229 protein-coding genes, 4 pseudogenes and 1 riboswitch are annotated in these 227,197 nt (G+C 69.7%); of the genes and pseudogenes, 156 read left to right on the top strand and 77 right to left on the bottom strand.

Features of this window, described 5'->3' with window-relative positions:
• Window positions 1–34: 34 nt before the first annotated feature.
• The 9 genes from VF106_RS30215 to VF106_RS30175 all read left to right on the top strand — a co-directional run bounded on the left by VF106_RS30215 (window position 35) and on the right by VF106_RS30175 (window position 7,461).
• Window positions 35–1,213, top strand: coding sequence for an Rv0497 family membrane protein (locus VF106_RS30215; RefSeq protein ID WP_330843271.1), 1,179 nt, complete (start codon window positions 35–37; stop codon window positions 1,211–1,213).
• On the top strand, window positions 1,210–1,983 hold the full coding sequence (locus VF106_RS30210; protein WP_414639095.1) for a sugar phosphate isomerase/epimerase family protein: 774 nt from the start codon (window positions 1,210–1,212) through the stop codon (window positions 1,981–1,983). The genes VF106_RS30215 and VF106_RS30210 overlap by 4 nt, the downstream gene beginning before the upstream one ends.
• Window positions 1,984–2,060: 77 nt before the next feature.
• On the top strand, window positions 2,061–2,987 hold the full coding sequence (locus tag VF106_RS30205) for a proline dehydrogenase family protein (protein ID WP_330843420.1): 927 nt from the start codon (window positions 2,061–2,063) through the stop codon (window positions 2,985–2,987).
• A gap of 58 nt (window positions 2,988–3,045) precedes the next feature.
• The gene (locus VF106_RS30200; protein ID WP_330843269.1) at window positions 3,046–3,888 is read left to right on the top strand and encodes a thioesterase family protein; all 843 of its coding nucleotides are present in this window, start codon (window positions 3,046–3,048) and stop codon (window positions 3,886–3,888) included.
• 106 nt (window positions 3,889–3,994) lie between these two features.
• Window positions 3,995–4,810, top strand: coding sequence for a pyrroline-5-carboxylate reductase (gene proC, locus VF106_RS30195; protein ID WP_330843268.1), 816 nt, complete (start codon window positions 3,995–3,997; stop codon window positions 4,808–4,810).
• Window positions 4,811–4,944: 134 nt separating this feature from the next.
• Window positions 4,945–5,163, top strand: coding sequence for a helix-turn-helix domain-containing protein (locus tag VF106_RS30190; protein ID WP_330843419.1), 219 nt, complete (start codon window positions 4,945–4,947; stop codon window positions 5,161–5,163).
• 149 nt (window positions 5,164–5,312) lie between these two features.
• Window positions 5,313–5,414: a 30S ribosomal protein bS22 gene (locus VF106_RS30185; RefSeq protein WP_018684825.1), complete on the top strand. Its 102-nt coding sequence runs from the start codon at window positions 5,313–5,315 to the stop codon at window positions 5,412–5,414.
• 172 nt (window positions 5,415–5,586) lie between these two features.
• Window positions 5,587–6,507 carry an NAD-dependent epimerase/dehydratase family protein gene (locus tag VF106_RS30180; protein ID WP_330843267.1) on the top strand — a complete coding sequence of 307 codons (921 nt, stop codon included), beginning with the start codon at window positions 5,587–5,589 and terminating at the stop codon, window positions 6,505–6,507.
• A gap of 12 nt (window positions 6,508–6,519) precedes the next feature.
• Window positions 6,520–7,461: a lysophospholipid acyltransferase family protein gene (locus VF106_RS30175; protein WP_330843266.1), complete on the top strand. Its 942-nt coding sequence runs from the start codon at window positions 6,520–6,522 to the stop codon at window positions 7,459–7,461.
• Here the strand turns inward: VF106_RS30175 and VF106_RS30170 are convergent.
• From VF106_RS30170 to VF106_RS30150, 5 genes are all read right to left on the bottom strand, one after another.
• The gene (locus tag VF106_RS30170) at window positions 7,458–8,024 is read right to left on the bottom strand and encodes a hypothetical protein (RefSeq protein WP_330843265.1); all 567 of its coding nucleotides are present in this window, start codon (window positions 8,022–8,024) and stop codon (window positions 7,458–7,460) included. The genes VF106_RS30175 and VF106_RS30170 overlap by 4 nt on opposite strands.
• Before the next feature lie 3 nt (window positions 8,025–8,027).
• Entirely contained in the window at window positions 8,028–8,153 is a 126-nt protein-coding gene (locus VF106_RS30165) for a hypothetical protein (protein WP_330843264.1), read from the bottom strand.
• Complete coding sequence (locus tag VF106_RS30160) at window positions 8,150–9,037, bottom strand: HAD family hydrolase (protein ID WP_330843263.1); 888 nt, start codon at window positions 9,035–9,037, stop codon at window positions 8,150–8,152. The genes VF106_RS30165 and VF106_RS30160 overlap by 4 nt, the downstream gene beginning before the upstream one ends.
• Window positions 9,038–9,175: 138 nt before the next feature.
• Entirely contained in the window at window positions 9,176–10,039 is an 864-nt protein-coding gene (locus VF106_RS30155) for a DUF5667 domain-containing protein (protein ID WP_330843262.1), read from the bottom strand.
• 993 nt (window positions 10,040–11,032) lie between these two features.
• Window positions 11,033–11,689, bottom strand: coding sequence for a sigma-70 family RNA polymerase sigma factor (locus VF106_RS30150; protein ID WP_524535861.1), 657 nt, complete (start codon window positions 11,687–11,689; stop codon window positions 11,033–11,035).
• Window positions 11,690–11,849: 160 nt separating this feature from the next.
• Here VF106_RS30150 and VF106_RS30145 point away from each other — a divergent pair, with 160 nt between their 5' ends.
• Both VF106_RS30145 and VF106_RS30140 read left to right on the top strand, forming a co-directional pair.
• On the top strand, window positions 11,850–13,328 hold the full coding sequence (locus VF106_RS30145; RefSeq protein ID WP_330843260.1) for an AMP-binding protein: 1,479 nt from the start codon (window positions 11,850–11,852) through the stop codon (window positions 13,326–13,328).
• A gap of 4 nt (window positions 13,329–13,332) precedes the next feature.
• Window positions 13,333–13,560 (top strand): glutaredoxin family protein, encoded by a 228-nt coding sequence (locus VF106_RS30140; RefSeq protein WP_330843418.1) that lies wholly within the window; start codon window positions 13,333–13,335, stop codon window positions 13,558–13,560.
• Window positions 13,561–13,690: 130 nt separating this feature from the next.
• Here VF106_RS30140 and VF106_RS30135 read toward each other — a convergent pair whose 3' ends face one another.
• Window positions 13,691–14,116 carry a hypothetical protein gene (locus VF106_RS30135; RefSeq protein ID WP_330843259.1) on the bottom strand — a complete coding sequence of 142 codons (426 nt, stop codon included), beginning with the start codon at window positions 14,114–14,116 and terminating at the stop codon, window positions 13,691–13,693.
• A 245-nt stretch (window positions 14,117–14,361) separates the two neighbouring features.
• On the opposite strand from VF106_RS30135, the gene VF106_RS30130 reads away from it, so the two are divergent.
• The 17 genes and pseudogenes from VF106_RS30130 to VF106_RS30050 all read left to right on the top strand — a co-directional run bounded on the left by VF106_RS30130 (window position 14,362) and on the right by VF106_RS30050 (window position 29,063).
• The gene (locus tag VF106_RS30130) at window positions 14,362–15,891 is read left to right on the top strand and encodes a molybdopterin-dependent oxidoreductase (RefSeq protein WP_330843258.1); all 1,530 of its coding nucleotides are present in this window, start codon (window positions 14,362–14,364) and stop codon (window positions 15,889–15,891) included.
• Between the two features lie 29 nt (window positions 15,892–15,920).
• Window positions 15,921–16,457 (top strand): TetR/AcrR family transcriptional regulator, encoded by a 537-nt coding sequence (locus VF106_RS30125; RefSeq protein WP_330843257.1) that lies wholly within the window; start codon window positions 15,921–15,923, stop codon window positions 16,455–16,457.
• Window positions 16,454–16,834, top strand: coding sequence for a DUF5360 family protein (locus tag VF106_RS30120; protein WP_330843256.1), 381 nt, complete (start codon window positions 16,454–16,456; stop codon window positions 16,832–16,834). Before VF106_RS30125 ends, VF106_RS30120 begins: the two co-directional genes overlap by 4 nt.
• Window positions 16,835–16,863: 29 nt before the next feature.
• Entirely contained in the window at window positions 16,864–17,943 is a 1,080-nt protein-coding gene (locus tag VF106_RS30115; protein WP_330843255.1) for a WD40/YVTN/BNR-like repeat-containing protein, read from the top strand.
• Window positions 17,943–18,227, top strand: coding sequence for a ubiquitin-like small modifier protein 1 (locus VF106_RS30110; RefSeq protein ID WP_330843254.1), 285 nt, complete (start codon window positions 17,943–17,945; stop codon window positions 18,225–18,227). Before VF106_RS30115 ends, VF106_RS30110 begins: the two co-directional genes overlap by 1 nt.
• Before the next feature lie 192 nt (window positions 18,228–18,419).
• A complete protein-coding gene (locus VF106_RS30105; protein WP_330843417.1) occupies window positions 18,420–19,181 on the top strand; it encodes a redox-sensing transcriptional repressor Rex in 762 nt (253 codons plus the stop codon).
• A pseudogene (locus tag VF106_RS30100) lies at window positions 19,178–20,518 on the top strand (glutamyl-tRNA reductase); the annotation flags it as partial. The gene VF106_RS30105 and the pseudogene VF106_RS30100, both read left to right, overlap by 4 nt.
• 305 nt (window positions 20,519–20,823) lie before the next feature.
• Entirely contained in the window at window positions 20,824–21,801 is a 978-nt protein-coding gene (gene hemC / locus VF106_RS30095) for a hydroxymethylbilane synthase (protein ID WP_330843253.1), read from the top strand.
• A gap of 26 nt (window positions 21,802–21,827) precedes the next feature.
• Window positions 21,828–23,360, top strand: coding sequence for a bifunctional uroporphyrinogen-III C-methyltransferase/uroporphyrinogen-III synthase (locus VF106_RS30090; RefSeq protein WP_330843252.1), 1,533 nt, complete (start codon window positions 21,828–21,830; stop codon window positions 23,358–23,360).
• 53 nt (window positions 23,361–23,413) lie between these two features.
• Window positions 23,414–24,385, top strand: a complete 972-nt coding sequence (gene hemB, locus VF106_RS30085; protein WP_330843251.1) for a porphobilinogen synthase — start codon at window positions 23,414–23,416, stop codon at window positions 24,383–24,385.
• A gap of 29 nt (window positions 24,386–24,414) precedes the next feature.
• Entirely contained in the window at window positions 24,415–25,200 is a 786-nt protein-coding gene (locus tag VF106_RS30080; RefSeq protein ID WP_330843250.1) for a hypothetical protein, read from the top strand.
• Complete coding sequence (mce1N, locus tag VF106_RS30075) at window positions 25,197–25,634, top strand: transport-regulating membrane protein Mce1N (protein ID WP_330843249.1); 438 nt, start codon at window positions 25,197–25,199, stop codon at window positions 25,632–25,634. Before VF106_RS30080 ends, mce1N begins: the two co-directional genes overlap by 4 nt.
• Window positions 25,631–26,128 (top strand): hypothetical protein, encoded by a 498-nt coding sequence (locus VF106_RS30070; RefSeq protein WP_330843248.1) that lies wholly within the window; start codon window positions 25,631–25,633, stop codon window positions 26,126–26,128. The genes mce1N and VF106_RS30070 overlap by 4 nt, the downstream gene beginning before the upstream one ends.
• A gap of 18 nt (window positions 26,129–26,146) precedes the next feature.
• Window positions 26,147–26,461 carry a hypothetical protein gene (locus tag VF106_RS30065; protein WP_330843247.1) on the top strand — a complete coding sequence of 105 codons (315 nt, stop codon included), beginning with the start codon at window positions 26,147–26,149 and terminating at the stop codon, window positions 26,459–26,461.
• Between the two features lie 111 nt (window positions 26,462–26,572).
• Entirely contained in the window at window positions 26,573–27,862 is a 1,290-nt protein-coding gene (gene hemL / locus VF106_RS30060; protein ID WP_330843246.1) for a glutamate-1-semialdehyde 2,1-aminomutase, read from the top strand.
• A gap of 2 nt (window positions 27,863–27,864) precedes the next feature.
• On the top strand, window positions 27,865–28,491 hold the full coding sequence (locus VF106_RS30055) for a histidine phosphatase family protein (protein ID WP_330843416.1): 627 nt from the start codon (window positions 27,865–27,867) through the stop codon (window positions 28,489–28,491).
• Window positions 28,488–29,063, top strand: coding sequence for a TlpA family protein disulfide reductase (locus tag VF106_RS30050; RefSeq protein ID WP_330843245.1), 576 nt, complete (start codon window positions 28,488–28,490; stop codon window positions 29,061–29,063). Before VF106_RS30055 ends, VF106_RS30050 begins: the two co-directional genes overlap by 4 nt.
• A 39-nt stretch (window positions 29,064–29,102) precedes the next feature.
• Here the strand turns inward: VF106_RS30050 and VF106_RS30045 are convergent, their stop codons facing one another.
• Window positions 29,103–29,834 (bottom strand): hypothetical protein, encoded by a 732-nt coding sequence (locus tag VF106_RS30045; protein WP_330843244.1) that lies wholly within the window; start codon window positions 29,832–29,834, stop codon window positions 29,103–29,105.
• Window positions 29,831–30,322: a SigE family RNA polymerase sigma factor gene (locus tag VF106_RS30040; protein ID WP_330843243.1), complete on the bottom strand. Its 492-nt coding sequence runs from the start codon at window positions 30,320–30,322 to the stop codon at window positions 29,831–29,833. The genes VF106_RS30045 and VF106_RS30040 overlap by 4 nt, the downstream gene beginning before the upstream one ends.
• Window positions 30,323–30,457: 135 nt before the next feature.
• Here VF106_RS30040 and VF106_RS30035 point away from each other — a divergent pair, with 135 nt between their 5' ends.
• The 5 genes from VF106_RS30035 (at window position 30,458) to VF106_RS30015 (ending at window position 36,200) form a co-directional block, all read left to right on the top strand.
• Window positions 30,458–31,231: a cytochrome c biogenesis CcdA family protein gene (locus tag VF106_RS30035; RefSeq protein ID WP_330843242.1), complete on the top strand. Its 774-nt coding sequence runs from the start codon at window positions 30,458–30,460 to the stop codon at window positions 31,229–31,231.
• Between the two features lie 38 nt (window positions 31,232–31,269).
• A complete protein-coding gene (resB, locus tag VF106_RS30030) occupies window positions 31,270–32,802 on the top strand; it encodes a cytochrome c biogenesis protein ResB (RefSeq protein WP_330843415.1) in 1,533 nt (510 codons plus the stop codon).
• Complete coding sequence (gene ccsB, locus VF106_RS30025; RefSeq protein ID WP_330843241.1) at window positions 32,802–33,740, top strand: c-type cytochrome biogenesis protein CcsB; 939 nt, start codon at window positions 32,802–32,804, stop codon at window positions 33,738–33,740. Before resB ends, ccsB begins: the two co-directional genes overlap by 1 nt.
• Before the next feature lie 178 nt (window positions 33,741–33,918).
• A complete protein-coding gene (locus VF106_RS30020) occupies window positions 33,919–34,575 on the top strand; it encodes a hypothetical protein (RefSeq protein ID WP_330843240.1) in 657 nt (218 codons plus the stop codon).
• A gap of 146 nt (window positions 34,576–34,721) precedes the next feature.
• Window positions 34,722–36,200: a MinD/ParA family ATP-binding protein gene (locus VF106_RS30015; RefSeq protein WP_414639093.1), complete on the top strand. Its 1,479-nt coding sequence runs from the start codon at window positions 34,722–34,724 to the stop codon at window positions 36,198–36,200.
• 68 nt (window positions 36,201–36,268) lie between these two features.
• On the opposite strand, the gene VF106_RS30010 is transcribed toward VF106_RS30015, so the two are convergent.
• Window positions 36,269–36,484, bottom strand: a complete 216-nt coding sequence (locus VF106_RS30010; RefSeq protein ID WP_330843239.1) for a hypothetical protein — start codon at window positions 36,482–36,484, stop codon at window positions 36,269–36,271.
• A gap of 78 nt (window positions 36,485–36,562) precedes the next feature.
• On the bottom strand, window positions 36,563–36,778 hold the full coding sequence (locus VF106_RS30005) for a BldC family transcriptional regulator (protein ID WP_330843238.1): 216 nt from the start codon (window positions 36,776–36,778) through the stop codon (window positions 36,563–36,565).
• 180 nt (window positions 36,779–36,958) lie between these two features.
• Between VF106_RS30005 and VF106_RS30000 the strand changes: the two genes are divergently transcribed.
• Genes VF106_RS30000 through cds1 form a run of 3 tightly spaced genes read left to right on the top strand, consistent with a single transcriptional unit; the run spans window position 36,959 to window position 38,794 of the window.
• A complete protein-coding gene (locus VF106_RS30000; RefSeq protein WP_330843237.1) occupies window positions 36,959–37,423 on the top strand; it encodes an Lrp/AsnC family transcriptional regulator in 465 nt (154 codons plus the stop codon).
• 10 nt (window positions 37,424–37,433) lie between these two features.
• The gene (locus tag VF106_RS29995; RefSeq protein ID WP_330843236.1) at window positions 37,434–37,706 is read left to right on the top strand and encodes a DUF4229 domain-containing protein; all 273 of its coding nucleotides are present in this window, start codon (window positions 37,434–37,436) and stop codon (window positions 37,704–37,706) included.
• The gene (cds1, locus tag VF106_RS29990; RefSeq protein ID WP_330843235.1) at window positions 37,703–38,794 is read left to right on the top strand and encodes an L-cysteine desulfhydrase Cds1; all 1,092 of its coding nucleotides are present in this window, start codon (window positions 37,703–37,705) and stop codon (window positions 38,792–38,794) included. The genes VF106_RS29995 and cds1 overlap by 4 nt, the downstream gene beginning before the upstream one ends.
• Before the next feature lies 1 nt (window position 38,795).
• Here cds1 and VF106_RS29985 read toward each other — a convergent pair whose 3' ends face one another.
• From VF106_RS29985 to menE, 4 genes are all read right to left on the bottom strand, one after another.
• Entirely contained in the window at window positions 38,796–39,788 is a 993-nt protein-coding gene (locus VF106_RS29985; protein WP_330843234.1) for a hypothetical protein, read from the bottom strand.
• Between the two features lie 90 nt (window positions 39,789–39,878).
• Window positions 39,879–40,751 carry a 1,4-dihydroxy-2-naphthoate polyprenyltransferase gene (locus VF106_RS29980; RefSeq protein WP_330843233.1) on the bottom strand — a complete coding sequence of 291 codons (873 nt, stop codon included), beginning with the start codon at window positions 40,749–40,751 and terminating at the stop codon, window positions 39,879–39,881.
• A 30-nt stretch (window positions 40,752–40,781) separates the two neighbouring features.
• On the bottom strand, window positions 40,782–41,099 hold the full coding sequence (locus tag VF106_RS29975; protein WP_330843232.1) for a DUF6191 domain-containing protein: 318 nt from the start codon (window positions 41,097–41,099) through the stop codon (window positions 40,782–40,784).
• Between the two features lie 19 nt (window positions 41,100–41,118).
• Window positions 41,119–42,237, bottom strand: a complete 1,119-nt coding sequence (gene menE, locus VF106_RS29970) for an o-succinylbenzoate--CoA ligase (protein ID WP_330843231.1) — start codon at window positions 42,235–42,237, stop codon at window positions 41,119–41,121.
• A gap of 38 nt (window positions 42,238–42,275) precedes the next feature.
• On the opposite strand from menE, the gene VF106_RS29965 reads away from it, so the two are divergent.
• A complete protein-coding gene (locus tag VF106_RS29965) occupies window positions 42,276–43,154 on the top strand; it encodes an arylamine N-acetyltransferase family protein (RefSeq protein ID WP_330843230.1) in 879 nt (292 codons plus the stop codon).
• 241 nt (window positions 43,155–43,395) lie between these two features.
• Here VF106_RS29965 and VF106_RS29960 read toward each other — a convergent pair whose 3' ends face one another.
• Entirely contained in the window at window positions 43,396–44,301 is a 906-nt protein-coding gene (locus tag VF106_RS29960) for a 1,4-dihydroxy-2-naphthoyl-CoA synthase (RefSeq protein WP_330843229.1), read from the bottom strand.
• Between the two features lie 64 nt (window positions 44,302–44,365).
• Between VF106_RS29960 and VF106_RS29955 the strand changes: the two genes are divergently transcribed.
• The 3 genes from VF106_RS29955 to VF106_RS29945 all read left to right on the top strand — a co-directional run bounded on the left by VF106_RS29955 (window position 44,366) and on the right by VF106_RS29945 (window position 48,514).
• Window positions 44,366–45,538, top strand: coding sequence for a hypothetical protein (locus VF106_RS29955; protein ID WP_330843228.1), 1,173 nt, complete (start codon window positions 44,366–44,368; stop codon window positions 45,536–45,538).
• Window positions 45,539–45,542: 4 nt separating this feature from the next.
• Complete coding sequence (menD, locus tag VF106_RS29950; protein WP_330843227.1) at window positions 45,543–47,228, top strand: 2-succinyl-5-enolpyruvyl-6-hydroxy-3-cyclohexene-1-carboxylic-acid synthase; 1,686 nt, start codon at window positions 45,543–45,545, stop codon at window positions 47,226–47,228.
• Between the two features lie 125 nt (window positions 47,229–47,353).
• Window positions 47,354–48,514, top strand: coding sequence for a serine hydrolase domain-containing protein (locus VF106_RS29945; protein ID WP_330843226.1), 1,161 nt, complete (start codon window positions 47,354–47,356; stop codon window positions 48,512–48,514).
• Here VF106_RS29945 and VF106_RS29940 read toward each other — a convergent pair.
• A complete protein-coding gene (locus VF106_RS29940) occupies window positions 48,511–48,735 on the bottom strand; it encodes a hypothetical protein (protein ID WP_330843225.1) in 225 nt (74 codons plus the stop codon). The genes VF106_RS29945 and VF106_RS29940 overlap by 4 nt on opposite strands.
• A 94-nt stretch (window positions 48,736–48,829) precedes the next feature.
• Here VF106_RS29940 and VF106_RS29935 point away from each other — a divergent pair, with 94 nt between their 5' ends.
• From VF106_RS29935 to VF106_RS29920, 4 genes are all read left to right on the top strand, one after another.
• Window positions 48,830–49,678 (top strand): helix-turn-helix domain-containing protein, encoded by an 849-nt coding sequence (locus tag VF106_RS29935; protein WP_330843224.1) that lies wholly within the window; start codon window positions 48,830–48,832, stop codon window positions 49,676–49,678.
• Between the two features lie 10 nt (window positions 49,679–49,688).
• Window positions 49,689–49,856, top strand: coding sequence for a DUF397 domain-containing protein (locus VF106_RS29930; RefSeq protein ID WP_330843223.1), 168 nt, complete (start codon window positions 49,689–49,691; stop codon window positions 49,854–49,856).
• A 181-nt stretch (window positions 49,857–50,037) separates the two neighbouring features.
• Entirely contained in the window at window positions 50,038–50,751 is a 714-nt protein-coding gene (locus VF106_RS29925) for a hypothetical protein (RefSeq protein ID WP_330843222.1), read from the top strand.
• Between the two features lie 15 nt (window positions 50,752–50,766).
• Entirely contained in the window at window positions 50,767–51,483 is a 717-nt protein-coding gene (locus VF106_RS29920) for a hypothetical protein (protein WP_330843221.1), read from the top strand.
• Between the two features lie 51 nt (window positions 51,484–51,534).
• Here VF106_RS29920 and VF106_RS29915 read toward each other — a convergent pair whose 3' ends face one another.
• Entirely contained in the window at window positions 51,535–53,913 is a 2,379-nt protein-coding gene (locus VF106_RS29915) for an immune inhibitor A domain-containing protein (RefSeq protein ID WP_330843220.1), read from the bottom strand.
• A gap of 334 nt (window positions 53,914–54,247) precedes the next feature.
• On the opposite strand from VF106_RS29915, the gene VF106_RS29910 reads away from it, so the two are divergent.
• From VF106_RS29910 to VF106_RS29875, 8 genes are all read left to right on the top strand, one after another.
• A complete protein-coding gene (locus VF106_RS29910) occupies window positions 54,248–54,679 on the top strand; it encodes a DUF3592 domain-containing protein (protein WP_330843219.1) in 432 nt (143 codons plus the stop codon).
• Between the two features lie 41 nt (window positions 54,680–54,720).
• Window positions 54,721–55,647, top strand: a complete 927-nt coding sequence (gene paaA, locus VF106_RS29905; RefSeq protein ID WP_330843218.1) for a 1,2-phenylacetyl-CoA epoxidase subunit PaaA — start codon at window positions 54,721–54,723, stop codon at window positions 55,645–55,647.
• Window positions 55,644–55,931 carry a 1,2-phenylacetyl-CoA epoxidase subunit PaaB gene (gene paaB, locus VF106_RS29900; protein WP_330843217.1) on the top strand — a complete coding sequence of 96 codons (288 nt, stop codon included), beginning with the start codon at window positions 55,644–55,646 and terminating at the stop codon, window positions 55,929–55,931. The genes paaA and paaB overlap by 4 nt, the downstream gene beginning before the upstream one ends.
• Window positions 55,928–56,821: a 1,2-phenylacetyl-CoA epoxidase subunit PaaC gene (gene paaC, locus VF106_RS29895; protein WP_330843216.1), complete on the top strand. Its 894-nt coding sequence runs from the start codon at window positions 55,928–55,930 to the stop codon at window positions 56,819–56,821. Before paaB ends, paaC begins: the two co-directional genes overlap by 4 nt.
• A gap of 274 nt (window positions 56,822–57,095) precedes the next feature.
• The gene (gene paaD / locus VF106_RS29890; protein ID WP_330843215.1) at window positions 57,096–57,599 is read left to right on the top strand and encodes a 1,2-phenylacetyl-CoA epoxidase subunit PaaD; all 504 of its coding nucleotides are present in this window, start codon (window positions 57,096–57,098) and stop codon (window positions 57,597–57,599) included.
• Window positions 57,599–58,651, top strand: a complete 1,053-nt coding sequence (gene paaE / locus VF106_RS29885; protein WP_330843214.1) for a 1,2-phenylacetyl-CoA epoxidase subunit PaaE — start codon at window positions 57,599–57,601, stop codon at window positions 58,649–58,651. Before paaD ends, paaE begins: the two co-directional genes overlap by 1 nt.
• 74 nt (window positions 58,652–58,725) lie before the next feature.
• Window positions 58,726–59,844 carry a glycosyltransferase family 4 protein gene (locus tag VF106_RS29880; protein WP_330843213.1) on the top strand — a complete coding sequence of 373 codons (1,119 nt, stop codon included), beginning with the start codon at window positions 58,726–58,728 and terminating at the stop codon, window positions 59,842–59,844.
• 21 nt (window positions 59,845–59,865) lie between these two features.
• Entirely contained in the window at window positions 59,866–60,555 is a 690-nt protein-coding gene (locus tag VF106_RS29875; RefSeq protein ID WP_330843212.1) for a demethylmenaquinone methyltransferase, read from the top strand.
• 296 nt (window positions 60,556–60,851) lie between these two features.
• On the opposite strand, the gene VF106_RS29870 is transcribed toward VF106_RS29875, so the two are convergent.
• Window positions 60,852–61,508, bottom strand: coding sequence for a DUF4328 domain-containing protein (locus tag VF106_RS29870; RefSeq protein ID WP_330843211.1), 657 nt, complete (start codon window positions 61,506–61,508; stop codon window positions 60,852–60,854).
• 143 nt (window positions 61,509–61,651) lie between these two features.
• Between VF106_RS29870 and VF106_RS29865 the strand changes: the two genes are divergently transcribed.
• Together VF106_RS29865 and VF106_RS29860 are read left to right on the top strand one after the other, a co-directional pair.
• Complete coding sequence (locus VF106_RS29865; RefSeq protein ID WP_330843210.1) at window positions 61,652–62,947, top strand: geranylgeranyl reductase family protein; 1,296 nt, start codon at window positions 61,652–61,654, stop codon at window positions 62,945–62,947.
• A gap of 64 nt (window positions 62,948–63,011) precedes the next feature.
• Window positions 63,012–63,605, top strand: a complete 594-nt coding sequence (locus tag VF106_RS29860) for a histidine phosphatase family protein (protein WP_330843209.1) — start codon at window positions 63,012–63,014, stop codon at window positions 63,603–63,605.
• Between the two features lie 101 nt (window positions 63,606–63,706).
• Here the strand turns inward: VF106_RS29860 and VF106_RS29855 are convergent, their stop codons facing one another.
• Complete coding sequence (locus tag VF106_RS29855; protein WP_330843208.1) at window positions 63,707–64,927, bottom strand: acetyl-CoA C-acetyltransferase; 1,221 nt, start codon at window positions 64,925–64,927, stop codon at window positions 63,707–63,709.
• A 13-nt stretch (window positions 64,928–64,940) separates the two neighbouring features.
• Window positions 64,941–65,765, bottom strand: coding sequence for an SGNH/GDSL hydrolase family protein (locus VF106_RS29850; protein WP_330843207.1), 825 nt, complete (start codon window positions 65,763–65,765; stop codon window positions 64,941–64,943).
• A gap of 167 nt (window positions 65,766–65,932) precedes the next feature.
• On the opposite strand from VF106_RS29850, the gene VF106_RS29845 reads away from it, so the two are divergent.
• The 4 genes from VF106_RS29845 to VF106_RS29830 all read left to right on the top strand — a co-directional run bounded on the left by VF106_RS29845 (window position 65,933) and on the right by VF106_RS29830 (window position 70,329).
• Window positions 65,933–67,309 (top strand): cystathionine beta-synthase, encoded by a 1,377-nt coding sequence (locus tag VF106_RS29845; RefSeq protein ID WP_330843206.1) that lies wholly within the window; start codon window positions 65,933–65,935, stop codon window positions 67,307–67,309.
• 106 nt (window positions 67,310–67,415) lie between these two features.
• Window positions 67,416–68,666, top strand: a complete 1,251-nt coding sequence (locus tag VF106_RS29840) for a hypothetical protein (RefSeq protein ID WP_330843205.1) — start codon at window positions 67,416–67,418, stop codon at window positions 68,664–68,666.
• A 156-nt stretch (window positions 68,667–68,822) separates the two neighbouring features.
• Window positions 68,823–69,980, top strand: coding sequence for a cystathionine gamma-synthase (locus VF106_RS29835; protein WP_330843204.1), 1,158 nt, complete (start codon window positions 68,823–68,825; stop codon window positions 69,978–69,980).
• A 73-nt stretch (window positions 69,981–70,053) separates the two neighbouring features.
• The gene (locus VF106_RS29830; RefSeq protein ID WP_330843203.1) at window positions 70,054–70,329 is read left to right on the top strand and encodes a hypothetical protein; all 276 of its coding nucleotides are present in this window, start codon (window positions 70,054–70,056) and stop codon (window positions 70,327–70,329) included.
• A 10-nt stretch (window positions 70,330–70,339) separates the two neighbouring features.
• Here the strand turns inward: VF106_RS29830 and hppD are convergent, their stop codons facing one another.
• A complete protein-coding gene (gene hppD, locus VF106_RS29825) occupies window positions 70,340–71,527 on the bottom strand; it encodes a 4-hydroxyphenylpyruvate dioxygenase (RefSeq protein ID WP_330843202.1) in 1,188 nt (395 codons plus the stop codon).
• A 149-nt stretch (window positions 71,528–71,676) separates the two neighbouring features.
• Between hppD and VF106_RS29820 the strand changes: the two genes are divergently transcribed.
• On the top strand, window positions 71,677–72,171 hold the full coding sequence (locus VF106_RS29820) for an Lrp/AsnC family transcriptional regulator (RefSeq protein WP_330843201.1): 495 nt from the start codon (window positions 71,677–71,679) through the stop codon (window positions 72,169–72,171).
• Between the two features lie 53 nt (window positions 72,172–72,224).
• Here VF106_RS29820 and greA read toward each other — a convergent pair whose 3' ends face one another.
• Window positions 72,225–72,722 (bottom strand): transcription elongation factor GreA, encoded by a 498-nt coding sequence (gene greA, locus VF106_RS29815; protein ID WP_330843200.1) that lies wholly within the window; start codon window positions 72,720–72,722, stop codon window positions 72,225–72,227.
• Between the two features lie 177 nt (window positions 72,723–72,899).
• A complete protein-coding gene (locus VF106_RS29810) occupies window positions 72,900–73,340 on the bottom strand; it encodes a DUF4307 domain-containing protein (protein ID WP_330843199.1) in 441 nt (146 codons plus the stop codon).
• Between the two features lie 141 nt (window positions 73,341–73,481).
• Here VF106_RS29810 and mca point away from each other — a divergent pair, with 141 nt between their 5' ends.
• Complete coding sequence (gene mca / locus VF106_RS29805) at window positions 73,482–74,366, top strand: mycothiol conjugate amidase Mca (RefSeq protein ID WP_330843198.1); 885 nt, start codon at window positions 73,482–73,484, stop codon at window positions 74,364–74,366.
• Window positions 74,363–74,650: a hypothetical protein gene (locus tag VF106_RS29800; RefSeq protein ID WP_330843197.1), complete on the top strand. Its 288-nt coding sequence runs from the start codon at window positions 74,363–74,365 to the stop codon at window positions 74,648–74,650. Before mca ends, VF106_RS29800 begins: the two co-directional genes overlap by 4 nt.
• Here VF106_RS29800 and VF106_RS29795 read toward each other — a convergent pair whose 3' ends face one another.
• Genes VF106_RS29795 through VF106_RS29785 form a run of 3 tightly spaced genes read right to left on the bottom strand, consistent with a single transcriptional unit; the run spans window position 74,651 to window position 77,690 of the window.
• Window positions 74,651–75,292, bottom strand: a complete 642-nt coding sequence (locus VF106_RS29795; protein ID WP_330843196.1) for a response regulator — start codon at window positions 75,290–75,292, stop codon at window positions 74,651–74,653.
• A complete protein-coding gene (locus VF106_RS29790) occupies window positions 75,289–76,203 on the bottom strand; it encodes a sensor histidine kinase (RefSeq protein ID WP_330843195.1) in 915 nt (304 codons plus the stop codon). Before VF106_RS29790 ends, VF106_RS29795 begins: the two co-directional genes overlap by 4 nt.
• On the bottom strand, window positions 76,200–77,690 hold the full coding sequence (locus VF106_RS29785; protein ID WP_330843194.1) for a serine hydrolase domain-containing protein: 1,491 nt from the start codon (window positions 77,688–77,690) through the stop codon (window positions 76,200–76,202). The genes VF106_RS29790 and VF106_RS29785 overlap by 4 nt, the downstream gene beginning before the upstream one ends.
• A 117-nt stretch (window positions 77,691–77,807) precedes the next feature.
• Between VF106_RS29785 and VF106_RS29780 the strand changes: the two genes are divergently transcribed.
• Window positions 77,808–79,811: a thioredoxin domain-containing protein gene (locus VF106_RS29780; protein ID WP_330843193.1), complete on the top strand. Its 2,004-nt coding sequence runs from the start codon at window positions 77,808–77,810 to the stop codon at window positions 79,809–79,811.
• Here the strand turns inward: VF106_RS29780 and VF106_RS29775 are convergent, their stop codons facing one another.
• Both VF106_RS29775 and VF106_RS29770 read right to left on the bottom strand, forming a co-directional pair.
• Window positions 79,812–80,894, bottom strand: a complete 1,083-nt coding sequence (locus tag VF106_RS29775) for a winged helix DNA-binding domain-containing protein (protein WP_330843192.1) — start codon at window positions 80,892–80,894, stop codon at window positions 79,812–79,814.
• Between the two features lie 38 nt (window positions 80,895–80,932).
• The gene (locus VF106_RS29770; protein WP_330843191.1) at window positions 80,933–81,793 is read right to left on the bottom strand and encodes a LysR family transcriptional regulator; all 861 of its coding nucleotides are present in this window, start codon (window positions 81,791–81,793) and stop codon (window positions 80,933–80,935) included.
• A 73-nt stretch (window positions 81,794–81,866) separates the two neighbouring features.
• Here VF106_RS29770 and VF106_RS29765 point away from each other — a divergent pair, with 73 nt between their 5' ends.
• A complete protein-coding gene (locus VF106_RS29765) occupies window positions 81,867–83,021 on the top strand; it encodes an MFS transporter (protein WP_330843190.1) in 1,155 nt (384 codons plus the stop codon).
• Here VF106_RS29765 and abmR read toward each other — a convergent pair.
• The 4 genes from abmR to VF106_RS29745 all read right to left on the bottom strand — a co-directional run bounded on the left by abmR (window position 82,995) and on the right by VF106_RS29745 (window position 86,380).
• Window positions 82,995–83,594: an ATP-binding transcription factor AbmR gene (gene abmR, locus VF106_RS29760; RefSeq protein WP_330843189.1), complete on the bottom strand. Its 600-nt coding sequence runs from the start codon at window positions 83,592–83,594 to the stop codon at window positions 82,995–82,997. The two genes, VF106_RS29765 and abmR, sit on opposite strands and share 27 nt — an antisense overlap.
• A gap of 454 nt (window positions 83,595–84,048) precedes the next feature.
• The gene (locus VF106_RS29755; RefSeq protein WP_330843188.1) at window positions 84,049–84,684 is read right to left on the bottom strand and encodes a nucleoside/nucleotide kinase family protein; all 636 of its coding nucleotides are present in this window, start codon (window positions 84,682–84,684) and stop codon (window positions 84,049–84,051) included.
• Complete coding sequence (locus VF106_RS29750) at window positions 84,657–85,490, bottom strand: PfkB family carbohydrate kinase (protein ID WP_330843413.1); 834 nt, start codon at window positions 85,488–85,490, stop codon at window positions 84,657–84,659. Before VF106_RS29750 ends, VF106_RS29755 begins: the two co-directional genes overlap by 28 nt.
• 2 nt (window positions 85,491–85,492) lie before the next feature.
• Window positions 85,493–86,380, bottom strand: a complete 888-nt coding sequence (locus VF106_RS29745; protein ID WP_330843187.1) for an ABC transporter permease — start codon at window positions 86,378–86,380, stop codon at window positions 85,493–85,495.
• A 117-nt stretch (window positions 86,381–86,497) separates the two neighbouring features.
• Here VF106_RS29745 and VF106_RS29740 point away from each other — a divergent pair, with 117 nt between their 5' ends.
• On the top strand, window positions 86,498–87,487 hold the full coding sequence (locus VF106_RS29740) for a LacI family DNA-binding transcriptional regulator (protein WP_330843412.1): 990 nt from the start codon (window positions 86,498–86,500) through the stop codon (window positions 87,485–87,487).
• Window positions 87,488–87,995: 508 nt separating this feature from the next.
• Here VF106_RS29740 and VF106_RS29735 read toward each other — a convergent pair.
• Window positions 87,996–89,450 carry an AlkA N-terminal domain-containing protein gene (locus VF106_RS29735; RefSeq protein ID WP_330843186.1) on the bottom strand — a complete coding sequence of 485 codons (1,455 nt, stop codon included), beginning with the start codon at window positions 89,448–89,450 and terminating at the stop codon, window positions 87,996–87,998.
• Window positions 89,451–89,547: 97 nt separating this feature from the next.
• Window positions 89,548–92,757 carry a S8 family serine peptidase gene (locus tag VF106_RS29730; protein ID WP_330843185.1) on the bottom strand — a complete coding sequence of 1,070 codons (3,210 nt, stop codon included), beginning with the start codon at window positions 92,755–92,757 and terminating at the stop codon, window positions 89,548–89,550.
• Window positions 92,758–92,914: 157 nt separating this feature from the next.
• Between VF106_RS29730 and ychF the strand changes: the two genes are divergently transcribed.
• Window positions 92,915–93,997: a redox-regulated ATPase YchF gene (gene ychF, locus VF106_RS29725; RefSeq protein WP_330843184.1), complete on the top strand. Its 1,083-nt coding sequence runs from the start codon at window positions 92,915–92,917 to the stop codon at window positions 93,995–93,997.
• Here the strand turns inward: ychF and VF106_RS29720 are convergent.
• From VF106_RS29720 to VF106_RS29710, 3 genes are all read right to left on the bottom strand, one after another.
• Window positions 93,987–94,565, bottom strand: coding sequence for a Uma2 family endonuclease (locus VF106_RS29720; protein ID WP_330843183.1), 579 nt, complete (start codon window positions 94,563–94,565; stop codon window positions 93,987–93,989). The genes ychF and VF106_RS29720 overlap by 11 nt on opposite strands.
• A 281-nt stretch (window positions 94,566–94,846) precedes the next feature.
• Complete coding sequence (locus tag VF106_RS29715; protein WP_330843182.1) at window positions 94,847–95,062, bottom strand: hypothetical protein; 216 nt, start codon at window positions 95,060–95,062, stop codon at window positions 94,847–94,849.
• Between the two features lie 66 nt (window positions 95,063–95,128).
• Window positions 95,129–95,824, bottom strand: coding sequence for an NIPSNAP family protein (locus tag VF106_RS29710; RefSeq protein WP_330843181.1), 696 nt, complete (start codon window positions 95,822–95,824; stop codon window positions 95,129–95,131).
• A 70-nt stretch (window positions 95,825–95,894) separates the two neighbouring features.
• On the opposite strand from VF106_RS29710, the gene VF106_RS29705 reads away from it, so the two are divergent.
• Together VF106_RS29705 and VF106_RS29700 are read left to right on the top strand one after the other, a co-directional pair.
• Entirely contained in the window at window positions 95,895–97,472 is a 1,578-nt protein-coding gene (locus tag VF106_RS29705; protein ID WP_414639092.1) for an alkaline phosphatase D family protein, read from the top strand.
• Between the two features lie 15 nt (window positions 97,473–97,487).
• Window positions 97,488–97,919, top strand: coding sequence for a hypothetical protein (locus tag VF106_RS29700; protein WP_330843179.1), 432 nt, complete (start codon window positions 97,488–97,490; stop codon window positions 97,917–97,919).
• On the opposite strand, the gene VF106_RS29695 is transcribed toward VF106_RS29700, so the two are convergent.
• A complete protein-coding gene (locus VF106_RS29695; protein WP_330843178.1) occupies window positions 97,909–98,205 on the bottom strand; it encodes a 4a-hydroxytetrahydrobiopterin dehydratase in 297 nt (98 codons plus the stop codon). The two genes, VF106_RS29700 and VF106_RS29695, sit on opposite strands and share 11 nt — an antisense overlap.
• A 36-nt stretch (window positions 98,206–98,241) precedes the next feature.
• A riboswitch (TPP riboswitch) is annotated at window positions 98,242–98,358 on the top strand.
• Between VF106_RS29695 and VF106_RS29690 the strand changes: the two genes are divergently transcribed.
• The 3 genes from VF106_RS29690 to VF106_RS29680 all read left to right on the top strand — a co-directional run bounded on the left by VF106_RS29690 (window position 98,351) and on the right by VF106_RS29680 (window position 102,089).
• Entirely contained in the window at window positions 98,351–99,379 is a 1,029-nt protein-coding gene (locus tag VF106_RS29690; RefSeq protein ID WP_330843177.1) for a thiamine ABC transporter substrate-binding protein, read from the top strand. (Overlaps the previous riboswitch by 8 nt.)
• A gap of 158 nt (window positions 99,380–99,537) precedes the next feature.
• Complete coding sequence (locus VF106_RS29685) at window positions 99,538–101,070, top strand: ABC transporter permease (protein WP_414639091.1); 1,533 nt, start codon at window positions 99,538–99,540, stop codon at window positions 101,068–101,070.
• Window positions 101,067–102,089, top strand: a complete 1,023-nt coding sequence (locus VF106_RS29680) for an ABC transporter ATP-binding protein (RefSeq protein WP_330843410.1) — start codon at window positions 101,067–101,069, stop codon at window positions 102,087–102,089. The genes VF106_RS29685 and VF106_RS29680 overlap by 4 nt, the downstream gene beginning before the upstream one ends.
• Here the strand turns inward: VF106_RS29680 and VF106_RS29675 are convergent.
• Genes VF106_RS29675 through VF106_RS29665 form a run of 3 tightly spaced genes read right to left on the bottom strand, consistent with a single transcriptional unit; the run spans window position 102,051 to window position 105,030 of the window.
• Window positions 102,051–102,926 carry an ABC transporter permease subunit gene (locus VF106_RS29675; protein ID WP_330843176.1) on the bottom strand — a complete coding sequence of 292 codons (876 nt, stop codon included), beginning with the start codon at window positions 102,924–102,926 and terminating at the stop codon, window positions 102,051–102,053. The two genes, VF106_RS29680 and VF106_RS29675, sit on opposite strands and share 39 nt — an antisense overlap.
• On the bottom strand, window positions 102,923–103,933 hold the full coding sequence (locus VF106_RS29670) for an ABC transporter ATP-binding protein (protein ID WP_330843175.1): 1,011 nt from the start codon (window positions 103,931–103,933) through the stop codon (window positions 102,923–102,925). The genes VF106_RS29675 and VF106_RS29670 overlap by 4 nt, the downstream gene beginning before the upstream one ends.
• 14 nt (window positions 103,934–103,947) lie before the next feature.
• On the bottom strand, window positions 103,948–105,030 hold the full coding sequence (locus VF106_RS29665; protein WP_330843174.1) for a LolA family protein: 1,083 nt from the start codon (window positions 105,028–105,030) through the stop codon (window positions 103,948–103,950).
• A 141-nt stretch (window positions 105,031–105,171) separates the two neighbouring features.
• On the opposite strand from VF106_RS29665, the gene VF106_RS29660 reads away from it, so the two are divergent.
• From VF106_RS29660 to VF106_RS29650, 3 genes are all read left to right on the top strand, one after another.
• Window positions 105,172–105,885, top strand: a complete 714-nt coding sequence (locus VF106_RS29660) for a response regulator transcription factor (RefSeq protein ID WP_330843173.1) — start codon at window positions 105,172–105,174, stop codon at window positions 105,883–105,885.
• Window positions 105,886–105,999: 114 nt separating this feature from the next.
• The gene (locus VF106_RS29655) at window positions 106,000–107,346 is read left to right on the top strand and encodes a sensor histidine kinase (protein ID WP_330843172.1); all 1,347 of its coding nucleotides are present in this window, start codon (window positions 106,000–106,002) and stop codon (window positions 107,344–107,346) included.
• A 31-nt stretch (window positions 107,347–107,377) separates the two neighbouring features.
• On the top strand, window positions 107,378–108,049 hold the full coding sequence (locus VF106_RS29650) for a (deoxy)nucleoside triphosphate pyrophosphohydrolase (RefSeq protein WP_330843171.1): 672 nt from the start codon (window positions 107,378–107,380) through the stop codon (window positions 108,047–108,049).
• Window positions 108,050–108,073: 24 nt separating this feature from the next.
• Here the strand turns inward: VF106_RS29650 and trpS are convergent, their stop codons facing one another.
• On the bottom strand, window positions 108,074–109,051 hold the full coding sequence (gene trpS / locus VF106_RS29645) for a tryptophan--tRNA ligase (protein ID WP_330843170.1): 978 nt from the start codon (window positions 109,049–109,051) through the stop codon (window positions 108,074–108,076).
• Between the two features lie 196 nt (window positions 109,052–109,247).
• Window positions 109,248–109,400 (bottom strand): hypothetical protein, encoded by a 153-nt coding sequence (locus tag VF106_RS29640; protein ID WP_330843169.1) that lies wholly within the window; start codon window positions 109,398–109,400, stop codon window positions 109,248–109,250.
• A 144-nt stretch (window positions 109,401–109,544) separates the two neighbouring features.
• On the opposite strand from VF106_RS29640, the gene typA reads away from it, so the two are divergent.
• The 12 genes from typA to dapC all read left to right on the top strand — a co-directional run bounded on the left by typA (window position 109,545) and on the right by dapC (window position 123,328).
• The gene (gene typA, locus VF106_RS29635) at window positions 109,545–111,446 is read left to right on the top strand and encodes a translational GTPase TypA (protein WP_330843168.1); all 1,902 of its coding nucleotides are present in this window, start codon (window positions 109,545–109,547) and stop codon (window positions 111,444–111,446) included.
• 67 nt (window positions 111,447–111,513) lie between these two features.
• Window positions 111,514–113,169, top strand: a complete 1,656-nt coding sequence (locus tag VF106_RS29630; protein ID WP_330843167.1) for an ABC transporter family substrate-binding protein — start codon at window positions 111,514–111,516, stop codon at window positions 113,167–113,169.
• Window positions 113,170–113,664: 495 nt separating this feature from the next.
• Window positions 113,665–115,368, top strand: a complete 1,704-nt coding sequence (locus tag VF106_RS29625) for a peptide ABC transporter substrate-binding protein (RefSeq protein ID WP_330843166.1) — start codon at window positions 113,665–113,667, stop codon at window positions 115,366–115,368.
• Between the two features lie 92 nt (window positions 115,369–115,460).
• Window positions 115,461–116,393, top strand: coding sequence for an ABC transporter permease (locus tag VF106_RS29620; RefSeq protein ID WP_330843165.1), 933 nt, complete (start codon window positions 115,461–115,463; stop codon window positions 116,391–116,393).
• A gap of 13 nt (window positions 116,394–116,406) precedes the next feature.
• On the top strand, window positions 116,407–117,369 hold the full coding sequence (locus tag VF106_RS29615) for an ABC transporter permease (RefSeq protein ID WP_330843164.1): 963 nt from the start codon (window positions 116,407–116,409) through the stop codon (window positions 117,367–117,369).
• A gap of 24 nt (window positions 117,370–117,393) precedes the next feature.
• Entirely contained in the window at window positions 117,394–118,440 is a 1,047-nt protein-coding gene (locus VF106_RS29610; RefSeq protein ID WP_330843163.1) for an ABC transporter ATP-binding protein, read from the top strand.
• Window positions 118,437–119,498, top strand: coding sequence for an ABC transporter ATP-binding protein (locus tag VF106_RS29605; RefSeq protein WP_330843162.1), 1,062 nt, complete (start codon window positions 118,437–118,439; stop codon window positions 119,496–119,498). Before VF106_RS29610 ends, VF106_RS29605 begins: the two co-directional genes overlap by 4 nt.
• A gap of 33 nt (window positions 119,499–119,531) precedes the next feature.
• Window positions 119,532–120,479: an ABC transporter permease gene (locus tag VF106_RS29600; protein ID WP_330843161.1), complete on the top strand. Its 948-nt coding sequence runs from the start codon at window positions 119,532–119,534 to the stop codon at window positions 120,477–120,479.
• A 70-nt stretch (window positions 120,480–120,549) separates the two neighbouring features.
• Entirely contained in the window at window positions 120,550–121,398 is an 849-nt protein-coding gene (gene mshB, locus VF106_RS29595; protein ID WP_330843160.1) for an N-acetyl-1-D-myo-inositol-2-amino-2-deoxy-alpha-D-glucopyranoside deacetylase, read from the top strand.
• 55 nt (window positions 121,399–121,453) lie between these two features.
• Window positions 121,454–121,852 carry a hypothetical protein gene (locus VF106_RS29590; protein WP_330843159.1) on the top strand — a complete coding sequence of 133 codons (399 nt, stop codon included), beginning with the start codon at window positions 121,454–121,456 and terminating at the stop codon, window positions 121,850–121,852.
• A gap of 67 nt (window positions 121,853–121,919) precedes the next feature.
• Window positions 121,920–122,246, top strand: coding sequence for a ferredoxin (fdxA, locus tag VF106_RS29585; protein ID WP_330843158.1), 327 nt, complete (start codon window positions 121,920–121,922; stop codon window positions 122,244–122,246).
• Window positions 122,243–123,328, top strand: a complete 1,086-nt coding sequence (dapC, locus tag VF106_RS29580; protein ID WP_330843157.1) for a succinyldiaminopimelate transaminase — start codon at window positions 122,243–122,245, stop codon at window positions 123,326–123,328. Before fdxA ends, dapC begins: the two co-directional genes overlap by 4 nt.
• Window positions 123,329–123,547: 219 nt before the next feature.
• On the opposite strand, the gene VF106_RS29575 is transcribed toward dapC, so the two are convergent.
• Together VF106_RS29575 and dapD are read right to left on the bottom strand one after the other, a co-directional pair.
• The gene (locus tag VF106_RS29575; protein WP_330843156.1) at window positions 123,548–124,378 is read right to left on the bottom strand and encodes a CHAD domain-containing protein; all 831 of its coding nucleotides are present in this window, start codon (window positions 124,376–124,378) and stop codon (window positions 123,548–123,550) included.
• A gap of 33 nt (window positions 124,379–124,411) precedes the next feature.
• The gene (gene dapD, locus VF106_RS29570) at window positions 124,412–125,386 is read right to left on the bottom strand and encodes a 2,3,4,5-tetrahydropyridine-2,6-dicarboxylate N-succinyltransferase (protein WP_330843155.1); all 975 of its coding nucleotides are present in this window, start codon (window positions 125,384–125,386) and stop codon (window positions 124,412–124,414) included.
• 24 nt (window positions 125,387–125,410) lie between these two features.
• On the opposite strand from dapD, the gene dapE reads away from it, so the two are divergent.
• From dapE to VF106_RS29535, 7 genes are all read left to right on the top strand, one after another.
• Window positions 125,411–126,475 carry a succinyl-diaminopimelate desuccinylase gene (dapE, locus tag VF106_RS29565; protein ID WP_330843154.1) on the top strand — a complete coding sequence of 355 codons (1,065 nt, stop codon included), beginning with the start codon at window positions 125,411–125,413 and terminating at the stop codon, window positions 126,473–126,475.
• Between the two features lie 43 nt (window positions 126,476–126,518).
• Entirely contained in the window at window positions 126,519–127,070 is a 552-nt protein-coding gene (gene ybiA, locus VF106_RS29560) for a riboflavin biosynthesis intermediates N-glycosidase (protein WP_330843153.1), read from the top strand.
• Window positions 127,071–127,080: 10 nt separating this feature from the next.
• Complete coding sequence (locus VF106_RS29555) at window positions 127,081–127,851, top strand: LOG family protein (RefSeq protein ID WP_330843152.1); 771 nt, start codon at window positions 127,081–127,083, stop codon at window positions 127,849–127,851.
• Window positions 127,852–127,933: 82 nt separating this feature from the next.
• Window positions 127,934–128,803: a dihydropteroate synthase gene (gene folP / locus VF106_RS29550; RefSeq protein ID WP_330843151.1), complete on the top strand. Its 870-nt coding sequence runs from the start codon at window positions 127,934–127,936 to the stop codon at window positions 128,801–128,803.
• The gene (locus VF106_RS29545) at window positions 128,803–129,723 is read left to right on the top strand and encodes a glucosyl-3-phosphoglycerate synthase (RefSeq protein ID WP_330843150.1); all 921 of its coding nucleotides are present in this window, start codon (window positions 128,803–128,805) and stop codon (window positions 129,721–129,723) included. Before folP ends, VF106_RS29545 begins: the two co-directional genes overlap by 1 nt.
• A gap of 29 nt (window positions 129,724–129,752) precedes the next feature.
• Window positions 129,753–130,067 (top strand): DivIVA domain-containing protein, encoded by a 315-nt coding sequence (locus VF106_RS29540; protein ID WP_330843149.1) that lies wholly within the window; start codon window positions 129,753–129,755, stop codon window positions 130,065–130,067.
• Window positions 130,064–130,633 (top strand): DNA-3-methyladenine glycosylase I, encoded by a 570-nt coding sequence (locus tag VF106_RS29535; protein ID WP_330843148.1) that lies wholly within the window; start codon window positions 130,064–130,066, stop codon window positions 130,631–130,633. Before VF106_RS29540 ends, VF106_RS29535 begins: the two co-directional genes overlap by 4 nt.
• A gap of 423 nt (window positions 130,634–131,056) precedes the next feature.
• On the opposite strand, the gene VF106_RS29530 is transcribed toward VF106_RS29535, so the two are convergent.
• On the bottom strand, window positions 131,057–131,656 hold the full coding sequence (locus tag VF106_RS29530; RefSeq protein ID WP_330843147.1) for a DUF4245 domain-containing protein: 600 nt from the start codon (window positions 131,654–131,656) through the stop codon (window positions 131,057–131,059).
• 97 nt (window positions 131,657–131,753) lie between these two features.
• Between VF106_RS29530 and glpX the strand changes: the two genes are divergently transcribed.
• The 4 genes from glpX (at window position 131,754) to VF106_RS29510 (ending at window position 134,705) form a co-directional block, all read left to right on the top strand.
• Window positions 131,754–132,806 (top strand): class II fructose-bisphosphatase, encoded by a 1,053-nt coding sequence (glpX, locus tag VF106_RS29525; protein WP_330843146.1) that lies wholly within the window; start codon window positions 131,754–131,756, stop codon window positions 132,804–132,806.
• 70 nt (window positions 132,807–132,876) lie between these two features.
• Entirely contained in the window at window positions 132,877–133,482 is a 606-nt protein-coding gene (locus VF106_RS29520) for a L,D-transpeptidase (protein WP_330843145.1), read from the top strand.
• A 38-nt stretch (window positions 133,483–133,520) separates the two neighbouring features.
• Window positions 133,521–134,036 (top strand): L,D-transpeptidase, encoded by a 516-nt coding sequence (locus VF106_RS29515; RefSeq protein WP_330843144.1) that lies wholly within the window; start codon window positions 133,521–133,523, stop codon window positions 134,034–134,036.
• 93 nt (window positions 134,037–134,129) lie between these two features.
• Window positions 134,130–134,705, top strand: a complete 576-nt coding sequence (locus VF106_RS29510; protein WP_330843143.1) for a dihydrofolate reductase family protein — start codon at window positions 134,130–134,132, stop codon at window positions 134,703–134,705.
• 7 nt (window positions 134,706–134,712) lie between these two features.
• Here VF106_RS29510 and trhA read toward each other — a convergent pair whose 3' ends face one another.
• Complete coding sequence (trhA, locus tag VF106_RS29505) at window positions 134,713–135,339, bottom strand: PAQR family membrane homeostasis protein TrhA (protein WP_330843409.1); 627 nt, start codon at window positions 135,337–135,339, stop codon at window positions 134,713–134,715.
• A 100-nt stretch (window positions 135,340–135,439) separates the two neighbouring features.
• Window positions 135,440–135,877, bottom strand: coding sequence for a CoA-binding protein (locus tag VF106_RS29500; protein WP_330843142.1), 438 nt, complete (start codon window positions 135,875–135,877; stop codon window positions 135,440–135,442).
• A gap of 48 nt (window positions 135,878–135,925) precedes the next feature.
• On the opposite strand from VF106_RS29500, the gene VF106_RS29495 reads away from it, so the two are divergent.
• Window positions 135,926–136,717: an isoprenyl transferase gene (locus VF106_RS29495; RefSeq protein WP_330843141.1), complete on the top strand. Its 792-nt coding sequence runs from the start codon at window positions 135,926–135,928 to the stop codon at window positions 136,715–136,717.
• Between the two features lie 61 nt (window positions 136,718–136,778).
• Here the strand turns inward: VF106_RS29495 and VF106_RS29490 are convergent, their stop codons facing one another.
• Window positions 136,779–136,952 carry a hypothetical protein gene (locus VF106_RS29490; protein ID WP_330843140.1) on the bottom strand — a complete coding sequence of 58 codons (174 nt, stop codon included), beginning with the start codon at window positions 136,950–136,952 and terminating at the stop codon, window positions 136,779–136,781.
• Window positions 136,953–137,532: 580 nt separating this feature from the next.
• Between VF106_RS29490 and phoH2 the strand changes: the two genes are divergently transcribed.
• Complete coding sequence (gene phoH2 / locus VF106_RS29485) at window positions 137,533–138,876, top strand: RNA 5'-3' helicase PhoH2 (protein WP_330843139.1); 1,344 nt, start codon at window positions 137,533–137,535, stop codon at window positions 138,874–138,876.
• A gap of 94 nt (window positions 138,877–138,970) precedes the next feature.
• Window positions 138,971–139,651 (top strand): DUF998 domain-containing protein, encoded by a 681-nt coding sequence (locus tag VF106_RS29480; protein ID WP_330843138.1) that lies wholly within the window; start codon window positions 138,971–138,973, stop codon window positions 139,649–139,651.
• On the opposite strand, the gene VF106_RS29475 is transcribed toward VF106_RS29480, so the two are convergent.
• The gene (locus VF106_RS29475; protein WP_330843137.1) at window positions 139,648–141,102 is read right to left on the bottom strand and encodes a GuaB1 family IMP dehydrogenase-related protein; all 1,455 of its coding nucleotides are present in this window, start codon (window positions 141,100–141,102) and stop codon (window positions 139,648–139,650) included. The genes VF106_RS29480 and VF106_RS29475 overlap by 4 nt on opposite strands.
• Window positions 141,103–141,117: 15 nt before the next feature.
• The gene (locus tag VF106_RS29470) at window positions 141,118–142,638 is read right to left on the bottom strand and encodes an ATP-dependent DNA ligase (protein WP_330843136.1); all 1,521 of its coding nucleotides are present in this window, start codon (window positions 142,636–142,638) and stop codon (window positions 141,118–141,120) included.
• A 114-nt stretch (window positions 142,639–142,752) separates the two neighbouring features.
• On the opposite strand from VF106_RS29470, the gene VF106_RS29465 reads away from it, so the two are divergent.
• Entirely contained in the window at window positions 142,753–143,772 is a 1,020-nt protein-coding gene (locus tag VF106_RS29465; protein WP_330843135.1) for a MerR family transcriptional regulator, read from the top strand.
• Here the strand turns inward: VF106_RS29465 and pdxR are convergent.
• Complete coding sequence (pdxR, locus tag VF106_RS29460; RefSeq protein WP_330843134.1) at window positions 143,759–145,138, bottom strand: MocR-like pyridoxine biosynthesis transcription factor PdxR; 1,380 nt, start codon at window positions 145,136–145,138, stop codon at window positions 143,759–143,761. The two genes, VF106_RS29465 and pdxR, sit on opposite strands and share 14 nt — an antisense overlap.
• A gap of 39 nt (window positions 145,139–145,177) precedes the next feature.
• On the opposite strand from pdxR, the gene VF106_RS29455 reads away from it, so the two are divergent.
• Window positions 145,178–146,104, top strand: a complete 927-nt coding sequence (locus VF106_RS29455; protein ID WP_330843133.1) for a DMT family transporter — start codon at window positions 145,178–145,180, stop codon at window positions 146,102–146,104.
• On the opposite strand, the gene VF106_RS29450 is transcribed toward VF106_RS29455, so the two are convergent.
• Window positions 146,056–147,450 (bottom strand): class II fumarate hydratase, encoded by a 1,395-nt coding sequence (locus tag VF106_RS29450; protein ID WP_330843132.1) that lies wholly within the window; start codon window positions 147,448–147,450, stop codon window positions 146,056–146,058. The two genes, VF106_RS29455 and VF106_RS29450, sit on opposite strands and share 49 nt — an antisense overlap.
• Window positions 147,451–147,538: 88 nt before the next feature.
• Between VF106_RS29450 and VF106_RS29445 the strand changes: the two genes are divergently transcribed.
• The gene (locus VF106_RS29445) at window positions 147,539–148,534 is read left to right on the top strand and encodes an NAD(P)/FAD-dependent oxidoreductase (RefSeq protein WP_330843131.1); all 996 of its coding nucleotides are present in this window, start codon (window positions 147,539–147,541) and stop codon (window positions 148,532–148,534) included.
• Between the two features lie 162 nt (window positions 148,535–148,696).
• On the opposite strand, the gene VF106_RS29440 is transcribed toward VF106_RS29445, so the two are convergent.
• Both VF106_RS29440 and VF106_RS29435 read right to left on the bottom strand, forming a co-directional pair.
• A complete protein-coding gene (locus tag VF106_RS29440; protein ID WP_330843130.1) occupies window positions 148,697–152,167 on the bottom strand; it encodes an AAA family ATPase in 3,471 nt (1,156 codons plus the stop codon).
• Window positions 152,168–152,312: 145 nt separating this feature from the next.
• Window positions 152,313–153,497 (bottom strand): exonuclease SbcCD subunit D, encoded by a 1,185-nt coding sequence (locus VF106_RS29435; protein WP_330843129.1) that lies wholly within the window; start codon window positions 153,495–153,497, stop codon window positions 152,313–152,315.
• Between the two features lie 199 nt (window positions 153,498–153,696).
• Here VF106_RS29435 and rmuC point away from each other — a divergent pair, with 199 nt between their 5' ends.
• The 3 genes and pseudogenes from rmuC (at window position 153,697) to VF106_RS29420 (ending at window position 155,854) form a co-directional block, all read left to right on the top strand.
• Entirely contained in the window at window positions 153,697–154,689 is a 993-nt protein-coding gene (gene rmuC, locus VF106_RS29430) for a DNA recombination protein RmuC (protein ID WP_330843128.1), read from the top strand.
• Window positions 154,690–154,830: 141 nt separating this feature from the next.
• Window positions 154,831–155,223: pseudogene (locus tag VF106_RS51025) on the top strand (DUF6542 domain-containing protein); the annotation flags it as partial.
• Between the two features lie 328 nt (window positions 155,224–155,551).
• Window positions 155,552–155,854 carry a hypothetical protein gene (locus VF106_RS29420; RefSeq protein WP_330843126.1) on the top strand — a complete coding sequence of 101 codons (303 nt, stop codon included), beginning with the start codon at window positions 155,552–155,554 and terminating at the stop codon, window positions 155,852–155,854.
• A 584-nt stretch (window positions 155,855–156,438) separates the two neighbouring features.
• Here the strand turns inward: VF106_RS29420 and VF106_RS29415 are convergent.
• Window positions 156,439–157,407 carry a 4-hydroxy-3-methylbut-2-enyl diphosphate reductase gene (locus tag VF106_RS29415; RefSeq protein WP_330843125.1) on the bottom strand — a complete coding sequence of 323 codons (969 nt, stop codon included), beginning with the start codon at window positions 157,405–157,407 and terminating at the stop codon, window positions 156,439–156,441.
• 66 nt (window positions 157,408–157,473) lie between these two features.
• Between VF106_RS29415 and VF106_RS29410 the strand changes: the two genes are divergently transcribed.
• The 4 genes from VF106_RS29410 to VF106_RS29395 all read left to right on the top strand — a co-directional run bounded on the left by VF106_RS29410 (window position 157,474) and on the right by VF106_RS29395 (window position 160,357).
• Window positions 157,474–158,352 carry a lipid droplet-associated protein gene (locus VF106_RS29410; RefSeq protein WP_330843124.1) on the top strand — a complete coding sequence of 293 codons (879 nt, stop codon included), beginning with the start codon at window positions 157,474–157,476 and terminating at the stop codon, window positions 158,350–158,352.
• Entirely contained in the window at window positions 158,349–159,614 is a 1,266-nt protein-coding gene (gene xseA, locus VF106_RS29405) for an exodeoxyribonuclease VII large subunit (protein ID WP_330843123.1), read from the top strand. The genes VF106_RS29410 and xseA overlap by 4 nt, the downstream gene beginning before the upstream one ends.
• Window positions 159,595–160,032 (top strand): sugar ABC transporter substrate-binding protein, encoded by a 438-nt coding sequence (locus tag VF106_RS29400; RefSeq protein ID WP_330843122.1) that lies wholly within the window; start codon window positions 159,595–159,597, stop codon window positions 160,030–160,032. The genes xseA and VF106_RS29400 overlap by 20 nt, the downstream gene beginning before the upstream one ends.
• Window positions 160,033–160,147: 115 nt before the next feature.
• Complete coding sequence (locus tag VF106_RS29395) at window positions 160,148–160,357, top strand: exodeoxyribonuclease VII small subunit (RefSeq protein ID WP_330843121.1); 210 nt, start codon at window positions 160,148–160,150, stop codon at window positions 160,355–160,357.
• A gap of 689 nt (window positions 160,358–161,046) precedes the next feature.
• Here VF106_RS29395 and VF106_RS29390 read toward each other — a convergent pair.
• Complete coding sequence (locus VF106_RS29390) at window positions 161,047–161,832, bottom strand: enoyl-CoA hydratase-related protein (RefSeq protein ID WP_330843120.1); 786 nt, start codon at window positions 161,830–161,832, stop codon at window positions 161,047–161,049.
• A 10-nt stretch (window positions 161,833–161,842) separates the two neighbouring features.
• A complete protein-coding gene (locus tag VF106_RS29385; RefSeq protein ID WP_330843119.1) occupies window positions 161,843–162,643 on the bottom strand; it encodes a PaaX family transcriptional regulator in 801 nt (266 codons plus the stop codon).
• Between the two features lie 174 nt (window positions 162,644–162,817).
• Between VF106_RS29385 and VF106_RS29380 the strand changes: the two genes are divergently transcribed.
• Together VF106_RS29380 and VF106_RS29375 are read left to right on the top strand one after the other, a co-directional pair.
• The gene (locus VF106_RS29380; RefSeq protein WP_075127418.1) at window positions 162,818–162,985 is read left to right on the top strand and encodes a DUF3117 domain-containing protein; all 168 of its coding nucleotides are present in this window, start codon (window positions 162,818–162,820) and stop codon (window positions 162,983–162,985) included.
• A gap of 52 nt (window positions 162,986–163,037) precedes the next feature.
• Window positions 163,038–164,540 (top strand): leucyl aminopeptidase family protein, encoded by a 1,503-nt coding sequence (locus VF106_RS29375; protein ID WP_330843118.1) that lies wholly within the window; start codon window positions 163,038–163,040, stop codon window positions 164,538–164,540.
• Window position 164,541: 1 nt separating this feature from the next.
• On the opposite strand, the gene VF106_RS29370 is transcribed toward VF106_RS29375, so the two are convergent.
• From VF106_RS29370 to glgA, 3 genes are all read right to left on the bottom strand, one after another.
• The gene (locus VF106_RS29370; protein WP_330843117.1) at window positions 164,542–165,006 is read right to left on the bottom strand and encodes a GtrA family protein; all 465 of its coding nucleotides are present in this window, start codon (window positions 165,004–165,006) and stop codon (window positions 164,542–164,544) included.
• Window positions 165,007–165,068: 62 nt separating this feature from the next.
• Complete coding sequence (locus VF106_RS29365) at window positions 165,069–165,605, bottom strand: GNAT family N-acetyltransferase (protein WP_330843116.1); 537 nt, start codon at window positions 165,603–165,605, stop codon at window positions 165,069–165,071.
• 5 nt (window positions 165,606–165,610) lie between these two features.
• Window positions 165,611–166,771: a glycogen synthase gene (glgA, locus tag VF106_RS29360; protein ID WP_330843115.1), complete on the bottom strand. Its 1,161-nt coding sequence runs from the start codon at window positions 166,769–166,771 to the stop codon at window positions 165,611–165,613.
• Window positions 166,772–166,818: 47 nt separating this feature from the next.
• Between glgA and glgC the strand changes: the two genes are divergently transcribed.
• Both glgC and VF106_RS29350 read left to right on the top strand, forming a co-directional pair.
• Window positions 166,819–168,039: a glucose-1-phosphate adenylyltransferase gene (glgC, locus tag VF106_RS29355; protein ID WP_330843114.1), complete on the top strand. Its 1,221-nt coding sequence runs from the start codon at window positions 166,819–166,821 to the stop codon at window positions 168,037–168,039.
• Window positions 168,040–168,173: 134 nt separating this feature from the next.
• A complete protein-coding gene (locus VF106_RS29350) occupies window positions 168,174–168,602 on the top strand; it encodes a hypothetical protein (protein WP_330843113.1) in 429 nt (142 codons plus the stop codon).
• A gap of 24 nt (window positions 168,603–168,626) precedes the next feature.
• On the opposite strand, the gene VF106_RS29345 is transcribed toward VF106_RS29350, so the two are convergent.
• Window positions 168,627–169,277, bottom strand: a complete 651-nt coding sequence (locus VF106_RS29345) for an O-methyltransferase (RefSeq protein ID WP_330843112.1) — start codon at window positions 169,275–169,277, stop codon at window positions 168,627–168,629.
• A 152-nt stretch (window positions 169,278–169,429) separates the two neighbouring features.
• Between VF106_RS29345 and sigE the strand changes: the two genes are divergently transcribed.
• From sigE to VF106_RS29320, 5 genes are read left to right on the top strand one after another with little or no spacing between them, the layout of a single operon-like run.
• Window positions 169,430–170,074: an RNA polymerase sigma factor SigE gene (gene sigE / locus VF106_RS29340; RefSeq protein ID WP_414639090.1), complete on the top strand. Its 645-nt coding sequence runs from the start codon at window positions 169,430–169,432 to the stop codon at window positions 170,072–170,074.
• Window positions 170,071–170,667 carry an anti-sigma factor family protein gene (locus tag VF106_RS29335; RefSeq protein ID WP_330843110.1) on the top strand — a complete coding sequence of 199 codons (597 nt, stop codon included), beginning with the start codon at window positions 170,071–170,073 and terminating at the stop codon, window positions 170,665–170,667. The genes sigE and VF106_RS29335 overlap by 4 nt, the downstream gene beginning before the upstream one ends.
• A 42-nt stretch (window positions 170,668–170,709) precedes the next feature.
• Window positions 170,710–172,260, top strand: a complete 1,551-nt coding sequence (locus VF106_RS29330) for a trypsin-like peptidase domain-containing protein (protein WP_330843109.1) — start codon at window positions 170,710–170,712, stop codon at window positions 172,258–172,260.
• A gap of 48 nt (window positions 172,261–172,308) precedes the next feature.
• A complete protein-coding gene (tatB, locus tag VF106_RS29325) occupies window positions 172,309–172,713 on the top strand; it encodes a Sec-independent protein translocase protein TatB (RefSeq protein WP_330843108.1) in 405 nt (134 codons plus the stop codon).
• A complete protein-coding gene (locus VF106_RS29320; protein WP_330843107.1) occupies window positions 172,710–173,312 on the top strand; it encodes an HD domain-containing protein in 603 nt (200 codons plus the stop codon). Before tatB ends, VF106_RS29320 begins: the two co-directional genes overlap by 4 nt.
• Window positions 173,313–173,640: 328 nt before the next feature.
• On the opposite strand, the gene VF106_RS29315 is transcribed toward VF106_RS29320, so the two are convergent.
• A complete protein-coding gene (locus tag VF106_RS29315; protein WP_330843106.1) occupies window positions 173,641–174,768 on the bottom strand; it encodes an Mrp/NBP35 family ATP-binding protein in 1,128 nt (375 codons plus the stop codon).
• Between the two features lie 38 nt (window positions 174,769–174,806).
• Between VF106_RS29315 and VF106_RS29310 the strand changes: the two genes are divergently transcribed.
• On the top strand, window positions 174,807–175,259 hold the full coding sequence (locus VF106_RS29310) for a MarR family winged helix-turn-helix transcriptional regulator (protein WP_330843105.1): 453 nt from the start codon (window positions 174,807–174,809) through the stop codon (window positions 175,257–175,259).
• 3 nt (window positions 175,260–175,262) lie between these two features.
• Here the strand turns inward: VF106_RS29310 and VF106_RS29305 are convergent, their stop codons facing one another.
• From VF106_RS29305 to VF106_RS29290, 4 genes are read right to left on the bottom strand one after another with little or no spacing between them, the layout of a single operon-like run.
• Window positions 175,263–175,790, bottom strand: a complete 528-nt coding sequence (locus VF106_RS29305; protein WP_330843104.1) for a DUF1003 domain-containing protein — start codon at window positions 175,788–175,790, stop codon at window positions 175,263–175,265.
• Window positions 175,783–177,039: a magnesium transporter MgtE N-terminal domain-containing protein gene (locus tag VF106_RS29300; protein ID WP_330843103.1), complete on the bottom strand. Its 1,257-nt coding sequence runs from the start codon at window positions 177,037–177,039 to the stop codon at window positions 175,783–175,785. Before VF106_RS29300 ends, VF106_RS29305 begins: the two co-directional genes overlap by 8 nt.
• Before the next feature lie 30 nt (window positions 177,040–177,069).
• Window positions 177,070–178,806 carry a serine/threonine-protein kinase gene (locus VF106_RS29295; RefSeq protein WP_330843102.1) on the bottom strand — a complete coding sequence of 579 codons (1,737 nt, stop codon included), beginning with the start codon at window positions 178,804–178,806 and terminating at the stop codon, window positions 177,070–177,072.
• Between the two features lie 19 nt (window positions 178,807–178,825).
• Complete coding sequence (locus tag VF106_RS29290; RefSeq protein WP_330843101.1) at window positions 178,826–179,671, bottom strand: aminoglycoside phosphotransferase family protein; 846 nt, start codon at window positions 179,669–179,671, stop codon at window positions 178,826–178,828.
• A gap of 84 nt (window positions 179,672–179,755) precedes the next feature.
• Here VF106_RS29290 and VF106_RS29285 point away from each other — a divergent pair, with 84 nt between their 5' ends.
• The 11 genes from VF106_RS29285 (at window position 179,756) to VF106_RS29235 (ending at window position 191,188) form a co-directional block, all read left to right on the top strand.
• On the top strand, window positions 179,756–180,811 hold the full coding sequence (locus VF106_RS29285) for an HpcH/HpaI aldolase/citrate lyase family protein (RefSeq protein WP_330843100.1): 1,056 nt from the start codon (window positions 179,756–179,758) through the stop codon (window positions 180,809–180,811).
• Window positions 180,808–181,653, top strand: a complete 846-nt coding sequence (locus VF106_RS29280; protein WP_330843099.1) for an HpcH/HpaI aldolase/citrate lyase family protein — start codon at window positions 180,808–180,810, stop codon at window positions 181,651–181,653. The genes VF106_RS29285 and VF106_RS29280 overlap by 4 nt, the downstream gene beginning before the upstream one ends.
• Before the next feature lie 230 nt (window positions 181,654–181,883).
• Window positions 181,884–182,165, top strand: coding sequence for a hypothetical protein (locus tag VF106_RS29275; protein WP_330843098.1), 282 nt, complete (start codon window positions 181,884–181,886; stop codon window positions 182,163–182,165).
• 467 nt (window positions 182,166–182,632) lie between these two features.
• Window positions 182,633–183,427, top strand: coding sequence for a slipin family protein (locus VF106_RS29270; protein ID WP_330843097.1), 795 nt, complete (start codon window positions 182,633–182,635; stop codon window positions 183,425–183,427).
• Between the two features lie 9 nt (window positions 183,428–183,436).
• Window positions 183,437–184,354, top strand: a complete 918-nt coding sequence (locus VF106_RS29265; RefSeq protein ID WP_330843096.1) for a hypothetical protein — start codon at window positions 183,437–183,439, stop codon at window positions 184,352–184,354.
• 412 nt (window positions 184,355–184,766) lie between these two features.
• Window positions 184,767–185,960, top strand: coding sequence for an acyl-CoA dehydrogenase family protein (locus VF106_RS29260; protein WP_330843095.1), 1,194 nt, complete (start codon window positions 184,767–184,769; stop codon window positions 185,958–185,960).
• A gap of 176 nt (window positions 185,961–186,136) precedes the next feature.
• A complete protein-coding gene (locus VF106_RS29255; protein WP_330843094.1) occupies window positions 186,137–186,658 on the top strand; it encodes a YflT domain-containing protein in 522 nt (173 codons plus the stop codon).
• A gap of 214 nt (window positions 186,659–186,872) precedes the next feature.
• Window positions 186,873–188,201, top strand: a complete 1,329-nt coding sequence (locus VF106_RS29250; RefSeq protein WP_414639089.1) for an extracellular solute-binding protein — start codon at window positions 186,873–186,875, stop codon at window positions 188,199–188,201.
• Entirely contained in the window at window positions 188,198–189,130 is a 933-nt protein-coding gene (locus VF106_RS29245) for a carbohydrate ABC transporter permease (RefSeq protein WP_330843092.1), read from the top strand. The genes VF106_RS29250 and VF106_RS29245 overlap by 4 nt, the downstream gene beginning before the upstream one ends.
• Window position 189,131: 1 nt before the next feature.
• Window positions 189,132–190,001, top strand: coding sequence for a carbohydrate ABC transporter permease (locus tag VF106_RS29240; protein ID WP_330843091.1), 870 nt, complete (start codon window positions 189,132–189,134; stop codon window positions 189,999–190,001).
• A 5-nt stretch (window positions 190,002–190,006) separates the two neighbouring features.
• Window positions 190,007–191,188 (top strand): ABC transporter ATP-binding protein, encoded by a 1,182-nt coding sequence (locus VF106_RS29235; protein WP_330843090.1) that lies wholly within the window; start codon window positions 190,007–190,009, stop codon window positions 191,186–191,188.
• Between the two features lie 92 nt (window positions 191,189–191,280).
• Here VF106_RS29235 and VF106_RS29230 read toward each other — a convergent pair whose 3' ends face one another.
• Window positions 191,281–191,511, bottom strand: coding sequence for a hypothetical protein (locus VF106_RS29230; protein ID WP_330843089.1), 231 nt, complete (start codon window positions 191,509–191,511; stop codon window positions 191,281–191,283).
• A 64-nt stretch (window positions 191,512–191,575) separates the two neighbouring features.
• Here VF106_RS29230 and VF106_RS29225 point away from each other — a divergent pair, with 64 nt between their 5' ends.
• Complete coding sequence (locus VF106_RS29225) at window positions 191,576–192,355, top strand: hypothetical protein (protein ID WP_330843088.1); 780 nt, start codon at window positions 191,576–191,578, stop codon at window positions 192,353–192,355.
• Between the two features lie 16 nt (window positions 192,356–192,371).
• Here VF106_RS29225 and VF106_RS29220 read toward each other — a convergent pair whose 3' ends face one another.
• The 5 genes and pseudogenes from VF106_RS29220 to VF106_RS29200 all read right to left on the bottom strand — a co-directional run.
• Window positions 192,372–193,277, bottom strand: a complete 906-nt coding sequence (locus VF106_RS29220; RefSeq protein WP_330843087.1) for a DMT family protein — start codon at window positions 193,275–193,277, stop codon at window positions 192,372–192,374.
• Window positions 193,274–193,981 (bottom strand): DUF998 domain-containing protein, encoded by a 708-nt coding sequence (locus VF106_RS29215; RefSeq protein WP_330843086.1) that lies wholly within the window; start codon window positions 193,979–193,981, stop codon window positions 193,274–193,276. The genes VF106_RS29220 and VF106_RS29215 overlap by 4 nt, the downstream gene beginning before the upstream one ends.
• Window positions 193,982–194,127: 146 nt before the next feature.
• A complete protein-coding gene (locus tag VF106_RS29210) occupies window positions 194,128–194,481 on the bottom strand; it encodes a peptidase inhibitor family I36 protein (RefSeq protein WP_330843085.1) in 354 nt (117 codons plus the stop codon).
• Between the two features lie 141 nt (window positions 194,482–194,622).
• The gene (locus VF106_RS29205) at window positions 194,623–195,468 is read right to left on the bottom strand and encodes a chromosome partitioning protein ParB (RefSeq protein WP_330843084.1); all 846 of its coding nucleotides are present in this window, start codon (window positions 195,466–195,468) and stop codon (window positions 194,623–194,625) included.
• Window positions 195,465–196,118: pseudogene (locus VF106_RS29200) on the bottom strand (metallophosphoesterase family protein); the annotation flags it as partial. The pseudogene VF106_RS29200 and the gene VF106_RS29205, both read right to left, overlap by 4 nt.
• A gap of 87 nt (window positions 196,119–196,205) precedes the next feature.
• On the opposite strand from VF106_RS29200, the gene VF106_RS29195 reads away from it, so the two are divergent.
• The 6 genes from VF106_RS29195 (at window position 196,206) to VF106_RS29170 (ending at window position 201,812) form a co-directional block, all read left to right on the top strand.
• Window positions 196,206–197,294: a hypothetical protein gene (locus VF106_RS29195; protein ID WP_330843083.1), complete on the top strand. Its 1,089-nt coding sequence runs from the start codon at window positions 196,206–196,208 to the stop codon at window positions 197,292–197,294.
• Between the two features lie 12 nt (window positions 197,295–197,306).
• The gene (locus VF106_RS29190; protein ID WP_330843082.1) at window positions 197,307–198,410 is read left to right on the top strand and encodes a hypothetical protein; all 1,104 of its coding nucleotides are present in this window, start codon (window positions 197,307–197,309) and stop codon (window positions 198,408–198,410) included.
• Window positions 198,410–199,213 carry an ESX secretion-associated protein EspG gene (locus VF106_RS29185; protein WP_330843081.1) on the top strand — a complete coding sequence of 268 codons (804 nt, stop codon included), beginning with the start codon at window positions 198,410–198,412 and terminating at the stop codon, window positions 199,211–199,213. The genes VF106_RS29190 and VF106_RS29185 overlap by 1 nt, the downstream gene beginning before the upstream one ends.
• Before the next feature lie 96 nt (window positions 199,214–199,309).
• Window positions 199,310–200,647: a WXG100 family type VII secretion target gene (locus VF106_RS29180; protein WP_330843080.1), complete on the top strand. Its 1,338-nt coding sequence runs from the start codon at window positions 199,310–199,312 to the stop codon at window positions 200,645–200,647.
• Window positions 200,648–200,656: 9 nt separating this feature from the next.
• Window positions 200,657–201,013, top strand: coding sequence for a hypothetical protein (locus tag VF106_RS29175; RefSeq protein WP_330843079.1), 357 nt, complete (start codon window positions 200,657–200,659; stop codon window positions 201,011–201,013).
• A gap of 4 nt (window positions 201,014–201,017) precedes the next feature.
• Window positions 201,018–201,812: an ESX secretion-associated protein EspG gene (locus VF106_RS29170; protein WP_330843078.1), complete on the top strand. Its 795-nt coding sequence runs from the start codon at window positions 201,018–201,020 to the stop codon at window positions 201,810–201,812.
• Here VF106_RS29170 and VF106_RS29165 read toward each other — a convergent pair.
• On the bottom strand, window positions 201,799–202,650 hold the full coding sequence (locus VF106_RS29165; RefSeq protein ID WP_330843077.1) for an alpha/beta fold hydrolase: 852 nt from the start codon (window positions 202,648–202,650) through the stop codon (window positions 201,799–201,801). The two genes, VF106_RS29170 and VF106_RS29165, sit on opposite strands and share 14 nt — an antisense overlap.
• Before the next feature lie 67 nt (window positions 202,651–202,717).
• Here VF106_RS29165 and VF106_RS29160 point away from each other — a divergent pair, with 67 nt between their 5' ends.
• Window positions 202,718–203,287, top strand: a complete 570-nt coding sequence (locus VF106_RS29160; RefSeq protein ID WP_330843076.1) for a CGNR zinc finger domain-containing protein — start codon at window positions 202,718–202,720, stop codon at window positions 203,285–203,287.
• A 5-nt stretch (window positions 203,288–203,292) separates the two neighbouring features.
• On the opposite strand, the gene mycP is transcribed toward VF106_RS29160, so the two are convergent.
• A complete protein-coding gene (gene mycP, locus VF106_RS29155; protein ID WP_330843075.1) occupies window positions 203,293–204,738 on the bottom strand; it encodes a type VII secretion-associated serine protease mycosin in 1,446 nt (481 codons plus the stop codon).
• 12 nt (window positions 204,739–204,750) lie between these two features.
• Window positions 204,751–206,154: a type VII secretion integral membrane protein EccD gene (eccD, locus tag VF106_RS29150; protein ID WP_330843074.1), complete on the bottom strand. Its 1,404-nt coding sequence runs from the start codon at window positions 206,152–206,154 to the stop codon at window positions 204,751–204,753.
• 137 nt (window positions 206,155–206,291) lie between these two features.
• On the opposite strand from eccD, the gene eccCa reads away from it, so the two are divergent.
• The 5 genes from eccCa to VF106_RS29125 all read left to right on the top strand — a co-directional run bounded on the left by eccCa (window position 206,292) and on the right by VF106_RS29125 (window position 214,119).
• Window positions 206,292–210,293: a type VII secretion protein EccCa gene (gene eccCa, locus VF106_RS29145; protein ID WP_330843073.1), complete on the top strand. Its 4,002-nt coding sequence runs from the start codon at window positions 206,292–206,294 to the stop codon at window positions 210,291–210,293.
• Between the two features lie 589 nt (window positions 210,294–210,882).
• On the top strand, window positions 210,883–212,628 hold the full coding sequence (locus VF106_RS29140; protein WP_330843072.1) for a type VII secretion-associated protein: 1,746 nt from the start codon (window positions 210,883–210,885) through the stop codon (window positions 212,626–212,628).
• A 71-nt stretch (window positions 212,629–212,699) separates the two neighbouring features.
• The gene (locus VF106_RS29135) at window positions 212,700–213,212 is read left to right on the top strand and encodes a hypothetical protein (RefSeq protein ID WP_330843071.1); all 513 of its coding nucleotides are present in this window, start codon (window positions 212,700–212,702) and stop codon (window positions 213,210–213,212) included.
• An 86-nt stretch (window positions 213,213–213,298) separates the two neighbouring features.
• Window positions 213,299–213,766: a WXG100 family type VII secretion target gene (locus VF106_RS29130; protein WP_330843070.1), complete on the top strand. Its 468-nt coding sequence runs from the start codon at window positions 213,299–213,301 to the stop codon at window positions 213,764–213,766.
• 62 nt (window positions 213,767–213,828) lie between these two features.
• Window positions 213,829–214,119 (top strand): WXG100 family type VII secretion target, encoded by a 291-nt coding sequence (locus tag VF106_RS29125; RefSeq protein WP_330843069.1) that lies wholly within the window; start codon window positions 213,829–213,831, stop codon window positions 214,117–214,119.
• 71 nt (window positions 214,120–214,190) lie between these two features.
• Here VF106_RS29125 and VF106_RS29120 read toward each other — a convergent pair whose 3' ends face one another.
• Window positions 214,191–215,081, bottom strand: coding sequence for a hypothetical protein (locus tag VF106_RS29120; RefSeq protein WP_330843068.1), 891 nt, complete (start codon window positions 215,079–215,081; stop codon window positions 214,191–214,193).
• A gap of 196 nt (window positions 215,082–215,277) precedes the next feature.
• Here VF106_RS29120 and rplM point away from each other — a divergent pair, with 196 nt between their 5' ends.
• From rplM to VF106_RS29055, 13 genes and pseudogenes are all read left to right on the top strand, one after another.
• Window positions 215,278–215,721, top strand: a complete 444-nt coding sequence (gene rplM / locus VF106_RS29115; RefSeq protein WP_330843067.1) for a 50S ribosomal protein L13 — start codon at window positions 215,278–215,280, stop codon at window positions 215,719–215,721.
• Between the two features lie 41 nt (window positions 215,722–215,762).
• Entirely contained in the window at window positions 215,763–216,221 is a 459-nt protein-coding gene (rpsI, locus tag VF106_RS29110; protein WP_414639088.1) for a 30S ribosomal protein S9, read from the top strand.
• 116 nt (window positions 216,222–216,337) lie between these two features.
• On the top strand, window positions 216,338–217,672 hold the full coding sequence (gene glmM, locus VF106_RS29105; protein ID WP_330843066.1) for a phosphoglucosamine mutase: 1,335 nt from the start codon (window positions 216,338–216,340) through the stop codon (window positions 217,670–217,672).
• Window positions 217,673–217,816: 144 nt separating this feature from the next.
• Entirely contained in the window at window positions 217,817–218,167 is a 351-nt protein-coding gene (locus VF106_RS29100; RefSeq protein WP_330843065.1) for a hypothetical protein, read from the top strand.
• Window positions 218,167–220,104, top strand: coding sequence for a hypothetical protein (locus VF106_RS29095; RefSeq protein ID WP_330843064.1), 1,938 nt, complete (start codon window positions 218,167–218,169; stop codon window positions 220,102–220,104). The genes VF106_RS29100 and VF106_RS29095 overlap by 1 nt, the downstream gene beginning before the upstream one ends.
• A gap of 2 nt (window positions 220,105–220,106) precedes the next feature.
• Complete coding sequence (locus VF106_RS29090) at window positions 220,107–220,568, top strand: hypothetical protein (RefSeq protein WP_330843063.1); 462 nt, start codon at window positions 220,107–220,109, stop codon at window positions 220,566–220,568.
• Between the two features lie 141 nt (window positions 220,569–220,709).
• A complete protein-coding gene (locus tag VF106_RS29085) occupies window positions 220,710–221,090 on the top strand; it encodes a hypothetical protein (RefSeq protein WP_330843062.1) in 381 nt (126 codons plus the stop codon).
• Complete coding sequence (locus tag VF106_RS29080; protein ID WP_330843061.1) at window positions 221,087–223,684, top strand: hypothetical protein; 2,598 nt, start codon at window positions 221,087–221,089, stop codon at window positions 223,682–223,684. The genes VF106_RS29085 and VF106_RS29080 overlap by 4 nt, the downstream gene beginning before the upstream one ends.
• 17 nt (window positions 223,685–223,701) lie before the next feature.
• On the top strand, window positions 223,702–224,235 hold the full coding sequence (locus VF106_RS29075; protein WP_330843060.1) for a hypothetical protein: 534 nt from the start codon (window positions 223,702–223,704) through the stop codon (window positions 224,233–224,235).
• Window positions 224,232–224,489 (top strand): acyl carrier protein, encoded by a 258-nt coding sequence (locus tag VF106_RS29070; RefSeq protein WP_330843059.1) that lies wholly within the window; start codon window positions 224,232–224,234, stop codon window positions 224,487–224,489. The genes VF106_RS29075 and VF106_RS29070 overlap by 4 nt, the downstream gene beginning before the upstream one ends.
• A 5-nt stretch (window positions 224,490–224,494) precedes the next feature.
• Window positions 224,495–225,700: a beta-ketoacyl-[acyl-carrier-protein] synthase family protein gene (locus VF106_RS29065; protein WP_330843058.1), complete on the top strand. Its 1,206-nt coding sequence runs from the start codon at window positions 224,495–224,497 to the stop codon at window positions 225,698–225,700.
• Entirely contained in the window at window positions 225,697–226,728 is a 1,032-nt protein-coding gene (locus VF106_RS29060; protein ID WP_330843057.1) for a beta-ketoacyl synthase N-terminal-like domain-containing protein, read from the top strand. Before VF106_RS29065 ends, VF106_RS29060 begins: the two co-directional genes overlap by 4 nt.
• Window positions 226,725–227,197, top strand: a pseudogene (locus tag VF106_RS29055) (WXG100 family type VII secretion target); the annotation flags it as partial. The gene VF106_RS29060 and the pseudogene VF106_RS29055, both read left to right, overlap by 4 nt.

Here is a 227,197-nt window from a genome sequence, read left to right as displayed (position 1 = left end):
GACGAATCGGCCGGCGACGGGCACGGTGGAGTCGATGAGTCACGAAGGCGGACCAGAGCAGTCTCAGCGCACGGTAGCTGAGCTGCTCGCCAAGTACGGTGCCGAAGGGGGCGAGCGTCCCCGGCGCCGTCGTCGGCGTGCGGACGACCCGAGCGACACCGGGGCACAGCAGATCATCGAGCGGGTGCTGTCGGAGTCGGGCGAGATGCAGGCCATCCGCGACGACACCCCGCCGCCGGAGCGAACCTCGCACCGCAGGAGCGGCGAGCGCACCGGCTTCCAGCAGCCGGTGCCGCCGAGTCGGCGCCAGCCCGGCCAGCAGTCCTCGCAGCAGCTGCCGAGACCGCTGCCTCCGCAGCCGTCGCAGCAGCTCCCGAGACCGCAGCCGTCGCCAGGGCAGCAGTCGTCGAGCCGGTTGCCGATGCCGGGCATCGGGCAGCACGGGCCGACGACGCCCGTACGCGGCACGCCGAGACCGCAGCCCCCGCAGCCGTCACAGCAGCTGCCAAGACCGCAACCGTCACAGCGCATGCCGCTCCCGCCCGTGCCGCCGGGCGGCACACGGGAACGCACGGGCATCCGTTCGCGGCTCGACGGTGACGCTCCGCCACCCCCGGCGCCACCCGTGGCCGGTCCGTCCGCGGAGACGACCGAGGAACTGCCGAGGGTCTCGGGCCGGGTCCCGGTGGACGGTTCGTCGACCGGTCGCCGCCCCGGCATGGACAGCCGTACCCAGATCTCCCCGGTCTACCCGGGGGACCCCTACGCGGACCCGTCCGTTGAGGAGGACGACTACCGGAGCCCGTACCCGGCAGCCGACCCCGACGATCGCTACGACTCGGCCGAGTACGACAACCTGCTCGACGAGGACGAGCGCGGCCTTCCGCGTGACGCCCCTGACGAGCTGGAGGACCTCGAGGACGACGACCTCGACGAGGACCGCAGGCGCTCCCCGGTCATGGAGTGGCTGGTCATGTTCGGCCAGCTGGCCCTCGGCGTCATCGGCGGCGCCGCGGTGTGGCTCGGGTTCAACTGGTTGTGGGGCTTCCTGCCGGCGGCCGCCCTCGCGGCGGCGGTGGTCGTGATCGCCACGCTCGTGCTGATCATCAGGAAGATCCGCCGTGCGGAGGACCTGCAGACGACGGTCCTCGCGGTGCTGGTCGGCCTGGTGGTGACGGTGTCCCCGGCAGCACTCCTGCTGCTCAACCGGTGATCCGGGTCGGGGTATCGACCGCGTCGGTGTGGCCGCGTACCGCCACGTCCGCGTTCGAGCTGGCGGCGACGCTCGGCTACGACGGGGTCGAGGTGATGGTCTGGGCCGACCCGATCAGCCAGGACCCGGCGGCACTGAGGCGCAGGTCACGCCAGTACGGGGTGCCCGTGCTGGCGGTACACGCACCCTGTCTGTTGATCACGCAGCGGGTCTGGTCCCCGCTGCCGGAGCAACGGCTGCGCCGCTCGGTGGAGGCGGCCGCCGACCTTGGCGCGCCGACCGTGGTGATCCACCCGCCGTTCCGCTGGCAGCGCCGCTACGCCGACGGCTTCGCCGACCTCGTGGCCGAGCTGGAGGAGTCGTCGGGCATCGCGATCGCCGTGGAGAACATGTTCCCGGTGCGCCGTTTCGGCCGCGAGGTCTCGGCGTTCGTCCCGTCCATCGACCCGACGGACGTCGGCTACCGCAACTACACGCTGGACCTGTCCCACACGGCGACCGCCGGCATGGACGCCCGTTCCTTACGCGACCGGATGGGCACCGCGCTGCGCCACCTGCACCTGGCCGACGGCACCGGCCTGCCCCGCGACGAGCACCTGGTTCCCGGCCGAGGAACCCAGCCGTGCGCGGAGATCTGCGAGTCGCTGGCCACGGACTTCGACGGCCAGGTGGTGGTCGAGATCACCACCCGCCGGGCCCGCACGGCGCCGGAACGGGTCAAGGACCTGGCAGAAGCCCTGCTGTTCGCCCGCCTGCACCTGGGCCAGTAACCGCCCGCCCGCCCGATGGTGCCGTCCCTACTGACATGCCACCCGTGCGCATGCGCCTGCACGTAGAGTCCGGTTTCGTGCACCCCCTACGCAGCCTGATCCTGGCCGCGGCCGGTAACGACGTGATCCGTCGGCTGGTGGCGACCGCACCTGTCAGCCGGGATGTCGTCAAGCGTTTCGTGGCCGGCGAGACCACCGCCGACGCGATCGCCGTCACCAGGGAACTCGTCAGCCATGGCCTGACCGTCACCCTCGACTACCTCGGCGAGGACACCACCGACTCCGCGCTCGCCGAGCAGACCGTGCAGGCCTACCTGAAGCTCCTCGACGGACTGAACGAGCACGACCTGGCCAAGCACGCCGAGGTCAGCGTCAAGCTCTCCGCGGTGGGCCAGGCACTCGACGAGTCGCTCGCACGCGAGAACGCGGCCCGTATCTGTGCCGCCGCCGAGCAGGCCGGCACCACGGTCACGCTCGACATGGAGGACCACACCACCACGGACTCCACACTGCGTGTGCTCGCCCAGCTCCGCGGCACGTGGCCGTGGGCGGGCGCCGTGCTGCAGGCCTACCTGCACCGCACCGAGCTGGACTGCGCGCGCCTCGCGACGGCCGGCTCCCGCGTGCGCCTGTGCAAGGGCGCCTACGCAGAGCCGCCGCAGGTCGCCTTTCCCGACCCGCACGACGTCGACCGTAGCTATGTCCGGTGCGCGAACATCCTGCTGCGTGGCGAGGGCGTCCCCATGTTCGCCACCCATGATCCCCGCCTTGTGCAGATCGTCGAGGCGCGCGCGGAGGCACTCGGTCGCAAGCCAGGCGGGTTCGAATTCCAGATGCTGTACGGGATCCGCCCCGAGGAGCAGCTACGCCTCGTGGATCGCGGGCACACCGTACGTGTCTACGTTCCTTACGGCGTGCAATGGTACGGCTACCTGATGCGCAGGCTCGCCGAACGACCGGCGAACACCGCGTTCTTCTTGCGCGCCTTGGTATCCCGTAAGTGATCAACAAACAGGGACCGGGGCGCGATCAGTTCCAACCGGACGTGGCAGGGTAATAATCATGAGCAGTCTTGCTGGCGACGCGCGCGCCGGGCACGGTTCGACCGGGCCGTTCACCACCGCGTCCCGTGTTCGCTCGCTCGGCGACGGCACGTTCGCCGCCACACTGTCCAGTTCCTGGACGATCGGCGGCAAGCCACACGGTGGTTTCCTGATGGCACTGCTGGCTCGCGCCGCGGTGGCGGCGGCGGGCGGAGGTGCGCCGGTCGCCGATCCGCTCAGCGTCAGCACGCAGTTCCTGCGCGCACCGGAGGTCGGCCCTGTGCTGTTGCGCACGGAGGTGCGCAAGAACGGCCGCCAGACCACGGTCGTCGGCGTGAGCCTCGAACAGCGCGGACAGTCCTGTGTGGAAGGTGTGGTGACGACCGGCCGTCTCCCTCGCGAGCGCGCGGCATGGTCGGACCTGCCGAACCAGCCGGCCGAGCCACCGGGCAACGCACTGGACATGGCCGCGCTCCCGATGGCGTCGGTCTTCCGCCTGACGGAAGGCTGCGACGTCCGCATCGACCCGAACGGCGCCGGCTTCTTACACGGGCAGACGAACGACCCACCACGCCTGCGGTTATGGGCGAAGCCACGGAACGAACAGGTAGACCCGATGTTCGCCCTGCTGGTTGGCGACATCGCCCCACCGGTCACGTTCAACCTCGGCCGCTTCGGCTGGTCCCCGACCGTTCAGCTCACCGCGCTGCTCCGCTCCCGCCCCGCCCCCGGCTGGCTCCGTGTACAGGTCGACTGCAAGGCCGTCCACGGCCCCTGGTTCGACGCGGACGCCACGGTCGTCGACTCCACCGGCCGCCTGATCTGCCAGGCCCGCCAGCTGTCGTTGTCGGCAAAGCCCTGATCGAGGTCCCCACTTCTCGCGGAACTCGTCGATCTGTGAGGTCGACAGGCGCGATCTGAGGACCGGTGGACATGACCGAGGACGCCAGCGTGGCACGCTGTCCGGCATGACAGATTCCATCGCGGTGCTCGGGGCCGGGAAGATCGGGGAGGCACTGCTCTCCGGGCTGCTGAACGGCGGTCGCCGGGCCGACGAGCTCATGTTCACCGAGCGGCACCCGGAGCGGGCCGCTGAGCTGACCACTCGCTACGGCGTCCGGGCCGTCGACGTCACGACCGCGGCCAAGGAGGCCACGGTGCTCGTCGTGGCCGTCAAGCCGCAGGACATAGAACCGCTGCTGGACGAGCTGGCGCCGCACGCGCACCGTGACACGCTGATCGTCTCGCTGTGTGCCGGGCTGCCGACCAGTCTCTACGAGCGGCGACTCGACGACGGCGTGCCGGTCGTGCGGGTCATGCCCAACACGCCCATGATCGTCGGCGAGGCCATGTCGGCCATCTCGCCCGGCCGGTACGCCACGAACGACCACCTCGTCACGGTCGAGGATCTGCTGTCGGCCGTCGGGCTCGTGGTTCGGGTGCCGGAGTCGCAGCAGGACGCGGTGACCGCGCTGTCCGGTTCCGGCCCGGCGTACTTCTTCTACCTCGTCGAGGCCATGATCGACGCCGGGATCCTGCTGGGGCTGCCCCGGGCGGTCGCCGAGAAGCTGATCATCCAGTCGGCTGTCGGCGCCGCCACCATGCTCGCCAAGACCGGGGAGCACCCGGTCATCCTCCGTGAGGCGGTGACCTCGCCGGCCGGCACGACCATCATGGCCATTCGCGAACTGGAGAAGCACGGCGTCCGTGCCGCGCTGCTCGCCGCCATCGAGGCCGCGCGGGACCGGTCTCAGGAGCTGGGCAAGGCCCACGAGCCGAACTGATCTTGTGCGAAAAAACCGGCCCTTGGCATCGCATCAGTCACACCAGTCCCGCTAGTCTCGGGAGAAGCACGTGCGTGTCGATACCGTCAGTGGGGAAGCTGACGGCGCGACACGTGTCGAAGGACGCGGTGAGCATGCCGGCGAACAAGAAAGAACCGGAGCCACCTGGTCTCGCACAGGTGCAGTTCCTGACGGTGGCCGAGGTGGCCACCATGATGCGGGTTTCGAAGATGACCGTGTACCGGCTGGTACACAACGGCGAGCTGCCCGCGGTGCGGGTCGGCAAGTCGTTCCGGGTACCGGAACAAGCGGTGCATGACTACCTACGTAGCGCCTATTTCGACGCTGGCTAGGTAGCCGGTGCGGAGCGCCCCATGACGCCCAGGTAATCTTGAGGACCGTTGCCTGGTTGTCATTTGGGGCGCGTCCGTGACCGGACCTGGTCGTGTGGTCGCTGCCGTTTCCAGGTAGACCCGACCACCGACTGAAGCAGAGGTACCGCATGGGCTCGGTCATCAAGAAGCGCCGCAAGCGCATGTCCAAGAAGAAGCACCGCAAGTTGCTGCGCAAGACGCGCGTGCAGCGTCGCAAGCTGAAGAAGTAGCCGTTGTGGCGGTGGGTGTCCGCCGAACGAGTGACATCCACCAAAACAGCGTGTGACCTGCGTTAACTACGCGTTGCCAACGACGAATCAGTCACGATTCGGATGTAGAGTCGCGGACGGCCGCCTCGCGTGTTAGGCGGATTTCCCAACCGTGACGGTTCATCGGAGTCGTATGGCGCCCAAGGTTGTCCTCGTTACCGGAGTCGCCGACCAGCTCGGTGGCCAGCTCGCTGACACCCTGGCCGCCGACCCGGGCATCGATCGTGTGCTCGGCGTCGACACGGCGCCTCCGGCGACGACGAACACGCGGGTCGAGTTCGTGCGCACGGACATCCGTGGCCCGAAGATCACCAAGCTGATCGACTCGGCCAAGGTCGACACGGTGGTGCACGCCGCGCCCCGGCCCAGTGTCGGGCCGCGTCGGGTTGCCATCAAGGAGCTCAACGTCATCGGCACGATGCGGCTCCTGGCGGCCTGCCAGCGGGCACGGACCGTGCGCAAGCTGGTCGTGAAGTCCACCGCCGAGGTGTACGGCGCGAGCGCGAGCTCACCCGCCGTGTTCACCGAGCAGGACGCGCCCGAGAACGGCCGCGCCGAGGCCGTCGAGATCGAGGCCTACGTCCGTGGTTTCGCACGCCGCCGCCCGGACGTGGCGCTGACCGTCATCCGGTTCGCCGACGTCATCGGTCCCGACGTGGACAACGCGCTGACCAGGTACTTTTCGCTGCCCGTCGTGCCGACCGTGCTCGGCTTCGACGCCCGCGTGCAGCTCCTCCACGACACCGACGCGCTCGCCGTGCTGAGCCGCGCCGCCACCCACGACCTGCCCGGCGTCTACAACGCGGGCGGTGACGGGGTGCTGATGCTGTCGCAGGCCATCCGCCGTGCCGGCCGCGTCCCGCTGCCGATGCCCCGTGCCGCCATCGGCACCGCGACCCGCCTCGCGGGCGGCCGGGTCGACCTGTCACCTGGCCAGGCCGGGCTGCTGAACTACGGCCGCGTCATCGACACCACCCGTCTGAAGACCACGTTCGGGTTCACCCCGAAGTGGACTACCGCCGCCGCGTTCGACGACTACGTCCGCGGCCGCTAGGGGGAAGCACACATGCCCGTCCAGGAAGCAGAAGTCATCCCACTGCGCCGCCGCGCGTCAGAAGACCCCGCACGGCCACGGCTGGCGTCCGTCACCGAGCTGCGGCCGCGACGCGAGCCGGAGTCGCTGGCCGGCCGCGTCGCCGGTTTCGTCCGCAAGCGACTGACCGGCGACTACCCGGTCGACGACTTCGGCTTCGACCCGCAGCTGACGGACTCGGTGATCATGCCGCCGCTGCGCCTGATCTACGAGAAGTGGTTCCGTGTCGAGGTGACGGGCGTGGCGAACCTGCCGGTCGACGGCGGTGCGCTGATCGTCGCCAACCACTCAGGCACGCTGCCGTGGGACGCCGTGATGACCGCCATCGCCGTCCACGACAACCACCCGAGGGGCAAGCATCTGCGTATGCTGGGCGCGGACCTGGTGTTCAAGGTGCCGGTGCTGAGCTCGATCGCCCGCCGGACGGGCCAGACCCTCGCGTGCGGCGCGGACGCGCAGCGGCTGCTGGCGTCCGGTGAGCTGGTCGGTGTGTGGCCGGAGGGCTTCAAGGGCATCGGCAAGCCGTTCAGCGAGCGCTACCAGCTGCAGCGGTTCGGCCGCGGCGGCTTCGCGGGCACGGCCATGAAGGCCGGCGTGCCGATCATCCCGTGCTCGATCGTGGGTGCCGAGGAGATTTACCCGAAGCTCGCCGACCTCCAGCCACTGGCGAAGCTGCTCGGCCTGCCGTACTTCCCGATCACCCCGTTCTTCCCGCTGCTCGGGCCGCTGGGCGCGATCCCGCTGCCGACGAAGTGGCACATCGACTTCGGCGAGCCCATCCGCACCGACCTGGCCACCCCGGACGAGGTCGACGACCCCGGCGTGGCGCTCCAGGTGGCCGAGGAGGTCCGGGAGACCATCCAGGAGACGCTGGACAGCATGGTCGCCGAACGGAAGTCCGTCTTCCAGGGCTAGGCGAGCGGCAGCAGCGTCTTTCGCAGCACCGGTCTGGCGGCCTCGGTGTCCGTGAACCCGACCGAGGCGAGCACGTGCGTCGGCGTCAGCGGAGCCCACATCGGCTCGTTCACGGACACCTCGGTGATCACGAGGTGGAAGGGCTTGGCCTCCCGGCCCAACTCCTGCTCCAGCTCCTTGACCACCCTGGTCACGTTCGACGTCGGCCGCGCCCTGGCGCGGTTGGCCGCCGTCCGGTGGCGCGCGGCCGGCTCCTTGAACACCTCCAGCGCGACGCGTAGCGCGGGTCGGCCATCCAACGCCGGCGCGATGTCGTCGACCGGCTCAGACGGATCGTGTTCGCCCTGGTCGCGGCACCACTGCAGGAGGTCCGCCCACCAGCCGGGCCATTCCTCCACGACCGTGTTCCGGTCCACCCCGGCCGGGACGGTCACGGCGACCGAGGGCGTCAGGTTCGGCACGACCGGCTGGACGTCGTCGGACAGCGCGAGCGCGTCGCGCACGTAGAGCGCGAGGTCGATCGACCCCTCGTCGCGGCGGTCCACCCGCCAGGAGTCCTTCATGGTCTAGTACGGCCGTTCGCGGTCGCGGAGCTGGCGGCGTATCTCGGAATCGATGCCGTAGCGCCGACCAAACGAGAACCCGACGCCGAGACAGATCACGGCGACCATCACGATCACAAAACCGGTCATGTTCCCCGCTTCCGGTAGGCGAGGCCGGCGACGACCGCGCCGGCGACGGCGCCCGCGCCGAGCACGGACGGCACCCCGATCTTCGCTGCCTTGCGGCCGGTACGAAAGTCACGGATCTCCCAGCCACGCTTGCGGGCGGTCTCCCGCAGCGTGCCGTCCGGGTTGACCGCGACCGCGGTACCCACCACGGACAGCATGGGCACGTCGTTGGCCGAGTCCGAGTACGCGGTGCACCGCCGCAGGTCGAGGCCCTCCCGGGCGGCGAGCGCGCGAACCGCGTGCGCCTTGGCTGGCCCGTGCAGCATCTCGCCGACGAGCCGGCCGGTGTAGACGCCGTTCTCGCTTTCCAGGACCGTGCCGAGCGCTCCGGCGAGCCCGAGCCGGCGCGCGATGATCGTGGCCAGGTCGACGGGAGTGGCCGTGACGAGCCAGACCCGCTGCCCGGCGTCCATGTGCATCTGGGCGAGTGAGCGGGTGCCCGGCCAGATCTTGTCGGCCATCAGCTCGTCGTAGATCTCCTCGCCGAGCGACATCAGCTCGGCGACCGAGTGCCCGGCGACGAACGAGAGCCCGGACTCCTTCGCGTTGCGGATGCCGTCCTGCGTCTCCCGCCCACCGATGCGGAACATGACCTGCTGGAGCGCGAACTTGGTCAGGTCGGAGGTGGTGAAGAACTTGCGGGCCGCCATCCCACGGGCGAAGTGGAAGATCGACGCGCCCATCATCATCGTGTTGTCGACGTCGAAGAAGGCGGCCGCCGTGAGATCGACGGGCGGCACAGCGCGTTCGGCCTGCTCGAACGCGAACGCGGCTTCGGCCGAAGCCTCACCAGCGATCGTGGCGAGCAGCTCAGGCTCCTTCCCACGGCCACGCCACAGGGACACGGCATTCGCCTCCGCGGTCGAGTCGGTACAGCGGCAACTACATCCAACAGCGTAGCGAGCAGGCTCACCGAGGTTTCGCGTCGCTCGCGCGCACCGGGCCTTCGCACAGCCTCCGCCCGGTTTCGGCCCGGCCTCAGTTCAGCCGATGGTGACCGTGGGCAGCCCCGGCAGAAGCGGCGGCAACTCGATCAGTGGTGGTGTCTCGGGGTCCTGCGTGCCGGTGGTCACCGGTGGCACTGTGGGCAGCGGCACCGTGATCGTCGCACCGGGAACGGGAACTGGCGGCACCTCCGGCGACGGCACGGCGGGAGGCACTGGCGTGCTCGGTTGTTCCGGTCCTGTCGGTGTCCCGGAACTGTCGGTGGCCGGTGGCACACTCGGCGGAGTCGGGCTCGACGCGACCGCGGGGTTCTCCTCGCACGGGGCGGTCGCGGGGAGCGCGCCGATGTCGTCGGAGGAACCGGAGGTTATTTGGTAGCAGTCCATCCGGCCCAGGAGGGCGTCCGCCCGCGCGGTGATCCGGTCCAGCATCGCGTGGGAGGTGATCAGGCGGTTGCGCGCGGCCTCGGGCAGCTGGTCGGCGACCCGCCGCAGCCGGCCGGCCTGTTGTGTCGACCAGTCACGCAGCGACTCGAGGAGACGGCCGTCGCTGCGGGTGGCGAGGTTGATCAGCTGACGTGAGCCGGCGGTGGCGTCGTTGTCGAAGTCGTTGAGCGCGGAGAGATAGCCGCCGACCGGCGCGTCCTCGGGGTTGCCGTAACGCCGGGCAAGGGTCTCGATCTCACCGAGCCGCGCGGTGGCGAACTCGAGGTGCTTGAGCGCCTTGGGCTCGTCCCCGAAGGTGAGCCCGAGAGCGGCGGCCTCGGCGGTGCGCTTGACGCCGTAGAGGGCGTCGCCGGGCAACGCGTCACGGGCGAGCAACACGCTCATCCCGGCCAGCGACCCGACGAGCGCGAGCACGGCCAGCGCCGCGACCGCGAACCGCCCACGCAGCCCAGACAACACACCCCGCCGACCGGCGTCCTCCCGCCCACGCGGCCGAACCGACCCACGGGCACCACCGCCCGGCCGACTGGCCACCGCTTCGCGGGCCCGGCTGGCTCCCGGCTCATGGGGTTGGCTGGTTGCTGTCTCGCGGGTCCGGCTTGCTCCTGCGTCGTGGGGCTGGCTGGTTGCTGTCTCGTGGGGTTGGCTGGTTGCTGTCTCGTGGGTCGGGCTTGCTCCTGTCTCGTGGGACTGGCTGGCTGCCGCCTCGCGGGTCCGGTTTGCTCCTGTCTCGTGGGACTGGCTGGCCACCGCTTCGCGGGTCCGGCTTGCTCCTGTCTCATGGGACTGGCTGGCTGCTGCTTCGCGCGTCGGGCCGGTAGCCGCGTCGGCGGGTCGGTGCGCAACGGTGTCACGGTGCGAAAGGGCGGCCGTGTCGTCGGGCTGGCTGGCCACTGTCTCGCCGGGCTGGCTGATTGCCGGGTCGCTCTGCGGAGAGGCCACCGTGTCTTCGGTCCGGTTGGTGACCGGGTCGTCGTGCGCAGCGGTAGGCGCGTGGCCGGGCTGGCTGGCAACGACGTCCTCTGGCTCGCTGGCTGCCTCGTCGCCGCGTCCTTGCCGCCGAACGCCTCTCCCGGTGTCAGTGCGGCTCCGCCGCCCAGTCGGCGGCTTCAGCGAAAGCGCCCGTTCGCCGATGCGTCTCCGCCGCGGCGTTCTTGTGGTGTGTGGGTCGTCGGTGTCGCTCGCCGACTCGGTCCGGTCCGGTTGTGCCGCCGCGTCAGGGGAGAGCGGGCTTTCCTGCTGGGGTGAGCCCGTCTGTCTGTCCTCGGCGGCGTCGTCATCCGCCAGCCGCAGCATGATCCGGTCACGGATGCGCTGGCGTTCCGCCGCCGTCGGGCCTGTCAGTGTCTCCAGCGACCGCAGGGCCCGCACGACCGTGCGGTCGCGCTCGCCTCTGGGCTCGCCGTCCACACCTGGAAAACGAATCCCTGCCGGTCTGAGTTACGCATTTTACCGAACGTCCGGCGGAAGGAGTTGCGCCAGCCGGCGGACCGCTCTGTGCTGCAAAGCCTTCACGGCCCCCTCGTTGCGGGACATCACGACGGCCGTCTCCGCGACCGAAAGTCCCTGCAGGAAGCGCAGCACAATGCATTCTCGCTGGTCGTCGCCCAGTTGGCGGATGCAGTCGAGCAGTACCGACCGGGTCGCGCCGTCCAGCACCTGCTGTTCCGGACCGGCCTCCACGCGGCCGGACTCGTCGACCTCGGCCGTGGTCACCTCGAGTCGGTAACGGCTGGACTTCACGTGGTCGAGCACCAGGTTGCGGGCGATCGTGACGAACCAGGCGCCGACGTCGCGGCCCTGGTAGCTCACCGTGGTGATCCGGCGCAGCGCACGCAGGAACGTCTCGCTGGTGACGTCCTCCGCGAGTTCCCGGTCCCCGACCCGAAAGAGGACATACCGGAACACCACGTCCACGTACTTGTCGTAGAGCAGCGCGAACGCCGACCGGTCACCCTCCTGGGCGGCGCGCACCAGCTCCCACGTCCCACCGGCCTCCGGCGGTGGTGGCTTCACGGCAGACTCCTGTCGGGGGATCCGGGCAACCTGGACCGCAGCCCGCTGAGCTGGGCGTACGGTCCACATGCACGACTCCCTCGGCTCCATCCCCGGCAGCAGGGTGGCCTGACCAGAGACCTAGGCAGCATACGTGTAGTTACTGGATAGTAGGTAGGTCCACTACTGAGGAGACGCAGGAGTCGGTCAACCATGACGTAAGTGAGTCGTGCCACACTGCCCAAAAGTTGCGTCAAGAGAAGGGTTTCCCATGGTCGACGCCCTGACCGGCAACGTTGCTGACCTTGTCGCCGACGCGGCCGAGAAAACTCCGCGCCGAGCCGCTCTCGTCGACGCCGCCACCAGCCGGACGCTCACCTGGGAGCAGACCGACAACGCGGTCAACGCCTACGCGGTGATCCTTGCGGATGCCGGATTGGCGCCGGGCGACCGGGTGGTCGTCCCGCTGCCGAACGGGCCGGAGTTCTGCGTCGCGTTGTTCGCGGTGCTGCGGGCCGGCGGCATCGCGGTACCGGCCGCCGCTGGCTCGCCGGAACTGCCGCGGCTCGTCGCCGACAGTGGCGCGACGTTCGTGGTGGGCGACAGCGTGCCCGTCCCTGACCTGGACGCGGCCAGCGAGCCGCGTGAGCCGGTGCGCGGCGGCGAGGACATCGCGGTCCTCTGTTACACCTCCGGTACCGCGGGCACGCCGCGTGGCGTGATGCTGTCCCACCGCGCGTTGCTGTCGAACGTCGAGCAGTGCGCACAGCTCGACCCTGCCCCGGTCACCGCGACCGACCGCCTCCTGCTCGTCGTGCCGCTGTTCCACCTCTACGGCCTCGGCCCCGGTCTGCTCCAGGTCACGGCCGCCTGCGCCACCGCCGTGCTGATGGACGGGTTCGGCATCGAGGATGCCCTGTCCGTGTGCGCGGAACACCGGGTGACCGTGCTGGTGGGCGTGCCGGCCATGTACCAGGCACTCGCCACGGCCGGCGACGAGCGGCTCGCGGAGGGGCTGTCCACGGTCCGACTGCTGACCTCGGGGGCGGCGCCGTTGTCCCCGGCCGTGCTGGCGGCGATCACACGAGCGACCGGGCTTGCCGTGTTCGAGGGCTACGGCCTCACGGAAACCGGCCCGGTCCTGACGTCCACGCTGGTCAGCGGCGTCGCGAAGGCCGGCTCGGTCGGCCGTCCGCTGCCGGGGGTCGAGCTGCGGCTGGTCGACAGCGACGGTCGCCCGGTCGGCGTGCCGGCGGACCCGGACGAGACGGAGTGGTTCGACGAGGGCGAGCCGGAGACCGGCCGTGTCGCCGCCCGGGGCCCGAACCTGTTCAGCGGCTACTGGCCCGACGGCACGCACGGCCCCGACGAGGACGGCTGGTTCCGCACCGGTGACGTCGGCTACCTCGACGCGGACGGCGACCTTCGGCTCGTCGACCGCGCGAACGACCTGATCATCGTGAACGGCTTCAACGTCTACCCGAACGAGGTGGAGCGGGTCCTGGACGAGCTGCCCGAGGTGGTCGAGTCGGCCGCGGTCGGGGTGCCGGACGAGCGCAGTGGCGAGCAGGTCGCCGTGTTCATCGTGCGGCGGGCTGGCGCGGAGCTGACCGAGGAGACGGTCCGCGAGCACTGCGCGACCCGGCTGGCCCGCTTCAAGGTGCCGAAGACGGTCCGCTTCGTCGAGGAACTGCCCCACTCGCCGACGGGCAAGGTCCGGCGTGCCTCACTGCGGAGTAGCGTCGCCTGACGTGGTGACTGTGGTGTCGAGGCAGGGCTGCCACCTGTGCGAGGTGGCCGAGGTCGAGGTGGCGCGGATCTGCGCGGAGCTGGACGTGCCGTGGGAGGTCACGGACGTCGACGCGGACCCCGAACTGCGCGCCGAGTACGGCGAACAGGTCCCGGTGATCCTCATCGACGGCGAGGAACACGGCTACTGGCGCGTCGAGGAGGCCCGCCTACGCGCCGCCCTCACCCGCTGACACCCGCTGACACCCGCGAGTCCAACACCAGAGACCCGCGAGTCCAACAGTCAGGACACGTGAGTTCAACAAATCGGGATAGCACGATTTGTTGAACTCACCTGTTCACTGTGTTGGACACGCGGTCGGGTTATACGCACGAGTTCGCCATTCGGCGGATCGCGTCCGTCGCGGCTTCCGTGGCGGCGGGGTCGTCGGCGTCGCCGCCCAGTGCGACAAGGAGATCGCGAGACGCCTGCTGGCAGGTCTGCAGGCCCTGGGCGGTGGCCTTCGCCTTGTCCCGTTCGTCCTCGGCGGTCGCGGTCGCGGTCCGGTCCTCGGCTTCGTCACGGGCGTCCTCGGCCTTCTGGCGTCCGGCGGTCGCGGACGCGGTGTCGGCCTTGGCTTCGGTGAGCGCGCTCGCCGCGGCGGAGGACTCGCTGGCGGCGCCGACGTACAGCACGCCGAACGTGCCGGCTGCGGTCATGGTGGCGAGCAGCACGATGAGGATCGCGCGGACGCGCCGCTCCGGCGGCCTCCGGCCCCCGGTGTCCAGCGTAGGGGGTGGCACCGACATCGGGCCGCTCTGAACAGGTGGAACCGGTCTAGCTGTCCACGGCCCACCGGGTTGTCCCCAACCGTCGTTCGCGGGCACCGAGTTCGTCGGTGGCTGCCAGTAGGCTGGCTGCTGGGGGCCGGAGGCCAACGGCATGAAGGCACGAGGGCCACCTCTCCGTCATCGGTTCGTCACAGTCGGTTCGGATCCCATGTCAGAAAAGGATTGGGTTGAACCAAACGGCCCTCGGCGCCGAACGTAGAGGTGTGCAACTCCCCAAAGGCAGGGCGATCGCCGTCGCGGTCGTGTCCCTCCTGGCCGCGCTCGGTGTCGGGCACCTCGTGGCCGGGCTCGTCGAACCGTCGTCCTCGCCGTTCGTCGCGGTCGGCAACTGGGTGCGGGACATCTCGCCGCACGCCGTCGTCGAATGGGCCAAGGACACGTTCGGCACCGCCGACAAGCTCGTCCTCTTCATCGGCGTCACCGTGGTCGTCCTCGGGTTGACGGTGCTCGCCGGGCTGCTGTCCCGCACCCGGCCCACCCCCGGCCTGATCGTCGCCGCAGCCCAGGGCGTCATCGCGTGCGTCGCGGTCCTCACCCGCCCCGACCTCGGCCAGCTGGGCATCACCGCCCCCGTCGCCAGCACGGTCGTCGGGCTCGTCGTCTTCCGCTGGCTGCACGGCAAGGCGTGGCCCGCCGAAGAGGACAGGGAAGGCCGTCGCGCGTTCCTTCGGGCGGGGGCAGGCGTGGTCATCGGCGCCGGCGCCACCGCGGTCGTCGGGCAGCTCGTCGGCAACCGCGTCGACGTCGAGCAGTCCCGTGCCGAGGTCGGCCGCCTCGTCCCGGCCAGCCCGGCGCCGAAACTCCCCACCGGCGCCGACTTCGCCAGCAGCGGCAGCCCGCGGTTCATCACCAGCAACCGCGACTTCTACCGCATCGACACCGCGCTCACGCTCCCACGCGTCTCCGCGCAGGACTGGCGGCTGCGCATCCACGGCCTGGTCGACGAGACCGTCGAGTTCACGTTCGCCGACATCCGCGACCGCGCCCTCATCGAGCGACCCGTCACGCTCGCCTGCGTGTCCAACGAGGTCGGCGGCGGGCTCATCTCCAACGCCGACTGGATCGGCGTCCCGCTGCGCGACCTGCTCGTCGAGGCCGGCGTCAAACCGGGCGCCGACCAGCTGTTCTCCACCAGCATCGACGGCTTCACCGCCGGCACCCCGGTCGACGCGCTACTCGACCCGAACCGCGGCGCCATGCTCGCCATCGGCATGAACGGCGAGCCGCTGCCGCAGGAGCACGGCTTCCCGGCCCGCATGGTCGTCCCCGGCCTGTACGGCTACGTCTCCGCCACCAAGTGGGTGGTGGACATGGAGCTGACGACCTTCGCCGACAAGCAGGGCTACTGGATCCCGCGCGGCTGGTCCGCGAAGGCACCCATCAAGACCCAGTCCCGCATCGACAACCCGAGGGACGGCGCGACCCTGCCCAGGGACGGCGCGACCCTGCCCAGGGGCCGCGCCACGATCGCCGGCGTCGCGTGGGCACAGACCATCGGCATCGAGAAGGTGGAGGTCGGCGTGGACGACACGTGGTACGAGGCCGACCTGAGCACCGAGGTCGACGTCAACACCTGGCGCATGTGGCGGGTGAGCGTGGACCTGAAGTCCGGCAGCCGCCGCATCCAGGTCCGCGCGACGGACAAGTCGGGCTACACCCAGACGGACGCACTGGCCGAACCCGCACCGGACGGCGCGACCGGCTGGCACACGATCACGGTGAACGTCGCCTGACTGTACCGTCCGGACGGTACAGTGCGGGCATGGCCACCACCCGCGAACGGTTGCTCGACGCGGCCGCGGACGTGTTGCTCACCGCCGGCGCCGAGAACGTCACCCTCGCCGCCATCGCCGAACGCGCCGGTGTCAGCAAGGGCGGCCTGCTGTACCACTTCCCGAGCAAGCAGGCCGTGGTGGCCGCGCTCGTGGACCGGCTGGTCGACCAGTTCGACACCGCCATGCGGACCGCAGGGCCCGAGCCGGGCGCGGCCACCCGCGCCTACCTCGACGGCACCATCGAACCCTCCCCAAGAACCGCGGGCGCCGCGACGGATCGCCTGGCCGCCGCCCTGTTCGCCGCCACCCTCATCGAGCCCGCGGCGCTGGAGCCGCTGCGCAGGACGTACCGGTCGTGGCAGCAGCGGCTTTCGGACGACGGCATCGACCCGGCCGCCGCGACCGCGGTCCGGTTGGCCGTGGACGGCTGGTGGCTGGCCCGGCTGCTGGACCTCGCGCCGCCGGAGGGCCAGCTCCACGAACGGACGTATGCCCTGCTCACCAGACTCATCGAGGGCAGATGAAGCGCCTGATGCTGGCCACCGACCTCGGTCTGCTGGCCTACTGGGTCGTCACCGCGACGGGTCTGATCCCGCCGTACCCGGAGCAGGTCCTCGTCGACTGGAACTGGTCGTTCCTCACCCTGGACCTCCTGGCAGCCGGCACGGGCCTGGTCGCGCTCCACCTGGCTCGCCGAGGGCACCCCGAGGCGCGGTCCGCCGTCCTGATCTCGCTGGCCCTCACCCACGCCGCCGGGCTGGTCGCGTTGAGCTTCTGGGTGTTACGCGGCGAGTACGACCTGGCGTGGTGGCTGCCGAACCTGTGGCTCGCGGGCTTCCCGATCGTCGCTGTGGGTGTCCTCTTCGGCTGTCCGGTCGAAACTGTCGGTGGCCGGCGGTAGCGTCGGGCGAGCCCGAAGGAGGTTCGCCAATGACCGCCGTACTCGCCATCGGAACAAGGAAGGGACTGTGGCTCGCGACCAGCGACGATGGCCGCGCCACGTGGGAGGTCACAGGCCCGCACCACTCCATGACCGACGTCTACGCCGTCGGTTTCGACACGCGCACCACTCCGACACCGCGCCTGCTGGCCGGCGTCACCAGTGAGCACTACGGCCCGAGCGTCGGGTACAGCGACGACCTCGGGCAGACCTGGCAGGAACCCGACCACGCCCCGATCGCGTTCCCCGACGACACCGGGGCGGCCCTGGCCCGCGTCTGGCAGTTCGCGCCAGGCAGCGAGCCGAACGTCGTGTACGCGGGAGTCGAGCCGACCGCGGTGTTCCGCTCTACCGACGGCGGCGTCACCTACGAACTCGTGCGCGGCCTGTGGGACCACCCGCACCGGGAGAACTGGGCGCCCGGCTTCGGCGGCGCGGCCGTCCACACGATCCTGCCGCACCCCACCGACCCCGCCCGCCTGACCGTCGCCATGTCCACCGGCGGCGTGTACGTCACCGAGGACGGCGGCGACACCTGGCGGCCGAGCAACCACGGCATCAAGGCCTACTTCCTGCCCGACCCGGACCCCGAGTACGGCCAGTGCGTGCACAAGATCGCGCAGAACCCCGACCAGCCCGAGCGGTTCTACGCGCAGAACCACCACGGCGTCTACCGCAGCGACGACGGCGCGGCGACCTGGCAGTCCATCGCCGAGGGCCTGCCGTCTGACTTCGGCTTCGCGATGGTGGCCCATCCGCGCAGGCCCGACGTGATCTACAACTTCCCGCTCGTCGCCGACCGGGAACGGTTCCCGCCCGGCGGCCGGTGCGCGGTGTACCGCAGCGAGGACGCGGGCAAGTCGTGGGAAGCGCTGACCGAGGGCCTGCCCGACCAGTTCTGGAACGGGGTGCTGCGCGACGCGATGTGCGTCGACACGGCCGACCCGGCCGGCGTGTACTTCGGCACCAGGTCCGGTTCGGTGTTCGCGAGCCGCGACGAGGGTGAGCACTGGCAGCCGGTGGTGGAGAACCTGCCGGACGTGCTGTGTGTCCGGGCGGTGGTGACGTAGTGGACATCTCCGTGCGGCTGCCCGCCACGTTGCGTCCGCGCGCGGGTGACCAGGCCACCGTGGACGTCCAGGTGTCGGGCGACGCGACGCTCGCCGACCTCCTCGACGTGCTCGCGCAGCGGTACCCGGGGCTGGAGCGGCGGCTGCGTGACGAGACCGGGAAGTTACGCCGGTACGTGAACTTCTACGTCGACGGCGAGGAGTGCCGTCAGCTCGGCGGTGTCGCGACCCCGCTGCGCGACGCCGCCGAGGTTCAGATCATCCCCTCCGTGGCGGGCGGATGACCCATTCCTGTGAGGTGAAAAACAGGCTCTGGCCGGCGACTTTGTGCCTGCGTTCACAAGCGGCTACCGTATGAACAATCCCAGGGCGAGTTCTTTGCGAGGAGTACCAGCGTGGCGCAGCGTGGCCAGTCCGGCGCGAACGGTAGAAGGCCAGTCCCGCCCGCCGAGAACCCCGCGGAGGTCACCACGCCCATGCCGCCGCTGACCAACGGTCAGGGCGCGCTCTCCCCACGGGCCATCCCCGAGGCCGCTGTCGCGCGCCTCGCGGTCTACCTGCGGGTTCTGTCGGGCATGAAGGAGCAGGGCATCGGCACGGTGTCCAGCGAGGAGCTGTCGGTCGCGGCCGGCGTCAACTCCGCGAAGCTCCGCAAGGACCTGTCCTACATCGGCACCTACGGCACGCGCGGCGTCGGGTACGAGGTCGAAGTTCTCATCGACCAGATTGAACGTGTCCTCGGACTTACGCGTGAACAGAGCGTGGCAGTGGTGGGGATCGGTAACCTCGGACATGCGCTCGCCAACTACGGCGGGTTCCCTGGCAGAGGCTTCCCGGTGACCGCACTCTTCGACGTAGACCCTGACCTGATGGGCGTGCCCGTTGGTGGGATCCCGGTCAACCACATCGACGACATCCCGGCGGTGTGTGTGGCCAAGGAGATCACCATCGGTGTCATCGCCACGCCGCCGGCTGCCGCGCAGACGGTGTGCGACCGGCTGGTGCAGGCCGGTGTGGAGTGCATTCTGAACTTCGCCCCGGTCGTGCTCCAGGTGCCGGAGACGGTCGAGGTTCGCAAGGTCGACCTGGCCGTGGAACTGCAGATCCTGTCGTTCCACCAGGCCCGGCGCGCGGACAGCGCGCCGACCGGGGAAACCGCACCGCAGCCACGGAACAGTGGCCGCGTCAACGGAGCGCCGCGCCACAGCGTTGACAACGGGGCGGTGGTCAGAAGATGAGTGTGCTGGCGGTTGGCATCTCGCACAGGTCGGCGGACGTGCGAGTGCTCGAACGCGCCACGGTGCCGGCCGACGAGGTGACGAAGATCCTCGACGAGCTCATGCGATGTGAGAACGTCGTCGAGGCCTCGCTGGTAACGACGTGCAACCGGGTCGAGGTCTACACGGTCGTGTCGGCCTTCCACGCCGGTCTCTCGGACGTGGTCGGTGTGCTGGGTCGGCATTCCGGGCTCGACGTCGGTGAGCTGTACGAGCACCTGTACGTCCACTACGCGGCGGCAGCGGTCGAGCACCTGTTCCGGGTCGGCGCCGGCCTCGATTCGATGGTCGTCGGCGAGGCGCAGATCCTCGGCCAGGTCCGCACGGCGTACAACACCGCGCGTGGCGCGGGTACCGCGGGCAAGACGCTGCACGAGCTGTTCCAGCGTGCGTTGCGGGTCGGCAAGCGCGTGCACTCCGAGACCGGTCTGGACGCGGCCGGCGGCTCGGTCGTGTCGGAGGCACTCACCGACGCGGACCGCGTGCTGGGCGGGCTGACCGGACGTCGCGCGCTGATCGTCGGCGCGGGCTCGATGGGCGGACTCGCGGCGGCCGCGCTGCGTCGTGCCGGCATCGGCGAGATCGTCGTCGCCAACCGCACGAGGAAGACCGGCGCCCGCCTGGCGGAGCTGCAGGTCGAGCAGGGCACGCCGGCCCGCGCGGTGGGCCTGGACGACCTGACCACACAGATCGCGTCGGCCGACGTGGTCGTGTCCTGCACGGGCGCGACCGGCACGGTGATCGACGCGCACATGATCGACGCCCGCACGACACCGCTGGTGGTGTGCGACCTCGGCCTGCCCCGCGACGTGGCCCCCGAGGTCGGTGCGGTGCGTGGCGTCACGATCGTCGACCTGGAGAGCCTGCAGCGCCGCCTCGCCGAGTCACCGAGCGGCCTGGACACGCGCCGCGCTGGCGCGATCGTCGCGGACGAGGTCAGCGCCTACCTCGCGACCCAGCGCTCGGCCGAGGTCACGCCGACGGTCACCGCGCTGCGCCGCCGCGCCGCCGAGGTGGTGGACGCCGAGCTGCTGCGCCTGAACTCCCGCGTAGACCTGGACTCGACGTCCCGCGCCGAGGTCGCGCAGACCGTCCGCCGCGTGGTCGACAAGCTGCTGCACACGCCGACGGTACGCGTGAAGGAACTGGCCTCCGGCCCGAACGGCGTCGAGTACGCCGAGGCCCTCCGCGTGCTGTTCCAGCTGGACCCGACGACCCCGGCAGCGATAGCCAAGGCGGCGACCGAACCAACAGCCCTGCCTGGCGGACTGCACGAAAGTCCCATTGGTGCGCCAGGGGGTCCCCCGATTTCAACGCTACGCGAGAGCACCGACATTTCTGGTGCTTCCGCGGCGGGCCAGCCGCGATCGGCGGCCACGGACCCGAGCGAACGGTCCCTTCGTATGCACGAAAGTCCCATTGGTGCACCAGGGGGCCCCCCGATTTCCACGTTATCGGAGGGGGCCGACATTTCTGGCGCTTCCGTGCCGGATGGGCGGCAGGTCGCGGCGACGAACCCGAGCGAGAGTCCCATTGGTGCTGCCGGGGGCCCCCCGGTTTCCACGCTCCGCGAGGGCACCGACATTTCCGGTGGTGAGCGTTTGTGAGCCGGGTTATTCGGATCGGGACTCGGGGTTCGGCGCTCGCGCTCGCGCAGACCGGCACGGTGGCCGCGCAGCTCGAGGCCGCCGGTGCCAAGGTCGAGATCATCACGGTGCTCACCCCCGGCGACAAGTCGTCGGCGCCGATCGCGGAGATCGGGGTCGGTGTGTTCACCTCCGCGCTGCGGGACGCGCTGGCCGATCACACGGTCGACGTCGCAGTGCACTCCTACAAGGACCTGCCCACCGCGCCGGACCACCGGCTCTCCCTTGCCGCGGTGCCGCCGCGGCAGGACCCGAGGGACGCGCTCATCGCTCGCGACGGGCTCACCCTCGGCGAGCTTCCCGCCGGCTCGCGGATCGGCACGGGGTCGCCCCGGCGGGCGGCGCAGATCCAGGCGCTCGGGCTGGGGTTGGAGATCGTGCCCATCCGCGGCAACGTCGACACCAGGATCCGCAAGGTGACCGATGGCGAGTTCGACGCGGTGGTGCTCGCTCGCGCCGGGCTCGCACGGATCGGCAGGCTCGACGTGATCACCGAGGTCCTCGACCCGATCCAGGTGCTGCCCGCGCCGGCGCAGGGTGCGCTGGCCGTGGAGTGCCGGGTCGACGACGTGGACACCGAACACCTCCTCCAGTCCATTGTGGATGACGAAGCCACCAGGGCGGCGGTCGCGGCGGAGCGGGCCATGCTGGCCGCGCTCGAAGCCGGCTGCAACGCCCCGGTCGGCGCACTGGCCGACGTGGTCGAGGACTTCGACGCACAAGACAGGATCGTTCACCGCCTGTCGTTGCGCGGAGTCGCGGCCGCGAACTGGACACCCGGCAGCCGGGCCGAAGGGCCCGCCGTCGACTTGATCCGGGCTTCGGCCACCGGTGACCTGACAGAAGGTGAGCAGCTCGGGCGCGCATTGGCCGCCGAGCTGCTCGAGCTCGGCGCCGGGGTGCTGTCCGGCAGCAACAACGGTGACGAGCAATAGGTAATCAAGAGGGAAGTGGCCGAGAAATGACCACCCAAACCCGAAAGTCCTCCGGACGCATCGCGTTCGTGGGCTCGGGGCCCGGCGACGCCGGGCTGCTCACCGTCCGGGCGCAGGAGCTCATCGAACGTGCCGAGCTCCTGGTCATCGACCCGGACGTGCCGTCGGGCGTGCTGGCGCTGGCCGACGACGAGGCCGAGGTTCGGCCGGCCGTCGGTGAGCCAGCCGATGTCGCGAAGGACCTCGTCAACGAGGCCAACGTGGGCCGCGTCGTCGTCCGTCTGGTCTCCGGGGACCCGTTGACGCACTCCGGCCTGGTGGCCGAGGCACAGGCGGTGGCCAAGACCAGCGCGGTGTTCGACGTCGTGCCCGGCGTTCCGCCCGCGACGGCGGTGCCCACCTACGCCGGCATCGCGCTCGGTGGCATCCACACCGAGGTGGACGTCCGTGGTGACGTCGACTGGGCCGGGCTAGCCAAGACCCCGGGGCCGATTGTGTTGATCGCCAGCTCGAGCCACCTCGCCGAGGCGGCGTCCGCGCTGGTCGAGCATGGTCTCGCCGCGCAGACCCCGGTCGCGGTGACCGCCGACGGCACAGGTGCCGGCCAGCGGACGCTCGACACCACGCTCGCCACGCTCGCGCAGGACGCCGGTGAGATCTCCGGCAACCTCGTCGTCACCGTCGGCCAGGCCGTCGCGGAACGCACGAAGCTGTCGTGGTGGGAGTCCCGCGCCCTCTACGGGTGGCGCGTGCTCGTGCCGCGCACCAAGGACCAGGCCGGCGAGATGAGCGAGCGGCTGCGGCTGCACGGCGCCATCCCGTCCGAGGTGCCGACCATCTCCGTGGAGCCGCCGCGCAGCCCCGCGCAGATGGAGCGCTCGGTCAAGGGGCTGGTCGACGGCCGCTACCAGTGGATCGTGTTCACCTCCACCAACGCGGTGCGTGCGGTGTGGGAGAAGTTCGCCGAGTTCGGGCTCGACGCGCGGGCGTTCTCCGGCGTGAAGATCGCCTGCGTCGGCGAGGCCACGGCGGAGAAGGTGCGCGGCTTCGGCATCATCCCCGAGCTGGTGCCCTCCGGCGAGCAGTCCTCCGAGGGCCTGCTGGACGAGTTCCCGCCGTACGACGACATCCTCGACCCGGTGGACCGCGTGCTGCTGCCGCGTGCCGACATCGCCACCGAGACCCTCGCCGCCGGCCTGCGTGACCGCGGCTGGGAGATCGACGACGTCACCGCGTACCGCACGGTGCGTGCCGCGCCGCCGCCCGCCGAGACCCGCGAGATGATCAAGACGGGTGGTTTCGACGCGGTGTGCTTCACCTCGTCGTCCACCGTGCGGAACCTGGTCGGCATCGCCGGCAAGCCGCACACCCGCACGCTCGTCGCCTGCATCGGCCCGAAGACGGCCGAGACCGCGCGCGAGTTCGGCCTGCGGGTGGACGTGCAGCCGGAGGTGGCGCAGGTGTCGGCACTGGTCGACGCGCTGGCGGAGCACGCGGCACGCCTGCGTGCCGAAGGCGCCCTCCCGCCGCCCCGCAAGACCAAGCGCGCCCGCCGCTGATGCTCTGAAGGGCACCCGCGAGGGTGCCCTTCGGGATTGTTGAGGAGTTAGCCGTGTTTCCTGCGCAGAGGCCTCGTCGGTTGCGGACTTCCGCCGCCATGCGCCGGCTCGTGGCCGAGACGACCGTGCGGCCCAGCCAGCTGGTGCTGCCCATGTTCGTCAAGGAGGGCGCGACCGAGCCGGCCCCGATCGCGACCATGCCCGGCGTCGTGCAGCACACCCGCGAAAGCCTGCGGAAAGCCGCTGTCGAGGCGGTCGAAGCGGGTGTCGGCGGCCTGATGCTGTTCGGCGTGCCGGAGCACAAGGACGCGGTCGGCTCCGGCGGTATCGACCCCAACGGCATCCTGAACGTCGCGCTGCGGGACCTGCGCACCGAACTCGGCGACGAGACCGTGCTGATGTCGGACCTGTGCCTCGACGAGTTCACCGACCACGGCCACTGCGGCGTGCTCGACGCCCAGGGCCGCGTCGACAACGACGCCACGCTCGAGGCGTACGGCCGCATGGCGATCGCGCAGGTCGAAGCTGGCGCCCACGTGCTCGGCCCCAGCGGCATGATGGACGGCCAGGTCGCCGCGGTCCGTGCCGCCCTGGAGGAGGCCGGTCACGTCGACACGGGCATCCTGGCGTACTCGGCCAAGTACGCGTCGGTGTTCTTCGGCCCGTTCCGCGACGCGGTGGAGTCCTCGCTGAAGGGCGACCGCCGCACCTACCAGCAGGACCCGGCGAACCTGCGTGAGGCGCTGCGCGAGGTCAGGCTCGACCTCGACGAGGGCGCGGACATGGTCATGGTGAAGCCGGCCATGCTGTACCTGGACGTCCTGCACGCGGTCGCGGAGATCGCGGACGTGCCGGTCGCGGCGTACCAGATCTCCGGCGAGTACGCGATGATCGAGTCCGCGGCGGCGGGCGGCTGGTGTGACCGCAGGACGGCGATCCTCGAGTCGCTGACCGCGATCAGGCGTGCGGGCGCGGACGTGGTGCTGACGTACTGGGCGGTCGAGGCAGCGGGCTGGCTGCGGTAACGCCGTAAGGCACAGGTAACCTGCGGCCCGTGACGAAGCCTGGCAATTCGGATCCGCAAGAGCCCGGGAAGGCCGCGCGGACGGAGGAAGCCGAACCGGCCACCGCGGTCGAGCAGACCACGGAAGCCACGCCCGCCCTCGACACCGAGCCGAGTGCCAAGGCCGACCCGGCAGAGGAAACGGCCGAGGAGGCCGAGCCCGTCGCCGAACCAGCCAACGCCGAGTCCGTGGCCGAGGCCGCGCCGGCCGCAGAGGGCTCGGGCGAGTCCGTGAAGCCCGCCGCCAAGGCGCGGCGTGCGCGGCCCGTCGACACCGAGCCCCTGATGTCGGACCTCGAGAAGGCACCGCCGACGCCCCGCACGGAAGCCCTTCGCGCGCAGGCGAAGCGCCGGTTCGAGGAGCCGCCCCCGCGCACGCTCCGCTTCTCCTTCTACTTCTTCGTCGGCGCCGGGCTGATCTGGGTGGTCAACGCGATCCAGTACCTGGTCTTCAAGCAGGACATCATCGACGCGCAGGCGGACATCGCACCCGAGCTGCGCGCCACGCCGGACCAGATCAACAACTCGATCTGGGCGATGATCGTCCTGTCTGTGACGTTCACCGCGTTCCTCGGGATCTTCGGCTACAAGGCCACCGAGGGCACTCGCCGGGCCCGCACGCTCGTCACGATCTTCAGCACGATGCTTGTGATCTTCCACGTGCTCCTGAACGGTGCGCCGCTCGGTCTGCTCAGCGCGTTGCTCGGCCTCACCGGGCTCGCGCTGATCTGGTCGCGTTCCTCCCGCTCGTACTTCCCGCCCCGCCAGGTGCCGTGAGCGACGAGCCGGTCCTCTACGCCGAGCAAGGCTCCAGCTGGTGGCCGCTGCTCTGGGGACCGCTGTTCGCCGGCACCGGCGCCGGCCTGGAGGCCCTCACCGGGCCCGTGCACACCGCCCCGTGGCTGATCGTCGGCCTGCTGCTGTTCGGCAGCGCGGCGCTGTGGGTGAACGCCCGCCGCAAGGTCTACCGCGTTGAGCTGACGCCCGGCACGCTCCAGCAGGGCCGTGAGGCGCTCGACGTCACGAAGATCACCAAGGTCACCGACGTCGGCGCCGCCGCCGGCGCCCGGGTGCTCGGCGGCGGCTGGACCGCACCGAGGAAGACCGGTGACGTGCCTCTGCGCCTCGACGACGGCAGCGTGGTCCTCGCATGGGCCAGGGACGACGACGCACTACGTGACGCTCTCGCTCGCCTGGTAGAGGAAGAATGACAGTCGTGGACACCATCCCCCGCCCGAAGGCCATCGACTCGGCGTTCCAGGCGGTGCTCGCCAGCATCGCCATCAGCGCGGTGGCCACGGTCGTCACGGTGCTGTTCGACCGGGCCATGCTGACGCAGCTGGTCACCACCGCGATGGAGGACGTGCCGGCCGACCAGCGGCTCAGCACCTCCGCGATGGTCGGCGCGATGCAGGTAATACTCGCGATCAGCATCGCGATCTTCGCCGGGCTGTTCCTGCTCTTCGCGTTCAAGATGCGGGCCGGGCGCAACTGGGCCCGCGTCCTGCTGACGGCCTACACGACGCTCGGCGTGGTCAGCTTCCTGTCCGCCATGGCCTCCGAGGGCGCCGCGCTGGAGCTGATGTGGAGCCTCGCCGAGATCGCGTTCGGGGTCACCGCGGTCGTCTACATGTTCCGGCCGGAGTCGACGAAGTACTTCGCCGAGCACAAACAGCGACGGCTGCGAGCCCGCCAGCGACCGTGAGAGGGTAGACAGGTGACCGTGGCCACCGAAGAGCTCGTCGCTCCGCCCGCAACCGAGTCCGGCCGGCTGAACAAGCCGTGGCGCGCGCTGGTCGCGTTGGCCGAGCTGGTCGTCGCGGCGGTCGCCGTCTGGTTCGCGTTCGACGTGTGGCCCCGCGGCATCGCCACGATCACCCGGCGGTTCCCCAGCGGCTTCGTGCTGGAGTCCGACCGCTGGATCGGCAACTGGATGGCGTTCGCGATCCTGCTCGGCACGGTCGCCGCGCTGCTCGTCCTCGACGCCGTTCGGCAGGTCCTGCTCGCGGTCCGTGCCCGGCCGAAGCGCGGAAAATAGCGGTGTAAGACTGGTCGGGTGACTGCTGAGCGGAGCTTGCGGAGCGAAGAATCAGGCCCACGACCGGCGACCGCCCAATCGGAGCCTGCGAGGAAAGGGCGCGGCGCGGTCGTGACGCAGTCCCGAGCTCTCTTCAAACGTGCCCAAACGGTGACTCCTGGCGGGGTGAACTCCCCGGTCCGCGCGTTCCAGGCGGTCGGCGGAACGCCGCGCTTCATGGTCCGCGGCGAAGGCCCCTGGCTGTGGGACGCCGACGGCAACCGGTACGTGGACCTCGTCAGCTCCTGGGGGCCCATGATCCACGGCCACGCCCACCCGCCGATCGTGGAGGCGGTCCGGGCCGCGGCCACCAGCGGGTTGTCCTTCGGCGCGCCGACCGAGGCCGAGATCGACCTGGCCGAGGAGATCATCCGCCGCGTCGACCCCGTCGCCAGGGTGCGCCTGGTCAACTCCGGCACCGAGGCCACGATGAGCGCGATCCGCCTCGCCCGCGGCTACACCGGCCGGTCCAAGATCGTGAAGTTCGCCGGCTGCTACCACGGGCACGTCGACGCCCTGCTCGCCGAGGCCGGCTCCGGCGTCGCGACGTTCGCGCTGCCCAACTCGCCCGGCGTCACCGGTGCGCAGGCCGGCGACACGATCGTCCTGCCCTACAACGACCTCGACGCGGTGCGGGCCGCGTTCGCCGAGCACGGCGACGAGATCGCGGCCGTGATCACCGAGGCCGCGGCCGGCAACATGGGTGCCATCCCGCCGGAGGTCGGCTTCAACGAAGGACTTCGCGAGCTCACCGCGCAGCACGGCGCGCTGCTCGTGATGGACGAGGTCATGACCGGTTTCCGCGTGACGGAGGCCGGCTGGTTCGGCATCGACGCGGTGCCGGCCGACCTCTACACGTTCGGCAAGGTCATGTCCGGCGGCCTGCCGGCGGCGGCGTTCGGCGGCCGGGTGGACGTGATGGCGCAGCTCGCCCCCGCCGGCCCGGTCTACCAGGCGGGCACCCTGTCCGGGAACCCGGTGGCGGTGGCCGCGGGCCTCACCTCGCTGCGGGAGGCCACCTCCGACACGTACAAGGCGCTGAACGCCAACGCGACCCGCCTCGGCGCGCTGATCGGCAACGCGCTCAGCGAGGCCGGCGTGCCGCACCGGGTGCAGTTCGCGGGCAACCTGCTCAGCGTGTTCTTCACCGAGTCCCCGGTCCGCAACTTCGCCGAGGCCAAGGCGTCGGCGACGGGCCGGTTCCCGGCGTTCTTCCACGCCCTGCTCGACCGCGGTGTGTATGCGCCGCCGAGCGCGTTCGAGGCGTGGTTCGTGAACGCGGCGATGACCGAGGAGACGTTCGAGATCATCGGCGCGGCGTTGCCGGCGGCCGCGGCTGCTGCCGCCGAGGGGGTCAAGTGAGTATCCGGACTGTCGTGCACATGCTGCGGCACGGGGAGGTGCACAACCCCAGCGGCATCCTGTACGGCCGGCTCGAGGGGTTCAGGCTGTCGGAACTGGGGCAGCGGCAGGCACTGATCGTCGCGGAACACCTGGCGGGCAACGACGTCACGCACGTCGTCGCCTCCCCGCTCCAACGCGCGCAGGAGACCGCGGGCCCGATCGTGGACTCCCACCAGCTGGCACTGGCCACCGACGCGCAGCTGATCGAGGCGGACAACGTCTTCGAGGGCGAACGGGTCTCCATCGGCGACGGCGCCCTGCGGTCGCCCAAGCACTGGCCGAACCTGTACAACCCGTTCCTGCCGTCCTGGGGCGAGCCGTACCTGCACATCGCCCGCCGCATGCTGGGCGCGGTGTACCGGGCGAGGGCGGCGGCGGAAGGCCACGAGGCCGTGTGCGTGTCGCACCAGCTGCCGATCTGGACGCTGCGCCGCTTCCTGGAGGGCAAGCGCCTCTGGCACGACCCGAGGCGGCGCCAGTGCTCGCTGGCGTCGCTGACGAGCATGGTGTTCGACGACGAGAGCCTGGTGGCGATCCGGTACACCGAACCGGCCGGCGTGAGCAGCCCGAAGGTGACCGGGGCATGAGGAAGATCGCTCTACTGCTGGCAGCGGCGCTGCTGGCGGCCGGCTGCTCGACGGGTTCGGACGCGGTGGCCACCGGCACGGACTTCAACTTCGTCAGCCCCGGCGGCAAGACCGAGATCACCTACGACGGCGACGACCGCCAGAAGGTCCCCGAGATCCAGGGCGAGAACCTCATGAAGGAGGGCGAGCAGCTCAAGGTGTCGGACTACGAGGGCAAGGTCGTGGTCATGAACATCTGGGGCGCGTGGTGCCCGCCCTGCCGGGTGGAGGCGCCGCAGCTGCAGAAGGTCTGGGAGGCCTACGAGGACAAAGGCGTGCAGGTCGTCGGCATCGACGTCCGCGACGAGGACCGCACCTTCCCACAGGACTTCATGCGCGACACGGGCCTCACCTACCCGTCGATCTACGACCCGTCGACCCGCTCCCTGCTGCCGCTGAAGGGCTACCCGCGCTCGGCCGTCCCGTCCACGATCGTGCTGGACAAGCAACACCGCGTCGCGGCGGTCTACCTCGTCGAACTGCTGGCGGAGGACCTGACCCCGCTACTGGACCGCCTGCTGGCCGAGAAGTGACCGGTGGCGCCGACCAGGCAAGGGTCGGCGCCGGGCGTGTCACCAGCGAGGATCGGTGAGGATCGCGGCCATGTCCTCGGTGGTCAGCGGTGGTTCGGCCGAGAGCACCTCGCTCCCGCCCCTCGGCGTGCGCTGGTTGCTGACGTGCATGTTGAAGTAGACGCCGTCCGACCGGATGAGGCTGACCACGTAGGTCACCCCGCCGCTGGCGGTCGGCCACTGCCCGACCGCCAGCCGTGAGCCGTCCGGGTCAGTCGTCTCGACGCAGTCGTCGGAGTCGTCGCACATCGTGACCACTCCCCGGGCGCTGGCGCTGATCTGCAGGTCGAACCCACCGGTGACCCCGCCCGCGGTCAGCGTGCCTTCCAGCGACAAGCCGTTCCACAGCTCTGTCTCCGCCGGTTCGCCGTCCACATAGGCCTCGGTCGTGGTCGACTCGTCCACGATCTCGCCGGTGGCCTTTGTCACGTCGACCGTCGCCGTGCCGTCGAGCACGGTCCGGAGCCGGCGGATCGCCTCGTCCGTCGTCGTCGGCACTCCGGGCACGGTGGTGGCCGACTCCGAACTGGTTGGAGGGTCACCGACCCGCGGGCCGCCGTTGTCATTCGGTACGAGCCACACCGCACCGGCGGCCAGAACGCCCACCGCGGCGGCCACAGGCACCAGCCGGAACCGGGGCCTGGCCGGCTGCGGGAGCGCGGGCAGCGGGTGGGCGTCGGCCTGTCGCTCCAGCTCGGCGAACGCGTCGGACAGTGTGCGCAGGTCGCTCATGAGATCTCCTGGTAGGCGCTGGTGGTCAGGTCGATCCGCAGCGCCGCGAGCGCCCTGGAGATCTGACTGCGGACGGTCGTCACCTTGCAGCCAAGCTCGGCGGCGATCTCCTCGTCCGGCAGGCCGGCGTAGTAGCGCAGCACGACGGCGGCCCGCTGCTTCCTGGGCAGCCCGCCGAGGCGGCGGATCATCGCGTCCCGTTCGGCTCGCTCGTCCGCCCCGTCGCTCAGCCCCTCGGTCGCCGGCTCGACGTCGGCCCTCGGTGACGAGCGCGCCAGCCGCCTGCGCCACGACAGGTAGTCGTTGACGACCATCCGCCGGACGTAGGCGTTCGGCTGGGCCATCACCGAGATCCGGTCCCACCGCTCGAACGCCCGGCCCAACACGTCGGTCACCAGGTCCTCGGCCAGCCATGTCTGGCAGGTCAGCACCGTGGCGAACCGCATCAGCGCGGGGCGCTGCCGGGTCACGTACTCAGCGAACTCCATCGGCCACTCCCGATCGGCGTCTCGGCCTTGTGATTGCGCCCCTCAACGGCGGGACCGGCCGATCCGTTGCATCGCGGCGCAAACTCTTAACAAGCGCTGAGAGCCAGGACCCGGTACCGGCGGGACCAAGGTCCCATGCTTACCCTGATCGCCGTGGACCCGACCGCCATCGCCACCAGCGGGCCGCTCTTGCTGGCCGCTGGCGTGGCGCTGCTCGCGGGCATGGTGTCCTTCGCCTCGCCGTGTGTGGTCCCGCTCGTCCCCGGCTACCTCGCCTACCTGACGGCACTGGTCGGTTCGGACACCGACGAGGACAAGACGGAGAAGAAGGCCAAGGTCCTCGGCGCCGTCGGTCTGTTCGTGCTCGGCTTCACCGTCGTCTTCGCGGTGAGCGTGGGTGGGATCGTCTGGCTGGCCGACGTGCTGACGTTCAACCAGGACGTCCTGCAGCGGGTCGGCGGGGTGGTCATCATCGCGCTGTCGCTCGTCTTCATCGGGCTCATCCCCGGCCTGCAGCGGGACATCCGCATCCACAAGGTGCCCCGCATGGGGCTGGCCGGCGCCCCCATCCTCGGCGCGATCTTCGGTCTGGGCTGGACCCCCTGCATCGGCCCGACCCTCTCCGGCGTCCTGATCATCGCGGCCAGCACCGGCGAGACAGCCGCCCGCGGGTTCTTCCTGGTACTGGTCTACTGCCTCGGCCTGGGCGTCCCGTTCCTGCTCATCGCGCTCGGCGCCCGCTGGACGGTCCGCGCCAACGGCTGGCTGCGCCGCCACGCCCGCGCCATCCAGCTGGTCGGCGGCGGCATGCTGTTCGTGGTCGGCGTCCTGCTCGTCACCGGCCTGTGGGGCGAGCTCACCTCCTGGCTCAAGTACGCCGTGATCACGAACACGAGGCTGCCCCTGTGACCGCCTTCCTGCGTAACACCTGGCGCGGTCTCACGTCGATGCGCACGGCGCTCGTGCTGCTGTTCCTCCTCGCACTGGCCGCGCTGCCCGGCGCGCTCCTGCCGCAGCGGTCCCTGAACTCGCAGAAGGTCGACGAGTACATCGCGAGCCACGGCTGGTGGGGCGAACTGCTCGGCAGGCTGGAGTTCTACAACGTCTACGGCAGCGTCTGGTTCTCCGCCGTCTACCTGCTGCTGTTCATCTCGCTCGTCGGCTGCCTGCTGCCCCGCACGTTCGAGTACGCGAAGTCCCTGCGCGCCAAGCCGGTCCTCACCCCGCGCAACCTGGCCCGCCTGCCGCACCACCACGAGACGACCGTCGACGCCACCCCGGAACAGGTGATGGCGGCGGCGAAGGAACGGCTCAAGGGCTGGCGCATGACCGAACGCGAGGAAGACGACGGCGCCCGCAGCATCTCGGCGGAACGCGGCTACCTGCGGGAGACCGGCAACCTCCTGTTCCACTTCGCGATGCTCGGCCTCATCGTCGCTCTCGCCATCGGGAAGATGTTCCAGTACGAGGGCCAGGTGATCGTTCTCGCGAACGGCTCCCAGTTCTGCAACTCGGGCACCCTCGGCTACGACTCGTTCCGCCCCGGCCTGCGCGTCGACGGCACCGACCTGAACCCGTTCTGCGTCAAGGTCAACGACTTCACCGCGAACTACCTGCCCACCGGGCAGGCCGACTACTTCCGCGCCGACATCGACTACCAGTCCGGCGCGGACCTCGAGACCAACACGTGGCGCCCGTACCAGCTCGAGGTCAACTCGCCGCTGCGGACCGCGGGCGACCGCGTCTACCTGCTGAGCCACGGCTACGCGCCGACCTTCACCGTCACCTTCCCCGACGGCCAGACCCGCACCCACACCACCCAGTGGCGGCCGGTCAACCAGCTGACCTACCTGTCCGAGGGCGCGACCAAGTTCGACCCGCCGGGCGTCACGGACCCGGCCGAGCGCCGCAAGCGCCAGCTCGCGGTCACCGGCCTGTTCGCCCCGACCGCCGTGTTCTCCGGCGACCTGATGGACTCGGGCTTCCCCGACCTGCGGGACCCGGCCGTCGCCGTCGACGTGATGCGGGGTGATCTCGGCAGCGACTCCGGCCGCGGCCAGTCGATCTACGAGGTCAGCCAGGACATGGTCGACCAGGGCCGCCTCAAGCGGGTCGCGCGGGAGAACATGCGGCCGGGGGACGTGATCACGCTCGACGACGGCACGAAGATCAGCTTCGACGGCGTGCAGCGCTGGGTGTACCTGCAGGTCTCGCACGACCCGGCGCAGGGCTGGGTGCTCGTCTTCGCCGTGCTGCTGGTGCTGGGGCTCGGCACGTCGTTGGTGATCAAGCGCCGCAGGCTGTGGGTGCGGACGGTACCGGCCGCAGAAGGCGGCGGTACGGTGTTGCTGCTCGGCGGCCTCGCCCGCACTGACCAGGCGGGATACGGCGAGGAGTTCGGCCGCGTCACCGAGGACCTGCTGGCGGAGCTGGCACCGTCACCGGAACGCGAGGACGCCGTTGCTGGGAGGGAACCCTGATGGACGTCAACGAGATGATGTCGAGCTACAGCGACTGGTGCTACGGCATCGCGGCCGGCGCGTACGTGGTGGCCATGCTGTTCTACCTGTACGAGCAGGCGTTCGGGCAGCGGCGTCGCGCGGCGGTCAGGGAGCGTGAGCTGGTCGGCGCCGGCGGTCCCACCGAGACGGTCGACGAGCCGGCCGAGCCCGAGATCCAGCGCAACGGCCGTGCCGAGCGCGTCGGCAAGCTCGCGGTGTCGCTGACGGTCTTCGGGGTGCTGTTGCACTTCACGTCGCTCGTGCTGCGTGGGCTCGCCACGGGCCGCGCGCCCTGGGGCAACATGTACGAGTTCGGCGCCCTGCTGTGCCTGGTCGCCGTGGGCACCTGGCTCGTCGTGCTGCGCAAGTACCCGGTGCGCCACCTCGGCGTGTGGGTGCTGCTGCCGGTGATCGTGCTGATGTTCGTCGGCGGTGTCCTGCTGTACACGACCGCGGCACCGGTCCAGCCCGCGCTGCAGTCCTACTGGCTCGTGATCCACGTGTTCACCATCGCCACCGGCAGCGGCATGGTGCTCGTGCCCGGTGTCGTGAGCGCGCTGTACCTGCTGAAGGTGCGCAAGCCGGCGTGGGCCACCCGGCTGCCCGACGCGAACGTGCTCGACCAGGTCGCCTACCGCACCACGGTGTTCGCGTTCCCGATCTACACGGCCGGCATCATCTTCGGCGCGGTCTGGGCAGAGGAGTCGTGGGGCCGGTTCTGGGGCTGGGACCCGAAGGAGACGGTCGCGTTCGTCGCCTGGGTCGTCTACGCCGCCTACCTGCACTCCCGTGCCACCGCCGGCTGGCGCGGCGGCCGCGCCGCGGTGATCAACGTCGTCGGTTTCGCGGCGATGATCTTCAACCTGTTCTTCATCAACCTGGTAACGACCGGGTTGCATTCTTACGCGGGTGTTTGACCACGTTTGTTGGACAAGACAGCTACAACATCAGTACTCTCCGCTCCGGGGTTCGCCGCAGTACACCCATATGGGTGAAGCTGATCTGTGCCAGGAGGGTGTTGTGACATACGTAGGCGCGTACGGTCGTAACGAACGGGTATCGGTCGATCGGGTCTTACGCCGCGAGGGTCACCCATTGGGGGTTCGCCGCGACGTCGCCACCAGAGCCGCGACCGAGGAGCCGGAGACCAGCGCCAACCAGAAGCGATGGACGCTCGGCGCGGCCGCGGGGGCCTTGCTCGCCGCCGGTGTGGTCGCCGCCGGAGCGCTCGGGCTCGCGGGTGGCGGTGCCACGCCAGTCGCCGGTTCCGCTCCGGACCACGCGCCCGCGTCCCCGGGACACACCCCCAACAGCAGCGGTCCGGTCGCCGGCGCGCCAGCACAGGACCAGCAGGCCGAGCAGAAGCCGCAGTCCGCGCCGACCACACCGGCGCAGTCCGCCGACCCCCAGGCCAGCAGCGCTCCGTCCGTCGCTGACCCGAGCGGCGGCACGGCGGACGCGGGTGGCACGAGCGGCGAGAACCAGCGCGGCGGCGGTTCTGACGGTGCCGTCACGAGCCCCGCGCCAGCACCCGCGCCGGCGCCTGCGCCGGCTCCTGCCGAGGAACAGCAGGGCGGCGTGGTGGGCGACGTCGTCGGCACGGTGGGCGACGTGCTCACCCCGGTGACCGACGTGGTCGGTGGCATCCTGTCCCCGCTGTCGTCGGACAGCAGCTCGAGCAGTGCCAAGACCGCCCCCGCCGGGCCCGCTCTGACGATGATCGACCCGCTGGGCGACCTGGTCGGCAGCTGACCGACGCCATTCGGCGGTATCTCCACTGACTGACCGGTTGCTGGTGCGAACACCGGTAGGCCCCGTATCGACGGTCCCGAGTACCTGCGACTACCGTCGCGTGCGGAGGCGGTCCGGGTCAGTGTTTTTCAGGGAGGAACCCAGCGGTGAGTGCGCACGGCGAGCCGGAGGGGGGCGTACCCCGCACCGGCGTTGGCGAGGAACCGACGCCGAGGGGTGATTCGGAGCATCCGACTCAGGACTTCGGCCCGCGGCCGCTGGCGTCCCATCTCCAGAACGAGGACCGGACGGACTCGCGCCCACACCCGGAGCCCCACTACGAGGAGCAGACCCCGTCGGCTTCACAGCCGGTCGCGGGTGTCTCCGGGCCGCACTACGTGGATCAGACGCCGTCCGGTTCGCAGCCGGTGGCGGGCATCTCGGGCCCGCACCAGCTGCCGGGTGGTTCCGGCCCGTACCAGGTGCCGCACGGTTCCGGCCCCTACTACGTGGACCAGACCCCCTCCGGTTCCCAGCCGGTCGCCGGCGTCTCCGGTCCGCACCAGGTTCCCCAGGGCTCCGGTCCCTACCAGGTGCCCCAGGGTTCTGGCCCGTACCAGGTGCCCCAGCAGCAGTACCAGCAGCCGCCGGCGGGCTACCCGCAGCAGTACCCGGCCCAGGGGCAGCAGCCACCACAGCAGCAGGCACACGGACACAGCGGTGAGCTGTCGTCCCAGAAGCTGATCAAGCAGACCAAGCGCCCGCCGCAGTCCGGTTGGCGCAAGGCCGTGTTCGTGGCGAGCGGTCACCTGATCAACGTCGGCGAGAGCCCGGACGAGACCCACCGCCGCGAGCTGATCGGCCGCGTCAACCAGCCGCTGCGGGGCTGCTACAAGATCGCGATGCTGAGCCTGAAGGGCGGCGTCGGCAAGACCACCACGACCACCACGCTGGGCTCGACGTTCGCGTCACTGCGCGGGGACCGGGTGATCGCCGTCGACGCGAACCCCGACCGCGGCACGCTCAGCCAGAAGATCCCGCTCGAGACCACGGCCACGGTCCGCCACCTGCTGCGGGATGCCGACCGCATCCAGCGCTACAGCGACATCCGCGCGTACACCTCACAGGGCCCGAGCCGCCTCGAGGTGCTGGCGAGCGAGCAGGACCCGGCCGTGTCGGAGGCGTTCAGCGAGGACGACTACCGGCGCACGGTCGCACTGCTCGAGCACTTCTACAACATCGTGCTCACCGACTGCGGCACCGGCCTGATGCACTCGGCCATGAAGGGCGTGCTCGACCTGGCGGACTCGCTGGTGGTCGTGTCGTCCGGGTCGGTGGACGGCGCCCGCTCCGCGTCGGCGACGCTGGACTGGCTGGACGCCCACGGCTACCGCGAACTGGTGTCCCGCTCCGTGGCGGTCATCAACTCGGTGCGCCCTCGGGCCGGCTCGGTGGACCTGGACAAGCTGGCACAGCACTTCGCGTCCCGCTGTCGTGCGGTGTGCCGCATCCCGTTCGACCCGCACCTCGAGGAAGGCGCGGAGATCGAGCTGGACCGGCTGAGCGCACCGACCCGGCTGGCGCTGCTGGAACTGGCCGCGACGGTGGCCGACGGCTTCCCGAGCGAGTTCTACTACATGCGCTGAGCTGAGACTGAGACCGAGAACACCCGAAAGGCGCGTTCCCGAGGTGGGGACGCGCCTTTCGCGACAAGTCACACCGGTGGCTGCTTGCCGTCCGGTTCGGGCGGGTTCTTTCGCTCCAGGCTCCGCAGAAACTCCGGGTCGTCGTCGGGCGCCATGGGCGCGGGACGGCCACTCGGCGGCCGGCTCACACGGCGGTCGCCAACTGTGGTGGGGTTCGCTACGAACGCCCGCCACAGCAGCACCACGACGCAGATCGCGCCGATCGCGGCGAGCAAGTACAGCATCTGCCACCTCCCGGGGGTCTCGGCATCGAGGTTAGCCCGTTTCGACCGATTCCGGGGCCGAGGGTGGCGAACCGTGCTTTATGCGTGGCCGTTCGTGAGGTTTGCCTCGGTGGTGAGCTCCGCGAGCAGGGTCTTCACTTCGGACTCCCGGAACCGGCGATGACCGCCGGGCGTGCGGATGGAGCCGATGCGCCCGGCGGTGGCCCACCGGGTGACGGTCTTCGGGTCGACGCGGAACAACGCCGCGACTTCGCCGGGGGTAAGGAGCCGCTCTCCGACATGTGCCGCAGTCACGTGGCCTCCTCAAGGCTGATCTGACCTGGACGGGCCCAATCGTTGCATCTCGACCATCGGGTACTCGAACGGTTGTCTGATGGTAAAGAGGTAGTAAGGGACAAATCGACCGGTTCGGACACTCTCCGAAGTCATGGTTCGGTCGGCGGGCCCTCCTACGTGCCACGCTAGAGTGCCGCAGTGGACGCCGTCGACCGCCGCATCATCGCCGCGCTTCGGGAACACGGCCGCGCGACCTATGCCGAACTCGGTCGCCAGGTCGGGCTTTCCGCATCCGCCGTGCACGAGCGGGTCGGCAAACTCGAGACCAGCGGCGTCATCACCGGCTACCACGCCGTCGTGAACCCGAGCATGGTCGGCCTCGGCGTCACGTCGCTGATCGGCATCTACTCGACCGACACCGCGGACGACGACGACGTCGCCGACGCGCTCGCCGCCCTCGACGAGGTCGAGTCCTGCTACCGCGTCGCCGGTGACGAGTCCTTCATCGTCAAGGTACGCGTCGCGACCGTCGACGACCTCGAACACACCCTGGGCCGTCTGCGGCGCATCGAGGGCATCGCGCGGACCAGGACCACGCTCGTGCTGTCGACCCGTTTCGAGGGCCGGCCGAACACTTCGCAGGTGGATGACGGTGACGAGTAACGTTCCGGTCGTGAGCAGCAGCACCTTGGCACGGGACCTGACGTTGTACACGCTGGGTCGGCTTCTGCTGGTCGGCGCGGTCACCGTCGTGCTCGTGCTGTTCGACGTGCCGCTGTTGGTCGCGCTCGCCGTGGCCGTCGTGGTCGGCTTCCCGCTGGGCCTGCTGGTGTTCCGCGGGCTCAACAACCGCGTCACCGCCGGCCTCGCCGAGCGCGGTGCGGAACGCGCGGCCACGCGGGACCGCCTGCGTGCCGAGCTGCGCGGCGAAGACTCCGAAGAATGACCGCGATCGACCGCTGCCACGCCAAGACCCGCGAATGGGTCTGCGAGGCGGTCCGGATCATCGAAGCGGACGCCAACCGCAGCGCCGACACGCACCTGCTGCCGTTCCCGCTGCCGCCCGAATGGAATGTCCGTCTTTACCTCAAGGACGAGTCGACCCACCCGACCGGCTCGCTGAAGCACCGGCTCGCCCGGTCGCTCTTCCTGTACGCGCTGTGCAACGGCTGGATCGTCGAGGGCACCCCGGTGATCGAGGCCTCTTCGGGTTCCACGGCGGTGTCGGAGGCGTACTTCGCGCGGCTGCTGGGGCTGCCGTTCATCGCGGTCATGCCGAGGACGACCAGCGCCGGCAAGGTCGAGCTGATCGAGCGGCAGGGTGGCCGGTGCCACTTCGTCGACGAGCCGAGCCAGCTGTACGTCGAGTCCCACCGGCTGGCCGCCGAGCTGGGCGGCCACTTCATGGACCAGTTCACACACGCCGAGCGCGCGACCGACTGGCGTGGCAACAACAACATCGCCGAGTCGATCTTCGAGCAGATGGCGTTGGAGCCGCACCCCGAGCCGGAGTGGATCGTGGTCGGCGCCGGCACCGGCGGCACCAGCGCGACGATCGGCCGGTACATCCGCTACCAGCGTCAGCGGACCCGGCTCGCGGTCGTCGACCCGGAGCACTCGGTGTTCTTCGACGCATGGCGCGACTCCCAACCGGAGCTGACGTCCTGCCAGGGTTCGCGGATCGAGGGCATCGGCCGTCCCCGCGTCGAGCCGTCGTTCGTCGGCCAGGTGATCGACCGCATGATCAAGGTCCCCGACGCGGCGTCACTGGCCACGATCCGTGCGGTAGAGCCGGTTCTCGGCCGCCGCGTCGGCGGTTCGACCGGCACCAACCTGTGGGGCGCCTTCCAGATCGTGGCCGAGCTGCGTGCCGCGGACCGTGCCGGCAGCGTCGTGACCCTGCTGTGCGACGGCGGCGACCGCTACGCGAACACCTACTACGACGACGGCTGGATCGCCGCCCAGGGCCTGGACCTGGCTCCGGACAAGGAAACCGTCGAGCGGTTCCTGTCCACGGGCGAGTGGCCGGCCTGAGCTACAGCGGCGGCAGCTTCGGCCACACGGCCTCGGCCACCGCGGAGGCGGCGGTGCAGGCCTCCTCGACCTGACCCTGGTCCAGGTACACCCAGATGCCCACGGTCTCGACGAGATCGCTCTTGTCCTCGTTCTTGTACGGCACGTGCTCGCCGTCCACCACGCACAGGGAGTTGACCGAGTCGTCGGCGAATCGGCTGACCGCGGTCCTGCGCCCCTGGACCTGCTTGTTCGAGTCCCCCTCGGGGAGATAGCCGATCTCGAACTCGATGTTCAGCAGAATCCCGTCCGGACCCTCCCACCAGCAGCTGTGCCGGTGGAGTTGGGGATCCGCCGCCACGTCACCCGGCATGCCGGGCACGAGCGTGGCGATCTCGGGCGTGACCAGCGTGCAGGGATCGACCTCACCGACGGAGTTCTCCGGCAGCTCCAGCTTGGTGGCCCGTCCGTAGATCACGGAGTCGATGACCTGGTCGGCCACGGCGTCGCTGATCTCGCACACCGACTCGACGTCCGTGTCGTCCTCCGGCCAGCTCAGCACCCCCAGTGCGATGCCGTCGGCGAACACGATGTCCCGCGTGCAGGAACCGTCCTCCTTGTCGACCGGCACCACCGTGATCCCGCCGGACCGTTTCCCGTCCGGGTAGTCCTCGAGGTTGTAGGTCGACCGGGACAGGTACCCCACCTGGACCTCAGCCGACACGCCCTTGTCGGTGGTCACCGCCATCACGCAGTCCTCGTACGCTACCGGGATGTCCAGATCGGCGGTCCACGCCTTGGGCAGGCCCGCGGGATCGACCACGCTGCACGGGTTCCACGACGGCAGGTCACCGAGCGCGTCCCCGGCGCTGACCTGGTCCGTGGCCTTGAACTTCGGCGCGAGACCGGCGCCCGTGGACGGCAGCGCCGTACCGTCCACTTTGATCGTGCACGCCGTGGTGACCAGCGACAGCGCGGCCAGCAGTAAGACGGCCCGACGCCCCGACCGCGACATGATGTGCCCCCGCTCTCGTTCACTCTTTCGAGGCAAAGGCTAGAACGCCGGTCCTTCCTCGCAGTAGACGGGCGGTCACTCCCTCTGTGCTCAGTTGACCGCCAGGGCCACCCCGGTGAACACGGCCCACGCGAGCATGACCAGCGAGGTGTCCCGCAGCACCGGGATCAGCGCCTTGCCCGTGGCACCACCGGCCACGGTCCGGGCGGCCGGCACCGCGAGCACGGCCGCCAGCAGTCCGACCAACAGCCAGGGGTGCCACACGGCCGCGACCGCGGACACCACGAACGGCACCGCGACCAGCACCACGTACAGGACCCGCGTCCGCCGGTCACCAAGCCGAACCGCCATCGTGATCTTGCCGGCCGCGCGGTCTGTCGGCAGGTCACGCAGGTTGTTCGTGACCAGCACGCTCGCCGAGACGCACCCGAGCGCGACCGCACCGGCGACGCCCAGCCACGTCACCTCACCGGTCTGCACGTAAAGAGTTCCCAGCACCGCCACGGGCCCGAAGAACACGAACACCGCGACCTCGCCCCAGCCCGCGTACCCGTACGGCCTGGGCCCGCCGGTGTAGAACCAGGCGGCGGCGACGGACACCACGCCGACGGTGATCAACCACCAGTGCCCGGTCAGCGCGACCAGCAGCAGCCCGGCCACCCCCGCGACCCCGAAGCACACGAACGCAGCCGTCTTCACCGAGGCCGAGGACGCGACCCCGGAGGCGACGAGCCGCAACGGCCCGACCCGCTGGTCGTCGGTGCCCCGGATGCCGTCGGAGTAGTCGTTGGCGTAGTTCACGCCGACCTGCAACGCCAGCGACACGACCAGCGCGAGGAGCGACGCCCACCAGTTGAGCTCACCGATCGCGCCAGCGGCCCCGGCCCCGACGATCACCGGTGCGATCGAGTTCGGCAGCGTCCGGACCCGCGCCCCGGCGATCCACTGTGCGGTTGTGGCCATGCCGCCATCTAACTGCGGCCTCGCACGCGGTTACTCCTCGGGTGACGGTGTCCGCAGCACGACTCGGTTTCCGTCCAGGTCGACCTTCATCAGCGGTGGCGCCCCGTCGTCCGTGTCGTCGCGCAGCATGAGCGAGTGGTTTCGATCGTTGAGTTCGTGTCGCTTGCTGGCGCCGAAGAACGCGTCCAGTTCCTCGAAACCGGCTGCCGACAACGGCATGCCCTCTCGCTTGCGGCGCCATGGGAGCCAGCTGCGGCTGCTCGCCCACAGCCCGAACCTCTCCATGGCCACCAGCACACAGAGCAGGAGGACCAGCCCTGGTAGTGAGATGGCTAACACAAACCCCATGCCGGGCAAACGGGTGAGGTCAGGGCAGAGTTCCGCGAAGGAGCGCCTGCACGCCCTTCCGGTCGACCTTGCCCGGCCCCCGAAGCGGCAACGTGTCCGCGAACCGCACGACCTTCGGGGTCGCCGGCCCCCCGAGCCGCGCCCGCACGGCGGCACGCAGGTCCTCGACCTCGGGCGGCCGCAAGGGATCCACCGGCACCACGGCCGCCGCCACGAGCTGCCCCCACTCCTCGTCGGGCAGGTCGACGACACAGACGTCCGCGACCCCCGGCTGTGCGGCCAGAACCTCCTCGACGGCGGCGGGCGCCACCTTCACCCCGCCGGTATTGATCACGAAGTCAGCGCGGCCGAGCACGTCGAGCGACCCGTCTGGTCGCAGCACGCCAAGGTCGGTGGTGCGGAACCAACCACCGACGAACGCGGCGGCCGTGGCCTCGGGCGCACGCCGGTAACCGCTGGCCAGCATGGGTCCGGCCAGCTCGATGACGTCCTCGGCGAGCCGCACCCGCACGCCGTCCAGGGGCTTCCCGTCGTACACGCACCCGCCCGCGGTCTCCGACATGCCGTAGGTCGTGTGGACCCGCACCCCCGCCGCCCGCGCCTGGTCGAGGAGCCGCGCCGGGGCGGCCGCCCCGCCGAGCAGCACGGCGTCGAAGGTCCGCAACGCATCGAGCCCGACCGGGTCGTCGAGGAGGCGCACTAGTTGCGTCGGGACGAGCGAGGTGTACCGGCGACCGCCCGTCATGGAGGCGACGGCGTCGTCGAATTTTCGTGTCCCCCGCAGGACCGGACTCGTGCCGGCGAGCAGCGACCGAACGATGACCTGCACTCCCGCGATGTGGTGCGCAGGCAGGGTGAGCAGCCACTGCCCAGGCCCGCCGAGCCGGGCGTGAGTGGCGGCCGCGGATGCTTCCAGCGCGGCAGCGGACAGTTCGACACCCTTGGGCACACCGGTCGACCCGGAGGTCGCGACGACCACAGTGGTGCCCGGGAGCGTGGGTTCGTCCGGGGCCATGGCCGCGCGCAGCTCGTCCGCCCTGGGATCGGTCGCCGACAAGGGCAGCACAGCGGGCCCGCCGTCGAGCGCGGCGTCGAGCGCGGCCACGATCGCCGAGTTGTCCACAGGGGTCAGCAACACAATCGAGATTGTCGGACATCGCACATAGGCTCCGCGCCATGAGTGTCACCAGACCACCGGTCGACGAGTCGCTCAGGGACGCCTACCTGCGCAGGCTGGGCTTCGCGACCCCGCCACCAGCGACGGTGGCCACGCTGTACGCGGTGCACCGCGCGCATCTGGAGCGCATTCCGTACGAGTCGGTGTGGGTCTGGTTAGGCGAACGCAGAACGATCAACCCGCTGGACTCGGTGCGCTACCTGGCCAGCGGCCGCGGCGGTTACTGCTACACGCAGAACGGCGCACTGGCCACGGTGCTGGGCTGGCTGGGCTTCACCGTCCGATGGCACGCCGGTGGCGTCCAGGGCCACGGCGAGCGCCCAAGCATCGACGGCAACCACCTGGCGCTGACCGTCACCAACCTGCCGACCGACGAGAACCCGGCCGGCGAATGGCTCATCGACGCAGGCCTGGGCGACGGTCTACACGAGCCGTTACCGTTACGCACCGGCACCTACACACAGGGCCCACACACGTACGGCGTCCGCCCGTCCGAGATCGATCCGAGCGGCTGGCGCTTCGACGCCGATCCGGGCATGTCCTTACAGGGCATGGACTTCCTGCCAGGCGACGCGACCCCGGCGGACCTACAGAAACAGCACGAGCACCTCCAGTCGTCACCGAAGTCGAGCTTCCGAAAGACGCTGGTGGTAGCCCGCCGCGACGCGTCTGGCGTGGACATCCTGCGCGGCTGCGTACTCAAACGCGTTGACAGCACAGGAGAAACGAGCACGGAGCTGCCGAACGCCCCGGAGTGGTGGTCGTGCCTGGCGGACGTGTTCAACCTTCCGCTGTCCGATGTAGACGACGAGCGAAAGAAGGCGTTGTGGAACAACGTAACCGTCGCCCATGAAGCCTGGCTGGCCCGAACGGCATAGATCCCCGCGCGTCCTTCACCACACCGCTCACGTCGCGCACAAATGGCGGTTTCATGCCACGGGCGATGTCTCGAAAGACGCGCTCATGTCGTTGAACGTCCCCATCGCGTCTTTCATGACACCAGGCCTGACCAGGCCTGCACCTCTCGCACGGTGCGACACCCACAAGCGCTGTGAACGCGCCTTTCGGCACCCCGCCATGTGGCGAACGCGCCTTTCGCGGCAGCGCTCGACTCACGCATCAGTAGTAGTACGGGAACTGGGACCAGTCCGGGTCGCGCTTCTCCAGGAACGCGTCCCTGCCCTCGACAGCCTCGTCGGTCATGTACGCCAGCCGTGTGGTCTCGCCGGCGAACAGTTGCTGCCCGACGAGTCCGTCGTCGATCAGGTTGAACGCGTACTTGAGCATGCGCTGCGCGGTGGGGGACTTTCCGTTGATCTCGGTGGCCCACTCCAGTGCGGTGGCCTCCAGCGACGCGTGCGGCACGACCGCGTTGACCGCGCCCATCCGGTGCATGTCCTCCGCCGTGTACGTCCGGCCGAGAAAGAAGATCTCGCGTGCGAACTTCTGCCCAACCTGGCGTGCGAGGTACGCCGAACCGTAGCCGCCGTCGAAGCTGCCCACGTCCGCGTCCGTCTGCTTGAAGCGGGCGTGTTCCTCGCTGGCGAGCGTCAGGTCGCAGGTCACGTGCAGGCTGTGCCCGCCACCCGCGGCCCACCCCGGCACGACCGCGATCACGACCTTCGGCATGAACCGGATCAGGCGCTGGCACTCCAGGATGTGCAGCCGCCCGGCCCGCGCCGGGTCCACGGTCGACGCGTCCTCGCCCGACGCGTACTGGTACCCCGTGCGCCCGCGGATCCGCTGGTCGCCGCCCGAGCAGAACGCCCAGCCGCCGTCGCGGGGTGACGGACCGTTGCCGGTCAGCAACACGCAGCCAACATCAGGTGTCATGCGCGCGTGGTCCAGTGCCCGGTACAGCTCGTCGACGGTGTGCGGCCGGAAGGCGTTGCGTACCTCCGGACGGTGGAACGCGATGCGCACGGCGCCCGTCGACACGGCCCGGTGGTAGGTGATGTCGGTGAAGTCGAATCCAGGCACTTCACGCCAGGCGGACGCGTCGAACAATTCGGAGACGAAAGCCACGACGCGAGCATATGGGGACCCCAGAAATCGCGGGTTTCCGGACCGCCGTGACAAGCTGAGGGACATGCAGGATGTCGAGGCAGTGGTCGAGGAGCTCGCCGACCGCGACGACGCCGGGCTGGTCGTCGCCGCGTGTTGGTACGACGTGTCGAACGACCGGCCGAACTACCGGATGTCCCAGTTCGACGTGCAGAACTTTCTCTGGCTCACCCTGCCGCAGCTGCTCCGCGACCCGCCTCCGGACCTCGACCCGATGCCGGGCTGGCGGGACGTGGTCGAGGAGGCCGCCTGGTTCTTCGAGCGCCTCGACCAGCCCCGCTACGCCGAGATCTGCCGTGGCCCGCGCACCAGGGAGATCCTGGAGTCCGCCCACGACCCGATCCACAGCTTCGAGCTGTACGCGCTGGCCACGCACGAGTCCGGCATCATGCCGCCGCCCGGCCTGCGCATCACCTGGCTCGACGACCCGGGCCCCCGCGAGCAGGACCTGTACGACGCGATCACCCGCGCGCTCGAACGCGCCATCGCAGCAGGCGAGCTCGACCCCACCGACGACGCCAAACGTCTCGGGGTCGCCGCCACAGTCCTGGAGCAGCTGCCGGACGGCCACACCCAGACCATGCAGGACCTGATGTTGACCGAGCGGTTCACCCGCCTGCGGGCGACGACGCGCAGCCAGACCGTGCGTGAGCTGCTGGTACGTGTCGAGCCGGACGTCGCCAAGCCGCTCGACCTCACCTCGGACATCCTGCTCACCGGCACCCGCCCGCTGGGCGCGGTCGTCCACGACCGTGACGGCTCCGCCCCGCTGGTCAGGCTTCTCGTCAAGCTCGAACTGCTCGGATACGACAACGCGGGCGACGTGTACCGCACCGACGACGGCGAGCGCGCGCTCGCCCACCCGGTCCTGTTCTTCGAGGCGGTCGTCAACGGCTTCGCGGCCCCGGCCGACCCCCTCGCCAGGCTGGCCGCGCTGCCGATGCTCGCCATGCTGATCCTGTCCGACACCATCGACGTGGACATGCTGCTCGACCGCATCGGCATCGTGTTCTTCGAGACAGCCCGAAGCGACTCCCCGGGCCCGAGCGATACCGTGCGAGAGGTGGTGCGTGAGCTGCTGGACGACATGCAGACCGCCGGTCTCGTGACGAGCGACCGGCAGCGGCTCACCGCCTTCGGCCGCCGCGTCGCACTGGTCGGCGTCCGCATGCGGGCCATGCAGGTAACCGAGGAGTGACCGGGTGAATCCTTCCACCGCGCAGGCCTCGGTCATCGTCGACGAGCTGATCCGCAACGACGTGCGCCACGTGGTGGTCTGCCCGGGCTCCCGCAACGCCCCGCTCGCCATCGCGCTCCACGACGCCGCCGAGGCCGGCCGCCTCACCATGCACGTCCGCGTCGACGAACGGTCCGCAGGCTTCCTCGCGCTGGGGCTGTCGAAGGCGGGTGGCCGGCCGGCCGCGGTCGCGTGCACGTCCGGCACCGCGGCCGCCAACCTGCATCCCGCCGTGCTCGAGGCGCACCACGCGGGCATCGGCCTGCTGATGATCACCGCCGACCGGCCGCCCGAGCTGCACGGCACGGGCGCCAACCAGACCATCGACCAGCGTGGCCTGTTCGGTCCTGCTGCGGTGTCCGTTGAGTTCCCGGTCGCCGAGAAACGCACTGGCCAGAACCAGGTGTGGCGCGGCCTGGTGTGCCGGGCGGTGGCGCAGGCGGAGGCCGGCCGTCCGGTCCAGGTCAACGTGCCGTTCCGCGAACCGCTCGTGCCGACGTTCGAGCCCCGCTGGCCCGAACCGCTTGAGGGCCGGGCAGGCGGCGCGCGGTGGACGACGTCAGCCGCACCGGTGACGATGGCCGGCAGCCGCGTCGATTTCGGTTTGCCGGCAAGGACTTTGGTGGTCTTCGGCAGCGGCCGGGAGGACCGGGCACGCGCCGCCGCCGAAGTGGCCGCCACCGCCGGATGGCCGGCCATCGCCGAACCGTCGAGCCAGGCCGCCGCGCTCGCCGGCGGCGCCAGTGTCCTGCGCTGCGGCGCGCTTCTGTTGTCGGCGGGCGAGTTGCCGGAAGCGCTGCGTCCGGAGGCGGTCGTGGTCGTGGGCAGGCCGACGCTGTCCCGTGGCGTCCGCGGACTCATGGACCGCGCCCCGGTCTACGGCATCGGCGACCATCCACAATGGACGGATCCGCAGTACGTGGCGACCCATGTCCGCGGTTGGCTGGACCTCGACGACATGTCGCAGGTGACCGGCCACGATCCGGAGTGGCTGCCGGCATGGCGGCAGGCGGACGCCAGCGCGGTCACCGCTGCGGAGAAGCTGCTCGGCGAGCAGGAGTGGCCGACGGGCCTGCGACTGGCCATCGAGTTGATGGACGCGCTGCCGTCGGGCGCCGCCCTGTTCCTGGGTTCCTCCAACCCGATCCGCGACATCGACCTGGTGGCGGAGCCCCGTTCCGACGTGACTGTGTACGCCAACCGAGGTGTGGCCGGCATCGACGGCAACGTCTCGACCGCGGCCGGCGTCGCACTGGCGGGAGACCGCCCCACGTATGCCCTCCTAGGTGACCTGACCCTGCTGCACGACCTGAACGGCCTGCTCGTCGGCCCGCCGGAACGCCGCCCGGACATGACGATCGTGGTCCACAACGACGACGGCGGTGGCATCTTCACGCTGCTCGAACAGGGCGCGGCCGAGTACAAGCACACCTTCGAGCGCGTTTTCGGCACCCCGCACGGCGCGGACATCGAGTCCCTGTGCCGCGGCTACCGCGTCGACCACGTGCACGCCACGACCAGCGACGACCTCCGCAACGCACTGAAACCGGCGCGCGGTCTGCGTGTCGTGGAGATCAGGTCGGACCGCAGACTGTTGCGAGACCTACACGCCCGACTGCGCGCCGCGGTCTCGGACGCCGCACTCCGTTAGTTCCGGTGCCGTGCGATGAAGGACACCTTTCCCGCATGGCCGCCCTGTCGATGGGGCCAGCCCTACGATTGGTGCTGAGGCTGCCTCCATTGCCGCAGCACCGGGCCGGGCAACAGCATTGGTCGATGGCATTCATGTTATTGACCGTCCGTCGCGCCGTGGTGGCCATCGCGGCGGGCGCGTCGGTCGTGTCGTTGTCCGCACCGGCCGCCGCCGAACATGGTCCGATCACCGATGCCGCGGCCGTCAGAGCCCAACTCGACCTGATGACCAGCGCCGACCGGATTCCCGGTGCGCTGGCCGAGGTCCGCGATCGGCGTGGCAGGTCGGTCACGCTCACGTCCGGTACGGCCGAGCTGGGCACGGCTCGGCCGATGGTCGACGGCGACGGCCGATTCCGGATCGCAAGCGTTACCAAGCCGTTCACGGCGGCCGCGGTGCTGCGGTTGGTTGCCCGGCACCGGGTTCGGCTCGACGCGCCGGTCGAGACCTACCTGCCCGGGGTGGTGCGGGGCACCGGAGAGGGAAGCGCGATCGACGGCCGCGCCATCACCGTGCGCCAACTGCTGCAACACGCCAGCGGGCTGCCGGACTACGTCAGGTTTGTGAACCCCGCCGAGCGGAACCGGCCGGTCGAGGCGGCGGAGCTGGTCCGGATCGCCCTGTCCCACAAGCCGGACTTCGACCCCGGCGAGGGCTGGAAGTACTCCAACACCGGCTACGTTCTCGCCGGGATGATCGTGGAAAGGGTGACGCACCAGGACATCGGCACGGCCGTGACCGAGCTGGTGATCCGCCCTGCGCACCTGCGTGACACGTACTGGCCGCGGGCCGGGGAGCGGCGCATCCGCGGCCCACACGCCCGCAACTACACCGTGGACAACGCCAATCCGGCCGGACCGCTGGTCGACGTCACCGAGTTCGAGCCGTCCTGGGCCGGCGCGGGCGGTGCGATGGTGTCCACGCCGTCGGATCTCAACCGGTTCTGGCAGAAGTTGTTCGGTGGCCGCCTGTTGCCACGCTGGGTACTGGCCGAGATGCGGACCGCCGTGCGGGCGCCGGCTCTGGGACGTGGTGTGAAATACGGCCTCGGCCTGATCCGGCTGCCTTTGGGGTGCGGCGGCCACATTTGGGCCCACGGGGGCGACCTGGCAGGCGGCGGCGTCGCGACCGTGAGCGGCCAGGATGATTCCGGCCGTGCGGCAACGGTTTACATCACCGCGCTGACCAGCGGGGCGGCCGTCGAACACATGCGTGGCGCCATGGACGTCGCCCTCTGCTCCTAGTACACGCGGGAGCCGTATATCCCGGCGCGGGAGGCCCAGTCGTCCTGGTAGCGGAGGCTTTCGTACAGGTTGACGGCATCGTGGAACTGTCGGCCGAGATTGTCGAACTGCCGCACCGGAAACTCCACCATGTCGGGCCGGTCGAGATGGTCCGGCGCCGAGATCGAGATGGTCATCGTCCAGTTGGCGTAGGCGCCGCTGAACTGCCAGGTATTTTGCATGCAGTGCAGCATGGATTTGTTCCAGTTCGGCAATCAAGTTCCGATCGGGTGAACTCGCTTTCTTGCCGATGTGGCAACGGGCCATTGTGGACTCATGGGCAATGACAATCGTGCCTCCGTACGCCAGCGCAGGGTATCGGCCGAGCTGCGGGCGTTGCGCCAGGCCAAGGGTTTGACGTGCCAGCAGGTCGCTGACGCGTTGGACTGGTCGGTCAGCAAGGTCAGTCGAATGGAGACAGGCGTGCGGGGCCTGTATCCCGACGATGTGGCCGCCATGCTCGGCTACCTCGAGACCCCTTCCAAGCTGAGAGACGAGTTGCTGACCCTGGTCCGCGATGGCGAGAAGCCCAACTGGATCCAGATCGGGAGCGGCCTGCCGAAGCACTGGAAGATCCTGCTCCGGATGGAGAGCGACGCCACGGCCATCTACAACTACGAGCCACTGGTGGTGCCGGGCCTGCTCCAGACCGACGAGTACGCCAGGGCGATTATCAGCACAGGCAACCGCGACTTGGGCGAGGGGGTGGTTGATCATTTCGTGCGCACAAGGATGGGAAGGCGGGCAATGCTGAGCCGCCCCGACGGGCCGATGCTTTCCGTGATGGTGGACGAGATGGTGCTCCGTCGGGCGGTAGGCGGTTCCGACTGCATGCGTGGCCAGCTTCAGCATTTGCTCAACATGGCCAACCGACCTCGGGTGGAGATCTTGGTGGTGCCTTTCGGGGTTGGCGAGAACCCAGGCCTGGAAGGCCCAATGATGATCATGGAGTTCGATACCCAACCGACTCTCGTGTTCGTGGAGGTCCGAAGTGCGAGTGGTTTTCTTGAGGAACCCACCGAACTTCGGCGGGCTAGAATCGCCTGGCGAGAGCTTCGTTCCATGGCCCTGTCGCCGGAGGACTCGGTGCGGTTCATTGCCGACCTCGCCGGCGAGTTGACCTGAGGAGCCGCAGATGGAGACCCAGACCAAGTGGCGCAAGAGCAGCCGAAGCACGAGCGATGCCAACTGTCTCGAGGTGGTCGTCGATCGAACCGTCACGGCCGTTCGGGACTCCAAGAATCCCACCGGCCCCACGCTCGCCTTCCCCGCCGCCTCCTGGAAGGCGTTCCTCCAGGCATAATCAGCCTCGAGCGTCTGGGGGGTCGCTGGCCATCCACCACACCGCCCGCGGGCTGATCTCGCCGGTCTCATCCGGCGGGGGCTGAGGGGACATCCTGGACGTTCGGCAGGTGTCTCTCACGCTTGGGCATCAGTCGTATTGAGTTCTCCGTGTGGACGGTCCCAGGCCGCACACTGACTTCATGACGTACGTGATCGCGGCCGCGCTGCTGGTGGGGGCGGTGGCCATCCTGACATTGCCGTGGTCGCGCCGTGACCCGGCCGACTTCACCACCGCCGAGCTCGGCTACGCGTGGCGCGGCCCGCGTGGCGCGGTGATCGGGGCACTGCGCCAACTCGTCGACGCGGGCACGTTGCAGCCCTCCCGCGTGCGTGGCATGGCGCGGACCGACACATCGTTGCCAAGTGGGACCGATCCATTCACACGAGCTGTCTACAGCGCGACCGGTGTGCGCCGGGGGCCGTCCGCCCTACAGGAGTATCCCGGCGTCAGAAAGGCGTTGCCGGCCGTCGCCGAACGGGCGCGTGCCGCGGGTCTGCGGGTGGGGAAAGTCCGTCGAGCGCTCGGGTCGGCCGCCGCGCTGGCCGCGCCGGTGAATGTCTTGGTGGCGCACGGTTTCCGGGATGTCACGGGCATTGTCGTCGGTGTGGTCATGGTTCTGGTGGCGGCCTGGCTGGTGGTGCTGCGGGGCACCACGATCGCCGGCACCCGCACTTTGGGCGCGGCGGAGCAAGGCGACACCTCGGCACTGCGTGGTTCCGGCCGGCGGGGCATGGGCTGGGGGTTCGCGAACCTCTCGTCCGGCGCCGGTTCGCTGCCGGAGCACAACGCCCCTACCAGCAGTTTCGGTGCCAACGGCGACTTCGGTGGTGGCGGCGACTCGAGCGGCTACTGAACGAGGGGGGAACTCATGGTGTACATGATCGCGGCCGCGCTGCTGGTGGCGGCGGTGGCCATCCTGACCTTGCCGTGGTCACGCCGTGACCCGGCGGACTTCACGCTCGTCGAGCGCGGCTACGCGGCCCGCGGTGCGGGTGGGGCGCTGGTCGGTGCGATGAGCACGCTCGTCGGTCTCGGCGTGGCACAGCGGTCACGCGCCCACGGCTTGGTGCGGACCAACACCGCATTGGCGCGTGGCGCGGGAGATCCGCTCAGCCGAGCCGTCTACAAAGGAATTGGTAACGCCAACGGGCTGGTCGGTTTCATGGATCTGCCGGACGTCGAAGCGGCGCTGGCGCCCGTCGGCGCGAAGGTGACCGGGGCCGGGCTGCGGGTGGGGCCGGGCCGCCGAACACTCGGGTCGTTCGCCGCGCTGGCCGCGCCCGTGGTGGCGGCGACCGCGCTGGCACGGGGCGCCGGTCACGTGGCGCTGGGCGTCACGGTCGGCGTGGTGGCGCTGGTGGTGGCTGGCTGGCTGCTGAACCTGCGTGGTGTCACGGTCGCGGGTGCCCGCACACTGGCGCCGCGCCCTCGGGAAGGCGCTTCGGGAGTGCGACTGTCCCACGCGAGCGTGATCGTGAGCCTGTTCGCCGTCGCTTCCTGGTCGGACGGCGGTTTCAGCGCGGCCGGCGGCGGCTTCGACGGTGGCGGCGACGGCGGCGGCGACGCGGGTGGTGGCGGCTACTGAACGAGAACGGGCCCCGCACTCCATTGTGCGGGGCCCGTTTCGTCGTAGCGCCTACTTCTTGCCGATCCGGATCTTCATCGACGTGCCGTTCTGCGACACGACCCGGATCGTCGTCCCGGTGGCGGGGAGCTTCACGCCGGCGTTCGGCTGCTCCGCGTACCAGAACTTCTTGGTGTCGTCGAACAACGGCACCGCCGCCTGCCCGCGGATGTAGCTCGGCTTGCCGTTCACGTGCAGCGTGAACGAGTCCGCCTTCTCCAGCGAGAACGGCGCGTCATAGCCCGCGATCCGCTCGCGCCACGGCACGCCCTCCAGGTTGTAGATCGGCGCGGGGTGCGCGTCGATCGGGAGGATCTGACCGTTGCCCTGGTGCTGGCTGGTGTTGTTGTCCGTGTAGGACGTGTCCCAGTACCAGACACCGAGGCCGGTCTCGTACGGGAAGTGCTCCACCCAGTCGGGGTTGGCCGCGACGTTTACCACGTTGTACGGGCCAGTCTTCATGTACTTGTCGTAGGACTCGTACGTGCGGTTCGACGCGATGTAGAAGTTGTCGAACAGTTGGGTCTCCGTCGTCGGTGCGGTGCGGAAACCCTTCAGCGTCCAGCCGTTGGCGCCCGACTCGGCGCCGTCGGTCAACACGGGCTGGCCGTCGGCGGAGATCTTGATCTCGTCGGCGAAGAAGCCGTCCTCGACCCAACCGCCGTCGGTCTTGTACCGGAACCGCAGCTGCGCGGACTGGCCGGCCAGCGAGTCGAGCGGCACGTGCATGTCCAGCCACTGGCCGTCGGACGAGCCGGTCAGCGCGGGCTGGTTGCCGGAGTCACGGGAGAACGGGACGCCGCCGGTGGTGCCGTCGAGCACCTGCCAGGTCGAGCCGCCGTCCGTGGAGGCCTGCACGTACAGGTAGTCGAAGTCCTCCTCGATGGCGTACCTGGCCTTCAGGTCGAGCGACGCGCTCGTCTTGCCGGTCAGGTCGACCGTCCTGGTCATCGTGGTGTCCAGGTTGTCGCCCTTGGTGCTCCACCACTGGTTCGCGCCGGCGAACGGAGCGCCGTACTGGAACTGCACCTGCTTGTCGGGCAGCACCACGACGGCGGCCTGTGCCTTGGCCGAGTTGTACTCGTGCGGGCCGAGGTCCAGCGTCTTCGTCTGGCCGGCCACCACGACCTCGTAGTCCAGCCAGCCGAGCTGCAGCTTCGACCACGGGTCCATGTCGTTGACCCGCGAGCCGAGCACCTCGCCGGGGCCGGAGACGCGCTGCTGCGCCATCAGCGACCACCAGTTGACGTGGTTCTGGCCGCCGCCGGACCAGTCGTACAGGTCGGGCAGGCCCAGGTCGTGGCCGTACTCGTGGCAGAACACGCCGATGCCGCCGTTCTCCGGCTGCACCGTGTAGTCGCCGACCCAGATGCCGGTGTCGGCGATCTGGGCGCCACCCTGGAGGTTGCCGCTGGGGCCGCTGGTGGTGTTGCCGAAGGCGAAGGCGCGGTGGCTCCACACGGCGTCCTCACCCTGGATCGGGTCGCCGTCGGCCTGGTCGCCACCGGAGTGGACGATCTGGAAGTGGTCGATGTAGCCGTCGGGCTCGTCGAAGTTGCCGTCACCGTCGTAGTCGGTGCGGTCCCAGACGTCGTACTCGGCCAGCTGCGCCTTGACCTCCGCCGCCGGGCGGCCGGACGCGATCTGGTCGGTGTACCACTGGTTCACGCCGTCCTTGACCAGGTCGTACGAGTTGTCGCAGACGTTGCTGCCGCACGGGAAGCCGTTGGAGCGGCCGTAGCGGGCCTCGTTGAACTTGACCTTCACCCAGTCGGTGACAAAGCCCTGCACGGAGTAACGGCCGGAGGACTGCTTGGTGTAGTAGTTCGCGACCGAGTCGACTCCGGGGTCGGTCGAGAAATACAGGTCCTGGAAGTGCTCGCGGCTGTAGTCCGGCTGCCAGATCGTGGAGTTGTCCTTGGTGCGGTCCGGCTCCGGGATCTCGTTGTGCAGCGGTCCGTCGAACTTGACCGGGCCGACGGTGTTCGGGTCGGTGTCCTGGTCGGGGTAGTCCGGGTGGCGCTCGTTCCCGAACTCCACGAGCACGACGAAGATGTTGTCGGTCTTCTCACGGGACAGCTCGACGTACTGGTCGACCTGGCCCTTGTTCTTGTTCTTCGTCTTCGGCCCTGGCTTGGTGCCCATCTTCACCACGGTGCTGTCGCCGCGCTTCACCGCGGTCTTCTCGCCGGTCAGCACGTCGGCGAGCGCCTCCTGGCGCAGCACGCGGCGCTTTTCCTCCGCGGGGTTGGGCAGGTCGTCGACGGGCGCCGCGACGGCCGTCGCCGTGTCGCCCGGAGGTGGCGCCGCCTGCGCGGCCGTACTCAATGTCGTCAGCCCGGTCGCCGCCAGGGCGACACTGGTCAGGCCGACGAGAATTCTTCGTTGCACACGTCCTCCACGATCTCTTCGGCACCCGATCACTTGATGGGCTGACCAGGCACGCAGCGAGATATTACGGACCGCGAATATTTTTCGGACCCGACGAACGGTGTAATCCAAAAGGAGCAATCACGCCGGCTTGCTCCACCCGGTCGAGCGCCGTCGCCCACTCGCTACCCTTTTTTTCCTCTGGCCCGATTTCGGTCACTGTCGCTCTTGATCGCTTTGCCGCCGCCATTCGTAAGCAGGCAGTGGTCGCGCCACTCGGTCGGATGAGGGTGTCGCCTGGTTGTGCGCGGAGGGTTGCCGCGTGCCCGCCGATTGGGTGGCTACGCTCAACGGTGTGACACAGCAGGTGACGAACAGTCGCGGGCCGCTCGTGCGGCGGTGGGCGGCACGCGGCCTGCTGGCGTTGGCCGGGATCATCACGTTCCTCGGTCTCGTCCTGGTGGTCGCGGCGTGGACCGAGGACAACTCGATCAACAAGGACCTCGGGACCGTGGACGCCGAGGTCGTCTCCGACAACTTCTCCCGCACTCTCGTCCGCTTCTACACACCCGACGGCGCGGAGCACATCCCGCAGCTCGGCGTGCTGTACCCGTCCGGTCTCGAGGTCGGCGACGTCGTCGAGGTCGAGTACCGCAAGGACAACCCGGAGCTGGTCCGCGTGGCCGGTCGCGGCGCGGTCGTGACACTCCTGCCGGTCGGGTTGACGCTGGTCGGCGTGTGGGCGGTGGTCGTACCGGCAGTGTGGTGGCTGCGTCGCCGGATGTAACACTTCTCCTCAATTGGCGCGTCCAGGTGTAACATCGGGTCGTGAGTGAGGCTGATTTCACGCGACTGGTCGAGGCCGAGCAGCGGGTCGAGCCGCGGGACTGGATGCCCGACGGCTACCGCAGGACGCTTATCCGACAGGTCGCCCAGCATGCCCATTCGGAGATCATCGGCATGCAGCCGGAGGCCAACTGGATCAGCCGCGCCCCGTCGCTGCGCCGCAAGGCGATCCTGCTGGCCAAGGTGCAGGACGAGGCCGGTCACGGCCTGTACCTGTACGCGGCGACCGAGACGCTCGGCGCCGACCGCACGGACCTCACTGAGAAGCTCATCGAGGGCCGGCAGAAGTACTCGTCGATCTTCAACTACCCGACGCTGTCCTTCGCGGACGTCGGTGTCGTCGGCTGGCTGGTCGACGGCGCCGCGATCTGCAACCAGGTGCCGCTGTGCCGCACGTCGTACGGACCGTACGCGCGGGCGATGATCCGCATCTGCAAGGAGGAGTCCTTCCACCAGCGGCAGGGCTACGAGCTGCTGATGACCATGATGCGGGGGACGCCCGAACAGCGCCGCATGGTCCAGGACGCCGTGAACCGCTGGTGGTGGCCGTCGCTGATGATGTTCGGCCCGTCGGACGAGGCGTCGGCCAACACCGAGCAGTCGATGGCGTGGCGGATCAAGCGGCACACCAACGACGAGCTGCGGCAGAGGTTCGTGGACATGACCGTGCCGCAGGCGCAGGCGCTGGGTGTCACGTTGCCGGATCCTCTGCTCCGCTGGAACCCCGAGCGTGGCCACCACGACTTCGGCGAGATCGACTGGGACGAGTTCTGGCGCGTGGTCGGCGGCGCCGGCCCGTGCAACAAGCAGCGTCTCGCGCACCGGCGGAAGGCGCACGAGGACGGCGCGTGGGTGCGGGAGGCGGCGTCCGCGTACGCGGCCCGTGCCGAGGAGGCGGTGGCATCATGACCAGGTCATCTTGGCCGTTGTACGAGGTGTTCGTGCGGAGCAAGCGCGGCCTGAACCACGTGCACGTCGGCTCGTTGCACGCCCCCGACGCGGAAATGGCCCTGCGTAACGCACGCGACCTGTACACGCGGCGCAACGAGGGCGTGTCCATCTGGGTGGTGCCGGCCGCGGCGATCACCGCGTCGTCACCGGACGAGAAGGACTCGTTCTTCGCGCCGAGCGGCGACAAGGTGTACCGGCACCCGACCTTCTACGCGATCCCCGAGGACGTGCCGCACCTATGAGCTTCGACAACGCGTACGACGCCCTCACGGAGGCCGACGGAGACCAGCACTGGGCGTTCGGCACGGGCTTCGACGACCCACTGTCCGGAGTGGACCGCACGGTACCGGCGTCGGTGTCCACACAGGACCTGTCGACCTACTGCCTGATGCTGGGCGACGACGCGTTGATCCTCTCGCAGCGGCTGACCGAGTGGTGCTCACGCGCCCCGGAGCTGGAGGAGGACGTCGCACTGGCGAACATCGCGCTGGACCTGCTTGGCCAGGCACGCCTGCTCCTGACCAGGGCCGGCGAGGTGGAGGGCAACGGCCGCGACGAGGACACACTGGCCTACCTGCGCGACGAACACGAGTTCCGCAACGTCCGCCTGGCCGAGATCGACTGCGGCCCAGGCCCAGGCGGCGACTTCGCGACGACGATCGCCCGCCTGCTGGTCTTCTCGACGTGGCGACTGGCGGTGTTCACGCGCTTGACGACGTCGGCGGACCCGGTACTGGCCGCGATCGCGGAGAAGGGCGTGAAGGAACTCGCCTACCATCGTGACCACGCGGCACAGTGGACACTGCGCCTGGCGGGCGGCACGGAGTACTCGCGCACCCGCATGATCGCCGGCCTGGACCAGGTGTGGCCACTGGTGGACGAACTGTTCACCACGCACGAGGCGGAACACGCACTGCCCGGCGTCGCCGTGCCCTCGTCGGAGGTCCGCGCGGACGTGGACGCGGTGCTGGCGCAGGTGTTCAAGGCAGCGGCCCTGTCGACCCCGGAGGTCGCGCCCATGTCGCCGATTGCGGGCAAAACGGGCCGAGACGGCGTCCACACGGAGGCCATGGGCTACCTGCTGGCAGAACTGCAACACCTGGCCCGCTCAATGCCAGGAGCACAGTGGTGACCGGCCGTGCTGGCCTGAAGGGCACCCTCAGGACATGGGGACCAGCCGAAACCGTGCCGAGAAGGCCCAACACCCCCAAACCCTGCGGGCACTGGCTGGCGAAACCCCACCACCTGGCCGACTCGAAGCCAGGAGGGACCCCATGACTCAAAGAAACCCCGAAACGCAAAGTCCGCTCGCGCGCGCGTTGCCCAGCCCCCACCCGATCCCGGGGGCGTCCCGCCGTGCCAGTCTACCAGCGGGGACTGACAAAAACGGGCTTTCGCGCTCGCCTGTGGACAACTCGGTCGGTTGTGGACAACTCGATGCCCGCGGTGTCGCGGAGCAGGTGCTCGATCCGGAGCTGCCGGTGCTCACGCTCGCCGATCTCGGGGTCCTGCGTGACGTCCGCGAGGAGGGCGGGCGCGTCACCGTCACCATCACGCCCACCTACTCCGGCTGTCCGGCGCTCCACGAGATGCGGCAGGACCTGCACCGCAAGCTCAGCGAAGCCGGCTTCGAGCACGTCGAGGTCCGCACGGTTCTCACCCCCGCCTGGACCACCGACTGGATCAGCGAGGACGGCCGCCGCAAGCTCGCCGAGCACGGGATCGCGCCGCCGCAACGGAAAGCCGGGCCGATCACGCTCAACCTGACCCCACCGGTGCGGCGAGTTCCCTGCCCCCGCTGCGGTTCCGCGCGGACCACCGAGCTTTCCCGCTTCTCGTCCACCGCGTGCAAGGCGCTCCGGCGCTGCGAGGACTGCCGCGAGCCGTTCGAGCACGTCAAGGAGATCTGATGGTGCGTTTTCACGAGCTCCCGGTCGCCCGCGTCGACCGGCTGTGCGCGGACGCCGTCGCCGTCACCTTCGACGTTCCGCCGGACCTCGCCGGCACCTTCGCGTTCCGGCCCGGCCAGTACCTCACCCTGCGTCAGGACGTCGACGGCACAGAGGAACGCCGCTCCTACTCGATCTGCGCACCCGCCGGCGCGTCGCCGCGCATCGGTGTCCGCAGGGTCGACGGCGGGCTGTTCTCCGCCAGGATCGTGGACCAACTGGAAACCGGCGACACGCTGGAAGTCCTTCCACCACAAGGAAAGTTCACGCCAGACGGGACCGGTCGGCACCACGCCTTCATCGTGGCGGGCTCGGGGATCACCCCGGCACTGTCCATCATGTCCACTCTGCTGTCCGAAGAGGACACGAGCGTCACCCTGCTGTACGGCAACCGGCGTGCCGACACCGTCATGTTCGCCGACGAGCTCGCCGACCTGAAGGACCGCTATCCGCAACGGTTCCAGCTCGTCCACGTTCTCTCCCGCGAGCCGACGGACGTCGAGCTGTTCTCCGGGCGGCTCGACGCTCACCGGATCGCCAAGCTGCTCGACGGGATCGTGCCAACGTCCGATGTGGACCACTGGTGGCTGTGCGGCCCGTACGGGATGTTGCAGGACGCGGACCGCGCACTCGCCGAACATCAGGTCTCCCGCGGGAAGATCCACCGCGAGCTGTTCTACGTCGACGAGCCGCCGCCGGAGCCCAAGCGGGCCGACGAGTCCAGTGTGGAGGGACCGGTCGCGCGGGTCACGGTGCTCCTCGACGGTCGCGAGACGACGCTCAACCTGCCCGCCGACACCCCGATCCTCGACGCCGCGCAACGCGTCCGCGCCGACCTGCCGTTCGCCTGCAAGGGTGGCGTGTGCGGCACCTGCCGGGCCAGGGTCACAGCCGGTGAGGTCGAGATGCGCCGCAACTACGCGCTGGAGGAGCACGAGGTGGCCGTCGGTTTCGTGCTGACCTGCCAGGCGCTACCGCTGTCCGCTGAAGTCACTGTGGATTACGACGCTTAATTCTTGGTGCAACGTTCGCCGGGACGTCACACAGCCGTTCTCCCCACAACAGCGCGGGTTGCGACGGTCGGTGCGTGCGAGTCGCCATCGTCACTGAGAGCTTCCTGCCGCAGGTGAACGGCGTGACGAACTCGGTTCTCCGCGTCGTGGAACACCTGGAGCGGCGTGGTCACGACGCCATGGTCGTGGCGCCGGGCCCGGGTCCGGACCGCTACCGGCACGCCGAGGTCCGTCGCGTACGCGCGGTCGACCTGCCGGTCATCAGCTCGCTGCCGATCGGTGTGCCGTCCCCGAAGGTGCACGCGGCGCTGACCGAGTTCGCGCCGGACGTCGTGCACCTCGCGTCGCCGTTCGTGCTCGGCGCGTCCGGGCTCAGATCCGCGCGGCGGCTCGGCGTGCCGACGGTCGCCGTGTACCAGACCGACGTGGCCGGATTCGCCGCCGCGTACGGGCTCAAGCACGGCGCGCGGGCGGCTTGGCGGTGGATCCGCAAACTGCACAGCAACGCGGACCGCACGCTGGCGCCGTCACACGCGTCGGTCCGTGCGCTGACCGACCACGGGGTACCACGCGTGCACCGATGGGCACGGGGCGTCGACACCGAACTGTTCACACCCCACCGCGTGGACTCCGCGCTGCGTGCACTGCTCGCACCGCGCGACGAACTGCTCGTCGGGTACGTCGGCCGCCTGGCGCCGGAGAAGCACGTGCACCGGCTCGCCTGCCTGGACGGTCTGCCGGGCGTGCGGGTGGTGGTCGTCGGCGAAGGACCTGACGAGGAGGCGTTGCGCAGGCTGATGCCGAACGCGGCGTTCCTCGGTTTCCGGACCGGCACCGAACTCGCCACCGCGTACGCGTCGCTGGACGTGTTCGTCCATCCCGGCCCGCACGAGACGTTCTGCCAGTCGGCGCAGGAGGCGCTGGCGTCCGGCCTTCCGGTGCTCGTGCCGGCCGCTGGCGGCCCGCGTGACCTGGTGGACCACGGCCGGACCGGTTACCTGCTGGAGCCGTACGACGACGACAGGTTCGCCGACCAGCTCATGACGTACGTGGACCAGCTCCGCCACCCCGGCCTGCGGTGGCGGCTGGGGACCGCGGCGCGGGAATCGGTGCTGGCGCGGACGTGGCCCGCCGTGTGCGAGGAGTTACTGGGCCACTATGCGCAGGTGAGCGCCAGCGTGCTGGCCGCGTAGAGGGTGCCGTAGGGTTCGGGCATGTCACGTGCCGGGCTGGACAAGAACCGACGCGACGTGGCCGACATGTTCGACGGCGTCGCGGAGGGCTACGACCGGACGAACTCGGTTATGACGCTCGGGTTCGACCGTCGGTGGCGCTGGCTGACCAGACGAGTGCTGGACGCCGGGCCGGACGAGCGAGTGCTGGACCTGGCCGCGGGCACCGCGGTGTCGACCGCGGAGTACGCGAAGTCCGGCGCATGGTGCGTCGCCGCGGACTTCTCCCTCGGCATGCTGCGCAGCGGCGCGCGCCGGGAGGTCCCCAAGGTGGCGGCGGACGCGTTCCACCTGCCGTTCGCGTCGGACTCCTTCGACGCGGTCACGGTGTCCTTCGGCCTGCGCAACATGGACGACACGGTGGCCGCGCTGCGCGAGATGTGCCGGATCGTGCGGCCGGGTGGGCGCCTGGTGATCTGCGAGGTGTCACAGCCGCCGTTCCGCCCGATCCGGTGGATGCACCACAACGTGGTCCTGCGGCTGCTGCCCCGGATCACCAGCCCGTTCTCGTCGAACAAGGCCGCGTACGCCTACCTGGCCGAGTCGATGCGCGACTGGCACGACCAGCGCACGCTGGCCGAGCTGATCGCGAAGGCCGGCTGGGACGAGGTGGAGTGGATGAACCTCACCCTCGGCGTGGTGGCCCTGCACCGAGCCGTCAAGCCGAGCTGACTGCGGTCCACCGCACCAAAACACTACGGTCCACCGCAGTCCAATCCTGTGGTAAACCGCAATGTCCGCCACCCCGGACCCGCATAACGTCGGTCCCATGCTCCTCCCCGCCACCCCGGTCACCGCACCATCCACAGTGGACATTCCCGTGACGGAAGGACACATCGCTGACCCTGTCACCGAATGGCAGCGGGTACGGCCTGCGCGGCAGGTGACGCTCGCTTCTCGGGCGGGCACGGCGGTCCCGCGGTATGGCCTCGCTCCTTGCTCCTGGTGTCCCGAAAGACGCGCTCGGGTCAGACGTGAATCGTCGATGGTGGGGTTTGCCACTGGGTGACCTGGCGGATCAGTGGGATCACGAGTGCGGCCGCCACGATCTGCAACGTGGCAAGCACGGTGGTGGCCGAGGCGATGGTCAGCACTTCGTCGAGGGTGGGTGTGCCGCCGCCGATGGCGGTCAGCCACAGGCCGGCCGCGACGCAGGCCAGTGCCGTGTACCACCAGTAGTGGACCAGCGGCGCTCTCGGCAGTTGGCGGGCGTGCTCGACGCTCGGCAGGTTGGGACGCGACGTGCGCCACACGTCCTCGAGCACGATCAGCGGGAAGAACGGCACGAGCCAGCCGCCGATCGTCCAGCCGCGGCTCAGGCGGTGCGGTACGGGGTTCAACCGTTCCGCGTTGCAGCGGGTGCGCCATGACCATGTCAGGAACGTCACTGCCGTCACCGCGTAGGCCAGCAACCACAGCAGCGCGGTGTTGGCCGCGGTGTTGTCGGCGCCAACGTAGTCCGCGACGCCGATGTCCGGTTCACCGGCCACAAAGGCCACCGCGATCTCGTACCGGTGCCATGCCGACCAGGTCGCGAGCATGCCAGCGGTGCATGTCACGACCACCATCGCGCCAGTGACCACGGCCACCTGGCGCAATGGCGCCAACGCGACGGTGCTCGGCATATCCGTCCCCCGGGCCATGCGAGTCCTGACAACCGTGGCATCGTTTCCCGTCGGGCGTCTGTTTCGGCATGCGGCTGAGCTCGTCGGCGCCGGGATAAAATGGCCTGGTTCGTGAATGAATTCACAAGCGCGAGGGAGCCGTGATGGGAACGCCCAGCCGACGCAAGCCGGCGGAGGACGCCGAGGTCATCGTGGTCGGTGCCGGTCCAGCCGGTTCCACGGCGGCGACCTACCTCGCCCGCGCGGGGCTCGATGTGTTGCTGTTGGAGAAAAGCACGTTCCCCCGCGAGAAAGTGTGTGGTGACGGGCTCACTCCGCGTGGTGTGAAGCAGCTCATCGATCTCGGTGTGGACACCCGCGAGGAAGCCGGTTGGCTGCACAACAAGGGCCTGCGCGTGGTCGGCGGCGGCGTCACCCTCGAACTGGACTGGCCCGATCTGGCGACGTTCCCGCCCTACGGGGTCGTCCGGCCACGGCAGGACTTCGACGAGATGCTCGCGCGCACCGCGCAGGCCGCCGGCGCGCGGCTGATGGAGAACACCACGGTCACCGGCGCCGTCACCGACGAGCGCAACGGTCGCGTGGTCGGGGTCACCGCCAAGTCCGGGCCGGGCCGCGAGTCCGTCACCTACCGGGCGCCGCTCGTCCTCGGCTGTGACGGCGTGTCCGCTCGGCTCGCGCTGTCCGTCGGCATCGACAAGCTGGAGAAGCGGCCGATGGGTGTGGCCGTGCGGCGGTACTACGCGTCGCCGCGCAGCAAGGACGACTACCTCGAGTCGCACCTGGAGCTGTGGGACCGTTCCGACGCGGCCGAGCCGAAGCTCCTGCCCGGCTACGGCTGGATTTTCGGCATGGGCGACGGCACGGTGAACGTCGGGCTCGGGATCCTGTCCACCTCCAAGGCCTTCGGCAAGACCGACTACCGCGCGCTGATGCGTTCATGGCTGGATGGAACTCCCGAGGAATGGGGGTTCCGTGAGCACAACGCGATTGGCAAGATCGGCGGAGCGGCCCTGCCGATGGGTTTCAACCGCACGCCGCACTACTCGCGCGGTCTGCTCCTCGTCGGCGACGCGGGCGGCATGGTCAATCCGTTCAACGGAGAGGGCATCGGGTACGCGATGGAGTCGGCGAAGCTCGCGGCCGAGGTCGTGGTGCAGGCGCTCGCCCGCGCGGAGGGACCGGCGCGGGAGAAGGCGCTGCACGGCTATCCGATCGCGCTCAAGCAGGCGCTCGGCAGCTACTACCGGCTGGGCAACATCTTCAGCCGTCTCATCGGCAACCCGCTCGTCATGCGCACCGCCACGAAGTACGGGCTGCCGAGGGCAACGCTGATGAAGCTCGTGCTGAAGCTGCTGGCGGGCCTGTACGACCCGAAGGACGGCGACGCGTTCGACCGCATGATCACCGCGGCCACACGGATGGCGCCGAGCGTGTGAGTGGAGCCAGCGAACAATCGAACCATCGAGAACAGCGGCCGCGGGGAGCCTGTGGGGAGCGGTCGTGAGAACGCTGTATCTGGCCCGGCACGGTGAGGCGTCCGGATCACTGACGGACGTCGGCCGGTCGCAGGCTTTGCTGCTGGGCGAGCGGTTGGCGTCGCTGCCGGTGACGGAGGTGTTCCACAGCCCGGTGAAGCGGGCCGCGGAGACCGCCGCGCTGGTGTGCACGGCGCTGAAGGACGTGCCCGTGTCGGTGTCGCCGCTGGTCGGCGACTACCTGCCCTACGCGCCGTCCGCGAACGAGCTGGCGCCGGAGTTCGCCTCCGTTGCCCTCGCGCACGTGGCGGACTACTCGACACAGCAGCACGAGGTCGGACCCGGGCTCGCGGACCGCGCGCTCGCCGAGTTCACCGCCCCGGTGCCGCGGTCGGACCTGATCATCACGCACAGCCAGATCGTTGGCTGGTTCGTGCGTGCCGCACTGGGGGCGCCCGCGTCCCGCTGGTTGGGCATCAACGCAGCCAACGCGGCGCTCACGATCATCCAGTACCGGCGCGGCTGGCCGGCGACGCTGGTGACGTTCAACGACCAGTCGCACCTGCCGCCTTCGTTGCGGTGGAGCGGTTTCCCACCGGAGCGCCGCGACGTGTGGTGAATCTGTCCACAGTGGACTATTCGGTCGGCGGTCCCGTGGGGACTGCCCGGCGAGCGCCTCCGGGGCGAGGTCGCCGGGCGTCCCCGACATCCACCGTTGGGTCAGCTCAGGCGTTCCAGCACCATCGCCATGCCCTGGCCGCCGCCGACGCACATCGTCTCGAGCCCGAACTGCTTGTCGTGGTAGGAAAGCGAGTTGATGAGCGTCGTCGTGATGCGGGCGCCCGTCATGCCGAACGGGTGGCCCACCGCGATGGCGCCGCCGTTCACGTTGAGCCGGTCGAGGTCGATGCCGAGGTCGCGGTAGGACGGGATCACCTGCGCCGCGAACGCCTCGTTGATCTCCACCAGGTCGATGTCGCCGATCGTCATCCCGGCACGGGCCAGCGCGCGCTGGGACGCCTCCACCGGGCCGAGGCCCATGATCTCCGGCGACAGACCCGACACGCCCGTCGACACGATGCGGGCCAGCGGCGTGAGGCCGAGCGACGCCGCCTTCGTGTCGGACATGATCACCAGGGCCGCGGCGCCGTCGTTGAGCGGACAGCAGTTGCCCGCGGTCACCCGGCCGTTCGGGCGGAAGACCGGCTGCAGCTGCGAGGTCTTCTCGTACGTCACGCCCGGCCGGGGGCCGTCGTCGGTGTCCACCACGCGGCCGTCCGGCAGGGTGACCGGGATGATCTCCCTGGCCCAGAAGCCGTCCTTGATCGCCTGCTCGGCCAGGTTCTGCGACCGCACGCCGAACTCGTCCATGTCCTGGCGCGTCACGCCCTTGGTCAGCGCCAGGTTCTCCGCGGTCTGGCCCATCGCGATGTAGATGTCCGGCACGGCGTCGTCGGCGCGCGGGTCGTGCCACTCCTCGGCGCCCGACGCGGCCGTGGTGGCCGTCCGTGCCTCCGCGTCCGCGAAGATCGGGTTGTGCGTGTCCGGCCAGCTGTCCGAGCTGCCCTTGGCGTACCGGGACACGGTTTCCACACCGGCGCTGATGAACACGTCGCCCTCGCCGGCCTTGATCGCGTGGAACGCCATGCGGGTGGTCTGCAGGCTGGACGCGCAGTACCGGGTCACCGTGCAGCCGGGCAGGTGGTCGTAGCCGAGCAGGATCGAGACCACGCGACCCATGTTGAAACCGGCCTCGCCGCCAGGCAGCCCGCAGCCGAGGATCAGGTCGTCGATGTCGGTGGGGTCAAGTGAGGGGATCTTGTCCAGCGCGGCCCGCACCATCTGCGCGACCAGGTCGTCCGGCCGGATGTCGACCAGGGAACCCTTGCCGGCCCGGCCGATGGGCGAACGGACCGCGGAAACGATGACCGCCTCTGGCATACCAACTCCTTCGTCAGGTACCTGACCAGGAGGCTACGCGGCTCGACCGTGCCGCAGTACACAATGGCGCGAGCAACACAGCCGCCGCGTACTCGTAGCCCTTGCCGTTGGGGTGGAACCGGTCCGCGCTGAACAGGTCGTGCGGGCGGGCACCGAACTCCGGTGCCAGCAGCGCGGCGACCGACACCGCCCGCACGCCCATCTGGTCGAGCACCCGGCGCTGCGCACGCGCGAGCGACAGCGAGTAGCGGCTGGCGATCGTCCGCAGCGGCTGGGGGATCGCCCGGATGATGGCCAGGTCGGGGCACGTGCCGACCACCACCGTGGCGCCGGTCTCCACGAGGCGCGCCACCTGGCGGCCGAGCAGCGTGGCGGAGGCGCCGATGCTGGTCCTGGCCGTCACGTCGTTGCCGCCGATGATCACCAGCGCCAGGTCCGGCGGGTTGATCAGCGCGCGGTCCACCTGCGCCTCGAGGTCGGTGGTGCGTGAGCCGCTGACCGCGTGGGTCATCAGCCGCACCGGCACGTCGAGCTCGTCGGCCAACCCGTGCGCCAGGCGCACGCCCGGCAGCTGGTCCGGTGACTCCACGCCAAGTCCCGCCGCCAGTGAGTCCCCCAGCATGGCGAACGAAAGATGGTCACTCCGCGTGGGCGCGAACGGCCCGGCGCCGTTGGGCAGGTACAGGCCGTCGGCGTTGAGCGGTAGGTCCCTCGGCGTGCCGATGATCGACCGCGCACGCCTCGACTGCCCGTTGAGCAGCCCGTACGCCGCACCGGACAGACCGCCGACCGAGCCGGCGGCGACAACCAGAGCCTTGATGGCCCGTACTCCACCCATCGCCGTCCTCCTGTGAGGAGTGTCGCAACCAGTAGTCACGTCAGTGTGAATATCGTCGACTCGTTGTCGAGTGTGTGCCGCGTCACTAGGAGTTCGCTGAAACGTGGCTGATTCCGTCGAGTGAACTGGCCTAACAGTGGTGGACCTCTCTGGCTAGGCTCGCGGGCATGGAGTACGTCGAGCATGTGACCGACCTGGTGGGTAACACCCCCCTGGTCAAGCTGGGTGCGCTGGCGGAGGGGGTGCCGGCGACCGTGCTCGCGAAGGTCGAGTACTTCAACCCCGGCGGCAGCGTCAAGGACCGCATCGCACTGCGGATGATCGAGGCGGCCGAGGCGTCCGGCGAGCTCAAGCCGGGCGGCACGATCGTCGAGCCGACCTCGGGCAACACCGGCGTCGGACTCGCGATGGTCGCGCAGCGCAAGGGCTACCGGTGTGTGTTCGTGTGCCCGGACAAGGTCTCCGAGGACAAGCGGAACACCCTCAAGGCCTACGGCGCCGAGGTCGTGGTGTGCCCGACGGCGGTCGCGCCGGAGCACCCCAACTCGTACTACAACGTCTCCGACCGGCTCGTCACCGAGATCGAGGGCGCGTGGAAGCCGGACCAGTACTCCAACCCGGAGAACCCGGAGAGCCACTACCACTCGACCGGCCCCGAGATCTGGCGGCAGACCGAGGGCCGGGTCACGCACTTCGTCGCGGGCGTGGGTACCGGCGGCACCATCTCCGGCACCGGGCGCTACCTCAAGGAGATCTCGAACGGCCGGGTGAAGATCGTCGGCGCGGACCCGGAGGGCTCCGTGTACTCCGGCGGCACGGGTCGGCCGTACCTGGTCGAGGGCGTCGGCGAGGACTTCTGGCCGTCCGCCTACGACCGTGACATCGCCGACGAGATCATCGCGATCTCCGACGCCGAGTCGTTCGAGGTCACCCGGCGTCTCGCCCGCGAGGAGGGCCTGCTGGTCGGCGGCTCGTGCGGGATGGCGGCGGCGGCCGCGGTCCGGCTCGCGCGGCGGCTCGGCCCGGACGACGTCGTGGTCGTGCTGCTGCCCGACGGCGGCCGCGGCTACCTGTCGAAGGTGTTCAACGACAGCTGGATGGCGTCCTACGGCTTCCTGCCGCCCGAGCACTCCGGCGCGACGGTCGGCGATGTGCTGCGCCGCAAGGGCACCGGCGGCGCGATGCCGGACCTGGTGCACGCGCACCCGAACGAGACCGTCGCGGACGCGGTGGGGTACCTGCGCGAGTTCGCCGTGTCCCAGATGCCGGTCGTGAACGCGGAGCCGCCGGTGATGGCCGCGGAGGTCGTCGGCGCGGTCAACGAGCGGGACCTGCTGGACGCCCTGTTCACCGGCAAGGCCGCGCTGGCGGACCGGCTCGAAGGGCACATGTCGCCGCCGCTGCCCACCATCGGCGCAGGTGAGCAGGTCACCGCGGCCATGTCGGCACTGTCGACGGCGGACGCCGCGCTCGTGCTGGTTGACGGCAAACCGGCCGGTGTGGTGACCAGGCAGGACCTCCTCGGCTTCCTCGCGGGGCGGTAAATCGTTCGCATACTCCCGGGCGTTACAGGCACCAGCAGTTGTGATGGTCTAGCGTTGACCCGCACGTAAGCCGACGAATGAGTTTGTGAAGAGGGGTTGTAGCCCGATGAGCGCTCCGCAGCCGCCGAACCAACCGTGGCAGGGCGGCCCGCCACCGCAGCAGGGGGAGGGTGAGCACCAGAACCCTGCCCTGACGAACGCCGGCCCGACGCAGGCAATCCAGCCGGGCCAGCCGTTGCCGCCACCGGGCGGCCAGACCGGCGCTGACGGTGTCGAGCGCACACAGGCGATCCAGCCGGGCCAGCGCCCGCACGACCCCGACTCGGGCGCCACGCAGGTCGTGTCGCCTGGGTCGTTTGGCCAGCCGCAGCAGCAGGACTCGGGTGCCACGCAGATGGTGCCGCCCGGCTCCCTGCCTCCGCAGCAGCCGCCGTACGCGCCCCCGCCCGGCGCGGACCCGAACACCGGTGGGTTCCCGGGACAGCCGGGATACGGTCAGCAGCAGGGCTTCCCCGGCCAGCAGCCGCCCCCCGGCTACGGGCAACAGCCACCCGGGTTCGGCCAGCAGCCGCCGCCAGGGTTCCCGCCGCCGGGTGGTGGGTTCGCGCAGCAGCCGGGCCTCGGCCAGGGGCCGGCCTTCGGCGGCCAGGGCCAGAACACCCAGATGATCGCGTGGGGCCTCGCCGGCCTGGCGGCCATCGTCGGCCTGGTGGTGGCCATCTTCGCGTTAGTCGACATGGGCGAGCTGGGTGACTACGCCGACGTCCTCGAGGGCGCACCCGCGGAGGCTATCGAGGCTGCCGGGCTGCCCTCGACCGGCATGCTGTGGCTCTGCACCATCGGCATGGCACTCGGCGGCGTCGCCGCGATCGGCGGCGGTGTCCTGGTCTTCCTCAAGCACAAGCTGGCGTCGATGGTCCTGGTCGCGGGTGGCGCGCTGATGCTGATCTTCGGCATCGTCGAGATGATCCTGGTCAACGGCATCAACGTGCCCGACGACGCCGAGGTCGACCTGCCCGGGATCGCGGTCTGGGGGATCATCGGCGGCATCATCGCCGGCGGCATCGGCGCGCTCGGTTTCGTGCCGGCGACCAAGAAGTTCCTCGGTGGCGAGTCGGTGCTCGCCGGTCCCGGCGGCGGCTTCGGTGGCCCGCCCAGTGGTGGGTTCGGCCAGCCGCAGCAGGGTTTCGGGCAGCAGCCTCCTCAGCAGGGCTTCGGTCAACCGCAGCAAGGCTTCGGGCAGCCGCCGCAGGGGTATGGCCAGCCTCCTCAGCAGGGTTACGGGCAGCAGCAGCCTCCTCAGCAGGGCTACGGGCAGCCGCCGCAGCCGGGTGGGCCGCCGCAGCAGCCGTGGTGAGATGACAGAAACGCCGGTGGGCCAAGGGCTCACCGGCGTTCGCTTTTTCCGGGAATTTCACGCAATGAGGTGAAGTTGACTTCTGTGTAGGCATTCGACCTGCACGTTCTCGTCCCACATAGTGGGCACCGGATCAGAAAGCCGTAGAGTTTGGACATGGAAGAGGACACGAGCCGGTGGGGCTTCGAGACGCGTGCGATTCACGCTGGTCAGCGACCTGACCCGCGCACCGGCTCGGTCATCGTCCCGATCTACGCCACGTCCACCTTCGCCCAGGACGGCGTCGGCGGCGTGCGCGAGGGCGGATACGAGTACTCACGCACCGCGAACCCGACGCGCACCGCGCTCGAGGAGTCCCTGGCGTCCCTGGAGGGCGGCCGGCACGCGCTCGCGTTCGCGTCCGGCATGGCCGCCTCCGACATCGCGCTGCGCACCATGACGCGCCCTGGCGACCACGTGATCCTCGGCGGCGACGCCTACGGCGGCACGTTCCGCCTGCTCGACAAGGTCCTGAAGCTGTGGGGCGTCGAGTACACGACCGTCGACCTCCACGACGTCGAAACCGCGCGGGCCGCGGTCCAGCCGAACACCAAGGTCATCTGGACCGAGACGCCCACCAACCCGCTGCTCGGCATCGCCGACATCACCGCGCTCGCGCACGTGGCGGCGGGCGCGGGCGCCCGGCTGGTCGTGGACAACACCTTCGCCACCCCGTACCTGCAGTCGCCGCTCGGTTTCGGCGCGGACGTCGTGCTGCACTCGACCACCAAGTACGTCAGCGGCCACTCCGACGTCGTCGGCGGTGCGTTGATCACCTCCGACGACGAGCTGCACGAGCAGTTCGGCTTCCTGCGCAACGCGGTCGGCGCCGTGCCCGGCCCGTTCGACGCGTGGCTGACCCTGCGTGGCGCCAAGACCCTCGGGCTGCGGATGGAAAAGCACAGCGACAACGCCGAGCGCGTCGTCGAGGCGTTGCTGGGGCACCCGAAGGTCTCCAAGGTCTACTACCCCGGCCTGACCGACCACCCCGGTCACGAGGTCGCGGCCAAGCAGATGCGCCGGTTCGGCGGCATGGTGTCGTTCTCGGTCACCGGCGGCGAGCAGGCCGCGCTCGACGTGGCGGCCCGCACGAAGCTGTTCATCCTGGCCGAGTCGCTCGGCGGGGTCGAGTCGCTGATCGAGCACCCGGGCCGCATGACCCACGCCAGCACCACGGGCTCCCCGCTGCAGGTGTCCGGTGACGTCCTGCGCCTGTCCGTCGGCATCGAGGACGGCACCGACCTCGTCCAGGACCTCCTCCAGGCGCTCAGCTAGCTGACACACTTTTCCGAACCCGGGTACTCTCGACTGCACACACGGTTTTGACACGGGAACGCAGGAGTGACGCATGGCGGTCGGGGCTCGGCTTGCGGGAGTGCTTCCGCTGGCGGGAGCGACACTGGCGGCCGTAGCGCTGGGTGGGGTCGCGGTGTTCACTGTCCAAGCAGCGGGCTGTGGGGATCCTGGCCAGTACGTCCAGCGTGACGACGGCCAGGTCGAGTTGATGGGCAGCTGCGTGGATCCGGAGCACCTGCCCCCGGCCCAGGAAGAGCCACAGACGTACGAGAGCGATCCCGCGTTGAACGAGCTGTCGAGGCCCGGCCAGCTCGACCAGGCCCCGTAACCTCTTCTCCCTACAGGTTTCCGCGGCGTTCCTGCTCGCGTTCGATGGCCTCGAACAGTGCCTTGAAGTTGCCCTTGCCGAAGCCAAGCGAGCCGTGCCGTTCGATCAGCTCGTAGAACACCGTCGGGCGGTCGCCGATCGGCTTGGTGAAGATCTGCAGCAGGTAGCCGTCCTCGTCCCGGTCGACCAGGATCCGGTGCTCCTTCAGTACCTCGATCGGCACCCGCACCTGACCGATCCGGGCCCGTAGCTCCGGGTCGTCGTAGTACGAGTCCGGTGTGTCGAGGAACTCCACGCCCGCCGCGCGCATCTCCTGGCACGTGCGGACGATGTCGTTCGTGGCGAGCGCGATGTGCTGGCAGCCGGCGCCGGCGTAGAACTCCAGGTACTCGTCGATCTGCGACTTCCGCTTCGCGACGGCCGGCTCGTTCAGCGGGAACTTCACGCGGTGGTTGCCGTTCGACACGACCTTGGACATCAGCGCGGAGTAGTCCGTGGCGATGTCGTCGCCGACGAACTCGGCCATGTTCACGAAGCCCATGACCCGGTTGTAGAACTCGACCCAGTGGTCCATCTTGCCGAGCTCGACGTTGCCGACGCAGTGGTCGACGGCCTGGAACAGCCGCCTCCGCACCGGGACCGTGGACTCCTTGGCCACATAGCCGGGCAGATAGGGCCCGGTGTAGCGGGACCGGTCGACGAGTGTGTGCCTGGTCTCGCCGTACGCCGCGATGGCCGCGCGCCGCACGGTGCCGTGCTCGTCGGACACGTCGTGCGGTTCCTCGAGAATCGTGGCCCCCTGCGCACGGGCGTGCCTGATGCACTGGTCGACGTCGGCCACCTCGAGCGCGAGGTCAACCACGCCGTCGCCGTGCTTGCGGTGGTGCTCGTGCAGCGGGCTGGTCGGCGCGACCCCACCGTCGACGACGAACCGCGCGGACCCGGACTCGAGCACGAAGGACTTGTGGTCCCGGTTGCCGGTCTCCGGCCCGGAGTAGGCGACGAGCCGCATGCCGAACGCGACTTGGTAGAACCAGGCGGTCTGTGTCGCGTTCCCGACCACGAAGACAACGGCGTCCATCGCCTTCACCGGGAACGGATCTTTCGACGAGTCGTAGTCGACCAGCCCGACGAGCTGGCGCAACTGGTCGAAGCTGACGTCATCGAGCTGACGATCGTGGCCGAGGGTGCCGGTCATGATGCCCTCCCATAGGTTGAGCTGCGGTAACCGCAGCATCCGCCTGGCCGGGCAGGCTGTGCAACAGCCTGGAGTTTTGCTGGACATATTGTGCAGCGGTGCTGGAGTCTGAACGAGCAAAGTGAGCAGGATGTGCAGGAGGTTGGCGGGTGTCGGACGAGATCGACCAGCTGGACGCGCGACTGTTGCTGCTGCTCATGGACGAGCCGCGACTGGGCGTGCTGGAGTGCTCACGCAGGCTGGGCGTTGCGAGGGGAACAATCCAGGCGCGGATGGACCGCCTCGAACAGCGCGGCCTGCTGAAAGGCTTTCCGCCGGACCTGGATCTGGCCGCGATGGGCTACGGGCTGACGGCGTTCGCCGTACTGGAGATCGCGCAGGGCAAGCGTGCCGAGGTGGCGGAACGGCTGGCCGCCATCGACGAGGTGTGCGAGGTCCACGCCACGACGGGCGAAGGCGACCTGCTGGTGCGCATGGTGGCGACGTCGAACGCGGACCTGCAGCGGGTCATCGACAAGGTCGTCGACGTGCGCTGGGTGAGCCGCACGTCCACCTCGATCGCACTGTCGACCCCGATCGCGCCGCGAGTGCGCCCACTGCTGGAACGAGTGGCGGGCAGCGCACGCGCGCGTTCGGTGCCCTGAAGAGGCCGTTCGGAACCTGGCCGCCCGAACGGCCCTTCAGCTGCGCACGAAGATCAGCCGGCGTACGGCACGGCCTTGATGAGCGTTACTTTCTGCAGGGAGCCGTTGGGCAGCTCGTAGGACCGAGTCTCGCCCTCTTTGGCGCCGAGAAGTGCCTTCCCCAGCGGCGACTCGGGTGAGTACACCTCGAGCTCGCCCTCAGCGCCCTCCTCGCGGGTGGCCAGCAGGAACTTCTCCTCGTCGTCGTCACCCTCGTACCTGATGGTGAGGACCTTGCCCGGCTCGGCCAGACCGTCGTTGCGGGGCGCCTCGCCGACCTTGGCGCTACGCAACAGTTCCTGCAGGTGACGGATCCGCGCCTCTTGGTGGCCTTGCTCCTCACGGGCCGCGTGGTAGCCCCCGTTCTCCTTGAGGTCACCCTCTTCGCGACTCGTGTTGATCTTCGCGGCGATTACCGGGCGATTCGCGACCAGCTCGTCGAGTTCTTGCTTGAGCCGACCGTAGGCCTCCTGTGTCAGCCAGGTCACCTGGGTGTCGCTCACGGTCACCAACTCCTCGTCAATACTTCCGATCCCGGGGATTCGGGGCGGTAGTTTCCGGGCGGGCGGCGGACACCCGGAACGGAAAAAACACGGCCCGCAAGGGGCCGTGCAGGTACGTCAGAATACCACGGATACAAGAACGAGCTTGTCCGTTTTGTCCGATCGGCCGAGGGGTGGCGGTCTAGTTCACCCTGATGGCGGCATGTGCGTGGACAGATATGCCGGCACCTGATATGAGCACCCGAAAACATCGGCGGTGACCGGTTCGCCGCTGCTCGTGATGACCGTCGTCATCGTCACGGAGCCCTCCGCAGGTGCGATGTACACCTCCTTGCGGCCGCCTTCGCTGCCGTCGAGAACCCTGGTCCGCACGATGCACACCGCGGGCCGCGACGGATCGTCGCGGGTGACGTCGAAGGTCAGCTTCATCTGGTTGTTCGGCAGGCTCGCGAAGCTCGTGGCCTGCGTCTCGATGGGGGCGGACCCGAAGTTGACGTACCCGATCCACGCCACGCCCGCGCCGACGACCAGTGCGATCGCGCCGACCACCCAGTAGGTGCGCTTGCTGGCCCGGCGTGGCTTGGTGCCATAGCGGTCCTCCAGCAGCGCGCTACCGGAAGCGGTCATCCTCGGGGCCTCCGCGAGAATCGTCGTACCCAGCGGGAACAATGCACCCAGCTGGAATGGTTCGTATGTCCAAAGCCGAGTATCCGCTCACCGCCGTGAGCGCATGACTCCGGGGGACGTCCAGGAGGGAACACGAAGGTCATGGCCGACACGCTGCGTCTGATGACGGTGCACGCACACCCAGACGACGAGTCCAGCAAGGGTGCCGCGACGATGGTGAAGTACGTGGCCGAAGGTCACGAGGTCATGGTGGTGACCTGCACCGGAGGGGAACGGGGCGACATTCTCAACCCGGCCATGGAGCGGCCCGACGTGCTGGAGAACATGGTCGAGTACCGCCGCAAGGAGATGGCGCGGGCGGCCGAGATCCTCGGTGTCGAGCACCGCTGGCTCGGCTTCGTCGACTCCGGCCTGCCTGAGGGGGACCCGAAACCACCGCTGCCCGACGGCTGCTTCGCGCTGGTGCCGCTGGAGGAGTCGGTGCCGCCGCTGGTCAAGCTCATCCGTGAGTTCAAGCCCCACGTCGTCATCACCTACGACGAGAACGGCGGCTACCCGCACCCCGACCACATCCGCTGCCACGAGGTGTCCGTGGCGGCGTTCGACGCGGCGAGCGAGCCGGACCTGTACCCGGAAGCCGGCGAGCCGTGGACGCCGCTGAAGCTGTACTACTCGCACGGTTTCTCCCGCAAGCGCATGCAGGCCATGCACGACGCGCTGCTGGCCCGCGGCCTGGAGTCCCCGTACGCCGAGTGGCTCGAGAAGTGGGACACCGACCGAGGTGATGTCGCCGACCGGGTGACGACGCGTGTCGAGTGTGGGGAATACTTCGAGACGAGGGACGCCGCGCTGCTCGCGCACGCGACGCAGATCGACCCGAACAGCCGCTGGTTCTTCGTCCCGCTGGACATGCAGCGGGAGGTCTGGCCGTACGAGGAGTACGAGCTGGTGCGGTCCCTCGTGGACACGACGGTGCCCGAGGACGACCTGTTCTCGGGGATAAAGGAGAAGGTAAGCGCACCATGACTTCAGGTTCCGGCCCGCTCTTCCTGGGGCCGGACGTGGCTGCCTCAGATGCGGTGGCGCTGGTCGCGCAGCCCTCCCAGCCGAACGAGCCCGGCGGGGAGGGCGCCGACTTCGGCAAGTCGTCGCCGGTCGGCCTACTCGTGTTGCTGCTGTTCTTCATCGCGGTCGCGTTCCTGGTCCGCTCGATGACCAAGCACCTCAAGCGCGTGCCCGCCTCGTTCGACCCGCCCGCGGAGTCCCCGGCCGAGCCAGCCGAGAAGGCGTCCGACGACGACAAGAAGTAGCTACTCGGTCATCCCGGCCTCGTAGGCGGTGATGGCCGCCTGCACGCGGTTCTGCACGTCGAGACCACGCAGGATCGACGACAGGTGGGCCTTGACGGTCCCCTCCGCGAGGTGCAGTTCGCGGGCGATCTCCTGGTTGGACAGGCCACGGCCGACGAGCGCGAGCACGTCCCGCTCCCTCGGCGTGAGCCGGTCGACCTTGCGGCGGGCCGCGGCAGGGCGGCTCAGCTCGGCCGTGCGCAGCCCCGCGATCACACGGTGCGCGACGCGGGGCGACAGGTAGGCGGCTCCGTCGGCCACCGCGCGCACGGCGATCAGCAGTTCACGCGGGTCGGCGGCCTTGAGCAGGAAGCCGCTGGCGCCGTCCGCCAGCGCCCTGGCCACGTACTCGTCCTCGTCGAAGGTCGTCAGCATCACCACCGGGGCCACGCCGCGCAGCTCGGCGGCGGCCGTGAGCCCATCGAGCCCGGGCATGCGGATGTCCATGAGCACGACGTCGGGCTGATGGGCGTGGGTGAGCTCGATGGCCTCCCGCCCGTCGCCGGCCTCGGCGACCACCGTGATGCCGGGATCGGTGGCGAGGACCGCGGTGAGACCGGCGCGGATCATGGCCTCGTCGTCGGCCAGCAGGACGCGGATCATGCCACCGGCACCTCGGCGTCGAGGTGAAACGTGCCGTCGCGGTAGGCGGTGTCGAGTCGGCCGCCGAGGAGCCGCAGGCGTTCCTGGAGGCCGACGAGCCCGCTGCCGGTGGTGGCCGGTTGCCTGGCCGAGTTGGCGACATGCACGGTGACGCGGTGCCGCTCGGCCGCGACGGCGACCGTCACCGGGGCGCCGGGCGCGTGCTTGGCGGCGTTGGTGAGTGCCTCCCGCACGACCCGCCGCACGGCCTGGTCGACGAGCCCGGGCATGGCGGGCGGGCCCTCGAGCGTGACAGCCATGCCGGCGTCACGGGCCCTCGCCACGACCTCCTCGACCGGTGGCACGTCGTCGCGTTCCCGCAGCATCTCCAGGGCCTGCCGCAGCCGATCGGTGGCCGCCACCGCCGAGGACCGCATCTCCCCGGCCGCCTTCTGGTGCCGGTCCGCCAGCTCCGGCGACAGCTCCAGCGCACCCGCGCGCAGGGCGATCAGCGCCAGCTCGTGGCCCAGCGAGTCGTGCAGGTCGGCGGCGAGCCGGCCCCGCTCCTGCAACCGCGCCCGCTCGGCGACGTGCTCCTGCTCGCGTTCCAGCTGCCGGACCCGCTCACGCTCGGCCTCGAAGAGAAGCACCTGCTGGCGCCGGTACCGCCCGGCGAGCCAGGGCAGCACGACCGTGATGACCAGCGTGAACAGCACCGACGACAGCTCAGCGGGTGCGGTCGCCGCGACGACCCCGCAGCCGACGGCCGCGACACCGGCGATGACCTGCCAACCAAAACGGCTGTCGACGTGCCGCCCGTGCAGGTACGCGACGATCGCGAGCGCGAGGAACGCCCCGACCCGCCACACGGGCATGCTCTCCATACGCAGCCCGCCGACCAGCCCGAGGACGGCGAGCACCCCGAGGCTCACCGCACCGACCTTAGCCGGACGACCCGCGCCACGAAGACCGCGAGACCGGCCACCCCGGCCACGGCGAGCGTGACGGTGAGCGGCAGCGCGAAGTAGAACAGCTGCGCCCACAACACGGTCCGCCCAGCACTGATGTACGACACGACCTGCGGATAGAACACGAACAGCAGGCCCGGCAGCAGCAAGGGCAGAAGCCGAAGCCAAACCCACCACCGAAGTTGTCCACAACCCACGGAGTTGTCCACAGCCAAGATCGAAGTCGACGTCCCCGTCACCCCCTGCCGGTAGACTGGCACGGCGGGACGCCCCCGGGATCGGGTGGGGGTTGGGTTACCCGTAGCGGAATGGTCAACGGGCGTTGAAATTTCGTGGTTTCGCCTGGTCAGGCGATGTTTCATCCAGCGTTTCGACCGGAGTACGCCCATGATGCCCAGGGTCAGTGCCAGGGCGGTCAGGGCCGCCAGTACCCACTCGATGAGCTGGCCGGAGCCGCCAGGTGTCTCCGGGGTCTCGCCGCGCGTGAGCGCCACCAGCCCGGCCAGGATGGCCCCTGTTTCGTCGGCCATGCCCGCGCCGTTCGTCATGACCGCGTAGCCGTAGCCGGTCTTCGGGTCGATGGCCTGGATCGCGTTGTAGGTCCACAGGTTGCCGCTGTGTACGAGCAGCCCGTCGTCGTCGGGGGACCAGCCCATCCCGTATTCATCCACTGTGGACGGCTCGTGCATGGTGCGGAGCATCGACTCCGGGAAGGGCCCGTGGCCGTTCTGTGCGATGAGCCACCGGCCCATGTCCCGCGCCGTCGTCACCACCGCGCCCGAGCCCTGCACCGCCGGCCCGCCGCCCAGTTCCGGGCGGGAGAACCACACGCCGAACAGCGAGTTGTACCCGTCGGCCGCCCAACCGCCGACCGAGCTGTCCCGCATCCCCAGCGGCTCGAACACGTGCTCCCGCACGTACTCGTCGAACGGCTGCCCCGAGGCCACCTCGACCAGCCGTGCCGCGAGGTCGTAGTTCACGTTGCTGTACGCCCACCGCGTGCCCGGCGGCGCCGCCGGGGTCACGGGCGGCAGGAGCGACACGTACTCCGCCAGCGTCCGCGCCGACTTCAACCGGCCGATGTCCACCGAGCTGTCCGACAGCCCGGACGTCTGGTTCAGCAGCTGCCGCACCGTCACGTCGCGCGGAATGCCGGGGAGCCCCACTGGTCCGTCCAGCTCCACCCGACCGTCCTCGACCAGTGTCATCGCCGCCGCCGCCGTGAACGACTTGCTCACCGACGCCACCCGCATCGGGGTGTCGGCCGTGACGGGATTGTCGAGCGAGTCGTGCCCTGCGCCGGTCGCGTGCACGATCCGGTCGCCATGGGTGACCACAACGGACACCCCGGGAAGCCCGGTCGCCTCGAGCGCATCCGCGAGATAGCCATCGACAGTGGCCGGCGCCGGCGGGGCAACCGCCAGCACCAACCCCAAAACCAGTGATCTCATGCCGCGAACGCTACGAACCAGCAGGTCAGCAACAGATCCGCCAACCGACCACACCAACCCCCGACGAAAGACATAGGCCAGACCTCGCGACTCGCGGGTTTCTGGAAGGGTGGTGTCATGGCGAACCGGCTGGCGAACGCGACGAGCCCGTACCTGCTGCAGCACGCCGACAACCCGGTCGACTGGTGGCCCTGGTCGGACGAGGCGTTCGAGGAGGCGCGGCGGCGGGACGTGCCGATCCTGCTGTCGGTCGGTTACGCGGCGTGCCACTGGTGTCACGTGATGGCGCACGAGTCGTTCGAGGACACCGAAACCGCGGCGGTCATGAACGAGAAGTTCGTGAACATCAAGGTGGACCGCGAGGAGCGGCCCGACGTGGACGCCGTCTACATGACCGCGACCCAGGCGATGACCGGCCAGGGTGGATGGCCGATGACCTGCTTCCTCACCCCGTCCGGCGAGCCGTTCCACTGCGGCACCTACTACCCGCCGGCGCCGCGGTCGGGCTCGCCGTCGTTCCGCCAGTTGCTCGACGCGGTGCACGTCGCGTGGACGTCCCGGGACGCCGAGGTGCGGGAGGCGGGCGGCCGGATCGTCGACGAACTGCGCAAGCAGACCGCCGCGCTGCCGTCGTCCATTGTGGACGAGTCGGTGCTGGCGGCCGCGGCGACCACGCTGCTCGGCGAGTACGACCGCCGCAACGGTGGTTTCGGTAACGCGCCGAAGTTCCCGCCGTCCATGGTACTGGAGTTCCTGCTGCGCCACCACGAACGCACCGGCTCCGTCGAAGCTCTGTCCATTGTGGATAACACGGCCGCCGCGATGGCCGCCGGCGGCATCTACGACCAGCTGGACGGCGGCTTCGCCCGTTATAGCGTCGACGCCCGCTGGGTCGTGCCGCACTTCGAGAAGATGTTGTACGACAACGCGTTGCTGCTTCGCCTGTACACGAGGCTGGCGCTGCGCACGGGCAACCCCCGCTACCGCACGGTCGCGTCGGACACCGCCGACTTCCTGCTGAACCGGTTGCGTACCAACGAAAACGGGTTCGCGGCCTCGCTGGACGCGGACACCGAGGGCGTCGAGGGCCTGACGTACGCGTGGACACCCGCGCAGCTGACCGAAGTCCTCGGCGAAAACGACGGCGCGTGGGCGGCGACGGTGTTCGGGGTGACCGACGCCGGCACGTTCGAGCACGGCACGTCCACCCTCCGGCTGGTCAGCGAGCCCGATGATCCCGACCGGTTCGACGACGTGCGTCGTCGGCTGCTGGCGGTCCGTGCGGAGCGCCCACAGCCGGCCCGCGACGACAAGGTGATCACCGCCTGGAACGGCCTGACGATCGGCGCGCTGGCGGCCGCGGGTGTGGCGTTCGACGAGCCGCGCTGGCTGTCCGCCGCGGTGGCGGCAGCGGAGGTCGTGACGTCGACGCACCTGGCCGACGGCCGACTGCGGCGCGCGTCCCGCGACGGTGTCCCCGGCAGCGCGGCAGGGGTGCTGGAGGACTACAGCTGTCTGGCCGACGGCCTGCTGACCCTGCACCAAGCCACGGCCGACCCGCGCTGGCTGACGGTCGCCGTCGGGTTGCTGGACACCGCACTGGCCCACTTCGCGGACCCGGAAGCCTCTGGCGCGTACCACGACACGGCCGACGACGCGGACGCCCTTGTGTGGCGCCCGTCGGACCCGAGCGACAACGCGAGCCCGTCGGGCGCATCCGCGCTGGCCGGTGCGCTGCTGACGGCGTCGTCACTGGTTGGCTTCGACACCGCGTCCCGTTACCGAGGCGCGGCGGAGGAAGCGGTCGCACGCGCCGGCCAACTCGCCGAGCGGGCCCCACGCTTCGCCGGCCACTGGCTGAGCGTGGCGGAAGCACTGGCGAAGGGCCCACTACAGGTGGCGATCGTGGGTTCACCGGAGTCCGCCCGAGCGCTGACGAAGGCGGCCATGACACACGCCCCCGGCGGCTCGGTCATCCTAGCCGGCGAACCGGACTCGGTCCCGCTCCTGGCCGACCGTCCCCTCGTGAACGGCGAAGCAGCCGCGTACGTCTGCCACGGCTACGTCTGCGATCGCCCGGTAACCACGGTCGAAGACCTGGTGACCCGCCTGGGTGCGTGATCACTCGAAGGCGACGTGCGCGTCCTTGGCGTTGGTGACGAAGGGAAGTAGGCGTTCGGCCTCCGTCCGAACGGCTGCGGTGTCCATTTTCGACAGTGGGCGGAACGGGATGACCGTCAGCGTCGAGTCGGCCACTGACCAGAGTCCGCGCACGAACCCGTCGACGAGGAAAGTGGGCCGCACCACGGCGCCGCCCGGCGTGACCTGCTTGCGGTCCTCGTCGCTGACCACGCGGGTCCGGTCGGCGTGGCCCAGCAGCAGGTTGTCGTAGCCGGGCAGGAAGCGCACCGGCGTCGGCGTGTCGTCCTCGGCGAGCGGAGTGTCGGGCAGGTCGAAGAGCTCCTTGCCGTGCTCGTCGCGGTACGCGCGCAGCGCCATGCCGTCGACGACCTCGCGCAGCCGGGTCAGCCCGCTCCACGCCTGCATGTCCGGCACGCTCGCCGGCCCGAACGCCGCCAGGTACCGGTGGATCATCGTGTCGAGCTGTCGTGCCGTGGCCATGGGCCGTCCGGTCCACTCCTCGGCGAGCGTCACGGACACCGAGCTGGGCGTGCCCCACCTGCCCCACGCGCCGTCGGCCGGCGCGTGCACCAGCGCCACCTTGAGTTCCACCGTCGAGGCGAGCCTGCCGGCGTGCCGGCCGGGGAAGCGCTCGGCGAGGAGCCGGCCGAACTCGCGTCGCGTGAGGGTGCGGCCGGCCAACAGCTCCCGACCGGTCATGGCCAGCTCGTCCAGGTCCATCCCGTCGATCTCGGTCAGGAAGAACTTACTGCGCAGCGCACTGTCCACAATGGGCTGAATGGTCGGCCGCAGCCAGCCGAAGTCGTTGCCGCTGACCAGGTGTTGTGTGCGGCGCAGCACCGTCGACCGCACCACGCTCCGGTCGTGGAGCAGCGCCGTCAGGTCGTCGTGCCGGAAGCCGGCCACCCTGGTCCACAGCCCCACGTACGGCCAGTTTGGCTCCTGCGACTGCATCGCGACCAGCCGCTCGACGACCACCGACGCCGGCAGCGAGGTGCGCTCGGTGAGGAACTGCCGCGTCAGCAGCGTCCGGTTGAGGGTGCGCCGGGAAAGGTGAGCCACGCGAGCAACTCTAGAAGCCAAGTAGGCCAGGTCTTGTCCTACTCGTTGAACAGGTCGGTGAAGGCCTTCACCGACGGGCGGTCGCGGCGGTCGACGGTGGTGGCCAGGTACATCGGCCAGTACAGGTCGTCGGTGGCCAGCTGTGGTGTGTGGACGGTCGGGGGAACCGGGATGCCGGGTGGGAGGAAGCCGATGCCCAGGCCCGCAGCCACGAGGCCCGGGATCGTGTTCGCGTCCGGCACTTCGAGCGCCACCTCCCGCGACAGCCCGGCCCGCGCGAACGCGGCGTCCACGACCGTCCGGTTGCCGTAACCCTCCGGGGCGTCGATCCACGTCTCGCCAGCCAGGTCGGCAAGCGACAGCGGCTCCTCCGAGCTGGCCAGCGGGTGGTCTGGCGGAAGCAACAGCACCAGCGGCTCCCGCACGATGGGGGTCAGCGTCAGGCTCGGGTCGATCACGCCCGGCACCGACACGAACGCCACGTCGAGCATGCCGGACCGCAGTGCCTCGACCAGGTCCGCGGAGCCCCTTGGCATCGCCCGCATCCGGACGTGAACCCGAGGGTGCGCCGCGCGGTAACGCGACAGCAGCCGCGGCAGGTCCATCGGCACCGCCATGAGCACGCCCACCCGAAGTTCGCCACTCAACTCCGTGCGGACCGCCTCGCGGGTCGTGGCGGCCAGCTCCACCATCTGGCGCGCCGGCGGGAGCAGACGCCGGCCAGCGTCCGTCAGCATCGGGCGGCGGCCCCGCTCGAACAAGGCCACCCCGAGCGACCGTTCCAGTGCCTTGATGGTGCTGCTCACCGCGGACTGCACGACGTGGAGGCGGACGGCGGCCGCGGTGAACGTGCCCTCGTCCACCACCGCCAGGAAGCACTGCAGCTGTCGCAGCTCCACCATCTCGATGATAGATGGCAAGTATCGAAAACCATCGCTTTTCGTGAACGCTTCTCGGGCGCACCCTGGGATCATGAAGTCCGGGTTCTGGATGGTGGCGGCTACCTTTCTGACCGCGATGGCGTTCTCGACCGTGCCAACGCCGCTCTGGCCGCTCTACCAGCAAGCGGACGGGTTCCCCACGTCGATGGTCACCGTCGCGTTCTCCGCGTACGCCGTCGGCGTGCTGATCAGCCTCTTCCTCGCGGGGCACGTGTCCGACTGGGTCGGCCGCCGGCGCGTGCTGCTGCCTGGCGTGCTCCTCGAAATCCTTGCCGCGGCACTGTTTCTCGCCAACCACGAGCTACCCGTGCTGATCATCGCCAGGGTGATCTGCGGGCTCGGCACCGGGCTGATCACCGCCACCGCCACCGCACACCTCGGCGACCTCGCGGCACGGGCCGGGATTCGGTACTCCGGTCACGTCGCCACGGCCGCCAACCTCGGCGGCCTGGGGCTCGGACCGCTCGTGTCCGGCTTCCTCGCGCAGTATGTGGACGGTCCACTCACGACCGTCTACATCGTCTTCCTCGTGCTGCTGGCCGTCTGCGCCATCGGCGTCACGCTCGTGCCTGAGACCGTGACCGCCACACCGAGGCGGTACCGGCCTCAGCGCGTGTCGGTGCCGTCGGCCGCGCGGCGGGAGTACTTCGTGACGGCGGCGGGCGCGTTCACCGCCTTCGCCCTGTTCGGGCTGTTCACGTCGCTGACGCCGAAGCTTCTCGCCGCCAGCGTCGGTACCTCGTCGGCCCTGCTGTCGGGGGCCGTGTCGTGCGCGGTGTTCCTGTTCGGGGTGCTCGCGCAGCTCTCCTCGGGCCGCCTCGGCCTGGACCGTCAGCTCACCATCGGTGTCGGCGCGCTGGTCGGGGGCGTTGCCGTGCTGCTGGCCGGCGGGGTCGCCGGTTCGCTGACGCTGTTCGTGCTGGCCGGCGCGCTCGCCGGGGCGGGTGCCGGGCTGCTGTTCAAGGGCGCCATGGCCTCGGCGGCCCGGCTGGCCGACCCCGCCGCGAAGGGCGAGGCGGCGGCCGGCGTCTTCCTTGCTGGGTACCTGGGGCTGACCGTGCCCATCATGGGGCTGGGCGCGGCCGCCCGGTATGTCTCGCTGACCACCGGGCTGATCGCGTTCTGCCTGGTGATCCTGGTCCTGCTGGCCGGGGTCGGACTACAGCTCCGGACCCTGCGCGCGTAGGTCGTCGACCTTGGCCATGGCCTCACGCAACTCCGACAGCCACTGCTCGGCGTGCTCGCCGACGAGCCGGACCGCCCAGGCCAGTGCCTCGGACCGCGACCGCGCGACACCCGCGTCGACCAGCGTGTCCAGTACCAGGCGCTCCTCCTGCCGCAGCCGGGTCATCACCGGCACCGACAGCGTGGTGAACAGCTGCTCCGTACCGCCCAGCTTCGCGCCCCACGCGACCTTGCGGCCGTACCGGTGCTCGGCCTGACGGGCGATCTCGATCCGCTCGTCACGGGTGTCCTCGCGGAACCGGCTGATCCGCCCGGCCTCCGCGGCGGCGCGGCCCGCGTCGTCGTCGAACGTGCCCTCGAGCGCCGGCAGCGTGCCGACGACGGTGATCTCTTCCCGGTCCACGACGACGACCGGCGACTCGGTGAACCAGCCGTCCGGCAGCCGACCCGCGAACCAGGCGGACGCGTCGTCCGCGTCCGGCAGGTCGGCCTGCTGCCAACCGCCCCGGCCGCGACCCTTGCCGTGACCACCCCAGCCTCGTCCCGGGCCCCAGCGATGTCCTCTTGGTCCCATGTCCGCCACCTCCTTGCTTACATAATTACACCGCTACCAACCTTACGGAAGCAACAAGGCAAGCGGTACGACGTTCGCGCCCGGCGGAATGTCCTGAAGGGAACCTTCGGGACGTTGAACCTCGATCCACCGATGATCTTGTCGTCTGTCGCACCCTTGCGAGAGGTGCGGACCTGGTCAGGCCCGCTTGCCAGCGCCCAGCTGGTGCCCTGAACGACGCGATGGGGACGTTCAACGACATGAGCGCGTCTTTCGGGACATCGATCGTGGCGTGAACACGCCTTCCTCGCACGGCTGCCGGCCGAAGTCGCCACCGCCCCGTGACGTCAGGCGGTTTCGGGGCGCTTCGCGCCCCGAAACCGCGCAGCGAGTCCACCGGGCCACACCCCGAGCCACCAAGACCATCGGTGGATCTGGGTTCAACGCCTCGAAGGGCACCTTCAGGGCATCGGGCTCAGAGGATCGAGCGTAGGACCAGGTCCGCGGACGGGAGCGTGGCGTTGATCAGCACGGCGTTGCGCTCGTCGGAGCCCAGGGTGCGCTCGCGTGCCTCGTCCCGCGTGCGGCCGAACGCCTCGTGGCGGGCGATGAGCCGTTCTCGCCGCACCGTCTCGTCCGGGGCCAGGAACCACGTCTCCGTCAGCAGCCCGCGCACCTCGCGCCACGGTTCGTCAGCCAGCAACAGGTAGTTGCCTTCCGTCACCACGATACGGTGCTCTGGCCGGACGGGGACCGCGCCCGCGATGGGTTCCTCGATCTCGCGGCGGAACTCCGGGGCGTACACGATGCCCGGCGACGGTTTCGCCAGGCGTGCCAGCAGGTTGACATACCCGGCCGCGTCGAACGTGTCCGGAGCGCCCTTCCGCGCCGTGCGGTCCAGCCGGGTCAGTTCGACCTGTGCCAGGTGGAAGCCGTCCATGCCCACGTAGACGGCCTCGTCGCCCAGCGCCGCCACCAGCCGGTCCGCGAGGGTGGACTTGCCCGCGCCGGGCGCGCCGCAGATCCCCAGCAGCACCCGTCCCGGCGCCAGCGCGCGGACACGGGACACCAGATCACCGAAACTCACAGCGCCCGCATCGGTGCCACCCATGCCCTCGCTCCTTCATGCTGGACCCGCACGGCCGCCGCGCGGTTCGCGTACTCGATCAACGCCGGCACCTCGGCCGCCGACGGCACCCGGCCCAGCCGTGCCACGGCCAGCGCGAACGCGCCGTGCCACACGTCCCCGGCGCCGGAGGTGTCCTTCGCGGTCACCGCTGGTACGGGCACCGACCCGGACCCGTCGCCGACCGACCACGTCACCGGGTTCGGCCCGTTTGTCCTGATCACCACTGGCGTGGTGACCGGCGCCGGCGAGGTGAAGGCCGCCGAGCACGCACATATGTCCACAAAGGACAACAGGTCCGCGAGCACCGGTTTCCAGCTCCCCGCGTCCAGCACCACCGGGACGCCTCGCTCCCGCGCCGCACGGGCCGCGAGGAGGGCCAACTCGGGGTGATGCCCGTCCAGCAGCAGGGCATCCGCGTCCGACAGGTCAACGGCCGACGACGCCGAGACGCCGGCCGCGTTGTGTGAGACCACGGTTCGCTCGCCGTCGCTCGTGCGGACCGACACCGCGCTCACCGCGGGCGGTGTCTCCCGGTCCGGCCGCGTGTCGACCAGTTCCACGCCGCAGGAAGTCAGATCGTCGGCCGCCAGCCGGGCCAGCGGGTGCGAGCCGAGCACAGTGGACAGCCGGACGCGGCCACCGAGCGCGGCGACCGCGACCGCGGCGTTCGCCGCCGGTCCGCCCGCCGCCACCTCCACGGACAGCGACTGCACCTTCTCGCCGGGCGCCGGCAGCACCGACACCCGCTGGACCAGGTCGACCGTGCACAACCCGACCGCGACGACCAGCGTCACTGGTCCGTCACCTGCTTCTCTCGGAGGAACCGGTCCACGGCGACGGCCATGATCAGCAGCGCGCCGACCGCCAGGTCCTGGTACAGGCTGTTGAGGCCGGTCTGCGAGAGCCCGGACCGCAGCACCGCCACGATCAACGCGCCGATCACCGTGCCCGCCACACCGCCCCGCCCACCGGCCAGGCTCGCGCCGCCGATCAGCACGGCCGTGATCGAGTCCAGGTTGCCGAGCTGGAACGCGTTCGGGTCCGCGCTCGGCACCCGGCCCAGCGCCTGCCACGCCGCGATGCCGTAGCAGAGCCCGGCCACGAGATACACCGACAGGATCGTTTGGTGGGGCAGGTCTTGCTTGCCCCACGCGGATTTCCTCAGTGCGAACCAGAGGCCGACGACCATGACGAGCATGACCGCCATGCCGTAGGTGACCTCGACCCGCCCGAACAGGTACTTCGCGGTGCCGAGCCAGCCGAGCGTCCCGTCGGTCACCGGGAAGCTCTGTCCCTGCGCGTAGATCTGGCTGACCGAGGTCACGATCGTCAGCATGCCGAGCGTCACGATGAACGGCGGCAGTCGTAGCCAGGTCACCAGTCCACCCGTGACGCCGCTGATCGCGACCGCCGCGACGATGCCGACCACCAGCGCGACGGCGCCGCTCGTGCCGATGATGGTGAGCTTCGCGATCAGCAGCGTGGCGAACACCGCGATCGCGGCGTTCGCGAGGTCGATGCCCGCCGCGCGGACGACGAGCAGTTGGCCGAGTGCGAGTGTGCCGATCACCAGCGACTGCTGGACGACCAGCGACAGGTTGTCGAGGTCGAGGAACGTGTCGATGGTCAGTCCGAAGACGATGACCAGGACGGCGAGCACGATCGCGGCTACGCGCACGACACCTCCGTTGGCAGGGCTGGTTTGCGGGGAAGTTATTGCGGTCAGTACCGTGACGCAACCGTTTGCGCAAACGCTTGCGCCGCTTCCTCGATCAAGGAGCTGTCCGTGGTCACGATGAAGGACGTCGCCGAGCTAGCCGGCGTGTCCATCACCACGGTGTCGCACGTGGTCAATTCGACCAGATCCGTGGCGCCTGAGACAAAGGCGCGGGTGCTGGCCGCGGTCGAGCAGACCGGATACACGGGAGACGCTATCGCGCGCTCTCTCGTCACCGGCGGCACCCGCACCCTCGGCGTGGCGATCTCCCTGGTGGCCAACCCGTACTTCGCGGACCTGCTGCGCTCGATGGAGCACGAGATCACGAAGTCGGGATACACGCTGGTCCTCGCGGACACCCACGACGAGCCGTCGGTGGAACAGGCGGCGGTTCGCACGCTGCGCTCCCGCCGCGTCGACGGCCTGATCCTGACGGCGTCCCCCGACGCGGTCGTGCTGAAGGAGTTGCGGCAGCTGAAGATCCCGCTGGTGCTGGTTGACCGGCTGACGACGGCCCAGGACGTTGACCAGGTGGGCCCGGAGAACATCTACGCCACCTCGGGGCTGGTGCAGCACCTCGCGTCGGTGGGCCACCGCCGGATCGGCATGATCAGCGGCACCGAGGGCCTGACGACGACGACCGAGCGCGTACTGGGCTACCGGCTGGGACTGGGCCGGGCGAAACTGACGTGGGACCCGTCGCTGGTGGTGTCGGGATCGTCCGCCGCCGAACCGGCCGCCGCGGCGCTCACGCAGATGCTGTCACTGCCGTCCCCACCGACGGCCGTGGTGGCGGGCAACAACGTGATGCTGTCCGGCGCGCTCCACGAGTGCCGCGCGCGTGGCCTGAAGGTCGGCCGGGACCTGGCAGTCGTGGGCTACGACGACGTCGACTGGGCGGACCTGGTCGACCCACCGGTCACCACCGTGGCCCAACCAATCGCCGAAATGGGCCGAACCGCGGTGCGCCTCCTCGTGGACCGAATCGCGGACCCAACCCGCAAACCGACAACAGTCCGCCTACAAACGACATTCATGCACCGCAACTCCTGCGGCTGCGGCTTGTAGCCGGCGCCGGCCTCCGGCCCCCAGGTTCAATTCTCCCAGGCAACACCGACACGGAGCGCGGCCGCGACGGCGGTTGTCCACAGGTACCCCACTTGTCCACAGGCAAGATCGACATCGGTGTGGTTGTCACCCCGTACCGGTAGACTGGCACGGCGGGACGCCCCCGGGATCGGGTGGGGGCTGGGATTCTATACGGGGGATGATCTTGCTGACGGCTTGTGCCGGTTGAGTTCGCTTGGTGTGCGAGGCCCGCTAGCGCGGCGGGGGTCCATTGCGAATGACGTGGTTGCGCCACGGGCGATGTCCTGAAAGACGCGCTCATGTCGTTGAACGTCCCTATCGCTTCTTTCGAGGCACGGCCATGTCCAGGCCTTCCTGCAGCGCCCGGTTCAGCCAAGCGGGAGCTGGCGAAGCCGGATCGACTAGGTTGCCTGTGACGCAAGATGAGTCACCGCGGTCCGGCGGTGTGCTGAAGGACGCCTTCCTCGCATGGCGCCAGTTTTACGATCTACGCCGCTGACCACAGGTGCATGCCGGCGTAACTGCGCCACGGGCGCCAGGCGCTTGCATGCGCTGACAGTTCGTCCGGCGTCGACGGCAGTCCCAGGTTCGCGGCTCCCTTGCGCAACGCGACGTCCCCGGTCAACAGCACGTCCGGCGCGCCGAGCACGCGCATCAGCACATACCCGGCAGTCCACGGCCCGACGCCCGAGAACCGTTGCAGTGCGATGGAAAGCTCGGTCGGATCGGAACCCACGTGCACGTCCAGCTCGCCAGCGGCGAGCGCAGCGTTCACCGTCAGGATCGTGTTGATCCGGCGTCGGGGCCCGGTCAGCACTGTCGCGCCGTGTTCGGCGATCGCCGCCGGCGTGGGGAACAGTCGGGTGAGTGGTCCGTCCGGTGTGGACAGTGGCTCGCCCAGGGCCGTGGTGAGCGTCGACAGGGCGGTGCGGGCCGCTGCCACCGAGATCTGCTGGCCTATCAACGCTCTCGTCACGATCTCGACGCCGTCGACCGCGCCCGGTAGGCGGAGGCCGGGGTTCTTGCGGATCTGTGCTTCCAGCGCGGGATCGGCACCCAGCACCTCGCCCACCGCGCCCGGGTCGGCGTCCAGGTCCAGCAGGCGGCGTAGGCGGGCCACCGCGCTGCCGAGGTCTCGCATGTCCGTCAGCGACAGCGTGCACGTCACGTGGCTCGGCGTGGGCGTCAGCCATGCGGTGCCCGTGCCGTGCGCCAGCCGCATCGTGCGGCCGTACGAGCCGTCCACGAACGCCTCAACGCCCGGGATCGCGCGGGCGTTCAGGAAGCCCAGCAGGCCCTCGTAGTCGAACGGCTCCCGGTACGGCAGGCGCACTGTCACCTTGCCCGCCGTGGTGGGCGTGCGGTGGCGCTTGGCCGCCGCCGTGCGTAGGCCCGTCGGGGTCGTGGCGAACACCGTGCGGATCGTGTCGTTGAACTGGCGCACGCTCGCGAAGCCCGCCGCGAACGCGATGTCCGCCAAGGGAAGCGTCGTCGTCTCGATCAGGAGGCGGGCCGAGTGGGCACGGTGTGCTCTCGCCAGCGCCAGCGGGCCGGCACCCAGTTCCGCCGTCAGGACCCTGGTCACGTGACGTTCCGAGTAGCCCAGGCGGCACGCCAGGCCTGGCACGCCGTCGCGTTCCACGATGCCGTCCGTGATCAGGCGCATGGCCCGGCCGGCCAGGTCGGCTCGCAGGTTCCACTCCGGCGACCCCGGCACGGAGTCGGGCAGGCAGCGGCGGCACGCGCGGAAGCCGGCCTGCTGGGCGGCCGCCGCCGTCGTGAAGAACTCCACGTTGCTGCGTTTCGGCATGATCGCCGGGCAGGACGGGCGGCAGTAGATGCCGGTCGTGCGCACGGCCAGGACGAACTGGCCGTCGAAGCGGGCGTCCCTCGACATCGACGCCCGGTAGCACTGGTCCTCGTCAATCAGCACGACATCCATGCTGCCAGCGCCCACCCGCCGTGGCTCGCGGGATTCGGACATGAAGCGGCCGCCCCCGGGAACCCGAGGGCGGCCGCCGACAAACCGTGATGAACCGCTACGAGACCGAGCGGACGATCACCTGACCCGTCCCGACCAGCACGTTCGCGTCCGTGCGGATCTCGACGTTGCCGAGCAGGACCCGGCCCGCCGCGGGCACGATGCCCGGCGTCACCGTGCCGGTCACCGTCCACGCCGACCCGGCCGGGCGGTTCGCGTTCGCGTCGGTGATCGAGACCGAACCGAACGGAGCGCCGGTGAAGATGTCCAGGTAGTCGTAGCTCGTGGTGCCCGCCGGCACGGAGAAGCCGTCGATGATCACCTTCCAGGCGCCCGCCGCCGGGTTCGCAACCGTGACCGCCTCCTGCGAGCTGGAGCTCGTGCTGCTCGCGACCGTCACACACGTGCCGGTCGTGCATCGCTGCAGGATGAGGTCCAGGTCGGCCGTGACATCACTGGGGTTGCCGATCGTGGCCCGCAGCTGCGTCGCACCCGGCAGCACCTCGATCGGGAACTCGGTCGCCGCCTGGTCCGCGATCGACGGCCGCTCGATCCGCGCACTGCCGAAGTTCGTGCCGGAGGCCCGGCCGTTGAACGCCCGGAACGAGTTCGTCAGCGTGTACTGCCGCGACAGCGGCTGGTTCAGCTGTGCCGTCTCGATCGTGTCCGGGTTCGGCGACACGGCCGCGCCGAGCACCGACACAGCGAGCGTGTACGGGGCGAACGCCGTGTCCGATGTGCGCCGTGCCTCGACCACGATCTCCCACACACCCGGGGTCGGGTTCGTGAACGTGCGGGTCGTCGGGCTGTCCGTGCCGTTGCAGTTGCTGCCAGGCACCGGCGGGTTGTAGCAGTTCGTGGTGGCCGTGTTGCTCTCCACCGTGATGCCGAACGGGTGGTAGCGCAGGAAGCGGACCTGGCCGGCGCCCGGCGTGGTGCCACCGCCCTGCAGGTCCACCTTCAGCGCCGGCACGTTCGCCGGCACCCGCACGAAGTAGCTCACCCAGTCGTTGCGCCCGACCTCGCCGCCGTGCTTGACCTCGAAGCCGTTGGCCGACGTGAAGTCCTCGGCCGCGATCACCGTGTTCAGCGTCTGGTACTCGATGCCGGTGGTCATCGGGCTGTCGAGGTTCATGATCGCCGAGTGGATGCCGGCGCCACGCGCGTTCACCGTCACCCGGAACTTCACCGCGCTGTTCAGCGGCAGCGTGATGGCGGCCGGCGAGCTGAACGTGCCGTCGTTGCCCACCCAGTTGACCTTGTAGGTCAGCGGGTGCGTCACGCCGGAGGTCCGCTTGAACGTGTACTCGCGGACGTACCGGTCGCCGGACTTCACGCCCTCACGGTCGTAGATGCCGGAGCCGATGCCCGGCGTCGGGCGGATCTGGCCGGACAGGATCGTGTTGACCGGAACCGAGGAGCTGATGCTGACGGTCTTGATGTCCGCCTGGAGCAGGTCCCATGCCCTCTGCACGTTGATCAGGCCGTTGCCCTGCTCGTACGCCTGGTAGTTGCCCAGGTACCGGGCCGACGACTTCATCGCCGTGCGCAGCTGGTCGGGCCGGTGCGAGACGTCCTCCTGGACGGCCGCGCTGACCAGGACCGCCGCGGCGCCCGCGGCCTGCGGGGACGCCATCGAGGTGCCCTGCAGCATCGTGTAGCCCGGCGGCAGCTCGTACGTGCCCACGACCGGGCCGCCCGCCTGCCACGTCGGCGTCGTGGAGATCGCCGAGCCAGGCGCGATGATGTCCGGCTTGAACCCGCCTGCCTCGGTCGGGCCGCGGCCGGAGAACGGGTGCAGGTTGTCCTCCTGCGCGACGTCCGAGCCGTAGTTGCGCTGCCACGAGGCCTTCGAGATGTACGAGCCGACGCTCATCACCTTCTGGCCGAGCGACGGGCGGCTCGCGGTGTTCACGGCCGGGCCGTCGTTGCCGGCGGAGATGAAGATCTGCACGCCGAACTCGTCGATCAGGCGGTCGTACAGGTTCTCGGTGTTGGACTCACCGTCGTTGACCGGGTCGAGGCCACCGACCGACATGTTGAGCACGTCGACGCCGTTCTGCGCGGCGTAGATCATGCCCTGCTCCATCGCGTGGAGCGTGCAGCCGGTGACGAACAGGCAGACGCGGACCGAGACCAGCTTCGCGCCGGGCGCCGCGCCGTTCATGGTGCCGCCGAACAGCTTGTTGCCGGCGACGATGCCCGCGACGTGCGAACCGTGCTGGCTCGACACGATGCCGATGTTGACCGCCTGGTTGGTCTTGTCCGTCTGCACGACGAACGGCATCGACTCGCGGATCGGGGTGGCGGGGTTGTCCCGGCCGAACTCGCCCTGGTCGGCCTTGACCTTGTAGTTGGTCAGAGCCTTGTCGTCGGAGAAGTCCCGGTTCTGGTTGGTGTCCACCCACACCGTGTCGGTGGCGGTGTCCCACAGCACGCTGAACAGGCCCTGGCTGCCGGCCGGGTTGCCGTCACGGTTGACGTCGTTGCCGACCTGGCCGCCAAGGCGCGCGTCACGCTCGTTGAAGGTGCCGAACCGGAACGTCGACGGCTGCCCCGGCGCGGGGCTGCGCATGTCGATCCAGGTCGGGTCGTTGTCCAGGTTCACGCCGTTCGCGTTGAACGCGGAGTTGGTCGCGGTGACCCAGTCGGTGATCTTGCGCTCGCCGGTGCTCGTGGTGTTGAGCGAGGCGTGGCCGAGGTCGACGCCGGAGTCGATGATGCCGACCGTCACACCGCGGCCGTCGAACTTCGGGTTCTGCTCGACGAACTGGGCGGCGCCGGTCTCACCGGTCGGCATGTACGGGTTGACGGACGGGGTGTTCGCGCCCGGCGCCGGCTGCGGCGTCGGGTCGGAGATGCCCTGCGGTGCCGGCTCGCCGAGGTCGAACACCCGGTCGAGGTCGAGGTCGGCGAGCGCGGACAGCTTCGCGACCTTCTCCACCTTGTCGATCGGCACCTCGGCGCGGACGTACCCCACCTCGTCCGCGCGGAACTGGACCGTCGCCCCGGCCTTGGTGAGCTGGTCGACGCTCTGCGAGGCCTGGCCGTCCTTGGCGAGCACGAGCACGGTGACGGTGCTCTTACCCGCCTGCTCCGCCTGGATCAGCAGGTCACGATCCTGTTTCCCGAGCAGGTCCTCCGCGTCTTTGGTCGGCGCTGGGTCCGCGGCACTGGCGGTCGGCGTAATGGCGGTAAGCGAGATGCCGAGTACCGCCGCCGTGAACGCTGCGCCGATTCCCCGCCGGCGCGATTCACGTTGGGTCATCCCAAAGTCCCTCTTCTTGTTATCTGGGGCCCTGATCGAGTCCACAGGTGCTCACGGAGTGTTGTTGAGCTGCTTCAACCTGGCTAGGGTCCAAACGGTCTAATCCTTTGACAGGTGCAACGTCGGGGGGCTGAACGGGGCACGTACAGTTACGCCAGTGAGCTTGACCCTCGGGATCGTCGGGCTGCCGAACGTCGGCAAGTCGACCCTTTTCAACGCCCTGACCAACAACGACGTGCTGGCGGCCAACTACCCGTTCGCCACCATCGAGCCCAACGTCGGCGTCGTCCCGCTGCCGGAGCCGCGGCTCGACGTCCTCGCGCGCATGTTCGAGAGCGCGCGCGTCGTGCCGGCCACAGTGTCTTTTGTGGACATCGCGGGCCTGGTCCGCGGCGCGTCCGAGGGGCAGGGCCGGGGTAACCAGTTCCTGGCGAACATCCGCGAGGCGGACGCCATCTGCCAGGTCATCCGCGTGTTCGACGACCCGAACGTGGTACACGTCGACGGCAAGGTCGACCCGTCGTCGGACATTGAGACGATAAACACGGAGCTCATTCTGGCGGATCTCCAAACGGTTGAGAAAGCTTTGCCCCGATTGGAGAAGGAAGCCCGCACCCGTAAGGAGGCACGGCCCGTCCTCGAGGCCGTGAAAACGGCCCAGGCTGTGCTCGACAGCGGGCGCACCCTGTTCGCCGCGCAGTCCGAAGTGGATGTCTCGCTGTTCCGTGAGCTCTCGCTCCTCACCGTGAAGCCGTTCCTCTACGTCTTCAACGCGGACGAGGAGGTCCTGTCGTCCGCGGAACGTCGCGCGGAGCTGTCCGAGCTGGTGGCCCCGGCCGCCGCCGTCTTCCTCGACGCGAAGGTGGAGGCCGAGCTGCTGGAACTGGACGACGAGGAGTCCATGCGAGAGCTGCTCGAGTCGATCGGCCAGGACGAGCCGGGACTGCACTCCCTCGCCCGCGCCGGCTTCGCCACGCTGGGCCTGCAGACCTACCTCACCGCGGGCCCGAAGGAGTCCCGGGCGTGGACCATCCACAAGGGATGGACCGCTCCCCAGGCCGCGGGCGTCATCCACACCGACTTCGAACGCGGCTTCATCAAGGCGGAGATCGTCTCCTACGACGACCTGGTCGAGGCCGGCTCCATGGCCGCAGCGAAGGCGGCGGGCAAGGTTCGCATGGAGGGCAAGGACTACACCATGGCCGACGGCGACGTGGTCGAGTTCCGCTTCAACGTCTAGTCGGGAACAGGCTGTCCAGGTCGATCGTGATCGGGAACGGCACACTCAGTTCGAGCTTGCCGCGGACGATGCCGACCGGAGCGTAGGTCGTGGTCGGCTCGTCCAGTTCATAGACGTGCGCGACTGGCCGGTTGTTCTCTTCCTCGACCAGCCAGTAGTGCTTGATCCCGGCTTCGGCGTACTTGCGCAACTTGACTGTGCGATCGCGGTGCTCCGACTCAGGCGACGTCACCTCGACGACGAGTACCACGTCCATGGGAGAGAACCAGGTCCGACTACCGTCGACAGGTGCCGTCGTGGCGATGATGTCGGGCTCGGGTCGATTGCGGTCATCCAGGCGGATGGTGACCTCTCGATCCACCTCGGTGCCGTCTGGCGCCAGCGCGGTGAGCACGTTGGTGAGTGCCGTGGCGACACGGGCGTGCCAGACCCGCTGCGGTGACACCACGAAGACGAGCGCGCCGTCGATCAGTTCGGTATGGCGGGGAGCCTCGGGGAGGCGATCCAGATCCTCCGCGAACCAACCCTCCGTGCGCGGAGGGCGCATCCAGTCTGGCAGCGAGGTCATGCATCAAAGCTAGTGTGTGTCACGCCGCTGCGCGGCCGTCGGACACGGTGTCCACGGCGACGTCTCTTTGCCGAGCCAGCTACCCGGGCTGCGTCCAGATTTGAGGCCGGGTCCATCAGATTGCTGTCTCATACGCCAGCCGGGCACGCCTGCGGCCGCGAGCCAGGGACTGGTCGCGGTCAACGGGCGTGGCCGTGGTGAAAATGTCCGATTCAGGCCGGCGCTTGAGCCGTGAGCACGTGGTGAGTGCTGTGACGCAGGGCAGTCGTGCCCCTTTGTGCCTAGACCGCTGCGCGGCCGTTGGTTGTCTTCGTTGCGATGATGGCCGCCGCGCGGATCGCCTCGTGTAGCTGCCACACCGACTGGGCCGGAAGGTAGAAGCCCTCGCCCGGTGGGGGCACGACGGCCACCCGGCCGTCGGACACGGTGACCACGAGGGTGCGTTCACGCTCTAGAGCGTCGACCACGGGCACTTCCCAAATATCCTGCGCACTCATCGTGACCTCCTGACGGGGTGCTGACCGGAGGGTCGCGCGAGTGCCAACAGTTGTTACGACGACGCCCTAACGGAGTAGTGACCGATCTGTCGGGGACAGTTGCAGCTGCTCCGGCGGGCGTGCTAGCTGCTTGGTCAGCATCGGCAGTGTGTCGTGTGTCCATCGTGGCTCGCGGCCGAGTTGGCGGACGTGCTCGCGCAGCTCGTCCTGGCCGGGGAACGACGCGATCCACGCCACCACGTTCGCGTCCTCGCGGAACGGGAGTGCGGGGAAGTTGTTCTCCGCGTGCAGGGTGCGGAGCACGGCGAGGGGCGGGGCGCCCGTTGCCGTCAGCATCGGCTCGGCTTCCGCCGCGAAGAAGTCAAGGAACGCGTCCTCGCCGCCCGGGGGCAGGTGGTACAGCGTGATCGTCACCAGGGTGGTGGGGCCGCCGCGGTCCTGGCCGGTCAGGTCCAGGTCCTTGACCGGGTGCAGCAGCAACACGTCGTCCGAGTCGATCATCGTCGCGTTGGCCGCGCCGCCGTGTTCGCGCCACACCGGGCCGCCGTAGAACGCGGGCAGCGCCGCGCCGCGCGTCGGCATGTCGGCGAAGCCCCGCAGCCACACGAAGCGGTCGGCGTCGTCGCGGTCGCGGAACTGGCCCAACACCTGCGCGCCGACGGCCTCCTGGGTCTCGACGAACTCGCGGTCGAACAGGTCGATCAGCTCGTCGCGCCGGCCAGGGCGGAGGGTGTACTGCCGGAGCTCGAGAACCTCAGCCATCCCCGCTCCCTCATGCGGTAACTCAACCAGGTGGGTGACACCTTATTGGCACGTCTTGTTTGATGGTGCAGTGCCCACACTGCTGATCGGCCCGCTGTTGCGTCACGTCGACTCAAGGTCGGCCTCCGTGTGGGTGGAGACAGACCAACCGTGCACCGTCCGCGTGGCTGACGCCGAGGCACGCACGTTCACCGTCGCCGGGCACCACTACGCGCTCGTCGCGGTAACCGGGCTCGAACCGGGGACGAGCACCCCGTACGAGGTCGCGCTCGACGGCGACACCGTCTGGCCGGCCGACGGGTATCCACCCAGCCGGATCCGCACCTTCCCGGAGGGCGGCGACCCCCAGTTCTCGATGCTCTTCGGTTCGTGCCGGATGCCCGACGACCCCGTGTTCGGCGCCGACGCGCTCGCCACCTTCGCCCACCGGATGCGAGACCAGGACGAGCGGGACTGGCCGGACACCCTGATGCTGCTCGGTGACCAGGTCTACGCCGACGAGACGACCGAGGCGACCAAGGAGTGGCTCGCCAAACGCCGGTCGGTCGACGAGCCGCCGGGGCAGGAGATCGCGAACTTCGAGGAGTACACCCACCTCTACCACGAGGCATGGCGCACGCCGCCGGTCCGCTGGCTCATGTCCACCGTGCCGACCTCGATGATCTTCGACGACCACGACGTGCGGGACGACTGGAACACCTCGCAGGCCTGGCGGGACGAGATGTCCAGCACGTCCTGGTGGCACGAGCGGGAACGCGGCGCGCTCGCCAGCTACTGGATCTACCAGCACATCGGCAACCTCAGCCCGGACGACCTCGCGCAGGACGAGCTGTACCAGAAGGTCACCTCGATCGAGGGGGACGCCGCCGAGCTGTTGCACGACTTCGCCGAGCGGGCCCGGCAGGAGGTCAACGGCAACAAGGGCACCCGCTGGACCTACCGGCGCGACTTCGGCAACGTGCGGCTCCTCGTGATCGACACCCGGTCCGGTCGCATCCTCGACCGGGGCGCGCGGAAGATCGTCAGCGACCGCGAGTTCGAGTGGATCGAGGAGAACGCCCACGGCGACTTCGACCACCTGCTGATCGGCTCGTCGCTGCCGTGGTTGCTGCCGCACGCCATCAGCCACCTCCAGTCCATGAACGAGGTCGCCTGCCGCCGACCGGGCTGGCGCGGCAGGCTCGCCGAGAAGGTGCGACAGGTCGGCGACCTCGAGCACTGGGCGTCGTTCCGCGCCTCCTCGGACCGGCTGGCGCGGCTGATCGAGCGGATCGCGCGGACCGACACCGCGACCATCTCCGTCCTGTCCGGGGACGTGCACCACGGGTACGCGGCGCGGGTGCGTTTCCCGGAGCCGGTGAAGGCGGCCGTGTACCAGCTGGTGTGCTCCCCGGTGCACAACAAGCTGCCGCCGTGGCTGCGGCCGTTCTTCCGCGTCGCGTGGTGGCGCCCGCTCGCAGCGGTCACGCGGTGGTGGGCGCACCGGAACTCCGAGCCGCAACCCGTGGAGTGGGAGAAGATCTGCGGCCCGTACATCGGCAACATGGTGGCCACGCTGCGCACGAACGGCAGGACCGCGGAGATGGTGATGGAACTCGCGAAGACCGACACCGAACTCGTACCGCTCGCCACCGTCCCGCTGACCTGACTGGAGAACGCGCCCGTGACCACGCCCTACGGGCCGCCGTACGGTGGCTACCCCGCTGGACCGCCGCCCGCGATCGGACGGTTGGTCGTCCAGTCCTCATACCCCGCGACGGGGTTCCTGTTCGCGCTGACCGGCGTGCAGGTGGAGATCAACGGGCAGCCGTCGAAGGTCTCGTGGGGAGAGGTCCCGTTCGACCTGCCCGCGGGGAACTACCACCTCCGGGTCTCGGGCCGCTGGTTCGGCGTGTTCGGGGCGGCGGAACTGCCTGTCGCCGTGTATCCGGGACAGGCCGTCACCGTGTACTACCGCACGCCCGCCTTCAAGTGGATGCGTGGCGGGATCGGGTTCACGCCGCAGCAGACCCCTGGCCGAGGGTGGATGGTGGCGATCAACATCGTCGCGCTGCTCTTCGTCGTCTACGTGATCGTGTCGCTCGCTACGAGCTGAGCGCGGCGACCACGCCGTCGATCTCCTCCGCGAGGGACACGTCGAGTGCGGTGATGCCACCTTCCGAGTGCGTGCTGCACCGGAACGTGAGCGTGCGCCAGCGGATGTCGATGTCCGGGTGGTGGTTGTCGTTCTCGGCGATCTCCGCCACCCGGTTCACCACCTGGATGGCGTGCGGGAAGCTCGCCAGCTCCACCTCACGCACCAGCGCGCCCTCGTCCAGGCGCCAGTCCTGCAGGCGACCGAGGGCCTTGCCGATCTCTTCGTCACTGAGCAGCTGGGGCATGCGTCCAATGGTGCCGTCTCGGGTCTGGGTACGCTGGATGGACCACACGGGAGCCCGGAAGCAGCCGGGCTGAGAGGAGGGCCTGAAGAGCCCTCGACCGTTCGAACCTGATCCGGGTCATGCCGGCGCAGGGAGGGAGGCAGCGATGCGTTTTCGCGTACTCACGGTGGCGCTGGCGGCGGTCCTGGCCGGCTGCTCGCTGGGCGGCGGCGGTGACGACCAGGGGGAGCGGAAGGTCGTGCTCGTCACCCACGACTCGTTCGCCATGGGCGAGGACGTGCTGGCCGCGTTCACCAGGGAGACCGGCATCACGATCGACGTCCGCAAGGTCGGGGACGCCGGCGCGCTCACCAACCAGCTCGTGCTGACCAAGGGCAACCCCATCGGTGACGTCGCGTACGGCGTGGACACCACGTTCGCGTCCCGGGCGCTCGACGAGGACGTGTTCACCCCGTACGAGGTCAAGGCCGACGGCCCGGCCGACTACCAGCTCGACGACACGAACCGGCTCACCGCCGTCGACCTCGGCGACGTGTGCCTGAACGTCGACCCGGCCGCACTCGCCGCGAAGGGTGTGCCCGAGCCGGCCGGGTACGCCGACCTGGCGAAACCCGAGTACAGGGACCTGCTCGTGGTCGAGGACCCGGCGACCTCCTCGCCCGGCCTCGCCTTCCTGCTCGGCACGATCGCGGAGTTCGGCGAGGACGGCTGGCAGGACCACTGGCGCGCGCTGAAGGCCAACGGTGTTCAGGTCGTCAGCGGCTGGGAAGAGGCCTACACGCAGGCCTTCTCCGGCTCGTCCGGCAAGGGCCCGCGTCCGATCGTGGTGTCGTACGCGTCGTCGCCGGCCGCCGAGGTGGCCGAGGACGGCACGCCACGCACCAAGGCCGTGCTGGACACGTGCTTCCGGCAGGTCGAGTACGCCGGGGTGCTGAACGGCGCCAAGAACTCCGACGACGCCAGGAAGGTCATGGACTTCCTGCTGTCCGAACAGTTCCAGTCGCAGGTGCCCGACCAGATGTACGTGTACCCGACGCGGAAGGGCGTTGCCCTTCCCGAGGCCTGGCAGAAGGCGGCGCCGCTGCCGACCGCGCCCGCCGAGCTGCCGGCCGAGGAGATCCAGCAGAACCGGGAGCGGTGGATCAGCGAGTGGCGCGGCATAGTGCAGGGCTGAGCGGGCCGCCGGTGTCTGGACTGAGCGAGCAGCGGAGGCCGCGAGCGAAGCGAGCCGCCGAGCAGCGCAGGGAGGGAAGACACCGGGTACAGGCCCGCGAACGCCGAGCGGAGCGAGGCAATTCGGCACAGCCCCCCGGCATTGCGCTCATCGCGTTGGTGCCGTTGGGGTTTCTCGCCGTCTTCTTCGTGTGGCCGGTCGTCGCGATCCTGCGGCTCGGCCTCGCGGAAGGCGGTGTGCTCGACACGCTCGCGACCGGGGAGGTGTGGCGGGTCGTCGGGTTCACGGTCGCGCAGGCGGCCGGCTCGACGGCCGTCGCCGTCCTCGCCGGGATGCCGGTCGCGTTTCTGCTGGCCCGCACGAGGATGCCGGGCCTCGGGCTGGTGCGTGTGATCATCCTGGTGCCGTTCGTACTGCCGAGTGTCGTGGTGGGCCTGGCGTTCCGCGCCCTGATGCCGGACGGCGGGGTCTGGGCGATCGTGTTGGCCAACGCGTTCTTCAACGTGGCGGTGGTGGCGCGCACGGTGGCCGGGCTGTGGACGCACCTCGACCGGCGCGCGGAGGACGCGGCACGGGGACTGGGCGCGTCCCGGGCGCGGACGTTCACGAGCGTCACGCTCCCGGCGCTCGCGCCCGCGATCGGGTCGGCCGCGGCGGTCGTGTTCCTGTTCTGTGCCACCAGTTTCGGTGTGGTGCTGATCCTGGGCGGCGCTCGGCTCCGCACGCTGGAGACCGAGATCTACCTGCGGACCGTGGAACTGCTCGACCTGTCCGGTGCGGCCGCACTGTCGTTGCTGCAGCTGGGTGCGGTCGTCGCGGCGCTCGCGATCGGCGCGGTCGCGCGTCGCCGCAGGGAGACCGCGCTGAAACTCCGTGGCAGGGCGGAGTCGGCCCGGCGGCCGGCCGGCGGTGAGTGGGTCGTGGTGGCACTCGCGTACGGCGTCGTCGCGGTGTTGCTGGTGCCGGTCGGCACACTCGTCGCCCGCTCTTTGTCGACATTGGACGGCTGGCGGGCGCTCACCGGTTTCGGGTACGAGGGCTCGTTGGAGATCTCCGGCCTCGACGCCGTACGCAACTCGCTGGCGGCGGCCACGGACGCGACGGTCCTCGCGGTCACGCTCGGCACGATGGCCAGCGTGGTGCTGGTTTCCCTGGCGCGTAACCGGGTTCGGTACGTCGAGGTCGTCGACACCGCGTTCATGCTGCCGCTCGGCGTGTCCGCCGTGACCGTCGGCTTCGGCTACCTGATCACGCTGGACCTGCTGCCCGGCGACCTCCGCACGTCCGCCGCGCTCGTTCCGCTGGCACAGGCACTCGTGGTGACACCGCTGGTCATCCGCATCATGCTGCCGGTGCTGCGGTCGATCGACGAGCGGCTCCGACAGGCCGCCGCGTCGCTGGGCGCCGGCCCGTGGCGGGTGTGGCGGGAGGTGGACGTGCCGATGGCCGGCCGGTCGCTGCTGACCGCGGCCGCGTTCGGTTATGTGGTGGCGCTGGGGGAGTTCGGCGCGACGAGCTTCCTCGCCCGGCCGGACACGGCCACGCTTCCGGTCGCGATCGCGCGGCTGATCTCGCGGCCGGGAGAGTTGAACAACCAGATGGCGTACGCGGCGTGCACACTGCTGGTGGTGGTCACCGTCGCGGTGGTCGCGCTCGTCGAATGGGTACGCGTGCCGGTGGGAGAGTTCTGATGCTGGCGGTAGCCGGGCTGACCGTGCGCTACGGCGCGTTGACCGCGGTGTCCGAAGTGGACATCGAGGTGGCGGACGGCGAGGTGCTGGCGCTGCTCGGCCCGTCCGGCTGCGGCAAGTCGACGCTGCTGCGTGCCGTGGCCGGCCTCGAACCGCCGTCGGCTGGCGTGATTCGTTGGGACGGCACGGATCTCGCGGGTGTTCCTGTGCACCGTCGCGGCTTCGGGCTCGTGTTCCAGGACGGGCAGCTGTTCCCGCACCGGAACGTGGCGGGCAACGTGGCGTTCGGGCTGCGGATGCGCAGGCTGCCGGGCAGGGAAACGCGGGTGGCGGAGCTGCTGGAGATGGTCGGCCTCGCCGGCTACGAGCACCGCAGGGTGACCGAGCTGTCCGGTGGCGAACAGCAGCGGGTCGCGCTGGCCAGGGCACTCGCGCCCCGGCCCCGCCTGCTGCTCCTCGACGAGCCGCTGTCCGCGCTGGACCGGGCCCTGCGTGAACAGCTGGCGATGGACCTGGCCGCCGTGCTGCGGGTGGCGGGCGCGACCGCGCTCGTGGTCACCCACGACCACGACGAGGCGTTCACGCTCGCCGACCGCGTGGCGGTCATGCGGGCCGGGAGGATCACACAGACCGGTCCGCCGGAACAGGTGTGGCGGCACCCGGTCGACGAGGACACCGCCCGTTTCCTCGGCTGCGGCCTGTTCGTGCCCGGGGAGGTCCGGGACGGGGTCGTGACCTGCGAGCTGGGCTCGGCGGCGCTGCCGTGGGCGCCGGACGGCGAGGTCACCCTTGGCCTGCGCCCGACCGCGTTGCGGCTGGCGGAGACGGGGATCTCCGGCAAGCTCATCCGGTCCGTGCACCGCCGCGACCACGTCCGACTGCAGGTCCGCCTGGACGGCACGGACCAGCTGGTCGACGCGGTCGCTGGTATCGCCGAGACGCCAGGGGACCGGGTCCACCTGGCGCTCGACGCGGACGGGTTAGCCGTCCTTGGTGGACATTCTCGCCAGGGCGAGTGAGTAGCCGATCAGGATGTAGCAGGCGGCCCGCAGCACGCCGTCGGTCAGGTTGTCCGGCGGGATGGGGTCGCGGAGCACGTCGGCGAGTGTGGCGTTCCAGCCGTCGGTCAGCAGCACCGGATGTAGCCAGCTCAGCCCGGAGATGTTGTTGAGAATGCTGAAGATGATGATGCCGCCGAGTGTCGAGGCCATGACCACCAGCGGGTGTTCGGTCGCCGACGAGATCGCCAGCGCGACCGCGGCCACCGCCCACACCTGGATCGTCACGAGCACGACCAGCAGCCCGATCCGGCCGATCGAGTCCCAGAACGGCAGCGTGGTGCCCGAGAACGTGACCATGCCCCCGCCGCCGAGGATCGTGAGGCCCGCGAGGACGCCGACGACCGCGAGGACCACCACCGCCAGGAACGTCAGCACGGCGACGCCGAACGCCTTCACGCCCAGCAGCCGCACCCGGCTCACCGGCGCGAGCAACAGCCCACGCAGGGCGCCGGTCTGCGTCTCGCCGGCGAGCGCGTCCGCCGACCACATGGCGCCCAGCATGGGCAGGAACATCGTCATCGACAGCACCAGCACGAAGACCGGCAGGATGAGGCCGTTGTCGGCGACCAGCGCGGCCACGCCGTCGATCACCTGGTCACCGGAGCCACCCTGCGCCGACGTGGACGCCACCGACATCGCGATCCCCGCGATGATCGGCGCGACCGCCAGCACACCGAACGCGACGAGCGTGCGTGGCCGGCGGATCATGAACCGCAGCTCGGACCGCAACAGCCGGGCGAGCGGCGCCCTGGTGCGCTGCTCCGTGACGAGCGACGCGTCCACCGCGAGTGTCATGGTCGCTCCTCGAACGTGTCCACTTCGGACAGCTGGGGGCCGGTGCCAGACGACTCGGTGAGCCGTGCGAACAGGTCCTCCAGCCCGGTCCGCTGCCGGCGCACCTCGTGCACCGCGACGCCCGCCCGCACGAGCGTGGCCACGACCTCCGGAGCGGTCGTCGCGGCCAGGTCGACCTGCACGCCGGTCGGCGCCTCGCGGGCCGGGATCCGGTTGTCCCGCAACGCGTTCACCGCGACCGTGACGTCCGGGGTGGACACCAGCAGACCGGAGTCGCCGGACTCCAGCAGCTCGGTCAGCCCGCCTTGAGCGACCACGGAGCCCTTGTGCAGCACGGCGACGTGCGTGCAGGTGGCCTCCACCTCGGCCAGCAGGTGTGAGGAGACGAGCACGGTGGTGCCGGCCGCGTGCAGATCGGCGATCACGGCACGGACCTCACGGGTGCCGGCCGGGTCCAACCCGTTCGTCGGCTCGTCGAGCACCACGAACTTGCGTGGGAGCAGCAGCGCGGACGCGAGTCCGAGCCGTTGCTTCATGCCGAGCGAGTAGCCGCGGTAACGCCGGTTGGCGGCCGCGGACAGCCCGACCCGCTCCAGCGCCTGGCCGACCGCACGCGGGATGTCCCTGCTCGCCAGGTGCGGTTCGGCGGCCGCGACCCGCATGAGGTTCTCCCGCCCCGACAGGAACGGGTGGAAGCCGGGGCCCTCGACCAACGCACCGACCTCAGGGAGCGCCCAGCCGGCGCCCTCGGGCATCTTGTGACCGAGCAGCTCGACCGAGCCCGCGGTCGGCAGGACGAGGCCAAGCAGCATACGGATGGTGGTGGTCTTGCCCGAGCCGTTGGGTCCGAGCATGCCGAGTACGGCACCGACCGGCACGTCCAGGTCGACGTGGTCGACCGCGACGGTGCTGCCGTAGACCTTCCGCAGGTTGCGGGTCCTGCCCGCCAGACGGGCGGGGGCCCCCGCGGCACTCACCGCGGGGGCCTCCTCCTCGATCTCGGTCATGGTGGTGAAGGTACTCACTTGACTGTCTTGATCGCCTCGACGACCACCTGCTCCGGCACGGCGCCCACGGCGACCTTGCCGTCCTCGGTGATCAGGGCCGTGCCGACGTGCGTCGTGATCACGTACCCGGTGCCGAAGCTCCCGGTCACCTTCTTGCCGACGGTCTCGAGCAGCCCGAACAGGTTCTGGTCGGACCGGCCGGACATGTCCTCGGCGGCAGACAGCGCCTCGGCCGGCACCTTGCCGGTGAGCACGATGTCCCAGCCCTCGCCGACGGTCTTCACGTCCGCCTGCGCCAGCAACTCCTCGAAGCCCTCGCCGCCCCGCGTCAGCTCCTCGTCGACGTTCTTCTCCGTCACCGTCGCCCCGGCGGGCGGGGTGAACGTGAAGAGGTTCGGGTCCTGAGCCTCGTGGCTGAACTCGGTGAACCCGATCTTCGCCGCCGGGTCGGCCTGCCCGTTGGCGAGCACCTCGACCGACATCGGGATCCGCAGCTCGGCGTCGACCGACACGCGGATCTCCCGCAGGAGCGTGCGCTCGGTCGGCTTCGGCGTGAGCACCAGCTGGTAGACCGGCCGGTCCGCGACCCGCGCGGTGCCGTCCACGGTCACCGTGGAGTCCTTCTGCATGGAGGTGACCAGCTCGGTCGCCGCGGCCGCCGGGTCGGCGAACTTGCCCTCGAGCGGCTTGTCGGTGGCCGCCTCGTCGTGCGGCACCTTGGTGACCGACTTGGACTCGGACTCCCACACCCACACGGTGGTGCCGTCGTCGATGATGGTCGTCTCGTCCTGGCGCCCTGGGACCGCGAGCCGCGTCCTGCCGGAGCCGTCGGCCCACACATGCGCGGCCTCCTCGCCGGGGGCGGCCGCCGGCATGCCGGGGATCGGCAGGCCGAGGTTGTTGTCCACCTCGACCGACCCGGAGAACGAGGGGATCTTCGCGTTCAGCACCGACTCGACCAGCGCCTCCGCGCTGACCTGCGGCAACGTCGGCGGTGCCTCCCCAGCACCAGCCGGCGTCGCCAGCACCACCAACCCGACGACCCCCGCCGCGGTTCCAGCCGCCGCGAACGACAGCGCCGCTTTCCTCGAGTTCATCTCTCACCCCTCGTGTCTTCGCTACCTGTGACATTGAGGTTGCCCCACGGTTACTGAGATGGCCCTGAGAGCGGCCGGTCACCTGAGAGTCTGCTGAGACAGCGACCCACGGCAGCGCCGTGACGGGGCATGCTTGTGCGCATGAGACCGCGCGTGCTGGTGGTTGACGACGAGCTGGGGGTCAGACGAGCGCTGCAGCGTGGGCTGGGAGCGGAGGGCATGGACGTCGTGACCGCCGCTGACGGGCCGTCCGCGCTGGACATCGCCCGGACCGGCGCGTTCGACGTGATCCTCCTGGACATCATGCTGCCCGGACTGTCCGGTTACCGGGTGCTTCAGGCGCTGCGAGCCGACGGCGTGACCACCCCGGTGCTGCTGGTGTCGGCGAAGGACGGCGAGATCGACCAGGCCGACGGGCTCGACCTCGGCGCGGACGGGTACGTCGTGAAGCCGTTCTCGTTCGTGGTGCTGGTCGCGCAGGTGCGGGCCGTGCTGCGCCGGGGCGCCGCCGAGGGGGCCGAGCGGCGGCTGAAGGTCGGCGAGCTGGTCGTGGACCGGGCCGTGCGGGAGGTGCGGTTCGCCGGGGAGCTGGTGCCGCTGTCCCCCCGTGAGTTCGCGGTGCTGGAGGTGCTGATCAGCCGGGCCGGCGCGGTGGTCACCAAGGACGAGCTGCTCAGGACCGTGTGGGGCGACGAGCTGGCGGCCACCCGCAACGCGGTCGAGGTCTACGTGGGCTACCTGCGGCGCAAGTTGGACGCCGCGGGCGCTGGTGGCATTGTGCGTACCGTGCGTGGCCACGGATACCTGGCGTCTTCCTCCGAGTTGGACGCCGTGCTCGAACCTCGAACGCGTTGAGCGGAGCTTGCGGAGCGATCATCGTCGCTCAGGACGGCGCCGCGACCGCGGAGGGCGCCGGTGCAGCGGAGCCTGCGGAGCGTTCCGGTGCCACGGAGCGGGCGTGGTGACGTCTTGACTGGGATTGTCGGCCGGATTGTCGGGCGGCTGTGGCTGCGGCGCTCGCTGCGGTTCCGGATCACCACGGTCGGGACGGCGGTGACGCTCGTCGTTTTCCTGACGCTCGCGTTCGTGACCAGCCGGCTCATCGGGCCGCTGCTGGTGAGTGCGGCGGACGCGCAGCTGCAGCCCATCCTGACGACCGCGCTCGCCGAGGTCGGCGCCGGTCGCACGGCCACCGCCGGGCCGGTCGGCATGGAGGCGCGGGTGCTGAACACCGCCGGCACCCCGGTCGACGGCGGCCCGCCGCCCCCGCTGTCGGCGCCCGAGCTGCGGGTGCTCAAGGCCGGGACGCCGGTGCTGCGGCTGTCGGAGAACCCGCCGCGTCGCTGGCTGGGGACGGTCACGTCCGCACCGGACGGCTCGCAGCGGCTCGTGGTCGTTGGCACCATCCTCACCGGCTACTACCCGGCGCAGCACCGCGCGTTCAACTGGCTGGTCATCGCGGCCCTGATCGGCTCGGCGGCCGGTGGGATCGCGACGTGGCTCGGGGTGCGGTCGTCGCTGCGGCCGGTGGAACGAATGCGGGCCGCGGCGTCCGAGCTGCCGTCCGGTCGTCGGCTGCCGCTGCCCAGCGCTCACGACGAGCTCCGGTCGCTGGCGGCGGCGCTCAACGCGTTGTTGGCCCGCCGCGACGAGGCGACCGCGCGGCTGCGCCGGTTCACCGGGGACGCCGCCCACGAGCTGCGCTCGCCGGTGGCGTCGATCCGCGTCCAGGCCGAGGTGGCGGTCGCGAACCCGGATCCCGAGCTGTCACACGAGGTCCTCGCCGACGTCGTGCACGAGTCGGAGCGGCTGTCCACGCTGGTCGACGGCCTGCTGGCGCTGGCCCGCTCCGACGCGGGCGAATGGCCGGCCGCGGTGCCGGTCGACGTGGTGGCGGCGGCCCGCGCGGCGGTCGACCGGCTGCCGTCCGATACGCCGGTGGTGGAGACACACCTCGCGTCCGGAGCGTGCTGGGTGGAGGCCGCGCCCGCGGAGGTCGACCTGGTGCTGGACAACCTGCTGCGCAACGCGGCCCGGCACGCCAGAGCCCGGATCACGGTGACCGTGCTGTCCCGGGCGTCGTCGGTGTGGCTGGTGGTGGACGACGACGGCCACGGCATCGCGCCGGAGCACCGCGAGAAGGTCTTCGACCGGTTCTACCGTGTGCAGGACGACCGTTCCCGGGACTCCGGCGGCTCCGGGCTGGGGTTGGCACTGGTGGCGGAGGTCGTCCGCCGCCGAGGCGGCGCGGTGAAGGTGACGGAGGCGCCGGAGGGCGGGGCGAGGTTCCAGGTGCGGTGGCGAGCGTTGACGTGAGGTCGTTCAGGGGCGTGGTGTGGGTGCCGACGTGAGTTCGTTCAGGGTTCGTGGTGAGTCGTTCGTGGTGCCTGTGCCGCCTCGGGTCGTGTCCGCTGCCTTGCCGTTGGGGCCGGGTGCGGAGTTCGGGCGCTTCCGGGTCGTCTCGTCCACCGTGGACGGTTGGTCGGCGGTGGCGGTGCGTGGCCCGCGGTGCCAGTTCACGGTGACGTTGACACCGCACGGGCCGGGAACGCTGGTGACGTGCGAGGGCCGCGGCTCGCTGGTGACCGCGCTGGCGTCGGGCGTGCGGTCCCGTGCGCTCGCGCTGGCCGACGCACCGGTGATCGTGGGCACGGCCATCGTGCGGTCCCGTGCACTGCTCGCACAGCAACGGTCCTACCCGGCGGACGCGGCAGGCCTGTGGGAACTCCCCGGCGGACGGGTGGAACCGGGCGAGTCCGATGTGGACGCGGTGGTGCGGGAGTGCCAGGAGGAGCTGGGCGTCGAGGTGACGGTCGGCCCGGCAGTGGGCCCGGATGTCGCACTGCCGGGAAGAAAGCTGCTGCGCATCTACCGAGCAACACTGACAGACCCGACGGCGACACCCCACCCACACGACCACGCGGCCCTGCGCTGGCTGAAGTCCGGCCAACTGAACCAGGTGCCGTGGCTCCCAGCAGACCGCATCCTGCTCCCAGCCCTACGCCAAACCCTGCGCTAACTCCGCGAGACTCGCGAGTTCTGGTCAGGCCACTCCCGCTAGGCGTAGGACTGTTGTCAGGCGGTGGGATCCTCTTCCCGTGGCGCGGGCGCCGCCTACCGCTCGGATGCGGTCCAGTTCTGTCGGGTCCGCCAGTAGTTCGAGGGTGCGTTCGCGTATCGGGCGTAGCTCCTCGATCACGGCCTCGGCCACGGCGTCCTTCACCTCCCCGTACGACGAGAATCCAGCCACCACCTCGCGGGGTGACTTGTCGAGGCAGGCGCCCAGGATCTCCAACAGGTTCGCGAGGCCCGGCTGCTCGTCCGGGCGGTACTCGAGGCGCGCGAGGCTGTCCGTGACCGCGCGTTTCACCTTGCGGCGCAACAGGTCCGGCTCGTCCAGTGCGAACAGGACACCGGCGGAGTCGCTCGCGGACTTGTCCATCTTGCGGGTGGCGTCCGCCAGGTCCCTGACTCGCGCGGCGGCCGGCGGGGTCACCGCCCTCGGGACCACGAACGCCTCGCCGTACGTCCCGTTGAACCGGCGCGCCAGCACCCGTGCCAGCTCGACGTGCTGGGCCTGGTCGTCGCCGACCGGGACCTCGTCCGCGCCCTGCAGCAGGATGTCCGCGGCCATCAGCACCGGGTACGTGAACAGCCCCACCCGCACGGGCGTGCCCTCGTGGCTGCGGTCGGCGCTCTTCTCCTTGAACTGCGTCATCCGGGCGGCCTCGCCGAACGCGCACGCGCACTCCAGCACCCACGTCAGCGGGCCGAGCTGGGGCAGCAGGTCCGACTGCACGAACACCGTGTCCGGCTCGATCCCGGCCGCGATGAGGATCGCGAGCAGCTCCCGCGTTCTGCCACGCAGCTTCTGCGGGTGGTACGGCGTGGTCATGGCATGCAGGTCGCTGACGAAGTACAGGTCGGCGGGGTCGCCCTCACGTGCCCAGCGGCGGATCGCACCCAGGTAGTTGCCGACGTGCACGGGCCCGGACGGGGTGATGCCGGAGAGACGGGTCATCGGAACGCTCCTCGAGGTCGGGGTCGCCCGCCGGACCCCCGAGAAACGCGAAGGCCGCCCGGTCGGGCGGCCTGTGGTCAACGCAACAGGAATCAGCCGCCGTCAGACGGCCCACCACATGCTCAGTGTGACGTTGCGCATGTCGCCAGTATACGGACCGGCCGGCCGCGAGGCCATGTCCAGGCGGCGCGGCCCCCTAGGCAGCCTTCTTCTCGACCTTGATCTTTGCCCTCTTGAGCGCGAGCACCGGGCACTTCTTGCACCGGGACTTCGACCGGCAGCACTTCTTCTTCACTTTGCCGGCCTTCGTCCACTTCTGCACGTAGTCCGCGGGTGTCTTCTTGCTCAACCTCGACTCCAAATCACCTGTGATGCGGCTTAGGTTAAGCTAACCTTTCTCTAGATCGCCAGCGCGGGCAGCTATCCTCGACCCTGCGCCGATCATTCGCGCAAAGCCAACGCAGCCAGATTCACCAAGCACAGGAGCACGCGCGTGCCCACCGACACGATCACGCCCACGATCGCCAGGACAGACCTCCGCAACGTCGCGATCGTCGCGCACGTCGACCACGGCAAGACGACGCTGGTCGACGCGATGCTCCGCCAGACCGGTGCCTTCGCCGCCCGTGCCGAGCCTGTCGACCGGGTCATGGACTCCGGCGACCTGGAGCGCGAGAAGGGCATCACGATCCTCGCCAAGAACACCGCCGTGCACCGGGAGACGAAGGACGGTCCGGTCACCATCAACGTGATCGACACCCCCGGTCACGCGGACTTCGGTGGCGAGGTCGAGCGCGGCCTGTCCATGGTGGACGGCGTGGTCCTGCTCGTCGACGCGAGCGAGGGGCCGCTGCCGCAGACGCGGTTCGTCCTACGCAAGACACTCGCCGCCGGCCTGCCGGTCGTGCTGGTCGTCAACAAGGTCGACCGGCCGGACGCCCGGATCGCCGAGGTCGTCGACGAGACGCACGACCTCCTCCTCGACCTGGCCACCGAGCTGGACGAGATGGACGCCAACATCCTCGACCTGCCGGTGGTCTACGCCTCGGCCCGCGCCGGGCGCGCCAGCCTGAACCAGCCGAAGGACGGCGACCTGCCGGACAGCGAGAACCTCGACCCGCTGTTCGACGTGCTGCTGGAGCACGTGCCGCCGCCGGCAGGCGACCCGAAGGCGCCACTGCAGGCGCTGGTCACCAACCTCGACGCGTCGAGCTTCCTCGGCCGCATCGCGCTGTGCCGGGTCCACTCCGGCACCATCCGCAAGGGCCAGCAGGTCGCGTGGTGCCGCGCGGACGGCAGCGTGACCACCGTCAAGATCACCGAGCTGCTGCTCACACAGGCACTGGAGCGGATCCCGGCGGCCAGCGCGGAGGCCGGGGACATCGTGGCCATCGCGGGCATCCCGGAGATCACCATCGGCGACACGCTCGCCGACCCGGCCAACCCGGAGCCGCTGGAGCGCATCCACGTCGACGAGCCGGCGATCTCGGTCACCATCGGCGTCAACACCTCGCCGCTCGCCGGCCGGGGCGGCGGCTCGAAGGTCACCGCGCGGCTGGTCAAGGCCCGCCTGGACGCCGAGCTGGTCGGCAACGTCTCCGTCCGCGTCCTGCCGACCGAGCGACCCGACACCTGGGAGGTGCAGGGCCGAGGCGAGCTGGCGCTCGCGATCCTCGTGGAGACCATGCGCCGCGAGGGCTTCGAGCTGACCGTCGGTCGCCCCGAGGTGGTCACCCGCACCGTCGACGGCAAGCTCTGCGAGCCGTTCGAGCGACTGACCGTGGACGCCCCCGAGGAGCACCTCGGCGCGGTCACCCAGCTCATGGCCAACCGCAAGGGCCGGCTGGAGCACATGAGTGGGCACGGCACCGGCCGCGTCAAGGTCGAGTACGTGGTCCCGTCGCGTGGCCTGATCGGCTTCCGCACCGACTTCCTCACCGAGACCCGGGGCACCGGCATCGCGAACGCCATCTTCGAGGGCTACTTCCCGTGGGCCGGCGCGATCCGCGGCCGCCACTCCGGCTCGCTGGTCGCGGACCGGTCCGGCTCGGTCACCAGCTACGCCATGATCCAGCTGGCCGACCGCGGCTCGTTCTTCGTCGAGCCGGGCGCGGACGTGTACGAGGGCATGGTCGTCGGGGAGAACCCGAGGGCCGAGGACCTGGACGTCAACGTGACCCGCGAGAAGAAGCTCACCAACATGCGTTCCTCGACCGGCGACGAGCTTGAGCGACTGGCCAGGCCACGCAAGCTGGTGCTGGAGGAGGCGCTGGAGTTCTGCGCCACGGACGAGTGCGTCGAGGTGGCGCCGGACGTGGTGCGCATCCGCAAGGTGATCCTGGACAGCACGCAGCGCGGCCGGGCCCGCTCCCGCGAGAAGGCCCGCGACGCCTGAGGCCGTCGGAACCATGTAGCCGCCGAACGCGTCATTCCCAGAGAGGACTAGGTTTCTGGCAAGGGGGGTGAGGTTGTTGCGGAAGCTGCTATTCGCGATCGTCGCGCTGGTCGCGCTCGCGGGCTGCACTCCCGCCCCCCGGCTGAAGGAAACCCCGGTCACCTCGCCACCGAGCGCGCCCGTCGACACGGGTGAGGTCGTGGTCGGCGTCGACTCGATCGCGGGCGGCTACAACCCGCACAACTTCGCCGACCAGTCCGCCATCACGACCGCGCTGTCGACGATGCTGCTGCCGTCGGTGTTCCGGCCCGGTCCGGACGGCACGCCACAGCTGGACCGGACGCTGATGGAGTCGGCCGCCGTCACCAAGGCCAAGCCCTACACCGTGACCTACCAGATCCGCGCGGAAGCGTCCTGGTCGGACTCGGCGCCGGTGGCCGCGGAGGACTTCGTCTACCTGCGTGAGCAGCTCACCAGCCAGCCGGGCGTGCTCGACGCGGCCGGCTACCGGCTGATCACCGACATCAACGCCCGCGACAACGGCAAGACGGTCGAGGTCGTCTTCTCCGAGCCCTACCCCGGCTGGCGTTCGCTGTTCACCGACCTGCTGCCCGCGCACCTGTTGAAGGACGCGCCCGGCGGCTGGTCCGGCGCGCTGCAGAACAACTTCCCGGCCGCGGCCGGCCCGTACACGGCGAAGACGTTCGACGACGACCGCGGCGAGGTCGTGCTGGAGCGCAACGACCGGTACTGGGACGAACCGGCCACGCTGGACCGGATCGTGCTGCGCCGCGCCGAACAGAACGGGTTGGTCGACGCGCTGGACCAGGGCCACGACCAGATGGCGCTGGTGCGCACGGACTCGGTGGGCGCCCAGAAGATCGGCGCCCTCGCGCCGGCGGTCGCCAGCTCCACGGTGGCACGCGGGGCGGTGACGACCGTGTACCTGCGACCGGTCCAGCAGCTCACCGACCTGCCGGTACGGCAGGCGATCGTCGCGATGCTCGACCGGGCCCAGCTGATCACCGTCGGTACCGGCAACGGACCGGCCGCACAGCTGCGGGCGGACGCCCAGGTGCTGGCGCCGAGCATGCGCGCCTACACCCCGACCCTGCCGGGCGATCTCGTGTTCGACCAGGTTGGTGCGCAGAACCTGTTGACCGGGGCGGGATACACGCGGACCAGCGCCGGCTGGGCCAGGGACGGCAGGCCGCTCGAGCTGACCATCGCCGCGGCCGAGGAACGCGAGGCCGACGTCCGGATCGCCAGGGACATCCAGCGGCAACTGGCCGCTGGCGGGGTCGTGGCCGAGGTCGTGACGCTCCCCGGCGCCCAGCTGTACCAGCGGCTCTACTCGACCGGCGGGTCCGATGTCGTGGACATCGCGGTGACGTCCCGCGCGGTGGGCGGCGACCCGGCCACCATGCTCGCGAGCGACTTCGGTTGCGTCACCGGCTCGGCCGGTCTGGTGCCGGCCAACCCCACCGGCTACTGCGACGCCGGCGTCCAGCCGAGCATCGACGCGGCCCTCACCGGCTCACTATCCGTGACCGAGGCTCTGACGTCGGTCGAGCCCGCCCTGTGGCGCGCACGGGTCGCGATCCCGCTGTACCAGGAGGCCGAGGTCCTCGCCGTGCGAGGCGAGGTCACGGGCGTCACGGACGGCGCGAGCTTCGCCGGCCCGTTCGCAGGCGCGGCATTCTGGAAGCGATCCGCCAGTTAACGAAGCGGCCCGGTTACGTGGGCGTCACATTTGTCGCACACACTATTCCCGGATTTACCACTTTCCCGTTCCCGGTTCACCGCCATCCGGCTCTCGTGCCGGACAGAAGGCCGGACCCCAAGGTGGGAACGGGGTTTCGCGGTAGACCCCCCATTAGTGGGGTGATCTGTCACCGCTATTCAGCGCGCGGTAACCGGAAGATCGCTCAATGCCTCTACCGTGTCACCCTTTGGTCACGATCAAGCTCAATCCCGTGACGGGAGTAAGGGAAGTTCCTAGCGTCCTGCAACGGCGAGCCGGCTACTGGACCCCGGCGCGTCACAAGATCGACATGACACTCTGCCTGCACCTAGAAAGAGACGACCGCTCGGTGGCACATGGCTCCCCCGACTGGCCCCCGCCTCGCGGTACCCACCGGCTCCGTGCACGATGTGTCACGACAACACCGGGCGCACGCTCGTCGAGTGCGTGCTCGCTCATGGAGGAACTATCTTGATGAGGAAGAAAGCGTGGCTCCGGACCGCAGCCGGTCTCACGGCTGCCGCGCTGGTGCTCACCGCCTGCTCTCAGAAGGAAAACACGGGCACCAGCGAGAACGAGGGCGCCAGCACTCCTTCTGCCGGCTGGCCTGAGACAGCGGTCCCAGAGCTCAAGGAAGGTAAGAAGGGCGGTACGTTCCAGCTCGCCATTACCGAGCCGACCGCGATCGACCCTTACAACGCCCAGGAGTCCGAGGGCATCCTGGTCGCCACCCAGCTGTTCGTGGGTCTGACGACCGTCACCTACGACGGCAAGACGGAGCCCGGTGTTGCGGACGACTGGGAGACCAACGACGACTGCACCGAGTGGACCTTCAACCTGAAGACGGGCACGAAGTTCCACAACGGTGAAGAGGTCAACTCCGAGTCGTTCAAGCGCGGCTGGGAGCGGGTCGCCGCCAAGGACTCGGCCTCCGAGGTGGCCTACCACCTCGACGGGATCGAGGGCTTCGACGAGATGCAGGCCGGCACCGCGACGGCGCTGTCCGGCGTCGACGCCTCCGACCCGGCCAAGCTGGTCGTCAAGCTGACCGACCCGAACTGCGAGTTCTACATCCGTACCTCGCACACGGTGTTCTCGCCGATGCCGTCCACCGCGGGCAGCCCGGCCACCAACACCGCGTTCGTCGACCAGCCGATCGGCAACGGTCCGTTCATGATGGACGGCCCGTGGCAGCACGACGTGGGCATCAAGCTCAAGCGCTTCGACGACTACACCGTGCAGGACCCGGCGTACCTGGACACCGTCGAGATCACGATCGCCCCGAACGGCAGCCAGGACGAGTACGCCGGTTTCCAGAACGGCACGTTCGACTGGGCCCGTATGCCGACCCCGGTGCTGCAGCAGGCGCGTTCCACGTACGAGCCGCAGGGCCAGTGGATCACCCGCAACACCAACGGCATGAACTACCTGCTGACGATGGTCACGCAGAAGCCGCTCGACTCGGCGAAGGCCCGCAAGGCCATCTCCCTGGCGATCGACCGTGACTCGATCATCAACGGTGTGTTCAAGGGTTCGCAGACCCCGTCGACGTCGCTCATCCCGCCGGTGTTCACCGAGGCCTACCAGGAGGGCGTCTGTGGCGACTGCCACTACGACCTCGACGAGGCGAAGAAGCTCGCCAAGGAGGCCGGTCTGACCGAGGGCACCGAGCTGACCTTCCAGTTCAACGTCGACGCGGGCCACGAGGAGTGGTGTGCGGCGGTCAAGGACCAGCTCGAGACCAACCTCGGCCTGACGGTCAACATGAACGGCGTGCAGTTCACCGACCTGCTGAACAACGAGCAGCAGCCGGGTGCCAGCGGCATCTACCGTGCCGCGTGGGGTGCTGACTACCCGACCCCGGGCAACTTCCTCGAGCCGCTGCTGTCCACCGGCGCCATCGGCGCCGAGGACAACGAGCCGGTCACCGGTGACAACCGTGGTCGCTACAGCAACAAGAAGTTCGACGACCTGCTCGCCGACGCGCTGAAGGAGAAGGACGACGCCAAGCGCATCACGCTGTACCAGCAGGCCGAGAAGATCGCGATCGGTGACGACCAGGCACTGATCCCGCTGTGGAACCGCACGCAGCACCGTCTTGCGAACACGAAGGACTTCATTAACGTTCGCATGGACTTCCACGAGGACCCGGACCTGAGGGTCATCAGCACCAAGTAACTGAATAGCCTGGTGGCCGTGGTCCGGTGTCGTACGGACCACGGCCATCATCAGCTTGGACCTCGATCTGCAAGAAAGCCGGCGCCTAAACCATGGGGAAGTTCGTAATACGCAGGGCCGCCCAGGCCATCATGGTCGTGATCGCGGCGACGATGCTGCTGTTCCTCGGCCTGTTCGTGCTCGGTGATCCGTTCGCGTCGACAGGCGACAAGGTCGTGCCGCCGGCGACGCAGGCGATCCTGCGCGAGAAGTTCGGGATGGACCAGTCCGTACCGATGCAGTACCTGACCTATCTGGGGAACCTGTTCACCGGTGACCTGGGCATCGACCTCAACCAGCGCCGCCCCGTGGCGGACATGCTCGGCGTCGCACTGCCCAACAGCGCGCGGCTGGCGCTGATCGCGATCATCATCGACATCGTCATCGGCGTGGCCGCCGGCATCATCGCCGCCGTCTGGCGCTACTCGGTCTGGGACGTGCTGGTCACGATCCTGACCACGCTCGCCATCGGCCTCCCGACCTTCGTGATCGGTGTCTGGCTGCGGCAGACGGTCTCCGGATTCTGGATCTTCCCCCAGGTGCCGAGAACCTTCACCGAACTGGCGCCCTGGTACACGGAAGTGCTCCTACCCGCGTTCACCCTCGCCATCGTGGACGCTGCGTTCATCGCGCGGCTCATGCGCGGATCCATGCTCGAGGTGCTGCGCGCGGACTACATCCGCACGGCGCGCGCCAAGGGCCTCGGCGAGCGCACCGTGATCATGAAGCATGCCTTCCGGAACTCGATCATCCCCGTCGTGACCTACATCGGCATCAGCATCGGTGTCCTGCTCGGCGGCGCGATCATCACCGAGACGATCTTCCAGTACAACGGCATCGGCTTCCTGCTGTACCGATCGATCCTGCAGCAGAACCAACCGGTGATCATGGCGATCGTCACCTACGCCGTGCTGGCGTACGTGGCCCTGAGCATGATCGTCGACATCTTGTACGCGTATCTGGATCCACGGATCAGGCTGAGCTGAGCGAGGCAGGACAATGACCACCACACCTGATCCCGCCGACACGACGACGTCCGCCCAGTCGGTGATCGTCGAGTCCGCGCACGCCGACCCGTTCGCGCCGCCGGAGGGCGAGACGAAAGGCAAGACGAAGGCCCGGGGCCAGCTCGCCGACATCTGGCGGCGGTTCAAGCGCAACAAGCTCGCCATGGTCGGGCTCGTCGTCGTGGGCATCCTGATCGTCCTGGCGCTGGTCCAGCCGTTCATCTCGCCGTACGACCCGTACGACCAGAACCTGCTGAACACGCTCGCGTCGCCGGGCGGCGACCACATCATGGGCACCGACGCGCTCGGCCGTGACCTGTACTCCGGGCTGCTGTACGGCCTGAAGCTCGCGCTGCTGGTCGGTGTGTCCACGATGCTCGGCTCGATGTTCGTCGGCGTCGCGCTCGGCGCGCTCGCCGGTTACCGCGGACGGTTCTCCGACGGCATCATCATGCGTGTCACCGACATCTTCCTGGCTTTCCCGTACCTGATCGGCGCGCTGCTCGTGGTTCGCACGTTCGGGTCCGGCGTCACCCAGGTGATCATCGCGCTCGTGGTACTCGGCTGGCCGACCGCGGCGCGGCTGATGCGAGGCCAGATGCTCGCGCTGCGCGAATCGGAGTACGTCGAGGCGGCCCGGTCGATCGGCGCCTCGGACTGGCGGATCGTGACCCGGCACATCATGCCGAACGCCATCCAGCCGGTGTTCATCTACTCGTTCACCAGCATCGGCGTCGCGGTCGTCGCGATGGCGTCTCTGGCCTACCTCGGCGTCGGTGTGCCGCCGGACACCCCGGAGTGGGGCCGGTTGATCAACCAGGGCATCGAGCAGGTGCAGGTTCCCGGCAAGGACTACCTGTGGATCTTCCCGAGCTTGGCGATCTGCATCACCACCCTTGCCTTCGCGTTCGTGGCCGACGGCCTGCGTGACGCACTGGACCCGAAGCTGCGATAGCCACCACAGAGGAGAAGACCTCAGATGACCGGCGCTGCCGACATCGACCTCGAAGGCCCGCCCTCGGCGCTTCTCGAGGTACGTGACCTGCGGGTCCATTTCAAGACCGACTACGGCGTGGTGAAGGCCGTGGATGGCGTCTCGTGGTCTGTCAACGAGGGCGAGACGCTCGCGATCGTCGGTGAGTCCGGCTCCGGCAAGTCGGTGTCGGCCATGACGATCCTTGGCCTGGTGCCGTCGCCGCCGGCGACGTTCCCGTCCGGCGACGTCTTCCTACGTGGCCGTTCGCTGCTGAAGATGCCGGAGAAGCAGCAACGCAAGCTGCGGGGCAGCCAGATCGCGATGATCTTCCAGGACCCGCTGACCGCGCTGAACCCGGTGTTCAAGGTCGGTGACCAGATCGCCGAGATGGTCCGCGTGCACCAGGACGTGTCCAAGCACGTCGCCAAGAAGCGCGCGCTGGACCTGCTCGGCGAGGTCGGCATCCCGAACCCGGCCGTGCGGCTCAACCAGTACCCGCACGAGTTCTCCGGCGGCATGCGCCAGCGCGCGATGATCGCGATGGCGCTCGCCAACGACCCGCACGTGCTGCTGGCCGACGAGCCGACCACCGCGCTCGACGTGACCGTGCAGGCGCAGATCATGGCGCTGCTGGAGAAGCTGCAGGATGACCGCAACACCGCGATCGTGCTGATCACGCACGACCTCGGCGTCGTCGCGTCCTACGCCGACCGCATCAACGTGATGTACGCGGGGCGGATCGTGGAGTCCGGCACCGCGGACGAGATCTTCTACTCGCCCCGCCACGCCTACACCTACGGCCTGCTGTCCAGCCTGCCGAGGATGGACCAGCAGCGGCAGCAGCGGCTCCAGCCCATCAAGGGCATCCCGCCGTCACTGGCGAGGGTGCCGCAGGGCTGCCCGTTCCACCCGCGCTGCACCTTCGCGACCGAGGCATGTCTGCCGGAGGTGCCGTCGCTGGTGTCGGTGGACGGCGAGACCCATCGCGCGGCCTGTGTGCACAGCGACCGGGTGGCGATGGCGTTCGAGGACAGGGTGGGCGCGAAATGAGCCAGGCAAGCGAGCAGGGCGGTGTCGGCACGGCTGAGCCGGCCGGTCAGCCGATGCTCGAGGTGGACAACCTCGTCAAGCACTTCCCCATCCGCTCCGGCGTGTTCATCAAGCGCACGATCGGCCAGGTCAAGGCCGTCGACGGGATCAGCCTGAACGTCTACAAGGGTCAGACCGTCGCGCTGGTCGGCGAGTCCGGCTGCGGCAAGTCGACCACCGCGCGCGCCATCCTGCGCCTGGTGGAGCCGACCAGTGGCCGGGTGGTCCTGGACGGCGTCGACGTCAGCGCGCTGGACAAGCAGCAGCTGCGTCACGCCCGACGGGACATGCAGATCGTGTTCCAGGACCCGTACGCGTCGCTGAACCCGCGCATGACGATCCGGCAGATCCTGTCGGAGAAGTTCCAGCTGCTCGGTTCCCCGGTGACTCGCACGACCATCAGCGACCTGCTGGACACCGTCGGCCTGGCCGAGGAGTACGCGGACCGGTACCCGCACGAGTTCTCCGGCGGTCAGCGCCAGCGCATCGGCATCGCCCGCGCCATCGCCATGAACCCCAAGTTCATCGTGCTGGACGAGCCGGTGTCCGCGCTGGACGTGTCGATCCAGGCCCAGGTCGTGAACCTGCTGGAGGACCTGCAGGACGAGCTGGGGCTCACGTACCTGTTCATCGCGCACGACCTGTCCGTGGTCCGGCACATCGCCGACCGCGTGGCGGTCATGTACCTGGGCAGCGTGGTGGAGATCGCCGACCGGGACGACCTGTTCGACCGGCCGCACCACCCGTACACGCAGGCCCTGATCTCGGCGGTGCCGATCCCGGACCCGAAGCTGGAGCGGCAGCGCCAGCGCATCGTGCTGCGCGGCGACGTGCCGAACCCGGCCAACCCGCCGTCCGGCTGCCGCTTCCGGACCCGTTGCTGGAAGTTCGAGCAGCTGTCCGAGTCCGACCAGCGCCGCTGCATCGAGGAGCCGCCCCCGCTGTACGACATCGACGCCGGCAAGGGCCACCAGGCGTCGTGTCACTTCGCGTCACTCCGCGAGGTGGTGCGCGCCTGAGCGTGCCGCCTTGCCCTGGGGGAGAGAGGAACCTTGGGGAAGTTCTTGGTACGCAGGGTGTCACGGGCGGTGTTCGTACTGCTCGTGACATCGTTCGGGGCGCTGGTCGCGGTCACCGAGTGGGGCGACCCGTTCCGGATGATCGGCGACCGGATGCAGGATCCGCAGACCAGGGCGCTGCTGAACGAGACGTTCGGCCTCGACAAGCCCCTGTTCTTCCGGTACCTGGACTTCATCGCGAACCTGGCAACCGGTGACCTGGGCGTCGACTACGAACGACGACGCCCGATCATCGATCTCATCACCGCCGTGGCGCCGAACACGTTCCGGCTGGCGCTCACCGCGCTGGCCATCCAGGCCGTGTTCGGCGTCACACTCGGGATCATCGCCGGGTGGAAACACCGCTCGTTCGTCGACCTGGCGATCACCACCGGCTCGGTCGTGCTCTTGTCGATCCCGCTGTTCGTCACCGGCGTGACGCTGCGCAACACGGTCACGGACATCTCGCTGTTCGGCTGGCAGCCGTTCCCGCCGATACCCCGCTCGTTCGGCCTCGAGACGACGTGGTTGCAGGACCTCGCGCTGCCGGCGATCACGCTCGGGATGGGCGGGCTCGTGTTCACGGTCATCCTGACCCGCGGCTCCATGCTGGAGGTGCTCGAGTCCGACTACATCCGCACGGCAAGGGCCAAGGGCCTCACCGAACGCAAGGTGATCTTCAAGCACGCGGCGCGCAACGCGCTGATCCCGGTGGCCGAACTGTCGGCGATCCAGCTCGGCGCGCTGATGGGCGGCTCGATCATCGTCGAGACGATCTTCCAGTACCGAGGGCTGGGTTTCCTGTTCGCGCGCTCGATGGTCGAGAACAACCACCCGGTGATGCTCGTGGTCGCGGCGTACTCGGTCGTGATCTTCGTGGTGGTGCTCATGCTCGCGGACATCGTCACCGCCTGGCTGGACCCTCGAATACGAGTGGACTGACGTCTAGCCGTCGGCGGCCGCCGAATATCCTGTCCGCCTGGACGGACCAACGGATACGGACGTTTGACTGATGACGCTGACCGCCGCGCCGCGACTGCTGCTCGTGCACGCGCACCCCGACGACGAGAGCCTGTGGACGGGCGGCACGATCGCCCGGTACGCGGCCGCCGGTGTGCAGGTCACGCTGGTCACGTGCACGCTGGGCGAGGAAGGCGAGATCATCCCGGCCGGCCTGCGCGAGCTGGCCGCACATGCCGCCGACCAGCTCGGCGGGTACCGCATCAGTGAGCTGCGGGCGGCGTGCGCCGCGCTCGGCGTGTCCGACCACCGCTGGCTCGGCGGCGTCGGTCGCTGGCGGGACTCCGGCATGGCCGGGGTGGCGGCGAACGAGCACCCGCGTGCGTTCGCGGGCGGGGACCTGTCGGCGCAGGCCGACGCGCTCGCCGAGGTGATCGCCGAGGTCGGGCCCCAGGTCGTGGTCACCTACGGGCCGGACGGCGGTTACGGCCACCCTGACCACATCCGCGCGCACGAGGTCACGATGGCCGCCTGCACCGACAGTGACGTCCCTGACCGCGTGTTCTTCGCCGTCACCTCGCGGCGCGCCACCGAGGAAGGCGTGGCCGCGCTGGCCGCCATCGAGGACCTGCCGTTCCGGTTACCGGAGCCGGGCGAGCTGGCGGTGACCGACGACGAGCTGATCACCACGGTCGTCGACACCGCCGACGTCCTGTCGGTGAAGATGCGGGCACTCGCGGCCCACCCCACACAGATCAGCGTCTGGCAGGGCGGCGACGGCGAGCGCGCGTACGCCCTGTCCAACGGCATCGCCCAACCCATCCCGCCCGCCGAGTTCTACCAGCTGGGCCGCGGCTCGGGGGAGGGCGCGGAGGACGACCTGTTCGGTGGTCTCGCGTGAGCGGACATGGATACCACGCCGACGATTGGCGTCCCGGAGCTTGCGAGGGGGCGGCGTGAGCCCTCGGAATGTGATGGTCCTCGCGGTGTTGGTCGTGGACGCGGTGGTGCTGGCCGTCCTCGAGCTGATGTTCCTGCCGCTGCGGTTCGACGGTTACCTGCTGCCGTACGCGCTGGGTGGCATACCGGTGCCGGTGAGTGCGCTGGTGGCCGCGGTGACCACGCCGTGGCTGGTGAGCGTGGCCGGCAGGCTGTCGTCGAAGCTGGTGGTCGCGGCCGCCCCGCTGATCGGCTGGATCGTCGCGATAGCGGCGTTCGGCATGTTCGGGCCGGGCGGTGATCTCGTGCTGACCGCGGACTGGCGCTCGATGCTGCTGTTCGCGTGCGGCGCGCTACCGTCCGCGATCGTTCTGGGCAGAGTGCTCGCCAACACACTTAACCCAGCCGGCGGCTGAGAGAGATACTAGGGGCGGCCGGTAACCTCATGCCTTGCTGGACACGCTGGAGAACACAGGAGAAGCAGTGACCTATGTGATCGCTGAGCCGTGCGTCGACCTTCTCGACAAGGCGTGCATCGAGGAGTGCCCGGTCGACTGCATCTACGAAGGGGACCGGATGTTGTACATCCACCCCGACGAGTGCGTGGACTGCGGCGCGTGCGAGCCGGTGTGCCCGGTGGAGGCCATCTACTACGAGGACGACGTCCCCGACCAGTGGAAGGAATACACCAAGGCCAACGTCGACTTCTTCGACGAGCTCGGCTCCCCGGGCGGCGCGGCCAAGGTGGGCAAGACGTCGCACGACCCGCAGTGGATCAAGGATCTCGCACCCGTCGCGCACGACGAGTGAAAGCGGACCTTCCGGACTTCCCCTGGGACAGCCTTGCGGACGCGGGCGCCCGTGCCCGCGCACATCCGGACGGCGTCGTCAACCTGTCGATCGGCACCCCGGTCGACCCGGTGCCCGACGTCATCCAGGAGGCGCTGACGGGCGCCGCGTGGATCCCGGGCTACCCGACCACGCACGGCACCCCCGCCCTCCGCGAGGCGGCCGCCGGCGCACTGGCACGCAGGCATGGGGTGCTTGTCGCCCCGGAAGCGGTCCTGCCGACGATCGGCTCGAAGGAACTCGTCGCGTGGCTGCCGACGCTACTGGGCGTCGGCGCCGGTGACCTTGTGGTGATCCCGCCGCTCGCCTACCCGACCTACGAGGTGGGCGCAAGACTGGTGGGCGCCGACATCCTGCGCACGGACAGCACGGTGGCAGCCGGCCCGGCGCGCCCCGCCCTGGTGTGGGTCAACTCCCCGTCGAACCCGACAGGCCGCGTCCTGCCACCCGAGCACCTGCGCAAGGTGGTCGAGGGGGCCCGCTCGTGCGGCGCGGTCGTGGCGTCCGACGAGTGCTACCTGGCCCTGGACTGGTCGGAGTCCCCGGTCTCGATCCTGCACCCGACGGTCTCCGGCGGCTCGCACGAAGGTTTGCTGGCCGTGCACTCGCTGTCGAAGACGTCCTGCCTGGCGGGCTACCGAGCGGGCTTCGTCACCGGCGACCCGACGCTGGTGACGCAGCTGCTGGCGATCCGCAAACACGCCGGCATGATGGTGCCGCACCCGGTCCAGACCGCCATGACCGCCGCCCTCTCCGACGACGCCCACGTGGCAGAGCAGAAGGCCCGGTACGCCGCCCGCCGCGCGATCCTGCGCCCGGCACTGGAGGGCGCGGGCTTCAAGATCGACTACTCGGACGCGGGCCTCTACCTGTGGGCCACCCGAGACGAGGACGCCTGGACAACGGTCGACTGGCTGGCAACGCGCGGCATCCTGGTCGCCCCGGGCACCTTCTACGGCCCCTCCGGCGACAAGCACGTCCGTGTCGCACTGACGGCCACCGACGAGCGAATCGAGACCGCCGCCCAACGCCTGGCCGCGTAGCCCGGCTGGCCTCCGGCCCCCTCGAACCACGCTACCGGAGGGCACCGACAGGACCGGTCGCTCACCGGCGGGTTGTCCACAGGTAAGCGAGTTGTCCACAGGCAAGCCCTCACTGGCCAGAAACCGTCGGTGCCCACCCGTAGGCTGGCAACCGGGGGCCGGAGGCAGCCCCAGGGCCCGGCACCTATCCCAAGGGCGGCCTTCAGGGCATGCCCGGTTTCACGTCCCGGTGGCCGCTGCCGCGCACTGGTTGACCTCCAGGTACGCCTCGCGCCATTCGCCGCGTGCGGCGGCCTGCCTGGCGCGTTCCCGTTCAACGAGGCGCCCCGCGACGAACGCCTCCTGCGCGTCCTCGCCGACCAGGCCGCGTACCCGCTGCTCGGCGACGCACGCGTCCTGGTGCTCGCCGAGTATGTCCTGCAGCCGCTTCGTGGCCTTCACCAGTCGGCGCACCGCCTTGCCACCCGTCGGCGCCGCCAGCTCGGCCGCGTAGCGCAGCTTCTTGCCGCGGATCCGCAGGTCGTGCAGCTCCTGGTCGGCCGGCTCCGCCGCCATCGCGGCGACCGCCTTGCGCAGCTTGCGGTACGGCCTGGCGATCTCGCCGACCAGATCCGTCGGGCCGGAGGCATGCGGGGTGACGTCCACCGACGCGAGCCGGTCCAGCAGGCGTAGGTACCGCTTGCCCCGCAACGTTCTCGTCACGCGTCGGCGGGCCTGGGTCCGTTCGGCGCGCAAACCCTTGAGCAGCCGTTCGAACGCGGCCATCTCGTCGGACGAGAACCCGTCGGTGTCGCCGCGGAAGCGCTCCAGCAGCACGTCCAGGTCACGCATCGGGCCCAGCTCACCGAAGAACCACCGCAGCTCCGCCAGCAGGGCACCGTCGTCATCGAAGGCGGACACCTTCAGCGCGGCCCGCACCCGCCGCACGGCGACGCGAAGCTGGTGTACCCCTTCGGGATCGGTGCCCTCCAACGCCACCTCGCCGTTGACGACGAGCTCCCGCACCTGCTCGTCGATCCATAACCGTTGGGAAGACGCGGCGGCAGTCATGCCTCCGATGTTAATTCGCTGGCAACCCCATGTTCAGTTCGCGTGCAGGGCGGCGTTCAGTTCGATGCCGGCGCCACCCGCGCGGACCACGACCTCCACGGCGCCGGTCGCCGAGTTCCGGCGGAACAGCAACCCGTCCTGTCCGGACAGTTCGAGGGCCTTCACGAGCCGCCCGTCCGGCAGCGTGACCTTCGTGCCGGAGGTGACGTACAGGCCGGCCTCCACGACGCAGTTGTCGCCGAGTGAGATGCCGATGCCCGCGTTCGCGCCGATGAGGCAGCCCTGGCCGAGCGAGATCGTCTCCTTGCCGCCGCCGGACAGCGTGCCCATGATCGACGCGCCGCCGCCGACGTCGGAGCCGTCACCGACCACCACGCCGGCGGAGATGCGGCCCTCGACCATCGACGCGCCGAGCGTGCCCGCGTTGTAGTTGACGAACCCCTCGTGCATGACCGTGGTGCCGGTCGCGAGGTGAGCGCCGAGGCGCACCCGGTCCGCGTCGGCGATGCGCACGCCGGGCGGCACCACGTAGTCGACCATGCGCGGGAACTTGTCGATGCCGTACACGGTGACCGTGCCGCGGGCACGCAGCCGCAGCCGCGTTGCGGCGAACCCCTCCACCCGGCACGGCCCGAAGTTCGTCCACACGACATTGCTGAGCAGTCCGAAGACACCGTCGAGGTTGCAGCCGTGCGGGCGGACGAGCCGGCTCGACAGCAGGTGCAGTCGCAGGTAGACGTCGTAGGCGTCGGCCGGCGGCGCCGAGAGATCGGCGATGCCGGTGCGGACCGCGACGACCTCGACCGCCCGGTCGTCGTCGGGGCCGAGTAGCGCGGACACCCTGGCGCCGAGTTCGTCGCCGGCCTCGTGCTCGGACAGGTGTTGCGTGCCCGGGGTGGCGTTGTCGTCCAGTTTGGGGTGCGGGAACCAGGTGTCGAGAACGGTCCCGTCATCGGCGACGGTCGCTAGCCCGACGCCGAGCGCTCCGGTGGTGTCTGCACTAGTCACGGCGCCAACGGTAGCTTCCTGGGCATGACCGTGAACCTCGACCTTGCCGGTGACCCTGTGGAGTTGACCGTGGCGCTCGTGGACGTCCCGAGCGTGTCGGGCGACGAGGCGCTGCTGGCCGATTCGGTGGAGGCGGCACTGCGTGCACAGGCCCCGCACCTGGTCGTCACCCGCTCCGGCAACGCGGTGCTGGCCCGTACCGAGCTGGGCCGTCCGTCCCGTGTGGTGCTGGCCGGCCACCTGGACACGGTCCCGGTGAACGCGAACCTGCCCGCCCGCCGCACGGAAGGTGTCCTGCACGGACTCGGCACAGTGGACATGAAGGGCGGCGACGCGGTGATGCTGCACCTCGCCGCGACCCTCCCAGAGCCCCGCCACGACGTGACGTTCGTGTTCTACGACTGCGAGGAGATCGAGCACGTCCGCAACGGTCTCGGTCGCATCGAACGGGAGCTGCCGGACTGGCTGCGTGGCGATCTGGCGATCGTGTGCGAACCGTCGAACGCCGCGGTGGAGGCGGGCTGCCAGGGCACGATTCGGGTGGAGCTGCGCACCAAGGGCCGCCGCGCCCACACGGCCAGAGCATGGATGGGCGAGAACGCGATCCACGCGCTGGGTGAGGCACTGGCCGTACTCGCCGCCTACGAGCCACGGACGGTCGACATCGACGGTTGCCTGTACCGGGAGGGTCTGCAGGCGGTGGGGATCGCGGGCGGGGTGAGCGGCAACGTGGTCCCCGACGAGGCCGTGCTGACGGTCAACCACCGCTTCGCCCCGGACCGCACCCCGGCAGACGCCGAGGCCCATCTCCGCACCGTCTTCGCGGGCTACGACCTGACCGTCACCGACCTGTCCCCGGGCGCGCTACCGGGCCTGACCGCCCCGGCAGCGGCCGAGCTGGTGGCCGCGGCCGGGGCACCCCCGGTGGCAAAGCTCGGCTGGACCGACGTGGCCAGGTTCGCGGCACTGGGCATGCCGGCGGTGAACTTCGGCCCTGGCGACCCGACCCTGGCCCACACCCAGGAGGAGAACGTGCCGACGGCCCAGATCACCCGCTGCGCGGAGATCCTGAGGACCTTCCTCTCCTGAAAATCTTTCGCATGTCACTCATGGATGCGTCACCATGTCCGGCATGCTGTCTGTTGCCGATGTCGAGCGTGCCGCGGTCGCCGGTAAGCGGATGAAGTTTCTCTTCTTCTGGGGCCACCAGCCGGGGCAGAGCGGCGTCGGCAAGGGATGCCTCAGCCAGTGGTACCGGTCGCCGTTCGAGGCTGAGGGGCACACCTTCGCCACGGCCGAGCACTACATGATGTGGGGCAAGGCAACGCTGTTCGGCGACGACCGGACCGCCGAGCGGATCCTCGCCGCCAGGCATCCCAGGCAGGCCAAGGACCTGGGCCGCCAGGTGCGGAACTTCGACCAGGCCGCCTGGGAGGCGCGGCGTGCCGACATCGTCGTCACCGGCAACACCCACAAGTTCGGCCAGCACGACGACCTGCGGGCGTTCCTCCTCGCCACCGGCAACCGCGTGCTCGTCGAAGCCAGCCCGTTGGACCGGATCTGGGGCATCGGGCTGCGCGAGGACGACCCGAGGGCCCAGAACCCGGCCAAGTGGCGCGGGCTTAACCTTCTCGGCTTCGCGCTTGGTGATGTACGCAACGTTCTCGTCAATGCGACCGCCTAGAATCGCGCCAATGACGATCCAGCAGGGGGACAACGAGCATCCAGCCGAGAAGCAGCGTGGACCGGTAGTGCTGCGCAGGTCGCGGCTCGTGGAGCCGTCCACCACCGACCAGCGGCTGCTCGACTCCCGCGGCCCGGCCGACTGGGTGCACACCGACCCGTGGCGCGTCCTGCGCATCCAGGCCGAGTTCGTCGAGGGTTTCGGCGCTCTCGCCGAGGTGCCGCGCGCGGTCACCGTCTTCGGGTCGGCCCGCACGGCGCGTGATCATCCCGAGTACAAGCTCGGCATGGACATCGGCGCGGCGCTGGCCCGTGCGGGGTACGCGTCCATCACCGGCGGCGGGCCCGGCACGATGGAGGCCGTCAACCGCGGCTGCTCCGAGGCAGGCGGACTCTCGATCGGCCTGGGCATCGAGCTGCCGTTCGAGCAGGGCATCAACCCGTGGGTCGACCTCGGCGTGAACTTCCGGTACTTCTTCGCGCGCAAGACGATGTTCATCAAGTACGCCCAGGCCTTCATCTGCCTGCCCGGCGGTTTCGGCACGCTCGACGAGCTGTTCGAGGCGCTCACCCTGGTGCAGACGAAGAAGGTCACGAAGTTCCCGGTTGTCCTTTTCGGACGTTCCTACTGGGAGGGTCTGTACGAGTGGTTGCGTAGCAAGGTGTACGCCGAGGGTAAGATCGGCGACAAGGACATCGCGTTGCTGCACCTCACGGACGATGTCGACGACGCGGTCCGCGTGGTCGAGGAGGCCTACCAGGCGTGGGAAGCGACGCACTGAGCCAGGTTTCCGCGACGTCACCAATTGTGACCTCGGTGTATCACCCTGCGTTTTCCGCCTACCCCCGTGGCACTCTGGGCATGTGAGCACCCTGCGCTTCGGCAGCCGTACGGTCCCCCAGGACCGCGCTTTGGTGATGGCGATAGTCAACCGCACCAGGGATTCCTTTTACGACCGCGGCGCGACGTTCGGCGAACGTGAGGCCCTCGCCGCGGTCGACCGGGTGGTCGCGGAAGGCGCGGACATCGTCGACATCGGTGGCGTCCGTGCCGGCGCGCACGGGGAACGGGTCGACACGGACGAGGAGATCCGGCGGGTCGTCCCTTTTGTCGCCAAGGTCCGGGAACGCCATCCGGAACTCGTGATCAGCGTCGACACCTGGCGCCACGAGGTGGGCCGCGAGGCGTGCCTGGCCGGTGCCGACCTGATCAACGACACGTGGGCGGGGGTCGACCCGCGCCTTGCCGAGGTGGCCGCGGAGTTCGGCGTCGGCATGGTGTGCTCGCACACCGGCGGCGTCGCGCCACGCACTGACCCGCACCGCGTCCGGTACCTGGATGTGGTCGCCGAGGTCACCGCCGAGCTGACCGCCCGCGCCGAGCGGCTGGTTTCGCTTGGCGTGCCGGCCGAGGGCGTCCTGATCGACCCGACGCACGACTTCGGCAAGAACACCTGGCACGGTCTCGAGCTGCTGCGGCGGCTCGACGAGCTCGTGAGCACCGGCTGGCCGGTGCTGATGGCGTTGTCCAACAAGGACTTCATCGGCGAGACGCTCGGCGCGGCGACGGCCGACCGGGTGGACGGCACCCTCGCGGCGACGTCCGTCGCGGCGATGGCAGGCGCGCGGGTGTTCCGCGCGCACGAGGTGGCCAGAACCAGGAAGGTGGTCGAGATGGTGGCGAGTATCCGGGGCACCCGCCCGCCAACCCGATGCCTGCGGGCGCTGGCGTGATGCACGCCGACGCGCGCACGTGGTTCGCGGAGCGGACCTGGCAGAGTCCTTCGTGGACAGTGGAGGACCTAGTGCGGGCCAAGGGTTCCCGCACGGTCAGCGTCGTGTTGCCGGCGCTGAACGAGGAGGCGACGGTCGCCGACGTGATCGCGTCGGTCCGGCCTCTGGTCGGCTCCCTCGTGGACGAGCTGGTCGTGGTCGACTCCGGCTCGACGGACCGCACGGTCGAGGTGTCACTCGCCGCCGGCGCGAAGGTGGTGCGCCGCGGCGACGTGCTGCCGGAGCTGGAACCCGTGCCAGGCAAGGGAGAGGTCCTGTGGCGGTCCTTGGCCGCGACCACCGGCGACCTGCTGGTGTTCCTTGACTCGGATCTCATCGACCCCGACCCGGAGTTCGTGCCGAGGCTGCTGGGTCCGATGCTGTTGGAGTGCGACGTTCACCTGGTCAAGGGTTTCTACCGGCGACCGCTGAACTCCGAGGGCGCGGCGGGCGCCGGTGGCGGCCGCGTGACCGAGCTGATGGCCCGCCCGCTGCTGTCCACACTGCGTCCCGAGCTGACCGGCGTGATCCAACCCCTCGGCGGCGAGTACGCGGGCACGCGTGAGCTGCTCGAGGCGGTGCCGTTCGCGTCCGGTTACGGCGTGGAGATCGGGCTACTGCTCGACGCGCACGCGATCGTGGGGCTCGACGGGATCGCCCAGGTCAACCTGGGAGTGCGGCGGCACAGGAACCAGCCGTTGCACGCACTGGGCCTGATGGCGCGGCAGATCCTGGGCACGGCGCTCGCGAGGTGCGGCATGCTGCCGTCACACGCTGGCGAGCTGACGCAGTTCGTCCAGGTGGCCGACGAGTGGCTGCCGGACACGGCGGGTGTGGTGGTCGAGGACCGCCCGCCCATGCGTGAGCTGCTGGTCCGCTAACTGTCGGTCCGGTATGCCATCCTGCTGTCGTGACCACAGCACTCATCTACCTGGTCGTCATGATGCTCGTGGCGGCCGTGGTCTTCCTGCTCGCCTCGGTCGTGTTCGGGCGTGGCGAGGAGCTGCCGGCCCTGCCGCCCGGCGCCTCGCCCACCCGTCTCCCAGCTGACGGGATCTCGGCGGAGGATGTCCGGAGCGTCCGGTTCCAGCTGGTCGTCCGTGGCTACAAGATGTCCGAGGTCGACTGGGTCCTTCGCCGGCTGGGTGGTGAGCTGGAGGACCTGCGTGCCGAGGTGGACGAGTTACGCGAGCGCTTGGCACTGGCCGAGAACGAGAAGCAATGACGGCCGCGCTGCCGGGCGCGGACGGCAAACCACGCTGCCCGTGGGGCAACTCGACCGATGACTACGCGGCCTACCACGACGAGGAGTGGGGCGTGGAGCTCCACGGCGAGTCGGCGCTGTACGAGCGGCTGTCGCTGGAGGCGTTCCAGTCGGGCCTGTCGTGGCTGACGATCCTGCGCAAACGCGAGGGCTTCCGCAGAGCCTTCGCTGGCTTCGAACCGAAGAAGGTCGCGGAGTTCACCGAGGCGGACGTCGAACGCCTGATGAACGACGTGTCGATCGTGCGCAACAGAGCCAAGATCGAGGCCACGATCCGCAACGCGAACGCGATCGCGGAGCTGGACGAGCCACTGGACACCCTGCTGTGGTCCTTCGCCCCGAAGACCCACATCCGCCCCACCATGACCTCGGAGATCCCGGCGATCACCCCGGAGTCCAAGGCCATGGCGAGGGAACTGAAGAAGCGCGGCTTCGCCTTCGTCGGCCCGACGACCGCCTACGCGCTGATGCAGGCCACCGGCATGGTGGACGACCACCTGACGACCTGCTGGCGAGCGAAGCCGTGACGCATGGACGACGGATGATCAACTCGACCAGGTGAGCTGGCTGCGAGCAGGGACATTCGCCGAAGCAGATCGCACGCGCACCCGGCATCAAGCCGGCCGAGCGAGCAGGCTGGTCCGAGCCGCGGCGACGCGGACCGAGGTGGCCGAGCCCGCGCTGGTCGGCTGCTGGATCAGCCCGACATGGAGCACCGGGCTGGGCCTCGGCGACCACCGCAACTGGCCCGTGCACGAGGACGCGACGGCCGGGACGGGCGGCCTGGTGTCGGTGCCCGTGGCTCGCAGGCACCGGTACGACAAAGCGTCGGTCCGCTGTACATCTCCGGGCCGGACGACAACCCCCGATCGATCATCCGCACACTGGAACGCACGGCGGGCCAAGGCAACTACGACCACATCGTGGTCCCCGTCTGACGCGTCGGGCACTCAGGTCGCCAGGGGTGGCGCCTTCTGTGTCGCGGTGGCCAGCTGCCGGAACTCCGACTCCGGTGCGCTGCCCGTGATCAGCAGCACGGCCCCGTCCAGCTCGATCACCCATGCCGGCTCGTCGCGGCGGGCGGGGTAGCTCTTCCACGTCACGTCGTCGACCGTCACGGAGCCGGTCGCCTCGGGTGCCTCCTCCCGGCCGGTCTCCTCGACCAGGACGTCCGCCGCCTCCCCGCCGGACTGGCTGAGCTGCACGTACGCGCCGGACGCGGTCACCCAGCCCACCCGCACGATCACGTCACCGCTCGCGCCGGAGCCGACCGAGGACGTCGCCGTGGAGTTCGCCCGCCAGCCCTTCGGCACGGTCGGCTGCCGCACCGGGAACGTCACCGACTTCGCCGCTCGCTCCAGCGCGGCCCCGGCGTCGGCGGTGGGCGCGCTGCCGGGGTCGACCGTGGGTCCGCCCGGGCTGAACGAACACGAGCCCCAGAACGCCATGATCCCGCCGATGATCACCACAAGCACGACCATCGCGCCGACCATGTCGCGCATCCGCAGCCCGGCCCGACCCGGGTGTCCGCCTTCCGTCACAAAGTCCATCGTCGCAAACCGGCCGAGACGACCCTCACGCCGCTCGTGTAACCACTGAGCTCCCGAAATCTGGAAGGATCTGGGGTACCGACCTCAGGAGGCGAGAATGAGCGACCACGACCGCCGACCAGAGGAGCCGGACCGCAACCTCGCGCTGGAGCTGGTCCGGGTCACGGAGGCCGCCGCGATGGCCGCCGGCCGCTGGGTCGGCCGAGGGGACAAGAACGGCGGCGACGGCGCGGCGGTCGACGCCATGCGCAAGCTGATCGGCACCGTGTCGATGCGCGGCGTGGTCGTGATCGGCGAGGGCGAGAAGGACCAGGCGCCGATGCTGTACAACGGCGAGCACGTCGGCAACGGCGAGGGCCCCGAGTGCGACGTCGCGGTCGACCCGATCGACGGCACCACCCTGATGGCGAAGGGCATGCCGAACGCGATCGCGGTGCTCGCGGCCACCGAGCGCGGCGCCATGTTCGACCCGTCCGCGGTGTTCTACATGGAAAAGCTCGCGGTGGGCCCCGAGGCGGCCGACGTCATCGACATCACCGCGCCGGTCGCGGAGAACATCCGCCGCGTCGCGAAGGCCAAGCACACCGACGTCTCCGACGTGACCGTGTGCATCCTCGACCGCCCCCGGCACGCCGACCTGGTGAAGGAGGTCCGCGAGGCCGGTGCCCGCATCCACTTCATCTCGGACGGCGACGTGGCCGGCGCGATCTCCGCGGCCCGCCCGAACACCGGTGTGGACATGCTGATCGGCATCGGCGGCACCCCGGAGGGCATCATCGCGGCCTGTGCGCTCAAGTGCATGGGCGGCGCGATCCACGGTCGCCTGTGGCCGAGGGACGACGAGGAACGGGCGAAGGCCGTCGACGCGGGGCACGACCTCGAGCGTGTCCTCACCACGAACGACCTCGTCAGCGGCGACAACGCGTTCTTCTGCGCGACGGGCATCACGGACGGCGACCTGCTGCGCGGCGTGCACTACCGCAGCGGTGGTTGCACCACCCAGTCCATCGTGATGCGCTCGAAGTCCGGCACGGTCCGCATGATCGACGGCTTCCACCGCCTCGAGAAGCTCCGCAAGTACTCCACCGTGGACTTCGACCGCCGGCCGGAGGAAGCGGCGAGCGAGGACCTGATACCGCCACTGCCGTAACAAAACCGGCGGTCCAGTAACGGTTGGATCACCACGACAACGTGGGGTGATCTCGTGGCGTCTTCACGGTATGCGCCGCACACTCCTTGTGGGACTCGCCGCGATCAGCGTGGGACTGCTGTCCGCGTGCGGAAGCACGAACACGGCCGCCCCGGCTCCGACCGGGCCGACGACCGCCACGACGGCCCCGACGACCTCGACGGAGGCCGTGGCACCGGCTCCCGCGGAGGAGGCGAAGCTGCCACCGCTCCCGCAGGTGGCGGAAGCCAACGAGACGATCGTGAAGGAAGCGCCGCCGCCACCCCCGCCGCCGCCGGCGCCCGCGGGCGTGCCGTGCGACGCGGGCGTCGACGCGTGCATCGACCTGTCCGCCAACCAGTCGTGGTTGCTCAAGGACGGTGTGGTGACCTACGGCCCGGTGCCGATCACCCACGGCCGTCCGGGCTGGGAGACCCCACCGGGCACGTTCTCGGTGGGCTGGAAGGACATCGACCACAAGTCAAGCGTGTTCAACAACGCCCCCATGCCGTTCTCGGTTTTCTTCAACGGTGGCATCGCGTTCCACCAGGGCAGCCTGAGCCAGGAGTCCCACGGCTGCATCCACCTGTCGTGGGCCGCCGCCGAGGCTTACTACAACGCGCTGGCCGTGGGCGACAAGGTGCAGGTCGTCACGTAGTTGCAACCCCCACGGCGGCAACGTCGTGGGTAGGGGGCATGAGACGCGAACTGGCCGGCCTTGCCGTGCTGGCCGTGGCACTGCTGTCGGGGTGCGCCACACAGGCGGCCGCGGGACAGGTCCCATCGACCACTCCGTCCGCCACGACGACGACCACGGCCCCCACGACGACCACCACCACGGTCACCCCACCTCCGCCGACGCCACCGCCGTGCGGCCCGGAGATCCGGGCCTGCGTGAGCCTGTCGACGAAGCAGGCGTGGCTGATGACGAACGGTGTGGTGGACCTGGGCCCGGTCCCGATCACCCACGGCGGCGCGGCCAACCCGACACCGACGGGCATCTGGCCGGTCGCGTGGAAGGACGAGGATCACACAAGCAGCATCTACGGCGACCCCATGCCGTACTCGGTGTTCTTCGCGCCGGGCGGCTACGCCTTCCACCAGGGCCGCCTCGACGAGGACTCTCACGGCTGCGTCCGGCTGGACATGGCCAACGCGCAGGCGTTCTTCAACACCCTCCAGGTGGGACAGCTGGTCGAGGTCGCCTCGTAGCTCGAAAAGTTTCTGTCGGCGGTGTCGATCTGGCGGGCCGGACTTCGACGCACGGGTGAAGATGGCGATCAACCACGACCATGAGGAGGAGCCATGCGCACTCTGATCACCACCGCCTTCGTCTCCCTGGACGGCGTCGTCGAGGCCCCCGGCGGGGAGGCCGGCTACCGCAACTCCGGCTGGACCTTCGAGGACATCGAGTTCCTGCCGGAGGCCTACGAACTCAAGGGCCGCGAGCAGACGGAAGCCGCCGCGATGATGATGGGCCGAGTCAGCTACGAGGCGTTCAGTCCGGTGTGGCCGACGATGACCGAGGACTTCGCCGGCTACAACGCGATGCCGAAGTACGTCGTGTCCTCGACCCTGAGCGACGCCGACCTCGTCGACAACTGGGGCGAGACAACCATCCTGCGCTCACTGGACGACGTGGCCGCCCTGAAGGAGACCGAGGGCGGACCCATCATCGTCCACGGGAGCGCCATGTTGAACCGCAACCTGTCCGACGCGGGCCTGATCGACCGCTACCACCTGCTGGTGTTCCCGGTCCTGCTCGGCGCGGGCAAGCGGCTGTTCAGTGGTGCCGACGTGGACAAGACCATGCTCAAGGTGGTCGAGAGCGAGACCTACGCGAACGGCATCCAGAAACTGGTCTACGACGTCGTCCACTGACCAACCACTAGGGATACATGGCGAGCCAGATCGCGATGTAGTGCGAGATGGCCGCCAACACGGTCGCGGCGTGGAAGAACTCGTGGTGGCCGAAGATCGTGGGCCACGGGTTTGGCCAGCGGGTCGCGTAGAAGACCGCGCCCAGTGTGTAGAAGCCTCCGCCCACCAGGAGGAGGACCAGCGCCGCGACGCCGGCGTGGTGGAGCAGGTCCGGCAGCACGAACACCGCTACCCAGCCGAGTGCGATGTAGATCGGGGTGCCGAGCCACCTCGGCGCGTGCGGCCACAGCAGCTTCAGTGCCACCCCGGCTAGCGCGCCGCCCCAGACGACCGACAGCACGATGTAGCCGGTCGGCTTTGGCATTGCCAGCAACGAGAACGGGGTGTAGGTGCCCGCGATGAACAGGAAGATCATCGAGTGGTCGAGGCGCTTCATCCACGCCCGGACGCGAAGGCTCTTCCACCAGCGGCGGTGGTACAGCGCGCTCACGCCGAACAGGCCGAGCACGGTCGCGCCGTAGATCGAGGTGGCCACCGCCGCTGTCGCGGACACTGTGGACGCGGCAAGGGAGACCAGTGCGGCGCCCAGGACCAGGGAGACCCAGAACGACCAGTAGTGGATGACACCGCGCATGCGCGGCTTGACCGGGCGGGCAGGCTGCGGGTTCACCGTCGCGGTTGTCACGTGCTCCAGGTTACGGGACCGTAGGTTGACCCACGCGATGTGAAACCGATCACGACCAGCCGACGACCTCGCGATGTTCGACGGCGAGGCACCGATCCATCACCACGTCGAGCCCGGCTTCCGCCGCGGTGGTGGCGGCCTCCGTGGAGATCACGCCAAGTTGCAACCACAGCGAACCCGCGCCTACCGCGACGGCGTCCGCGGCCACGCCCGGCGCGTACTCCGGGCGGCGGAACACGTCGACGATGTCGATCTGCTCCGGCACGTCGGCCAGCGACTTGTACGCGGTCAGGCCCTGCCACGAGGCCAGGTTGGGGTTCACCGGGAACACCGTCAGGCCGGCACGCACGAGGTACCGCGCCACCCCGAAGCTGGGTCGACCCTGGTTGCCGCTGAGCCCCACCACCGCGACCGTGCGTGACTCCCGCACCAGCCGCTCGATCACCGCCAGGTCCTGCCAGCGCGGGTCGATCTCGGTTCGCTGCATGGTTCCAGTGTGCCCTGGGTGTAGCGGGACGGCGTACCCTGCAGGGACGTGACCCCAGCCTGGCGGAGATTCCGCAAGAAAGCCGCGAAGCTCGTCTACGGCCTCTACGACAAGCGGCTCGTCCAGCAGGCCGCCGGCCGCCACCCCCGGCACGTCGGCGTCGTGCTCGACGGCAACCGACGGTGGGCGCGGGAGGCCGGCTTCACCGACGTCAAGCACGGCCACATCGCCGGCGCCAACCGCATCGCCGACCTGCTCAGCTGGTGCCGTGAGGCCGAGGTGGAACTCGTCACGCTGTGGCTGCTCTCCACCGACAACGTCATGCGGCCCGAGGCAGAGCTCAAGCCGTTGTTGCAGGTCATCGAGGGTGTGGTCGACGAGCTGGCCGAGCCTGGGCTGCCATGGCGGCTCCGCATCATCGGCGCGCTGGACGTGCTGCCGGAGGAGACCTCGAACCGGCTCGTCGCCGCCGCGAAGCGCACCGAGGGGCGCACCGGCATGGAGGTCAACATCGCGGTCGGCTACGGCGGCCGGCGCGAGATCGCGGACGCCGTGCGCAAGCTGCTGCAGAGCCAGGCGGAGGCCGGTAAGACCATCGAGGAGCTGGTCGAGGTCCTCGACGTCGACCACATCGCCGAACACCTGTACACCTCCGGCCAGCCCGACCCGGACCTGGTGATCAGGACGTCCGGGGAGCAGCGGCTGTCCGGCTTCCTGCTGTGGCAGTCGGCGCACTCGGAGTTCTGGTTCTGCGAGGCGTACTGGCCGGACTTCCGGCGCACGGACTTTTTACGTGCCCTCCGGGACTACGCGATTCGCCATCGCCGCTTCGGCTCGTAGGGGCTTATAGCAGACAAAGCGAGCCCTGAAAATTCGGGGCCCGCTTTTTGTTGTGCGCGGCTCAGCAGTTCACGATGACGACGCGGCAGATCTCCCCGACCGCCGGGTTCAGGCCCGGGTCCACCATGCCCGGCAGGTCACGCTCGTCAGCCTGGCTGGCGTCCGCCATCGCCGGCAGTGCGAGCACGGAGAGGCCGACGGCGGCGGCGACGACAATTCCGGTCTTTTTCGGCACCTTTTCGTCTCCTTCGGTTTTTGGGATTAAAAGCGGTGTCCGTTTCCGTTCTGTCCGCGCAGGAGTTACCGGGATTCCTGCGTGATCGCATCGTGAAATACTCCATGGTGTTACGAATTCCACGAAGTTCACCATTCCTGGTTTTCAACGTGATTAGTGCGCCTTCGCTGTGTGATCAGCGAAGGACGGCTTTCTCCTGGTCGGGGCCGCAGCGGCGGGGTTCTGTCACCCGTTCGGCCGATGATCCAGATGGGTGCCTTCGAGTACGCCGAGTAGTCATGTTCGGATGCGCAAGGAGGCATTCGCATGATCTTGCGACTCGGTCACAAAACGAAAATCACCTGCGTGGCTGCCTGCGGGACGGGGGTGTGCACGGGTAGCGTCCAAAGTGACGGGTCGTGCCCACGCGAACCGTCCCGGGAGGCCCTGGTCGTGACGGCAACGATCGCGAGGGGGCCGGCACCCGGCCCTCACGGGCGGTGCCGCTGCGCTTAGGCGCAGCGTCTCGCCTGGTCAGGGAGGTGCCCGGCCCTTCGAGGAAAACACGCGGACGTCGGTGCGCGTTCGCCGAGGAGTTGCCGTGACTGCTTCGCATTCCTCTTCCCCTGACCATGATGACCAGCGCCGGACCTACGTGCTCGACACGTCCGTGCTGCTGTCCGACCCCTGGGCGATGTCCCGGTTCGCAGAGCACGCGGTCGTCCTGCCGCTGGTGGTCATCAACGAGTTGGAGGGCAAGCGGCATCACCCCGAGCTTGGTTGGTTTGCCAGGGAGGCCCTTCGGCTGCTCGATGACCTGAGGAAACACCACGGACGGCTCGACGCGCCGATCCCGCTCGGCACTGCCGGCGGCACGCTGCACGTCGAGTTGAACCACTCGGACCCGACGGTCCTGCCTTCCGGGTTCCGCACCGACACGAACGACGCCCGCATCCTCGCGTGCGCGCTCAACATGGCCGCACACGCACCAAATGTGACCTTGATCACCAAGGACATGCCGCTGCGGATCAAGGCGGCATCGGTCGGCCTCCTGGTCGACGAGTACCGGGCCCACGAGGTCACGCCGTCCGGTTGGACGGGGATGGTCGACCTCGATGTCTCCTCGGACGTCCTCGACATGCTGTACCGGGACGGCGTTGCCGACCTCGCCGACTTCGGAGTCACGTCGCCGGACGATTTCCCCACCAACACCGGCCTGCGTTTACTGGCCGGGTCCGCGAGCGCGCTGGGCCGGGTCACCAAGGACAAGCAGGTCCAGCTCGTGCGGGGCGACCGTGAGGCGTTCGGCCTGCACGGGCGGTCCGCGGAGCAGCGGGTGGCGCTCGACCTGTTGCTCGACCCGGAGGTGGGCATCATCTCGCTGGGTGGGCGGGCCGGCACCGGCAAGTCCGCGCTCGCGCTCTGCGCCGGCCTCGAGGCGGTGATGGAGCGGAACCTGCACCGCAAGGTCGTCGTGTTCCGACCGGTGTACGCCGTGGGCGGCCAGGAACTCGGCTACCTGCCGGGGTCGGAGAGCGAGAAGATGGCGCCGTGGGCGCAGGCCGTGTTCGACACGCTCGGCGCGCTGGTCAGCCAGCCCGTGATCGACGAGGTGCTCGACCGAGGGATGCTCGAGGTCTTACCCCTGACCCACATCCGCGGTCGCTCGCTGCACGACGCGTTCGTGATCGTCGACGAGGCGCAGTCGCTGGAGCGGAACGTGTTGCTGACGGTCCTGTCCCGGCTCGGCTCCGGGTCTCGCGTGGTCCTCACCCATGACGTGGCGCAGCGGGACAACCTCCGGGTCGGTCGCTACGACGGCGTCGCCGCGGTGATCGAGAAACTGAAGGGTCATCCGCTGTTCGCGCACGTCACGCTCACCAGGTCGGAACGATCGCCGATCGCCGCGCTGGTGACGGAGATGCTGGAGGACCACGGGGCCTAGCCCGCGTTCCCCTAGCCACGGTAGGGAAAACCCCCGGTCCGATTCGGGAGCTTCCCTGATGGTTCAACGGTCTCGCTGACGAGACCGTTGAACCATGGCAAACCTGGTCCTGACCTCCCGTTCGGCGCCGGTCCGCGGTGTGGCGCTTCCTGTGCCGCGGCCGGCGCCGGTCGGTGTGTTCGTCGGTGTGGTCGGGCTGGTGTTCGCCGCGTTGTTGATGGGCGGGTTGAACGTCGTCGCGGCCAAGCAGATGAACCCGCTCAACACCACCATGTCCGACTACGTGTTCGTGCCAGGCGCCGGATGGATGTTCCCGGCGTCGCTGCTCGCGATGTGCCTGGCCGGCGTGGGTGTTGGCGTCGGCCTGTGGGCCCGTGGCCTGCTCGACGGTGTGCTTCCCAAGCTGTCGCTGGGTCTCGCGCTGGTGGGTCTGCTGCTGGCGGCCACGTTCGAGACCGATCTTGGCGACCTCTCCGTGTCGATGTCCGCGCAGATCCACCGGTACGCGGCCGGCGTCGTGTTCTTCTGCGTGCCGATCACGGCGTGCCTCATCGCCCTTCGCCTGCCGCACCGACGCTCGCTGTACGTCGGTGCCACGGTCGCGTCGGTGCTGCTGGCGCTGTTCCTGACCTGCCACCTCGGCCCGATGCCGGACGCACTGGGCGAACTGAGCGGCCTGTTGCAGCGCCTGCTTTTCTGCGCGGACCTCGTCGTGCTGGCGCAGCTCGTGCGAGTCGCGCAGCGGACAGCGCCCGGGTACGCGCTGGCCGCCTAGGCCCAGCCAAGCGGCAACGGCGCGCCTTCCGCGAACCCGGACGCCGACTGGATGCCCACCACGGCTTTGGCGTGGAACTCCTCCAGTGTGGTCGCGCCCGTGTAGGTGCAGGCCGAGCGCACGCCGGAACAGATGGCGTCGAGCAGGTCCTCCACGCTCGGCGCGGTCGGGTTGAGCCGCATGCGGGACGTGGAGATGCCCTCCTCGAACAGCGCCTTGCGGGCACGGTCGAACCCGCTGTCGCCGCGGGTGCGTGCGGAGACAGCGCGTTTGGACGCCATGCCGAACGACTCCTTGTACGCCTGGCCCTGTTCGTCACGCTGCAGATCGCCTGGCGACTCGTAGGTGCCCGCGAACCAGGACCCGACCATCACGCTCGACGCGCCAGCGGCAAGCGCGAGCGCGACGTCGCGTGGATGCCGGACGCCGCCGTCGGCCCACACGCGCGCACCGAGCTCCCGCGCCGCCCGAGCACACTCGAGCACGGCGGAGAACTGCGGCCGCCCGACCCCCGTCATCATGCGCGTGGTGCACATGGCTCCCGGCCCGACGCCGACCTTGACCACGTCCGCCCCGGCCTCGACCAGGTCACGCGTGCCCTCCGCCGTCACGACATTCCCGGCGACCACCGTGACGTCGCGCGAGACCGCGTCCACGGCGGCACGCACCGCTTTCAGGGCAGCGATCATCTTCTCCTGGTGGCCGTGTGCCGTGTCCACCACGAGCGTGTCCACCGCCGCGTCGAGCAACGCCGCGGCCTTCGCCGCCACGTCACCGTTCACGCCGATCGCCGCCGCCACCCGCAGCCGCCCCTGGTCGTCGACCGCCGGCCGGTACAGGTCGGCCCGCAGCGCACTGACCTCGGTCAGCACACCCACCAGCCGGTCACCGTCGTCCACGCCGACCGCAACGTGGGGCCTGCGGCCGTGCAGCTGGTCGAAGACGTCGCGGGGCGCAGCGGTCAACGGCATGGTCAGCACGTCCGGGTCCGCGACGTCCGCCAGCCGCGTGAACCGGTCCACGCCCGCACACGCCGCCTCGTCCACGACACCGACCGGCCGCGCATCCTCGTCCACGACGACGACCGCACCGTGGGCGCGCTTCGGCAGCAGGTTGAGCGCGTCGGCGACCGCGTCGCCGGGCGTCAGGACCAACGGCGTGTCCCAGACGGTGTGCCGCGACTTGACCCAGGCGACGATGTCCCGCACCGCGGACGGGTCGACGTCCTGCGGCAGCACGACGAGCCCGCCGCGCCGAGCCATGGTCTCGGCCATCCGCTTGCCCGCGACGGCCGTCATGTTGGCCACCACCACCGGGATGGTCGCCCCCGTGCCGTCCGAGGTGGACAGGTCCACGTCGAACCGTGACGTCACCGCCGAGCGGTTCGGCATCAGGAAGACGTCGTCGTAGGTGAGGTCGTAAGCCGGCGGCGTGTCGATGTAGAAGCGCACGTTCGCACAGCGTACTTACGTGGCCATAGGCGGTCCTCCCGGCAACATGGCACGCACCGCGTCGATGGTGTCGGCGTCCGGCGGCTCCTTGTCCGGCCGGTAGCGGACGACGCGCGCGAACCGGAGCGCGACACCGCCCGCGTACCGGGAGCTGACCTGCACTCCGTCGAGTGCGATCTCCACCACCAGGTGCGGTTTCAGGTAGACGGTCCAGTCGTCCCGGTGGTCCTCGTACTTCGGGAACTCGCTGGTCTGCCACGCGAGCAGCTCGTCGGTGAGCCCCTTGAACGTCTTGCCGACCATGACCGGTGGCCCGCCGTCCGGGTCCCGCGCGCCGAGGTGCAGGTTCGACAGGCTGCCCGTGCGCCGCCCGTGTCCCCACTCCGCCGCGAGCACCACCAGGTCGAGGGTGTGCACCGGCTTCACCTTGCGCCACGACTTGCCGCGTCGCCCCGCCTGGTAGGTCGAGTCGAGCGACTTGACGACCACACCCTCGTGCCCGTGGCGCAACGCGTCGGCCAGCACCTGGTCGGCCTCGTCCCGCGACGGTTCCAGCGCCCCGGGGATGACCAGCTCGCCGACCGCCTGGTGCAGCGCGGCGTTGCGCTCCCGGAGCGGTGCGTCGATCAGGTCGGTGCCGTCGAGGTGCATGCAGTCGAAGAAGTACGGGTGGAGCAGTAGCTCGCGCTCACTCGTCGCCCCGAACCGGCTCATGGTCTCCTGGAACGGCCGCGGCCGGCCGTCGTCGGCGAGTGCCAGCGTCTCGCCGTCCAGCACCACTTGCCGAGCGGGCAGGCTCTGGATGAGCGCCACCAACTCGGGCACCGACCCGGTGATCTCACGCAGCGTTCGCGTGTAGACGCGGACGTCGTCCCCGTCCTTGTGCACCTGGATGCGTGCGCCGTCGAGCTTGTACTCGACCACGCATGGGCCATCGGTGAGCGCCTCTTCGAGGTCGTCCGCCGGCGAGGCCAGCATCGGTCTGATGGGGCGACCGAGCTGGAGCCCGAACGTGTCCAGGGCGGCGGCGCCACCCGTCATCGCGGCCTCGGCGGTGTCGGGTAACTGCCCGGAGAGCATGAACGCACGCCGGACGGTTTCCTTGTCGACCTCGGCCGCCTTCGCGATGGCGTCGAGCATGACGCCCTCGAGCGCACCCTGCCGGAGTTCTCCGGTGAGCAGGCGTAACAGGAAGTCCTGTTCGGCCGTGGTGGCCCGGCCGAACAGCCCGCCCAGTAACTCGGAGCGGCGGGTGGCCGACCCCTTTCCGCTGGTCACGGCGACCTCGTCGAAGGTGGCGTCCACCTCGGCGACCGTGAGCGTGGGATCGGTCGCCGGGGACTTCCTGAGGTTGACCAGCGTCCGCCAACCGGCCCCGATGCGCCCCTGCAACGGTGTGCCGGCGAGGAAGGCAACGACGGCACGCACCTGGTCGCCGGCACGGCGCAGCAGGTCGGCCAGGGCATCGACCTTGGCCAACCGGGACCGGGTCGCGGACACCACCGCTGAGGTGGCGACCACGTCGTTGAGCTGCACGTCCGCCATCATGCACCCGAGCACCGACAATTTCTGGTGACGCGGATGGCCGGGCGTTGACCTTCACCAAAGGGGAAGGCCCACGCTGGTGTCGTCGGTAACGAGGGAGGGGTCGTGGAGCTGCTCACCATCGGCGAGTTCGCACGGGCGTCCCGCCTGTCGGCCAAGGCGTTGCGGCTCTACGACGAGCTCGGGTTGCTCCGGCCGGCCGTCGTCGATCCGGGCAACGGGTACCGGCGGTACGCGCCGGAGCAGCTCGAGCAGGCCCGGCTGGTGGCATGGCTGAGGCGCATCGGGATGCCGCTCGCCGACATCCGATCGGTCGTCGCACTGCCGGGCGCCGACGCGGCCGACGCGGTCCGGCGGTACTGGCGACGGGTCGAGGCCGACACCGAAGCCAAGCGGCGGCTCGCGGCCGACCTCGTCGAGTATCTGTCCGGAAGGGACGTCGCCATGACCGCGTCATTGGTCGTCAAGTACGCCGTGCGCACTGATCGAGGGCTCGTGCGCGAGTCCAACCAGGACTTCGCCTACGCCGGGGAGCGGCTGCTGGCCGTCGCCGACGGGTTCGGGAAGCAAGGCGACGCGGCGAGCCAGGCCGCCGTGTCCGCGCTCCAGCAGGTGAATGTCGGAGATCTGTTGAACGCCATGGAAGACGCAGCTCACCTCGCCGGTCAGGCGGTCCGCGACCTGGACGGCAGCGGCACCACGCTGACCGCGCTGCTGTGGTCCGGTTCGCGGCTCGGGCTCGTGCACATCGGGGACTCGCGGGCCTACCTCCTCCGCGACGGCGAGCTGTTCCAGATCACGCACGACGACACCATGGTTCAGTCCATGGTGGACGAAGGGAGGCTTACCGCGGCGGAGGCGGCCTCACATCCGGACCGTTCCCTGCTCACGAAGGCGTTGACCGGCAACGAGAATCCCGGTGTGCAGGTGCGGGAGGGGCAGGCCGGTGACCGGTACCTGCTGTCCTCCGACGGGCTGCACACGGTCGTCGACATCGACACCGTCCGGAAGGTGATCGAGTCCGAGGAGCCCCAGCAGGCCGTCGACCGGCTCGTCACGTTGGCCAACGCGGCCGGCGGGCCCGACAACATCAGCTGCGTCGTCGCGCATCTCATCCAGCGATAGCCGCGATTTCCCTTACCGCGGCACGTAACCGGTCCGGCGTGGTGGCCGCGTAGCCGATCACCAGGCCGGGGTAGGTGCCCAGCTGCGTGTACGCGGACAGGGCCGGCGCGTGGATGCCGCCGTCGGCAAGCTGTTGGGACACAACGGAGTCGTCCATCTCGGACGGGAGCCGAAGCACCACGTGCAGGCCCGCCGCCACCCCGATCGGTTGCCACGCGGGCACATGCGTGGCGATCGCCGCCAGCAGCGCGTCCCGACGCCGGCGGTAGGCGAGGCGGGTTCGGCGCAGGTGACGGTCGTATCCGCCGCCACGCAGCAAGCGCGCGAACGCGGCCTGCGGCAGCGGTGAGCAGCCCAGATCCGTGAACTGCTTGCGGGACACCGTGCTCGCTCGCAGGGCCGGCGGCAGCACGAGCCAGCCCAGCCGGAGTGCCGGCGCGAGCGTCTTGCTCACGCTGCCCAGGTAGGCCACCCGTCCCGGATCCATTGCCTGCATCGCCCGCAGTGCCGGGCGGTCGTACCGGTGCTCGGCGTCGTAGTCGTCCTCGATGATCACGCCGTCACGCTCGCGTGCCCACGCCAGCAACGCGTGGCGGCGTGCTGGATGCAGTGCGGTGCCAAGGGGGAACTGGTGTGCGGCGGTCACCAGGACCGCGCGTACCGATTGCGGCAGCGCGGAAACCACGATCCCGTCGCAGTCCACCGGCACGGGGATCGGGCGCAAACCGTGCTCCCGCAACAGGTCCAGCTGACCGGGATGACCGGGGTCCTCCACGCCGATCGAGTCGTGACCCTGCGCGCGCAGCACCGCGGTCAGCATCGACAGCGCTTCCGCGCCGCCGTAGGTGATCACGACGTCCTCGGCCGTCGCGGTCACGGCGCGAACCCGGCCCAGGTACGCGGCCAGCTCTGTCCGCAGTTCCAGCAGGCCCGCAGGTTCGGGGTAGCCAAGTGCCTCGTCGGGCAGTTCGGCAAGCGCCGCACGGGTCATCGCGACCCACTCGGCCCTCGGGAACTCGCTGAGTGCCGGGAGACCGGGGCGCAGGTCGTACCGCCACTGCCGGGTCGCCTGGTTCGGGGCCGCGGGCGTGGCCAGGCAACTGAGCGTGATCGCCACTGAGGTGCCGGAGCCGCGTCGAGTGGTCAGGTAGCCCTCCGCGGTGAGTTGGCCGTACGCGGCCGTGACCGTGCCCCGCGCGACACGCAGCTGGGCGGCGAGGTCGCGGCTCGACGGCAGCCGCAGGCCCGGTGCCAGCTGGCCGTCCCGGATGGCCGTGCGCAGCGCGGCCTCCACGGCTCGACCTCGGCCGCCCGCCATGGCGGCCGGCAGGAGCAGCTCCCGCAAAGTGGACCAGTTGTCGGTCATCAAAGTGGAGCTTACGTGTGAACCACTTGGTGCGCGAGCGTGTCGCCTGTGCTGCTCGTGACCCCACCCCGTACTGGCCAGGCGGTGGCCATGGCCGCTACCGCGACGACCCTTGTCGGCGTGTCGGTGCCCGTGACCGGCCTGCTCGACCACTACCCGCTGCTCACCGGCCAGGCCATGCGCTACGCGATCGGTGCCGTCTGCCTGCTCGGATGGCTCCTCGCGACGACCGGCCGGCAGGTGCCAATGCCCACGGGGAAAGACCTGGTCGGGCTGGGGTTCATGGTCGGTTTCGGCATGCTCGGGTTCAACGCGGCGATCCTCGTCGGTCAGCGGTACGCGACGCCGGGGTTCATCGCGGCCATGCTCGGCGCGTCGCCGCTGGTTCTCGCCGTCGTCGCGCCCGTCCTCAGTGGCCGCCGGCCGTCGCCGTTCGCCATCGCCGGCGCCGTCCTCGTGGGCATGGGTGTCGTGATCCTCAGCGGCGGTGGCTCGTGGCACGGGCCGGGACTGGTGCTCGGCTTGCTGGTCGTGGTGTGCGAGTCGGCGTTCACGCTCGGCGGGGTAGGGGTCGTCGCCCGGCTCGGTGCTGTCGCCGCGTCCATGTGGTCATGCGCGTTCGCGGCGGTTGGCGGGGCCGTGCTGACGACGCTCTGGGCCGGTCCGGCGGCCTGGCCGGCACCGACCGCAGGCGAGATCGGCGCGATCGTCGTCCTCGGCGTCCTGGTCACGACCGTCGGGTTCGCGTTCTGGTACACCGGTGTATCGGTGCTCGGCGCGGACCGGGCCGGCGTGCTCACCGGGCTCATGCCGGTGGCCGGCCTGGCCACGGCCGTGTTGTTGGGGCGTCAGCCGTTGACGCTGGTCGCGGCCGGCGGGACGTTCATCGTCGCCGCCGGCTGCGCACTCGGTCTCGCTCAGCCGCCCCGCGCCATGCGCAGGACATCCAGTGCCTCGTCGAGCTGAGCCTCGGTGAGCTTGCCATTCTCGACGTGCCCGCGTTCGATGACGACCTGGCGGATGGTCTTGCGTTCCTTCAGCGACTGCTTGGCGATCGACGCCGCCTCCTCGTAGCCGAGGTAGCGGTTGAGTGGCGTGACGATCGACGGCGACGACTCCGCCAGCTCACGCATCCGGTCGACGTTGGCCTCGACGCCCTCGAACACCTTGTCCGCGAGCAGTCGCGCGACGGACGACAGCAGTCGCGCGGACTCCAGGACGTTGCGTGCGATGACCGGCAGCATCACGTTCAGCTGGAAGTTGCCCTGCGACCCGGCGAACGCAACGGCCGCGTCGTTGCCGATGACCTGCGCGACCACCATCATCGTCGCCTCGGAGATCACCGGGTTCACCTTGCCCGGCATGATCGACGAGCCCGGCTGGAGGTCGGGCAGCGCAAGCTCGCCGAGCCCCGTGCGCGGGCCCGAACCGAGCCAGCGCACGTCGTTCGCGATCTTGAACAGCGCGACGGCGGCCGTCCTGAGCTGGCCGGACAGCTCCACCACACCGTCCTGCGACGCCTGCGCCTCGAAGTGGTCGCGGGCCTCGGTCAGCGGTAGATCGGTCAGCCGGGCCAGCTCCTCGGCGACCGCCGCGCCGAACCCGTCCGGCGCGTTGAGGCCACTGCCGACAGCGGTGCCGCCGATCGGCAACTCGCCGAGCCGCGGCAGCGTGTCCTCGAGCCGTTCGATGCCGTAGCGGACCTGCGCGGCCCAGGCACCCGCCTCCTGGCCGAGCGTCACCGGCACGGCGTCCATCAGGTGGGTGCGACCGGACTTCACCGCGTCCGCCCAACCCTCGGCGCGCCGCTCGATGGTCGCGGCCAGGTGCTCCAGTGCCGGGATCACGTCCCGGACCACGGCCTCGGTCGCGGCGACGTGGATCGTCGTCGGGAAGGTGTCGTTGGACGACTGCGAGGCGTTGACGTGGTCGTTCGGGTGCACCGGCTTGTTGAGCGCGCGCGACGCGAGCGTGGCGATGACCTCGTTGGCGTTCATGTTCGAGGACGTGCCGGACCCGGTCTGGAACACGTCGATGGGGAAGTGCGCGTCGTGCTGCCCGTCGGCGACCTCGTCCGCCGCCGCCGCGATGGCCCGCGCGACCTCGGCGTCCAGCACCCCGAGCCGCTCGTTGACCCGGGCGGCGGCGCCTTTCAGCAGGCCGAGCGCGCGGATCTGGGCGCGCTCGAGGCCGCGACCGGAGATGGGGAAGTTCTCGACCGCTCGCTGCGTCTGGGCCCGCCAGAGCGCTTCGGCCGGGACTTTGACCTCCCCCATCGTGTCGTGCTCGATGCGGAACTGATTCTCGCTCATGTGACCAGTTTGGTCGCCCATCGGCGCCCTCGCCCAGGTAGCTTGTGGTGTTGCCGGACACGTTGCTCCCCACCACAGGCAGGTGCCAATGAGCGTCGTCGAGACCCCGTCAGAAGTCGATCTGCTGATCGTCGGCGCCGGCCCGACAGGGCTGTTCGCGGCGTATTACGCGGGCTTCCGAGAAATGTCGACGGCGATCGTGGACGCGCTACCCGAGGCCGGCGGGCAGGTGACCGCCATGTACCCGGAGAAGAAGATCTTCGACGTGGCCGGCTTCCCGTCGATCATCGGCCGGGACCTGGTGGCCCAGCTCGTCGAACAGGCCGATCAGTTCAAACCGACGTACCTGCTGGGGCAGCGGGCCCGCACCGTGTCCGAACTGGACGGCGGCGGGTACGAGGTCGGCCTCGATGGCGGCTCGGTCATCCGTGCCGGCGCCATCCTCATCACCGCCGGCATGGGCGAGTTCACCCCGCGACCGCTGCCGGCCGGCGACGGTTGGCTGGGCCGGGGTGTGGTCCATTTCGTGCCCTCACTGGAGGAGCACCGGGACCAGGACGTGGTGGTGGTCGGGGGCGGCGACTCGGCGTTCGACTGGGTGCTGTCGCTGCATCCCATCGCCCGCTCGGTGACGCTCGTCCACCGCCGCAACAAGTTCCGCGCGTTCGCGGCGACCGTGCGCCAGGTGCGGGAGTTGGGCGTGCCGATCATCACGGACGCGCAGGTGGTGGCGTTGCGTGGTTCCGACGCCGGCCTGACCGAGGTCGAACTCGCCGTGGCGTCCGACCCGGCGCCGGTCGTGTTGCCGGCGCAGACGGTCGTCGCCGCACTGGGCTTCACCGCAGACCTGGGCCCGATCGAGTCGTGGGGCCTGGAGATCACCCGCCGCGCCGTCGCGGTCGACTCGACGATGAAGACCGCACGCGACCGGATCTACGCGGCCGGCGACATCGCCGCCTACCCGGGCAAGGTGAAGCTGATCGCCACCGGCTTCGGCGAGGCCGCCACAGCGGTGAACAACATCGCCGTGGCCTTGAACCCGGAGGCACACCTGTTCCCCGGACATTCGAGCGACGTGAGCTAGAGACCGGCGACCACGGTGATGGTCGTGAACTACGCGGTGCTGGCCGTGTTGGGCGCCTTCCTCGCGTGGCGGTGCCGTTCCGTGTGTTGGGGACTGTGCATCGGGCGTACACCGGCGCGATCCTCAGGCGGTGCCATGTCTCTTGTGGACGTGCGGAGCCCGTCAGGCAATGAGCTCCACCCGCGATCCCGTTCGCGACTTGTGGACCCGAAGCCGTGTGGGAATACGGTGCCGTAGCTCTTCCACATGGGACACCAACCCCACCACGCGACCACCGGCCCGAAGTTCGTCCAGGGTGTCCATCACCTCGTCGAGGGTGTTCGCGTCAAGCATGCCGAAACCCTCGTCCACGAACAGCGTGTCCAGCAGCGCACCACCGGTCTCCGCGGCGACCACGTCCGCCAACCCGAGCGCCAGCGCGAGTGAGGCCAGAAACGTCTCTCCACCCGAGAGCGTCTTGGCTGAGCGCGTGTTGCCCGAGTACGCGTCCAGCACGTCCAGCCCGAGCCCGCCCCGCGTGCCCCGCGGCCCGGCGACGTCGGTGTGCACGAACGAGAAGCGGTCGTCGCTCATCTTCCGCAGCCGAGCCGTCGCCGCGATCGCGACCTCCTCCAGCCGGGCGGCCAGCACATAGGCTCGCAGGGACATTTTCCGCGCGTTCTGGCCACGCCCGTTCACCACGTCCGTGAGCTCGGACAGCTCCTCGAACTCCGCCAACGCCGGCCCCAACTCGGCCCATTCCGCACGCAGCCGCGCGGCCAACTCCGCGACGTCCACCGCCCGCTGCCGCGCCAACCGAGCAGCCGCCACCGCGGCCTCCATGTCGACGCGTGCCTCGGAGTACGCGTCCGCCGCCGCCCCGATATCGACGTGCAGGTCGGGGTCCACCCCAGCCAACTCGGGATCGGCAAGGACCTGCCGCAGCCCAGCTTCCCGCGCCGCGAAGTCGTTGAGCCGCCGCTCGAGCGCGGCGTGGTCGGGCCGCGCGGCAGCGACCGCCGCCGCCACGTCCGTGAACCCGGCCGCGTCGACGGCATCGCGAACGACGGCCGCCTGCTCGTCGAGCCGCGCCTGAGCCGCGGCCTGGTCAGCCATCGCGGAGGCCAACGCATCAAGCTCATCCGCGACGGACAGCAGATGCGCACGCCGTGCCGCCACGTCGCGGTACTTCCCACGAGCAGCCGCCAACCGCTCCGCACGCTCGGCCATCCGCTCCTCAAGCGTCGCCTCCTCGCGCGCGAACCCAGTCGCTTCCTTCTCCGCGGCCCGCAGCCGCCCCATCACCTCCTCGGACTCGTTTTCCAACGCCCGCACCCGTTCCCGCAGCCGCCGATGCGCACCCGCGAGCCGGACGGCATGCTCATGCGCCTCGACGGCCGCCAACAACGCCTTGTCGAGCTCGTCAGCGTCACGACCACGCAACCGGTCCAGCAGCGTGGCCAGGACCCGCTCGGCATCCGCCAGCTCGAGCGCGGCCCTCTGCCGCACGGCGTCGGCATCCTGCTCCCGCCGCACAGCCGCCCGCTCATCCGCCGCGGTGACCTGCGTGGCCTCGCCGGCCGCCGGCATCGGGTGGTCGGTCGACCCACACACCGGACAGTGCCCGCCATTCGCGAGCCCACCCGCGAGCTCGGCCGCCATCCCAAGCAGCCGCCGCTCCCGGATGTCCAACACGGACTCCCGAGCCATCTGGTGCGCGTCCACTGCGGCCTGCGCCGCGTCGGTGCGCTCGCTCACCACACGCCGGGCAGCCGGAAGCTGCGCGGCATCACGGACCAACGCGGTCAACTCCTCCCGCGCCTCCACCAACGCTGGCAACTCCGCGACAGCCCGCGCCGCCTCGGCAAGCGTCTCCCGCGTTCGCTCAACCTCACCCGGCAGCACGGAAAGCCGCTCCGCACACACCGCCACGGCCGCGTTCGCACGCTCCCCGAGCCGCCGAAGCTCGCCGACTCGCTTCTGGTCGGCCACCTGCATGGCGGCCTCGTCAACAAGCCCGCTCAGCGCGCCGGCGACCTCCCGCAACCGCCCAGCCCACACCCGAGGCGAGGCAGTCACCAGGCACGGCTCACCGGCGCCGAGCGGCTGACCTTCAGCGGACTGCCCGGCAACCGCACCGTCTCCGGTGCCAGCCGCTCCAGACCGCCCGGCTTGCCTGTCAGCCACGCTCCCGACCGTCCACTCGGCGCGGCCCCGCCCGGCCGACTGTTCGGTCGGGCCGGCCACCGGCGCCGTGGTAGACCCGGTCAATTGTTCAGGCGACCTGGCCACCTGTTCGGTGGCGAGCCCGGCTGACTGTTCGCGCGGTTCAGCCACCGGTTCGGTGGTATGCCCGGCTGACTGTTCGCGCAGCTCGGCCACCGGTTTGGTGGTGGGCCTGGCCAATTGCTCGGTCAGCCCGGACTCCGGCGCGGCTGGTCCCAGGCAGGTCACCTGCTCGGTTTCCGCAGGATGACCGGACTGCCCGCCGGGCACGGTGCTGTGCCGGTGATACCCAGTCGCGCGCGGCATGACCGAGACCGCGTCCGAGGCAGTGCCGGTGGCTTGGTCGCCGGTGCCGTAGCCGGCGACCAAACCACGCAGCTCCTCGTCCGCTGGCATGTCCTGTGCCAGCGCGACGACCGCGTCGTCCGCAGTGCGGGCGAGCGCTTCGACCCTCGCGAGCTCCCGGTGAGCCGTCACCACCGGCGCCGCACGGCGAGCCGCCGCCAACTCGTACGCCCAAGCCGCCCGTACCTCAGCTTCTGAAGCCAGCACGGCCAACTCGTCACGGGCGACCGCCACCCGCCGGACCCGCTCAGCCAACTCCCGCCGCGCCAGCGACTCAGCCTCGGCCCGATCCCTTGCCATCGCCGCGGTGAGTTCACGCGCCACCGCTTCCTCAGCCTCGGATCCCGTCGTCGCCACAAGCGAAGTCAGCCAGGCCTCGTCCGCCGTGTCGTCGGCCGGCGGCTCAGCACCGACGGCCTGCGCCAACCGCGCGACCAACCGCACACACCGCAACCGTCCGGCTTCCAGCGCACGACCGCGCTCCGTACGCCGGTTCCGGAACCATTCCTCGACCAGCGCGAAGTGCTGCGTGCCGAACAGTTTCTCGAGCAGCCTCTCTCGCTCGGCTGTCTCCGCGCGCAGAAACCGCGCGAACTCGCCCTGCGGGAGTAGGACCACTTGGAAGAACTGGTCCTTGCTCATCCCGAGCAGCCGTTCGACCGTGCGACCGACCTCGTCGATCCGCGTCAGCCCATCAGGCGCATGCCCGCTCGGTGCCGCGCCGACCCACGTCAGCGACACCTTCGCGTGCTGCTTTGTTGTGCCATCACCTCTCTTCTTCTGGCGCAGGTACTCAGGACTTCTCACCAGCCGCAGTCGGTGCCCGCGAACGGTCAGCTCAAGCCGCACCTCGGTGACCACGTCCGGTTCCGCGTAGTCACACCGGAGCCGCTTCGCCTGATCGCGTACGCCAGGCACGGCGCCGAACAAGGCGAACGCCACTGCGTCCAGCAGCGTCGTCTTGCCGGCCCCAGTGTCGCCGTGCAGGAGAAACAGCCCATCCGCGCCGAGCCGGTCGAAGTCCACCACCTCGCGACCGGGGTACGGCCCGAACGCGGTCAGCTCCAGTCGATGCAGCCTCACCGCTTCTGGCTCACGGCCGCTCCTTCACAGGCGCTCGATAGCGGCTGCCCGATGTCTGACTGTTCGCTCCGCCGGCTCCTCGTCCGTTCGGCGCCGCGCATGCTCGGCGCCGAACGGACGAGGGCGACCGGTAAGCAGGTTTCGCTCATGCGGCCTCCCTACTCCCGCGCTGCCGCGCGAGCTCCGCGCGCTCGTCGTTCGCCACGGCAGCGAACGCTTCACGCAGAAGCGCTCGCTCGCCCTCGGTCGGCTCCGCGCCCCGGCAGTCGGAGACGAAGTCGCACGCCACGTCGTGGTCAGACCGGTCTCGCACGACCTTGGCGTATCGAAGTGGCGTGGCCAGTGGGCCGCTCACCGGCCGCCACTCGACGTGTACGGCATGCGGGAACCGCTCCTGTAGGCGGCGTAACGCGTCCGTCGGCCGAACCCGGTCCGTCAGCTCGACCGACAGATACGCATCCACCAGCTGCTCATGTGCCGGCGACGTGAGCAACTCGTCGAGGTTCCCACTGACTGTGGCGAGCGCGCGCGGGATTGGCAGTAGATGCCGTTCCACTCCGGCCAGCCCGCCGGCGTCCAGATCCACGAGCCATACCGACTTGCGGTGCCGCGCCTCGGAAAACGAGTACGCCAGCGGACTGCCGGAATAACGTAAGTGCTCGGCCAACCGTTGCGGCCCATGGAGATGACCGAGCGCCACGTAGTCGACGTCGTCGAACACGGCACTGGCAACCTGTTCGACGCCACCGACCGAGATCGTGCGCTCCGACGCGCTTGGTGCGCCACCGGTGACGAACGCGTGCGCGAGCACGACCGACCGCACGCCCGGTCCACGAGCGGCCAGATCGGCCCGTACACGTCGCATCGCCTCCGTCAGCACACCGGCATGGCCGGTCGCCTCGATCCCAAGCGACTGCCGCGCTGGCTCCGGTTCGAGATACGGGATCCCGTACAGCGCAACGGGTCCGTGCCGGTCTTCCAACAGCACGGGCCTGTCCAACTCGGCGACCCGCGTGCGCAGGTGCAGGCCGCCCGCGGCTGCGAACTCCGCGAACGCGCCCAACCGCGGCGCCGAGTCGTGGTTTCCTGGCGTGATCACCAACCGCGCGCCGGCGTTACGGATCCGGTCCAGCACCCGGGTGCAGACCGACACCGCCTCACCGGACGGCACCGCACGGTCGTAGATGTCGCCGGACACCACCACGACGTCGACCTGCTCGTCGGTCACCAGGTCTGCCAGCCCGCCCAATACGGACTCCTGGTCGGCGAGCAGATCCCGCCCGTGGAACATTCGTCCCACGTGCCAGTCGGAGGTGTGCAGCAGTCGCATGCCCGCAAAGTTAGGGCGCGGAGCCGACAGAAGTTGGGAGGCGCGCCACCCGGTCGAGTGACACAGCCCAGCAAAACGGCCAGAAATTCACTTCGTCAAACTCTCCATTCATGCCGCGGCGCTCCCACCTCCCCGAAATTGTCGGTGGCCTGGTTCATGATGCGTTCCACTCGATCCCACCCATGGAAAGGAGACGTCAGTGGCAGCGGTGTTGGGCACCGTCGCGTTCGTGTTGCTGCTCCTTCTGATCGGCGGCGCGGCCCTGTTCCGGCGGCTGTACAACGACAGTCAGCGCAGGCTGGACGATGCCGTGCTGGCCGTGCGCGAGGAGCGCGACCGGTCCGACGCGCACGCGGTCGCCTTACGCCGTTACGAGCTGATGTTCGCCTCCATCAGTGGTCGGGGCGAGCTCGGTGAGCAGGTGCTGGTGGAGACCGCCCGGTCCCTCGGCCTGCGCGAGGGCCTGCACTTCTCGCTGCAGACCGACGTCGCCGGCGGTGGGTCCGTGCGGCCGGACATGCTGCTCTCGGTCGGCGACGGGCGGCTCGTCCCGGTCGACGCGAAGATGACCATCGCCTGCTGGATCGAGGCGGTGGAAACCGAGGATCCGGAGGAGCGGGCGGACGCCTTACGTGTGCACGTACGCAACATCAGGTCCCGGGCGGCGGAGCTGGCTGGCAAGGGCTATCAGCGCTGGGCGGACGCGATCTACGGCACGATCATGTTCGTCCCGTCCGACGCGGCGGTGGTCGCCGCGTTGGACACCGATCCCGAACTGCTGCGATGGCTGTTGGACCGCCGGGTGTTCATGTGCGGGCCGACCGGCTTCGCGGTGATCGCGTCGGCGGCCATGCTCGCGGCCAGTGAGCGGGTGCTGGCAGCGGATATCGACGCGCTGCGTGGGCAGGCCCTCGCCGCACACCGGGCAGCGGAGAACGCGGTGGACGCGGTCAACGTGTCGAGCACGCATCTGCAGCGGTTCCTGCAGGCACGGCGGCGGGAGCTCGACGCGCTGACCCAGTTCACGTCCGCGGTCGTGCCACTGACGGAGGCGGCGGCGAGCCCAACGCCATTACCAGCGGTGCGGCGGACCGACGAGGTGGTTGCCAACACCTCGCCTACTGCGCGTGACGTGTTGCCACCCGAGCTATACGGCGAATTGTCCGATGTGGAGGTGCAATTGGACCGTTAACCACCGACAACTCAATAGAGCCGGTAGCGCGGGCTCGGAAGCGGACAGTAAAGGGTATGTGTTCTGGTTCACATCATGGTGTGGCATCAGGGGTGCTGTTTACAGAACGCTGGTCGAGTAGACCTGCGGACCCACTAACCTGTGCCCGTGACCGCGACCCGCGATCGCAGGAGCGATCCTGAAGAAGACGCCGAACTGGCGTGGGACGACCGTCCGATCATTGGGCGTTTCCGTGGCCTGCCGTGGTGGGCAGCTGTCCTGCTGGCATTCGGTGTGACGGCGATCGCCGCCTTTGTCGACATGCAGCGACAGGACACGCTGGGGAAGATCTACCAGGGTGCCTTCGTGGTGGGCTGCGTCGCCGCGGTTGGCTTCGTGCGCAGGCGAAGCTTGTTCGGCCCGATCGTGCAGCCGCCCCTGGTGTTCGCGATCACCGCGGTCGGTGCGGTCGCACTGCTGAGCCCGGGGTCCTCCGGCGACCTGAAGAAGCTGATTATCGCGGTGGCGTTGCCGCTGACCAGCAACTTCCCGACCATGGGCATCACCACGGCGGTCGTGGTGGGGATCGGGCTGTTCCGGTTGTGGCGGGAGCGTGACCCCAACCCTGAGGTGCGCCCCAACAAGCCGACGAAGGATCGCTCCACGCGCGGACGCGGCACCGGACTCACGGACGAGGCCGGCCAGAAAGCTGGCGGTCGTGGCCCGCGGGAACGGGTGTCGAAGGACCGAGCTGCGGCGCCACCACGCCGTGGCCGTCCGGACCCCGACGAGCTGCCAGCCGACGACCGTGCCGGTCGCCGGGTGCCGCCACCCGGCCGTGGGCCACGGCCCTCACGCGAGCCTGGCGGCCGGGAGACCGGCCGTGACGGTGGTCGCGACGCGGGCCGCGACGCGGGCCGTGATGGCGGCCGGGACGCTGGGCGTGACCCGAGGCGCCGGGATGCGGCCGCTGGCCGAGGTGACCGAGGGGGCCGCGCCGAACCGCCACCAGAGGGCGGGCGGGGTCGGGGGCGTGGTGGTGAGCCACCAGCGCGCCGCCGTGAGCCGGGCGCCGAGGGTGGTCGGCCTCGCGACGACCGAGGCGCTGGACGGCGGGACCCCGGTCGCGAGGGTGGCCGTGACGGTGGCCGGGATACGGGTCGGGACAGCCACAGCGGCGACCTAGGTCGCCAGCCTCGTCGACGCCCGCCGGAGAGCTACCGCTGATTCGCGCGTCGGCGAGCTACTGCTGGTTCCCGCGCCGGTGAGCTACCGCCGCTGGGTCGCGCGCCCGGCGGCCCGATTGCTGGCGGCGCGGCGATGGCGGTTGTGAGCCCGGCGAGCGCTTCGTTGGCTGGCTGGTTACCAGCGTTGCAGGGTTCCGCTGTGTGTCTTGGGCATCGGAAGGGCTGCCGCTGCCCACGAGGCTGGCTGTGACGGTGGTCGGGCTGCGGGTCCGGGATGCGGTTGGGACGGCGGGGTAGTGCCCGGGGCGCCGGACTCGTCGGCACCCGCCGGTGATCTATCGCTGATTCGCGTGCTGGTGCGGCGGGGTTCTCGCTGGGCGTCGCAAGGGGTTCATTGGACCCCCTGGGCGTCGGAGAGCTAGCGCTGTCCGCGCAGGTGGGCGGGGTACCGCTGCGGTGCACACGCCAGGAGACCGCCGCTGCCCCGTGACGTCGGAGAGGTAGCGCTCTCCGACCTTCGGAAGCGCGCTACCGCTTGTCCGCGCGTTGCGGTCTCTGGCGGCGGAGGGGCGGTCGTGCCGGCCTAGCGGACGCTGTCGAGCAGGGTGTTGTCCTTCAGTGCTTTGCGCAGCTCACGCGGCAGTGCGAAGGAAACCTTCTCGTTGGCGGTGGTGACCTCTTGGACGTCGGCGAAGCCGCGCTCGGCCAGCCATGCCAGTAGGTCCATGACCAGGATGTCCGGCACGGATGCGCCGCTTGTCACGCCGACCGTGGTGACTCCGTCCAGCCAGGTCGGGTCGACTTCGCGGGCGTAGTCGATCAGGTACGACGCCTTCGCGCCTGCCTGGAGTGCCACTTCGACCAGGCGCTTCGAGTTGGACGAGTTCTGGGAGCCGACCACGAGCACGAGATCGCATTCCGGGGCCATGGCCTTTACTGCGACCTGGCGGTTCTGCGTGGCGTAGCAGATATCGTCGCTCGGTGGGTCCTGCATCTCAGGGAATCGGGATTTCAGCTGGTTGACGCGGACCATCGTCTCGTCGACCGACAGGGTGGTCTGTGACAGCCAGACGACCTTGGCGGGATCACGGACGGTGACTTTTTCGGCGTCCTCGGCGGTGTCGACCAGCTGGACGTGTTCCGGCGCCTCGCCTGCGGTGCCCTCGACCTCCTCGTGGCCCTCGTGGCCGATGAGCAGGATGTCGTAGTCGTCGCGGGCGAAGCGTTTTGCTTCCTGGTGGACCTTTGTCACCAGTGGGCAGGTGGCGTCGATGGTGCGGAGCTGCCGGTCGGCCGCCTGCTCGTGCACGGCGGGCGACACGCCGTGCGCGGAAAACACGACGAGTGCGCCCTCCGGCACCTCGTCCGCCTCGTCGACGAAGATCGCACCGCGTTCGGTCAGCGTCTCGACGACGTGCTTGTTGTGCACGATCTCCTTGCGCACGTAGACGGGGGCGCCGTAGGTCTCGAGCGCCTTCTCGACCGTGACCACGGCACGGTCGACTCCGGCGCAGTAGCCACGCGGCTTGGCCAGCAGAACTCGCTTGGTCATACCGTCCAGCGTACGTACCGGACTCCTCAGTAGGCAGATCGGCTGGACTGGTGCAGGCTAGGCGGCATGAAGTCACTCCCGCTCCCCATCCGGGTTGCGGCCGGCCTCGCCGTCACCGCCGTGGAACAGGCCCGCACGCTGCCCGCCAAGCTCGCCGGGCTGCCGGTCACCGTGGCGAGCCAGGCCTTGCAGGTCTCCATGCGCGTGCAACAACAGGTCACCGAACTGGCGATACGCGGTGACGAGGTGCTCGCGAGCTTCCGGCCGGTCGAGGACACGCCCGAGTGGGCGACCTTCGACGAAGACGTCGAGGACGAGGGTTTCGACAGCAAGCCCACGCCGTTCGAGTCGGCCTTCGACCGGGTGGCGGACGAGCCGGTGCGACGCAACGGCCACTCCGCCGAGACGTTCGCCACACCTGACCCGTGGGCGCAGGAGGAGCGGGCGTTCGCCCAGGAGACCGGCTTCTTCGACGACAGCGAGCAAGCAGAGGACGAGTCCGAGGACGTTGGTCACGAAGGCGCACCCGGCGGCAACGGGTCGCTGGAGGAGGTCACGGGCAGTGACCGGACTCTGTCGGTCGTCGCAGGCGACGACCAGGACGTGCCCAAGAAGGACGAGCGCTCGGTGCCTGACGGTGCCGGGCTCGGGGATGACCTGTCGGTAGCCGCGGATGCTCCGGCCGATGTGGTGGCCGCCGAGCCGGATGTCGACGGTGGCGGGGCCTTGGCCGAGCTCGGGGACGTCACGGCCGGTGACAGTCCACCCTTGTCCGAGGCCGCGGGCTATGACGAGCTGTCCTTGCCGCAGCTACGTGCCCGCCTGCGCCGTTTCAGTGCCGACGAGCTGTCCGAACTGCTCGACTACGAGCGCGCACACGAAAACCGTCCGTCGTTTGTCGGCATGCTCACCCGTCGAATCGCCGCGGTTCGCGATCAGCGGTGACGGATCCAGCCACCAGCCCGGAGAAGCCGTGGCCCGTGCGAACCGTCGCGCGCAAGGTCGCCGACTGGATCAGCCGCCTGGGTGATGTGTGGGTCGAGGGCCAGGTCACCCAGATCTCGAACCGTCCCGGCACGGGCACCGCGTTCATCACGCTGCGTGACCCGGCCGCTGACGTCTCGATGACGGTCACCTGCCCGACGGGCATGCTGCGCGAGCATCAGCCGCCCCTGTCCGACGGGACCAGGGTCATCCTGCACGCGCGGCCCGTGTTCTTCATCAACCGTGGCACGTTGTCGCTGCGTGCCGACGAGATACGGGCTGTCGGCATCGGGGAGTTGCTCGCGCGGATCGAACGGCTCCGCAAGTTGCTCGCCGCCGAAGGAATCTTCGATCCACGTCGGAAGAAGAGGCCGCCGTTCCTGCCGCACACCGTCGGGCTGATCACCGGTCGGGCGTCCGCGGCCGAGCACGACGTCATGGTCAACGCCCGTGCCCGGTGGCCGGCCGTGCGCTTCCGCGTGGAGAACGTGGCCGTGCAGGGCGCACTGGCCGTTCCTCAGATCGTCGACGCACTCGGTGCGCTCGACCGCGACAAGAACGTGCAGGTCATCGTGATCGCGCGGGGCGGCGGGAGCGTCGAGGACCTGCTGCCGTTCTCCGACGAGACGCTGCTGCGCGCGGTGTCGGACTGCCGCACGGCCGTCCTCAGCGCCATCGGGCATGAACAGGACACGCCGCTGCTCGACCACGTCGCCGACGTCCGCTGCTCGACGCCGACGGACGCCGGCAAGCGGGTCGTGCCGGACATCGCCGAGGAAACCGCGCGGATCCGGCAGCTTCGTGACCGTGCGCGACGGGCGTTGCACGGATGGGTGGATCGTGAGCGGCGACTGCTCGACGCACTGCGTAGCCGACCGGTGCTCGCGGACCCCGTCACGCCGTTGGAACAGCGAAGTGCGCAGGTCAGGATGCTCGTGGAGCGATCAAGGCGAGCCGTGGTCGCACTGGTGGCCGCCGAGCGGGCGGCATTAGACCACACGAGGGCCCGCTTGACGGCGCTGGGACCAGCCGCCACGCTTGCGCGCGGGTACGCGGTCGTGCAGTGGGTGGACGCGGAAGGAAACCCACGAGTGCTCCGCTCGACGTCAGAGGCGCCGGAAGGAACCCGGCTACGGGTTCGTGTCTCTGACGGCGCGGTGCACGCGATCGTGTCCGTCTGGGGTGACGCGAGCGGAGGTACCGGTGCCGAGACTGGATCGTGAGCCGACCTTCCTGCCGTTGACGATCGACGCCACCCGCGCGGTCGTGCGCGCCATGGAGCGTGAACCCGCGCTGCGTGCGCCGGCTGACGTGGTGTCGCGCCGGGCGAAGGAGGCCAACGCGGCCGCCGCCGAGTGCTGGACCGCGCTGCTCGCGGGCTGCGACGCGCCGGGTTGTCGGTCCTTGCCGGTACGGTTGCGTGCGTTGTCGGAAGCCACCTCCGACTACGCCGGTATGCGCTGGTGGCTCGGTCGCGGCTCGCAACACCGCCACCGTGTGAGCCGCGCGCTGGAACGTATCGAGGAGGCGGTGGCCGAACGCGACGGCGCCGACTTCGCGGAGGCGTTCGTCGGATACGACCAAGCGGTGGCCGCCGCGTTGGTGAACGCCCACAGCCGATTGGAGACGCACGCCCAGTGAGCGGAGCTTGCGGAGCGAACGATCAGATGCAGGGCGACCGCGAGCGGCGACACCGAGCCCGCGTGGGGTCGTCGGAGAGCGGAGTGCGTCAGGCTCACGAGCGCGAGGTGCGGTCGTGAGCGCCGACCCGACCCTCGACTACGAGGCGGCCCGCGACGAGCTCGCGGACGTGGTGGCCAAGCTCGAGGCGGGTGGCTTGTCGCTCGAGGAGTCGCTGGGACTGTGGGAACGCGGCGAGGCACTGGCCAAGATCTGCGATCGGCACCTGGCGGGTGCGAAGGAACGCATCGAGTCGGCCCTGGCCGCCGCCGAGTCGGAGAACTGACGCGCGGCGGAAAAGCGCCGAACCGCAGGATCGACCTCCGAGTTCGGCCTGCGGACCGAGCACGCATCGATTGCGGGCTTGGGCGTTCGGGATGGGGCGGCGGCCGGTAGCGCCGCCGAGGTGCGGGAAGCAACCTTCTCGGGAGAAGTGCGCGAACTCGAAGAACGCCCACCCGGGATGCAGTCGGCCTCTGGCAAGACCCCGGCGGTCACAGCGGGGCAGGAAGTGCACGCACTCAGGCGATGGATGACCCTGGCTGGTCCGCCAACGCTCGTTTCCAACGGCCGTGGGGACGGGGAAGTGCGGTCGTTGGGTGGCGACCGCGATGGTTGCGGCGGCCGGTGGTTCGGGGTCGCCCACGGAGTGCCTGGCCCGGAGCAACGGCTGCGGGACGGGGAAGTGCGGCCGTTGGGTGGCCGCCACGATGGTCGCGGCAGCCGGTGGCTCGGCGTCCCCACGGAGTGCCTGGCCCGGAGGGACCTCTCCCAACGGCCGTGGGGACGGGAAAGCGCGGTCGGGGGGTGGCGACCACGATGGTTGCGGCAGTCGGTGGGCCGGTGGCCCACGGAGCGCCTGGCCTGGAGCAACGGCCGCGAGACGGGAAGAAGCGCGGTCGTTGGGTGGCGACCACGATGTTGCGGCAGCCGGTGGTCCGGCGTCGCCCACGGAGCGCCTGGCCCTGACGGGCCTCAGCGGCCGGTGAACGTGGGGGTTCGCTTGGCGATGAAGGCGTCCACGGCTTCTCGGTGGTCGGCGGTCGCGCCCAGGACCGTCTGGGCCGCGTCCTCGGCGGTCAGCGCCTGTTCCAGGGTCGCGTTCGCCGCGGTCAGGAGGGCTTGCTTGATCTTGGCGTAGCCGGTTGTCGGGCCGGTGGCCATGCGGGCGGCCAGTTCCTGTGCGGCCTGCAACGCGGCGCCGTCGTCGACGACCTCGGTCACCATGCCGATCGACAGGCCCTGTTCCGCCGTCACGGGCTTTGCCAGCAGCATCAACTCCATCGCCCGGCCGTAGCCGATCAGCCTCGGCAACGTCCAGGACGCGCCGGAGTCCGCCGTGAGGCCGATGGTCGCGAAGGCCATCAGGAACTTCGCCGAGCGGGCGGCCACCCGTAGGTCGCACGCGTACGCGAAGGACGCACCCGCGCCCGCCGCCATGCCGTTCACCGCGGCGATGACCGGTTTCGGCATCGACGTGATCGTGCGGACGATCGGGTTGTAGTGCCGCGCCACCGTGTGGAACGGGGTCGGGTCGCTCGACTGCAGTGCTGCCACGTGCTCCTTCAGGTCCTGTCCCGCGCAGAAGGCCCGGCCGGCACCGGTCAGCACCACCGCGCGGACGGCCGGGTCCTCCGCCGCCTCTGTCAGGCCGTCACGCAACGACTCCTTCAGTTCGACCGTCAGCGAGTTGAACGCCTCCGGGCGGTTGAGGGTGAACGTCCGTACCCCGTCCCGGTCGTCGACCAGCAGTGACGTCAATGCTTCCTCCTCAGGCACTTGACCTGGTGCGTGCGCCTCGGTTGAGGCAGTCGGACAGAAAAGTCTCCGCGGCAGGCGCCAGTCGGAGCGTGTGGTCGTCGAAGAACGCGGCCGCAGTGGAGCCAGGCCAGTTCGGCGGCAGGACCGACTGGGGCAGCCCGGGGTCGCGGAACAGGAACTTTCGCCACGCGTGCAGCAGGCGTTGGGACGCGGCGAACGCCTCGGCAGGCCGTGTACCGTCCACTGCGGACACAACGGGTAGCCATTCGGTTACGAAAGCGGCATAGTCCGCACCCAGCGTGTCCAGATCCCAGGCCCGGGCGGCAAGGGCGGTGTCGTCGCCGTCGTGTTCGCCATGGAAAACGCGGCCGGCTATCCGTTCCCCGTCGAGGATGTCGGTCAGTTCGGCGGACGGCCTTGGTGCGACCCAGGTCGTGGGTCCCAACGGTCCGTAGCCGATCAGTCGCAGGGAAGAGTCGAGACGGTCGCGGGCACCGCGGTTCGGGAGTTCCTCCAGCACGACAACGTGCCAGCGTCCGTCCCATGTGGAGGGTCGGGTGCGGTAGATGCGGGCGGCGGCCTCGTCGAGGCGGCGCTCCGCGCGCCTGGTCAGCGCGTAACCAGGGCCGTCGGCCAGCCGAACAGGGCGCAACCAGTCCTGTCGCACCATTCTGGACACCGCCGTGCGGATCGCGGGGGCCTCGAACCCGAGCGGTTCGAGCAGCCGCACCAGCGCGGCGATCGTGGTCGAGCCACCTCGGGCTCTGAGGTAGCTGCCGTATACGTCGAACAGCGCGGACCTGGCTCGCACGATTTTCGAGTCTGTCAGGGCGAGGTGGGCGGACGCCAGTGCGTGTCTTGGCCGGTCACCGACACGCAGGTGATCGGTTCGATTTCACCGCCGAGATGCCATAGGGGAGAATGTCAGGGTCCTTGGCCGTTCGAGTCCGGTCGAGGTGGCAGGCTATGACGGAGGGAGCACGCTATGGCGGCCATGAAGCCCCGGACCGGGGACGGTCCCCTCGAGGTGACCAAGGAGGGTCGGGGCATCGTGATGCGCGTCCCACTCGAGGGTGGTGGGCGCCTCGTCGTCGAGATGTCGGCTGAGGAGGCAAGTGCCCTGGGTGACGCGTTGAAGGCCGCGGCTGGCTGACGGTCCAGAGTGGAGGATCGGCAGGCGTTTATCCGTCGAGTATGGAGGTCCGTTGCAAACACCGGTACCCGCGATACCGACGGCGCTTCCCGACGTTGAGGTGACCACCACGGCGCGGCGGAACGCTCCGCTCGCCGTGGTGTGCCAGGCCGGTGACGCGGCGCCGACGTCGTTGTCGGCTCGGGGGAGCGAACTGACCGGGGAGTGGATGGCGGCCGTCGCGCTCACGGGCAAGGCGGGCGAGGTCCAGCCGGGCCCGGCGGGTTCTTCGGTGCGCTGGGTCGCCGGCATCGGAGACGGCGCGCCGGGGCAGTGGCGCACCGCGGGCGCCGCGCTGACCAAGGCGCTGAATGCGCGGATCGCGAAGGACACCGACGCCGGCCGCCCGACGGAGCGGACCCTGCAGCTCGAGCTGCCGTCGTCGGTCGGGCCGGACGAGGTCGCCGAGCTCGTTTGCGGGCTACGGCTGGGCGCGTACCGGTACGCGGTCACGGCCGATTCGGCGTCGCCGGTGGTCCGCACCATTCGTTTGGTCACCGAGGATCCGGCGCTGGACGAGCCGGTGCGGCGGGCAGCGGTGCTCGCGCAGGCGACGGCGTTCGCGCGGGACCTCGCGAACACGCCGTCGAATGTGAAGGACCCGGCGTGGCTGGCCAAGATGGCGACCCGCACTGCGGGCAAGGTCGCCGACGTCGTCGTGCGGGACGAGAAATGGCTGGCCCAACAGGGCTTCGGCGGGTTGCTCGCGGTGGGCGGCGGGTCGGTACGGCCGCCGCGGTTCGTGGAGATGTCGTGGCGGCCCACAGCCAAAGGCCCGCACATCGTGTTGGTCGGCAAGGGCATCACGTTCGACACCGGGGGTGTCTCGCTGAAGCCGGCGGACGGCATGCACCTGATGCGGACCGACATGGCCGGCGGTGGCGCGGTCATCGCGGCGGTGGAGGCGATCGCGCGGCTCGGGCTCGGCGTGCGCGTGACCGGGCTGGTGTCGTCCGCGGAGAACCACCTGTCCGGGTCGGCGTACCGGCCCGGCGACATCGTGCGGCACTACGGCGGCCGCACCACCGAGGTCACGAACACGGACGCCGAGGGCCGCATGGCGATGGCCGACGCGCTGGCATACGCGCACGACCGGCTCGAGCCCGACCTGATCGTGGACGTGGCGACCCTGACCGGAGCGATGAAGGTCGCACTGGGGCTGCGGACGGGCGGGCTGTTCGCGTCCAGCGACGAGGTCGCGGAGCGCGTGCTGGCCGCGGGTGAGGCGGCCGGCGAGCGGTGGTGGCGGATGCCGCTGGACTCGGACGCCGGCTCGGTGGCTGACGAGTTCGCGGACGCGGTGCGCAGCGACATCGCGGACGTCCGGCAGTGTCCGCCGGGACCGAGTGGGATCGCGGCGGCGATGTTCCTGCGTGAGTTCACGGGCGGCCTGCCGTGGGCGCACCTCGACATCGCGGGCCCGGCCCGGGCGGAACGCAACTACGACGAGGTCACCGCCGGCGCGACGGGCTTCGCGACCCGCACCCTGGTGGAGCTGGTCGCGGCCTACGCGTGACCTACCCCGTCGCCGGCGCGTACGCGGGTTGGAGCATCCCTTCGGACGTGATGGCCCGCGCGCGTCGGGCCGCGAACACCCGGTCGAAGATCGCGAACTTGGCCACGAACACCGGGCCACTGGCGGCGAGGTAGCTCAGGGTCAGCGCCAGCGGTTGCCAGCCCGCGGGCAGGAAGGGCAGCACCAGCCATTCTGCCGCGGTCGTCAGGCCGATGGAGCCCACGCCACCCAGCAGGGTCACGGTGAGGTACGTCGCCAGCTGGGAGTGAAGATTTCCGGGCGGCCAAGCCCAGTAGCGGACCATCAGGAAGTGCGGGACGGAACCCGCCAGGAACGCGATAGTGCTGGCGCTCAACGCGTCTAGGTCGGTCCAGCTGTACACCATCAGCAGCACGACCTGGCTGAGCCCGGTCGCGATCGCGGAGGCGACCGTGAACCGTGCCAACCGGATGCGTGCTCGAGCCATGAGCGAACGCTATTGCCTTCAGACTGAACGCGCTCTCAGGAAGATCCCTGAGTCTTCCCCTATCAAGCCCGGTCAGGGGTGAGCCGCCACACGATGTCGACGCCGTCCTCGCCAGGCGTGATCGGCTCCTGCGGCGGAGAGCGTCGTTCCACCTCGACGAAGCCGAGGCGTTTCGGGATCGCCGCACTGCGGAGGTTCGCCACGTCCGTCACGATCTCCACCCGCTGCACGCCCGTGCGGAAGGCCTCCGCCGCCAGCAGCGACGCCGTCCTCGTCGCGACGCCGCGTCCCACGAAGGCGGGGTGCAGCCAGTAGCCGATCTCAAGGCCGCCAGGGCCGATGCGGGCCATCAGACCGGCGACACCGGCCATCCGGCCCTGCACGAAGATCGCGTAGTTGTACGCGTTGCCCTGCTCCCAGTCCTCCTGCGAGCCGCTCACGAACTCTTTGGCCGCCGCGACGGAGTAGCCGTCCGCCACCCACGCCATCCACGGCCGCAGATGGTCGAGTGACTCCACCACCACGTCGTACAGCGTCGCCGCGTCGGACTCGCGCACCCGGCGCAGCGTGACCTCGCCGGAACCCAGTTGTGCCCGCATGCGAGTCAGTCAAGCACCGACTGGTACACGGCCACTGTCTGTTCGGCGACCGACTCCCACGAGAACTCGGTGACGGCCCGCTCCCGGCCCCCGACGCCCATGGTCTTCGCCCGGTCGGGGTCACTCAACAGGGTGTTCACCGCGTCCGCGAGGTCCATGCGGAACCGCGACTCGTCCTCGGTGTCGTAGTGCACCAGCAGGCCCGTCCTGCCGTCGTCGACGACCTCCGGGATGCCGCCGACGTCCGACGCGACGACCGCAGTGCCGCACGCCATGGCCTCCAGGTTCACGATGCCCAGCGGCTCGTACACCGACGGGCACACGAACACCGTGGCGTGGCTCAGGAACTGCCGAACCTCCGCCGGCTGCAGCATCTTCTGGATCCAGTAGACGCCGGGCCGGGCCGACGCCAGCTCCGAGACCGCCTTCGTCGTCTCCTCGGCGATCTCCGGGGTGTCGGGCGCGCCGGCACACAGGACGAGCTGCGCCTCGGGGTCGATCTGGTGGGCGGCCGCGATGAGGTGGCCGACACCCTTCTGCCGGGTGATCCGTCCGACGAACACCACGATCGGGCGGTCCGGATCCACTCCGTAGTGGCGCAGCGCGTCCGACTCGGTCACCGGGTGGTACGACGAGGAGTCGATGCCGTTGCGGACGACCTTGACGCGATCGGGGTCCAGCGACGGGTAGCAGTCGAGCACGTCGGCCCGCATGCCCTCGCTCACCGCGATGATCGCGTCCGCCGACTCGTACGCGGTCCGCTCCACCCACGATGACAGCCGGTAGCCGCCGCCGAGCTGCTCGGCCTTCCACGGCCGGCGCGGTTCCAGCGAGTGCGCGGTGACCACGTGCGGCACCCCGTACAGCAGCTTCGCGAGGTGGCCCGCGTGGTTGGCGTACCAGGTGTGCGAGTGCACGAGGTCGACGCCCTCGACGCTCGCGGTGATCGACAGGTCCACTGAGAGCGTGCTCAGCGCCTGGTTCGCGCTCTCCATGCCGGGCGCCGGGGTGTGTGAGTGGACACCCTCGCCCGACCGCGGCGCGCCGAAGCAGTGCACGTCCACTTCGACCAACTCACGCAGGCGGGGCACGAGGAACTCGACATGAACTCCCGCCCCGCCGTAGACCTCGGGCGGCCACTCCCGAGTTAACAGACCGATACGCACGTGCCTCAAGGTAGCCGTATGTGGCCATGCGCCGTTAGGGTCAGCCCGTGAAGTGGCAGCAGCCGCACGTGCTCGGGATCGTGCTCGCCGGGGGCGAAGGGAAGCGGTTGTGGCCGCTGACCGCCGACCGCGCCAAACCCGCCGTGCCGTTCGGAGGCAACTACCGGCTGATCGACTTCGTGCTGTCTAACCTCGTGAACGCCGGCTTCCACCGGCTGTGCGTGCTGACGCAGTACAAGTCGCACTCGCTCGACCGGCACATCTCCACGACGTGGCGCCTGTCCAGCGTGCTGGGGCAGTACATCACCCCGGTGCCGGCGCAGCAGCGGCTCGGCCCGCGCTGGTACACCGGCAGCGCGGACGCGATCTACCAGTCGTTGAACCTCGTGTACGACGAGAGGCCCGACCACATCGTCGTGTTCGGCGCCGACCACGTGTACCGGATGGACCCGGCGCAGATGGTCGAGCAGCACGTGGACTCGGGCGCCGGGGTGACCGTGGCCGGGATCCGGGTGCCGCGTGCCGAGGCGAAGGCCTTCGGCTGCATCGACTCCGACGCCTCGGGCCGCATCACGCGGTTCCTTGAGAAGCCGGCGAACCCGCCGCACGTGCCCGACGACCCGGACGTCACGTTCGCGTCGATGGGCAACTACGTGTTCCGCACCGACACGCTGCTCGAAGCGCTGCGCGAGGACGCCGCCAACCCCGAGTCGTTGCACGACATGGGCGGCGACATCATCCCGATGCTCGTCGACCGGGGTGACGCGCGGGTGTACGACTTCGACGACAACGACGTGCCCGGCGCGACCGAGCGGGACCGCGGCTACTGGCGCGACGTCGGGACGCTCGACGCGTACTACGAGTCGCACCTGGACCTGGTCTCGGTGCACCCGGTGTTCAACCTCTACAACCACCGGTGGCCGATCCGGACGGCGACGCCGCCGCTGCCGCCCGCGAAGTTCGTCAACTCGGGCAGCGCGGTCGAGTCGATCGTCGGGCCTGGCTCGATCATCTCGGGTGCGACCGTCACCGACTCGGTGATCAGCTCGGACGTGCTGATCGAGGACGGCGCGCGGGTCGAGGGCAGCTTGCTCCTGCCCGGCGTGCGCATCGGCAAGGGCGCGGTCGTGCGCCGGGCGATCCTCGACAAGAACGTGCAGGTCGCGGAGGGCACCGAGATCGGCGTGGACCTTGACGCCGACCGACAGCGGTGGACGGTCAGCGCTGGCGGGGTCGTGGTGCTCGGCAAGGGCGAGCGCGTCGAGTGAATTCACCCGTCGGGGAGCCGGCGGGTCGGGTGAACATCCTCCCCTGAACAGGTCGCTCAGGTGCGTCCTGGCGGCCTTCCGGCGCAGGCTGGGCAGTGGCCACACAGCCATCTCAACTGGGGAGAGGAACTGAGATGAAGCATGTAGTGACACTGATGGCCGTCGCGGCGTTCGCACTGGTCCCGACGGCCACGTCGGCCGCTGCCGCGCCGACGGAAGGCGGGTTCTCCAGCTACCTGCGTGGCGTGAAGGCGGGCTTCAACAGCCGCACGTGGACCGACCAGAACAGTGACGCCGTGAACACCGCGATCCACCTCCGGTACTGCGTGATCGACGAGGACTCGTCGATCACGCCGGAGCTCGTGGTCAGGTTGTGGCGCGAGCGCTTCGGGCCGGACCAGAAGGTCGGCACCGACAAGCTGTACCGGTGCGCCGGTCGTGGTGAACGGAAGAGCTGGGGCCGGGTCCCGTCGGGCAAGTACCACTTCGAGGTCCGATCGGTGAACGGCGGCGACAGCCTGCACGTGTCGACGCGTGCCAACGGAGTCGTGGTCGCCTTCTGAGTCGGGTGCCGCCGGGGCCCGGGGTCACCGGGCCTTGGCGGCCAGCAGCAGTCCGTCGCCCAGCGGGAGCAGCACCGGGACCAGGCGGTCGTCGTCGCGGACGTTGCGGGCCACCTCGCGCAGGGCGACCGTCTCGGCATCGCGGCGGGCCGGGTTCGCGACACTGCCCGCCCACAGCACGCTGGCGAACGCGATCACGCCGCCGGGACGCAGCAGCCGCACGCCCTGCTCGTGGTAGCCGGGGTACTCCTGCTTCGCGGCGTCCACGAACAGCAGGTCGTAGGCCTCCTCGGTGAGTCTTGGCAGCACGTCCAGCGCCCGGCCCATGATCAGCCGGGTGCGTCCCGACGCGATCTTGCCGTCAGCGAAGGCCCGCTTCGCCGCCGCCTGGGGCTCCGGGTCGACATCGATGGACGTGAGGACGCCGTCGGAGGTCATGCCGCGGAGCAGGTACAGGCCACTGACGCCCGCCCCCGTGCCGACTTCGACCACGGCCTTCGCCTGCAGTGAGGTCGCCAGGAAGCGCAGTGCCGCGCCGGTGCCCGGGGATACCGGGGCGGCGCCGAGCCGCTCGCCCCGCCTTCGTGCGGTGGCCAGCGTGTCGTCCTCGGTGAGGTAGCCCTCGACGTACGCGTGCAACGCGTCCGAGTCGATCGTCGGCGTATCGGATGCCACGAAGTGTGAGATTAGCGTTGTCGACCCCGGAACCGGGTGATAAGGGCCAGGTCGATTCTCAGGCGGTTCTCAGACGACTCTCACTAGCTTCATATCAGCGCCCGACATCATTCACGGTGACACCACGAGACAGGTCGGGGGATGGGAACACGATGAACACGGTGAGCGTTGAGCGAGGCAGTGGGTTTACCGACCCGGAAGAGGTGGCACACGCCCCGATGCCTACGCAGACAGCCGACGCCGCGCCCGTCGCCCTCGACGACGCGTCCACCTGGACGCCGCCTTCGTGGGACGAGGTGGTCCGCGAGCACGCCGACCGTGTCTACCGCCTCGCCTACCGCCTGACCGGTAACGCGCACGACGCGGAGGACCTCACCCAGGAGACCTTCATCCGGGTGTTCCGGTCGCTCGCGAACTACAAGCCCGGCACGTTCGAGGGCTGGCTGCACCGCATCACGACCAACCTGTTCCTCGACATGGCCCGCCGTCGCTCGCGGCTGCGCATGGAGGGGCTGCCGGAGGACACCGACCGGCTCGCCGGCGACGACCCGAGCCCGGAGCAGGTCTATGTCGCGAACCACCTCGACCCGGACCTGCAGGCCGCGCTGGACGAGCTGCCCCCGGAGTTCCGGGCCGCGGTCGTGCTGTGTGACGTGGAAGGCCTCTCCTACGAGGAGATCGGCGCCACGCTCGGCGTGAAGTTGGGTACTGTGCGCAGCAGGATCCACCGTGGGCGGCAGGCCCTGCGCGCGTCGCTGGAGCGGCGCCGGGAACTTGTACGGGAGGGTAGGTCGTGACCGACGAGCGCGGTTGGGGTCTGTCCGATCAGCACTTACTTCCGGACGTGGTCGTGGCGTTCGTCGACGGAGAGCTGTCGCCGACCGCCCACGACCGGGCGTCCTCACATCTGGCCAGGTGCGCGGTCTGTGCCGCCGAGACAGCGGCGCAGCGTCAGGCCGCGTCGGCCGTCCAGTCGGCCAACGCGTTCTCCGCGCCGGCCGGGCTCCTCGCGAACCTTCGGGCCATCCCCCAGCAGGTCGAGATGCCGGAGATGCCGGACGGTCTCGCCATGACCGACGACGGCCAGCTTGTCGCCGTCCAGAGACCGGACCGGGTCGCGGCGTTAGGGGGAACCGCACCGCTGGGAACATCTCCCAGACTCGGCGAGGGCCGCGCGGTCCTCGGGCGTAGGCCTGGCCGCCGTGCGGCGCAGGGCGCCGGCGTCGTGGTCTCCGGGCTCGTGCTCGGCGCGATCGCGCTCGCCAGTTCCGCCAGCGGCGGCGCCGACCAGGACCAGCCCGCACCCGCCACCGGTGACCGACCCTCGATGGTTGGCGGCGGCATCCAGCAGGCCGGCCACGCCGCCCTGCTGCTCACCAACGGGCAGTAGCACAACGCTGACTTCACCGTCCCTCCGGCACGCTTGGCAACGATGAGCGACCAGTGGAATCCCGAGCCGGGCACGCCGTCGAACGGCAGCGCCGTTCCCGGCGTCAACGTCCCCAGTGACGACCGGCCCCGACTCGGGCCACGTCCGTTGCAGCGCCCTGCCGTCGATCCCGGTGCGGCGGCCGCGTTCGGCCGGCCAGCAGGCGTGGACGGGGCTTTCTCACCCCAGGCCGGTAGGCAGCCGTCCCTGGGTGAGCTGAAGACCGCGCCGCCCGCGCCGGAAGCACTCGTGTCCGCGTTCGGCCGGCCCGAGGGCAGCACGGAGGTGCTGCAGCGCCCGCCGACCGACGAGCACGGTGTCAACGGCGTGGACCCCTGGGACCCGGACGCCGCGCACGACCCGTGGCGCGACCCCTCCTCCGGCGCCGTGATCGGGCCGCCCGCGAAGGGACCGGACGCCGACCGGGACTCCGACAAGCCGAAGGCCAAGCCGTCCGCCCAGCTGCTGAGCCTGCCCGAGGTGCTGTTCGGGCGCCGGGTGAAGGTGTCCGCGCTGGTCTTCCTCGCCGTGTTCGCCCTGGTCATCGGGGTTGGTGGTGGAATAGCCGCGTACTTCGTCGCCGAGCGGGGCGACCAGCTCTACAGCGACGCCACGCTCGCCGAGGTGCAGCCGGCCAAGGAGCGGGAGCCGGGCTCGGTCGCGGACATCGCGCAGCGTGTGCGGCCCGCGGTCGTCACCATCGAGGTGCGGTCGGACCAGGGCGCCGGGGTCGGTTCCGGCGCGATCATCGACAGCGCCGGGTACGTCCTGACCAACGAGCACGTCGTCACGCTCGGTGGCGTGGTGTCCGCCGGGCAGCAGATCACGGTCGTGTTCAACGACGGCAAACGTGCCGAGGCGAAGCTCGTGGGTTCCGACCCGAAGATGGACCTCGCGGTGGTGAAGGTCGACGAGGACGTCAGCACGGTGATCCAGCTCGGCACGTCCGCCGATCTTGCGGTCGGCGACACGGTCCTCGCGATCGGCTCGCCGCTCGGTGAGACCGACACCGTGACGCTCGGCATCGTCAGCGCACTGAACCGGCCGGTCGTGGTCGGCGAGGAGGACGGGCAGCCGGCGGTGTACGACGCGATCCAGACCGACGCGGCGATCAACCACGGCAACTCCGGCGGCCCGCTGGTCGACTCGACGGGGGCACTCGTCGGCATCAACACCTCGATCATCTCGACGTCGGCCGAGGGCGGCAACATCGGCCTTGGCTACGCCATCCCGATCGACGACGCGCGGCCGGTGGCTGAGGCGCTGATCCAGACGGGCAAGGTGAACCACGCCGACCTTGGCGTGAACGCGGCCTCGGTGTCGGCGCAGACGGCGGAGGGCGCCCGGATCCAGAACGTGCGCGAGGGCGGCGCGGCGGCCCAGGCAGGCATCAAGCAGAACGACGTGATCCGCAAGGTTGGCGACCGGGTCATCGCCAACGCGGCGGAGCTGATCGTCGCCGTGCGGCAGCACAAGATCGGCGACACCGTACCCGTGGTGCTGGCGCGCGATGGACGCGAGCTCACGGTTCAGGTGACGTTGCAGTCGGATTGACGGGCTACGCTGGAGATGATGCGGGCCGCGCGCGGGAGGTAGGCCACAGTGTTCGACAGTATTGGCTGGTCCGAGATCCTGATCTTGGTCGTGGCGGGCCTGTTCATCCTCGGTCCGGAGCGGTTACCGGGTGCGGCCGCCGCGCTCGGCCGCAGCGTGCGCAAGGTCCGTGAGTACGCGACCGGCGCCAGGGAGCAGCTCCGCGACGAGATGGGCGACGACTTCGACCAGCTGCGCAAGCCGCTGCAGGACCTGCAGCAGCTGCGGAACTTCGACCCGCGCCGCGCGGTGACCAAGCACCTGTTCGACGACATCGACGTCCCGAACGGCAGCAGCACCAAGCCCAACGGGCACACCCCGCCGGCCACCACTCCGGCGCCCGAGGTCTCGAAGCCCGCGACCCCCACGACACCGTCGACCGGTGAGGCGAAGTTCGACCCCGACGCCACATGACGTCGCTGCGTCGGGCCCTCACGGACCCGCCGCTTCGACCGTTGCCGGACAAGGCACGGGAACTCCTGGAGGCGCTGGAGGCGCCGCCCCGGCTGGCCGCGCACCTGCGTGCGGTGCACGACGTGGCCTGGCAGCTGGCCGACTGGGTCGAGCGGCACCATCCGACAGCTGCCTTCGACCGCGATGCCGTGCTGTTCGGTGCGGCGGTCCACGACATCGGCAAGACGGTCCATCTCGGGGAGCTGTCCGGGCCGGGCAGCGCGCACGAGCCCGCCGGCTACGAGATCCTGCTAACTCACGGTGTCGAGGCGCGATGGGCGAGGTTCGCGCGTGACCACGGGTCGTGGGGCACGGCCAGCGACCTCGACGACCTGCTGGTGAGCCTGGCGGACAAGGTCTGGAAGGCGAAACGGGTGCAGGACCTGGAACAGCTGGTCACGGACCGCCTGGCCATGGCGAGCGGCCAGGAGCCGTGGCAGGTGTTCATGGCCCTGGACGACGAGCTGAGCCGGATCGCGGCGGGCGCCGACCACCGGCTTGCCTTCCAGACGAGCTACCCGGTGACGGCGGCGGCCTCCGGCCCCCGTGATCCAGCCTAGCGGCGGCCACCGACAGCGAGGCGCCGGTTATCCCCAGGGTGTGGACAACCGCGGTGGCTGTGGACAGCGCGTGTCCAACGCCAGGGACACGCGTGTCCAACAATCTGAACCGCTGAGTTCGACAACCGGAGGGCGGCGTGCCCAAGGCGTTTCGGGCGACGCGTTTTGTTGAACTCAGCGGTCTCAACCGTTGGACTCGCGGGTCTGGGATGTTGGACACGCGGGGGTTGTGGACAGGGGGACGGTCGTGGGTCGGAAGTGTCGGTGCTGTGCCGTAGGCTCGAAACCGGGGGCCGGAGGCCAAGCGGCTCGTTGTCCCGGGGGCGGGTCAGGCCGGGGAGACCGAGAGCATGCGGCCCGACAGGCCCCGGGCCCTGGTCGAGAGCCTCGTCGCGATGCGGGTCAGTTCCTGGGCCGCCGCCGAGTCCGGGATCGACATCACGATCGGCTCGCCCTTGTCGCCCGACTCGACCACTCGTGGGTCCAGGGGGACCTTGCCCAGCAGTGGCACGTCCGAGCCGATGGTGCGGGTCAGCGACGCCGCCACGGTCTCGCCGCCGCCGGAGCCGAACGGCTCCATCCGCGAGCCGTCGGGCAGCTCCAGCCACGACATGTTCTCGATGACGCCGGTGATGCGCTGCCGGGTCTGCATGGCGATGGCGCCCGCGCGCTCGGCCACCTCCGCCGCGGCCTGCTGCGGGGTGGTCACCACCAGCAGTTCGGCGTTGGGCAGCAGCTGGGCCACGGAGATCGCGATGTCGCCGGTGCCCGGGGGGAGGTCAAGCAGCAGCACGTCCAGATCGCCCCAGAACACGTCCGCCAGGAACTGCTGCAGGGCCCGGTGCAGCATCGGCCCGCGCCACACCACCGGGGTGTTGCCCGGCGTGAACATGGCGATCGAGATGACCTTCACGCCGTTGGCCTCCGGCGGCAGGATCATCTTCTCCACGCGGGTCGGCTTGCCGTGAGCGCCGAGCATCCTCGGCACCGAGTGGCCGTAGATGTCCGCGTCGACCACACCAACCGACAGCCCGCGTGCGGCCATCGCCACGGCCAGGTTGACCGTCAGGCTCGACTTGCCGACCCCACCCTTGCCCGAGGCCACGCAGTAGACCCTGGTCATGGAGCCGGGCTCGGCGAACGGGATGCGTGGCTCCTCCGACGTGCCGCGCAGCTTCTGCCGCAGCTCGGTGCGTTGCTGGTCGGACATGACGTCCAGCTCGACCGTCACGTGCCGCACGCCGTCGACCGAGGAGACGGCCGACGTCACATCGCGCGTGATCTTGTCGCGCAGGGGGCAGCCGGACACGGTCAGGTAGATCTCCACGTGCACGGTGCCGCTGTCGCCGATGGACACGTTCTTGACCATGCCCAGGTCGGTGATCGGCTTGTGGATTTCCGGGTCCTGGACGGTGGCCAGCGCCGCACGCACAGCCTCGACATCTGGAGTGGTCACCCCACCATGCTACGGCCCCGTTCCGTACCATCGTCCCCGTGGCGGAACCCGGAGTAACACGTTCGCCGACCACGACGGAGCTCGACGCGTGGCGATCATTCCTCCGCGCCCACGCGCGGATGGTGCGCGTGCTCGAAACCGAGCTGGTCGCCGAGCATCCCATCACCCTCGGTGCCTACGACGTGCTCGTGCAGCTCGCCGAGGCCCCGGACCGCCGGCTGCGGATGGCCGAGCTGGCCGACGCCGTGCTGCTGTCCCGCTCCGGCGTCACCCGGCTGGTCGACCGGCTGGAGGTCGCGGGCATGGTCACGCGGGAGCGCTTCGGCGGCGACGGCCGCGGTGTGGTCGCCGTGATCACGACCAAGGGCATCGACACGCTGCGTGCCGCGTCCCGCACCCACCTCGCCGGGGTGGTCCGCCACTTCGTCGACCACATGGACCCCGACGAGCTGGCCTCGCTCGGCGCCATGTGCGCCCGCTTGGCCGAGTAAGGGTCAGGTCTCCGCCCAGCGGTGGTCGTCGCGGACCGTGTCCGCCGACGGCCGGGACTTGCGGGGTTTGACCTTGAGGTCGGCGCGGAGGCGTTCGAGCTCGTTACGCAGGTAGTCCCGGGTCGCGACCTCGCCCACCGCGAGTCGCAGGGCGGCCAGCTCGCGGGCCAGGAACTCCGTGTCCTCCTTGGTGCGGGCCGCGCGAGCACGGTCCTCCTCCAAGGACACGCGGTCACGGTTGTCCTGGCGGTTCTGTGCCAGCAGGATCAGCGGCGCCGCGTAGGCCGCCTGTGTGGAGAACGCCAGGTTCAGCAGGATGAACGGGTACGGGTCCCAACGCAGGGACGCGGCCGTCAGGTTCAGCGTGATCCACACGAGCACGAACAGGGTCTGCCAGAACAGGAACTTGCCCGTGCCAAGGAACCTGGCCAGCCGCTCGGACACGCGGCCGAAGGCCTCAGGGTCGAAGGAGAGCCGGAAACCGGGGCGTTTCGGCTGGTCAAGCCGTCGCCGGGACAGCAGGTCAGGCATCCGCGTGCTCCTCGCTGCCGGAGTCCCGCCACCCGACGGGCAGCAGGTGGTCCAGCACGTCGTCGACGGTCACCGCACCCAACAGGTGCTCGTTGTCGTCCACCACCGGCGCGCACACCAGGTCGTAGGTGGCGAAGTACCTGGTCACCTCGTTCAGCGAGGCGGACGGCGACAGCCGCGCCAACTCGGTGTCCACCGCACTCGCCACCAGCTCGCCCGGCGGCTCACGCAGCAGCCGTTGCAGGTGGACGCAGCCAAGGTACCGGCCGGTGGGCGTCGCGGACGGCGGCCGGCACACGAACACCATGCTGGCGAGCGCCGGGGTGAGGTCCGGGTTGCGCACCATGGCCAGTGCTTCGGCGATCGGGGCGTCGGGCATCAGCACGATCGGCTCGGGGGTCATCAACCCGCCCGCCGTGTCGGCCGAGTACGCCAGCAGCCGGCGTACCGGGTCGGACTCCTGCCGTTCCATCAACCCCAGGAACCGGTGCCGGTCCAGCTCGGTCAGCTCGGCGAGCAGGTCGGCGGCGTCGTCGGGTTCCATGGCCTCCAGGATGTCCGCCGCCCGTTCCTCGTCGAGGTGCAGGAGCAGTTCCTTCTGGTCGTCCTCGGGCAGCTCCTCGAACACGTCCGCGAGCCGTTCGTCGTCGAGCGAGTCCACCACCTCGTAGCGCCGCTTCGCCGGTAGGTCCTGCACGGCCGCGGCCACGTCGGCGGCCCGCATGCCCTCGAACACGCTCAGCAGGTGCGTCGTCCCCTGCGGCGCCGACGCCAGGTCCGTGACACCGGGCGCCTCGATCTCCTCCCAGCGCAGCACCTGGATCGGGCCGCGCCGGGACAGCCGCCCGATGCGCTCGCGGATCGCGACCCGGCTCAGTACCCAGTCCCGTGTCCTGGTCAGCTCCATCGCCGTGTCGACCAGCACGGCGGGGCTGCCGGTCTCGATGATCACGGCCCGCGCGTCCAGCAGCTGGCCGACGACCAGCACCTCGTTGGGCCGCTGGGTGAACCGGCGCAGGTTGACCGAGCCGGTGGCCAGGGTGACCGCGTTCGCGTCGATCGAGGTGACCCGCAGCATCGGCACGAAGATCCGCCGGCGCGTCGCGAGCTCGACGACCGCGCCCAGCACACGCGGTGCGGTGCGGTCGGGCCGGAGCACCGCCACCACGTCCCGGATCTTGCCGATCGACTCGCCGTCCGGCCCGAACACCGGTAGTCCGGCGAGTTGCGCGACAAAGACCCTGCTCACGCTGGCAAGGCTAGCCGTCCGTGGCGATGTTCACCCGTTGGTGAGCTCCTTCACCAGCGTCGGGTCGAGCACATCGGCCAGGTCGGCGTAGGGCACGTCGACCGTCTGGATGCCGCACGCGTTGGCGCGGTTGAACGCCGGTAGCTCGACCGTGAAGGACGCGTGGTCAGGGGTGAACGCCACGGTCACCGCGTCCCCGAGGTCGTCCTCGGTCAGCACGAACTCGCCGGCCGGGGTGCTGAGGTCCGCGCACAACCGGTCGGGCGAGTGTGCGAGCAGCACGTCGGCGAGGGCCTTCGGTGCGCCCGGCCGAAAGACGCGCGACGGCGGCAGCGCCTCGCCGGTCCGCAGGTCCACGGTGACCGCGTCGAAGCTCTGCCACGAGCTGTTCGAGATCAGGCTCGCGTCGGGCAGGTTCTCGTACCGGACCGAGAGGTAGTTCGCGTTCCGCAGCAACACCGTGGCGCGGACGGTGATCGTCACCGGGTCGTCCCAGCGCTCGTCGTCGCTGTCCCGCATCATCTGGCGGACGCCGGCGAACCCGTCCCGCAGCTCACGGATCCGCGCGTCGACCGGGCCGCGGAGCGCGTCGTTCAGCGCGGCCGCGTTCCCGACCCCGGACACCTCCACGAGCTCCGCGGTCACCGCCACGTTGAGCTGGTAGCTGGCCCGTTCGGTCCGCGTGCTCACGGACAGGGATTCCTGCGCGACGGCCGGCGGGTCCTCACCGGTGGTGGTGATGACGATGACCGCCGCGCTCACGACCACCGCCGCGCCGATGACCGCCGCGGCGATCTTGGCGACCACCGCGCCGGCCGCGGTCTTCGCGGCCACGGCCGAACTGGCCGCGCCGGCGGCGCTCGCGGTCGCGCCGCCCGAGGTGAGCACGCCGGTCGACGACACCAGCCACGCCATGGGTGAGGCCGCGAGGAGGGCACCGGCGAACCCGGCGAGCCGGGCCCAGCCCTTGGACTCCCAGTCCTTGCCGTACCCGGCGACGGCGGCCGCCTCGAGTTCCGCCACGAACGCCGCCGCGCTCGGTGGCCGCTGGCGCACGTCCTTGGCCATGCCCCGCGACACCAGCGCGCGGACCGGTTCCGGCACCTGCTCGACGGGTGGGGCGGCGAACTGGTGCGCGTGCCGGAGTGCCTCGGTGCCCGTGTCCCGGAACGGGCGGAAACCCGTGACACACAAGAAGAACACGCAGGTGGCCGCGTAGACGTCGGTGGCCGGTGTTGCTGGGCCGCCCCGCCACTGCTCCGGCGCCGTGTAGGCCGGCGTGCCGCCGGAATGTCCACTGTGGCCGGACAGGAGCGCGATGCCGAAGTCCACCAGCTTGCTCTGGTGGTTGGGCTGCACCAGGACGTTGCCCGGTTTGTAGTCGCGGTGCACGGTGCCGGTGTCGTGTGCGGCGGCCAACCCGAGCAGTGAGCCCTTCAGGATGGCGAGCGCCGCCTCGGGGGTGAGTGCGCCGTGCTGGTCGAGGATCGCCTTGAGCGACACGCCGGGCACGGCCTCCATCACGATCGCCGCCCTGGCCGGGGTTTCGACGAACTCGTACAGGCGCGCGACATGTGGGCTCACCACACGGCGCAGGATGGCGGCCTCGTGGCGGAACTGGGCGCGGGACGACTCGTCGGCGGCGTGCAGGTACTTGATCGCGACGACCCGGCGGGACGCGTCGTGCCGGGCCAGCACCACGCGCCCGAACCCGCCCTCACCGAGCAGGGTCAGCTGCGTGTATCCCGGCATCGTCCACTCAGACACGACCAGACGGTAACCGGGGTCAGGCCAGCAGCGCGGCGATTCGCGCGCACTGGACGCCGAACTGGTCCTCGCCGGCGTAGAGCCGGTTGTCGACCGCGCGCATGAATGTCCACTTGCGCGCGAGCACCGGGTCCAGTCCGGCCCGGTCGACGACCGCGGCCAACCGGTCGAGCGTGGCGGTCTCGTCGAACCGGTTCCACAGCAAGGGGATGAGCCCGAACTCGCGGTCGCCGGCGATGGGCTTCGGGTCGATCACCAGCCACGGTTCACGTTCGCCTCGGAGCACGTTCTCGAAGTGAAGATCCTCGTTGACCAGGTGATCGCCGGCACGCGGACCCAACTCGCGACAGTAGGCGACGGCCTGCTCGACCAGTTCGTCCGGCAGGAGAGCGGTGTTCTCCTCTGGGAACTCGCGGACCCAGCGGGCGGCCGTGTCCCGCATGTGGCGGATTCCGGGCGGGGCGGGCCGGTCCAGCCTGCCCAGAAGGCTCGTGATGACGGCGAGTGCCTCGTTCGTCGGCACGTTCGCGAGCGAGGTGTGCGGGTCGAGGCGCTCCAGCAGCAGTGCCCAGGCGTCGGGGTCGTGTGCCAGCAGGCGTACCGCCCCGTCACCGTCCCAGATGGACAGCGCGAGTGCCTCGTGCTCGGCCTCGTCGTGTGGCCAGGTGATCTTGAGCATGGCGGGTTCGCCGGAGGCCCGCCGGACGGGGAGCACGAGCGCACACACCCCGTGCATGGGCTCGCCGTCGAGGGTCAGGTCCCAGCGGGCGAGGCACGACTCGGCCAGTGCGGGCAGGCCGGCGAGCCATTCCGCGCCTTCCTCGCCGAAACCCCGCGTGAAGCCTTCTGGCACGGTCAAGGACATGCCTCGAGCGTGGCGTAGCCGACACGTGCACGGCGAGCGGGTTTCTCACGGCCTAGGGTTACTGGCAAGTAGTTGGGAGGCTTGATGAGGTCACCGAAGGACTTCTTCCGTCCGCTTGCCGTCGGCGCGCCGGAGCCGCCGCGGCAGATCCCGTTCCGCCCCTCCCGGATGATCCACTTCTTCGATCCGGGCAACGAGAAGATGGCGGCCAAGGTCCCCGGTATGGTCGGCCAGGCCGACGTGCTGCTCGGCAACCTCGAGGACGCCGTGCAGGCCGACCGCAAGGAGATCGCCCGCGCCGGGCTCGTACGCATCGCCAGCGAGGTGGACTTCGGTGACACGCAGCTGTGGACGCGGGTCAACAGCCTCGACTCGCCGTGGGTGCTCGACGACCTGATCACGCTGGTCACCGAGGTTGGTGACAAGCTGGACGTGATCATGGTGCCGAAGGTCGAGGGCCCCGAGGACATCCACTACGTCGATCGTCTGCTCGCCCAGCTCGAGGCGCGCGCCGGCCTGACCCGCCCGCTGCTCGTGCACGCGATCCTGGAGACCGCGAGCGGCGTGTCGCGGGTCGAGGAGATCGCGCAGGCCAGCCCACGCATGCAGGGCATCTCGCTCGGTCCGGCCGACCTCGCCGCGAGCCGGCGCATGAAGACCACCCGTGTGGGCGGCGGTCACCCGGGCTACCTCGTGCGGACCGACCCGGTCGGCGAGGACCTGACCGAGGGGCGGGTCACCTACCAGCAGGACCTGTGGCACTACACGGTCGCGCGCATGGTCGACGCGTGTGTACAGGCCGGGATCCTGCCGTACTACGGCCCGTTCGGCGACATCCGCGACACGGTCGCCTGCGAGGACCAGTTCCGCAACGCCTACCTGCTCGGCTGCGTCGGCGCGTGGAGCCTGCACCCGGCACAGATCGCGATCGCGCGGAAGGTGTTCTCGCCGGAGCCCGCCGAGGTGGCGTGGGCCCGCCGCGTGATCGCCGCCATGGGCGACGGCACGGGCGCGGTCATGCTCGACGGCAAGATGCAGGACGACGCCACGGTGAAGCAGTGCCAGGTGATCGTGGCACTGGCTGACGACCTGGCCGCCCGCGACCCGGAGCTGGCGGCGCTCTACAAGGAGGCGTCGTGAAGCCCCGCAGGTCGGTTCTCTACATGCCGGGCGCGAACGAACGTGCCCTGGAGAAGGCGAAGACGCTGCCGGCGGACGCGCTGATCCTCGATCTGGAGGACGCGGTGGCCCCGTCGTCGAAGTCGGCGGCGCGGGACCGCGTGTGTTCCCTGGTGGGGTCGTACGGCTCCCGCGAGGTGACGATCCGGGTCAACGGCGCGGGCACCCCGTGGCACGCCGACGATCTCCGTGCCGTCGGCGAAGCTGGCCCGTCGGCGGTCGTGGTGCCGAAGGTCAACTCGGCCGACGAGGTCCACGCCATCGAGAAGGCCCTGTCACACGCCCCGGACCACACGGCCATCTGGGCCATGATCGAGACCCCGGTTGCGGTGCTGAACTGCGCCGCGATCGCGGCCGCCTCGGAACGGCTGACCGTGCTCGTGCTGGGCACCAACGACCTGGCGAAGGAGCTGACGGCGGCGCAGGTCCCGGGCCGCGCGCCACTGCTCGGCCCACTGTCGATGTGCGTGCTGGCGGCCCGCGCGACCGGCCGCGTCATCCTCGACGGCGTCTACAACGACGTCCGCGACCTGGACGGGTTCGCGGAGGAATGCCGGCAGGGCAGGGACTTCGGCTTCGACGGCAAGACACTGATCCACCCGGGCCAGGTCGACCCGTGCAACGAGATCTTCGCCCCCTCGGCAGCCGAGGTCGAGCACGCACACCGCGTCATCGCCGCCTTCGAGGAGGCCCGCCGCGAGGGCCGCGGAGTGGCCACAGTGGACGGCAGACTGATCGAGAACCTCCACGTGGCCAACGCGGAACGCACCCTCGCACTGGCTGAGGCGGTAGGCAACAGCTGACCCGCCCCTGTCGGTGCCCGCCGGTAACGTTGAACTCGGGGGACCCCTGGCGCACGAATGGGACTTTCGCTCGGGCATCGCCCGATCGGGTTGTGGATGCCCGACCGCGAGCCCCGTGTTCTGTCGGTGCCCCCGGGTAGCGTGGAAATCGGGGGGCCCCGGCGCACGAATGGGACTTTCGCTCTGACATCGCCCGATCGGGTTGTGTATCGCGGGGCGAGGTGTACGGCTTGTCGCGGCGGGCGGCGGGCGGCGGGCGGCGGGCGGCGGGCGGCGGGCGGCGGGCGGCGGGCGGCGGGCGGCGGGATGCCGCTTTCGTGAAGGCCGGTGTCCTGAACGACGCGTTGGGGGCGGTCAGCGACATGAGCGGGTCTTTCGGGGCATCGCCCGTGGCGCGAATACATATTTCGCAGCGCATGGCTGCGCGCCCCCGCATCGCCGGCGAGCGTGCAGCGCCCGCCGCGGTTGTGCTGGTGAACTCGGAGACTGTTATTCCGTCGGCCGGTGCCTGACCTGCGAAGTCGGTGTCCCAAGGGTGCCCCTTGAGACGCCAACCTCGACCCGCCGATGATCTTGTCGGGTGTCGCATCGTGCGAGAGGTTCGGGACACCGGTCGTGGCAAGTCCACCGGGTCGCGCCCCGAGCCACCAAGACCATCGGTGATCTGGGCTCAACGTCCCATGGGTGCCCCTCAGGACATCCGCCTGCCGCCGCACGGCTGGGCGCTGTGCGCCCGGCGCCCCCGGCGCACCAATGGGACTCTCGCTCGGGTTGGGTGGGTGAACCGGTCGCTCGCGGGCCCGGAATTGTCGGTGCTCGCCGGTAGTGTGGAAATCGGGGGGCCCCCGCCGACGAATGGGACTTTCGTGCAGGTGGGGTGGGGTGCGCCTGGCGGGGTGAGGTTGCTTCTCTCGGCGTCTTCTGGCCGGCGATTCGGCGTAGCATCGGTGGGGAGGGGAAGCCGGCCGCGGGAGGCACCATGGTCGCCTACAGCATCCTCCTGATCCTCGCGGTGATCCTGATCGTCGCGTCGTCGTGTCTGCGTGTGATCAAGCAGTACGAGCAGGGCCTGATCTTCCGGTTCGGGCGGGTTCTGCCTGGGGTGCGGTCGCCGGGGTTGGCCGCGATCGTGCCCGTCGCGGACAAGCTGCAGAAGGTCAACATGCAGATCGTGACCATGCCGGTCCCCGCGCAGGAGGGCATCACCAGGGACAACGTCACCGTTCGGGTGGACGCCGTCGTCTACTTCAAGGTCATCGACCCGGTCGCGGCGGTCGTGAAGGTCGAGGACTACCGGTTCGCGGTTGGGCAGGTCGCGCAGACCTCGCTGCGGTCCATGATCGGTAAGAGCGACCTCGACGACCTGCTGTCCAACCGTGAGCGGCTCAACCAGGGCCTGGAACTGATGATCGACAGCCCCGCGCTGGAGTGGGGTGTGCACATCGACCGGGTCGAGATCAAGGACGTCGCGCTGCCTGAGTCGATGAAACGGTCCATGTCGCGGCAGGCGGAGGCCGAGCGGGAGCGCCGCGCGCGGGTCATCTCCGCGGACGGTGAGTACCAGGCGTCGCAGAAGCTCGCCGAGGCGGCCAGGGTCATGGGTGACACGCCGGCCGCGCTCCAGCTGCGCCTCCTGGAGACCGTGGTGCAGGTGGCCTCGGAGAAGAACTCGACGCTCGTCCTGCCGTTCCCGGTCGAGCTGCTCCGCTTCCTCGAACGCAACACCATCCCGGAGCGCAAGACCCCCGACGGGGAGGAACCGCCCCCCACATAGGGTTGCGCGGTGGGGTTGTTCAACCGAAAGCGGCCAGGACCCGACGAGCCGCCCGACGAGACCCTGCCGGAGCTGACGGTCAGCGGCGCGCAACGCCTCCGTGACCTTGTCCGCGGCAGCATGGCGACTTCCGGGTACGAGGTGACGGTCTACGCCGGGCACGTCGAGGACGCGGACGGCCGTCAGTTCGGCCTGGGCAGCTTGGCGCGCCGGCTCGCCGATCCCCGGATCGCGGGCAAGCACTGGCCCCAGATCATCGAGGACCACGTCCGCCGCCTGCTCGCCAGCGTCGACGGCCCCGACGAGTTCGACGTCCCCACCGAGGACCTGCTCGGCCGAACCTACCTGCGCCTGTACGAGGCGAGCTCGCTGCCGGACAACGGCTGGTGGTCCTACGGCCGCGAGGCCCTGCCCGGCGTGCTGGAGCTGCTCGCACTCGACCTGCCGGACTCGGTCGCCACGTTCAACGACGAACAGGTCGGCAAGCACGGTCACCACCGGCTGCGGGCGGCGGGCCTGGCCAACCTGCGGCGCGAGGAGGCCGACGAGCGGGCCACGTTCGACGGCGTGGAGATCCTCGTCGGGTCCATGTTCATGGCGTCGACGATCCTGGTGCTGCGGGACGTCATCCTCCGCACCACCGGGGAGGCGCATCTGCCCAACGGCGTCCTCGTCGCGGCGCCCTTTCGGCACCAGCTGATGTATCACGTGCCGCGTGACGCCCAGGTGATCCCAGCGTTGAACGCGATGGCCGGGAACGCGGCCGCCGGATACGACACGGAGGTCGGTCCGCTCACCCCGCACGTCTACTGGTGGTTCGACGGAGCGTTGCAGCAGATCACCAATCGTGACGACACGGGGGCGATCGAGATCCGCGTCGAGGGTGGTTTCGGCGAGGTGCTCAGCCGGCTCGTGCCGGGGTTGTGATTCGAGCACGGAGTGTCATGTCTGTTACCGAACAGAGATATGACGTCACACATCGTCAAAGGTTGCAGTGAGATAACGCACAGATAACGGCTTAAGCTTGCCTCCGACCCACGGGTTTAGGTGAAGGTGTGGGCATGGGAAAGCATCGACTCAGCAACATGGAGGGGCGAAGAGGGCCCCGTCTGTTTGGCCGCTCTCGTCGAGACGACCTGTTCGAGCGCAGCTTCCAATCCTGCCGTGACTGCGGGGCCGACGTGTACGTGCTCGCCGACGACTGCCGCGACTGCGGTTCGCAAATCGAGCTACGCGCTTCCTGAGTGGTACTGCGCACAACCTCCGCGCGAACGAGCGTTAACCGGTGGATACTGACCGGTAACTACAGCGCTGTCGCAGCCCGGAGGGAGCCGAAAAAATGGCCCGTCTTGCCCAGACCGCCGGCCTGACCGACGTTCAGCAGGAAATCCTCGCCACCGTCCGTGACTTCGTCGACAAAGAGATCATTCCGCACGCACAGGCGCTCGAACACGCGGATGCCTATCCGCAGGACATCGTCGACGGGATGAAGGAGATGGGGCTGTTCGGCCTCACCATCCCCGAGGAGTACGGCGGTCTCGGCGAGTCCCTGCTGACCTACGCGCTCGTGGTGGAGCAGATCGCGCGGGGCTGGATGAGCGTGTCCGGCGTGATCAACACGCACTTCATCGTGGCGCACATGATCCGCCACCACGGGACGGCGGCGCAGAAGGAGAGCCTCCTGCCGCGGATGGCGACCGGCGAGGTGCGTGGCTCGTTCTCGATGTCGGAGCCGGACCTCGGGTCCGACGTGGCGGCGATCAAGACCCGGGCGAAGCGCGACGGGGACGGCTACGTCATCGACGGCGCGAAGATGTGGCTCACCAACGGCGGCAGTTCCAACCTCATCGCGGTGCTCGTGAAGACGGACGAGGGCGCCGCGAAGCCGCACGAGAACCTGACGGCGTTCCTGGTGGAGAAGCCGGAAGGGTTCGGCGAGGTGGCGCCGGGTCTCACCATTCCCGGCAAGATCGACAAGATGGGTTACAAGGGCGTCGACACCACCGAGGCCGTGTTCTCCGGGTACCGGATCGCCGATGACACCGTGCTCGGCGGCGTTCCGGGCCGCGGGTTCGCGCAGATGATGGACGGCGTCGAGGTCGGCCGGGTGAACGTGGCGGCCCGCGCGTGCGGCATCGCGATCCGCGCGTTCGAGCTGGCGATCGACTACGCACAGCAACGCAGCACGTTCGGCAAGCCCATCGCCCAGCACCAGGCCATCGCGTTCAAGCTGGCCGAGATGGCGACGAAGGTCGAGGCGGCCCACCTGATGATGGTGAACGCGGCCCGGCTGAAGGACTCCGGCCAGCGCAACGACGTCGAGGCCGGCATGGCCAAGCTGCTGGCGTCGGAGTACTGCGCGGAGGTCACGCAGGAGTCGTTCCGCATCCACGGCGGCTACGGCTACTCCAAGGAGTACGAGATCGAACGCCTCATGCGCGAGGCCCCGTTCCTCCTCATCGGCGAAGGCACGAGCGAGATCCAGAAGACGATCATCAGCCGAGGCCTCCTCCGCGAGTACCGCTCCCGCTAGCCGCGAGTCGCGCGTTCGACCCCCGCGAGTCTCGCTTTCAGCGCCGCGAGTCGCGCGTTCGGCCACCCCGAGTTGCGGTTTCGAGTACGGGTGGCACGAACCGGCCGGTGTCGGGTTAGCACTGTTCGCCCTGTGTTGGCAGGATGGTGTCAACTGCTGAACTGAGGTGAGCAACGGTGACCGGTGCGTTCTCCGGCGGGGCACGGGGGAGCCAGGCGCTCCCGAAGGTGCCGACGCCGCCGTCTGGCTGGCCCATCGGGTCCTACAGCACGTACCAGGAGGCCCATCGCGCGGTCGAGTACCTGGCGGGCAACGAGTTCCCCGTCCAGGAGGTCACGATCGTCGGCGTGGACCTCATGCTGGTCGAGCGGGTCATCGGCCGGTTGAGCTGGCCGAAGGTCCTCGGCACGGGAGCGCTGTCCGGCGCGTGGTTCGGGCTGTTCGTCGGTCTCCTGCTCGGGCTGTTCAGTTCACAGACGATGTCGTTCGCGCCGATACTCGTCGGTCTCGTCGCGGGCGTCGTGTTCGGGTTGGTGTTCGCGGCCGTCGGCTACGCGACCACACGGAGTTCCGGCCGGGAGATCGCGTCGGCGAGCCAACTGGTCGCGGGCCGTTACGACGTCTTAGCCCAGCCGCGCAACGCCGAGAAGGGGCGGGACCTGCTCGCCAGGCTGGCCATGCGCCCGCAGACCGACTGAGGCTCGCCCCCGTCCGCCCCTTTGTTACAGGCCGTGCCTGAATCGTTGCCCAACCAGGTTGCGGCCCGTGATCAACAGGCCTAGCGTGCTTGCACCGAGCGACACTGGTGTTGTTCAAAACACGTTCTCGTGGCGCGTCGCCGTGCTTACCCGGCTGGGCGGACTCCTCCCGGGCCGAGTCGGACGTGCTCGGTTCGTTAGGAGGCGGGAAGCGATGGGCATTGCCCCATTCAGGGGCCAGCCGGTGACTGGGCGACGTCGGCTCTTCACCGCGTTGGCCGCCGGGCTCGTGGCCGCGCCGATGGTGGCGGCATGCGGGACCGAACAAGGCAACATCATCACCCTTTACTACGCGGACCAGGAGTACGTTCCTGGGATCGTCGCGACCTGTAACGAGCAGGCCGGGGATGAGTACGAGATCGTGCACCGGGTGCTGCCCCGGGACGCGGACGGCCAGCGCGAGCAGATGGTGCGCAGGCTCGCGGCCGAGGACAGCGATCTCGACCTGCTCGGCTTGGACGTCACCTGGGTGCCGGAGTTCGCAGAGGCGGGCTGGCTGGCCGAGTTCACGGGGAGTAACAAGGAGGCGGCTTCCGAGGACGTACTGGAGATTCCGCTCGAGACGGCCACGTGGAACGACAAGCTGTACGCGGCCACGATGAACACCAACGTCCAGCTGCTGTGGTACGACAAGACGCTCACCCCCACGCCACCGGAGACGTGGGAAGAGATGCTCGAGATGTCCCAGGAGCTGAAGGACGAGGGCAAGCCGTACGAGATCCTGTTCACCGGGGCTCAGTACGAAGGCCTCGTGGTCGCCTTCAACACCCTGGTCAACTCGGCGGGCGGGCACATCCTGTCCGAGGACGGCACGAAGGTCGAGATGGACAGCGGCGCGATGGCCGCGCTGCGGATGCTGCAGAAGGTCGCCACGTCCGGGCTCGTCAGCCCGTCGTTGAGCGCCTCGCAGGAGCAGCAGATCCACGAGGCCTTCGCGGCCCCGGACACCAAGGCGGCGTTCCAGATCAACTGGCCGTACGTCTGGGCGGTCACCCCGACGCTGAACGAGGAGAAGGCGGAGAACCTGGCCTGGGCGCCACTACCCGGGCTCGACGGTCATCCCGGCGCGGCGACCGTCGGCGGCTTCGACATCGGCGTGAGTGCCTACTCGCAGAAGAAGGACCTGGCGTTCAAGGCCGCGCTGTGCCTGCGTAGCGCGGAACAGCAGAAGTACGCGGCGATCTGCGCCGGCGTCCCGCCGACGCTGGAGTCGCTCTACTCGGACGAGACGCCGATCGCTCCGTGCAAGCCAGAGGTGAGCCAGGACCGGCTCTCGATGGCGGACGCCTATCCGATGAAGGAAACCATCCTCGACGAACTGGAGACCGCGTCGGTGCGACCGTTGACACCGGTGTACCAGAACCTGTCGACGATCACGTCGAAACTGCTCTCGCCGCCGTCTGACATCAACGTCAACCAAACCGCGGGCGAACTGCGTGAGCAACTGAACGAAGCCCTTCAGTCGCAAGGGGTGCTGCCATGACCGTGACTGCGGAACCTCAGAAGGCCGCGCCGGAGACCAAAGCGAAAATCGGCCTCAGCGAGGGCAAGCGGGCCGAGCGGAGGCTCGCCTGGTGGCTCTGCGCGCCTGCGGTGATCGTCATGCTGGCGGTCACCGCGTGGCCGATCATCTACTCGATCTGGCTTTCGTTGCAGCGCTACGACCTGCGCTTCCCCAACGACACCGAGTTCGTCGGCCTCGACAACTACATCGCGGTGCTGTCCAACGGGTACTGGTGGACAGCGTTCGGCGTCACGATGCTCATCACCATCGTGTCGGTCGTCATCGAGCTGGTGCTCGGCATGACGCTGGCGCTGATCATGCACCGGGCGCTGGTCGGCCGTGGCCTGGTCCGCACGGTGTCGCTGATCCCCTACGGGATCGTCACCGTGGTGGCCGCGTTCTCCTGGTTCTATGCGTGGGACCAGAGTTCCGGCTACCTGACCGGCATGGAGTCGGCGCCGCTGACCTCGCAGTGGTCGTCGCTGTTCATCATCATCCTCGCCGAGGTGTGGAAGACGACGCCGTTCATGGCGCTGCTGCTGATGGCCGGTCTGGCACTCGTGCCGGAGGACCTGCTCAAGGCGGCGTCGATGGACGGGGCGAGCGCGTGGCAGCGCTTCACCAAGGTGATGGTTCCGGTGATGAAGCCGGCCATCCTGGTGGCGCTGCTGTTCCGCACGCTCGACGCGTTCCGGATCTTCGACAACATCTTCGTGCTCACGAAGGGACAGAACGACACGTCGTCGGTGTCCATGCAGGCGTACAACAACCTGCTCAAGGGTCTGAACCTCGGTATCGGCTCCACGATGTCGGTGCTGATCTTCATCGCGGTGGCGATCATCGCGTTCCTCTTCATCAAGGTGTTCGGTACCGCGGCACCTGGCAGCGACACCGAAGGGAGGCGCTGAGATGGCCGTGGCCACTCCCACTCGTACACCAGTGCTCTCGACGCCGGGTGGCAAGAAGGCGACCTGGACGCTGATCAACATCATCGTCGTGGTCTACGCGCTGTTCCCGGTCGCGTGGATCGTGTCGCTGTCGCTGAAGTCGTCGGAGTCGTTGACCGACAAGAACTTCTTCCCCGTCGACCCGACGTTCGAGCACTACGAGACGATCTTCTCCAAGGAGAGCTCGCTCTTCATCCGGCCGTTGATCAACTCGATCGGCATCTCGCTGATCGCCACGCTGATCGCCGTCGTGCTCGGCACGATGGCCGCCTACGCCATCGCGCGGCTGGACTTCCCCGGCAAGCGGGCGCTGATCGGCTTCTCCCTGCTGGTCGCCATGTTCCCGCAGATCTCGCTGGTCTCGCCGCTGTTCGAGATGGAGCGGGTGCTCGGGCTGTTCGACACCTGGCCGGGTCTGATCCTGCCGTTCGTCACGTTCGCCCTGCCACTGGCGATCTACACGCTCTCCGCGTTCTTCCGGGAGATCCCGTGGGAGCTGGAGAAGGCGGCCAAGATGGACGGTGCCACGCCGGGACAGGCGTTCCGCAGGGTGATCGCGCCGTTGGCCGCACCAGGGGTGTTCACCACGGCGATCCTGGTGTTCATCTTCTGCTGGAACGACTTCCTGTTCTCCATCTCGCTGACCTCGACCGAGGCATCGCGGACGGTGCCCGCGGCGTTGGCGTTCTTCACCGGTGCCTCGCAGTTCGAGTCGCCGACCGGACCGCTGTCCGCGGCGGCGGTCATCATCACCATTCCGATCATCGTGTTCGTGTTGTTCTTCCAGCGTCGCATCGTCGCGGGGCTGACGTCTGGTGCCGTGAAGGGCTGAGGGAAATGGCTGAGATCGTCCTTGACAAGGTGACCAAGCGGTACCCGGACGGTGCCCTTGCTGTGTCCGAGGTGGACATCCAGATCGGCGACGGCGAGTTCGTCATCCTCGTCGGCCCGTCCGGCTGCGGTAAGTCCACGATGCTCAACATGATCGCGGGGCTGGAGGACATCTCCTCCGGCGAACTGCGGATCGACGGCCAGCGCGTGAACGAGAAGGCGCCGAAGGACCGGGACATCGCGATGGTGTTCCAGTCCTACGCGCTGTACCCGCACATGAGCGTGCGGGAGAACATGGCGTTCCCGCTTCGGCTGGCCAAGGTGGCCGACGCCACCGTGAAGCAGAAGGTGGAGGAGGCAGCACAGATCCTGGATCTCACGCAGCACCTCGACCGCAAGCCGGCGAACCTGTCCGGTGGCCAGCGGCAGCGTGTGGCCATGGGACGCGCGATCGTCCGCAGCCCCAAGGCGTTCCTGATGGACGAGCCACTGTCCAACTTGGATGCCAAACTCCGCGTGCAGATGCGCACCTCGGTGTCCAAGCTGCAGAAGCAGCTGGCGACGACGACGGTGTACGTGACCCACGACCAGACCGAGGCCATGACGCTCGGCGACCGGGTCGTGGTGCTGCGGGGCGGGATCGTGCAGCAGGTCGGCTCGCCGCAGTTCCTGTACGACAACCCGGCCAACCTGTTCGTGGCGGGGTTCATCGGTTCGCCCGCGATGAACTTCATGCCGGCGACACTGGAGAACGGCCAGCTGTCGACGGGGCTCGGCCAGGTCGCGCTCTCGGACCGGGTGCGCAGGCTGGCGGAGTCGGCGAAAGCGCCTCGCCAGGTGATCGCCGGGATCCGCCCGGAGCACTTCGAGGACTCGCACGTGCTCGACGACTCCACGCTCGCGAGCGGCAGCACGTTCCGGGCCACGGTGGACGTGCTGGAGTCGATGGGTTCGGACAAGTACGCGTACTTCACCGTGGAAGGTGAGGTCGCGACGTCGGCCGAACTGGACGAGCTCGCGGCGGACGCGGGCTCGGCGGACGTCCCGTCGAGTGGCGCGCAGCTGGTGACCCGCCTGTCGGCCGCCTCCGGTGCGGCGGAGGGCGCGGAGCTGGAAGTCTGGTACGACACGGACAAGATCCAGCTGTTCGACCCGTCAAGCGGTAAGAACCTGACGTACTCGGAGTAAGGCGAGAGGTGTTGCCGCCGGCGCACGCCGGCGGCAACACTGGCCTTGCTGCTCATTAGGCGTGTTGGGGCTCGTGCAGCGCTATGAACGGCTCAGAAGTAGTCGCCGTTGGTCGCCGCGGGATCGGTCGCCGCACGCGGTGTCGTTAGCGCGCCCATGGCTGGCGTCCGGCCGAAGAGGCGTGCGATCGCGAGGTTCGGCCCCCGAAACCAGCGCTCCGGCCCGATGTGACCGCCGAGGACGTCACGCTGCTCCTCGCCACCGCTCCCGGTGAGAAAACGCCGGAACGCGACCGGCGGCGGTGGGTGGTGCTCGCCTTGCACGCGTTGTCGGCGGGTTGACGCCCGCGGTGCAACCCCGCGCCCGGTCGCGTCCGTCGTTGTCGGCGTGAGGATCTTCTGGGGAGCCGCGGCGCTCATCCTTCTGGTGGCGGGTTGTGCGCCCGCGCCTGTGCCTGGGCGGGGTGACGGCGTCGTTCTGCTGGTCGACTGGCGCGGGGGTCTTGTCCCGAGCTACGAGGTGATCGACCCGCCGGACTTCGTTCTGTACGGGAATGGCCAGGCGATCGTGCGGGAGGATCGCGACACCGATGTGCTGAGGCTGGTCGAGTACCGCCTCACGCCGGAGCGCGTCCAGACGCTGTTCGAGGAGGCCGAGGACGCCGGGTTGTTCGACGACGAGGACTACTCGTTCGACGAGCAGGTGCCCGACGGCGGGACCCTGATGATCGTGCTGCGCACCGAGGAGCGGGAACACGTCGTCGAGATCCCCGTGCCCGGCCTGGCCGATTCCGGCGCTCGGGACGACGCCACCGAGTTCGCCAAGTCCCTGACGCCGTCGAACTGGGCGGCCAGCGACTTCAGCAGACGCTCCTCCCCCTATCGCCCGGGCCGGGTCGCGGTGACCTACCAGGTCAGAGAGCCGACCGCGACGCCGAGCAAGTACGACACGGTGCCGCGCAGGTGGCCGCTGGCCGAGCCCGAGCCGATCCACGATGGTTGTGTCGTGCTCACCGGTGAGACCGCGACGCGGGCACAGGAAATCGGCGAATCGCGGTCGAGGTCGACGCTGTGGCAGCACGACGGCGTTGAGTTCCACGCCTGGATCCGGCCCTTGCTCCCCGACGAGGCGGACTGCGACGAGATCGAACAGCGCTACTTCGAGTAGGTGGCGCCCCGGAACGTCAGCGGCGGGTGATGGCGCGGAACAGGTGGCGTTCCGCGGAGTGTGGGGTCGCCCGTGCGGTCGCTTCCGGGTGGTGCCGGGCCAAGAGCACGACACCGACGATCGCCACCGCCGCGCCGCCGATCAGGCCAACGCCGATCCATCCGCCCGCGTTGGTGGTCTCGTCCAGCAGCGCGATCGCGAAGGCCGTGGCCACCAGTGGGCTCAGGACCGTCTGGCAGCCCACCACGATGTCCGGCGGACCGCTCGCGTAGGCGAGTTGGATGAACCACGAGCCGACCGCGAACGCCCCGACCAGACCGGTGACCGACAGTGGCGGGATGCCACGCAGGCCCTCGATCTGGAACGTGTACGTCACGTCACGAACCAGCACCGACACCAACCCGTAGGCGCAGCCGGCGCCCGTGGCCAGCAGCACGCATCGAGGCAGACCACTGGTCAACGCGCCGGCCGCGCCGAACAGCACCACGGCCCCGCCCGTGATCTGGCAGGCCACCAGCACGTCCGAGCTCGGGAAGTGCACGGCCGTCGCGCGGTTGGCCGCCAGCGCGACGAACAGCGCGACCCCGAGCGTGCTGGCCGCGACGGCGACCACAGCGGTCGCGTCGAGCCGCTCGCCCGACGAGCGGGCGTTCAGCACGGCGATCGCCGGCAGCGCGAGGACCACGATCGGCGCAACGATCGTCACCGGCGCGAGCGCCAGCGCGAGGATCTGCAGCACCGCGCACGCGAACAGCACCGCGAAACCGAGCAGCCACGAACGGTTCCGTACCAGCACCACCGCGCCACGCAGCCGCAGGTCGGTGTCCTTCGTCGCCGAGCGGACACCCTTGTGCTGCAGGTGTGCCCCGACGGCGCTGCAACACGCGCCGAGCACGGCGAACGCGATGGCGACTGCGATCATCCGGTGGCCTCGGCTCTCGCTGGCTCCCGGCGCCCGCGAACCGTGCCGACCGTGACCCGCAACAAGTGGACCGCGAGCGCCATCAACATCAGTGTCTCCAGCCCGAACAGCGCACGCTGCACGAGTCCGGACACACCCCGTCCGTCCAGAATGCCGGGTATCGCCAGACCAGGGAAGACGTCTCGCAGTCTCGTCGCGAGGTACGCGGCCGCCAGGGCCATCGCGACCAGCGCCATCCGCCGCACCACGCGCCCAACCCGGGCCCAGTGCACTTCCGTGGCGAGCCGCTTCGCGAGTGCCAGGCCGGCCAGCGGCAGGCTCACGAACAGCGACGCCCCGGCGACCTGGTGCACCAGGCCGGACACGCTGGTGATCGTTTTGCCGTTGTCCGTTGGGAAGATCGCGCACAACGTGAGGCTCACGCACCAGATCCCGAAGAACGTCCCGGCCGGCGCGCCGAGACGCAGCCCGGCCGCGCGCAGGCCGAGCAGCATCGTCAGCGTGCCACCCGCGAGGACGATCACCGCCGACGCGAAATCCGCACGACCGTCGCCGTAGAACACGTAGTAGCTGACGGCACGGGAGAACGGGTCGACCTCGGCACGGAAGTGGATGTTCAGGTACGTCATCTCCACGAGAGACCGCACCATCGCGACGATCGAGACCACGGAGAGGACGGCGGTCAGAACGAGGAACCCACCCAACAACGGTCCTCGTCTGGATAATGCCGTTTTCGGGTCGCGGTCCATCGCCCACCCCCTCCGTGGATCAACGCGCGCACGCGCCACCACATTCCCGCATCGGGGCTGAGATGTGCCTCAGTTGAGGGGCGAACCACTCCAGCGAGTGATCAGTAGTCCCAGATCTGCACTCCCTTCACGACGTACGGGGCCTGCGGCACGAATGTCCCGCCGCCGGGATAGGTGTCGAACTCGGCCTCCGTAGAGCAGTCCCGGCCCTGGTAGACGGTGACCGGACGTTTCGTCAGGTTGGCGAACGAACGCGCGTCGAAGCCGTCCGGCAACGGGACGCATTCACCCGGATTCGTGTTCTCCAGCGCCACCCGATGGATGTCGCCTTCGAAGCTCTCCTTCGGCCAGAGACAGAACTCGCCGCGTTCACACGCCGCTGCCTGCGCGGTGGCCGGTGTGGCGGCGCAGATGAAAGCGGCCAGTGTGGCGGTGGTGACAATGAGCGTTTTCATTTCCCGTGGACTCCCTCTGTCGAGCGCCGCCTGTGCGGCGCATGACGAGAATCTCGCGCCCGCCGCGAATGGCAAAAAAGTTGTCCACAGGGGTTGAGTTGTCCACAGATCGCGATTGTCGACTTGACAAGCGGCGAGAATTCAGCGGCGCTTGGTGTCCCGGACCGCCGAGATGATCTCGTCGTCCCACCGGTGCGTGCGGATCAGGCGGTAGCGCTCGCACGCGACCCACATGTACGCCTCGGCCTCGGTCTGACCGCCGACCATGCCCGCCTGGCGCAGCATGCGGACCACCGGCACGAACTCCTCGTCGTACCAGCGCTGGGACACCGTGGGACGGTCCAGGTAGCCGCCCTCGTCCTGCATGAGGCGAAAGCCCCACGCCTCAACCGACTCCGCCAGCTCCGCGTAGTCCCAGGGGTCGGTCAGTGTCACGGCCCGTCGCGCCTCGCCGACCAGGGGCACCCGGTCCAGGAAGATCCGCCGGTAGTCCTTCACGAGCAGGTCGCCCCGGTAGCGGATGCCGTTGGGGGACAGGCGGGTGACGACCTCCGTGACGTACGCGTCGATGGTCTTCAGTCCGAGCGCGTGCGCCACCGACACGCGGTGGTGGCCGTCGACGACGAAGTGCATGTCGCCAACCCGGTACACCTCGATCGGCGGGATGGGCTCGCCGCGCCGCTGTGCCAGCGCGAGCCGCTGCCAGCGCTCCCGCACCTGCCCCGAGGTGGGGCGGAACCGCCGGTCGAACTCCCGGGAGCGGTCGACGCTGCCGACGATGGAGTCCAGCGTGATGACCTGCAGCCCGAGCCGGCGCTCACCCAAGCGGCCCAGCGCCGCCACCACTTCGTCGAACGGCAGCATGATGTTGACGTCGTCCGGCGCGCGGCGCAGCCATGCGGCCAGGCGCGAGAGGACCTGCCTGCGGCGCGCGCGCAGGAAGTCGTTCTCGGCGTCGGCGATGGGGAACCCGGTGTCTCGATTCATGGCATGTCCAGGATGCGGTATCCGACCGTGTTCAGCACCCGTGTATTGCCAAGGACACGGTCCGGCACCGGCTGGCCGTGCGGGTGGATGTGGCCGTGCACGAGAACGGCGGGTTTCAGCCGTTCGACGACCATGTGAAGGCAGGAGAAACCGCGGTGTGGTGGATCTTCCCGATCGCCAACGTCCCTGGGTGGCGAATGGGTCAGCAGGATGTCGACCTGCTTCCCCCGCGCGGCACGGACCAGCCGCGCCGACCGCTTCGCCTGCTGCCGCTCGGTCCACTGGTTGGGGCCCTGGTTGTACCGGATGGACCCGCCGAGGCCCGCGATCCGCAGCCCGGCCGCCTCGACCACCGCGCCGTCGGCGTTCACCGCACCCGCCGGGCCGGGATATCGCGCCGGAAATCCCGAATGCAACCACATACCGCGCCGACTCGAATACCCTGAGAGGTCGGCGTCGTGGTTGCCCGGCACGAACACCAGCGGCCGGTCCAGTGCCGAAGTGAGGAAATCCAGATAGTCGAAAGGCAGATCCCCAGCGGCCAGCACGAGGTCGACGTCGCCGTAACGTTCCGCTATCCGATCGGTCCACAACGATTCGACGATCTCATCGGAGACAGTGAGCACACGGGGCACGTCATCGAGCGTACGGTGGGCGTCCGATCAGGCTAATGCTGTTGCCGTGCACGACCCATTACAGTCAGGAACGAACTTCGGGCCAGAGGGAGCGGGGAACCCATGGGCAGCACCGGAGACCAGTACGTCAGCGGCGGCGTGAACTGGGCCGCTTACTCGCTTGAGGCACTGGTCAACATGGTCGCGGACAAGGCGAGCGTGCCTCAGTTGGAGGCGCTCGCGGACGACTGGCGGGCTACCGGCGACGGAATTTTCGCCGCCGCCGACTATCTAGCCGAGGCGCTCGACGACCTCATGGGTTACTGGACCGGCGCTTCCGCCGAGCAGGCCCGCCACGCGATCGCGCTCAACGCGCAGTGGGTCAGCGACCTCGGGACCACCGCCCACGAGATGGGCGACCCGATCGAGGAGGCGGCCTTCGCGCTCAGGGCCGCGCAGGAAGGCATGCCGGAGCTGCCGCCTGCCGCGACGGGTGTTGAGCCCGGCTCGGCTCCCGACGGTGCGGCCGAGGTGGCCAAGGTGACCGGCGGCAGCCAGCTCGGTGCCGCCTTCGGCGGGGTCGCCGCCGGCTCGGAAAGCGCGTTCGAGTCGCAGGCGGGGCAGGAGGAGCTCAAGCGGGTCGCGGTCGAGACCATGGAGCGTTTCGAGGCGGCCGCGCTCGGCATCGACAAGTCCACTCCCCAGTTCGAGGGGCAGGCCACCGAGCTGCGACCTCGTATCGACATCCCAGAGCTGCCGGACGGCGGGGAGCAGTGGGTCGAGAAGGTGAACGGCACGACCGGCGTGGACGCCCGCTGGCAGGCCCTCACCGGGATGACCGACACCAGCGCGGCGGGAGCACGCCTCGGCGCGCTCAACGAGCTGGGCAGCGGTGGGTTCTCCGCCGCGGGCGGTGCCGCGATCGGCGGTGGCGGGGCTGGTGGTGCCCTTGGCGGCGGTTCGGTGCTCGGGCCGGGCACGATCGGCGACGTTCCTGACCGGATCGGGGCCGCCGGTGGTCGTATCGGCATACCGGGCGGCGGTGGCATGCCGGGTGGGACACCGGGGATGACGGGTCCGATCGGCGCGCCGATGGCCGGTGCGGGCGCACAGGGGGCCGGCGGAGGCGAACACCGCAGGCGCGTCCCCTGGGAGGGCGAGGACCCGTTCGACACGGGTGAGACGGCGTCGAAGCCAGTGATCGGGCTCTAGGAGGGAAACGACATGCCCGCGGAGAACCTGCCTCCGTTAGCGCGGCCGGCTGACGACACGACGCCGGAGGTACTGCCCGGAAGCATCGCGGAGCGGCTGGCCGGGCCGAACGTGGAGGACACGGCCCTTGCCGTTCCGCAGCCAGTGACGACCGAGCCGGCCGTGCTGCCCGCGATGGGAACCGGCGCACCCGTGCCACCCTCGGTGGGAACCGGCGCGCCCGTGTCGCCCCCGGTGGCACCCGGCACGCCGGCCCCGCCCGTGGGGTCTGGCACGCCGGCCCCTGCCGTCCCGCCGGGCCATGCCGTGCCGCCACCCGTGGGATCCGGAACGCCGGCCCCGGTCGTGCCGCCTGCGGCGGGGACACCGCCGCCGGTGTTGCCCGACCCGACGCCGACTCCTCCGGTCGACAGCGCGCCGGTTGGCGGTGAGACGCCAGCCGAGCCGGTCGACCCGCCGGTGGACACCGCCGAGCCGGACAAGCCGCCGGCAGAGGGCGCGGTCGAGCCGGAGAAGCCGGATGTCGACAAGCCCCCGGAGGACTCGGACAGTCCGGACTCGTCGACCGGCACTCCGGATGACGAACCGAGCGACCAGGACGGAACCGAGGGCACCGGCCCGGACTCCTCGACCGAAACCCCGGACGACAAACCGAGCGACCAGGACGACGCGCCGGCGGAGAAACCCGACTCCTCGAGTGAAAAACCCGAGCAGGGCGATGCGGTCGGTTCCGAAACACCGTCCTACGAGCAGCCGCAGAACGTGACCGCGCCGGGGCAGAAGGACGGCTGGCGGGTCGATCCGTACCGGCTGCGTGCGTTCGGCGAGGCGGTCATGCGTGTCCGCTCCTACCTCGACGCGGTGCAGGCCAAGGTCGACGGGATGCAGGGCGAGGACCTCACCCCGCAGCTCGGCACCAGCCCGGTCGGCAAGCAGCTGGCCAAGAAGTTCGACGACCGGCTCAACGCCGAGAACGGACTGCGCGCCAGGCTGGCCGAGGCCACGAAGCGCATGGACGACCTCGTGGCCAGCGCCGAGAAGGTGGCGCGGTCCTACGAGGACATGGAGGACACCAGCGTCAGCACGTACGGCAACGTCGAGGCGAAACAGGGCTGATGGTCACCAGCGCCCGCTCCGCGGTGGCCATGGGTGTCGCGGAGGTCGATCTGTTGTGTGCGGCCGCCGGTGCGGCACCCCCGTTTCCACTTCGGGTGCCGTCGGCGGGGGCGAGCAGTACCGAACGACGCGAGGTGTTGCGTACCGCGGGCGAGCAGCTCGCCGCGCGGGGCCTCGCCGACGCACGAGGGCCGCTCGGGGTGGCCGAGGCGTTCGCGTTCCTGTTGCAGGGCGCGCGGATGACGCTCGATCTCGTGCTCTCGATCGGTGACCACACGCGTGGCGCGGTGCTGCTGGCCAGGCAGGACATCGCCGTCCTGGTGACGCAGGCGCTTGCCGCGCCGGAGTCCGTGACGATGGTGGAGCTGCGGTTCGACGACGCGGTCGACGAGCTGTTGGGGCTCATCCCCGAGCACGAGGCCGCGCTCGCCGCGCCCTTCTCCCTGCCCAAGGCCGCGATCAACCGCGTGTACCGGGCGCTGCTGGCGCGGCAGGGCGAGCCGCTCGGCCGCGACCAGTGGGACGAAATGCTTGCCGCGCACGGCATCAGCGACCGCATCGGGCGCAGGCTCGTCACGCACCTGCAGCCCGTGCTGGGCAACGGGCAGATGGGGCTCGCCACCAGGGGCGGCTACGCGAACCGCTGGCGTCGCACGGGCGCCGAACTGCGCTGGCTGGACACCGAGAAAGGACGGTTCCAGCTGATGGACACCGACGACGGCGACTGGTTGTCGGTCAACCCGATGTACACCCAGGACCTAGCCGCGGCGGTCCGCGGGCTCGCGCTTTCGGTCCGAGGTTGAGTATTTGCCTGCGGAAACTTGAAGGCTGTTCGTCTCCTTTGTGTCGGTGTGATCCGCTAGCGTGACCATCGGAATCGATGATCGGAGGGTGGGGGCGTGGGGTTGGAGCAGCTCCTCCAGGGAGTCGCGGCCGCCAGGGCTCGTGCCATGCAGGCGGCACAGGCCGCTCAGGCCGACCGTGCGAGCCGGCGTGAGGAAAACGACCTGTGGGTCACCGGCGGCGTGCACTGGAACGGCTTCGGCCTCGAGTCGTTGATCAGAATGGTGGCCGACCGGGCGAACCCCGGCCAACTCGAAGCCCTTGCCAACGAGTGGCGCACACACGGCGGTTCGGTCTCCCGGGCTTCCGACGACCTGGAGCGCGCGCTCACCAAGGTCATGCAGTTCTGGGGCGGGCGGGCTTCCGACGCGGCCGTGAGCAACGTGATGGTCAACGCGCGCTGGATCGGTGAGCTCGGCACGACCGCCCAGGAGATGTACAACCCGATCATGAACGCGGCGGGTGCGTTGCGCTCCGCCCAGAGCACCATGCCCGGTATGCCGAAGAACCAGTGGTGGGCGACCGCCGGTGGCGGCGCCGCGGCCGGGTTCGCGGTCGGTGGCCCGATCGGCGCCGCGTTCGGCGCGGCACTCGGCGGCATCGCCAGCGCGTTCGGCTTCGGCAACAAGAAGAAGAAGATGAAGCGCAAGGCCGTGCAGACCATGGAGCGCTACGAGAGCGCGCTGCTCGGCATCGACCAGACGACACCGCAGTTCCCCGGCCCGTCGACCGGCGCCAACCCGGGCGATCCGCAGAACCCGCGGCCGACGCCGCCGCCCATCGACCGGCCCGGTGTGCCGGTCGTGCCGACGCCGCCGCCCGGCGGCGGTGTGATTCCGAGGACCCCGCCGCCCGTCGACGGGAACTTCGGCACCGACCCGTCGTTCTCGTTCGGCCCTGAGGGACGTTGGCAGTCGATCACCGGCCTCGGTGGCGGCGGCGGTGTCGGCGCACCCGGTGGTGGTGGCGGCGGTGGTTTCGGCCTCGGCACCGGCCCGTTCGGCGCCATGCCGCCGGGCATGGGCGGTCGTGGGGCCGGCGCGATGGGTGGCCGTGGCGCAGGTGCCATGGGCGGCCGTGGCGCGGGCGGAATGGGTGGTCCCGCGGGTCGCGGTGGCGCGGGCGGACGTGGCGCGGGCGGCCGGGGAGGAGCTGGCGGACGCGGTGGCGGCGCGGGCTTCCCCGGTGGCGGTGGCGGCGCGGGTCGCGGCGACCGTGACTACAAGGGACGTGGCCGGTTCAGCAAGACAGGGGCACTCGGCCAGGGCGCGGGCGGCGCGGGTGGTCGCCGGCAGGAGGACGAGGAGGACGGCGAGCACCGCAGGAGGGTCCCGATCGAGGAGGACCCGTTCACGTCGGACCTCAAGGCCGCGCCGCCGGTCATCGGACTCTAGGGGGAACGGATGTACGTCGACGACGGCTCGGGTACCACTACGCCGGGCGCCGGCTGGGCGGTCGATCCGACGCAGGTGCAGGCGTTCGCGGACGCGGTCGCGGAGGTGCGGCGGCAGCTCGACCTCGTCACCACCCAGGTCGAGGAGCTGTCCACCCCGAACTACACGCCGATGCTGGGCACCAGCCCCGTCGCGCAGGAGATGGCGGAGAAGTTCACCGACCGCATGGGCAGCGAGCGGGGACTGCGCGGCCAGCTCAACCTCGCGGTTTCCCGGATGGAGGAGTTCGTGCTGGCGGCGGAGAACACCGCGTCGACGTACCTCCAGACGGACGCTGACAACGCCGTGACCTACAAGTACAGCTGACAGCATGGAGTTGCGCGTCAACGCCGGGGCACCGCTGCACCCGGTCGAGGTCGACCTGCTGTGCGTGTTCGCGGAGGTCGAGCCACCCTTCCCGCTGGAGATCCCGGCGTCCGGCAACTCGGACGTCGAGCAGCGGTCCCTGTTCAGGTCCGCGCGTGAGCACCTGACCGAACGCGGCCTCGCGGACGAGAACGGCCCGCTCGGCGTGGCCGAGGACTTCGTGTTCCTTCTGCGGTCGTGCACCGGTGTGGTGGACATGGTGCTGGCCAAGCAGGAACTGACGCTGGCCGCCGCTGTGCTCGTGCACCGGGACGAGGCGCTGCTCGTGACGCAGGACCTGGCGTCCGAGGACAAGATGATCCGCATGAAGCCGGCCACGCTGGACGAGGCGCTGGACGACCTCGTGCGGCTGGTGCCGCCCGTCGAGGCGCCGCTGACCGCGCCGTTCAGCCTGCCCCGCCGCGCGATCGAGGCGGCCTTCACCGCGCTGGTGGACCGGCAGGAGTCGCTGATGGCGCAGGAGGTCGACGAGGTGCTGCGGCAGCAGGGCATCGACGAACGCGTCACCCGCCGGATGGTCTCCTACCTGCATCCCGCGCTCGGCAACGGCCAGGTCGGCATCGCCCGCCGCGACGAGACCGAGGACCAGTGGGCGCGTGTCGGCGAGGAGCTGCGCTGGCTCGACACCGAACGCGGCCGCTTCCGCCTCGCCGGCGACGACGAGTGGATGAGCGTGAACCCGCTGCCCCGCGAGGAGATCCGGTCCGAGATCCGCAAGCTGGCGCTCAGGACCCGCTGAGAAACTTCCGCAGGTGGGTCAGGAGGACGTCGGGACGTTCCTCCGGGATGAAGTGGCCGCACTCGCCGATCTCGGCGGCGGTGACGTCGTCGGCGTACTGACGCCAGATGTCCTCGGTGGGCAGTCGTGCGGGCAGGCCTGCCGAGCCCCACAGGGCCAGCACGGGCATGGCCAGACGACGGCCCGCCTCGGCGTCCTCGTCGTCGAGGGCGACGTCGCGATCCTGGGCGCGGTAGTCGTCGAAGCCGGCCCGCAGCGCGCCGGGACGGGAGAACGCGCGGACGTAGGCGTCGATCGCGTCGGGCGCCAGGCGGTGATGGCTCCAGCGTTCGTAGAAGTACTCCAGGTACGCGCGAACGTTGTTCCCGACCAGCAGCTCGGGCAGGTCGGGTTGCATGTGGAACAGCCAGTGCCAGTAGCCGGTGGCCACCGACGCGTCGAGGCGGCGGAACATCTCCCTGGTGGGGACCACGTCGAGCACGACGAGCTTTTCGACCTGGTCGGGGCGGTCCAGGGCCCAGCGGTGCGCGACCCGGGCGCCGCGGTCATGACCGACCACCACCGCACGCTCGAACCCGACGTGCTCCACCAGCCCGGCGATGTCCGCCGCCATCTGTCGCTTGTCGTAGCCGGTGGCGGGCTTGTCGCTGAGGCCGTAGCCACGCAGGTCGGGGGCGACGACGGTGTGGGTGGCGGCAAGGTCGGCGAGCACCGGCCGCCAGCACAGGCTGGTCTGCGGCCACCCGTGGAGCAGCACCAGCAGCGGCCCCGAACCCGCGCGTGTGTAGTGCAGACGGATCCCGTTGACCTGGGCGACACCTGTGATCACCGTGCTCATGGTCGCTCCCTCCGTGACTAACCTGCTTAGGAGGTTAGTCACGGAGGGATCAGTGGACAATGGGCACATGGACGGATGGCTCTGGTGTGGCGGGCGGGTGTGCCTGGACTTCACCAACACCCTGCGCGACCGGTGGCAGGTGCCTCGGGAGACGCTGCTCGAGCCGGACGACGTGGTGCGCTGGCTGAATGACGCAGGCCTGCTCACCGCCGGTGACGCGCCGACGGCGTCGCTGCGCTCCGCGGTGGAGTTGCGCGAGGCGATCGACCGCGCGGTCCTGCGCATGGCCGATGGTGACTTGCCGGCTCCCGAGGACATCACCGTGATCAACGAGGCGTCGGCGGCAGTGCCCCGCCCCACGCTCCGCCTGGTACTCAGCGGCGGCCGCCTGGCGTCGACCACCGGGGCGCACGTCGCCGAGACCGCGACCGCGGGCCTGGGCCTCGTGGCTCAGGACGCGATCGAACTGCTGCTCTCCCCGGAGATACGACGAGTCCGCATCTGCGGCTCCGAGCGTTGCGGCCTGCGCTTCGTGGACCGCTCACCAGCACGCAACCGTCGCTGGTGCTCGATGACCCGCTGCGGAAACCGCACCAAGGTCCGGCTACACCAGGCCCGGTCCCGCGCCCGTGGCTAGTCGGGTCAGCGGCGGAGGAGTGAGTTGGTCTCTTCTTCCGGGGCCTGGCGGTTGCGGCGGACCGTGCGCACGACGAACAGCGTGAGCAGGAGCAGGCCCAGGCCGCCGCCGGAGCCGATCATCGCCACCTGCATCGGGGTCCAGTCGCGTTCGTACGGCGGCGGCACCTCGAACGGCACGTTGACCGCCTCGTCCGGCGCGATGCCCTCCTCCGACGGGATGAACGCCGTCAGCGCCGCGACCGGGTTGATCATGCCGTTGCCGACCAGGTTGTCGTGTCCGCCGTTGGCGGCCGGGTGCGCGGCCGTGACCTTGATGCGGTTCATGACCTGCTTGGCGTTCAGGTCCGGGTACTGCTGCCGCACCAGTGCGGCGAGCCCTGCAACGTACGGTGCCGCGAACGAGGTGCCCTGGATCGGTTGCGCGGCGCCCTTCTCGTCGACCGACTGGTTGGCGAGGCCGGTCCCGTTGGCCGGGTCGAGGGAGATGATCTCCGTGCCCGGCGCCGCGACGCTCACCCACGGGCCGTTGATCGAGAAGTCCGCCACCGAGCCGTCCTTCTGCACGGCCGCGACCGACAGCACGTACTCCGAGAACCACGGCGGGATCACGATCAGCGAGGGGTTCTTCGGGTCCGGGCTGTTCTGCTCGGTGCACTTGTTCTCGGGCAGGTTGCCGGCCGACGCGACCACGACGACGTTCTTCACCTCGACCGCGTACCGCAGCGCCGCCTGCACCTGACGCTCCGGCTCGGCGATCGCGCCGGCGCTGGCGGGCCGGCAGGAGTCCACCGACATGTTGATCACGGTGGCGCCGCGGTCGGCGGCCCGCACGATGGCCTGGGCGAGCGTGTTCAGGTTGCCGGCGTTGACCTCCGGCTGGTTCGAGCCCTCTTCCTTGAACGTGTAGTTCGCGCTGGACTGGCGGATGCTCATGATCTTCGCGCCTGGCGCGATGCCGCGGAAGCCGATGTCGTTGTTCCTCGGGTCCGCCGCGATGATGCCGGCGACCTCGGTGCCGTGCCCGTCGCAGTCCTTGAGCCCGTTGTCGGCGGCGACGACGTAGTCGCCGCCGCCCTCGAGCCGGTTCTGGAAGAACTCGTGGGGTGTCACACCGGTGTCGATGACCGCGACCGTCTGGCCCTCGCCGGTCAGGCCGAACCGCGCGATCTCGTCGAACCGCAGCATGTCCTGGCCCCACGGCTTCGTCGTGATGGTCTCGCCGCCGCGGGACTGCACGCACGCCGTCTTGATCTGGTAGGGCCGGTCCGGCTGGCCGGTGTCCTCCGGGGGCCCGAAGTTGGGCGGGAGTGGCGGCGGGGTCGCGAGCCCTTCCTCGGGTGCCGACGGCGGCGGGGACGACGGCTGTGCCGCCGCGGGAATCGCCGGCGCGAACGCCAGCGAGGTGGCGGCGAGCACGGACAGGACCCGGGTGGATCGGGAAACAGCCATGAGTGACGTGTCCTAGTTGGCCGGCAGGATGTTCGCGTGCCGCAGTGCGCCGTACAGGTTCATGACCGCGAGCGAGAGCGGCAGCACGACCGCGATGCACACCGCTTCGAAGATCTCCACGGTGCGGCGCAGCGGCGGCGAGAACCGCTGCTCAGGGAAGATCACACCGAGCACCAGCGCGCCAGCCCCGATCAGCACGAGCGAGCCGAACACCCACAGCAGCCGGGTGAACGAGTCGGCCGTGATCAGCCAGCCGACCAGGATGCCGGTGCCGGAGAAGATGCCGGTGGCGAGCAGCGCGATGGCCTGGCTGCCGTTGGCGTAGGTGCGGGCACGCAGCAGCAGCACCAGAGTGGCGCTGATGGCGGTGAGGATGGCCCAGATGTCCGCCTTGCTGGCGGTGATGATCGCCGAGATCGCGGCCGCGGTGCCGAGCCCGATGATCATGCCGGTCATGTACTCGTGCGCGAGGCCCGCGCGGCGCTCGATGGACCGGTAGTCCGGGAAGCCGCTGTCCTCCTTGAGGTCCTCCGCGCTGCCGGGCACGTTCGGCAGCGGCAGCCTGGCCAGCTGGATCGTCACCCTGGGCAGGACGGACAGCGCCGCCAGCGACACGGCGGCGGTGCCGGCCGCGATGCCGGGCGCGGGGTGCGCGATGAGCGTGCCGATGGCGAACGCGATGACGCCGATGAGCGCCGCGGACCCGGCCGCGACGAACGTGGTCACCCCGGCGCCGATCAGCATGATCGACGCGGACGCCACGATCAGGACCAGCGCGCACGCGAGCAGCAGGCTGGCCCGCCCGGTCGCACCAGGCACGATGTAGAGGCCGGACACGAACGCCATCGGCAGCCCGCCGGCCGCGGCGATCAGCACGCCGGCCGTCTCGGCCTGGTAGCCGCGGGCGATGGTGGCGCCGACCGCAACGCTCACGATCGACATCGCGCCCGCGGTGATCGCGGCCGCGATCGCGTCGCCGCCGAACAACGGGCCGGCCATGAGCACGGTCACGGCCGCGACGACCAGCGCGAGCGCGCCCGCGATGTAGCCGATCCGGTTCGCCGTCTTCTTCGTCCAGGGCCGGTAGCTGTCCGGGGTCGACTCGGCGATCGCGTCGACCACGTCGTCGTACAGCGGGGGCGGCGGGTTCTCGGCACGCTTGCGCAGCTGCAGCAGTTCGCCGTCGACGACACCGAGCGACGCCAGGGTCCGGCTCGGGTCGAGCGGGGAGTCACCCAGCTTGGCCAGGCACCAGCCGCCGTGCCGCGCGCCGCCGTCCGGGGTGACCTCCTTGGCCATCTCGAGCAGCATCGGCAGCAGGTCGGCCACGGCGACCCCGGCCGGGAGCGCGACGTCGATCCGTGTTCTGGGCGCCACTACCGTCACCCGGCTGAACACAGTGGTACCGGTTGCCACCCTCGAGCCCCCTCACCCGTCGTTCCTCCATAACCACCCCTGGTTGTCGGTGGCGGCCCCTAGTATGGCCTTGCCGGTGCTCGCGTGTGCGCGGGTTCCGTTAATCGGGGTTGCGAAGATGTGAGGGGAAGCACACGGTGAGTACGCTTCAGTTCAAGCGTTCACCTCGGTTGGCCGCGCCGCGGCAGCCTGGCGGCGAGGTACATCTCGAGCCGCCACCCGAGGTACCACGCGTCATCCCCGGCAACATCCTGATGAAGCTCATGCCGGCCGTGATGGTCGTCGCGATGCTCGGCATGATGGCGCTGATGTTCACCGCCGGTGGCGCGCTCGGCCGCAACCCGGTGACCCTGCTGTTCCCGATGATGATGATGTTCTCGATGGTCGGCATGTTCGGCCAGAACCGCGGGGGCGGCCAGAAGAAGGCCGAGATGAACGAGGACCGCAAGGACTACCTGCGGTACCTCGGCCAGATGCGTGACCGCGCCAGGGAGGCCTCGCTCGACCAGCGGGCGGCGCTCGAGTGGGTGCACCCCGACCCGCAGGCACTGTGGTCCATGGCCACGAGCCGGCGCATGTGGGAGCGCCGCCAGTCCGACCCCGACTTCTGCCACCTGCGTGCCGGCCGTGGCTCGCAGCGGCTCGCCACCCGGCTCGTGCCGCCGCAGACCGGCCCGGTCGACGAGCTGGAGCCCATCGCCACCCTGGCCCTGCGCCGGTTCGTCCGCGCGCACTCGATCGTGCCGGAACTGCCCATCCAGATCGCGATCCGTGGGTTCGCGGCGGTGGGGCTGTCTGGTGACAAGGAGTTGACCCGCGGTCTCACCCGTGCGCTGTTGGCCCAGCTCGTGACGTTCCACACGCCCGACGACGTGCTGATCGCCGTCGTCACGAGTGGCCGGGCCAAGGCCGAGTGGGAGTGGGCGAAGTGGCTGCCGCACACCCAGCACCCGTCGATGGTCGACGGCATCGGGCAGATGCGGATGATGGCCGGCTCGCTCGCACAGATCGAGGACTGGCTCGACGAGGAACTGCGCGACCGGCAGCGGTTCACCCGTAACGCGCCGCCGCAGCCCGACCAGCCGCAGGTCGTGATCGTCATCGACGACGGCGAGGTCACCCGCGAGGAGCAGATCATCCTGGAGGAGGGGCTCGTCGGCGTCACGCTGGTCGACCTGTCCGACAGCCTCGGCAACCTCACCGCCCGCCGCGGCCTGCGGCTCGTGGTGGAGGAGGACCGGCTGGGCGCCCGCAGCGCCTCGGGCGTGGAGTGGTTCGCCAAGCCGGACACGATGACGGTGGCCGAGGCGGAGGCACTGGCCCGCAAGCTGGCGCCGTACCGGTTGGGCGCCGCGGCCGCCGACGACGGTGGCGAGGAGCCGCTGCTGTCCAACCCGACGCTGCTGGAGCTGCTGGGCATCCCCGGCGACCCGATGACGTTCGACGTGCAGCAGGCGTGGCGGCCCCGGCCGATCCGCGACCGCTACCGCGTGCCGTTCGGCGTCGGCGAGTTCGGCCAGCCCGTCGAGCTGGACATCAAGGAAGCGGCCATGGAGGGCATGGGCCCGCACGGCCTGTGCATCGGCGCGACCGGTTCCGGTAAGTCCGAGTTCCTGCGCACGCTCGTGCTCGGCATGCTGGCCACGCACTCGTCGACCAACCTCAACTTCATCCTGGTCGACTTCAAGGGTGGCGCCACGTTCCTCGGTCTTGACTCCGCGCCGCACGTCGCCGCGACCATCACCAACCTGCAGGACCAGCTGACCCTGGTCGACCGCATGAAGGACGCGCTCGCCGGCGAGATGAACCGTCGGCAGGAGGCGCTGAAGAACGGCGGCAACTTCAAGAACGTGTGGGAGTACGAGAAGGCCCGCGAGAACGGCGCCGACCTCGACCCGCTGCCCGCGCTGTTCATCGTGGTCGACGAGTTCTCCGAGCTGCTGTCCGCGAAGCCGGACTTCATCGACCTGTTCGTCGCCATCGGACGTCTCGGCCGGTCGCTGCAGATGCACATGTTGCTCGCCTCGCAGCGACTCGAGGAGGGCAAGCTGCGTGGTCTCGACTCGCACCTGTCGTACCGGATCGGTCTGAAGACGTTCTCCGCGGCCGAGTCCCGTGCCGCGATCGGCGTGCCGGACGCGTTCGAGCTGCCGTCGATCCCCGGCTCGGGCTACCTGAAGTACGACACGTCCACAATGGTCCGGTTCAAGGCGTCCTATGTGTCCGGTCCGTACCGACCCGCCGGCATCCAGACCGCGGGCCCTGCCGCGCCGATCAGCGGCGACCGGCGAGCGAAGCTGTTCGTGCCGGACTTCATCGAGATCCCGAAGGAGCCGGAGAAGCCGATCGAGCCGGTGAAGGAGGCGCCGCGGCCGGAGCAGAACGCGCCTACCGAGCCGAGCGAGCTCGACGTCATCGTGGGGCGGCTCGTCGGCCAGGGCGCACCCGCGCACGAGGTGTGGCTGCCGCCGCTGGACATGCCCAACTCGCTCGACACGCTGCTGCCGCCGCTGCAGCCGACCGAGGACCGCGGGCTGTCGCCGGCCGGGTTCTTCGGTAACGGCCGGCTCCAGCCGCCGCTCGGCCTGATCGACAAGCCGTTCGAGCAGCGCCGCGACCTGCTGTGGGCGGACTTCTCCGGAGCGGCCGGTCACGCTGCCATCGCGGGTGGTCCGCAGTCGGGCAAGTCGATGCTCGTCCGTACGTTGATCATGTCGATGGCGCTGACGCACACGGCCGAGGAGGCGCAGTTCTACTGTGTCGACCTCGGTGGTGGCACGCTCGCCTCGCTACAGGGGCTGCCGCACATCGGTGGTGTCGCCGGCCGGCTCGACCCGGACAAGGTGCGCCGCATGGTCGCCGAGGTCTCGGGTCTCGTGTCCGCTCGGGAGCAGTTGTTCCGGGACAACCAGATCGACTCCATGACCGACTTCCGCAACCGCAAGCGTCGCGGTGAGCTGCGGGAGGACCCGTGGGGTGACGTGTTCCTGGTCGTCGACGGCTGGCTGAACTTCCGCCAGGAGTTCGAGTCGATCGAGTCGCAGGTGCTGAACGTCGCCGCGCAGGGTCTGTCCTACGGCGTGCACGTGATCGTCACGGCCAACCGCTGGGCGGAGATCCGGCCGGCCATGAAGGACCTGCTCGGTACCCGTTTCGAGCTGCGGCTCGGTGACCCAAGCGAGTCCGAAGTGGACCGTCGGGTCGCCGTGAACGTGCCGGAGGGTCATCCCGGCCGCGGTCTGTCCCGCGACAAGCTGCACTTCCTCGTCGGTCTGCCCCGCATCGACGGGTCGAGCAACACCGAGGACGTCGCGGCGGGCGTCCAGGACTCCATCGCGAAGATCAACGCCGCCTGGCGCGGCAGGCGCGCACCGCAGGTGCGACTGCTGCCCGAGCTGATGCCGTACGAGGAGCTGCTCGCGCAGGACGGCCAGCGCGGCACGAAGCTCGTCCCGGTCGGCATCAACGAGGACGAACTGGCGCCGGTGTACCTGGACTTCGACGCCGACCCGCACTTCATGGCGCTGATGGACGGCGAGTCCGGCAAGACGAACCTGCTGCGCACGATCGTCCGCGGCATCGTCGACCGGTACACGCCGAAGCAGGCGGTCATCGTGCTGATCGACTACCGCCGCACCATGCTGGGTTTCATCGAGACCAAGCACCTGCTCGCGTACGCGGTCTCGTCGAACCAGCTGGGCGGCATCGTCGGCGAGGTCAAGAAGTCACTGCAGAAGCGGCTCCCCGGGCCGGACGTCACCCAGGAACAGCTGAAGAACCGCTCCTGGTGGAGCGGCCCGGAGCTGTTCGTCATCTGCGACGACTACGACCTGGTGTGCCCACAGGGCAACAACCCACTGCAGCCCTTGGCGGAGTTCATCCCACAGGCAAAGGACGTCGGCCTGCACATCATCGCCGCCCGCCGCACCGGCGGCGCGTCCCGCGCGATGTTCGACCCGGTCATGGGCAAGCTGAAGGAGATCGCGACGCCGGGTCTCCAGGGCAGCGGCAGCAGGGACGAAGGCCAACTGATCGGCAACGTCCGCCCGTCCCAGATGCCCCCTGGTCGAGGCATCATGATCAGCCGTAAGGCGGGTCAGCAGCTGATGCAGGTGGCGTGGATCCAACCGGAGGCGTGAGTTCTGTGGCTTGGGCCGGGCTGCCGGGGTAGAGCCGGGCCGGGCCGCGGTGGGGCCGGGCCGGGGGGGCCGGGGTGGGGCTGGCCGGGCCGGGCCGGGGTGGGGCTGGGAGTTGGCAACGGAGCCGTTTGGCAAGGACGGTTTGAGCTTCACAGTGGTCAGGCCTGGCAAGCGGATTGGCCTGGCAACGGCCACTGAGACGGCTCCGGTGTAACCCTCGCCTGCCCGCCCCCCGAGGAACCCGGCTGGTTCAACGCGGGGCACTCGCGTGTCCAACACTCCAGACCCGCGTGTCCAACACTCCAGACCCCTGAGTTCGACATTTCGGCACCCGAGGTTTGGCCTGGTGGTGCGCGAGTCTCGCGTTCGGCCCCCGCGAGTTTCGCGTTCGGCACACCCGAGTTGTGGGTTCGTGTTCGGGGCGGTCTGTTGTGCACCTTGTTCGGTGCGGTGTCGTCGAGGTGGTTCCGCCGATTGTGTGATCCGTTGCCGCTGATCGGCAGCACCGCCGTTCCGGTGGGCGCGGTGCGGTCGGGTGGGTCCTACCATCGGGAGGCTGAGCACGCCGATGGGTACCGGAGGGTGTGAGTTGACACTGCGGGTGGCGGTCGACTTCGGTACGTCCAGTACGTGCATCTCCGTCTCGGTTCGTGGGCGGGAGCCGCAGGTCGTCGCCGTTGACGGGGCGCCGCTCATGTCCTCCGCGGTGTACGCCGCGCCTGACGGGACCCTCTTCGTCGGGCAGGAGGCCGATCGCCAGGCCGCTGTCGACCCGGCCAGGTACGAGCCGCATCCCAAGCGGCGGATCGACGAGCCCGAGTTGTTGCTCGGCGCCAGTGTGCACAAGGTCCGGGACGTCATTCGTGCCGTGCTTTCCCGTGCCGTGGCCGAGGCGCAGCGCGTTGGTGGCGGGTCCGTCGACCAGCTCGTGCTCACGCATCCCGCCGACTGGGGCGGCATCCGAACGCGGGTGCTTCGCCAGGCCGGCAACGGGCTCGCCGCTCGGATCGTCCTCGTGCCAGAACCTGTTGCCGCCGCTGTCTTCTACGCCGCCAGTTTTCCCGACGCGCTGCGGGATCGGGCCGTGGCCGTGCTCGATCTCGGGGGTGGGACGGTCGACGTCTCCGTGGTGCGGGGTCACCAGGCCCTCGCGACCAAGGGGGATCCCACGTTCGGTGGGGCGGACATCGACCAGCTGCTGCTCGAGCATGTCGGGTCCGTCGTATCCGGGGCCGACGAGCAGGCGTGGCGTGAGCTCGTCGAGGGGCGTGAGCTGCCCGACCGGCGTCGGCGTCGGGTCATCCACCAGGACGTTCGCGGTGCCAAGGAAACTCTCTCCCGGCACACCTACACCGATGTGCCCATGCCGCAGCCCTTTCCTGACGTGCACGTCACACGTGGCGATCTCGAACGGCTCATCACGCCCCACATCGAGCGCGCCGCCGACCTGACCGCCGCCACCATTCGCGAGGCCGGGCTCGCGCCGGGCGACGTCGCCGGGATCTTTCTCGTTGGTGGGTCCAGTCGGATTCCGCTCGTCTCCCAGCTCGTCCACAGGCGTTGCGGCGTGGTGCCCACCTCGCTCGACCAGCCGGAGACCGTGGTCGCGCGTGGGGCGTTGCGGGCCGTGGCCGGCGGAGGTGAGGGCACGGGTGTCCTGCGTCCCGCGCCCCGCCAGGCGCCGCCACCCCACCGGCCGCCACCCCGGCCGCGGCCCGCGTTGCCGCCAACACCGCCGGTCAGCGACTCGAAACGGCGGTCCGCCCTACTGCTCACCGGCGGTGCCGTGTTGGCGGCCGCCGTCGCGATCGTGTTGGTGCTCGTGCTCACCAACGGCAACGAGCCGCGCTCCGGGGCCGCGACGAAGACCGCCACTTCGACCGCGTCGGCTGGGCGGCTCATCGCCCAGTACGAGTACCAGTTCACCCTGCCCGCCGACTGGCTCCAGACGGGCGGTGACGCGACCCAGCTCCGCACCGAGGTCAAGCCCGCCGACGCGCCGGGGGGCGACGACCTCGTCCTGGTCCAGCAGATCCGGCTCTCCTTCGACAGCGACCAGGACCGGGCACGCGCGGTCGACAAGCTGCGGGACGAGTTCGCGGCAGCCGGGGAGACGTTCAGCGGCTTCGACGAGGACGCCACCTACGCCGGCCGCAACGTCATCCACTACCGGCAGTCGCTGCCGAACAGCGACGCCACGGTCAACTGGTATGTGGTCTTCCAGCGCAGCACGCAGGTCAGCGTCGGTTGCCAGCACGGCAACTCCGGCAGTCGGGACGCCGAGGTGGCCGCTGCCTGCGAGATGATTGTGAGAACGCTACGCATTACCGAATAGCCTCGAATAGGCTGGTGAGTATGAGTTTTCGGCAAGCCGCGGCACGGTTCTCCGCAGAGGTCGAGCGGGCGTTGACCAGGGCCCGGCGGGCTTCGCGTGACGCGCGTGCGGAGTCCGCCGACTTCCGCAAGCGCACCGAGGAGCTGTCGTCGCAGGCGAAGTCCGGGAAGTTGCGGGGAGTTCGCCGCGGCCAGGTGGCGCCGACCGACGCCCTGGCGCAGGCGGAGGCCGTGAAGTTCCGCGCCGACAACGGTTTGCCGGTCGCCGACACGCCGACGGCCGAACAGCTCATGGCCCGCCTGCCGAACCAGGACGCCGGCCAGGGACGGCCTGCCCGCGTCGCGGAGAACGACGACTTTTCCGAGCACCAGGTGCTCTTCGACGTCGACAAGGAAGCGCGGGAAGCCAGGCCGTCCGGACCCGTCGGGAACGATTCACCGGAACCCGAAGCAGCCCGTTCGAGTGAATCGGAAGGCGACTTTTCGCAACCGCGAATCCCCCTCGACGACGATGCCGAATCCTACCGTCCAGATGAGATCCTGCAGTCCGTCTTCGACATCGACGACCGGCAAAACCGCAGGTAGAAGCCGCCTTCTCAAGCTGGATCCGAGGTTGGCGGCGAGGTCAGGTCGCAGGCGCTGACGGCCCCTTCGGCACCCCGTATTCACATATGCGATCGCGGCGCGCGTTCACGCTCGCAACGACCTCAGATCAAGTGGCGACAACGTGGAACCACACATGGCAGGGTCTACGTCGCAGGAGGCGTACGGAGCGAAAAGCGAGTACGACCACACAGACCCATGAAGGGGGTTCGTTACCTATGGCGGGTAGCTTCAAGACTGGGACAGAGGAACTTACCAAGGTTTCCGACCAGATGGTCCAGGCCAACGAGGCGCTGCAGGACGAGGGTCGCTCGCTGGCGCAGGCCGTCGACGCGGTCCAGGGCGCGTGGTCCGGTGCCGCTGCGCAGGCGTTCACCAGCCTGATGGGCCAGTACGCCACGGACTTCCAGAACCTGAACACCGCGCTGCAGAACATCGCCGAGCAGGTCGCCGGTTCGTCCCGTGACTACTCCGCCCAGGAAGAGACGGCGGCCTCGGACATCTCCGCGATCATGTCCACGCTGGACAACGGCTGAGACTCCTCGTTCACCAGGTTCATCCCCGTCTTTTCGACACACAGGCTTAATTAGGAGAATTCATGGGCGACATCAAGGTCACATTCGGCTCGCTGGAGGCGCTGTCCGGGGACATCGGCACCCGCATTTCCAGCATCACGGGCCACCTCGACACGCTGGCCAGCCAGATCGCCACGCTCGAGGGCCTCTGGGAAGGTTCCGCGAACGAGGGCTTCCAGACCACGAAGACCCAGTGGTACAGCTCGGCCGACCACCTCAAGCAGGTGCTGGCGAAGATCCAGACCGCGGTGCAGACCAGCACCGACGGCTACCGCGAGGCTGAGACCCGCAACACCCAGCGCTGGGACGGCTGAGTCCGGCGCTCGAACGACGCGAACGGGGCTCGGGAGAAATCCCGGGCCCCGTTCGTCTGTCCGCGGTGGGATCAGTTCTCCGGCGTCCGGTCGTTGAACTTGTCGAAGAACTGGCCGGCCGCCGCCTGGTCGGTGATCGCCGTCACGTCGGCGGCGGCGGGCTGGTCGGGGAGGTCGTCCTTTGTGGCCTCGCCGATGACCTCGTACTCGAGCTGCAGCTCCAGCGGCGTCGCGTCGCCGTCGGTGACCGTGTCGCGGATCTCGAGCCCGGTGAAGTTCATCTCGCGGTCGAACCGGATGACGACCGGGATCATGGTGTTCAGCATCCGGTCGGTGAACTCGCGGTCCTCCTCCGCGATCGAGATGAACCCCTCGTCGACCATCGTGCCCAGCGTGGCTCCCGTGATGACCTCGAAGCCGTCGTCGGTCGCACGGGCGTCGTTGCGCTGCCTGTCCGGCATGTCGAGCTTCGTCTGCCCGATCGCGGCGTCCAGGTGGCAGGCGACCCACGCGGTGATCACGAAGCAGTTGTCGAAGCCGCCCGTGAACAGCGAGGGCACCGACACCCACGGCGTCGGCGCGAGGAACGCGTGGTCGGAGTCGAGTTCGATGTAGTCGACCGGCGACGCGTTCGGCCACAGCGTCTGCGACCAGTCGCCGTCCCCGGTGAACCGCCGCTTGGTCAGCACGGTCGGCGGCTCGCCCACCTTGAACGACTCGTGCTCCGTCGTGATCTTGACGTCGCCGTAGTTGAGGTAGTTGTAGACTCGCGCGTGCTCGTCGCCCAGGTTGACGAAGTGGTCCTGGAACTCCTCGAGGCCGCGTTCCACCGCGTCCGCCGTCGCCTGCTCGGCGGCCGCCTCGTCGGCGACGGGCTCGCCGGTCGTCGGCTGGGCGCAGCCGGCCGCCGCGACGACGCAGAGGACAGTGCCGACCAGCCGCGCCGATCGGGTGATATTCATCTCAGCTACCCCTATGCCGGTCCTCGGAGATCACCGTCGAAGTGCACGATAGTGCTCCTGTCGCACCCCCAGGTGGGGGTCGCTTTGACCCCTCTCTCCACGGCCAGGTATCTTTCTATGTTGTTGCGCAGCGCGGGCATATGTCCGCGCTTGGAGCGCACATGAACCCTGAAGCAAATGACGACGAGGTAGATCCGTGCGCACGTACAGCCCGAAGCCAGGCGAGGTGGCCCGCACCTGGCATGTCATCGACGCTGAGGACGTTGTCCTTGGACGGCTCGCCTCCAACGTCGCCACCCTGCTCCGGGGCAAGCACAAGCCCACCTTCGCTCCGCACGTGGACACCGGTGACTTCGTCATCATCGTCAACGCGGACAAGGTCGTGCTGACGGGTAACAAGCGCGAGCAGTCGTTCGCCTACCGGCACAGCGGCTACCCGGGCGGTCTGCGCAAGCAGTCGTTCGGCGAACTGCTGGACACCCGTCCCGAGCGGCTCTTGGAGAAGGTTGTCAAGGGCATGCTGCCGAAGAACAAGCTCGGCCGTGCCCAGGGCAAGAAGCTGAAGGTCTACGCCGGCCCGGACCACCCGCACGCCGCGCAGCAGCCGAAGCCGTTCGAGATCGCCAAGGTCAGCAGGTAGATGAACTTGCTAGCCATCAAGTCGAGCACAAGCGAGGATCATTGAGCACCCCTGAGACCACCGAGGCTCCCGCCGTGGAGGAAGCGCCCGAGCCCCGCCCCGTGCGGATCAGCGGCGAGACCGCCCAGACCGTCGGTCGCCGCAAGGAGGCCGTCGTCCGCGTCCGGCTCACGCCGGGCAGTGGCAAGTTCACGCTGAACGGCAAGTCCCTCGAGGACTACTTCCCGAACAAGGTGCACCAGCAGCTCATCCGTGAGCCCCTGGTGACCGTCGAGAAGCCGGAAGCGTTCGACGTCCGCGCCAACCTCAAGGGCGGTGGCATCACCGGCCAGGCCGGCGCGCTGCGGCTCGCCATCGCGCGTGCGCTCATCGAGCTCGACTCCGAGGACCGCCCGGCGCTGAAGAAGGCCGGCTTCCTCACCCGTGACCCTCGGGTCAAGGAGCGCAAGAAGTACGGCCTCAAGAAGGCCCGCAAGGCGCCTCAGTACAGCAAGCGCTGAGCGTCCGCCTCTCGATGTAGTGGAACGCCGCGGCCGGTGCGTGCGATGCACCGGGCGCGGCGTTTTCTGCTTTCTGACCACCTCGCGTCCTGACCACTGTGGAGGTTTCGCCGACGATGGCTCGCCTTTTCGGTACCGACGGTGTTCGCGGCCAGGCGAACTCCGAGCTCACCCCCGAGCTGGCCCTTTCCGTCGCGGCGGCGGCCGCGCGGGTGCTGGCCGAGCACGACAGCTCCCACCGGCCGGTCGCGGTCGTCGGCCGGGACCCGAGGGCGAGCGGGGAGATGCTGCAGGCGGCCGTCGCGGCTGGGCTGACCTCCGCCGGCGCGGACGTGATGCAGCTCGGCGTGCTGCCGACGCCCGCGGTCGCGCACCTGGTCGGTGAGCTAGGCGCCGACCTCGGCGTGATGATCTCCGCTTCGCACAACCCCATGCCCGACAACGGCATCAAGCTGTTCGCGGCGGGTGGGCACAAGCTGGCGGACGCCATCGAGGACGAGATCGAGGCGCACATGGGCGCCGAGTACGCCCGGCCCACCGGCACCGGTGTGGGTCGCGTGTACGACATCGCTGACTCGCTCGACCGGTACATCGCGCACCTGCTGAAGGCGGTCCCGAACCGGCTCGACGGTCTGCGTGTGGTCGTGGACTGCGCCAACGGCGCCGCGTGGGCGGCCGCGCCCCAGGCGTACCGCGAGGCAGGCGCCGAGGTGATCGCGATCAGCGCGCTGCCCGACGGCGAGAACATCAACGAGGGCTGCGGCTCCACCCACCTCGAAGGCCTCCGCGACGCGGTGCTCGCCGAGGGGGCGCACCTGGGCATCGCCCACGACGGTGACGCGGACCGCTGCCTCGCGATCGACGGGGCCGGCAACGTCGTCGACGGCGACCAGATCATGGCCGTGCTGGCGGTCGCCATGAAGGAGAGCGGCGAGCTGGCGGAGAACACGCTGGTCGCCACGGTCATGAGCAACCTGGGCCTGCACCTTGCCATGCGGGACGCCGGGGTGACGCTGCGGACCACGGCCGTCGGTGACCGCTACGTGCTGGAGGCACTGCGCGAGAACAACCTGTCGCTCGGCGGCGAGCAGTCGGGTCACGTGGTCATGCCGTCACACGCAACCACCGGCGACGGCCTGCTGACGGCACTGAGGCTGATGTCGCGGGTCGCCGCCACGGGTCGTCCCCTCGCCGAGCTGGCCGCGGTGATGACCCGCCTGCCGCAGGTGCTGAAAAACGTGAAGGTCGCCGACAAGGCCGCCGTGGCCAGGTCGTCCTCGGTCAGCGAGGCGGTGGCCGAGGTGGAGGCGGAACTCGGCGAGACGGGCCGGGTGCTGCTCCGCCCGTCCGGCACGGAACAGCTGGTCCGTGTCATGGTCGAGGCCCCTTCGCTCCAGGTCGCCGAAGCCGCCGCCGACCGCCTGGTCGGTGTGGTCAGCGCGGCCGTCTGACCAGCGTTTATCTTTCGGTGAATCGCCGAAAAAACGCACGCGAACGAGGTCGGCTCGGTATGTTGCTAGCAGTGTCCGCGGGCGTACGATCCGTGTGCTTGTGAGCACTCGTCGTGGCAGTGAAGGAAGACCGGAGGAACAGCGATGGCAGGCGGTATGGAGGTCGATCCGGCGGCCATCCAGGCATTCGCCACGTTCCTCGCTGACGCGAAGAGCCAGCTGGAGCAGGTCAAAGCCCAGTTCGACGCGCCGAACGCGGCCGCGGAGCACTTCGGCAGAAGCTGGAAGGCCGAGGGCGACCAGTACGTCGACGACTGGGGCAAGCTCGCGCCAGACCTGGGGAACCTGTCCACACTGCTCGACCAGGTCGCCGCACAGCTGACCGCCGGCGCGGAACTCACCGTCGCCGGTGAGACCGCGGCCGTTGGCGAGTTCACCAAGATCGCGGCCAGTGGCGACACCGAGGCCCCGGCGAGCGAGTCCGGGGGTATCTGATGGAGTTCGCCCTCGCCAACCTCTGGCAGGACTTCAAGCACGCGTCGAACACCGAAGGCACCCTCGGGGACAACGGCAACGAGGTGGTTCTGGGCCCTCGGCTCAACGAGGCGGTCCAGCACCTCGCCAACGGCTATCTGAAGCACCTGGAGCTGGGCCCGGAGCACAAGGCGACCGACGAGCGGGCCAAGCTCCTCGATGTGCACTGGGGTCGCATCGAGCTCGACGGCGCCCAGATACGCGGCCTCGGTGCCGCGATGACCAACTTCGCCGAAGTCCTCGGCGCGAACGTCACCAAGCTCGCGGAGAGCTGGAAGGGCGAGTCGTACGACGCGTTCAAGGCCGCCATCGACAAGGTGCAGGTCACGCTGGCCACCTATGGCGAGCAGGCGACCATCACCGGCGAGGGACTGGTCAACGCCATGTCCCAGATCCGCGAGATCTACCAGACCTTCGCCGACGACAGCGCTGACAAGCACCTGAACTTCGGCCAGGTGTCAGCGCCGGAGAAGTGGCACAAGATGACGGATCACGAGGCCTACTCGGGGTTCGAACTCGCGGAGGCGTGCCCCACTGACCACGGCGCCTTCAACTGCACCAAGAACAACGACGAACAGCGGAACATCATCACGGATCGATTCGTGTCCGAGCGCCGCTGGGGCATCTGCAAGGACGATCCGTGTTTCAAGAACGCCGGCCGCGTCATGATCATGTACAACAACATGGTCGACGAGTGCCAGGCGGCGATCGACCGGATCAAGGGCAAGCTCGACAACTACTTCGGTGCCGTTCAAACGACGGTCAGATCTGTCTCCGAGCTGTACGGCGCGGCGGTTGGCAATGTTCACAACCTCGCCGACGAACAGGTCTTCACCTCGCTGCGGGTGATCGGCGGGCAGCCGGCCGGCGGTGGTCCGCCCATGGGTGGTGACACCAGCGGTTATCCCACTGGCGGGGGTGGCGGTCCGGTCGACGGTGGCTATCCCGGCGGTGGCATGGACACCGGGATGGGGCCGGCCTCTGTGGCCGAGCCGATGCCGCCCGAGCCAGCGCCGGTGGACACCGCCGCCGCGCAGGAACCGCCGGCGGCCGAGGTGCCCGGTGAGCAGCGGGAGACCGTGGAGATCAAGGACGGCGACCGCACCATCGGGGTCAGCAGCCCCGACGGGGACCGGGTCATGGTCACGGTCACCGACGCCGCCGGGGTGACGAAGACCTACGAGCTCGACTTCGCCACCGCCAGTGGACTTGCCACGGGGCAGGCGACGGACGCGGTGCCTGGTCCGGACGGGGTGGTGCCGGAGCAGATCGCGGCCCGCACGGACGGCCGGTGCGTCATCCAGGACGGCCCGCTGACCATCACCGCCGAGCGGTCGTTGTTCTCCCCGGACTCGATCGAGCTGGTGGTCGACGACGGCAGCGGCGGCAAACCCACCACCTACACGCTCGACTTCGAGGCGCAGGACACCCCGCCTGAGGACACCACAGCGGCGGCGCCGTCCGGCGCGCCGGTGGCTGATCAGCCGGTCCAGGGCTCGGTCGACGCGGGTTCGCCGGTCAGCCAACAACCGCCGGCGGCAGCCGATGTGCCGGGGCAAGGACCTGCGGCAGGTTGGCCTGCTGGTCAGGATGCCCAGGCGCCTGCCGCCGGGCTCACGTCGCCGCAGGCGTGGCACGGTGACGGGTCGGTGTCCGGGGTGCTGGTCCCTGACCAGCCGGACGGCGAGGCCCACCTCGGCGCGGCACCCGACGCCGCCCAGCCGGAAATGGCCGGGATGGCCGGCGCTGGACTGCCGATCGGCGGCCCGGCAGGCGGGGGCACCGAAGCTGGCGGGCGTGCCGGTTCCGGGTGGAGCGTGCACGGCGACCTCTTCGACAACGCCGAACCCGTCTACAGCATGCACGGTGTGCTGGGTGACGACGAGGCGAGCAAGTAGCCATGGCCCTCGCCGACATCGACGCCGCCACCACGCAGCGGCGTATCCAGGACGCCGTCGAGGCCAGCAGGAAGGCGTTCGCGGCGCACGCGCAGCGGTCCGCGGAGATCGACGCCGCATCCAGGGAGGCGGCCGCCAGGGAAGAGGCGGACCTGAAGGCCGTGCGGGAACGCCGTGCCGAGGTCGAGGCGCAGAAGGCGGCCACCAAGCAGGAGGAGCAGAAGCCACGGCCCAAGCGCGGCACGTTGTCGCTGGGTGCGGAGGAGTTCAAGCTCGACCGCGACGCACGCAAGGCGGCCGGACAGGCTCAGCCGGCTCGTCCCGCCGGACAGACTCAGCCTGCCCCTCCAGGACAGGCCGCCCCGCCCCGTCCAGCGCCGGCCGAACAGGCCGCGCCCGCCAGGAAGAGACCGCCGCGTCCCGAGGTGGACGACGACATGTCCGGGCGGACCTGGCTTCGGTAGCGGAAGCAAATTCGCCGGTTGGACTCCTCGCCACCTGCGGATAGGTACATTCTGTGTGCAGATGCGACGGCACCGTCCGTCGCGGGCGTGCGTCGAACGAGCGCAAACCGCGTCAGCGACACCGTGAGGGGGAACCGGACCATGACTACACCTCCACCGAGCACGACCTCGGGGCCGAGCGCGGGACCAAGTGGGGTACAGGCGCCGGACGGGTACAAGACAGACACGGACCAGATGTCGTCTGCTGGCCGGAACATCAACACCAAGGCCGAGGACGCCAAAGGCGACGTCGAAGAGGTCAAGCCGGCCAAGGTGAAGGCCGCCGAGTTCGGTGAGCACGCCGATCACCAGGCATGGCAGCCCGACTACGCAGCCGCCATCGAGGCGCTCGGCACGGCGTCGACCGCCATGTGCGACAACCTCATGGCGTTCGCCGGGCAGCTGGGTGGGGCCGGCAGCACGTATGCCGAGCAGGAGAGCAGCGCGCAGAACACCGTCAGCCAGTCTGGGGCCGGGCTGTGAGTAAGTCCTGGCAAGAGGTCAAGTCCATACTGGACGATCCGTACGTCTCCGCGGACACCAAGGAAGAGTTGCTCGTCGCGTACGCGACGGAGAACGACGAGGACGACCGCCCTGCCGAGTTCGACACCTATGCCGACAACTACACCATCGACGGCAATGACGCGTTCGGGGACGGGTTTTCGATCCGTGGCACCGACGCCGTCTACCAGGAGGCGAAGGACGAGTCCGACGAGTCCGGCTACAACGCACGCCTCAACAACGAGGCTGTCGAGTCCGGTCGCGGTGATATCGAGGGTATGCAGGCGCCTGTTGAGGGTTCGTCTGTCGGTGTGCAGAAGTCGGATGAGATTTTCGACGCGGCTCGGCCGGCGTTGAGGTTGTGGGAGGACTTTCTTCCGATCAACGACAAGGTGCCGGGTGATTCGTTGGGTCGGCACGGGAAGATCAATCTTGAAGAGGACATCAGGAAGCGTTTCGACGAGCAGATGGGTATCTCGTTCAAGAACTTCCTGGACGACGCCAAGCGTCTGCGGGACGCGCACACCACGTTGAGCCAGCTCAACGGGAGTACGCAAACCGAGCTGAACAACCTCTACCGGGAGTGGACGGGTCCGGCCGCGAACGCGTCGTACCAGCACTACTCGGAGAAGCTCGTGCCGAACATCACGGATCTGCTGGAGTACCTGCAGACCTCGCCGGACATGATCGACACGGCGGTCGAGGAGATCTTCAACGCCTGCAAGAACAAGGCGAACGAGGTCATCGAGCAGTACCAGTCCGGGAACGGCACCATGGGCAGCGCGACCCCGCATATCGCCGAGCAGGTCGTGAAGCTCGCGCGCGGTGAGTTCTCCGAGCAGGAAGAGGTGCTCGAGGTCGCGGCGTGGGTGGACGCCGAGACAGGTAGCAACCTGGAGTCGACGATCCGCAACGACGCGTGCGGTATGGAGGGGGAGAACAAGGAGTACGTGATCCGCGAGTGCAAGAGGTGGATCCGTGACTCCTTCAACGCCGACCTGCACGACAACCTCTACACCAACTTCAAGTCGCTCTGCGACGACACGCTCGAAGCGGTGAACCTCCAGTACGAGACGCTGAACGGTTTCCTCAAGGAGTACGAGAACAAGTTCGGCGAAGTGCAGCCCTACCAGCCCCCGCCAAGCGGCAACGGCAACGGTGACGGCAGCAACGGTGGTGGCGGCAACGGCGGCGGCAACGGTTCGGGCGGTGGTTCCGGGAGTGGTGGCGGCTCCGGCTCCGGTGGGGGCAGCGGCGGTGGCGGTGGCGGTGGCATGCCCGAGGTCCCGACGCCTCCGACGACCGACCCGAGCGGCGACAAGCCCGGCGACCCGACCCAGCCGGACCCGAACAGCCCGCCGCCCTCGACCTCGCCGACCGGGGAACAGCAGGAGACCGTCACCATCAAGGACGGCGAGAACGAGATCTCGGTGACCAGCCCGGACGGTCAGGGCATGGTCAAGGTGACCGTCGACGACGGCTCCGGCCAGCCGAAGACGTACTCCCTCGACTTCGGCGGCCCGGACGCGGCGACCGGCGCGCTGCCCGGCACGCCAGGGCAACCCGGCCAGCCAGGCACGCCGGGTGCGTCCGCCGGAGCGCCGGGCACGGACGGGGCACCGGCCCCGGACACGCCGATCGAGCCGGGCCCGGACGGCAAGTGCGTGATCACCGACGGGGACCTGACCATCACCGCGGAACGGCCGGAGGGCCAGCCCGACACGGTCGTGGTCACCGTCGACGACGGCACGGGCAACCCGACCACCTACAACCTGGACTACTCGGAGGCGGGGACCGGCGCGCAGGGCGGACCGCAGGGCGCGGTGACGCCGCTGCCCGCGGAGGTCCCGCAGGGGATCGGGCGGCCGATGCCGGCCGAGGTCATACCTGGCAGCGTGCCGATGCCGGCGGAGATGCCGCAGGGCGTCACCACGATGCCGGCCTACGGCGAGATGCCGCCCCCAGGGACGGACATGCCGCAAGGGCAGCCGATGCCGGCGGGCGCGCCGCAGGGGTTCGGCACGATGCCCGCGTACGGCGAGATGCCCCAGGGCATCGCCCATCCCGGCCCGGACATGCCAGGGCACCAGGGTGTGAGCACGCAGCCGGCCTTTGGGCAGATGTCGCCAGGAATGGGCCATCCCGGGGAAGGGCCGCAGGGTGTCAGCACCCAGCCGGCGTTCGGGGAGCCGCCGCACCAGCAGCAGCACTCGTTCGCCACCTCGGCGGCCGCCGCCGCTCCGGACGGGGGTTACGGCGGGTCCCACGCACCGGGCGGTCAGGCTGGCTCGTTCGGCGTGCCGGACCACCACGAACCGTCGCCGTACGTGGACCGTCCCAATGGTGAGGCGAGTCTGGCCGGCGCGCCGGACAACCCTCCCGGCGGCGACCACTCTGGCACCGCCCAGCAGTCACAACCCGGGATGGCTGGAATGCCGCCGATGATGGGTGGTGGACAGGGTGGTGGTGGTTCCAACGACACGGAGCGCGCCGCGACCCAGTGGCGCACCACCGGTGACCTGTTCGACGAGCCGGACCAGCGGTTGCCCGGCGCGTTCGGCGGCAGAGGGAACTAGATCATGAGGGGAAACTGATGGGCGCTTTTGACCGGGCCGCGGCGGCGCGGGCCAAGATGGCGCAGGTGCAGCGGGAGATGGCGGAGCGGCGTTCGCTGCGGGACCGCAACTTCCGGCAGAAGCGCGAGCAGGCGCTCGATGCGTTCAAGAAACAGGGCCCGGTGATGGAGCAGGTCGCGAAGCACCTGGGCGAGTTGGGTCGGCGCCGCAAGCAGGCCGGCGGCTGGGCCACCCAGAAGACCGAGCAGGACAAGGACTTCGTGATGGGCTTCGGCCTCGCGGACGAGGATCCCTCGAAGGACCCGTACAACTTCCGGGCGGCACCGCGGCCCGCGGCCGCCGGCACCGCCCCCGGCGGCATCGGCTCGCTCGACGAGGACGAGTCCCCGCTGGCCCGGTCCTCGGCGCCGATGCCCCCGCCCGCTCCCGAGGCGCCACCCGCGCCGGAGCCGCCCGCCCCGCCACGGGCCAAGCGCCGGCCGGCCCCTCGGACGGAGATCGACGACGATGACGACTTCTCCAACCAGTCCACCTGGATGCAGAACCGGTGAACGCCCAGGTCGCGGAGCGGGCCGACGAGATCAAGGCCCTGGTGTGCCGGGTGCTCGAGGTGGACGAGGACCAGGTGGGCCCGCGTGACAGTTTCCTCGACGACCTCGGCGCGGACTCGATGAAGCTGATCGAGCTGCTCGCCAACCTGGAGATCGAGTTCGACGTCGAGGTCGACCCGGCCGAGTTCGCGCGCCTGGTCGACCTCGACGGTGTCTATGCCGTGCTCGGTGAGGCGCTCGACCGCCGGGACTGAGGGGAATGAGCATCACGACCCGCCAGCGCGTCGCCGTCACCGGACTCGGTGTGGTGTCGAGCATCGGCACGGGCGTCGCCGACTACACGGCCGGACTGCGGACCGGCCGCGACGGCGCACGCCCGATCAGCGTGTTCGACACCGAGGGGTTCGCGCACCGGGTGGGGTGTGAGGTCGTCGGTTTCGAACCGGAGCGGTGGGTCACCGCGCAGCCGGTGGAGAACCTGGGTCGGGCCGCGCAGTTCTCGGTCGCCGCGGCACGGATGGCGGCGGACGACGCGGGACTCGACGCGGATCCCGGTCGTGCCATGGTCTGTCTCGGTACCACCGACGGCGGCGGGGACGCCGGTGAGCGGATCGCCGAGCATGTCGTGCGGGACTCCGACATCCCGGCCGAGCTGCCGCGCCGGGTGCCGGCCGGGTCGCTCGGCGTGGCCGTCGCCCGCGAGCTTGGTCTGTCCGATGTGGACATATCGACGGTCGCGACCGCCTGCGCCGCCGGCAACTACGCGATCGGCAACGGGTTCGACGCCATCGCGTCCGGCGACGTCGACGTGGCGCTTTGCGGGGGCGCGGACGCCATGTGCCGCATGACGTTCACCGGGTTCTACCGCCTCGGCGCGGTCGATCCGGAGCGCTGCCGGCCGTTCGATGTCAACCGGGCCGGCATCCTCACCGGCGAGGGCGCGGGCGTGCTCGTGCTGGAACCACTGGACCATGCGTTGGCCCGAGGTGCGCGGATCTACGCCGAGGTGCTGGGCTACGGGCTCAACTGCGACGCCGGGCACCCCGTGGCGCCGGACCGGGACAGCGTCGCCGCGTGCATGCGGCTCGCGCTCGACGATGCCGGGGTGACGCCCGACCGGGTGGACCTGATCTCCGCGCACGGCACCGGCACGAAAGCCAACGACACCACCGAGTGCGGCGCCATCCACGACGTGTTCGGCGATCGCCCGCCGCGGACGGTGTCGGTGAAGTCCATGCTGGGCCACACGATGGGCGCGGCCAGTGCGCTGTCGGCCATCGCGTGCGCGCTCGCCATCACCGAGGGGTTCGTTCCCCCGACCATCAACCACGTCGAGACCGACCCGGCGTGCGCGATCGACTGCGTGCCCAACGAGTCCGTTCCGGCGGAGCTGTCGGTCGTGCAGAACAACGCGCTCGCGTTCGGTGGCAACAACTCGGTCGTCCTCTTCGGACGGTACGGATGACCGGCGTCGTGATCTCCGCGTGGTCGGCGCTCTCCCCGTTCGGCCACGGCAGGACCGCGTTCGCCGACGGTGTACGGCGCGGGGTGCCGGTCGACCCGGTGTCCACAAAGGATGACTGGGCCGCGGCGGATGCGTACGTGGTCCCGGACTTCGACATCGTGGCGCAGCTGGGGCGCAAGGGCACCGGCTCGATGGACCGGACGAGCGCGCTCGCCGTCGCCACCGTGCGGGAGTTGGGCGCGCCGAACCCGACGACCGGCGTCGTGCTCGGCACCACGAGCGGCTCGGCCCGCACCCAGTTCGAGTTCACCCGCGACTCGCTGACCCGCCGCCGGCCGTACTTCGTCAACCCGGCGCAGATGCCGTTCGCGCTCATGAACTCCGCCGCCGCCCAGGCCGCCATGTGGCACGGCCTGACCGGCCCGAACAGCACGATCGCCGCCGGCAGGAACTCCGGCCCCGCCGTGCTGCGGTACGCGACCCGGCTGTTGCGCACGGGACGGGCGAGCGGCGTGTTCGCTGGCGCGGTCGAGGAGCACAGCGGTGCCCGTGAGCTGCTGGAACGCGGTCAGACACTGGGCGAGGGCTGCGTGCTGTTGTTTTTGCAAACCGCCGAGGTGGGGAACCGGGCGGCGCTCGCGGAGGTCGTAGCGTCGGACACCCGGTTCTCCGACGGCGCGCCAGGCCGTGCGCTGACCGAGAGTCTGCGGCAGGTTGGTGTCGCGGCGGACGAGGTGTGGGGGCTCGCGCTCTCCACCGCGACGCCGGAACTGTCCGAAGTGGAAGAGGAAGCGGCGGGTGAGGTGTTGGGGCAGCGGATCGGCACAGTCGTCCGCCCGGGTCGGCTCATGGGCGACACGGGCGCGGCGAGCGGTGTCTTCGCGCTCGCGGCACTGCTGGCCCACGCCGAGGTGGACGAGCGTGCGCGGGGACGGCTCGCGGTCGCCACGTCGGTGGACCGGGACGGCACGGCCGGCTGTGTCGTGCTTCGCTTGACGGGATCGCAGAAGGCTTGGGGTGAACGATGAGCAGGTCGTGGGCGGAAGTCAAGCGTCTTCTCGACGATCCGTACGTGGACGCGGACACCAAGGAAGAGTTGCTCGTCGCGTACGCGATGGAGAACGACGAGGACGACCGTCCTGCGGAGTTCGACAGCTACGCCGACAACTACAGCATCGACAGCGATGACATCTTCTTCGGGGACGGACGTCTCGCGCGTCGCGGCACGGACGCCATTGCCCGGGAGGCGCAGGAGGAGTCCGACGAGGCGGGCTACAACGCGCGGCTCAACAACGAGGCTGTCGAGTCCGGTCGCGGTGATATCGAGGGTATGCAGGCGCCTGCTGAGGGTTCGTCTGTTGGTGTGCAGAAGTCGGATGAGATTTTCGACGCCGCGCGGCCGGCGTTGAGGTTGTGGGAGGACTTTCTTCCGATCAACGACAAGGTGCCGGGTGATTCGTTGGGTCGGCACGGGAAGATCAATCTTGAAGAGGACAT

This window comes from Actinophytocola sp. (assembly GCF_036378875.1).
GTDB lineage: Bacteria > Actinomycetota > Actinomycetes > Mycobacteriales > Pseudonocardiaceae > Actinophytocola.
The sequence above is the reverse complement of the archived record's forward strand: the minus strand, read 5'-3'. Positions and strand labels throughout refer to the sequence as shown.

Bases quoted from the DNA above. Each gene is read 5' to 3' on its own strand.
- VF106_RS30215 (WP_330843271.1), top strand. From the start codon at position 35: ATGAGTCACGAAGGCGGACCAGAGCAGTCTCAGCGCACGGTAGCTGAG.
- VF106_RS30200 (WP_330843269.1), top strand. From the start codon at position 3,046: ATGAGCAGTCTTGCTGGCGACGCGCGCGCCGGGCACGGTTCGACCGGG.
- proC (WP_330843268.1), top strand. From the start codon at position 3,995: ATGACAGATTCCATCGCGGTGCTCGGGGCCGGGAAGATCGGGGAGGCA.
- VF106_RS30190 (WP_330843419.1), top strand. From the start codon at position 4,945: ATGCCGGCGAACAAGAAAGAACCGGAGCCACCTGGTCTCGCACAGGTG.
- VF106_RS30185 (WP_018684825.1), top strand. From the start codon at position 5,313: ATGGGCTCGGTCATCAAGAAGCGCCGCAAGCGCATGTCCAAGAAGAAG.
- VF106_RS30180 (WP_330843267.1), top strand. From the start codon at position 5,587: ATGGCGCCCAAGGTTGTCCTCGTTACCGGAGTCGCCGACCAGCTCGGT.
- VF106_RS30175 (WP_330843266.1), top strand. From the start codon at position 6,520: ATGCCCGTCCAGGAAGCAGAAGTCATCCCACTGCGCCGCCGCGCGTCA.
- VF106_RS30170 (WP_330843265.1), bottom strand. From the start codon at position 8,024: ATGAAGGACTCCTGGCGGGTGGACCGCCGCGACGAGGGGTCGATCGAC.
- VF106_RS30165 (WP_330843264.1), bottom strand. From the start codon at position 8,153: ATGACCGGTTTTGTGATCGTGATGGTCGCCGTGATCTGTCTCGGCGTC.
- VF106_RS30150 (WP_524535861.1), bottom strand. From the start codon at position 11,689: ATGGAGCCGAGGGAGTCGTGCATGTGGACCGTACGCCCAGCTCAGCGG.
- VF106_RS30145 (WP_330843260.1), top strand. From the start codon at position 11,850: ATGGTCGACGCCCTGACCGGCAACGTTGCTGACCTTGTCGCCGACGCG.
- VF106_RS30135 (WP_330843259.1), bottom strand. From the start codon at position 14,116: ATGTCGGTGCCACCCCCTACGCTGGACACCGGGGGCCGGAGGCCGCCG.
- VF106_RS30125 (WP_330843257.1), top strand. From the start codon at position 15,921: ATGGCCACCACCCGCGAACGGTTGCTCGACGCGGCCGCGGACGTGTTG.
- VF106_RS30120 (WP_330843256.1), top strand. From the start codon at position 16,454: ATGAAGCGCCTGATGCTGGCCACCGACCTCGGTCTGCTGGCCTACTGG.
- VF106_RS30115 (WP_330843255.1), top strand. From the start codon at position 16,864: ATGACCGCCGTACTCGCCATCGGAACAAGGAAGGGACTGTGGCTCGCG.
- VF106_RS30105 (WP_330843417.1), top strand. From the start codon at position 18,420: ATGCCGCCGCTGACCAACGGTCAGGGCGCGCTCTCCCCACGGGCCATC.
- VF106_RS30090 (WP_330843252.1), top strand. From the start codon at position 21,828: ATGACCACCCAAACCCGAAAGTCCTCCGGACGCATCGCGTTCGTGGGC.
- VF106_RS30070 (WP_330843248.1), top strand. From the start codon at position 25,631: ATGACAGTCGTGGACACCATCCCCCGCCCGAAGGCCATCGACTCGGCG.
- VF106_RS30050 (WP_330843245.1), top strand. From the start codon at position 28,488: ATGAGGAAGATCGCTCTACTGCTGGCAGCGGCGCTGCTGGCGGCCGGC.
- VF106_RS30045 (WP_330843244.1), bottom strand. From the start codon at position 29,834: ATGAGCGACCTGCGCACACTGTCCGACGCGTTCGCCGAGCTGGAGCGA.
- VF106_RS30040 (WP_330843243.1), bottom strand. From the start codon at position 30,322: ATGGAGTTCGCTGAGTACGTGACCCGGCAGCGCCCCGCGCTGATGCGG.
- VF106_RS30035 (WP_330843242.1), top strand. From the start codon at position 30,458: ATGCTTACCCTGATCGCCGTGGACCCGACCGCCATCGCCACCAGCGGG.
- resB (WP_330843415.1), top strand. From the start codon at position 31,270: ATGCGCACGGCGCTCGTGCTGCTGTTCCTCCTCGCACTGGCCGCGCTG.
- ccsB (WP_330843241.1), top strand. From the start codon at position 32,802: ATGGACGTCAACGAGATGATGTCGAGCTACAGCGACTGGTGCTACGGC.
- VF106_RS30010 (WP_330843239.1), bottom strand. From the start codon at position 36,484: ATGCTGTACTTGCTCGCCGCGATCGGCGCGATCTGCGTCGTGGTGCTG.
- cds1 (WP_330843235.1), top strand. From the start codon at position 37,703: ATGACCGCGATCGACCGCTGCCACGCCAAGACCCGCGAATGGGTCTGC.
- VF106_RS29985 (WP_330843234.1), bottom strand. From the start codon at position 39,788: ATGTCGCGGTCGGGGCGTCGGGCCGTCTTACTGCTGGCCGCGCTGTCG.
- VF106_RS29980 (WP_330843233.1), bottom strand. From the start codon at position 40,751: ATGGCCACAACCGCACAGTGGATCGCCGGGGCGCGGGTCCGGACGCTG.
- VF106_RS29975 (WP_330843232.1), bottom strand. From the start codon at position 41,099: ATGGGGTTTGTGTTAGCCATCTCACTACCAGGGCTGGTCCTCCTGCTC.
- VF106_RS29965 (WP_330843230.1), top strand. From the start codon at position 42,276: ATGAGTGTCACCAGACCACCGGTCGACGAGTCGCTCAGGGACGCCTAC.
- VF106_RS29955 (WP_330843228.1), top strand. From the start codon at position 44,366: ATGCAGGATGTCGAGGCAGTGGTCGAGGAGCTCGCCGACCGCGACGAC.
- VF106_RS29945 (WP_330843226.1), top strand. From the start codon at position 47,354: ATGGCATTCATGTTATTGACCGTCCGTCGCGCCGTGGTGGCCATCGCG.
- VF106_RS29940 (WP_330843225.1), bottom strand. From the start codon at position 48,735: ATGCAAAATACCTGGCAGTTCAGCGGCGCCTACGCCAACTGGACGATG.
- VF106_RS29935 (WP_330843224.1), top strand. From the start codon at position 48,830: ATGGGCAATGACAATCGTGCCTCCGTACGCCAGCGCAGGGTATCGGCC.
- VF106_RS29930 (WP_330843223.1), top strand. From the start codon at position 49,689: ATGGAGACCCAGACCAAGTGGCGCAAGAGCAGCCGAAGCACGAGCGAT.
- VF106_RS29925 (WP_330843222.1), top strand. From the start codon at position 50,038: ATGACGTACGTGATCGCGGCCGCGCTGCTGGTGGGGGCGGTGGCCATC.
- VF106_RS29920 (WP_330843221.1), top strand. From the start codon at position 50,767: ATGGTGTACATGATCGCGGCCGCGCTGCTGGTGGCGGCGGTGGCCATC.
- paaB (WP_330843217.1), top strand. From the start codon at position 55,644: ATGACCAGGTCATCTTGGCCGTTGTACGAGGTGTTCGTGCGGAGCAAG.
- paaC (WP_330843216.1), top strand. From the start codon at position 55,928: ATGAGCTTCGACAACGCGTACGACGCCCTCACGGAGGCCGACGGAGAC.
- paaE (WP_330843214.1), top strand. From the start codon at position 57,599: ATGGTGCGTTTTCACGAGCTCCCGGTCGCCCGCGTCGACCGGCTGTGC.
- VF106_RS29875 (WP_330843212.1), top strand. From the start codon at position 59,866: ATGTCACGTGCCGGGCTGGACAAGAACCGACGCGACGTGGCCGACATG.
- VF106_RS29870 (WP_330843211.1), bottom strand. From the start codon at position 61,508: ATGCCGAGCACCGTCGCGTTGGCGCCATTGCGCCAGGTGGCCGTGGTC.
- VF106_RS29865 (WP_330843210.1), top strand. From the start codon at position 61,652: ATGGGAACGCCCAGCCGACGCAAGCCGGCGGAGGACGCCGAGGTCATC.
- VF106_RS29855 (WP_330843208.1), bottom strand. From the start codon at position 64,927: ATGCCAGAGGCGGTCATCGTTTCCGCGGTCCGTTCGCCCATCGGCCGG.
- VF106_RS29850 (WP_330843207.1), bottom strand. From the start codon at position 65,765: ATGGGTGGAGTACGGGCCATCAAGGCTCTGGTTGTCGCCGCCGGCTCG.
- VF106_RS29845 (WP_330843206.1), top strand. From the start codon at position 65,933: ATGGAGTACGTCGAGCATGTGACCGACCTGGTGGGTAACACCCCCCTG.
- VF106_RS29840 (WP_330843205.1), top strand. From the start codon at position 67,416: ATGAGCGCTCCGCAGCCGCCGAACCAACCGTGGCAGGGCGGCCCGCCA.
- VF106_RS29835 (WP_330843204.1), top strand. From the start codon at position 68,823: ATGGAAGAGGACACGAGCCGGTGGGGCTTCGAGACGCGTGCGATTCAC.
- VF106_RS29830 (WP_330843203.1), top strand. From the start codon at position 70,054: ATGGCGGTCGGGGCTCGGCTTGCGGGAGTGCTTCCGCTGGCGGGAGCG.
- hppD (WP_330843202.1), bottom strand. From the start codon at position 71,527: ATGACCGGCACCCTCGGCCACGATCGTCAGCTCGATGACGTCAGCTTC.
- VF106_RS29810 (WP_330843199.1), bottom strand. From the start codon at position 73,340: ATGACCGCTTCCGGTAGCGCGCTGCTGGAGGACCGCTATGGCACCAAG.
- mca (WP_330843198.1), top strand. From the start codon at position 73,482: ATGGCCGACACGCTGCGTCTGATGACGGTGCACGCACACCCAGACGAC.
- VF106_RS29800 (WP_330843197.1), top strand. From the start codon at position 74,363: ATGACTTCAGGTTCCGGCCCGCTCTTCCTGGGGCCGGACGTGGCTGCC.
- VF106_RS29795 (WP_330843196.1), bottom strand. From the start codon at position 75,292: ATGATCCGCGTCCTGCTGGCCGACGACGAGGCCATGATCCGCGCCGGT.
- VF106_RS29785 (WP_330843194.1), bottom strand. From the start codon at position 77,690: ATGAGATCACTGGTTTTGGGGTTGGTGCTGGCGGTTGCCCCGCCGGCG.
- VF106_RS29780 (WP_330843193.1), top strand. From the start codon at position 77,808: ATGGCGAACCGGCTGGCGAACGCGACGAGCCCGTACCTGCTGCAGCAC.
- VF106_RS29765 (WP_330843190.1), top strand. From the start codon at position 81,867: ATGAAGTCCGGGTTCTGGATGGTGGCGGCTACCTTTCTGACCGCGATG.
- abmR (WP_330843189.1), bottom strand. From the start codon at position 83,594: ATGGGACCAAGAGGACATCGCTGGGGCCCGGGACGAGGCTGGGGTGGT.
- VF106_RS29755 (WP_330843188.1), bottom strand. From the start codon at position 84,684: ATGGGTGGCACCGATGCGGGCGCTGTGAGTTTCGGTGATCTGGTGTCC.
- VF106_RS29740 (WP_330843412.1), top strand. From the start codon at position 86,498: ATGAAGGACGTCGCCGAGCTAGCCGGCGTGTCCATCACCACGGTGTCG.
- VF106_RS29735 (WP_330843186.1), bottom strand. From the start codon at position 89,450: ATGGATGTCGTGCTGATTGACGAGGACCAGTGCTACCGGGCGTCGATG.
- VF106_RS29730 (WP_330843185.1), bottom strand. From the start codon at position 92,757: ATGACCCAACGTGAATCGCGCCGGCGGGGAATCGGCGCAGCGTTCACG.
- VF106_RS29720 (WP_330843183.1), bottom strand. From the start codon at position 94,565: ATGACCTCGCTGCCAGACTGGATGCGCCCTCCGCGCACGGAGGGTTGG.
- VF106_RS29715 (WP_330843182.1), bottom strand. From the start codon at position 95,062: ATGAGTGCGCAGGATATTTGGGAAGTGCCCGTGGTCGACGCTCTAGAG.
- VF106_RS29710 (WP_330843181.1), bottom strand. From the start codon at position 95,824: ATGGCTGAGGTTCTCGAGCTCCGGCAGTACACCCTCCGCCCTGGCCGG.
- VF106_RS29695 (WP_330843178.1), bottom strand. From the start codon at position 98,205: ATGCCCCAGCTGCTCAGTGACGAAGAGATCGGCAAGGCCCTCGGTCGC.
- VF106_RS29690 (WP_330843177.1), top strand. From the start codon at position 98,351: ATGCGTTTTCGCGTACTCACGGTGGCGCTGGCGGCGGTCCTGGCCGGC.
- VF106_RS29675 (WP_330843176.1), bottom strand. From the start codon at position 102,926: ATGACACTCGCGGTGGACGCGTCGCTCGTCACGGAGCAGCGCACCAGG.
- VF106_RS29670 (WP_330843175.1), bottom strand. From the start codon at position 103,933: ATGACCGAGATCGAGGAGGAGGCCCCCGCGGTGAGTGCCGCGGGGGCC.
- VF106_RS29665 (WP_330843174.1), bottom strand. From the start codon at position 105,030: ATGAACTCGAGGAAAGCGGCGCTGTCGTTCGCGGCGGCTGGAACCGCG.
- VF106_RS29660 (WP_330843173.1), top strand. From the start codon at position 105,172: ATGAGACCGCGCGTGCTGGTGGTTGACGACGAGCTGGGGGTCAGACGA.
- trpS (WP_330843170.1), bottom strand. From the start codon at position 109,051: ATGACCCGTCTCTCCGGCATCACCCCGTCCGGGCCCGTGCACGTCGGC.
- VF106_RS29625 (WP_330843166.1), top strand. From the start codon at position 113,665: ATGAGGAAGAAAGCGTGGCTCCGGACCGCAGCCGGTCTCACGGCTGCC.
- VF106_RS29620 (WP_330843165.1), top strand. From the start codon at position 115,461: ATGGGGAAGTTCGTAATACGCAGGGCCGCCCAGGCCATCATGGTCGTG.
- VF106_RS29615 (WP_330843164.1), top strand. From the start codon at position 116,407: ATGACCACCACACCTGATCCCGCCGACACGACGACGTCCGCCCAGTCG.
- VF106_RS29610 (WP_330843163.1), top strand. From the start codon at position 117,394: ATGACCGGCGCTGCCGACATCGACCTCGAAGGCCCGCCCTCGGCGCTT.
- VF106_RS29605 (WP_330843162.1), top strand. From the start codon at position 118,437: ATGAGCCAGGCAAGCGAGCAGGGCGGTGTCGGCACGGCTGAGCCGGCC.
- mshB (WP_330843160.1), top strand. From the start codon at position 120,550: ATGACGCTGACCGCCGCGCCGCGACTGCTGCTCGTGCACGCGCACCCC.
- VF106_RS29575 (WP_330843156.1), bottom strand. From the start codon at position 124,378: ATGACTGCCGCCGCGTCTTCCCAACGGTTATGGATCGACGAGCAGGTG.
- dapE (WP_330843154.1), top strand. From the start codon at position 125,411: ATGACCGTGAACCTCGACCTTGCCGGTGACCCTGTGGAGTTGACCGTG.
- ybiA (WP_330843153.1), top strand. From the start codon at position 126,519: ATGCTGTCTGTTGCCGATGTCGAGCGTGCCGCGGTCGCCGGTAAGCGG.
- VF106_RS29555 (WP_330843152.1), top strand. From the start codon at position 127,081: ATGACGATCCAGCAGGGGGACAACGAGCATCCAGCCGAGAAGCAGCGT.
- VF106_RS29545 (WP_330843150.1), top strand. From the start codon at position 128,803: ATGCACGCCGACGCGCGCACGTGGTTCGCGGAGCGGACCTGGCAGAGT.
- VF106_RS29535 (WP_330843148.1), top strand. From the start codon at position 130,064: ATGACGGCCGCGCTGCCGGGCGCGGACGGCAAACCACGCTGCCCGTGG.
- VF106_RS29530 (WP_330843147.1), bottom strand. From the start codon at position 131,656: ATGGACTTTGTGACGGAAGGCGGACACCCGGGTCGGGCCGGGCTGCGG.
- glpX (WP_330843146.1), top strand. From the start codon at position 131,754: ATGAGCGACCACGACCGCCGACCAGAGGAGCCGGACCGCAACCTCGCG.
- VF106_RS29520 (WP_330843145.1), top strand. From the start codon at position 132,877: ATGCGCCGCACACTCCTTGTGGGACTCGCCGCGATCAGCGTGGGACTG.
- VF106_RS29515 (WP_330843144.1), top strand. From the start codon at position 133,521: ATGAGACGCGAACTGGCCGGCCTTGCCGTGCTGGCCGTGGCACTGCTG.
- VF106_RS29510 (WP_330843143.1), top strand. From the start codon at position 134,130: ATGCGCACTCTGATCACCACCGCCTTCGTCTCCCTGGACGGCGTCGTC.
- trhA (WP_330843409.1), bottom strand. From the start codon at position 135,339: ATGCGCGGTGTCATCCACTACTGGTCGTTCTGGGTCTCCCTGGTCCTG.
- VF106_RS29500 (WP_330843142.1), bottom strand. From the start codon at position 135,877: ATGCAGCGAACCGAGATCGACCCGCGCTGGCAGGACCTGGCGGTGATC.
- VF106_RS29480 (WP_330843138.1), top strand. From the start codon at position 138,971: ATGGCAAACCTGGTCCTGACCTCCCGTTCGGCGCCGGTCCGCGGTGTG.
- pdxR (WP_330843134.1), bottom strand. From the start codon at position 145,138: ATGACCGACAACTGGTCCACTTTGCGGGAGCTGCTCCTGCCGGCCGCC.
- VF106_RS29450 (WP_330843132.1), bottom strand. From the start codon at position 147,450: ATGAGCGAGAATCAGTTCCGCATCGAGCACGACACGATGGGGGAGGTC.
- VF106_RS29445 (WP_330843131.1), top strand. From the start codon at position 147,539: ATGAGCGTCGTCGAGACCCCGTCAGAAGTCGATCTGCTGATCGTCGGC.
- VF106_RS29435 (WP_330843129.1), bottom strand. From the start codon at position 153,497: ATGCGACTGCTGCACACCTCCGACTGGCACGTGGGACGAATGTTCCAC.
- VF106_RS29415 (WP_330843125.1), bottom strand. From the start codon at position 157,407: ATGACCAAGCGAGTTCTGCTGGCCAAGCCGCGTGGCTACTGCGCCGGA.
- VF106_RS29410 (WP_330843124.1), top strand. From the start codon at position 157,474: ATGAAGTCACTCCCGCTCCCCATCCGGGTTGCGGCCGGCCTCGCCGTC.
- VF106_RS29380 (WP_075127418.1), top strand. From the start codon at position 162,818: ATGGCGGCCATGAAGCCCCGGACCGGGGACGGTCCCCTCGAGGTGACC.
- VF106_RS29370 (WP_330843117.1), bottom strand. From the start codon at position 165,006: ATGGCTCGAGCACGCATCCGGTTGGCACGGTTCACGGTCGCCTCCGCG.
- VF106_RS29365 (WP_330843116.1), bottom strand. From the start codon at position 165,605: ATGCGGGCACAACTGGGTTCCGGCGAGGTCACGCTGCGCCGGGTGCGC.
- VF106_RS29350 (WP_330843113.1), top strand. From the start codon at position 168,174: ATGAAGCATGTAGTGACACTGATGGCCGTCGCGGCGTTCGCACTGGTC.
- sigE (WP_414639090.1), top strand. From the start codon at position 169,430: ATGAACACGGTGAGCGTTGAGCGAGGCAGTGGGTTTACCGACCCGGAA.
- VF106_RS29330 (WP_330843109.1), top strand. From the start codon at position 170,710: ATGAGCGACCAGTGGAATCCCGAGCCGGGCACGCCGTCGAACGGCAGC.
- VF106_RS29320 (WP_330843107.1), top strand. From the start codon at position 172,710: ATGACGTCGCTGCGTCGGGCCCTCACGGACCCGCCGCTTCGACCGTTG.
- VF106_RS29305 (WP_330843104.1), bottom strand. From the start codon at position 175,790: ATGCCTGACCTGCTGTCCCGGCGACGGCTTGACCAGCCGAAACGCCCC.
- VF106_RS29290 (WP_330843101.1), bottom strand. From the start codon at position 179,671: ATGTCCTTGACCGTGCCAGAAGGCTTCACGCGGGGTTTCGGCGAGGAA.
- VF106_RS29285 (WP_330843100.1), top strand. From the start codon at position 179,756: ATGAGGTCACCGAAGGACTTCTTCCGTCCGCTTGCCGTCGGCGCGCCG.
- VF106_RS29270 (WP_330843097.1), top strand. From the start codon at position 182,633: ATGGTCGCCTACAGCATCCTCCTGATCCTCGCGGTGATCCTGATCGTC.
- VF106_RS29260 (WP_330843095.1), top strand. From the start codon at position 184,767: ATGGCCCGTCTTGCCCAGACCGCCGGCCTGACCGACGTTCAGCAGGAA.
- VF106_RS29250 (WP_414639089.1), top strand. From the start codon at position 186,873: ATGGGCATTGCCCCATTCAGGGGCCAGCCGGTGACTGGGCGACGTCGG.
- VF106_RS29245 (WP_330843092.1), top strand. From the start codon at position 188,198: ATGACCGTGACTGCGGAACCTCAGAAGGCCGCGCCGGAGACCAAAGCG.
- VF106_RS29240 (WP_330843091.1), top strand. From the start codon at position 189,132: ATGGCCGTGGCCACTCCCACTCGTACACCAGTGCTCTCGACGCCGGGT.
- VF106_RS29235 (WP_330843090.1), top strand. From the start codon at position 190,007: ATGGCTGAGATCGTCCTTGACAAGGTGACCAAGCGGTACCCGGACGGT.
- VF106_RS29220 (WP_330843087.1), bottom strand. From the start codon at position 193,277: ATGATCGCAGTCGCCATCGCGTTCGCCGTGCTCGGCGCGTGTTGCAGC.
- VF106_RS29210 (WP_330843085.1), bottom strand. From the start codon at position 194,481: ATGAAAACGCTCATTGTCACCACCGCCACACTGGCCGCTTTCATCTGC.
- VF106_RS29205 (WP_330843084.1), bottom strand. From the start codon at position 195,468: ATGAATCGAGACACCGGGTTCCCCATCGCCGACGCCGAGAACGACTTC.
- VF106_RS29195 (WP_330843083.1), top strand. From the start codon at position 196,206: ATGGGCAGCACCGGAGACCAGTACGTCAGCGGCGGCGTGAACTGGGCC.
- VF106_RS29190 (WP_330843082.1), top strand. From the start codon at position 197,307: ATGCCCGCGGAGAACCTGCCTCCGTTAGCGCGGCCGGCTGACGACACG.
- VF106_RS29185 (WP_330843081.1), top strand. From the start codon at position 198,410: ATGGTCACCAGCGCCCGCTCCGCGGTGGCCATGGGTGTCGCGGAGGTC.
- VF106_RS29175 (WP_330843079.1), top strand. From the start codon at position 200,657: ATGTACGTCGACGACGGCTCGGGTACCACTACGCCGGGCGCCGGCTGG.
- VF106_RS29170 (WP_330843078.1), top strand. From the start codon at position 201,018: ATGGAGTTGCGCGTCAACGCCGGGGCACCGCTGCACCCGGTCGAGGTC.
- VF106_RS29165 (WP_330843077.1), bottom strand. From the start codon at position 202,650: ATGAGCACGGTGATCACAGGTGTCGCCCAGGTCAACGGGATCCGTCTG.
- VF106_RS29160 (WP_330843076.1), top strand. From the start codon at position 202,718: ATGGACGGATGGCTCTGGTGTGGCGGGCGGGTGTGCCTGGACTTCACC.
- mycP (WP_330843075.1), bottom strand. From the start codon at position 204,738: ATGGCTGTTTCCCGATCCACCCGGGTCCTGTCCGTGCTCGCCGCCACC.
- VF106_RS29130 (WP_330843070.1), top strand. From the start codon at position 213,299: ATGCGATCGCGGCGCGCGTTCACGCTCGCAACGACCTCAGATCAAGTG.
- VF106_RS29125 (WP_330843069.1), top strand. From the start codon at position 213,829: ATGGGCGACATCAAGGTCACATTCGGCTCGCTGGAGGCGCTGTCCGGG.
- VF106_RS29120 (WP_330843068.1), bottom strand. From the start codon at position 215,081: ATGAATATCACCCGATCGGCGCGGCTGGTCGGCACTGTCCTCTGCGTC.
- glmM (WP_330843066.1), top strand. From the start codon at position 216,338: ATGGCTCGCCTTTTCGGTACCGACGGTGTTCGCGGCCAGGCGAACTCC.
- VF106_RS29100 (WP_330843065.1), top strand. From the start codon at position 217,817: ATGGCAGGCGGTATGGAGGTCGATCCGGCGGCCATCCAGGCATTCGCC.
- VF106_RS29095 (WP_330843064.1), top strand. From the start codon at position 218,167: ATGGAGTTCGCCCTCGCCAACCTCTGGCAGGACTTCAAGCACGCGTCG.
- VF106_RS29090 (WP_330843063.1), top strand. From the start codon at position 220,107: ATGGCCCTCGCCGACATCGACGCCGCCACCACGCAGCGGCGTATCCAG.
- VF106_RS29085 (WP_330843062.1), top strand. From the start codon at position 220,710: ATGACTACACCTCCACCGAGCACGACCTCGGGGCCGAGCGCGGGACCA.
- VF106_RS29075 (WP_330843060.1), top strand. From the start codon at position 223,702: ATGGGCGCTTTTGACCGGGCCGCGGCGGCGCGGGCCAAGATGGCGCAG.
- VF106_RS29065 (WP_330843058.1), top strand. From the start codon at position 224,495: ATGAGCATCACGACCCGCCAGCGCGTCGCCGTCACCGGACTCGGTGTG.
- VF106_RS29060 (WP_330843057.1), top strand. From the start codon at position 225,697: ATGACCGGCGTCGTGATCTCCGCGTGGTCGGCGCTCTCCCCGTTCGGC.